Consider the following 230,686-nt stretch of genomic DNA (forward strand, 5'->3'; position numbering starts at 1 on the left):
ACCGGCAGACAATGGCGGTGGTGCGACAGTGGATATCAGGAAAGTAGATACTACCGGCTACAAGCTGTCACTGAGCAAAAAGGCGAACAGCGCCACAGCAACTCCCGGCGGTCCGCTGGACTTCACGGTCACGCTGAAAAACCTTGGCACAAAAGCCGTTGCTCCGGGCGACACGCTCAAGGTCACCGATCAGCTGCCCTCCGGGTATAAAGCTTCCGGCTTTGAAGTGTCCGCAGGTAGCTATAACGCAACCACCGGCAACTGGACCGGCCTGAGCCTGAAAACTGGTGAAAGCGCTGCCATACTGGTGAAAGGAACTGTTGAGGCCAACTACCAAGGCACTAACCTGACCAACCGTGTGAATGGGTTTACACCTGATAAGAAACCGATACCGGCAGACAATGGCGGTGGTGCGACAGTGGATATCAAGAAAGTTGATACGACCAGCTACAACCTGTCACTGAGCAAAAAGGCGAACAGCGCCACCGCAGCCCCCGGCGGTCCGCTGGACTTTATGATCACGCTGAAGAACCTGGGTACGAAAGCGGTTGCTCCGGGCGACACGCTCAAGGTAACCGACCAGCTGCCTTCCGGGTACACAGCTTCCAGCTTTGAAGCGTCCGCCGGCAGCTATAATTCAACCACCGGCACCTGGACCGGCCTGAGCCTGAAAACCGGAGAAAGCGCCACTATACTGGTGAAAGGAACGGTACAGGCCAACTACCAGGGAACGAAACTGACCAACCGGGTCGATGGGTTTACGCCTGATGACAAACCCATACCGGCAGATAACGGCGGTAATGCAACAGTGGAAATAGTGGACGATCTGTTTGTACCGAACGTGATCACACCTAATGGGGACGGCGTAAATGATGTACTGCGGATAAAAGGATTGGGTAAATATAAAAACCCGGAACTGATCGTCATTAATCGCTGGAACAACCTGGTATACAGGAACAATAATTATGACAACACCTGGAACGGATCGGGCTTGCAGGAAGGAACTTATTTCTATGTGCTGACAGTTACGGACGACAGCGGAAAGGTGATCAGGAAACGTGGATATGTTATGGTTTTACGTTAAAGCTTATTTTATGTCAAAATTTAAATTTATAAATGGTTTGATAATCGGGGGGATATGTTTATGGTCCTCCGCAATACGGGCTCAACAGGCTCCCCAGCTTAGCCAGTATATGTTTCATGGATTGTTTATCAATCCTGCGTATGCAGGATACCGTGAGCAGCTGAATGTCACAGGGGTCTACCGTAATCAGTGGACGGGTGTGGAAGGAGCGCCAAGAACAGGCTCCCTGGCAATAGATGGTACCATGAATGAAGATAGGGTTGGGCTGGGCCTTAATATTACCGCCGACCGGCTGGGGGCGACAACTAACCTGAGCGCTTATGCCAACTATGCATACCGCATCAAATTTGACAATTATGAGGGAGTGCCCAAAACTTTGGCGATCGGTATTTCCGCTGGCGTGGCGCAACAGTCCCTGGATGGTACAAAACTATCGCCGGATGAAACAAATGACCTCCGGCTACTGAACCAGCGGAAAACGGTAACGATGCCCGATGCCCGTGTTGGTGTTCTATACAATACGGATAGATTTTATGCAGGACTTTCTGTGGATAATATTGGCGTACATTTTCTAAAACCTAAAAAGGATCCTGAACGTTTGCTGCCGGAGAAAAAAATAAATCTTTACCTGCTTGCAGGATACCTGCTTCCTTTATCAGAATCGCTCGCACTACGTCCGTCGCTGCTGATGAAGAATGACCTGGCCGGTCCCAGCAGCCTGGATTTGAACATGTATATGCTGATTCAACAGATGGTCTGGGTGGGAGCCACTTACAGGACCGGTATTGGCTTGTTCAATAAAAATGTTGACCCCCGGCTGGAGAAACCATCTGCTGTTGTGGTGGGTGCGCAGTTCTACCTGGGAGACCGGTTCAGGCTTGGATACTCATACGACCGCTCCCTGAATGCCACCTCGACGTTCAGCCCCAGCAGCCATGAGGTATCTGTCGGAATTCTTTTTCCAAGGAGTAATGAGCAGACGCTTACCCCCAGGTTCTTTTGATTATCCCTTTAATGAGAGACAAAAAACTCATCAATGCGTATTTTTAAAATATTGAGAATTGGTATTGTATTGCTGTGCGGCAGCCTGTCCACAATTGACATGAGGGCCCAGTATAGCCTGAAAGAAGCAGACCAGCAATTCGGAAAGCTCAACTTTTCTTTTGCCGTAAAAAAATATGAAAAGGCATATATGAGTAAGCCTTCTGCCAGGGCAGTACAGGGGATAGCGAATTCGTACTTTCAAATGAGAAATTACCAACTCGCAGAGTCCTGGTACAGCAAGCTGGTGACAATGAAGGATGCACCGGTGGACAGCTACATCACTTATGCGGAAGTGCTGAGAAATAACGGCAAATATACGGAGGCTAAAAAGCAGTACGAATATCTTAAGGATAGTCGTTTTCCCGGCGTGGATCCTGCAATGATGGACAGGATGATCCGTTCCTGTGATTCGGCCGTATTCTGGATGAATCACCCCACAGATATCCAGGTGCGGAACCTGGTGTTCACCAACTCTATCTACTCCGATTGGGGCGGTATCCCCTTCAGCAGGGGATTGTTATTCCTGTCAGATCGCCTGGAGAGCGGATTCAACAATAAAAAGTACGGATGGACCGGTAACGGATACACTCATTTGTTTATTGCAGATGAAAGCAGGACTGTCAAACCGCTGGACACCGACAACATTAACGGCGTCTTCCATACCGGGTTAGTAACCCTGAGTGCTGACGCGTCAGAAATGGTGGTCAGTAAAACAGACCATTCCGTGTTAAAAGACCATACATCCGGGGACAGGCATTTGAATCTATTGGGATTTAGCCTGTACAGCAGCCGCTATGCCGGCGGGAAATGGTCGGCTGTTACACCTTTATCATTCGGGGCAGCAACGAAGGGCTATTCTGTTGGCGATCCCTTCCTGTCTAAAGACGGAAAATTCCTGTATTTCTCTTCCGATATACCCGGCGGTTATGGAGGAACAGATATTTATTACGCGGAACGCTTATCTGACGGCGCCTGGAGCACGCCCAAAAATATCGGACCGGCAGTTAATACAGCAGGCCAGGAGAGATGCCCAGCATTTGATGAAAAGGGGAACTTCTACTTTGCCTCAGATGCCCTGGTAGGCATGGGCGGCCTGGATATATATGTTGTCGCCGGGGGGAACTTCACGAAAGGAACGCCGCTAAATATGGGATACCCTGTCAATAGCCCCGAAGATGACTTTGCCTTTTACTTTAAAGACGGTTCACGCGGATACCTGTCTTCCAACCGGCAGGGCGGGAAAGGGAACGATGATATCTACTCCTTCCGCATACCTTCAGCAGCGTCATCATATGCAAAGTTGAGCGGCAAAGTGATTAACGGAACAACATCAGCGCCAATTGCCAATGCTGTTGTGACCATAACGGACAGCAGCAGGAATGAACGAAGGCAAATATCGACTGATGATGATGGGCGGTTTTCCTTTCGCCTGGATACATTATCTGCTTATCAGCTGAAAGCCGAAAAAACCGGGTATCATGGTCACGGAACATTTGTCGATATGAGCAAACAAGGCGATGAAGACAGTACGTATGTGTTGATGAAGCTGGACAGTATCATCCTGGACCGGCCACAGAAGCTATTTGACCAGATTGGAAATATTTATTTCGACTATGATAAATGGGAATTAAAGCCGGGAATGAAGGCTGAGGTAGATAAGCTGGTGAATATCCTGCAGGTGGAGCCCACCCTGAAAGTGGAGATCAGCGCATATACCGATGCAAGGGGAAAGGCTTCCTATAATATGAAACTCTCCCGGGAAAGGGCACAAAGTGTAGTGAACTACCTGGAAGAAAAAGGCATCGACGCAGCCAGGTTACAGGCAAAAGGCTATGGAGAGTCGAAGCTGGTAAACGGTTGCAGTGATGGTGTGCCATGTACGGAACGCGAGCATCTGCAAAACAGGAGAGTTGAATTTACATTATTTAGAAGATAGATATATGAGGCGGAAAATAAAGTGCAATGTTATTTTATTGATCCTGGTATCGGTTTGTATGCTATCCTCCTGCAGAACCGAAAATTATGCAGGCGGATATATGAAGAGAAAGCGGAGCGGGGTTATACCCTGCCCGGGATTCGGGGATCATAAACCGAGGAAAGTGTTTGACCGCGCTTTCTACCAGTGAAATGTTATTACACTGTTGACCAACCAGGCGCTCAGGCGCCACCTTTGAAAAACGGTGTTCTGCGGAACGCCAACCAACATGGCTGTATCAATATCAGCACAGTGATTATCCCAGGCGGCAGGGCCAGGGATATGAATAAGCTTGCTGCTGTGAGATACAGCCTTTTATAAAATAGTGGACAATGGGCGGCATCCCATAAAGACCTTCCCAAAGCTCCCTTCCAAAGGGATTTATGGATATGGTTATAGATAGTTAATTAAAGGCCGGATGATTCTTCATCCGGCAACTTCCTGAAGCCGGTTTATAATTTAATTGTCAATCAAGTGTCAATATCGTTTGTACAGGATGTAGAAGGGTAAAAAACAGGCATTGAGGTATCTTCTATATGTACGTGGTTTTGTAAGTAAGAATGCACATATCCTATACAAACCGTTCGACTATCATTTTTAGTTTTTCATGGACCAGGTACGGGGGAATTCTTTCCCCCGTTTTATTTTATACCCCTTCCGGCCTTACTTTATCAAAAATCACAATACAACGCGCCCCTTAAAAAAAAATTGAAAAATAGTACCTTAGCACCTGCAGGAAAAAACTTCTTTTCTGAAACCCGCATCAGGCAGTTTTCCCGGGTTCCGTAATAACTTAAAGACAGGATAATTTTCTTCTTTACCGGACGTATAAGGGCTATATGAAACAGCAATTAAGGCTCAGGGTTAACGAATTATGATTTTTTGTCGGATATTTCATTATTTTCCTCAATCTTTACATTTTTACTAAGCGTTATGGCATTGGAAGACAAAAATAAGGGAAGAAGCCTGGACAGGTTGAACCATAAGTACAGGCTCGTGATCATGAACGACGATACCTATGAGGAAGTGACCGCCTTCCGCCTTTCGCGTATGAGTGTTTATGTGGCATTGAGCACCCTTTTTGTGCTGCTGGTGGCCATTACCGTGGCTACGGTGGTATTTACCCCGCTGCGGTATTACATACCGGGTTACGGGGACCTTAAGCAGCGGAAAGAATTCCTCCAGCTGAAGATGCGCACAGATTCCCTGGAACGGGCCATCACCGTGCGCGACCAGTACCTGGACAATATGCTGAAGAATGTAATGGGCGACAATAAGCCGCTGGACACGAACATGCTGAAGCTGCCCAAAGTGGACAACAGTACTTATTAAATATTTTTTCACTATCTTACACCATCTTTATTAAAACGAAAAACCTTGAAAACCTATGTTTAACCAAAGTAAGAAAGGCGAGGGCAAGAGCATAATGCCGACCTCCAACATCAACCTTATAGGGAATGGCACCAGTATCCAGGGCGATATTGTTTGCGAGGGAGATATCCGGATAGACGGGCAGGTAACCGGCCTGGTGTCTACCAAAGCCAAGATCGTGGTAGGGCCTGAGGGTGAGATCACGGGCGACCTGATCTGCCAGAGTGCGGACATACTGGGGAAGGTAACGGGTATCATTAAATGCGAGGAGCTGCTGTTCCTCAAAGGCAACGCATTGATCAAGGGCGATATTTACACGGCGCATTTTGAAATGGAACCTACGGTGAAGTTCAATGGCCGCTGCTATATGGACCCGGCAGACATGCCGCAGTCCGCATCGAATTCAAACGCGGAGTCTAACAAAAATGGAAGAACCGTCCTCCAGGAAGAATCAATATAAAATGCTCTGGCGGTACGCCGGGCTGGCGTTCCAGATGCTTGCTGCCATCGGCCTGGCCCTTTGGCTGGGCTACTTGCTGGATCAATGGCTGGGGATACGTTTCCCGGCTTTCATGATCATTTTTTCTTTACTTTCTTTAGGCCTACTTTTGTGGCGAATTGTAAAAGATACCAGCAAGCATGACCGATAAGTTTATTTTCTGGCTGGCAGGGGTGTTCGCACTGATCACCGCTGCCTTGTTCCTGTTGCAGCAATGGCTCCTCCAATCGCTGGGGGTGCATTTTGAAGTGCTGGTAGCAGGCAACATCGCCATGGCGCTCATTACCCTCATCAGTTATTCCCTGAACCGCAAAGGCATGGCGGCAGCCAATCCCAATGTCTTTGTAAGGTCTGTATACGCCTCTACCCTGAGCAAGCTGATGCTCTGCGCGGCGGGCGTTGGCGTGTACGTATTCCTGAGCCGCCCGCACGTCAGCAAAACGACGATCTTCCTGCTGCTGTTCTTTTACCTGGTATATACGGTGTTTGAAACCATCCACCTGTACCGGATGATGATCAAGCAAAAGAAATCCTGAGTAATTGAAGCAAGAAGCACCTTTACATGCGTTGGCCAGTTACCTGCCGGACGGAACGTTTGAGCAGGTGATCGCTTACATCCGCGAATACAAAGTACATCTCACCATTACCCGCGAGCGCCAGAGCGTACTCGGCGATTACCGCCACCCGTACGAGAACAAAGGCCACCGCATCAGCATCAACGGCGGGCTCAACAAATATTCTTTTTTACTGACCCTGCTCCATGAGATCGCCCACCTGGTGACCTTCATCGTTTACGGCAACCGCGTTCCCGCCCACGGCAAGGAATGGAAGCAGGAATACAGCAAGATCCTCCGCGAGTTCGTCGGTAAACAATACCTGCCGCCCGACGTGGAAGCCGCTGTGAAACAAAGCCTGCATAACCCCGCTGCCAGCTCCTGTGCAGACGAAGACCTGATGCGCGTGCTCAAGAATTACGACCGGCGCAGGGAAAACCATTACCTGGTGGAGCAGCTGCCGCTGGGGCAACTCTTCAAGACGAAAGACGGCCGCATGTTCCGCAAAGGCGAACGCATCCGCAAAAGGTTCCGCTGCGAGGAAGTGCCTTCCAAAAGGGTTTATCTTTTCAGTCCTGTGTACGAGGTGGAAGTGGTGACGGAGTGATCTTACTGCAGGAAATTACTTTTTTTCAGGTAATGATAGATCTTATGATACCTGTCGAAATCCACGCTCGCTTTGCTCGCGGCTTCCAGGTCTTTCATGATCAGCGCTTTTTCTTCTGCACGGATGTTTAATTGCGGGTGTTCCGCCAGGTATTGGGTGAAGTGAAAGAAGTAAAAATCCTCCTCTGGCAGGGCTTTTTTGTGCGGGGATGCATATTTCGCCAGGCGTATAATGGCGCGTTGGCCATTGTATTCCGGCTTCAGTGGCTCCATCGCAATGGCCGTATCAATATCGTTCAGGGCGGCATCAAACTGCAGGCCGCCCATTTTCTCTAAGGCGCGGAGGTAATAGATATCAGCGTTCCGGGGATCGAGCAGGAGGGCGGCGTTGAAATCTTTTCTATACAGGAGGCTGTGCATCTGGTTAAATTTCCCCGTTCTTTTTACAAACCTGTTCCAGGTAGTGAGCGAATCCGATATCCTGCCGTCTGAATGATATCTGACCTGCACGGACCTGTGCTTTTTTTCAATGCTGATGCTTTTCAGCTTACCGTTGGTATACCACTGGCGGCGTTCGGAGGAGCCGTCGGTTCTGAACAGTTCTGTGCGGAATACGATCCCTGCGGCATCTGTGTGCACTACCGCCAGGCTGTCTCCTCTTTTCGTATAGGTGACCGTGGAATACAAATGCCCTTCGTCGTCGTAATGCGTGAAAGGGCCGGTCTTCCAGCCGTTTTCCATCATTCCTTCCAGCGCTTTTTTTCCATTGAAGTGATAATCGATGATCTTACCGGTATAAGGTTTATCGTGGTAAGAATATTGGATCATGTCGGCAGTTGTCAGCCGCCCTGTAAGATTGTTTAAAATGGGTATCTTTTTCTCTTCTTCGCTCCGCGCCACATATGCTTTCGTGAATATGTACGCAATGCTGTCCCAGCCCCTTTCGGCCATATGTTTGAGGCCTTTCCGGGTCTTTGCCATATTCGTATAGGCAACGTCTTCCGGGGTAAGCATGCCTTCGTTATGGATATGATATTCCAGCGGGTTCCGCACGTACAATACCGAATCCAGGTAATACAGCACTTTCGTGGGTTTGGGCTGGGCGGAAACCGAGGTGGCCGCCAGCAGCATGATAGCGGTGATCATTTTCATATCAGAAATTTATGCTTTTCAGGTATTTGTACAGTTCCTTGAATAGCTTATCCGTGCTGAAAGGCACCGCGGCCTTTTCCAGGTCTTTCATCATCAACGCCTTGTCTGCGGCAGGGATGTTGATGTTGGGATGGGTGCGCATGTATTCCACGATCTCTCCTTTTTTCAACCTGTTGTCTGTATCCCAATACGCCGCTTTGTAAATGGGCACGAGCGCTCTTTCGCCGTAGTAGTCCGGTTCCTGCGGCTCTATTGCAATGCAGGCGTTGATGTCGGCAAGCGCCCCGGCATAGTCCAGCGTTTCTATCCTGTGGGCGGCGCGCGCAAGGCAGATTGCCGGGTTGCCCGGTTCTTTTTTCAATGCAACATCATATTCATCGATCTTCATCAGCCGTTCACGCCTTTCGGTCGTTTTGGTTTTGACGGCAACGCCCATGCCTGGCCATGGCTTGTATACGGAATCTGTCATGATGCCGGAAGAAAGGTATTTTTTGGTAAGGTTGCCGCCGCTGTGGGTTTCGATCCGTGTTTTCAGGCTGCCGCCGGGGTAATAGTATTCTGTCACGGAGACCTTTTGCGGCAGCAGGTATTTCCAGCGGTAATAAACGTTCCCGGCACTGTCAGTGGATGTTTTTTCCGTATCCAGTGTATCTGATACCGTTGTAGTATGCAGCGTCAATATGCCATTGACGTCATACTTTTTTTCAACGCCTTTCTGCAAACCATCTTCATAGTACGCTTCCGATTTTATATCGCCGGAATAGTAATAATCGATCACCTTCCCCGTGTAAAGCCTGTCCCTGAAATAATACCGGTTATTCCGCTTTTCCAGCCTTGCGGGAGAGGGAATATTCTTCCGCTCCGGCGGCAGTTGCAGGTAATGTTTGGTGAAGATGAAAGTAACGCTGTCGTATTTGCCGTAGCCGAGTTTGAAAAGGGTGAACGGGTCCCTGACCGTGTTGATGAATCCCACCTGGTCTTCCTGCAATCTTTCGTCGGTGAAAATTGTTCTTATCTCCGCTGAATCCAGTAAATACAACTGTTTCCGCTTGCTGACGCTGGCAGTGTTTTTACCCTCGGCTGAGGCAGAAGGTTTGGATGTTCTCACCCGGCCGGACTGCGCGGAAAGCTGCAAACCGGCGAAGAGGAGGAGGCATAAGCTGGCAAAGGTTTTAGGGATCGTCATGGGATACAAATTAAGAAATTATGCGCGGCTTGCCAGTGAAAGCCGGGGCATGGAAAGAGAAACTTTAGTTAAATGTTACAGGCGGTTCAGGCGCCCTGTTTCACCACGTCTACCGTGTTCAGTTTTACCTGGGTGCCGGTTCTGAGCGAATAGGGAATTTCTGCCACCTGGTCCGTATGTTTCACCAGGTCTTCCACATCTTTGCGCGGCGCGGGAGATTCCAGCCGGATGTCGTACCGGACGTTCTTCGCCTGCGCAGGCTCGCCGCTCCAGTCGCCGTTCACGATAATTTCAACATGAGCGATCTCTATGCCCCTGGCGGCTGCTTCACGGTAAAGGTCGTTGCAGAGGCTGGCCCCGATGGCCATCATAAAGAGTTCTTCCCCGCTGAAGCCGATGCCAAGCCCGCCGGCCCTGGGAGTGCGATCTATCACAACGCTGCGCGGCCCCGCCCATCCTGCCGCGGCGCTGGTTTCGTGGATTGTTTTGATATGTACCTGCATAGTATGTTTAATGTACGCAAACTTGCGCGGATAACAAAAAAATGCCTCCCGGGACCGGGAGGCGCCATAAAAGGTAAAAAGCATGAGCTACATCTTGGGGTATATGACACTTAATCGAGATTGACGAGTTTGCCTTTCGGGTATTTCACCGTGTACTGGAGCTGCATTTTCTTTTCCTGCTTCACGGGGATCTCCAGGCTCCAGGTCACCAGCTGCGACACGGGGTCCATCGTGGCGCCGGAATAAGATATCCTGCTCACTTCCACTTCGCTCTGCGCGGGCATCGGCACCTGGTCTTCCACCAGTATGCGCACGGGTTCCTGCTTGTTGTTCCGCACGCTGATCTCCCAGTTGCGCACGGCCGTCTGGTTGCTGGCAAGGAACTGGTTCTTTGAATATTCCTTTTGTAGCTTGCGGTTGATCACGATGTTCTTGTCTTTACCGAGCGACACATACAAAGTATCTGAAGCGGTCTGCAGGTTGAGCAGCGATTTGCCTAGATAGGTGCCTTCAAAATAAATGCTGGCTTCTCCATCCAGCAGGTTCAGCTGCTCCCATGCTGTAATGCCGGCCACGAGATACGCAGCAGGGTCCAGCTTGGGCGCGGCGTGGTATTGGTAGCTGGTGGCTACGGGCGTTTGACTGACAGACACGGCATACGGCTTCCCGTCAGACGGGATGCTGTAAGGCACGGCTATATCGAAGTTGACGCTGGTGGTATGGAAGCTGGCGGACACGTCCAGCGGGATGTCTTCGCGTTGTTTGGCTGAGTTTACGCCGCGGATGCGGATACCGGAGGACACGCCTGCCACCCTGCCAACGACCTCGGTTTCGATCGATTTGCCGTAACCCACTACCACTACATCTTGCAGCGCCTGAACGTTTTCCTGCAGCACGATATTCATGAAATTATTGCTCAGCGTTACCTGCTGGTCTTTGTAACCGATATAGGTCACGTCCAGGGAAGTGGCGCCCGTGGGCAGTTGCAGGCTGAACTCGCCTTTTTCATTGGTGGTGGTGCCGATGGTGCGGTTGGGTATGCGGATCATGGCGCCAATGATGGGATGGCCGGCGCCGTCCATTACGCGTCCGGTGGCACGGCCCTGGTCTTTCAGCGGCGATTTGTAACGGGCCTGGGTAAGTTCCTGCATACTGTTGAACGTGCGCAGGTACCAGGCGTTCATTTCGGGTTTCTGCCCGCTCTCTGAAGGGTTGCCGCTGGAGAGGCTGAGTTTTACATTTTTCCAGTCTTCGCCGCATTGCTGGAATACGTTGGCTTTGTAGGCCAGTTCCATCGGGTGGCTGATGTTTTCCACGCGCAGTTCGTAGGTGGGGTACCAGCCTGCGTTCTTCACGAGGTAACGCAGGGTGAGCTTTCCGCTGATGCTTTCTTTCGAAGAAACGGTGACGAGCAGGTCGGTGGTGGAAGTGTCTTTTGTTTCGAGGAGCGCGGCGCGCTGCTGCATATTCTGCCGGATGTTGTCATTCAGCCTGCGGATGTTGGCCTGTATGGCCAGTTGCTGGTCCAGCACCTCGGTGAGGCGGTTGCGCTGGAAGTCCAGCGCTTCTTTCAGGTCTGCCGTTTTGAGGCCGGTATTGGTGCCCCGCAGGTCCTGGTTCTTTTTCAGCATTTCCTCTTCCTGCCTGAACACGGATTCTTTATTTTTTTCGCGCTGCAGCCTTTCTTCGAGCACTTCCAGCTGTTCCTGCAATCTTTTTATTTCATCCTGCGGGCGCTGGTTGTTCAGGTAATTCCTTTCGCGCGACACGGAGAGGATGGTGAAAGCACCTTTCCCCTGCACCTGGATGCTTTTTTCTTCCAGCTCGGGCGAAATGCCGGGAAACACCAGCGTGGCGGTGCCTGCAGGAATGGTAGTGGCAGCGGTGCGGGTGATCTGCGCGCCTTGCAGGAAAACGGTGACGTTTTCGATACTGGAAGGGACAGTAACTTTCTTCGTTTGTGCGGTAGCGTTAGTAAAGGTGATGAGCGTAAAAAGGTATAGCAGTGTTTTCATACCGGAGATTTATGGTCAGGATGTGATTTTTGCCCTGATTCCATAAATCCCCGGGGATTTTTTTAAAATTCATCACGAAAACGCCGTCCGTCCTTCGCCGGACGGCTGCTCCGCTTTGCGGGAGGCCCTTCCCGCTTCTTTCTGCGCGATCCTTTCCTCTGTTTCCATTTGCAGGATGGCTTTCTTTTCCTTGCGGTGCATGGCAAAGGCGAACTCGTGCTGGTCTTGCAGGTCGTCGTAAGGCCCGCGGGGAGAAATGAGCTTTACGAATACTGGGGCGGTTTCTATGGCAACAAACAGCAGCATGATGAACCAGTTGGCCCAGCGGATGGGCTGGCTGGCGGCAGTGATGCGGCCCAGCGCTTCGAGCCTGGAGGCCATACCGTTCAGCCGGCCGCGTTGCAGACCGGTAATGTCTGCGGCTACCGTGCTGTCTACTTTCGCCAGTTCGGCGCGTAAAGCCTGCTGCTGCAGGGCCAGTGCGGCAAATGCGGCTGAAGCGCTGTCTGCATCGGCTTTTTTGGCTTTATAGATCGGGCCGAGATTTTTCACGCGGGAGCCGCCGGTGCCGTCTGCCTCCTGCTGCGCGAGCAACTGCAGCGTATCCCTGCGGGCGGCTTGTATGGCCATTTGCTGCTGCACGGCGTTCAGGCGGCTTTTCAGCTCGTTGCTGCGGCTGAGGTAGCGTTCGGAAACTTTGGCTTCCTGCTCGCGGAACTTCTGCTGTTCCATAATGATCAGCTCGGCCTGTATCTCGGTGTCGAATATTTTCAGCTCCAGCGGCTTGGAGATCACGATGGCGATCAGCACGGCAAGAATGATGCGCGGCGTGGCCATCCACAGCTCCTGCCCGAAGCGTTCCCGCTTTTTCATGCTGGAAACGATGTAGCGGTCCAGGTTGAAGATCATCAGCCCCCATACCACCGCGAAAAGCGCGGCGATCCAGGGTTGCTGGAAAACCGTCCACAGCGCATACCCGGCAGATATGGCGGCGAAAACGCCGGTAAAGAATACAGTGGCGCCGATGCCTGCATATTTATTAAGCTCTGAAGGTGCACGGCGCAGCATGGGCAAATGTGCCCCGGAACAAATGAGGAAGAATTGGCGGATGCGTAGCATGAAAAACCTGTGTTAGTGGTTGAACCATTAACCCGCACATGTTCAAAGTAAAAGGATGGAGATCAAAGATAGGCAAAAAAATGGCCGGCGATAATGCCGGCCATGGATATGTAAGAACAATATTCTGAAGGATTATGCGTTCACCGCCTTGTTCACCAGGTCTGCCGCTTCGCTCAGCAGGATGGCGCTCTGTACTTTCAGGCCGCTCTGCTCGATGAGCGCTTTGGCTTCAGCAGCGTTGGTGCCCTGCAGGCGCACGATGATGGGAACATTGATGGTGCCGATGGATTTGTAGGCGTCTATCACACCCTGGGCCACCCTGTCGCAACGAACGATACCGCCGAAGATATTGATCAGGATCGCTTTTACTTTAGGGTCTTTCAGGATGATGCGGAAACCTGCTTCCACGGTCTGTGCGTTGGCGGTGCCGCCTACGTCCAGGAAGTTGGCCGGTTCGCCGCCAGACAGCTTGATCATGTCCATGGTGGCCATGGCCAGGCCGGCGCCGTTCACCATACAGCCTACGTTGCCGTCCAGTTTCACGAAGTTCAGGTTGTACTGGCCTGCTTCCACTTCGGTGGGGTCTTCTTCGGTGATGTCGCGGAGGGCTACCAGGTCAGGGTGACGCAGCAGTGCGTTGTCGTCCAGGCTGAGCTTGCAGTCTACGGCAATTACTTTATCGTCCGCAGCTTTGAACAGCGGGTTGATCTCGATCATGGCGGCATCCAGGCCAATGTACGCGTTGTACAGGTTGGTCACGAATTTCACCATGTTTTTGAAGGCCTCGCCGGTTACGCCGAGGTTAAAAGCGATCTTGCGCGCCTGGAAGCCCTGGAGGGGCATATTGGGGTGCACGCGTTCGCGGAATATTTTTTCAGGGGTATCATGCGCTACATCTTCGATGCTCATACCGCCTTCTGTGGAGTATACGATCATGTTCTGGCCGCTCGCCCTGTCCAGCAGGATAGAGAGATAGAACTCCTGGCGTTTGCTGGGGCCGTCATAATATACGTCCTGCGCAACCAGTACTTTATTTACCACTTTACCAGCCTCACCGGTCTGAATGGTAACGAGGGTGCCGCCAAGGATATTGCCGGCGATGGTTTTGATATCTTCAGCGTTTTTTCCTACCGCTACGCCATTCTGCTTCGTACCCCTGATCAGGCCCTTACCACGGCCACCGGCGTGGATCTGTGCCTTTACAACCGCGAAGTTGTTTCCGAATTGCACTTTCAGTTGCTTATATGCTTCCGCAGCCGCTTCAGGTGTATCTACCGGGATACCTTCCTGTACCGGTACGTTATATTTTTTCAGCAGTTCTTTAGCCTGGTACTCGTGTAAATTCATCGGTATTTAAATTTGGCCGCTAATTTAGGCAATTTATGTTTTAGAATAGGGATTTCTTTGGGGGGAGATGATGATATGTTATATAGAATTAACTTTGCCGGGCACAAATCATGGCTATGCTGGTACAGATCAATGAAGCAACGGCGTATATACGGCAGTTCGCAGCGGAAACACCCGTGGCGGGCATCATCCTGGGCAGCGGCCTGGGCAACCTGGCCGGGGAGATCACCGACCGTAAGGAGATCCCTTATTCCGACATCCCTCATTTTCCCCCCGCTACGGTGGAGGGGCATTCCGGCAAGCTCATCCTGGGCCGGCTCAGCGGCAGGCCGGTAGTGGCCATGGCAGGGCGTTTCCATTATTATGAAGGGCTCAGCATGCAGCAGGTCACCTTCCCCGTGCGGGTCATGAAGGCGCTGGGCATCCAAACCCTGCTCATTTCCAATGCGGCAGGGGGTATGAACAAGGCTTTCCGCGTGGGCGACCTCATGATCATCACCGATCATATCAACCTCCAGCCTGAGCACCCGCTCCGCGGCCGGAACGAGGATGCGCTGGGTCCCCGCTTCCCGGATATGAGCGAGCCCTATGCTAAAGAACTGGTAACCTCTGCGAAAGCGATTGCTTCCGCCAAAGGCATATCTTTACATACCGGCGTGTACGTGGGCGTACAGGGCCCCACCTTCGAAACCCGGGCGGAATACAAGTTCATGCATGCCATCGGGGGCGACGCCGTGGGTATGAGCACCGTGCCGGAAGTGATCGTAGCTATCCACAGCGGCCTGAAAGTGTTTGCCATGAGCGTGATCACAGACCTGGGCATCCGCGATGAGGACAATGTGATCACCCACGAAGAAGTACTGGCCGCGGCCAAAGGAGCGGAACCACATTTAACATATATTTTCAGCGAACTGGTCCGACAATTGTAGCAAATTGGGGATCCCACACGAATCATCAGGATGAGGCATTTCACTATCGTTTTTTTACTGCTGGTATGCTCCGGCTCAGCCCTCCGGGCGCAATTCAATACCAACCGCCTCCCGGGCCGCGGCGGTGGCGGCGGCAACGCGTCTATGCAGCGCGATACCACCAAACACGACCATGAGCCCGATACCCTCACGCTCCGCTTCCGCTACCTGGACGAGCCTACGGATTTTATGCTGGATTCCACCATCTCAGACTTCCAGCTCAATTACCTGGGCATACCCGCTTCCTACCTGACGCTCGGCAACAATGGCAACGCCGCCCGCAACCTGCTGCTCACCCCGCGCATGATCCCCGGCTTCGATCCCGGTTTTCACGCGTTCGACATATACAGCTTCAATCACACGAATGCCCGCTTTTATAATACCAACCGGCCTTATTCCGAACTGGGCTACCTCATCGGCGCCAAGCAGGAGCAGATGATCAACCTGATGCACACGCAGAACAGGGGAGAGAAGTTCAACTTCTCCTTTGCTTACCGCAAGATCAACTCCCCCGGCTTTTACCGGAACCAGAGCACCAACCACGACAATTACCGCGTGACGGCCAATTACAACAGCCAGAACAAACGGTATCACCTTTTCGTGAGCTATTATCTCAATAAGCTGAACGGCGGCGAGAACGGGGGGATACAGAACCCGGCGGACCTCGAGAATTCCGAATTCACCCAGCTGCGCCTCATTCCCACCAACCTGGGCAGCGCCAGCGCGCAGAGCAGCAGCTTTTTCAATACTTCCATCAACACCAAGAACGCCTACCAGGAAGCAGGCATCCTGCTGCGCCAGCAATACGACTGGGGCAAGGGCGACTCCATCCACATCAACGATACAACGGACATCTATAAATTCGACCCGCTGTTCAGGGTAGAGCACACTTTCAATTATACCGAAAATACCTACCGCTTCATCGACGCATCACCGGATTCGCTCTGGTACGCCGATCATTACGGTTTCAGGATACCCAAGGGCGGCAACGACAGCGTATATACCCGCCACCGCTGGCGCATGATGAGCAACGATATATCCGTCATGCAATTCCCCGTTCGCGGCAACACCGCGCACTTCATCAAGCTGGGAGGCACGCTGGAAACCATTGCCGGGCAATTCCAGGCCCAGAATGAATCGTTCATGAACTTCATGGCGCATGGTGAATACCGCAACAAGACCCGCAACCAGCGCTGGGATCTCCAGGCCAAAGGCAATTTTTACGTGATCGGTGAAAATGCGGGAGATTATGCGGTAATGGGCCGCCTCAGCCGCTTCCTCAACGAAACCCTCGGCAACGTGAGCGTAATGGCCATGAACGTGAATAAAGAGCCCTCTTATGTATACCGCTATTTCGGCAGCAATTTGCGCGCGCCGTGGCAGAACAATAACCTGGACAAGGAGAACATTACGCAGATACAGGTCAAAGCAGACAATAAGAAGCTGAAATATAATGTGACGGCGAATTATTACCTCTTCAACAAATACACTTATTTTAAAAGTTTTACGGAAAGCGACCAGTTCACCGGCCTGTTCAACCTGCTGCAGCTCGTGGTTTACAAGCGCCTGGACGTGAAGAGCTTCACTTTCGACGCGGACGCCGCCTTCCAGCAGATCGCGGGAGACGCGCCCGTGCAGCTGCCCGCCTTCTGGGCCAGGCTGCGCATGGCCTACACCGCCCGCCTGTTTAAAAACCTGAACCTGTATACCGGGCTGGAAGGGAAATACAACACGCCGTATTACGCGGATGATTATTCCCCGGTGGTTGGTCAGTTTGTATACCAGAACCTCCAGCAGTTCAGCAACATGCCCGATGTGGCCGCTTTCGTGCATTTCAGGATCAAATCCTTCACAGCCTATGTGCGCGGCGAGAACCTGAATTCTTTTGTATGGAACTATAATTTCAACGCCCCGCTGTACCCCAGCAACGACTTTGCGGTACGGGTAGGCATCCGCTGGTGGTTCGTGAACTAACAGCTGTGCTATTTCAGCCGGAATACCTTAAATTTGTAGCGTGAAGAAAATGCTCACCATATGTTTTGCTATACTTTACACGCTGATTACCAGCGGGTTTAGTGTCAATGCGCATTATTGTATGGGCGAGCTGGCTTCCATAGGCCTGCATGATACCTCCGATGAACCCTGCCCCAAATGCGGCATGCCCCTGAAAGGCGATTGCTGCAAAGACGAGGCGAAGTTCTTCAAAATGGACGATTCGCACCAGGCCGCCAAAGCCTTTGCAGGCATCACCGAACCATGGGTGGCCCTGCCGGTGGCTGTTCAGCCTGTATGGCTCCAGCCCGTTTTCAACACCCCGGTGCTCAAAGCCTGGGCTCCCGTTCACGCGCCGCCCCTCATACCGGCGCTTCCCCTTTACAAGCAACACTGCATTTTCCTGATCTGATCCCGGCCGCTTTTTTCCGGACCGTACAACCGTGCGTGTATTCCGCACGTATTATGTTACCGGGCATTCAGCCCGAAAAATCAAGATCATGAAAACAATCCTCATAGCTATTGCATTCATCGGTGCACAGTTGACCGCTTCAGCACAATATAAAAAGGCCGCCTTGCAGGCAGCAGGCCTCACCTGCGCCATGTGTTCCAACGCCACCCAGAAAGCCTTGAAAACATTGCCTTTCGTGGATAAGATCGATACCGACCTGAACACCACCACCTTCATCCTCCACTTCAAACCCAACACCGCCGTGAACCTGGACCAGATCAGGCAGAAAGTGGAAGGCGCAGGTTTCTCCGTTGCCACCCTGAAAGTAACTGCCAATTTCGACCAGGTGAAGGTGGAAAATGATACGCATATACCCTTTGCCGGGCAAACGCTGCATTTTATGAACGTAAAGCCGCAGGTATTGCAGGGCGAAAAAGAAGTGACCGTTATCGACAAGGATTTCGTGACTTCCAAAGTGTACAAGAAATACAGCGCACAGACCAAAATGACCTGTTACGCTACCGGCACTATGGCTGAATGCTGCCAGCCCGGCGCGAAAACCGCGGGCAAAAGAGTATATCACGTCACCATTTAAGCCCCGTTCTATGCTGAAGCAATTATTTTTGTTCTTCGCCTTTACGGGTGCGGCTGCCGCTGCGCAGGCGCAGGAACTGTACGTGTATACGGAACCGGCCAGCAACATGGCCGTCAATTCGCTGGGCGTGCGGGTTACCAGCAAGCTCTTCCCGATGGACCATGTGGATTACAAAGGCTACCGCCTGCAGCCGGAAGTGATGTTCGGCTTCTCCAAGAAGCTGATGCTGCATGCCAGCACTTATTTCTCCAACATGATGCAGAAGCAGTTCGAGTTTGAAGGCGCCAGCGTGTACGCGAAGTACCGGTTCATTTCCCTGGACGATGTGCAATCCCATTTCAGGATGGCCGCTTTCGTGAAAGGGGCGCTGATCAATAACCCGTACATGCCGCCCATGCGCGACCATGATCATGCCGCGAAACCTTACAACAACGAAGAGCTGGACCTGGACGGCAGCTCATCCGGCGTCAGCGGCGGCATCATTGCCACGCAGCTGCTGCATAAGCTGGCGCTTTCAGGCACCGTGGCCTACGACCGGTATATGCGGAACACGAAAGACGAAATGCCGCTTTTCTTTTCGAAAAATGCGCTGAATTACAGTCTTTCCGCCGGCTACCTGCTGTTCCCGCGCAAGTATAAGAACTACAAACAGACGAACGTGAACCTGTACGTGGAATTCCTCGGCAAAAGCAACCTGGACCAATACCGCCGCAATTATTATGTGGACGCGGCGCCGGCCGTGCAGCTCATCATCAACAGCAACTCCCGCGTGGACTTCGGTTACCGCTGGCAGCTGTACGGTAATATGGACCGCGTGATGGACCGCAGTTTTTTACTGCGTTATGAGTTCAATTTTTACAACATCAGAAAGCAGCAATAATATGAGTAAGGCAGAATTACATATCAAGAACATGGTTTGCCCCCGCTGTATTAAAATGGTGCGCTACGTGCTGGAGCACCAGGGCCAGGAAGTGCTGGATGTGAGCCTGGGAAAGGCTTTGCTGAAAAAGGCCCCCGATGCTTCGCAGATGGAAAGCATTGCCGAAGCGCTGAAAGAAGAAGGGTTCACTTTGCTGGACGACCGCCGGCACCAGGTCGTGGAAGCCATCAAGAACTTCGTGGTGGAAACCGTGCACTACGGCGAGCTGGACGAGCTGAATGAAAACTTCTCCACGCTGCTGGCGCAGAAGCTGCAAAAGGATTATCACCAGCTGAGCAAGCTGTTTTCCGAAACAGAGAACACTACGATCGAGCAATATATCATTCAGCAGAAAATAGAACGGGTGAAGGAACTGCTGGTATATGGCGAACTAACGCTGAGCGAGATCGCTTACAAGCTGGGATACAGCAGCGTGGCGCATCTCTCCGGGCAATTCAAAAAAGTGACAGGGCTCACGCCCAGCCATTTCAAGCAGCTGAAAGACGATAAACGCAAGCCGCTGGATCACATCTGATCAGATAGCGCTGCTGAAAAGCTTTGCCTGCGGGGTATTCCGCCAGAGCTGTGCATCAAAGGCCATACATATGTTACGTATGTATGGCCTTCCTTTTTCGGTCACTTCCACGCCATTCCGCAGCACCGCTACCAGCCCGTCCTTCTCGGGCTCCTGCAGCCGCTGAAGGCATTCCATGACGGCTGCGCACTGAACATCTTTTTTGTCCCAGCCGGTGCGGAAGCTGCACATCAGGTCCCGGATATGTTTGCGCAGCAGCAGGTCTTCGCTGCTGAGCAAATGCCCTTTGGCTATGGGTAATTTTCCCGCCTGGACGGATTCCTGGTAAGCAGCCAATGTCTTTTCATTTTGTGTATAAACAGACTGGCCGTCGCTGATGGCGGATACGCCGAGGCCTACGAGCATACCGGTATGTGAAACGGTGTAGCCCATAAAATTGCGGTGCAGGCGGCCCTGCTGCCACGCCTGGTACAAGGGATCGCCCGGCAGGGCGAAATGATCCATGCCGATCTCGGTATAACCATATTGCTCCAGCAACGACCTTCCCGTTTGATACAAAGCGAGCTTGTCTGCTCCCTGCGGCAGGTCTTTTTCGGAGAAGAGGCGCTGGCCGTTGCCTTTGATCCAGGGAACATGGGCGTAGCCATAGAATGAAATGCGGTCCGGCCGCAGCTGCATTACCTGGCTGATGGTGTTTTGAATAGATGCGGTGGTTTGCAGAGGCAGGCCGTAGATCAGGTCGAAGTTTACGGACTGGTAGCCGGTTTGCCGGGCCGTTGTTACCGCCCTTTCCACGTTTTCGAAAGGCTGGATGCGGTGGATGATGGTTTGTATCTCCGGGTTTAAGTCCTGTATGCCAAGGCTCATCCGCCGGAAACCAAGATAGTGGAGCGTTTGCAGGTGCTCTTCCGTCGTATTGTTAGGGTGGCCTTCGAAGCTAAGGTCTGCATCGGGCAGGAGGGTGGCGGTGGAAAAGATTTGTTCCAGCAGGCGGCGGAGATTGGCGGCACTGAAAAATGTAGGCGTTCCGCCGCCGAGGTGCAGTTCCCGGATGCGCGGCGTTTCGCTGAACAGCTGCCGGTAGAGCGCCCATTCCTTTAGCAGCGTATCGATATAGGGCGCTTCGTAGCCGTGGTTCTTCGTGATGTATTTGTTGCAGCCGCAGTAAGTGCAAAGCTGTTCGCAAAAAGGAAGATGAATATACAACGCGATACCAGTTGCGCTGTTGGCAGTGGTAAAGGCCGCCTGGAAGCGGGATGCCCATTCTTCTTTGATGAAACCAACCGTATTCCAGTAAGGAACGGTGGGATAACTGGTATACCGCGGCGCGGCCGTATCATATTTTTCAAGAAGTTTCATGTAGCGATTTTTTAATGACAATGCTGATGCGTTTGCTGTGGCTGCTCCGGCGTCATCACCGGGCTGATGTAAGGAATGCCGAGGTTCATGCCGCGCAGTATCAGCAGCATGGCCATCACCCCGACCACCAGCGGAATGGCCTGTCTTATGCGGTGCCTGACAGGCATGCTGATGAGCTGGCTGAACCAGGTTACGGCCATCATAGCGGGAAGCGTGCCCGCGCCGAACGCCGCCATGAACAATGCGCCGTCCACAATACTCCCCGCCGCCAGCGCGCCGGCAATAGCCATGTATACCAGTCCGCAGGGCAGGAAGCCGTTAAGGAAACCAATCGCATATAACGTGCTGAAACGCGGGCGGGACAATAACTTTCCTAACTGAGCACGGACGAAGGCCATCCCCGGCGCGGGCAGGTAACGTTGAAAGAACAAAGTACCCAGCAGCAGCACGCCCAGCGAAACGGACAGCCATTGCTGCAAGCCGCCGATATAGAACTGGCGGCCTATCCAGCCGAACAGCGTGCCCATCAGCATATAAGCGGTAACCCGCCCGGTGTTGTATAAAAGGATCCCGGATAATTTCCTGGCGCCTTTGAACTGCTGCACGGGCAGCGTAAGCGCAATGGGGCCGCACATGCCGATGCAGTGGAAACTTCCGAGGAAGCCGAGGATGACGGCTGGTAATACGATGTTCATTGTATAAAGATTTGCGTTTCCTGGAAATAGGAGGCGCCGCCTTGTTCCCATTGAAGTTTGACTTGGTAATTTCCTTTTTGCAGTTGCTCCCCGGGTACCACCAGTTTCCCTTCAGCATCGATCGTGATCGGCGTTGTGATATCGTAGCGGGAATCGGAAGGGCGGTAGAAATGCGCCTGTCCTTTCACCGGGATGTTCCGCAGCTCTTCCGGGAATGTAATGAGAACTAGGTTGCCCTGCTGGCAAACGGATACCGGTTCAGAAAGTCTGCCTACATTGCGCTGCCCATCAATCACCTGCTGGAATTTCAGCTCTTCCGCATAGTAATCGGGCGTTACCATGTCTATGCGGGTTTGCATGCTTTTGGTAACGAGCGTCACAATGCCGGCGGCAAATAGGATAAATACGACAATGATGGAATGTCCCCAGTTCATAGCATTTAGTTTACAGGTCCGAGAAATGTGGTGCGCATACGAAGCACTTGCTGATTGCCTTCATACAGCCCTATTTTTAAGGTGGATTTTCTTTTGTTGACGGCCTTCCGCGGCAATACGATAAAAAATGTTCCTTCTCCCTGGCCTTCCGCTTTGATGCGGATATATGGCCGGCCGATCAGTTCTATTCTTCCTTCTATGCCTTCCAGCTGCAAGGTAACCGGCATATCTGCCGTGGTCTTGTTGACAAGCTTGATGCGATAGAGGTTGCTGACGCTATCTTTCCCCCGCTCCTGGTAAAGCATGCCCGCTGTGCGTATGATCGTGGCCCCTGCGGGCTTCCGGCTGGCCAGCATCACGGTGATGGCTGTGGTGAGCAGCAGGAGGATGACGGTATAGGTTTTCAGCCGGGGCGTGAAATGCAGTTTTTTCTTCTCCGTTATCCCGTTCTCTGATGTATAGCGGATCAGGCCTTTGAGGCGGCCGGTCTTTTCCATCATAAAATCGCAGGCGTCCATGCAGGCGGTGCAGTTGATGCATTCCAGCTGTGTGCCGTTGCGGATGTCTATCCCGGTGGGGCAAACCTGTACGCATTGCAGGCAGTCTATGCAGTCGCCCGGTGGAGGCTGCAGGATCTTGCTACAGTTCCCGCAATCCGTGCAACTGCACTCTTTTTTTTCTGTTTCCTTTTTGTGGAACTTGCCCCTTGGTTCACCGCGCAGGTGATCATACGCCACCACCACGGAATCTTTGTCAAGCAGCACACTTTGCAGCCTGCCGTATGGGCATACCACGGTGCATACCTGTTCGCGGAAAAAAGCGAACACGGCATAGAACACGAAAGAAAAGACCATGATCGCCGCAAACCCGCCGGCATGGGCAGACAGCGGTTCGGTAACGATCTTCCACAGCTCCGCTGTACCGATAATGTAAGCAAGAAAAGTATTGGCAATGCAAAAGGAGAGGAGGAAGAAGACGCTGTGCTTAAGCGTTTTTTTCATCACCTTTTCAGTGGTCCATGGGCCTCGGTTAAGCACCTTTTGTGCGGCGGCTGTTCCTTCTATCATGTATTCTATGCGCCTGAAAAGCATTTCCATGAAAATAGTTTGCGGGCACACCCATCCGCAGAACAGCCGGCCGAACGCCATGGTGAACAATACGATGAACAGGATGAACGTAACCATCACCAGCCCGAAAATGAAAAAATCCTGCGGCCAGAACACTGCGCCGAAGAGGATAAACCTTCCATCCACCACATTAAAAAGGAACAGGGGCCTGCCGTTGATGTGGATGAACGGCAGGCTGAAAAACAATAAAAAACAACAGATGCTCACAATGGTCCTTGCGTTGTAGAACCTGCCCGCAGGCTGCTTTGCATAGATCCAGTTCCGCTTCCCCCGTTCGTTGACGGTGGCCAGGCTGTCACGGTATTTTTCCTCTTCTTCTTTCATTTTCTTTATTCTTTCTGTCCTTCTGCTGCTTTAGGATTGGCGGGCGTAGTGCCTTGCAGCGAGCGGATAAACCCTGCCAGCTGCGCGATCTGTTTGGGCGAGAGGTCGTCTTTCCAGGATTTCATGCCTTTGTCGGGCACGCCGTATTTGATGGTGGAGAATATCTCGTTCACTTTCCCGCCATGCAACCAGTAAGGGTCTGTGAGGTTGGGTCCTACCAGTCCTTGTCCTTCCGGGCCGTGGCAGGCGGCGCAGCTGGCGGTGAAGACCTTGCGCGCTGCTTCCAGTTCTGCCGCGTCGGTGATGAGCGTTACGGAATGCTCGTCGATATTATTGGCGGCGTTTTTCAGGTATTCTTCTTTTGCCACGGCGGCTTTACGGTTGGCAATGTCCAGCTCCTCCAGCTGCAGGGGAGCGGCGTGGGTAACGTGGTAGCGCCAGATGTACACCACGGCGAACACCATGCTGAAATAGAATCCCCATCTCCACCACGGCGGGGTAGGATTGTTCAGCTCGCGTATGCCGTCGTAATCATGGCCCATATCGGCTTCCGCCTCTGCGGCGGCATCCACGCTGCGCGTGCGGTTGAGCTTTTCCATCCAGCTGATGCGCGGTTTGGCCGCTGCCTTCACTTTCGGCTTGCGTTTGCGCGAAATGCCGGTGAGCACACGGAGGGCCTGCAGCAGGAAAAGCAGTACCAGCAGCTCCAGTGCAATGACGGAGAGCAGCATGTAAAACACCTCGTCAGACAGGCCGGCCACGATGCCGGCCGATTTGGCGCTGGCGGTTTGCGAAGCTGCCAGCAGCAACAGTATGAGGGGTATTTTTTTCATTCTTTCACGGTAGATGTCCGTAGCGGACAGCACCGTATAACCAAGGGTGATAATGGCGAGCAGCAGCCCGGCGGCCACGGCAAGCAATAACAGCGCAACAGGATGGCTTAGCTCGCCGTAACCGCTGCCCGGCGCGCTTTGTGAAAAAGCTGTAAGGGATGAAAGGAGTATCATGCAGGTCAGTATAGATCTCATATCCTACTGTTTTTTAAGTGAATCGTTATCGTCTAATGGCAGGCCGCTGATATGGTCCATCATCTTCCGGTCTGCCCGGAAGGCCCACCAGGCCGCCAGCAGGAAGAAGACGGAGAAAATGATGAGCGAGACCATGGGGTAGATGCTCACATCGTCTATCGATTTCAGGTAATTGATGAATTTCATACGTTTTAGTTTTTATCGGCGGTTACTTTAATGTCTTTCCCCAGCCTTTGCATATAAGCGATCAGGGCAACGATCTCGCGGTTCGCCGGTATGTCCAGTTTATCCTTTTTCAGGTTATTCGCGATCTGCGTGGCCTGGTCCTCGAGGTCGGCCTTTGCCTGCAGTTCATATCCTTCGGGGTAAGGCACGCCCAGCTTACGCATTACGTTGATCATCGCCGGGGTTTTGGCATTGTCGATATTGTTGTCGAACAGCCAGGGATAGGATGGCATGATGGAGCCCGGGCTCATAGACGTTGGGTCGAGCATGTGGTTGTAATGCCAGCTGTCCGGGTATTTGCCGCCGAGGCGGGCCAGGTCGGGGCCGGTTCTCTTGGAGCCCCATTGGAAGGGGTGGTCGTAGATGAATTCGCCGGCTTTGGAATAGTCGCCGTAGCGGGCCACTTCATCGCGGAAAGGGCGCACCATCTGCGAATGGCAGGTATAGCAGCCTTCGCGGATATATACATCGCGGCCGTGAAGCTCCAGCGGGGTGTAGGGCTTCACGCTGCTGATGGTGGGGATATTGCTTTTGACGAGGAAAGTAGGCACCATTTCAAATATGCCGCCAATGCCCACTACGACCAGGCTGAGTATTACCATCTGCACCGGCCTGCGTTCTATCCAGTTATGCCAGTGGGCAGTGCCGTAAGCGGCGGCGGTCTTTACCAGCGGCGCGGCCTCTGCGGCTTCATTGGCTACGAAAGAGCCGCGGCGTACGGTTTTCACGATGTTGACGATCATCAGTATAAGACCGCTCACATATAATAATCCACCTAACGCGCGCAGCGCATACATCGGCACAATGGAGGTCACTGTTTCGAGGAACTGGAAACGCAGCGTGCCGTCTTCGGTGAACTGCTTCCACATCATGCTCTGCGTAAACGCAGCCCAATAAAGGGGGATCGCATAAAAGACGATACCCAGCGTGCCTATCCAGAAGTGCGTGTTGGCCCATTTCCTGGAATACAGCGTGGTGGAGAAGATGCGCGGTATCATCCAGTACAGTATCCCGAAAGTTAGGAAGCCGTTCCAGCCCAGCGCGCCAACATGTACGTGCGCGATGGTCCAGTCTGTATAGTGGCTGATGGCGTTTACGTTCTTTAAACTAAGCATGGGCCCTTCGAAAGTGGCCATGCCGTAGCAGGTGAGCGCGACCACGAAAAATTTCAGGATGGCGTCTTCCCGCACCCGGTCCCATGCACCGCGCAGGGTAAGCAGGCCGTTGAGCATACCGCCCCATGAAGGCGCGATCAGCATGATAGAGAATACGGTGCCGAGGCTTTGCGCCCATTCGGGCAGCGCGGTATACAGCAGGTGGTGAGGCCCTGCCCAGATATAGATGAAAATGAGCGACCAGAAGTGGATAATAGACCAGCGGTAGGAATATACCGGGCGGTTGGCGGCTTTGGGCACAAAGTAATACATCAGTCCCAGGTAAGGCGTAGTGAGGAAGAACGCCACTGCATTGTGCCCGTACCACCACTGTACCAGCGCATCCTGCACGCCGGCGTACCAGGAGTAGCTTTTGAACAGGGACAGCGGCATTTCGAAGGAGTTGATGATATGCAGCATCGCTACGGCCACCCAGGTGCCGATATAGAACCAGATGGCCACATAGAGATGCGCCACGCGCCGTTTCAGGATAGTGCCCAGCATGTTGGCGCCGAATACCAGCCAGATAAGCGTGATGGCAATATCGAAAGGCCATTCCAGCTCCGCATATTCCTTCCCGGTGGTGTAGCCCATGAACAGGGTGAGCGCGCCCCCGGCGATGATGGCCTGCCAGCCCCAGAAATGTATCTTGCTCAGCAGGTCGCTGTACATGCGGGCCTTACAAAGGCGTTGCAGTGAATAGTACACGCCCATGAAAATGCCGTTGCCTACAAAGGCGAAGATCACGGCATTGGTATGCACAGGCCGCAGCCTGCCGAAGGTCACCGGGGCATACCCGAGGTTCATTTCGGGGCGTACCAGCGCAATGGCCGCCCACAGCCCGGCCAGCATCCCAATGAGGCCCCAGAACATGGTGGCGTAAGCAAACCATTTCACGGTACGGTTGTCGTAAGAAAATTTTTCGAGGGACATATTGCTTTGTTTATTCTTTATCGGTTTCTTCTTCAAACAAAATGCGGTGGGCCGGAGAAAAATCATCTTCATATTGCCCGTCTTTCACAGACCAGATGAAGCTGGCGAGAAAGAACAACGCCACGGCAAGGCTGGCGCCCAGCAGGAGGATAATCACGTTCATGGAAGGTCGTTTTGATCGATAGTGTAAAATTACTTTGCACGGAACCGCGGGTTTATGACGGCAATCACTACGCGGAGTGATCGTCATCAACGCAACAGCTTCCTGCCCGCCCATTCGCTCAGCGCATAGGTGAGCAGGATGATGCTGATTGAACTGGCAGGCATGAGTATGGCGGCTGTAAGCGGCGACAGGCGGCCTTGTACGGCAAAGAACAAACCTGTGATATTATAAGCTGTGCTGTATACGAAGCTGAACAGGATGATCCGTTTATTGACCTTGCAGAGACGGATGAACGCCGGGAGCTTGTGCAACTGCGCGGCTTCAAGGATGCCGTTGCTGGCAGGCGTGAAGTTGTTGCTGTTCTCTGCCAGCGAAATACCGGTATTGCTTTGTTTCAGCGCGCCCGCATCATTCAGCCCGTCGCCGATCATGAGCACCTGTTCGCCCTGTTTGCGCAGCTGCAGGATGTAATCGAGCTTGTCATGCGCCTGCTGCCTGAATTTGAGCACGGCGTCCCTGCCCATCATTTTACGGAGATTGCCGGCTTCGCCGGGCTGGTCGCCGGAGATGAGTGAAAGGCGATAGTTTTTCTGCAACGTTTTCAGCATCTGTTCGATGCCGTTCCGGTAGGTATGGCGGATGAGGAAGTACCCTGCATGGTCGCCGTTGATATTGACTTGCACGATGCTGCTGCTGACGGGACCCGGTTCTTTCGCGCCGGTGTAGGTTGTGCTTCCGAGCTGTATGTGCATCTGGTTGACCCAGCCCTGCAGCCCCATGCCCGGCTGTTCGGAGAACCTCCTGATGGTGTGCGTTGCGGGCTTGCCGCAATACTGCCTTACCTGGATACTGAGCGGATGCTGCGATGCCGCAGTCACGGCGGCGATAGCGTTTTTTTCAGAAGAGCTGAGCGCACGCCCGTGCCATTCGGTAACGGCGCTTTGTTTGCCGGTGAGCGTTCCCGTTTTGTCGAATACAATATGGGTAGTGCCCGCCAGGCCTTCGATGGCCTGCGCATTGCGCAGGTACAGCCGGTGGCGGCTGAGAATGCGGAGGATGTGGCCGTTGGTGAAGGATGCCGCCAGCAGCAACGCGCAGGGGCAGGCAATGATGAGAATGGCCGTTACGGAAGGCCATATCTTTGAAGAATCGTATATGCCCCAGTAGAGCGCGGTAATGGCTGCAATGGTCAATACCACCCAGCTGAAATACTGGCCCAGCAAATGAATGAATGACGCTTTTGGCCGCTGTTCCTCCCGCAGGTCGTCGCGGTTCCAGAGACTGGTCAGGTAGCTCTGCGCCACTTCTTTGATCACCAGCAACTCCATATTGCCTTCCAGCTGCCGCCCGCCGGCATAGATGATCTCACCGGTCTGTTTCAGTACGGGAGCCGATTCCCCGGTTACAAAGCTGTAGTCTATCAAAGCTTTGCCCCGCACGAGGATGCCGTCTGCCGGCACCAGTTCTTCGTGATGTATTAAAAGGGAATCGCCGTTCCTTACCTCAGGCAGGCGGGTGGGTATTTCGGTGTCGTTCTTTATAACGGTAATGGCTATGGGGAAGTAAGCAGTATAATCCCTGTCGAATGTAAGCCCCTGGTAGGTTTTTTCCTGCAGCAGCCTGCCAATGAGCATAAAGAGCACGATGCCCGTCATGCTGTCGAAATACCCGCTGCCGGCGCCGCTGAGCACATCGGCAAGGCTGCGTATAAAAGTGACAAATATGGCCAGCACGATCGGCGTGTCGATATTGAGGAAGCCGTGCCGTAGGCCTTTCCATGCGGGCAGGTAAAAGGCCTGGGCGCTGTAAAACACCACCGGAAGGGATAATGCGAGATTGAGGTAACGGAAAATAACAGACATGCCGCCTTCCATATGTCCCGGGCGGGAGAAATATTCCGGGAAGCTGAGCAGCATGATATTGGCGAAGCAGAAGCCTGCTACGCCCAGTTGATAAACGAGTTGCCGGTTGGAAGGTTTGGCGGGTTTCTTCAGGTCCTGTAAGCTGATGTACGGTTCATACCCAATAGCAGTAAGGGTTTCGGCCACTTTCCGCATGGAGGTGGCGGTATGCCGGTAAATTATTTTCGCTTCTTTTTTGGTGAAATTGACCTGCACCTGTTGCACGCCGGGGTCCAGCCGGTGGAGGTTTTCCAGCAGCCAGAGGCAGGAGCTGCAATGGATGGCCGGGATTAAAAAAACAACATGCGTAAGCGCTTCGTCGCGGAATTGCAGCAGTTGTTGCTGCGTACGCTCATCGTCCAGGAATGCGAACTTGTCTTTCCTTGCCGGCGCCGTCTGTGCCATACCTGGCTTTTCATTCAGGGCATAATACTGGCAAAGGCCATTTTCGGCTAACAGTTCGTATACCATTTTGCAGCCGTTGCAGCAGAACTTTGTTTCACCGGTACACGGCTCCCCGCAATGGATACATTGTTGCCGGGTATCGCTGGTTGCTGAGATCATGCCCTAAAAGTACACCCGGCTGCTGTGGCGGGCGATGAGTATAGTCAAGCCGGCCGGTGATGCTGGTCACTGACGAAAGTCAGTTTTGGGCAAATATAAAAGACCGGGCTCATTCGTGTGAGCCCGGTCCCTTTTTTTTATTAGCGGAGAATAAGCCTGTCTGGCTTTAATATCCGCACCAGAAGTTGTACGGGGTTATCCCATTGGCGGATGCCGGGAGATTGTACCCGATGCGGTAGCGGAAAGTATTTGCCACGTTGCCGGGCGTATTGTCATCCGCCATCAATATCATATCAAGGTTGCCGTCCGCATTCAGGTCGCCGAGGGCAATGCCGGCTCCATATCCGTCTTCCCCAACACCGCGGTAAGTGATATAATTCGCATTGGCTACGCCGTTACCTGATGTATTCACATTATGTACCACACGGTACCTGAATGAATTTTCTCCCGGCGCGTCGTCATAAGCCAGGAAGAAAAATTCAGGGTAGCCGTTGCCGTCTATATCCCTTACATCAAAACCAGCGCCATGCCCATGATCTCCAACGCCCGGCACCGACACATAGCCGCTCCAGTTGGCGGTATACCCCGCGGCATTGGGATTGTAGCCGATCTTATACCTGAATATGTTTGCTCCCGAAGGATCGACGTATGCCATCAGGATGATGTCTTTCACGCCGTTCTGGTCTATATCCCACATGGCGATTCCTGCTCCGTTTGCAAGATCGCCGAGGCCGGTAACGGTATGGTAATTGGCGGGCCAGCCGGCAGCAGGCTCGCCGTTGGCGTTCAGGTCCAGACCTACCCTGTAGCGGAAGGTGTTGGCGCCGGAAGGATCGTCATATGCCATGATGATCATGTCCTTGATGCCGTTGCCATTGATATCTTCCACAACAACGCCTGCACCTGCGCCGTCTACGCCCAATCCCGTAACAGTTACCACGGAGGTAATATCTGCAGTGGTGCCATTGGTGCTTACATCCCTTAAGAATTTGTACTTGAAACTATTGGCACCAGGCGCATCGTCGTAGGTCATCAGCACGAGGTCAGGAACACCATTGCCGTTGATGTCCGTGATCTTAACATCCGCGCCGTCGTCCACAACGCCGAGCCCTGCTACCTGCACTACACCTGCGGTCCAGTACCAGAGGCTGTAGTTGATGCCGATTCTCGGAATGCCGGCTGCATCCGTGTAATGATATGCTGCTTCAAGCGCATAGGATTTACCGCAGGTCAGCCAGGCTGAAAATGGAGGGAAGGTCAATACCCCTGAACCGGTTGTGCCGAGGTATGCTACGCGGGTAGTACCATCATTGAGGTACCAGTCCGTGTAACTGGGGTTCATAACACTGAAGCAAACGGTAGCTTGGATCGTGACATTTGAACCTGTTTGTGAAATAATGGAAAAGGCCGGCTGGCATACGGCCATCGAACCGGGATCGGGCTTGCCCACGGCCAGTTTGTGAGCGGGCCATTGGCGCACACTGTCACCGGGTTTCAGGGGAATGTATACCGCGGAATCGTTTTTAATGAATACCTGTTCAATGATCCGCCTTGCGCTGGCGTCTGGTGTGCTTTCCGGGACGGGCTTTTCATTTTTTTTACAGGCTGCAAAGGCAAGCGGGGTCAACAGGGCTACAAAGCATAGCTTCTTCATGTGTCTTTTCATGGAATGTTATTTAGGGTGAATAAAAAACATCTTAAGCAAGGCCATTTAAGCCTCATTCATTGGTTAACGATCGTATGTAAAACTGGATTATCAGGGATTCATGTATAAGCAGGTTCACAAACATTTTATTTACGCAAGTGAATGTACAGTATTTTTATTTTCTTCCGGGAAAATTTTTTTGTACAAATGGATTTTAAAAGAAAAGCACTCAGCTTCCATTTATGGAATGAATGTACGCTACCACCTCCGCCACCTGCCTGCCTGTCAGTGAGCCTTTCCAGGGTTTCATTCCTTTCTCCGGCACGCCGTTCCAGATAGTATGGAATATTTCCTTTGTACTGCCGCCGTGCAGCCAGGTATTGTCTGTAAGGTCGGGTCCCACCGTGCCTTTGCCTTGTGAGCCGTGGCATACGGCGCATTTGCTGACGAACGTGAGCCTGCCCGCTTTCAGGGATGATTCATCATTTAATTCCGGCACGTTGTTCTCGTCGATCTGTTCTTTCATGGTAACATTTTCCGTCTGCTTTGTAACGGGTTTTGCATGGCTGAGCTGGAACGACCACAGATAGCCGGCCAGCCCCGCCACGATGAAAGAAACCGCCCATGCCTTGCTGTGCACGCGCAGCCCGGTAAGCGACCGCAGTACCTGCAGCAGCACCAGTATCACTATGATTTCCGTGATGATGACAGACATCATGATGTACAATGCATAATCCGGCAAACCGGGAACGAAAGGAGCGGCCAGTAGTACGCTTTTCATGTAACGTTCGCGGTAAACGTCCATTGCGCTGTGAATAGTGTAGGCCAGCATGATGATCACTACGAGCAGGCCGAAAGCGATGCCCAGCAATAGCATAGCCACGGGGTGGGAGAGTTCAAGGAAGTCGTTTGCATTCATAGAGCGTGGGATTGTTTCCTGAATCTACCGTAGAAAATATACTATGGGCATGAGCCGTCTCAACAGGCAACATGACTTTGATCAGCCCGCTGGCCTGAATCATATAACGAATCACCATAATTGTGTAACAATCAGCAATTAATGTGGCCCTACCTTTGTGACAGATTAAGACAGGTACCATGGTTAAGATCATTAAGAACATTCTCCGGTTCGTCCGGTCGTTATTTGTAAAGAAGAATTGCTGTAAATAAATACACATGAGTTCTGGACGCAGTACAGACCCCATGTGGCAATTGAAAAAGACAAACACATGAAACATTTAACAGGACTATTGCTGCTTATAGGAATGGCTTTCGGCGCGCAGGCGCAACACGACCATCATATGCCCGCCAAAAAAGACACCGTTCCTACCAAAAAAGATACTTCCATGCATGCAGGACATGACACGCACAAGGGGCATGATATGCATGAAGGGCACGATATGAGCAATATGACCAGCGCATATTCCCTGAACCTTCCCATGAACAGGAACGGGTCCGGTACCAGCTGGCTGCCTGACAACAGCCCGATGTACATGTATATGGCGCAGAAAGGGAAAACTTCCTTTATGTTCCATGGCAACGTGTTCCTGCGGTATACCTCTACAGACTTCACCGCTAAAGGCTCCCGCGGCGCGGCCAAGCTGGATGCGCCCAACTGGTTCATGGGCATGATGAACCACCGCGTGGGTAAAAAAGGATTGCTGAATGCCACGGTCATGCTGAGTTTCGACCGGGCTGTGATGGGCGGCGCCGGTTACCCGTTGCTGTTCCAGAGCGGGGAAACCTGGAAAGGCAAGCCGCTGGTAGACCGCCAGCACCCGCACGATCTCTTTGCGGCGTTGAGCGTAGGCTACACTTACGCCATCAATAAAGACATGGATGTATACGCTTACCTCGGCTATCCCGGCGAACCGTCTATCAGCGCGCCCGCTTTCATGCACCGCGTATCGGCTATGAACAATCCCGATGCGCCGCTGGGCCACCACTGGCAGGATGCAACGCACATCACCTTCGGCGTGGGTACGCTGGGCTTTCGTTACAAACAGGTAAAGGCGGAATTCTCCAGCTTCACAGGCCGCGAACCGGATGAGAACCGTTACGACTTCGACAAACCGCTGTTCGACAGCTATGCCTACCGCCTGAGCTACAATCCTTCCAAACAATGGGCCCTGCAGTTCTCCCAGGCATTCGTGCACAGTCCTGAAACGCTGGAACCTGGAGAGAACGTGACCCGAACCACCGCTTCCGCCATCCATACCGGCCTGCTGCGCAAACCCGGCAGCTTCGTAGCTTCAACAGCCGTATGGGGCCTCAACAGCAAAAGCGATGGCCATAAGGAACATTCATTCCTGGCGGAAAGCAACCTGCAATTGCAAAAGAACGCTATCTACGGCCGCTACGAATTCGTGGAAAAAAGCACGCATGAACTGCAGCTCGAAGACAAACTGGGCGAAGCGAAATTCAGCGTACATGCCTTCACGTTAGGATACGCCCGCACGCTGGCCACCGTCTGGAAAACGAACCTGGCAGTGGGCGCCCAGGGCACCATTGACGTTGAAGACAAAGCGTTGTATGGCATTTACGGGAAGAACCCGCTGAGCGCGCAGGTGTACCTCCGCATCAGCCCGGCCCTTCACCGTTAAGCCGACGATCCGAAAATAAAGCAGGCCGCCTGGAATACCAGGCGGCCTGTGTGTTTTTGTATAGCTGCTTTACTTACTCTGCGATCGTGTAGTCGATAGACTGTGTATGCGTTTTGCCATAACGGTCGGTGGCTTTTACAGTTACCGTGTGTTTGCCGGCGCTCAGCTTAAACGGCGCTTTTGCCGACCACAGGTGTGTACAGGCCTGTGCGTTGGAAGGACGCCTGCCGGGCAGCACTTTTTCGGTATGGTCAAACAGGTGGAGGATGTCCAGGTAATTGGGATCGTAGTCTTCAATGTAATCCATGGGCTTGAAGGCTCCGCCATCCACGGAATATTCCACTTTATCGCCTTTGGCGCCCATAAAGAAGTTGGCGTAGATCGCGGAAGAACTGTTCTGGTCCTTTTTGATCACTTTCGGGGCAAACAGGGCCATCTGGTAGTTTTCAGGCTGGCCGGCCACTTTGTAGTCTATTGTATATTGGTTGCCGGATATGTTGAGGAAAGCGTAGCCTTTGGGTGTGCCGTCGCGCATAGTGGAGGCGGGAACGCCCTGTGCGTTCAGCTGGCCGGAGTACCAGTCGCCGGAAGTGGTGCCGGCGTTGTATTCATGATGCGGTTTTTCCTGGAGCCAGCCATCTTGTTTGCCGTAGAAATTCTGGCGCTGCAGATGTGTGTGGGCGGAGAGAGACAGGGTGTTGGGGAAATCCTTCAGCAGGCTGAACAAGCGGTCGCGGTCCGCCTGGCGGAAGGCCTGGCCGTTTTCATTCAGTAGCGGGATGTGGAACGACAATACGATAAGCTTGTCTTTGCTCACAAATTTCAGGTCGTTTTCGATGAACTGCAATTGGTCTTCCCTGAAACCGCCCCAGTAGCCTTTGCCGTCGCGCGGGTCGGGGTAGAGGATATCGTCCAGCACAATAAAGTGCGCGTTGGCTACATTGAAGGAATAATTCGCGGGACCGAAGTTGGCTTCGAAAGTTTCGTCGCTGAGACTGTCTGCTTTGGCTTCGTAGTTCATATCATGGTTGCCCATTACGTTGTACCAGGGCAGGCCTACTTTCTTTACTGCCCGGATGTAGGGCTGGTGAAGGTTGAGGTTGTCGCCCACGAGATCGCCGAGGCTGAGGCCGAACGCGAAATTTTTGATGCCTTCCACTTCAGCCACCACGCCTTTTTCAAAATGTTCGATCTCTTCCATGGTATAGGGTTGCGGGTCGCCGAATACGAGCACGCGGAAATCGTTATTTTCAGCTTGCTGGCGAAGCGCGAAATTCACCAGCGCAGGCGTAGGCCCGGTGGGAGCGGCGCCTTTATATTTAAAACCCTGCGGTGCGCCCTGCGGTTTGATAAGAAAGTAATTTTTCGGAAGGTTGCTGGAATCCAGCGGGAACTGGTAGCCGGAGGGCTTGATGGCGAAGATCACCTGGTCCTGCCCGGCGGGCAGTGTATAAAAACCTTTATCGTCTGTCTGCACCACTTCCAGCCCATTGCTGACGCCTACGCCGGCAATGCCTTTTTCTTTTTTGTCCATTTTTCCATTGCTGTTGGCGTCGAGGTAAACATAGCCTTTCACCTGTGCAAGGCAGCTGCCGGTTGCGAATAAAGCGGCAGCCAGGGTAAGAATAGGTAGTTTCATATTGTTAACTTTATTTCGAAGGCGCAAGATTTGGAAAAAAATATGAAACGTTTTAGAAGACGGTTTTATCAGATTGTTAAGGAATTTTAACCACGGACTGTCCCAATCCCCAGCCTGAAGTAGTATTTCCACTACGCAATTATTCAGCTCCTGTAGTATTTAAATTACTTAAAATATGTATTCCCCGCAATCCCAAAACTATTTTTGTGAATAGCACGTTAATTGCAGCACGGAGTTTGCTTTTTATTCTACATTAGCTCATGTAAAAACAGTGGGGAAAAGGGATGAATTATTTCAAAACCGCCTGGATATTGTTGTTAATCGTAGCTGTAACCGCCTGCGGCAGGAAGAAAGGCAAGCCCAGGCAACAGGAGATCGTGAAGACCATCCGCCAGCTGGATGAAGTGGTGCCGGCGCAGATCAGCGAGCGGCTGGAATATGTTGCGGGGAATGATGGCATGATGGAAGACAGCGTGCCTGCTTTTCGCCTCAGCACGCTGCAATATGCTTACAACCGGCAGCAGGGCACGGCTTTATGGTCGAAGAACGGCAGGACGGCCCCGGGGGCAGACAGCCTGATGCAATGGATCAACGCTGCGGGCATTTACGGCCTGAACCCGGCGCATTATCATGCTGAAGCGCTCAATGGCGCACGCGAACAATTCAGGGCCGGGAAGGAGGCGCAAAAAGACGCCGCGCTCTGGGCCAAAATGGATGTGCTGCTGACCGACGCTTTTTTTAAAATGGCTTATCACCTGCATTATGGCGTTGCCCCGAGAGACAGTGTTACGCTGCGGAAAGATTCCCTGTTGTCAGACACCGTGCTTACAGACCTGCTGCAACAGGCATTGCAGAACGGCAATATTTCCGCAGCCCTCCGGCAGCAGGAGCCCCTGCATCCCGGTTACATCGCGTTGAAAGAAGGCGTTCAGCAATACGAACAGCAGTTTGGCGATATGCGCTGGGACACCCTGCCACAGCAATATTACGATACCCTTCAATTCAAACAGCAGCTGGCCGCGAGGCTCATCCTCACAGGACAGCTCGACTCCGCCGGCTTCGTAATTACAGATTCGGTGATGCTGAAGAACGCGGTGAAGAAATTCCAGAGAGAATTCAACATTTACCCGGATGGCATTGCCGGCAAACGCACGATACAAACGCTTAACAAACAACCGCAGGACTGGATGCTGCAAGCCGCCATCAACCTGGACCGCTGGCGCAAGCTGCCCGATACGCTGCCCGCGCGTTACCTGCTGGTGAACATCCCCGCCTTCCGCCTCAACGTGATGGAAGACACTGCTAACGTGGTGGAGAGCCGCGTGATCGTAGGCACTCCCCGCACGCGCACGCCTATCCTCAATTCGGTAATGACCAACTTCGTGCTGTATCCTTACTGGCGCGTGCCCTATAGCATCGTATTCAAGGAAATGCTGCCGCAGATCAAAAAGGATGTGAACTACCTGGCGGAAAAGAACCTTGAAGTGGTGGATCATCGCGGCAACGTGGTAAGCCCCGATTCCATCGACTGGAACAAGCTGAGCCGCAAGTATTTTCCTTATGTGCTGCGGCAGATGGACGGGCTGGACAATTCATTGGGCATTCTCAAATTCAACTTCCACAACAAATTCAGCGTATACCTGCACGATACCAACAACCGCACGCTCTTCAGCAACAACAACCGCGCGCTGAGCCACGGCTGCGTGCGCGTACAGGCCTGGGACAGCCTGGCCATGTATATGATCCGCAACGACCCGCGCCCTGAAATGCGCGACAGCGTGAGGTCCTGGCTGGATAAAGAAGAGCAGCGCGTGTATTCCATGACCAACAGGCTGCCGATCTATATCCGTTATTTTACGGCGGAAATGCGCTACGGGCGTTTGCAGTTTTATGAAGATGTGTACGGTGAAGACAAAACTTTAGAGAAATATTTTAGATAAGACCGGAGAAAAAATATTTTCAAAAAAACGTTGGTGCATTCGAAGAATGATTACATTGCAGCACACCTTTAACCCCTGCATTAATTAACCAATCATTGTGAAAGCGCCATGCTTAAAATGACTGAAAAACGGAAAAATTGTAACCCCGGGACGCAGCTGGAAAAAGAAGTCAGGAAATTCCAAGCTGTTGTGAAAAAGGCGATGCCCCGCCAGCCGGTTCTCAAGCTGACGGACGAGGAAATCTTCAACATGACAGAAAATCTTGTCAGGACTTTTTTTAACGATCAGCAAAAATGGATCGAAGGCATTTACAAGTATAAGGACCGGTCTTTTGACCTGTTTTATTTGGTCGTGCTCAAAAGAGATAGTACTGCGGGCCGGGAGAGGATATTTAAGTTTTACGAGATTCTTGAGACGGTAGAATTTAAGGGTCAGCCTCATGTGTCTTTCCAGTTTGTGCCTCAGCGTTTAAAAACGAATGTCAGGGCGTGGCGGGAAGTAGTTCCTTTTACTTTTAAATAAGTAGCTATGGAACCACATATTAACCAGGCAAACCATAATTTGCAACTGCATGCCATTTTATGCGAGCGATATTCCACACAGTATTTTGATTGGAAGATCACTATCCTGTTCTATGTGGCGCTGCATCTTTTAAAGGCGCTAGCAAAAAGGAAAAATATCAAGATCGGGCAAACCCATTCGGATATTGAAAGCAATTGTAATCCCAGGAGATTCAAAGGGAAAATGCCATTAACGGAACGGGCATGGATTCGAGTATTGTCATGTAGCGAGATATAACGGTTTAAGCACTGAGAATAAGTTACTGGGCAACTTCATGCAGGAAGACTATGAGGAATGCCTTCAGCATTTTGATTTCTTCAGGAAGTTTATGCTGGGGAAGGGGATTGATATTGATCTTTATCAATAAAAAAGCCCCCAAAAAGTATTCGGCTTTTTGGGGGCAGTACCTGAAACAGTCTTTTATCTGCGTTACGGCAATCGTTTAGTGGATCAACTCCGACAGTTTTTTATCCAGCTCTTCCCCGCGCAGGTTCTTCGCGATGATCTTGCCCTGGGGGTCGATCAGGAAGTTCTGGGGAATGGAGCGGATGGCGTATTGTTTGGCCACGGCATTGTCCCAGAATGCAAGGTCTGATACATGCGTCCAGGTGAGGTTGTCGTCTGAGATCGCTTTCAGCCATTTTTCTTTGGCGTTCGACTGGTCGAGGGATACGCCCAGGATGGTGAAGTTCTTGTCCTTGTAATTATTGTAAGCCTTCACCACGTTCGGGTTCTCAGCACGGCAGGGACCGCACCAGCTTGCCCAGAAGTCGATCAGCACGTATTTGCCGCGGAAAGACGCGAGGGAAACGGGTTTGCCTTCAGGATCGTTTTGCACGAACTCAGGAGCGGTAGCGCCGATGGATACTGCTTTTATTTTGTTGAGATAGTCGTTGTATTGTTTCCCGGCTTCGCTGTTCTGCACTTCTGAACTCAGTTTGGTGAACTGGGGATACACAGTTGCGTAGTCAGGTGTAGAGCCGGCGAGCTGTTTCACTACATCGAGTGCTACAAAGCTTTTGGTGTGTTTGGCCAGGAACTGCTTCAGCAGGGCCTCGCGGTCATCTTCGATCTGTTTGGATTCAGCCATGAGGCCGGCCATAAAAGTTGAATCTTTCTGCATGTCAGGGGAAGCACCGTAGTATTTGGCCATCAGCGCGCCGTTGCGTGCGTTCACGTCCTTCAGCAGCGTGTTTAGCTCAGCGTTGTCCGCATTGTTAGGGCCGCCTTTTACGGTGGCGTTATGCATGCTGTCTTTGCTCTGCACCAGGATCTCGCCTTTTTCCAAGTAAACGCTCACGCTGGATTTCTGTGCAATTGGGCGGGGAGTGCCCGGGCCGTAGCTCAGCGCTATTGTAGCGCTTGCCGGGCTTTTAACGGTGCCGCTGAAAGTGAATTCGCCGTTGTTCAGCGCGGCTGAATCGGTTACTCTTTTGCCGTCGGCCACATACATCAGGTATGCTTTAACAGGTTCGCTGTGGGTACCTATCTTGCCTTTAATGGTATATGCGTCTTGCGCATGTACGAACGCCGGCAGGAGCAAAGCCGGTAATAATAATCCTTTTTTCATGATTGGTTGGGTTTGAGGATAAATGTAACGAAAAGTGCCGGTTGGGCCGCCAAAAACTGCATGAACGGCAGGGATCAGTGATGTGATGTTGCAGCGAAGGGCGATTCCCGGGGAAAATGCCGTCAACTGCTGTAAAAAAAGCGGCCCCCGTGTGGAGGCCGCCCGTATGCAGATATACGTCTGTGCTTATTTAGCGAGTTTCGCTTTCAGCGCTGTGTCCAGCTCGGCAAGGAATTCCTCGGTGTAAAGGTAATGTTTGCCATGCTCCACTTTGTTGCCATGGATACAAACAGCCAGGTCCTTGGTCATTTTACCGCTTTCAACGGTCTCTACGCACACCTGTTCCAGCGCGTGGCAGAAGTTCACCAACTCCTGGTTGCCGTCCAGCTTGCCACGGAACTCCAGGCCGCGCGTCCATGCGAAGATGGAGGCGATGGGGTTGGTGGAAGTGGGCTTGCCGGCCTGGTGGTCGCGGTAGTGGCGGGTAACGGTGCCGTGCGCGGCTTCCGCTTCCATCGTTTTACCGTCGGGCGTAACGAGGGTGGAGGTCATGAGGCCGAGAGAGCCGAAGCCCTGCGCCACGGTGTCTGACTGTACGTCGCCATCGTAGTTCTTACACGCCCATACGAAGTTACCGTTCCATTTCAGCGCGGAGGCCACCATGTCGTCTATCAGGCGGTGCTCGTAAGTGAGGCCCGCTTTGTCGAATTCAGCTTTGAATTCCTGCTGGTAGATCTCTTCGAAAATATCTTTGAAACGGCCATCGTATTTTTTCAGGATGGTGTTCTTGGTGCTGAGGTACAGCGGCCATTTTTTCATCAGCGCCTGGTTGAAGCAGGAGCGGGCGAAGCCGCGGATAGACTCGTCTGTATTGTACATCGCCAGCGCAACGCCGTCGCCTTTAAAGTTGTATACTTCATGCTCGATCACTTCGCCGTTCTCGCCTTCAAATTTGATGGTGAGCTTGCCTTTGCCTTTGGTCACAAAGTCTGTAGCGCGGTACTGGTCGCCGAATGCGTGGCGGCCGATGCAGATGGGTGCGGTCCAGTTGGGCACAAGGCGGGGAACGTTCTTGGTCACAATGGGCTCACGGAACACGGTGCCGTCCAGGATGTTGCGGATGGTGCCGTTGGGTGATTTCCACATTTGTTTCAGCTTGAACTCTTTTACACGCTCTTCATCAGGCGTGATGGTAGCGCATTTGATACCCACGCTGTACTGTTTGATCGCATTGGCTGCGTCTACAGTCACCTGGTCGTTGGTGGCATCGCGGTGCTCCATTCCGAGGTCAAAATATTTAATATCCAGGTCCAGATAAGGAGTGATCAGTTTGTCTTTAATGAACTTCCAGATGATCCGCGTCATTTCGTCGCCATCCAGTTCAACCACAGGGTTTGCAACTTTGATTTTTTGTGACATCAGTTTTTATTTTTTATTACAGCCAATTTCAAATACGTATCCGGTTGATTGGATTACGTTTTTTTATCAAATGATTTGATTACAGTTTCGAAAGATAATATTTACCGGCCGAATTTTGCAATCAGTTGCATGAAATTCATATTGCCTACAGCTGCTTGATGATCTCGTCGGCGAACTCGCTGCATTTAACGAGCGTGGCATCGTCCATCAGCTTGTAGAAATCGATGGTCACCCTTTTGCGCATAATCGCCGTGCTGAGACCGTGCACGATGATGTCCGCCGCTTCTTTCCAGCCCATGTATTCCAGCATCATTACGCCGGAAAGGATCACGGAAGAGGGGTTCATCGTATCTGTATTCGCGAAGCGGGGCGCGGTGCCGTGCGTGGCTTCAAATACGGCGTGGCCGGTAGCGTAGTTGATGTTGCCGCCCGGCGCAATGCCGATGCCGCCCACAGCCGCTGCCAGCGCGTCGGAGATATAGTCGCCGTTCAGGTTCAGGGTCGCTATCACGGAATATTCCTGCGGTGCCAGGAGTATCTGCTGAAGGAAGTTGTCTGCGATCACATCGTTGATGATGATCTTATTGTGCGCCTGCGCTACTTTCAGCTCGCGGTTGGCTTCTTCTTCGCTTTTTTCTTTCTTGGTCTGTTCCCACTGCCCCCAGGTATACACGTAGTCGCCAAACTCGCGTACCGCCAGCTCGTAGCCCCAGTTCTTGAAGCCGCCTTCGGTGAACTTCATGATGTTGCCTTTGTGAACGAGGGAAACGGTAGGCCGTTTGTGCTCGATGGCGTATTTGATGGCAGCGCGCACCAGCCTTTCGGTGCCTTCCTTGGAAACGGGCTTGATGCCCAGGGAAGAGGTCTCGGGGAAGCGGATCTGCTTCACGCCCAGCTCTTCGGTGAGGAATTTCAGGAGTTTGTTGGCCCCTTCGGTGCCGTACATATATTCGATGCCGGCATAAATGTCTTCGGTGTTCTCGCGGAAGATCACCATATCCACCTTTTCAGGGCGCTTCACGGGGGAGGGCACCTTGTTGAACCAGCGCACGGGGCGCACGCAGGCGTAGAGGTCCAGCTCCTGGCGCATGGCTACGTTCAGCGAACGGATGCCGCCGCCTACCGGGGTGGTGAGGGGGCCTTTGATAGATACGAGGTATTCCTTCAATGCGTCCAACGTGGTTTTGGGAAGCCATTCGCCTGTTTCCTGGAAAGCCTTTTCGCCAGCCAGTACTTCTTTCCACTCGATCTTCCGTTCGCCGCCATAGGCCTTTTCGACCGCTGCGTCAAACACTCTCACACTGGCGCGCCAAATGTCGGGGCCAATGCCATCTCCGATAATGAACGGAATAATAGGATGGGCAGGAACCTTGATCTGCCCGTTGGTCATCTGAATTTTTTCTGCCGGCATATATGCTGTGTTATTATTTCATTAATGCTCCGCAAAGGTATGACATTTGGACTAGGCCTGCACCCCGGAATTGTGATAATTACCTTAAATTAGAAGGAGAATTGCTGCACCAGAAAATCAAGGAACTATGGCTGAACATATTGTGTCAATATTAGATATAACCCCGGTAACCCACAATGTAAAGCGATTTACCCTTCAAAAACCTGCCGGTTACACGTTCATACCCGGCCAGGCAACCGATGTGGCCATCAATCTCCCCGGCTGGGAAGACCAGCTCAGGCCCTTTACCTTCACCGCCCTCAATGAATGGGATACCCTGGAATTCACCATCAAGATATACGACGATCATCCCCATCCCAGCGTGACCCGCCAGCTGGGGCTGCTGAAACCCGGCAACAGCCTTATCCTGCACGACGTTTGGGGCGCTATCCATTACGAGGGCGAGGGCGTGTTCATTGCCGGCGGCGCCGGGATCACCCCTTTTATAGCCATTTTCCGCCAATTGCATAAAGACGGCAGGCTGGGCAACAACAAGCTCATCTTCTCCAATAAGACCCGGGAAGACATTATCCTGGAGTCAGAATTCAAGGCCATGCTCGGTAAAAATTTCATCAATACCCTTACGGATGAGGCCTTCCCGGGCTATGACCATCATTACGTGGACGAGGTATACCTGCGCGACAAAGTGAAGGACTTCGGCCAGCATTTCTACATCTGCGGCCCCGATGCCATGGTAGCCGGCGTCCAGTCCATTATCCGGAAACTGGGCGGCGAATCCGTTATCGTCGAACTGTGAGCATTTTCACCGGCAATTTCCCCCTTTTCACCGGCAACAGCCCCCTCCCCGCCTAAGCAGCATTGCCCCGAGCGCCGCGCCGGGGTAGATTTGTATCATAAATTTTAAAAACACTACAATTTATGAGCAGGCATAATCGTCAACAAGATAACGGCAGCGGTCTCTGGGCCGGCGTTATTGTTCTTTGCATAGGTCTTTTCATTTTCCTGAGAAGGGCGGGGCTTGAGCTGCCCGGCTGGATTTTTTCCTGGCCGATGATCCTGATCCTGGTGGGTTTTGTTGTGGGTGCAAGAAGTAAGTTCCAGGGCATTACCTGGTTCATTATCACTTTCATAGGCTGCGTGTTCCTGGTCCCGGAAATTGTGCCGATGGACTGGAATATCCGCAGGTTCCTCTTCCCGATCATCCTCATGGTAGTAGGTGTGAGTATTATCGGGCGGGCCTCCAGCCGGAAACAGCGGTACAATGAAGTGATGAGCGACAGTGGGGTGAACCGGGATGATTTCCTGCAAAGCACCACCATTTTCAGCGGTACGAACAAGATCATCCTGTCGAAGAACTTCCAGGGCGGCAATATTACCACCATCTTCGGCGGCACGGAACTGAACTTCATGCAGGCCGATATACAGGGCGAAGTAGTGCTGGACATCACGACGATGTTTGGCGGTGTGGAGATCGTAGTGCCCAGCAGCTGGGATGTGAAGCTGGATGTGAACACCATCTTCGGCGGAATCGAGGATAAACGCAAGATACCGCCCGTAATGCCCAGCAACAAAGTGCTCGTGCTGAAAGGCTCCTGCACCTTCGGTGGGGTAGACCTGAAAAGTTATTAATGATCTTTCCTTCCGCCGTTCTTTTGTCCGTTGTTAATTGTTATCCATCCCATCCATCCTTATTATTACCCGTAAACCGTTAAAACATGTATTGGTTTGTAGCAAAGATCGTTTACCAGATCATCTGCGGAAAAGGGGAACACCTCCCGCAGTTCGACGAACAGCTGCGCCTGATCAGTGCCGTGAGCAAAAAAGAAGCATGGAAGAAGGCTGTAGAGATCGGGGAGCAGGAGCAATATGCTTTCCGCAATCAAAAGCAGGAGCTGGTGGAATGGCGCTTCATCAATGTGCCCGAGCTAAGCGCGCTGGATGAGCTGAAAGACGGTATGGAGCTGTATTCCCGCGTGGAAGAACCCGAGAATGCCAGCAGCTACGTGGCCCTGCTCCAGATGAAGGCGGCCCAGCTGCAATCGCAGAAATACTTTGAGCTGAATGTATAACCGGTAAAAAACGCAATGGCTACACATCTGCTGAAAGAAACACAATTCCGCTGGACGTTCATCGTAGGGGTATGGATATTCGCGCAAATGCACGGGATCATCCTGAACGCCTGGCTGAAGATACCGATGGCCCTGGCATGGACAGACAGCGCGTTCCACAACGGTCTTCTCGCCATATCCACAGCATGTATCACGCAGATGCTGGCATATTACAGGCCTGTAAAAGGGAAGTATGTGTTCGTGGCATTACTCACCGCAACCGTAGGCGTGATCTGGCTGGCAAGCGTATATTACGCGCTCCGCAGCATTTTTAACGACAACGCCGAATACATGTTGTGGCTGAAAGACACGCTGCCCGTGCGTTTCGCGCTGGGCTGGCTGATCATCACCGGCACGGGTTTCATCAGCTTCTTTTTATATGAAATGGAAGAGCACCGCCAGGCGCTGGCGCGCAAGGAAGCCGCGGAGAAAATGGCCAAAGAAGCAGAGCTCTACAAGCTCCGCCAGCAGCTGCAGCCGCACTTCCTGTTCAACAGCCTGAATTCCATCAATGCTCTCGTCACGCTCAGGCCCGAAGAAGCCCGGCAGATGATCCAGAAGCTGAGCGATTTCCTGAGAGGCACGCTGAAAAAAGAAGACCAGCTCTGGATAACGTTGAAAGAAGAACTGCAATACCTCCAGTTATATCTTGATATCGAAAAGGTGCGCTTCCGCCACCGGCTCAGCACCCAGGTGGAGCAGAGCGACGAAGCCTCCGTTTTACAGGTACCGCCCATGCTTCTCCAGCCCGTAGTGGAGAACGCGATCAAGTTCGGGCTTTACGATACTACGGATGCGATCACCATCGTGATCAAAGCCTGGCAGGAAAACGGCATCCTGGTGGTGTCCGTTTCCAATCCGTTCGACCCTTCCCTGCAACAGCAATCCTGGCAGGGAACGGGTTTCGGGCTCAGCTCCATCAGCCGGAGGCTGTACCTGCTTTTTGCGCGGCAAGACCTGTTGGAAACACGCGTAGAAGGAAATATATTCACTACCCAGATCAAAGTACCGCAATTGCATGATAAAGACAATACTGATCGATGATGAACCGCTGGCGCGCGAGCTGGTGAAAGAATACCTGCAGGCCTACCCGCAGATAGACGTGGTGGCAGAGTGCAACGACGGGTTTGAAGGCCTGAAGGCCATCCAGCAGTACCAGCCCGACCTCATATTCCTGGACATCCAGATGCCGAAGATCAACGGTTTTGAAATGCTGGAGCTGGTGGATAAGATACCCTGCGTGATATTCACCACCGCCTTCGAAGAATATGCGCTGCGCGCATTCGAGGTGAGCGCGGTAGATTACCTGCTGAAGCCGTTCTCCAAAGACCGTTTCGACAAAGCCCTGCAAAAGATGCTGGAGCGGAAGACCGAAATAACGGCGGACTTCCTGGACAGCGCCGCCCGCGAAGTGCCCATGCAGCACAACCGCATCGTGGTGAAGACCAACGGGAAGATCAAGATCATACCCGTGCAGGAGATACACTACCTGGAAGCTGCAGACGATTATGTGAAGATCGTTACCGCCGAAGGCAGTTTCCTGAAAAATAAAACGATGGCTTTTTTTGAAAAGATGCTGGACCCGCAGCAGTTCATCCGTGTGCACCGTTCTTACATCCTGAATGTAAGCCAGATCACCCGGATAGATCCCTACGAAAAAGAAACGTACCTGGCTATATTGCGCGACGGCAGTAAAGTGCTCGTCAGCAAAACGGGTTACCCGAAACTCAAAGAGGTATTGGGGTTATAAGGAACGGAACAATGTTTCCAGCTTTTCCTTCTTTAGTATCTTCTGCCCCTGCTCGCCCGAAGCCACCAGCCGTTCCCCGCAGCGCGCTTCGTAAGAGCAGATGATCTCATTGCCACGGAGGGACTTTACCGTGGCGGTGAATGTCACCACTGAGTCTTCCGGGGCAGGGCTTACGTGATGCACCGAGATCATGGTGCCGATGCCTTCCTCATCTTCCTCTTTCATTTCCAGCACGAACAAACGGCAGCACCATTCTGCATCGCGGGCCAGCGCAAAGGTAGCGTACACGGGGTGTACAGGCCCGCTGTCGAACATCGCGCAATCTGCCGCGGTTACCTGCCGCTGGAATGTTTTCACATCCCCGGGTTTGAATTTGTTCAGCATATATCTTCCGTTTTTACATCATTGCACCACCAGTACCGGGATGTGCACGTAGTGCCGCACGTAATTCACCGTTTCCCCGTATATCCAGTCTTTGATACCGGTATGCCCATGCCCGCCGAGCACGAGCAGGTCTGCCTGTTCCGCTTTCACGATGCGTACGATCTCTTTCGCGCGGTGGCGATAGCCTAATACGCCTTTGGCGTTGATATTCCTCCCGGCCAGCAGGCTGAGGTAGGTTTCCAGCTGCTCCTGGTCCTTGCGTGTTTCGAAGTCGTCTGCTTCCTTGCCGAAATACCGCGCGGAAGCGCTTTCCACGATATGAATGAGAATGTATTCCGTATCCGCTTGCCCCTGTGCCAGCGCATTGGCGATGATCTTTTCATCGTTCTGCGAAAAATCCAGCGCCATGGCAATACGTTTGTAGCGGGGCGCTTCGAGGCTGCCGAGCGTTACCTTGGTGGGATGCATGCGGGCGGAGCGTTCCATGCGGTAGCGGCTGAGCCATGGGTAAATGATCGTAACCCCCAGCAGCACCAGGAACCCGAACCCGATCAGTATGATGAGTATGTTTGCCCACCAGATGTTGTTGCTGCTCATGAACTCGTCTGCCTGCGACCATACCATTTTTACGTTCAGGTACACCAGGATAGTGGAGATCAGCCATGCTGCCGCTTTTACGGCGGGTTTAATAGCGAAAGAACCCATCGTATGTTTATCGCTCACAAAGTGTATCAGCGGTATCACCGCGAAGCCCAGCTGTAGGCTGAGCAGCACCTGGCTGAATACCAGCAGCTGCCCGATCTTTTCTTCGCCGGATACCCAGATCACGATGAGCGCGGGAATGATAGCCACCAGCCTGGTGAGCAGCCTGCGCAGCCAGGGATTGATACGCAGGCGCAGGTAACCTTCCATCACGATCTGCCCCGCCAGCGTGCCCGTAACGGTAGAGCTCTGCCCCGCGGCAATCAATGCCACGGCAAAGAGGATGGGAGCAAGACGAGTACCCAGCAAAGGTTCCAGCATGCGATGCGCTTCGTGGAGATCGGCTATTTCGGTATGACCGGCTTTGTAAAAGACCGTTGCGGCGAGTATGAGGATGGCCGCGTTCACGAAGAACGCGAGGTTCAAAGCGATCGTGGTATCCAGGAAATTGATCTTCAGCGCATGGCGGATACCTTCATCCGTTTTTTTGATCTTGCGCGTCTGCACCAATGCTGAATGCAGGTAAAGATTGTGCGGCATCACCGTTGCGCCGATAATACCGATGGCGATATATAAAGCCGTATCGTCCGGCAGGGAAGGCGCGAAACCTGTAACCACTTCGCCCAGCGGCGGCCTTGCCAGCAGCAGTTCTATGAAGAACGAAGTGCCCACGATCGCCACCAGGGTAATAATGAACGCTTCCATTTTGCGGATGCCGTAACGTTGCAGCAACAGCAGCAGGAAAGTATCCAGCACGGTGAGGCCCACGCCCCACATGAGCGGCAGGCCGGTGAGCAGCTGTATACCGATGGCCATGCCCAGCACTTCCGCCAGGTCTGTAGCCGCGATGGCAATTTCAGCAAGGATGTACAATACAAAATTGACCGGCGCGGGATAGGTTTCGCGGTTGGCTTGCGCAAGGTCGCGACCGCGCACGATGCCCAGCCGCGCGCTGAGGCTTTGCAGCAGCAGGGCCATCAGGTTGCTCATAAGCAGCACCCAGAGCAGGGTGTAACCGTATTTGCTGCCGCCCGCCAGGTCCGTAGCCCAGTTGCCCGGGTCCATGTACCCCACGCTTACAAGATAGGCGGGGCCGAAGAAAGCCAATATCTTCCTCCAGCCCGATTTATGTACAACGGTCGTGTCGATGCTTTGATTTACTTCGCTCAGCGAAGAGGCGTGATCCTGGAGTTTCATTTCTCTGCTTACAATGTTTTCACCATAATATTCTTTGAAACCTGCTCGCTGATGGTGAAGGCGGGCTGGTTCCGTATTTTGATCTCTACAGAGTTATCAAACTCATAGCGCTCTATTACATCTATCTGCGTGCCCAGCCTGATGCCCTTGGCGTGGAGGAACTCCAGCAGGGAAGAGCTTTGGTCGGACACGCCGGCTACTTCCAGCCGCCGGGCCGTCGCCTTATCCAATGATACGAGCTGTTTGCTTTTGCTGATCTTACCCTGCGCATCGGGGATGGGGTCTCCGTGCGGGTCTGTAGTGGGGTTGCCGAGGAACTCGCTGAGGCGGTTGATCAGCTTTTCACTGCGCACGTGCTCCAGCTCTTCCGCGATTTCATGCACCTCGTCCCAGCTGAAGGCCAGCTTGTCTACCAGGAAACATTCCCACAGCCGGTGCCGCCGCACGATCTGCAGGGCCAGGCGCCTGCCTTCGGCGGTAAGACTGATGCCCTGGTATTTCTCATAATCGATCAGCTTCTTTTCTTTCAGCTTTTTCGCCATGTCGGTTACGGATGCCGGCTTGGTATCCAGCTCGTAAGCGATGGCGTTGGTGCTTACCACCGCCTGGCCGTCCTGCAACTTGTAAATGCTTTTGATGTAGTTTTCTTCCGCTGCCGTCAAATTCATAGTCCCTAAAATATAATTTAGACAAATCTAAATAATATTTTCCGGAAAGTGAAATAACTGTGAGATATATGAAATTATAATTACCTTTTCGCTCAATTACAACAAGATATGAGCAGATTCCTACTCCTGGCACTGGCGATTGGTTTTATGACGGCTTGTAAATCAAAGCCTAAACAGGCAACAACCGAAGAAGAACAGGTATTGACCTACCCTGATTTCCGGCGGCTTTTCCCTGTTGCATCGCTTACTTACCGTTGGGACGCGGATTCTCTCAGCCGCAAACTGCCTGATAGCACCGCCCTGAAAGCCAGGGTAGTAAAGCAGTTCATGCCGGATACCCTGGCAAAAGGAGTGTTCACTGCTGCGGAGAAACCGAAATTCTTCCCGCTCGGCGTGATCCAGCCGCCTAATGAAAAATTCGATATCGTGCTGGTAGAAGGCAGCGCCCGCTCCGGTGACGCAGCCTGGATGGTGCTGTACAGCAAAACCGGCGAATTCCTCGGGCGCCACCTGGTGGCCAGGAATAGCGGCGGTAAACGCATGGGCTTCACGATCGACAAAAAGCTGAACATCAAAGTAACTACCGAAACCGGGGCGAAAAGCAGCCGGGAAGACGTATATGCGGCCAGCTCAGACGGCAGCCTGGCCCTCATCCTTACCAATTCCAACGAACCGGTAGACGGGCTGTATAACCCGATAGACACGCTGCCGCGTAAACATAAATTTTCCGGCAACTACTGGTCCGGCGAAAACATTGTTTCCATCCGCGACGGCGAAACCGCCAAAGAATTCCTCTTCTTCATACACTTCTCCCGCGATAAAGGCGCCTGCACCGGCGAGCTGGACGGCACGGGCCGTTTTACTTCCGCCACCACCGGGCAGTTCAGGGACAAACAGTCTGCCTGCATCATGGATTTCAAATTCAGCAGCGGCCGTGTTACCATCCGCGAAACAGGCTGCGGCGCATACCGCGACATCAAGTGCATGTTTGAAGGCACATTTGTCCGGAAGAAGAAATAGTCCGTTTTCATTAAAAGTTAAATACAAAACTTATGAAACGAGTTACCGGTATCGGCGGCGTGTTCTTCCAGTGCGAAGATCCTGCGGCAATGAATGAATGGTACGGCAAACACCTGGGCCTGCCTGTGACCCAGTGGGGCGCTTCTTTCACCTGGCGGGAGAATGATAACCCGGAACGGACCGGCATGACGCAGTGGAGCACCATGAAGAAAGACAACGGGTATTTTAATCCCAGCACAAAACCGTTCATGATCAATTACAGGGTGGAAAACCTGGCAGAACTGCTGGAAACCCTGAAAGCGGAAGGCGTGGAGGTAGTAGGGGAGATACAGGAGTTTGATTACGGCAAGTTCGGCTGGATCATGGACCCCGAAGGCAATAAGATTGAGCTTTGGGAGCCGCCGGTGGAATAAAAGCTATTGCGCGTACCGCTGCACGATATCCACGAAACTCACGCGGCTGATGAACCTCGCTCCCAGCGAGGCCAGGTGATGCGTATGCACCTGGCAGTCTATCACTTCCAGCTCCGGCGCATGTTCCTTCACAAAAGTGATGAAGGCTGCCTTGGAAGCATTGCTGGTTTTGGCGAACATGCTTTCCCCGAAAAAACATTTCCCGATCCTTACGCCGTATAACCCGCCGACCAGCTCGTCATTTTCCCAGCATTCAACAGAAAGGGCATACCCTGCTTTATGCAGCCGGACGTAAGCGTCGAGCATGTCGCGGGTGATCCAGGTGCCATCCTGCCCGTCGCGCTCAATGCTGCGGCAGTTGCTGATCACATCCGGGAAGGCCTGGTTGTACGTGATGCGGAAGCGGTTTTGTTTCAGCAATTGTTTCATGCTGTGGGATACTTTCAGTTCTGCGGGAAAGAGTACGAACCTTGGGTCTGGCGACCACCAGAGGATGGGCTTGCGGTTGTACCAGGGAAAGATGCCGGAGCGGTAAGCCAGCAGCAGGCGCTCCATGCTGAGGTCGCCCCCTACGGCCAGCAGCCCGTCGGGCTCCGCCAGGGAAAGGGGCGGGAAAACGAGTTCATCTTCGGGAAGGTAGAAGAGGGGCATTTATGATGCAACTGTTTCTTCGAGGGTGGCGCTGATACCCCTGTCGAGCAGCGCTTCGCACATAGGTTTCAGGTCTTCGAACGGGCCTTTTTTAACCGCGTATTTACCATTATGGTGAATGATCAGGGCACATTGTTCCGCCTGTTCGGCCGTATGGCCGCATACTTCGATCAGCGATTGGATCACCCAGTCGAAAGTATTAAAATCGTCGTTCCAGACGATAATGGAAAAGGGGAATTGTTCTGCCGTTTCCACCAGCACATCTTCCTGTTCCTGCACGGATACGCCTGTTCCCGTATAACTCATGATTGCAACTGATATTTCCGCAAAGTTACATTTTTTTGCGGATGACCCCCGTTTTGGCAGAATGGTTGTAAATTAACGGCAACGAACGATAAATATAAGTAGATGAAAGGTTTGGATTTAATTATACACTTCAGTTTACCCCTGAAGGACCCGGTTCCGATTTTTTCGCTGGTATTATTCATCATCCTCCTGGCGCCTATTGTGCTGCGCAAGTTCAGGATACCGAGCATCATAGGGCTCATCCTGGCGGGTATGGCCATTGGCGACCATGGGTTCAAGATCATAGAAAAAGGCAGTATCAACCTGTTTGGCAATGCGGGGTTGCTGTACATCATGTTCCTGGCCGGCCTTGAGCTGGACATGACCGAATTCCGCAAGAACCGCCACCGCAGTCTTGTGTTCGGGGCATTCACTTTTTTTATCCCGCTTATCCTTGGTTATATTCTCTGCACCTATGTGCTGCATTTCAACCTGATGGCCTCGCTGCTGATATCCAGCATGTTTGCCACGCATACGCTGGTAGCATATCCCCTGGCCAGCAGGCTGGGCATTACCAAGGTGGAGGCCGTAACAGTGGCCGTTGGCGGCACGATCATCACCGATACCGCCGTGCTGCTCATCCTGGCCGTCATCACCGGCGCGGAAGCGGGCAACCTGAATACCGCTTTCTGGCTCCAGCTGGGCATTTCCCTGGCAGTGTTCGCCGTGATAGTGCTCTGGGCCTTTCCCATCATCGGCAGGTGGTTCTTCAAAAAGATCAAAGACGATAAAACGACGCACTTCATCTTCGTGCTGGCACTGGTGTTCCTGGCGGCTTTCCTGGCCGAACTGGCAGGCGTCGAAGCCATTATCGGCGCCTTCCTGGCAGGGCTGGCGCTTAACCAGCTGATCCCGCATACATCCCCGCTGATGAGCAGGATCGAATTCGTGGGCAATGCCCTTTTCATCCCGTTCTTCCTCATTTCCGTGGGTATGATCGTGGACCTGAAGGTGTTGCTGAAAGGCCCGGAAGCCTTGATCATAGCGGGCTCGCTCACTGCCATGGCACTGGCCAGCAAATGGCTCGCGGCATTTTTTACCCAGCTTTCCTTCGGCTACACCGCCACGCAGCGCAACGTGATATTCGGCCTCAGCAGCTCTCACGCTGCCGCCACCATCGCGGTGATACTGATCGGTTATAAAATGGGCATCATCGATGAACATGTACTGAACGGTACGGTAGTGCTGATATTGATCACTTGCATGGTAGGCTCTTTCGTAACAGAAAGCGCGGGCCGCAAACTGGCCATCCAGGAAGCCGATAAAAAACCGGAGACCGCCGGCGGCCCGGAACGTTTCCTCATTCCCGTGGCCCATCCCGAAAAAATGGAGCCGCTGATAGATTTTGCGCTGATGGTGAAAGACCCCAGCAACGGCGCGCCCGTATACCCCATGGTGGTAGTGCAGGACGATGAGGAGGCCCGCGAAAAGATCTACGCCAGCAACAAAATGATGGAAAAAGTAGTGATACACGCCGCCGCTTCCGAAAGCAATGTGCAGGTGGTAACGCGTGTAGACCTCAACGTGACGGACGGTATCTCCCGCGCGGTAAAAGAGCTGCTGATCTCGGACGTGATACTGGGCTGGAGCGACAAGACCAGCGCCACAGAGCGCCTGATCGGTTCGTTCTTCGGCAGCACGACAGACAACGTATTGCAGAGCGTCTGGGAAACCGTTTACGTATGCCACTTCCAGCACCCGCTCAGCACCACCAAAAAGCTGGTGCTCATATTGCCGCGTAACGCAGAGTATGAGCTGGGCTTTGCGCACTACATGCAAAAGATCATCCTGCTCGCCAAGCAGGCCGGCGCGAGGATCGTGCTGTACAGCGGCAAGCAGACGCAGCTGGGCGTGCAAAGGTTCATCGCCGAAAGCAAGCTGAGCGTGGAGCTGAGCTACAAGATACTCGAAAACCCGGAAGACTTCCTGGTACTGGCCCGCAGCATCTCGCGAGACGACCTGGTGGTGGCGGTTTCCGCGCGCAAAGGCACCCTTTCGTACCAGCCTTACCTGGATGGCGTGCCGCAGCGGCTGCAACGGCATTTTAAAGACAACAACGTAATACTCGTATACCCTGAACAACGCACCGCTGAAAACAGCGAGCCCGGCATGCAGGAAGGCGACATCACGCTGATGCCGATCCAGGAGCAGCTGCGCAATATCAACAAGATCAGGAAAGCCGTGCGGCGGATATTCAAAGGGCCGCAGAAAGAAGAAACGGAAGAATAAAACTTGTGATCATCATATTGAACGGTTGTTCCGGCAGATGGAGCAACCGTTTTTTATTTCCCTGGATTAATGAAAATAAAAAAGAGGCACCTTGTGGTACCTCTTTTTGTGGGAGCTGGCGGATTCGAACCGTCGACCCTCTGCTTGTAAGGCAGATGCTCTGAACCAGCTGAGCTAAGCTCCCGTTGTTGCTGTAAGAGGGTGCAAATATATAGACAAATATTTCAAAACCAATCAACCGGGGAAAAATTTTTTCAACGGAGCGCGGGAGCGCTTTTCCGGAAGTGCCATTCAATGCCTGCCATCAATACGCGACCGGGTTGCGAAGGCATCAGGTAGTTGGTGGTGTTCGCCAGGTTGTCTGCAGAAAACCGGAGTGTGAGCCGTTTGTTCAGCAGCGATTTTTGCAGGGATGCATAGAAAAGTGTATAACCTTCCACAAATACATCATAACGGTCTATGTAGCCATTGTTATCCACATCCAGGAAACCATATTTGCTGCGGTAGCTGGCTCGGAAGGAAGCGCCGAGACCCCAGGGCAGGTATTCGTAATAGATCTGCGCATTGCCGGAATGACGGCTGCGGTTGGGCAAAGCAAAATAATCGCCCGTGCGTGCGGGACGGATGCCTTCGGGCGTGCGCACGGCAGCATAGGCGCCCGCGCCGGCGCGGATGGAATCCAGCACATCGCCGCTGCGCACATCCAGCAATTGATAACCTGCGGTGAATAAAAGCCCTTTCAGCGGGCTGTACCGCACACTGCCTTCCAGGCCGCGGTTGAACACTTTGCTGATATTGATGTAGGAAAACAATTGCTGCCCGTTGTTCATGATGCCGAACTGCTCCGTATTGATCAGGTTGCGGATGTTGTGGTAGAAACCGTTCACAGTAATTTCCGCATCCGCATTGATATTAAAAGTGATGCCAAGGTTATACGAAGCAGAAGTTTCAGGCTGCAGGCTGCGGAGGTTTTGCGCATTGCCCCATACCTGCTTTACGGTGCCTGCGGCTCTCAGTTCCTGCGCTTTTTCGTGGAAGATATTGGCGCCGATGACCGTATAGCCTTGCGTGATATTGGTGAATACCTGGTACATCTGTGCATAGGTGGGCGCTTTAAAACCATTGCCAAAAGAAGCGTTCAGCTTCAGCCATTTCGCGGGGCGGTAACCTGCGCCTGCGCTGAAGTTGAGCTTGCCGCCGTAATCGGTATTACCGTCGTAACGCAGGCCTGCCGTGAGTTGCAGGGCGTTTGCCGGCTGGAGCTGGGCTTGTGCATACGAGAAATAGTTGAGCATGTTGTTGCCGGCGCCGTCCACATTTTGCCGGTATTGCTGGTATTCACCGCCTGCCCCGGCGATGAGCGAAAGTGCTTCATAATTTTTACCGGCCTGCATTTCCAGGCGGTGGTGCTGCTGGGAGAATTTATTTTCCTGCAGGCGGCGGCCGTTTTCTTTGAGCACTACTTCCTGTTCCGTCTGGTAATTCGTGTAATAATACCGGCCCAGTAAACGCCAGCCGTTGCCGCCATTGTGGTTGAAGGTGAGCGCCGTGTTGAGGTCGCGCTCATCCAGCAGATCGTTGAATGGCTGTGCGCCGTAGGAGCGATACATATCGCTTTTACGGGAAGCATACCTGGCGCTGGCCTGCAGGCTGGTAGCGGCGGAGAAGTTCCTGCGCGCGCGGCCCTGGAGGGTGATGCTGTGATATGGCGGGGAAGTTTTACCATCCTGCAGGTATTCCGTATTGACATTAAATCCATCCGTGCGGTAATAATTAGCGGAGAGATGCGCGAACCCGTTTTGCCTGCGGAAAGGCGTTTCCCCGTTCAGCGATGCATCCACTGTATTGTAAGTGCCATAGCGCAAAGCGGCATGCCCCTGTGCCTGTGAAACCTGCTGCCGGGTGATGATATTCACCACGCCGCCCAGCGCATCGCTGCCGTAGAGGCTGCTGGTAGCGCCTTTGATGATCTCGATGCGCTCAATATCCCCCACGCCGATGCGGGAGAGGTCAAAATTGCCGGAGAGGCGGCCGGTCATAGGCTGGCCGTCGAGCAGGATGAGGATGTATTCTGAACTGAAGCCCTGCATCTGCAAGCCCAGGCTGCGGTTGCCGGCGCCGAGGTCGCTCACCATCACCATGCCCGTTTGTTCGCGCAGCACTTCGTCCAGCCGGCGGCTGCCCATCAGCTGGATGTGTTTGCGGGAAATGACGAGCGTAGGCGCGGGCGACCTTTTGATGTCTATGAGGTCGTCTTCCTTTTTCAGTACGGAATGCACTACTTCTACGGTGCCGAGCGTACGTTGCCTGCCGGCAGTGTCTGCCGATTGGGATTTTGCGGCGAGCGCAGGTAAAAGGAGCAGGCAGGCGTAAAGGGAAATTCTCATAATTGCCGCAAAGGTGCGCCATTATGCAGGCCAGGCGCGGAGAAATATTTACCCGGCAGGGAACAGCGGCTTCTGTGGCCATGATCATGAAAGGAATTTAATTTACCATATCCGGAAATTCTGTGCAAAGCAGCCGGTTATACTCGTGTTAACTATTAATATTGCCGTTGATATCAATAGTAATTGCAACCGGAAATCCAACATACCGTCAGCTCCTGCCGTTTCGACATCAAAGGGTCGGGCAACTTCCGTGAGAAGCGGCGCTCGCTCTCTGAGAACGGGCACTCCGGCTCCGTGTTCGAAATGCTGAGCCCGGACGGGATCAATTTCGGGTATTACAATCTCCGTTCCAGCAAGGAAGGAGAGATCGTGATCTGCAATATGGAGCCGTTCATCCAGATGAGCTATACGATGAGCGGCAGCAAGAGGTATTCCACACAAAGCAATCCCCTGGCTTCTTTCGAGAAGCACCAGTATAATTATCTTTTCTTCCCGAAGGAAGAGATCCACCTGCACTGGCAGCCGGGCGAGCACCTGGAGATCTTTGAGCTGGGCATCAGCCCGGAGCTGGTCATGAACTTCATGCCGCAGGATCACCCGCTTTTTCCCATCTTCACCCAAAGCATCGCGCAGAATGCGCCGATAGCGATGAGCGAAGTAAACCTGCCCCTGCAAACCACCATCAGCACCATTTTGTACGATATGCTGAACTGCCCGCTGGAAGGGCGTTACAAGCAGCTGTTCCTCAAGGCGAAAACGATAGAGCTGCTGGCCATACAGCTTTCGCAGTATGAAAAGATAGCAGGGATCAGGAAGAACGCGGTGCAAAGCCGCACGCTGAAAAAAGAGGATGTGGAAAGGATGCACCTGGCGCGGGATATCATCGTGCAGAACATCAACAGCCCCTGTACGCTCATAGACCTGGCGCACCAGGTAGGCACGAACGACGCCTACCTCAAAAATCATTTCAAGCAGGTGTTCGGCACTACAGTATACGGCTACCTGCAGGGAATAAAAATGGCGCATGCCAGGGAATTGCTGGCGCAGGGCAAGCAGGTGAGCGAAGTGGCGTATCTGTCCGGCTATAAACATACCGCGCATTTCACGCGGGCCTTCAAAAAACATTTCGGGTTTTCGCCGGGGAAGATGAAGCAGTAAGGGTTTGGGCGCATAGGGAAATATAAAACAGTAAAGCGTATGCCGCCTTACCGTTTTATACAGGGAGGGATCATTTGGCCAGCCAGTAAATCACCGCCAGCCATACGAGCCCCTTCACGAGGAAAAAGATGAATCCCCAGAACCCGAGCCTCTTCAGCCATTTGATGATCCGGGGCTTTAACGCTTCTTTCATTATTCGCTGATTATCTGGTAAATTTTGAAGTCGCTGCTCATAGGAGCGGGGCGCCCTTCGGCTTTGGCTTTTGCCAATTCTTCAAATCCGCGCCGGTGGCCTGTTGCGAAGGCTTCCGATTTCGTCCAGTCCTTAAAGGCCTGTTCTGTTTCCCAATAGCTGACGATCAGGTATGCTTCGCCGTCCTTTTCAGGGCGGAGAACATGCATATTAATAAATCCAGGCATGGTATCAATGGCATGCGCACGCGTGGCGAACAGTTGCTCAAAACGTTCCCTGAAATCCGCGTTGCATTGAATGTAGTTGATGGCCACAAAGTGCTTGTTCATAGTATTGTAATTTTATTGTAAAGTAAAAGTACAATTGTCATGCCTTGGTCATGCGCCAATTCCGGAATTTCAGTTACCCCAAACGGAAAGATCGCATAATTCCCGCAGGGGTTGGTCTTTCTCCCGAAGTGGTCAGCGGCTGTCTGCAACTTTGCAGCATCAAAACCAAGCCCTGATTATGAAATGGATGAAACATCCCGGCGTATTGGCCCTGCTTATTTTCTTCACTGCCTGCAGCAAAGACAAAGATCCCGTTACCCCTGTTAACGACCGCAGCACCACCATCAAAGACCTGGAAGCCGACACCGGCGCTTCTATGGGCGAAGGCGTGGACGGCAAAGAAAGGCGCCCCTTTCACACGCTGACCTACCAGTTCTCCACCGGCCGCAGCCGTCTTCTTAAAACCAAAGAAGATTCCCTGCAATACCTGAAAAATACTGATTGGGATATTGCTTTCACGAAAGAATACAACTCCTACGTAGTGATCAACAACGGAACGATCGCCGGAACGCCGGGCTATGGCGGGCCGGGCGCGGGCAGGATGATCATCGTGGAAAAGCCATACGACCAGGTGAACGAAGCGCCGGCCGATGAAGTATTTACCAGCAGCGGAGTTCCCGGCGTGGGTTGGGATAACGGTAACGGCTATGGATGGTATTTTTATTCACTCAATAACCACATCTGCGTGCCGGTGAAGAACCGCACGTTTATCCTGAAAACAGCCACCGGCAAGTTCGCCAAGCTGGCGCTGCTTAACATTTACAAAGGCAATCCGCCCGTAGTGACGGACCTGTTCTGGCCCGCGCCTTACCTCACCTTCAAATTCTTTGTGCAGGAAGACGGCAGCCGCAATCTCAGAACCAATTAATAAAAAAACAGATCATGTACCGGAAACTAATATGGTGCCTGCTGCTCACAACCGCGGCGGCCTGCTCCAAAGACGATGCGCCTCCCGCGCCGGTTGACAAACCAGGGGAGAACGGGAACACCGTGAAAACCGGCGTTTACCGCGTGGTGAACCTGGCTGCAGATACCAACGCCACTTCAGGCGGCAACGCAGTATCGCTTTACTACAGCCTCGAAGAAAATAAAGTGATCCCCGAATCGCAGCGGCAAACGGGCAACTGGGATATCGTGTTCTATGGCATTTATAACAGCAGCGTATATCCCAACAACGGCGCGGCTTTCGGCTCACCAGGTTATGGCGGTCCGGGTAAAGCGCTCATCAGCGTGGTGGTAAACCGCAAGTTCGATGCGCAGTATTACGATACGCTGCAATACAAGCCTTTGCAGCTGCCCATCAGCCGCGATCTGTTTACTACCGCGTTCGAATCGGTAAAGACGGTGGAAGAGGATAAATTTCCTTTCTTCACGAGAGACATCGGGCTGGATCACTTCCAGGGCGGCTTTGATGGTTGGGGGCATTATGATTTTTACGGCCTGCTGTTTCCCGGCGATCCGAAAAAATCGCATGTAGTGTACACTATGCCGCGTGTGATGGTGATCAAAACGCACAAGGGTCGCTACGCGAAACTGATGATAGAGAATATTTACAAGGATAGTCCTGCCAATCCCAACCGCGACAACAGGCCGGGCTTCATCACCTTCCGCTACGCCATCCAGATGGACGGCACGAAGAATTTAGACATCAAATAACCACGCCAGCTTTATGCATTTATATTTACGACATCTTGCGGCAGCGCTGTTCCTTATCACCTTCGCCGCCTGCACCAAAACAGAAACCATCGCGCCGCCGGCTGAAGGGCAGAACCGCATTCTCACCTACAATATCGTGAACGTGCAGGGAGAGCCCATCAGCGGCGCGGTAAACGACCGCGACAGTTCCATCACTGTTTACCTTCCCTTCTACCGCCAGCTGGTGGTGTTGGAGCCTGAGATCACCGTGCCCGAAGGCGCCACAGTAACACCCGTTTCAGGCACGCTGATAGAAGACCTGCTGGACGTGTTCCGCAGCGGGCGCGATATTAAATACACCGTTACCGCCAAGGACGGATCGAAACGCACTTACACATTGCGCATCGTGGTGCAGCAACCGGATGTGGTGCTGAATGAATTGAGCACAGCGACAGAGACGAAAGAATTTACGATAGACACCCGCCTGGCATATGACATGATCTCCATCAACCTCGCCGGTTCGGGCTTCATGGAAAATAATGAGCTGATGAAAATGGTGCTGGTAGATGAAACAGGTAAAGAACTGCCTCCCATCGGCCTGTCCATCACCAATGTGGGCAACATTTACAAGGTTTCCGGCGTCATCACCAAATATAATGACCCGCAGGAACCTGTGCTGCAGGAACTGAAAACAGGGCTGTATAAAATAAGGATCTACAGCTACGGAAAAAATGCCACCACTAAATTCCCTGTCAAGATCAACAAGCTTTAACATGAACCAGCTATATAAAAAATCCATCCAGGCGGCTGCGGGCCTGTGCCTTTTATGGGCCGCGGCTTCCTGCAAAAAAGAAACAGAATACGCGCCTTCTCCTTACAACCGTGTGGAATCCTTCAGCGTGGCCGCCGGCACGGAAACGATCCGCGCATCCATCGCGGGAGACAGCATCGTGATCTACTGGCCCTCCCATATACCTCAACCGGAAAAGATCAGCCCGCAGGTAACCGTTGCCGAAAACGCTTCCGTGACGCCTGCTTCCGGCACCGCGGTGGACTTCAGGACGGGCACGGCTTTCACTGTGAAAGCACAGAGCGGGGCGGAAAAAAAATATTTCCTGAAAGTGGTGGTCAACCAGCCGCCCATCCAGGTAACGGAACTGACCTACGCAGCCGTGAAAGGTGGTTCGCTCGTGGTGGATAACGGCACGTACATGCGCTATTTTGAAAGGAATGCTGAAGTAACGAAGTTTTATATCGTCGACGATCAGAATACCGCTACGCAATTGCCGCTGGAGTTTTTCAACGATCATTCCGGTGTGCCCAGCATGCGCATTTCCGTGCCGGATGTTGCAGAGCTGAAAGCCGGCGCTTACAGGATACGCATCACCAGCGGCGCCCAGACCTACAATTCGCAAAACAAAATATTCGGCATTATCCACCCCGCCAGCCTGAAACCGAAAGTGAATGAAGTGACCGCGCCGGTGTCTGTGAAACAGGGCGGTACTATTACCTTCCAGGGCACGGGTTTCTTCGAGATGCAGGAAGCGAGGGTGTTCAGCTATAATGCAGACTGGTCCGAAAAAGAAGTGGCTACGCTGCAACTGGAAAGCTCCACCGCTAGCAGCGTCACTTATAGAATCCCCGCGAATTTTCCCGCAGGTTCGTATGAGCTGGGCGGATGGGAAGCCAACGGCATTTTCATCCAGCTGCGCATCAGCGATTTCTTCGGCTTCTGGCAATGGAATAAAGCGCAGAAAAATTACATCGAAGTAGGCGGTAATACCACCTTTACCGTTACGCAACCATAAAGACTTTTTATATCGCAACAACCCCCGTTTATTATTTATCATTAACAACCCTTTTGATTATGACTACTATTAGTAAAACCCTTTCCCGTTTAGCCCTGATCATGGCTGGCTCAGCCCTGATCTTCGTATCCTGTTCCAAGAACAATGATGTTGTTGCACCAGGCACAGAAAAAGTATCCGCAGACCTGTCGAAAGTGGCAGTGACCATACCCGACGGCAGCATTGTGAGCATTACCGGTCCCGGCGTTACTTCCGGTACTATCAACCGCAGTGGCGCGTTATATACAGTGGCTAATTTCAGGCAGGCCTATTCCACCGGCCCGGGCCAGCCGGCGGATGGTAATTTCTACTGGCGTTTTACGGTGAATGAAGCCGGAACGCCTGCTAATTTCGAGATCAAATTCACCGGCGTTGCAACGGGAGACATCACTTCCAACGATTCTATCCGCTTCATCAATAAAAGTTTTGCGACTGTGGTAGCCGGCGATTGGGCTACTGCCAGCAATCCTGGTCCTACTCCTGCCGGTTCCAACGTGATCGGCATGAACAATGTGACCGGCACAGGCGTGCCCCCGGCTGTTTCGGCTTATGCCAACGGTGCGGGCTGGTATACCTATAACTGGAGCGCGGGCCATACCGTTACGCCGGTAGCGGGCAGAACGCTGCTCTGGAAAAGCGGTGCGAACCTGTTCAAATTCGAGATCACTTCCATTTACCAGAATGGCGTGACAGGCGGGGCTTTCCCGTATTATAATTTCAAGTACCAGCAATTATAAACCCTTCCATGGGAGTTGTTGCGCCTGGCAGTACCCGTATGCGGGTACTGCCTTTCCCGGTTATGGCGCTTCCGTATCGGCGCTGAAACCCTGGTCCATGGCTTCTGCATCGGAAGGGGATAGGGCAGGGTGGAAGATCTCCAGCAGGAAATACATAGACAGGTAAGTGAGCGCCAGCTCAAGGCCCGTCAGTTCAAAACCTTTGGAAAACGAGAAAAGGATAAAGAAAAAATTGAAGAAGACGATGGCGAAAACCGCCTTGCGGTAGTTGAACATCAGCAGGTAAGCGACAATGCGGGCCAGGCCGGCAAGGATGATCAATACCATTACCAGTTCTCCGGCATTGGTGCCGGTACCTTTGGAATTGGAAAGCTGTGCAAATGTCATGCTGGCGGAGTACATAGCTGCGAGCACACCTGCGAGCACGATCCAGGTGCGCAGCCTGGAGGCCCCGCGCAGGGTGTAGTACAGGGCATTGTCCGCCGCGCTGGAATGTTCTTCTTTCCTGGAACTGTAAACGACGAGCGGGATGATATTCAGCAGGGGAACGTAATGCAGCAGGTAGAGTATGCCGTTGCGCGAGCCGGTGGTGGTCATGCGGGCCACGATCACATTGCGCAGGAAGTAACCGCATATAAGGATCAGCAATATTTGCACGGCGATCTCCATGATATTCGGGAAGAGAACAGAACTACCGAGCGGGGGATAGTAAGTTGTTTCAGGTAAGCTGGAAAAATAATCACGTATCAGCCGGAGGCACCGGGGCGCGTTGGTGGCACAATTGACGATCAGGGTCATCAGTACGATATTCAGCATCGCATATTCCCTGCCGCCTGTCACCTGCATCTTGGAATGGAAAACGGGAACAAAACCCTCAAGGTTGAAGTAATTCTCCGCCAGGTAAAGCGCCATGTAATAAGCGAAAGGATAAACGACATAGAACACCAGTCCGTAAGCCGCAACAGCATGTTCAATACCGAAAATGAAATTGACGAAAGCCTGGTTTGAAGCAAGCAGCCCGAACAGCGCGCCGGAAAGCCCGTAATGTTTGATGAGCGCAACGATCACGCCGGTAACAATGAACCGCCGGTTGCCTGCCAGGTAACAGCGCATGCAGAATGTGATGAGGAAATTGATCAGCGTGAAAATGTGAATGGCCAGAAAAGGCCGGGCAGGCCCTGTTGCCGGTATTTTAAACAGGTAATACGCCAGCACAGTGAGCCCGAACACCCCTGCCGATGTTCCCGCCAGGATACCCGCCTTCTTCCAGTCACGGGCGTACAGGAACTCCCAGCAGACCAGGAATATGGAGGCCAGGATATAGGTGCCATTGAAGATAAGGCTGTTTTCTATCTTGCCATACCGCACAATGAGGGTTTGCAGCGCCAGGGGAATAATACAGATCCAGGCAGATCTAAGCACACGGGTTTGTGATCCAGTAAAGTAAGCGGCCATAGGGATATGATTTCAACGGGAAGATACATGTATTATTAGAAAATATTTCCACATGTAGGAGACTTGATAAAAAACAAAAAGGCCGTTCCGGCATACCTGCTGAAACGGCCTTTGTTATTCGTGGGAGCTGGCGGATTCGAACCGTCGACCCTCTGCTTGTAAGGCAGATGCTCTGAACCAGCTGAGCTAAGCTCCCATTGTGTTTGAACGCTTTTCGTTCGATGGGATTGCAAAGGTAAAAACTATTTTTATTCTGCCAAATATTTTTTCAGAAAACTTTGAAGGTCCGGTTGCCCGTTGCCTCGGAAGTCCCTGCTATCGCAGGTTCCATTCCACAATGCTGTTCCCCCATTCTTCCCGGAAGGGTGTGGTCACTTTGATGTAATTATCGGTATAGCCTTCCATCATCCCGTCCCTGCTGTGCTTCTCGAACAATACTTTCCGCGTTTGCCCCAGATGCTGCTCGGTGAAATATTGCAGCTTTTTATGGCTGAGGTTGCGCAGGGCCTTGTTCCTTTCATGCCTCACCTGGATGGGCACCACCGGCTGGATGCCAAGGGCATGGGTATTGTCCCGCTCCGAATAGGTGAACACGTGCAGGTAGGAAACATCCAGGTCGTGCAGGAAGTCGTACGTTTCCCGGAAATGGGCATCGCTTTCGGCAGGGAAGCCCACGATCACATCCACCCCGATGCTGCAATGCGGCATGAACTGTTTGATCAACCCTACTTTTTCCGCATACAGCTCGCGGCGGTAGCGGCGGCGCATGAGGGCCAGCACTTCGTTGCTGCCGCTCTGGAGCGGGATATGAAAATGCGGCATGAACCTTTTGCTGCCGGCCACGAATTCGATGATCTCGTTGCTGAGCAGGTTGGGCTCTATGCTTGAAATGCGGTACCGTTCAATGCCTTCCACCTCATCCAGCTGTTGGATCAGTTCAAAAAAGGTCTCTTCGCGTTTTTTGCCGCCTTCAAAACCTTTCCCGAAATCACCCAGGTTCACGCCGGTGAGCACGATCTCCTTCACGCCGCCGGCCGCCAGCTCATGGGCGCTGGCCACCACATTGGCCACGCTGTCGCTGCGGGAAATGCCGCGGGCCATGGGAATGGTGCAGAAGGAGCAGTTGTAGTCGCAGCCGTCCTGCACTTTCAGGAAGGTGCGGGTGCGGTCGTTCACGGAATATGAGCTATGGAAAGTATTCACATCTTCGATGTCGCAGGAGCAGATCTTCGCGCTGTCACCCTTGGCCAGCTCGCGGATGTGATCGGCTATATTGAACTTTTCGGCGGCGCCCAGCACGAGGTCTACCCCCGGGATGCCGGCTATTTCCTGCGGTTTCAGCTGGGCATAGCAGCCGGTGATCACCACCAGGCTCCCGGGCGCACGGCGCTGGATGCGGCGCACGAGCTGCCGGCATTCTTTGTCCGCATTATCCGTCACGGAGCAGGTATTGATCACGTACACGTCCGCCGTGTCGTCAAAATCTTTTTTGACGAACCCGTCCTTTTCGAGCATCCTGCTGATGGTGGAGGTCTCGGAAAAGTTCAGCTTGCAGCCGAGTGTATGAAATGCTACTGATTTTGCCGCTGTCATAAGGATGGCAAAGGTACGATATTCACCCGATTTCCGCGGTAGGTATGATATTTGTTTGTTATGTATGTCGGTTTCTTGCAGTCAAGACCATAATTCAGTATCTTGCCGGTTTTATGCGCGTGCTTTCGAAATGTTTCCAGGCTTTGTACAGCCTTTATGCCCTGATCGTGTGGCTGGGTATCATGTTCCTGATACTTCCGCCTATCGTGCTGGTCTCTTTCTTCGGGAAAGTGAAGGGAGGGAATATCGTTTTTTATTTCCTCCGTTTCTGGGCGCATGTCTGGTTTCCCGCAACGGGCATCAGGGTGACCAAAAAATGGCTGACCCCCTACGAAGACAGGCCGCTCATTTACCTCGCCAATCACTCTTCTTACCTGGACGCCGCGCTGGCCGTGAAAGTAATGCCGCTGCCCTTCAGGCCGCTGGGTAAAAGCGAGCTGAGCCGCATCCCGCTGTTCGGGCTTATCTACAGCCGTTCCGTGGTGCCGGTAGACCGTGGTACCGCCAAAGGCCGCGCCCAGAGCATGCGCGACATGCTGTATATGATCCGCCAGGGCGTTTCGCTGCTTATTTTCCCCGAAGGCACCACCAACGAAACAGAACAGCCCCTGCTGCCCTTCCACAGCGGCGCATTCAGGATCGCCATTGAAACACAGACCGATATCAGGCCGGTGATCTACGTGGATAACCGCGCCCGCCTTGCCAAGATAAAATTCATGTCCCTCAACCCGGGCCCCTGCCGCGTGGTATTTCTGCCCGTAGTGCCGGTGAAGGGCCTCACCATGGAAGACGTGCCCCAGCTCAAAAAACAGGTGCGCCACATGATGGAGGAAGAATTAAGAAAATATCATAACTATCCTGCCTTACAGGCAATATGAAGTATGCAGATGTAATATTACCCCTTGCTCTTCCCAGGAATTATACTTACGCCGTACCGCCGGAAATGGAAGCCACTATACAACCGGGCAGCCGTGTGGCCGTACAGCTGGGTAAACAGAAGAAGTATGCGGGCATCGTAAAATCCGTTCACGAACAGGCGCCTTCGGCTTACAAAACCAAGCCCATCATGGACCTGCTGGATAAAGAGCCGGTGGTATACCCCACCCAGCTGGCCTTCTGGGAATGGATCGCGCAGTATTACATGTGCAACGAAGGCGATGTGCTCAATGCCGCCCTTCCCGCTCACCTTAAGCTTTCCAGCGAAACGATCCTGCTGTATAACGACGCCTTCGGCGACGATTTCTCCGTCCTCGACGATCACGAATACCTCATAGCCGAAGCGCTGCTGCTGCGGAAAGAACTGCGCATCGGCGAAGTACAGCTCATCCTGGACCGCTCCGACGTGTACAGCGTGATCAAACAACTGATCGAAAAGAAGGTGTGCCTGGTGTATGAAGAGCTGAAGGAAGTGTATAAAGAGAAAAAAGAGAATTATATCCTGCTGAACCCCGCTTACGAAGGAGACGAAGCCCTGGCCCCGCTGTTTGACGAGCTGGCGCGCGCGCCTAAACAAATGGAGCTGCTGCTGGCTTACCTGCACCTGCTCAAAACGCAGGGACAGGTGCTGCAGGCCGAGCTGCTGAAGAAATCCGGCGCCTCCGCCGCGCAGCTGAAAGGCTTGGTGGACAAGCAGATACTGGTGATCGATAAGCGCGTGGTAGACCGCATTCCCATGGGCAAAGTAGAAAGCAATCTCAATTTCGATCTTAGTCCCGCGCAGGAAAAGGCGTTGCAGGAAGTGAAGGCCAGTATTGCTGCGAAACAGGTGACCCTGCTGCATGGCGTTACTTCCAGCGGTAAAACGCAGATATATGTGAAGCTGATGGAAGAAGCCCTGCAAAGCGGCAAACAGGTGCTGTACCTGCTTCCTGAAATCGCGCTCACCGCGCAGATCATCCGCCGACTGCAAAAACATTTCGGCGGGCAGATCGGCATTTACCATTCGCGTTTCTCTAACAACGAAAGAGTGGAGATATGGAACAAGGTGAAGAACGGCGAGATACGCATCGTGCTGGGTGCGCGCAGCAGCCTGCTACTGCCTTTCCGCGACCTCGGCCTCATTATCCTCGACGAAGAGCACGACGCCTCTTTCAAGCAGCAGGAGCCCGCGCCCCGCTACCATGCCCGCGATGCGGCGATTTATTACGCGAGCCTTTTCGGCGCCAAAGTGCTGATGGGCTCTGCCACGCCCGCGCTGGAAAGTTATTACAACGCCAGGCAGGGCAAATACGGACTGGTAGAGCTGAACGAACGTTTCGGCGGCATCGCCATGCCGGAAATAGAGATCGTTGACCTCAAAAAAGAACTGGCGCTGAAAGAAGTGGTGCACAATTTCACTTCCGTGCTGCGCAGGGAGATACACCGCTCACTGGAAGCGCAAAAGCAGGTGATCCTCTTCCAGAACCGCCGCGGCTATGCGCCTTTCCTGCTCTGCACCACCTGCGGCTGGATACCGAACTGCAAACAATGCGACGTTTCGCTCACCTATCATAAGCACCAGGATAAACTGAGCTGCCACTACTGCGGCACCCGTTATCCTTACATCTACACCTGCGCCGCCTGCGGCAGCCAGACGTTGCTGCCGAAGAATTTCGGCACGGAAAAGATAGAGGAAGACCTCCAGGAAATGTTCCCCGCCGCGCGCATCGCGCGGATGGACATGGACGCGATCCGCAACAAGGACAGCCACAACAAAATGATCCAGCTGCTGGAACAGCGGGAGATAGACATTCTCGTAGGCACGCAGATGGTAGTGAAAGGGCTGGATTTTGAGAACGTGAACCTCGTCGGCATCCTCAGTGCAGACAGCCTGCTGAGCTACCCGGATTTCAGGGTGAACGAGCGGGCGTTCCAGCTGATGGAGCAGGTGAGCGGCCGCTCCGGGCGGAAAGAAGGGCAGGGGAAAGTGGTGATCCAGGCCAGCAATACCCGTCATCCTATCCTGCATTTCGTGACGGAGCACAATTACAAAGCCATGTATGAAAACGAGATTGCGGAGCGTGAGCAGTTTGGCTACCCGCCTTTTTTCAGGCTGGTGAAGGTGACGCTCAAACACAAAAAGCAACAAACGGTAGAGCAGGCCGCGATGATACTGGCCAACTGGCTCAGACCACAGCTGGGTGCGCAGCTGGTAGGCCCCGCGGCGCCGCTGGTGGGGAAAGTGCGCGACTTCTATTTACAGGAAATGCTCATCAAACTGCCGCGCGACTCCAAAAGAATTGCACAGGTGAAAAACCTGATGAAAGAATATTTCTCCCAGCTGCTGATCGAAAAACAGTTCCGCTCAGTGATCATTGTGCCGGATGTGGATTGTGTGCAGTAATATTACAGGTTGAAATAAATGATATGCACCCCTTTTTCTCCCTCTCCTGATTTTCTCAGCATCGTTTCCGCTACAGTAGCGCCTTTCACGGGCCGGTACTTTTTCGCATTACCCTGCAGCACCAGGTTGAATACAGGCATCAGCCAGGCGGCAAGCTGTTCGCCGAAGCGCACTTCCTTCCGCTCGCCCACCAGGAATGAAGGCCGGTAAATGTATAATGAAGGGAAATCCATGGCCGTGAGCGCCGCTTCCACGTTGCCTTTGGTGCGAAGATAAAAATTTCGCGACCCGGCTTTTGCACCGATGGCGGATACGAGATGGTATTGTGAAACGCCGTTTCGGCGGGCAATGCGGCCGCAACGAACAGGAATATCATGATCCACCGCGGTGAAAGCAGCCTGGCTGCCCGCTTTTTTGATGGTGGTGCCGATGCAGCAGAACAGCGCGTCGCCTTTCAACGCCTTTTCCAGCTCCGGGCCCTCTTCCAGGGAAGCGACGGTTTGTTCCAGTTTGGGGTGCTCCAGCGGCAGCGGCCTGCGGGAAATGGTCTTCACGGCATCATAACCGCTGTTCAGCAACAGCTCCACCAGCTGCTGCCCGATCAATCCCGTGGCCCCGATAACAATTGCTGTTCCTGGCATTTTATTGTTAGTTATATTTGTTCCGTTATTAAAGATAGGATATTTGAATACTTGATTATGAAGGTCACCGAAAATGTTTCCCTCCGCCAGTACAACACATTCAACCTGGACGCTACAGCCCGTTATTTCGCCGCATTCCACTCCCGCGAAGCGCTGGAAGCGATACTGGACGACCCGCAGTACAAACATACGCCTAAGCTCATCCTGGGCGGCGGCAGCAACATCCTGCTCACCAAAGACTTTGACGGCCTGGTGCTGAAGAACGAGATCAAAGGCATTCATACCATCAGCGAAGATGACGATCATGTATACGTGAGAGCAGGGGCGGGGGAGAACTGGCACCAGTTCGTGATGCATTGTATTGAGAAGGGATACGCAGGACTGGAGAACCTTTCACTCATTCCCGGCAACGTTGGCGCCAGCCCTATGCAAAACATCGGCGCTTACGGCGTGGAGATCAAAGATACGTTCAACGAGCTGGAAGCGCTGCATCTGCAGGACCGTACGCTCGTTTCGTTCAATAAAGAGGCCTGTGCATTCGGGTACCGCGAGAGCGTGTTCAAGCACCAGTATAAGGACCAGTTCGCGATCCTCCAGGTGATCTACCGGCTGAATAAGAAGCCGGTGTTCAACACCAGCTACGGTGCCATAGAGCAGGAGCTGGAGCGCATGGGCGTGAAGGAGCCTTCCATCCGGTCTATCAGCCGGGCGGTGATCAATATCCGGTCTTCCAAACTTCCCAATCCCGCGGAGATCGGGAATGCGGGCAGTTTTTTCAAGAACCCTGAAGTAACAAAAGAAAAATACGAAGAGCTGAAACTCGCCTTCCCCGAAGTAGTGGCCTATCCTTTACCCGGCGGTCATTACAAGCTGGCGGCAGGCTGGCTGATAGAGCAATGCGGCTGGAAAGGCTACCGCAACGGCGATGCGGGCGTGCATGCGCGGCAGGCCCTGGTGCTGGTGAATTACGGCCATGCAAAAGGGGAAGACATCGTGGAGCTGTCGTGGCAGGTGGTGGAAAGCGTGAAAGAAAAATTCGGCGTAGCGCTGGAGCGCGAAGTGAATATCATTTAACGATGTGGCGGATGATCCTGTCCGCATGTTCCCGCGAATTCTCGATGAACCAGGTATGCGTGTTCATACCGCCGCATACGACGCCTGCCAGGTAAATGCCGGGCAGGTTGGTTTCCATGGTTTCCGGGTCGTAGGAAGGGCTGCGCACCGCATCGTCAGACAAAGTGATGCCCGTTCTTTCCAGGAAACTAAAATCAGGCTGGTAGCCTGTTGCAGCAATCACAAAATCATTGGGGATGGTCACTACGCCCTCCGGCGTGAGGATATCCGCTTCCGTATCGCGGATATTGGTAAGCACGGAATGAAAATACGCTTTGATGCTGCCTTCTTTCACCCTGTTCTCAATATCCGGTTTCACCCAATATTTCACCCGCCTCCCGATCTCGCCTTCACGGATCACCATGGTTACGTCCGCGCCTTTGCGGTAAGTCTCCAAAGCCGCATCCACAGAGGAGTTGTTGGCGCCTACCACGATCACTTTCTGGGTGGCGTAGAAGTGCGGGTCTTTGTAATAATGGGTTACTTTAGGCAGGCTTTCGCCGGGAATATGCAGCAGGTTGGGAATATCATAGAAACCGGTGGCGATGATGATGTTCTTTGCTGTGTAAGTATTCTTATCGGTAACAACCGTATATCCTTCCCCGTTAGATTTTATGCTTTCTGCTTTTTCGAACAGGTGGATTTTTACATGCTTCGAAAGCGCCACCCTGCGGTAATATTCCAGCGCTTCGGGCCGGGTGGGTTTGGCGTTGTTGGAAACGAAGGGGATGCCGCCTATTTCCAGCCTTTCGCTGGTGGAAAAGAAGGTCATGTTGAGAGGGTAATGATAGAGCGAATTCACCAGGCATCCTTTTTCGAGGATGAGATAATCCAGTCCTTCTTTCTGCGCTGCCAGCGCGCATGCCAGCCCTATCGGCCCTCCGCCGATGATGATTAACGGTACCTGCTTTGCCATGGCACTAATTTAAGCGAATTTTTCCAACCGGTCCAGCAGGCGGAACAGCACGGTGCGCGTAGCTTCCGCATAATGAATGCCGTTGCGCAGTTCTTCCGGGCTCTGCACCCAGTCACTTTTCACCAGCTCATGCCCGCAGGCGGCTATCATGCCTTCCAGTGCGGCGGGCGTCATCTCGAAATGGAACTGCAGTCCATATACATGGTCGCCGAGTCGGTAAGCCTGGTTTTTACAGGCAGCAGATTCGGCAAGATGTACAGCGCCTTCCGGCAGATCGAAGGTATCGCCGTGCCAGTGGCATACCACCAGCTCGCCGTCGTTCAATTCTTTATTGAACCGCACCGGGAACCAGCCGATCTCTTTATGTTGATTGGGGTACACCTTCGCGCCCAGCACATCCGCGAGCAATTGTGAGCCAAGGCAAACGCCCAGCACGGGTTTCCCCGCATCAATGCTTTCCCGGATGAACTTTTTCTCATCCTGCAGCCAGGGATAATCGGCTTCGTCGTAAATGCCCATGGGGCCGCCCATCACGATCAGCATGTCAAAATCCTGCTGCTGCGGCAGTGAGCCTTTTTCATACCAGCGTGTAGCCGTTAGGGTATGGGACCGGTCTTTCGCCCAGTCTTCAATCGCAGCAAGCCCTTCGAAGGGCACGTGTTGGAGGTAATGTATGCGCATATCAAATGTTTAACGGTAAGTGTTCTGCCCACTGCAAAGGTTCAGGCAACGGCATGCTGCTGAACTCCAGGTGCAGCACGCGCCGGTTGAGGCCGTTGGTGGTTTTGCCGGAAGCGTGCATGAGCAATGGTTTCATCACCATCACGCCGCCCGCGGGAACGGTACAGGTGTCTTCTTCTTCCAGGTTGATGGTATCCGCACGGTGAACCTGTTTCAGGTGCGAGCCGGGTATCACTTTCAGTGCGCCGTTGTGTTCGTCGGTATTGTCCAGGTGAATGCGGAAGGTGATCATGTTTTCCAGTATCTCTACCGGCGGCTGTACGCCGAATTGCTCCTGTTTCACCGTCCATGGCCCGAAGCCGGGCAACGGATGTTTGCGGTCCACGGAAATGGTGAGGTCCTGGTGCCAGGCCACGAACCAGTTGGATGCGCCAGGCTTATCGAAATAAATGGATTTAACAAGGAAATGGTCCTTTCCGCCCAGCTGGTGCACCCAGGCCAGTAATTCCGGTGTGAGCACGTATGGTTGCAGTGCAGGAAGTTCGGCCATTACACGCCGGATAGCGAACAGGTCCGCCGTTTTGCGGAAAGCCTGGCCTTGCTGGTCGGCAGACTGGATGGTATGAATGATCTGCTGTACGGCGCTCGCGGGAAAAACACCTGGCAGTACCGCATATCCTTTATTGGCAAGCTTTTCAGCTACGTTCATGTCAGAGTGTTAAATGATAGAATTTCCTGTCTACCACCGCCAGGAATTTTTCATTCGGCAGTTCCTCCCTTTGCACTTCCACGAAACCGTTCTTCTCATAAAAACGATGCGCGGTGGTCATCACGTCGGTGGTTCCGAGATAAAGATCTGTAAATCCTTTTTCTTTCGCCCAATCGAGCAATGTGTCCAGCAAACGTTTGGCGATGCGGTGTTCGCGGCCGCGGTAGTCTTTGTCGACGAACATTTTTTTCAACCCGCCGATGTTGTTGCCGGTGTCGAGCAGGGCAATGGTGCCGACTACTTTATCGCCGTCGAGGGCGGTCCAGAAGTTGCCCCTGCCGTCCTGGTACACTTCAGGGATCTTCAGCAGGTCCGGCTGGTGGTCGATGGTGACGGGCAGGCTGAATTCCACCTGCTGAATAGGCAGGATCATGGCGATCACATCGTTGGTGCGCGTTTGGTTAAATGGCTGTATCTCTATCATGGTTTCCTATGCTTTTCCTGGAAGCGCTTGCGGGAAGCGGATTTCCATGTCTGTTTCTATTTCTTTCGGCAGCTGCTTGCCTGTTTTGGCGTCCAGCTCGCGGATGATCTCAAATTTCCCGATAATGGTATCGCCTTTGCGCTTGCCGTCTTTCAGCCGCTCCATGGCATCTTCATACGCATTGCCGGCCTGTTTCAGGTTGTGGCCGATGCGGCCCATTTCTTCAAGGAAAAGAATGAATTTGTCGTACAGCATGCCGCATTGCCGGAAGATCTCTTCCACATTGCGCACCCTGTTCTCATTCTGCCACAGCAGCCGTACGATCTTGAAAGTGGCCACCAGCGTGGAAGGCGTGATCAGTACTACCTTCTTTTTCATGGCGCGGTTGAAGATATCCGGGTTTTCGTTCAGCGCCAGCGTAAGGGCTGATTCGAAGTGCATGAACATGAACACGAAATCAGGTGTGTTCAGCGTGCCGAGGCGCTGGTAGTTGCGGGCAGACAATTCATCGATATGATCAGTGATGTTGCGCACCAACTGCCGGAGATGACCTTTCTTTTCCTCGGGTTCGGTAGCGTTGAAGTAGGCTACATATGCATTAAGCGATACTTTACTGTCGATGATGAGGTGCTTGCCATCAGGCAGGCGCAGGATGAAGTCCGGCCGGCGGTTGCGTTCTTCTTCCTGGTCGCGGTGCACTTCTTCGCTTGTGTAATCGATGTATTTCTGCAGGCCTTCGGCTTCAAGGATAAGTTTGAGCCGGTCTTCGCCCCAGTTGCCCTGCACTTTCACATCCGACTTCAAAGCGCCCGCCAGCCGCTGTGCGTCTTCGCTGAGCTGGAAGTTCAGCTTCTGGAGGGATTCTATTTCTTTTTTGAGGGAAGTGAGGTCTTGTATATCCTCTTTCCGCGTGTCTTCTATGGTTTTGCGGAACTGCCCGATGTCCGTCTTCAAAGGGGAAAGAATGTGCTCCATGGCCGTGCGGTTGGTGTCCGCAAAATCCCTGCTTTTCTGCTGCAGGATGTCGTTGGCGAGGTTCATGAATTCCTGCCGGTTGGATTCGTGTATCTTTTTCAGCTCAGCCCCGATGCCGGAAAGCTGTTCTATTTCTTTCCTGAGCCCTGCCAGCTGGGCGTTCAGCTCAATAACAAGATTTTCTTTTTCCTTCAGCTCCTGCTCCCGCTGGTTGAGGGTGAATAGCATGTTGTCGTACATTTCGCGGGCCACAAAACCTTCGTCCACCTGTTGCCTGCTCAGCCTTTCAGCCAGCTCGTGCCGTGGCGCGAAAAATTTCCGGAGGAAGAGATAGCTGCCCAGGCTGCCTGCCAACAGCCCGATGATCAGTCCGGATAGGAGGGTTACGCTCATAGCTTTCAAAATTAAGCAATTACGCAAAACGGCGCTTCAAAGGCTTTTGCACAGGTGTGCATAACCGCTTAAATAATCTGAAACAGGCAGTTGGGAGAAAGCCGGGGAGAAGAAATATTAAAATAGTATTATGCAAAAAAGCCCGGGCTATAACCCGGGCTTGCTCAAACATATCTCTAAAGTGGACTGATTATCTGAAGTGATAACGCACGAAAGCCTCCATGGCTGCGTATTTCTGGAGGCCAAGACGGTCGTACAGATCTGCAGTGTTGGCATTCCGTTCTTCAGCACGCTGCCAGAACTCGCGCGCGTCGGTACCCTGGAAGGGAACCACGTCTTTCTGGCTCTGGTGGATGAAGATGCCGAGGCGTTTCTGCAGCACCTGGTCGGGGCTCATGGGCACGGCCATTTCAATTTCATGAATGTCCCATTCCTGCCATGCGCCTTTGTAGAGCCATACCCAGCAATCTTTCGCCCAGTCTTCATCTTTCACGATTTCCAGTGCGGCAAAGATCACATCGAGGCATACTTTGTGGGTGCCATGCGGATCTGCGAGGTCGCCTGCACAATAGATCTGCTGGGGCTTCAGCTGGCGCAGCAGGTCTACGGTGAGCTGCACGTCCTCAGGACCCATCGGTTTCTTTTCCACCAGGCCGGTTTCGTAGAAAGGCAGGTTCTGGAAGTGTGCGTTCTCGTCGCCGATGCCTACGTAGCGGCAGGTGGCCTTGGCCTCGCAACGGCGTATCAGGCCTTTGATGGCGCGTATCTCGGCGGTATCTTTCTGGCTTGGTTTTTTGATCTGGATGAATGCTTTTGCATCTTCCAGTATCTGCGAGCTTTTGCTCCTGTCGATGTCGAACATGCCTTCGAAACCCACGGCAAAATCGATAAAGCGCAGCAGGAACTCGTCCGTCACGGCGATGTTGCCGGAGGTCTGGTAAGCTACATGCACATCGTGGCCCTGCTCGTGCAGGCGGATAAAGGTGCCGCCCATGGAGATGATATCGTCATCGGGGTGGGGGGAAAAGATCAGCGCCCTTTTATGTTCAGGTTGTGAACGTTCGGGATGGTTGGGCAGCTGTGTGCCGGGTTTGCCGCCGGGCCAGCCGGTAATGGTATCGCGTATGGCGTTGAACTCGTTGATGTTCAGCTCGTATGCTGAGCCGTATTGCACGATCAGGTCGTTCAAGCCGTTGTTGTTATAATCTTTATCCGTGAGCATCAGGATAGGCTTGTTGAGCTTCAGCGCCAGGTTGGTCACCGCTTTGCGGATCAGCTTGGGCGTCCATTCACAATCTCCCGTGAGCCAGGGTTCTTTATTGCGGGTAAGCTCGGCTGCAGCCTGCTCGTCTATCACGAATTTGCAGTTAGAGTGCTGTTGCAGCAGGGAAGCAGGCACCTGGTCGGTGCTGTGGCCTTCTACTGAACGGCATACGATCTTGGCTTTGTGGGAGCCCCATGCGAGAAGGACCACCTTTTTGGCCTTCATAATGGTGCCGATGCCCATGGTTACCGCGAGGCGGGGCACCTGGCTCATGTTGGAGAACTCGTAGGCGTTGGCCAGGCGGGTGGAATTATCCAGCGTTACCAGGCGGGTGTGGGAGTTCACGTTGGAGCCGGGCTCGTTGAAGCCGATGTGGCCGTTGTTGCCGATGCCGAGGATCTGGATGTCGATACCGCCGGCCTCTTCGATCTTGCGCTCGTAAGCGGCTGCATAGGCTTTGATCTGTTCTTTCGGCACGGTGCCGTCCGGCACGTGGTAATTCCCTTCGGGAATGTCCACATGGTTGAACAGATGTTCCTTCATGAAACGGTTATAGCTTTGCAGCGCATCCGGTTCAATCGGGTAATACTCGTCGAGGTTAAAGGTGACTACGTTCTTAAAACTCAGGCCCTCTTCTTTATGAAGACGCACCAGTTCTGCATAAAGGTATTTGGGAGTGGAGCCGGTTGCGAGGCCGAGTACGGCTGGTTCTTTGGCAGCCTGTTTTTCGCGGATCAGAGTAGCAATTTCCTGCGCCACGGCTTTGGAACCGTCTTTGGCGGTAGGATGGATGTCCACGGAAATCTGTTCGAAACTGTCTATCAGTTCAATTTCCTGGTGATTGATGGTCATTGTTCTAGTTTTTTAAATGCGATTTTAAAAACGAGCCCGAAAATTAAATAAAATACAGCGATTGTTGGGAAAAATTTACGATTAACAATTTAAAAGGCCTTCCCGTACTAATATGCTATTAAAATTTAATAATTTGGGCCATTCCCCGGCAAATCCAAATACCTGTGGTAACCGTATTTATTATGCACCTGTTACGCAAAACCATCCTGATGAAAAAACTGATTATGGCCTTTTCGGCTGCCAGCCTGCTGCTGGCAACGGATATGAAGGCCGCACCAACCCACGGTCAACCCCAGGACCGCAGCCAGGAGCTGGATTGGGCAAAAGCCAGGAACGGCGTTTGGCTTGCGCTGGTAAACGATAAGCTGAACTGGTTCAAGCTGGACAAAAACGCCCGCCTCTGGGTGAGCAATGATGGAAAGGAATGGGCGGAAGTGAGCGACGGTATGTGGCCGGATAAGGAAGGCCGGCAGCTGAAGATAGGAGAGGGCAAGCTGTGGTGGACCAGCGATGCGGGGAAAAACTTCTCCGAAGTGCCCGAATGGAAATGGAAAGGCCCCAAAGGTGAATGGTATAAGTTCGACGCAAAGTGGACGCTTTGGGTCGCCAAATAAATAAGAATCACGAATAGCACACAATTATTTAAAAGGCACCGGTGTGTTCGCACACCGGTTTTCTGCATAAAAAAAAACCGTCCCGGCTAAGCCCGGACGGATTTTTTATTGAGTAGTGAAGGGATTATTGAACAATGATCTCGTCCACGAACAACCAGGCCGGGTTGCCCGCGCCCGGCGCCCCTTCGGGTATCTTACCCTCAGCCTGGGCCACCACTTTTACATACCGGGCCTTCACGGTTTCCTTCAGCCGCTCCCGCACCCTGATGATGCCCCTGCCGTCTATCTCTTTCTGCTGGCCTGCTTCGGTAAAGTGTTTGCCGTCTTTCGAAACATAGAAGGTAACCTGTTTGGGCGGATAGATCCACTGGTCCTTATTGCCAAGGGTATTCAACCCGAGTACGCTGATCTCCGTGGAATCGCCCAGGTCTATTACTGCTTCCATCGTACCGCCGCTGTAGCCGGTCCATTGGTTGTCGTTGAATTCTTTTACGCCTTCAATGCCGTTTACCAAAACAAACGGACTGCCGGGATTGTAGTTCTGGTGCGGCGGTTTGGCGAGCGTAACGGTTTTGCCTACCGCTTTATGCAGCACAAATGCCTGTTGGAATTCGTTGCCATACAGGCGGTCGCCCTGGAACACGGCCGCTCTTACCACGCCGGTCTTTGTAACGGGAACGGGGCTGGTATAGGCCGTAGACTGCGCTGTGGGCGCGGTGCTGTCTGTGGTGTAGGTGATCTTTCCGCCATCCAGCTTGCTGTCCAGCTTTACCTGCACGCCGCCTTTGCTGTCGCTTTCAACAACGCCGCGTACTTCAAATACATGCTTGGCGTAGTTCACGCCTTTCTTTTCGAGACGGGGAAGGTCTGTTTTCAGCCTCTCCAGGAAATCGTCATAGTTCTTTTTTTCTTTCGGCGTCCAGAGCACTTCTGCCAGCGCGATGGCGCGGGGGTATACCATGTATTCCACATGCTCTGCGTTCTTCATGTACTCCGTCCACACGTTGCCCTGCGCGCCTTTGATGTAGCGGGCCTCCTCAGCCGTCAATCCTTCCGGGACAGGTTCGTAAGCGTACACTTTGCTCACGGGCGTAAACCCGCCGATGGCAACAGGTTCATTTTTGCCCTGGCTTTGGTAGTGATCAAGGTATACGTAGCCGCCGGGCGTCATGATCACGTCGTGATGCTGTTTGGCAGCTGCGATACCGCCTTCGGTGCCGCGCCAGCTCATCACGGTGGCGTTGGGGGCAAGCCCGCCTTCCAGTATCTCGTCCCAGCCGATGATCTGGCGGCCTTTGCCGTTGAGGTACTTTTCGATGCGCTGGATGAACCAGCTTTGCAGCGCATGCTCATCTTTCAGTCCTTCGGCTTTCATGCGGGCCTGGCATTTGGGACATTTCTCCCAGCGCACTTTCGGGCTTTCGTCGCCGCCGATGTGAATGTATTTGCCGGGGAACAGGATCATTACTTCATCCAGCACATCCTGCAGGAAAGTGAACACGGAATCATTACCCGCGCAATACACATCGTCGTACACGCCCCATTTCGTACCCACTTCATAAGGCCCGCCGGTGCAGCCCAGGTGCGGGTATGCGGCGAGCGCGGCAAGCGAGTGGCCGGGCAATTCTATTTCCGGAATCACGGTTACGTGGCGGGTTTTTGCATAAGCCACTACATCCTTGATCTGCTCCTGCGTATAAAAACCGCCATAAGGTTTACCGTCAAATTTCTGATCGTCGTAATGCCCTTCCATGGTCTCTTTCCTTCGGGAGGCCACTTCCTGCAGGCGGGGATATTTTTTGATCTCGATGCGCCAGCCCTGGTCTTCGGTGAGGTGCCAGTGGAAAGTGTTCATTTTATGCATCGCCATGAGGTCGATGTATTTTTTGATGAAGTCTACCGGGAAAAAGTGCCGCCCTACATCGAGGTGCAGGCCGCGGTAGGAAAACCGCGGCTGGTCGGATATGTCCACACCCGCGATCCAGTAGCTGGAAGCCTGCTGCACGGGCAGCAGTTGGATGAGGGTTTGCATGCCGTAGAATGTGCCGGCCGCATCGTCGCCCAGGATGGTCACCTGGTCTTTGCCTACTTTAAGGCGGTATGTTTCGGGCAATCCTTTTTCGGCGGCGGGCATGCTGGCAAATACGATCATGTTGTGCGCAGCGCTGTCCTGCACTTTCAGGGTAAAGCCGCTGATGCTTTTGAAATAGTCGTTGAAGAGTGCGGCCACCTGTTTGTCTGCCTCAGAAGCAGCCACCAGTACGGTTTGTTTGTCAAGCAAAAAAGAATCGGCCGTTTCCGAGAGGCGTGCGGGCAGGGGGATGATACTCACCTTCGCCTTGGGCGCCGTGGAAGCGGAACCGCCGTCTGAGCAGGCGGCAAAGCCAAGTATGGCGCATCCGGCCGCGAAATTGAACAGTCTTTTTATGGTCATGTTTCTATTTTTTCTGTTTACCTGCTTCCAGCGCTGCTATCTTTTGTTTCAGCAGTTCGTTCTCCTGCTTCAGCCCGATCATGTAAAGCGTTAATTCTTCTATCTTCTGCATTTGTATCTTTTGCATTTCCCCGATATCGAGGCCGTTCTTTTCTATTTCCTGTGCAGGCGGAACGTTTGGTAAATGATGGTTCAATTTAATAAAAGTATTTACTTCCTCTAAAGAAGGCAGGCTGAATTCGCGGTTGAAGACGTAGTCAGGCCAGCCGGTTTGTGTTACTTTCACTTTTTTGGCGGTGATTTCGCCGTTGACAGCCAGGAGTGACTGAGGCGTTTCGGTGCCGATGCCGACATACCCGTTTCCGGCAATATGCATGCGCACTGAAGGTTCCCCACCGGTATTGGTGCTTGCGCTGGTCATGAGCTGTAGGTAAGTGTCCCATGAATTGCCGCGATATGCCCTTACATAGGCTTTCCCAGCGGAAACAAACTCAAATGAAAGATCTCGTTTGCTGTTCGGTCCCACTGGACTATTCGGTCCACGTAGTACTATCTTGGAATACGAGTCATTGGCATTATGACCAAATATGGCATTCGGTACAATAATGGCGTTCCTGATGTTCAGTAGGCCGGAATTATCCAGCGACATGATTTGATCGGTATCTACACTGTAATCGATCGCTGTATTATCGCCAGCCAGCCACCTGAACCTAAAGCCGTTCGGTTTAGGGCCATATATTCCGTAATTCAGCGAGCCATTGGATTGCTCGATGAATCCGGACCTGAAATTACCGCTCCACATACCTGTAGTCAATGTGTTGGTATACGTATTCGGAAAATTGATGGTACTGTATGTACCAGTTTGCGCAAACAATGCAATACTTACAACGGATTGTAAAACAAGGAGGATGATCTTTTTCATAGATAATAGTGTTGGGTTTTGGAAACACAACATACTATTCTATAATGATTTCATCCGCAAAAATATGACAAGGCTCGCCCTTGCCCGGGTGCCAGTCCGGGATGATGCCATGGTTGGCAGCTACAACCTTTACGTAGCGGGCCTTCAGATTCACGGGGAGGCTCAATACCTGCGTGAAGCTGCCGTATTCGCGGTCGGAGAAAGTGTTCTTTACCAGGCCGGCGGAGGTGAAGTTCCTGCCGTCGTTGGAAGTGAGGAATTCCACCTGCGTGGGGTACCAGATCCACGAGCCAAGGTCCTGCAGTACGCCGAGCCCCAGCTTATGCAGCGCGCGCGGCGCTTTCAGGTCTACGATCGCTTCGAGGTTGCCGGGATAGTGGCTTTGCCAGGCACCCAGCCTGAAGTCTTCCTGCCCGTGGATATTGTCTATCAAAGCATCCGGCCCGCCTGCATCGAACTGCGGGTGGATCTTAGACAGCACTTTGATGGTCTTGTCTGTAGGAATGAGGAAAAAAGGTGTAGACACGATGTGGCTGTATTGCCCGTTCTTAAAGCCCACTGCCTTCAGCGTAGCGGTTTTGGTAAGCGTGAACGGCTGCGTGTAACGTCTGGAAGCGGCAGTAGGTTCCGATCCGTCTAAGGTGTAATAGATTGCGGTGCCTGGTTCCACTGCTTTCAGCGATACCTGCATGGAATGTTTGAACCGGTCGGAAGGAGCAACCACGTAGGGAACTGCAACAATAAGATCACCGCTGATCTCGCTCACCGGCGAACCTTCGGCGCTGGCCCATGTTTGCGTGGGCGCATCTGTCATCTCGAACTCCATGATGCCGCCATTCATGATCAGCTCATGCGGAACGGATGAAGTGGGGAGGTTCATCGAAGCGGTGGTTGTTATGCTGCTCTGCTTTATAGCAGTGGTTATAGAATCTGTAGTCGTGTTGGTTTGCATTGTTGTAGCGGTTCTCTCATGAAACACTTTCACATTCTTCACATAGAAATTTTTCCCGCTCAGGTTCTTCGCCTTAATGGTAAAGGTCTTGCCATTCTCCAGGTGAATGTTCACTTCTTCAAAAGTGGGCGTGCCGATCGCATACCGGCCATCACCGGGCCTTACAGGATAAATGCCCATGGCACTCATCACGTACCAGGCGCTCATCTGCCCGCAGTCTTCGTTGCCGCTCAGGCCGTCGGGCGCATTGTGGTACATGGTGTTCATGATCTGGTGCACCAGCTGCTGCGTTTTCCAGGGTTGGCCCACGTAATTGAACAGGTAAGCGATATGATGGCTGGGCTCGTTACCATGCGCATACTGGCCAATAAGGCCGGTAATGTCGGACTGGTGGCGGCCGCTCAGCTTGTCTTCCGTGGTGAATAATTTATGCAGCTTTTGTGTGAATTTCTCCCTGCCGCCGTTCAGCCTGATGAGGCCGCTTACATCCTGTGGGGCGTAAAAGCTGTATTGCCAGCTGTTGGCTTCGGTGAAGTAGTTATTCACTTCGGTGGGATTGAACGGGCTCATCCAGCGCCCGCCGATCTTTCCGCGCATAAAACCGGTGGATGCGTCGTACAGGTTCTTGTATGATTGCGCACGCTTCATGTAACGTTTATACACCGCAGTGTCGCCGAGCATATTGCCCATCTGCGCGATGCACCAGTCGTCGTAGGAATATTCCAGTGTGCGGGAAACGGATTCAGGCTGGGTGTCCATGCTCAGGTAGCCCTGCCGGATGTAATACTGCATGCCGAAACGTTCGCCTTCGGCATAGCTGCGCATGGCTTCCAGCGCGTATTTCGCGTCGTACCCGCGGATGCCTTTCTGGTAAGCGTCTGTGATCACGGGTACGGAATGGTAACCGATCATGCAGAAAGTTTCGTTGCCGCTCAGCTCCCAAACGGGCAGCATGCCGCCGTATTTGTATTGTGCGAGGAAGGTGTTGATCCAATCGTTTGTTTTCTGCTGGTTGATGATGGTCATAAGCGGATGCAGTGCGCGGTGCGTATCCCAGAGGGAAAACACGCTGTAGTTCTCAAACCCTTCCGCCCGGTGGATCTTCAGGTCGGTGCCACGGTATTGGCCATCCACGTCCATATAGAGGTTGGGGTTGAGGCAGGCGTGGTACAGCGCGCTGTAGAACATTACCTGCTGATCGTTCGTTCCGCCTTTCACTTCAATTTTCCCTAATTCTTTATTCCATGCGGCTTTGGCGTTGGCCAGCGTACCATCGAAGTCGAAGCCGGGCATTTCCGCGTCCAGGTTTTTTAATGCGCCTTCTTCGCTGACGCCGGAGATGGCCACTTTCACGTAGAGCGGCTGCTGCACGTCGAAAGTGAAATACGCTTTGATGTTGCGGCCTTCCGCGCTGGTGAGGGCGCCTTTGGAAGTATCGCCCAGCGCTACATCGTGCGATCTTGCAGGGCGGGAAAACTTCATGGCGAAGAATAATACCTGGTCCTTGGCCCAGGAAGTGGAGCGGCGCATACCTACTACGGTGCTGTCGTTCACGATCTTCAGGCTGGAGTTGATCACAATATCCCTGTGATAAAGGTCCAGCAGCACATGACCTTCAGCGGCGCCCTGCGGGAATTCATATTTGTGCAGGCCCACTCTTTTCGTGGCGGTGAGCGATGCGAGGATGTTGTATTTATCCAGCTTTACGCTGTAGAAACCTGCGTAGGCCTTTTCATTCTTATGGGAAAAGGGTGAGGCATATTCATCATTTTTCCAGGAAGGTTTGCCTGTAACAGGCATCAGCAGCACATCGCAGTAATCTTCGATGCCGGTGCCGCTGAGGTGGGTGTGGGAAAAACCATACATGATGGAATCGGTATAATGATATCCGGAGCAGCCGTCCCAGCCTTTGAGGCGCGTATCAGGACTGAGCTGTACCATACCAAAAGGCATGCTGGGGCCGGGATAAGTGTGGCCATGGCCGCCGGTGCCGATAAAGGGATTTACCTTGGATGCGTAATCCGTTTGCTGCGCGCTGGCAGCGGTTGCCAGCCCGAGCGCCAGCATAACCAACCAATTTTTCATTCACTGTTTATTTAGTTCCTGCCCCGGGATCACCGCGCTGATAAGGCTGCGGCGCCGGGAAGGCTAAAATAAGGAATTTTGAATCGCTAAAACGTTTTAGTCTGGGGAATTTGGTAGTTGCCCCAAAGAATACTGACAATCTATCCTTGTAAATCGAACATTTAGTGTTATAATTGCAAGGATGATTAAACGTGATGCAGAAAGACCGATTATTCAATTGCTGGAAGAATTTCCGGCTGTTGGTGTATTAGGACCACGACAGGTGGGCAAAACCACGCTGGCAGAAGAAATTGCGGTGGAATTTCAGTCAGATTCCCTGTATCTGGACCTGGAAAGTCCCACAGACCTGGCAAAACTGAGCGAACCTGAACAATATTTTGAGCTGCATAAAGGAAAGCTGATCATTCTTGATGAAATACAACGTATTCCTGAACTGTTCAGGGTACTTCGGGGTGTCATTGACCGGCACCGGCGCCAGGGGTTCAAAACAGGCCAGTTCCTGATATTGGGTTCAGCGTCTTTAGATCTGCTGCAGCAATCTTCTGAATCTTTAGCAGGGCGCATAGCATATAAGGAATTATCCGGTCTCACGGTAAATGAGGTAAGCAAAGGAAAGAAGAACAACCAGGATCAACTTTGGCTGCGGGGCGGTTTCCCGGACAGCTATCTCGCGCAAAGTGACGCCGCAAGCCTGAGGTGGAGGATGAATTTTATTGCCACATACCTGGAACGGGATGTGCCACAGTTTGGTTCCCGAATGGCGGCATCGTCATTACGTTTGTTATGGACGATGCTGGCTCACAACCAGGGCGGGCAGCTGAACATCGCCCAGTTGGGTGCTAACCTCGGCGTTGCGCCGCCTACTGCAAAAAGATATATCGAATTGCTGGAAGATCTTTTGCTGATCCGTTCGCTTCGTCCGTGGTCAGGCAATATCGGGAAGCGGCTGGTGAAAGCGCCGAAGATCTACATCCGGGATAGCGGCTTAACACATGCTTTATTGGGCATTAATACTTTTGATGATCTTTTAGGTCACCCGGTAGTAGGTGCAAGCTGGGAAGGTTTTGTAATTGAGAACTTGTTATCCAACCTGCCGGTGGGCGCTACTCCCTGGTTTTACCGCACGTCAGCCGGAGCGGAAATTGATCTTGTAATTGAGCTGGGTACCCAGAAGCGGTATGCAATTGAGATCAAACGTTCAATGGCGCCCACCGTGTCTAAAGGGTTTTACATGGGTTGCGAGGATATCAAAGCAACTCACCGTTTTATTGTTTACCCCGGAAATGAACGTATCCCCGCTGCCAATGAATCAATGATGATACCACTTATAGAATTGATAAGAGAGTTCCGGGAACTTTCCTGATCGAGGACGCCAAACAAAAAAGACCGCCCCTTGAAGGAGCGGTCTATACAATATCTCATAGCTTATTTATTTCAGCAACACCTCCGCAATCACCGGCCTGTGGTCCGATGCCACGGTTTCTTCCACCACCTGCACGTTCATCACATGCCACTGTGTTTTGTTGTAGAGGAAAATGTAATCCAGCTTCTGTGTGGGTTTGTCTGAAGGCCAGGTGGGGCCCAGCTTTTCAGTGGCGTCTGCAAAGTTTTGTTTAAAGATGCTTATTTCTTTTGATGCGGGCTGCGCATTCATATCGCCTGCCACGATCAGCGGCAGCGCGGGATGCGCCTGTACATGCTGCATGAGCAGGTTCACCTGGCTGAGGCGGTCAGCGGGATCGTCCAGGTGATCCAGGTGGGTGCTGATGAAGCGGAGCAGGCTGTCGCCGGGAAGCTTTACGGTCACTACCGCGGCATTGCGGGGCTCGCTGCCGGCGCCTTTGGCGGGCAGGGCAATGTTCTGGCTTTTTTCTATCGGGTAGCGGCTGAGGACGCCGTTGCCAAAACCGCCGCCGTCAAATTCCATGGCCTTGCCGAAGTAGATATACATGCCTGTGATCGCTGCCAGTTCTTTCAGCTGATCCGTTTTATTGACGCGGGAAGTAGAGCTGTCCACTTCCTGTAAGGCTACCAGGTCGGGATTGGTGGCGAGTATCACGTTGGCAATGCCCTGGATGTCCAGCTGGCCCTGCGTGTTCTCGCCATGATGAATGTTGTAGCTGAGCACTTTGATCACCTGCCCCTGTACCTGCGCCAGTACAGGATACGAAGCAGCAAGGGTTAGCACGAAAAGAAAAACGATTCGGTACATAAATATTCAGATTAAGAATTTCCGGATGATATCGGGCCATATTTCATTCTTCCTGGCAGGTTACAACTATCATGCCCGCATATCCACCGGAAACCCGGCTACTTGCCGAAGATGTCCTTCACCGGCCTGCCCACCCACTCCTGCGGCGTTTTGAGCCCGAATATCCAGGCAATAGTGGCGGCCGTGTCGTAGGTCATCACACTTTCCTGCACTTCATGGCCTTTTTTGATGCCTTTGCCTGTAAAGATCCAGGGGATCTGCATTTCCACCATCGTTTTACCGCCGTGGCCTTTATTGATGCCGCCATGGTCGGAACTGAGGATGAGCACGCTGCTGTCCCACATCCCTGCGTCTTTCACCGCCTGCACGATCCTGCCTAATAAAACGTCATTCTTATGCACTTGTTCATAGTACTCGGGAATGTCGTGCCCGATGCCATGACCCACCCCGTCGGGCTGATCGAAATGTATGAAGAGAAAGCCTGGCTTTTTTTCTTTGATATAGGCTACCGCCGCATCGGTAGTGGCGGTGTCGTTTGGGCATGCCTGCTCTTTGTTCACTGCTTTTTTCGGGAACAGGTAACCAATGCCTTCCCAGCTGTAGATCACTCCCATTTCAATGCCTGGCTGCTGCCGGCGGAGCAGGGTGACTATGGAGGGGAAAAGCCCGTATTCATCCAGGGCTCTCGGCTCTGCTTCAGGCGTTTTGCTGCCCCATTCTGTAAAACCATGCAGCTCCGGGCCTGCGCCCATGATCATGCTGGCCCAGTTCACCGCGCTGGAAGAAGGAAGTACGCTGCGCGCCTTTAAGGTCCAGCTGCCTTCTTTCATCAGCTGCTTCATCACCGGGTTGTCCGCCTTTTCAATGGCATAGGCACCCAGGCCGTCCATACCAATGAGTATAACATGTTTCACACCTTTCACCTGCGCCTGTACCGCTAATCCGCAGCACAATACTAAAGCTAAGAAGCCTGCTTTTTTCATGTCTCGACTAATTTAAAATTTATTTAATGTATCAACAATAAAGAAGTATGCACATCCGGGAGATGTGGATAAAAGTAGTGAATATATACTATACTTTGTTTACTATTTATAAAAATAACAAACAGGTAATATCGAAAAAGCGTCAGTGGATATTATTTCAAAGGCAGGAGATCATTCAGCTATTCAGTCCCTTTTCCGCTTCTTCGCGGATGTGTTTTACAGTAGCTGCTTTTGTAACGGCGATGCCGTACTCGGGTACGCCGGGAATGCCGCCCATGCTCACATTGGGATTGCGGTATTGCATGCGGCTGTCGTCGTATTCTTTAGCGGTAGTATGATATTCTTTCGCGCGCGTAGCGGCGGCGAGCGCGGCGGCGTTATGATCACGCAATCCTGCGCCTGCCATGATGCGGATACGGCCCGCGGCTTTTTTTACCAGCGTGGCGATCAGTTCAGCGCCTTCCAGGGCTGTATTGCGCTGGCCGGAGGTCAATATCCGCTCACAGCCGGTTGCGATCACATCCTCCAATGCCTGCAGGGGATCCGCCGTCATATCAAATGCACGGTGGAAGGTAACGCCCATCGGCTTTGCCAGTTCCACCAGTTCTTGCGTGCGTGCCTGGTCCACTTTGCCGTCTGCCGTGAGCAGACCGGTCACGACGCCATCGCAACCCAGTTGTTTGCACATTTTAATATCTTCTTTCATGATGGCAAACTCCTGTTCATCATATAAAAAATCTCCCCCGCGCGGCCGGATGATAGGGTAGAGGGCGATATTCACCGCTTCGCGGGCCAGCTTGATGGTGGCGTAACTGGGCGTGGTGCCGCCTTCCAGCAGGTTGTCGCAAAGCTCTATCCGGTCTGCGCCGCCTTCCTGCGCTGCTTTGCAGGAAGCCAGCGATGTGGCGCATATTTCAAGGGTGATCTTTTCCATGTTTGCAAAAATAAGGAGGGATGCGATAAAAAAAGAGCGCATCATAACGATACGCTCTTTTAAAAAAATATTTCCGTGATGATCAGAAGTGATGTTTTCCTTTGATCAGCTCTTCTTTATCGTCGCCGGTGGTTACCGCGTAGCTGAAACCTTCGTGCAGGCAATACGCCCCGTGCTCGCCCTTTTTGTTGAGCGCCAGGAAACCGATCTGTATGCCTTTGGCCCGGTCCGGATTCTTTTTCACGATGCGCATGACGGCTTCTTTGCAGGCCGCTTCGGGAGAATATCCCTGGCGCATCAGTTCCACTACCAGGAAACTGCCCACCACGCGGATCACTTCTTCGCCAACACCGGTAGCGGTGGCGGCGCCCACTTCATTGTCCACGTAAAGGCCCGCGCCAATGATGGGCGAGTCGCCTACGCGGCCGCGCAGCTTGAATGCCATGCCGCTGGTGGTACAGGCGCCGGAAAGGTTGCCTTGCGCATCCAGCGCCACCATGCCAATCGTGTCGTGGTTGTATACGTTGCCGGGAAGTTTCAGCGGGCTGAACGCGGTAGTGTTCGCCTCGTTTCCATTAAAAGCGCTGGTGCCTTTTTTGCCTTCGTAGCTTTGGTTTTCGATGTTCATCACCGGTTTGTACTCCGATTTTTTGAGCCATTCTTTCCATGCTTTTTCAGACTCGGGCGTGAGCAGGTTCTCTTTCTTAAAACCATTCTCCAGCGCGAACTGCAGGGCGCCTTCGCCTACGAGCATCACGTGCGGCGTTTTCTCCATCACCTTGCGCGCCACTGAAATAGGATGCACAATGTGTTCGAGCGCAGCCACGGAACCGCAGTTGCCCAGCTCGTCCATAATGCAGGCGTCCAGCGTTACGTGGCCGTCCCTGTCGGGGAAACCGCTGTAGCCTACGGTATGATTGTTTGGATCGGATTCTGGTACATGTACGCCGGCTTCCACCGCGTCCAGCGCACGGCCGCCCTTTTTGAGCACCTGCCATGCAGCTTTGTTGGCCGCAATACCGAAATCCCAGGTGGATACCACGATGGGCTTCTGCCCTTTGCCCTTGCGGGATTGCGCGGCGGCGGGCAGTCCGTCTATGGAGAGCGCTGCTGCGCCCAATGCCGCTGTTTTAAAGAAATTCCTTCTGCTGTTCATACCTCACAATGTTACGGAATTTAGTCTTTCATTTCCCATGCCATTGCGCTGGCGCCAAGAATGGCGGCGTCGCTTTCTTTCAGTTCGGAGAACAGAAGTTTGACCTTGTTCTGGAAGATCGGCAACAGGTTCTTTTCCATGTGCTCGCGAACGGGCCGCATGATGAGGTCGCCGGCCTGGGTGAGGCCGCCGAAGAGTACGATGGCTTCAGGGCTGGAGAACATCACGAAGTTGGCCAGCGCTTCTCCCAGCACTTTGCCGGTATATTCATAGATCTCGATCGCCAGTTTATCGCCTTTGATGGCGGCTTCGTAGATCATCTTGGAATCGATCTCTTCCGCGGTGTGGTTGCGCAGCAGGCTTTCCTGGTCAGGCCTTGCCGCCAGCAGTTCCAGCGCGGTGTTGGTAACGCCGGTAGCGGATGCATACGCTTCAAGGGAACCGTGCGCGCCGGTGCCATGGTGCAGGCGCCCGCCGGGGATAACGATCACGTGGCCCAGCTCGCCTGCAAACCCGTCGTGACCGTAAATAAGCTGGCCATTGGCGACAATACCGCTTCCCACGCCGGTGCCCAGCGTGATAGTGATAAAGTCTTTCATGCCGCGTGCCGTACCGTAGGTCATTTCACCGAGCGCCGCCGCATTGGCGTCGTTGGTGAGCACGGTAGGGAGGCTGAATAATTCCTCGAGCATCTGCGCAAGGGGTATAATGCCCTTCCAGCGCAGGTTAGGAGCATATTCAATGTTTCCTGTGTAATAGTTACCATTGGGCGCACCTACGCCAATGCCTTTAATGTTCTCAATACCGCCTACCTGTTCGATCAGCTTTGTCAATCGCTGATGCAATTCAGCCAGGAACATGGTAACTTCTTCGTGAGCTTTGGTTGACATGCGGTCCTGGCACAAGATGTTGCCACGACGGTCTACTATTCCAAACTTTGTATTAGTACCTCCAATATCAATGCCCACCGCTAGTTGCTGACTCATAGTCTATACCTTGGGATTTTAAAATTGATTTAACACGGAATGCAAAAAATGCAAGATAAGCGAAGCAGATCACCGGCACAATATACGACATGTGGATGCCGATGGCCGGAATATCTGAAAAGCCGCCCTGCAGTGGCGGAACGAGCGCGCCGCCGAGGATCATCATGATCAGGAAGGAAGAGCCCTGGCCGGTGTATTTCCCAAGTCCTGCGATGGACAGGGAGAAGATGCAGGGCCACATCACGGAGCAGAAAAGGCCGCCGCTGATGAAGGCGAACAAGGCTACAGGCCCGGTGGTGAACAAACCGATCAGCATGGCAACAACGCCCATGATGCCGAAGGTGAGCAGCGTTTTGGCCGGTTTGTCCTGCCCGTAAAAGAAACCAAGTATCTGGATCACGATACAGATCGCGAAAGGATATAATTTGGTGATGTCGTTACCTTTCAGCGCGTTTACGCCGAGGATCACGCCGTATGCGATAAAAGGCACCACAACAGATAATACCTGGCGGGTGGTCTTGGAAACGTTGAATACGCTGATGGCGCCGGTCCAGCGGCCGATCATCAGCCCGCCCCAGAAGATGGCGATATAGGGGCTGATCTCTGATTCATGCAGGCCTTCGGCGGTGAGGAAGCCCGGTTTTTTGAGCAGCTCGCCGAGGTTGGAAGAAGTGCTCACTTCCACGCCTACATATACGAAGATGGCGATCATGCCCATGATCAGCTGCGGATATTTCATGGCGCCCCATCCGTTGCCATTGCCGCGGGATGCGAATTGCGCATAGAAAAGGATCACGAGGATGCCGACGATGCCCGCGATGAAATAAGGCAGCGGTTTGGTCGTGATGCCGATGCCGCTGGCGATCACGAGGAACATCAGCGTGATGCCCAGCAGGGTGCGGGTGGCTTTGGGAGAAGATTCAAAATGATCGTCTTCCGTGCCCTTCGGCATTTTGGTAGCGGCGAAAATGCCTGCTGCAGCGAGGAACAGGGCTACGAGGGTAATATATAATATGTTGATCTTGCTGATGTCTGTATCGCCTGATGTGCCGGCTACTTTGGCGGAGCCGAACAGCAGGATGCTCACGATGAGCGGGCCGATGGTGGTGCCGAAAGAGTTGACGCCGCCCGCGAGGTTGAGGCGGTGCGCGCCTTTAGCCGGGTCGCCGAGCAGGATGGCGAAGGGGTTGGCGGCGGTTTGCTGCAGGGAGAAACCAAGCGCTACGATAAAATATGCCCCGAGGATAAGATAGAAGGCAGCGGTCTTGTTTTCCATGCCCAGGCCAAGGTTCACCGCGCCGATGGTAACGGCGGCGCCCACGCCGGAAATGAGCAGGCCATATATAATGCCTTTTTTGAACCCGATGCGGTTGAGGATGTCTACCCCCTTGAAAGCGGAAAGCAGGTAGAGGATGAGGGAGCCGACGAAATAAGCGCCGTAGAAGGCGAAATCGACCAGCTGTGATTGTATTTGCGTCAGTTCAAAATGCGCTTTACAAAACGGGATGAGGATACTGTTAGATGCCGCAACGAACCCCCAGAAAAAGAATACCAGAATGAGTACGAAAAACGAGGGATGCGTACCTTGTTTACTTTGCGTGGACATATACCAAATTGTATTTTGACAAAATATGGCTCTAAATGTATAATTATTTTTTTGAGAAAGTGCCAAAATAAAGGAAAAAAGCTGTATTTTCTTAATTGCTCAAACGTTTTAGCTAATATATTTATGAAATATGAGAATTGTTGCCTATGTTCGTGAATTCTTGACCAATCAACCTTAGCTACTCATGAGTATTAAATCCGCTACAGTGGCTGCTTCCCGCGAAGGGGGATACAAGCAGGCCATGATCATTATCGGAGGTTTATTCGCCGTATTTGGTTTTGTGACCTGGCTGAACGCTTCCCTCATCTCATTTTTAAAGTTATTATGCGATCTTACTGATTCCCAGTCACTGATGGTGACCTTTGCTTTTTATATTCCTTATTTCCTTTGGGCGCTACCTGCGTCATGGGTGTTAAAAAAGATGGGTTTCAAAAATGGCATGGCTTTCGGCTTGGTCGTAATGGCTGCGGGTTCCCTTGTTTTTATACCGGCTGCTAACCAGAGAAGCTTTATTCTCTTCCTGGTAGGACTTTTTATACAAGGGGCGGGTCTGTCTCTCTTGCAAACCGCCACCAATCCATATATCAGCATTCTTGGTCCGATTGAAAGCGCCGCTAAACGCATCAGCATCATGGGCATCTGCAATAAACTGGCGGGAGTGATTAGTCCTCTCATTCTCAGTACCATTTTGCTGAAAAATGCCACGGCTGTGGAAGAACAAATCAAGACGACTACAGATGTAGTTGTGAAGAATCAGCTGCTTTCAGAATTGGCTTCCCGCGTGATTATGCCGTATATTGTGCTTACTGTGTTCTTGGTGATTGTTGCATTACTCATTCGTCGTTCTTCCCTTCCCGAAATCAATGCAGAGGAAGAAGATAGCTCTGGCAATGCTGTTCCTGCGCGTAAAAGTCTGTTCAATTATCCATATCTCTGGCTAGGGGCCCTGTGTATCTTTACTTATGTTGGCGTGGAAGTAATGGCCGGCGACGTGATAGGCACTTATGGACTTAAGCTCGGCATGAGTCCGGATACCGCCAAATACTTCGGTAGTCTCACTTTAGCCTGCATGCTGCTGGGATATATTATCGGTATCTTCACAATCCCCAAATTCTTAAGCCAGGATGTTGCACTCCGTGGTTCAGCCATCCTGGGAATTGTTTTTACCGTAGCTGCATTTTTTACCGATGGATATACAGCTGTAGCCTGCATCGCCCTGCTTGGCCTGGCCAATGCACTTATGTGGCCTGCAATTTTCCCGCTGGCCATTGAAGGCCTCGGGAAATATACCAAGATTGGTTCCGCCATCTTAATCATGGGCATTGCTGGTGGGGCCATTCTGCCACAGATATACACTGGCCTTTACGAGGAAAAAAGTCTTTTTGGAGGGTTTCTTCATAGCCAGGGTATAGACTTTAAGGAAGGTTTCATGTATTCTATGGTGCCATGCTATGTGTATATCCTCTTTTTTGCCTTAAAAGGGCATAAAATTGGGAAAATACGAGCTTAAATACTTCTCATCATATTAAAAAAGACCGGCTTATAAGTCGGTCTTTTTTTATTCCCAAAGAAAAATCGCTGGGTTTTTATATTTTTAGGTGTCAAAAGTACCCTTATTATGATATCGCAAGCAACTGAGCAGTTTAAGAAGTTATTCCACAAAGAACCGCTGATCGTTTCCTCTCCCGGCCGCATCAACCTTATCGGTGAGCATACAGACTATAATGAAGGTTTTGTATTGCCCGCTGCTATTGATAAAAAGATCATTTACGCCATTGCCCTCAATGGTACAGACACCTGCAATGCCTACGCATTGTTTAACCATGAAATGGCCTCTTTTTCGCTGAAAGACATCCGCCCGACCGAAGGCTGGATCAATTACCTGAAAGGCGTGGTATACCAGCTGCAGCAGCGCGGCCTCGAAGTAAAAGGCTTCGATTGTGTGATCACCGGCGATATTCCCATCGGCGCGGGCATGAGCAGCTCTGCCGCCGTGGAAGGAGGGCTCAACGTTGCGCTCAATCATCTTCTCGGTTTTAACCTCAGCCGCATGGACATGGCAAGGGTAGGACAGCTGGCGGAACATACCTTCCCCGGTGTGAAATGCGGCATCATGGACCAGTTTGCCAATCTCCACGGGCAAAAGGACCGCGTGATGCTGCTGGATTGCCGCAGCCTTGAATTCACCTATTTCCCCTTCGAATTCTCCAAAGAATATAATATCGTGCTGGTGAATTCCATGGTACACCACTCCCTCGCTTCTTCCGAATATAACGTGCGCCGGGCGCAATGCGAGGAAGGCGTGAAGATCCTCCAGGAATTTTTCCCGGACATCAACAGCCTGCGCAACCTCACATCTGCACAGGTAGAGCAGTACAAGGACAAGCTGCCACCCAAAGTATACGACCGCTGCCGCTACGTGACCGGGGAAAACGAGCGCGTAGAAAAGGCCTGCGCGCATCTCCAGCGCAACGAGCTGAAAGAAGCGGGCGAGCTGATGTTCGCTTCCCACGAAGGCCTGAGCAAACTCTACGAAGTATCCTGCCCTGAGCTGGACTTCCTGGCCGGCCTTGCGAAGCAGCGTCCTGAGGTGGCCGGCGCCCGCATGATGGGCGGCGGGTTCGGCGGATGCACCATCAATCTCGTGAAATCCTCAGCCGTGGAAGCTTTCGTGGCTTTTGTGAAGGGTGAATATGAAAACAAATACGGAAAAGCACCGGAAGTGTATGTGACGTCTATCGAAGATGGGGCAAAGGTGGTGGCGTAAAGCAGCCATGGCATGTTTATTTGAAGGCTTCTATTCCATTAAGGATAAAAAAGGGCGCCCTGAGAGGAGCGCCCTTATACTTTTCATCTATCTTAAACAGGTTTAATACTCTCCATCCAGCGCAAAATTGGGTTTGCGGTTGATCCAGCGGCCGCGCGTGAAGTCCGGGATGTATTGCACGGCGCCGCCTTCCAGGATGGACTGCTCGCTCAGCGGCGTGATCGCATACCAGGTGGCCAGGTCGTACACGTCCATCTGGTAGTCTGTACCGCGTTTGATGCTTTCAATGAAAGAATTGATCACGAACCAGTCCATGCCGCCATGGCCCGCGCCGGATGCGTCGTTGGCGTATTTTTTCCAGAGCGGGTGATCGTATTTGCCCATGTAGCTTTCAGCGTCTTTCGGGTCGCCGGCTTTTTCCCAGGTATGCGGTTTGGTTTTGCCTTCAATGTGAATGCTGTCGAAATCATCCATCCACAGCCCGTTGGTGCCCTGCACGCGGAAGTTCAGCGAATAGGGGCGGGGCAGGTTGGTGTCGTGGCTCAGCATGATGGTTTCGCCGTTGTTGGTTTTGATCAGCGTGCTCACGATATCGCCCAGCTTGAATTCCACTTTGGCGTTAGGATGGTTCGGGCCGCCTTTGGGATGATCCATGATGTATTTATGCAGGCCGCGCGATTTGGTAGCCACCGAAGTGAGCGACAGCAAACGGTTGCCGCGGTTGATGTTCACCATATTGTTCACAGGGCCGAGACCGTGGGTCGGGTAGAGGTCGCCGTTGCGGTGAACGGAATGGTTGGTGCGCCATTTGGCTTCGGAAACGCCTTTGTCGCCAAACTCAACGCCGCCGCCATAAAGCTGCTTGCCGTCGTTGAATTTCACTTCGCGCAGATCGTGCTGGTAGCCGCCCTGGAGATGCAGCAGCTCGCCGAAAAGACCCTGGCGAACCATGTTCAGCACTGCCAGCACATCGCGGCGGTAATTCACGTTCTCCATGCCGAATACGGGAATGCCCGTAGCTTCTGAAGTATTGACCAGCTCCCAGCATTCCTGGATATCGGCCGCGCCGCAAACTTCCACGGCAGGCGTAACGCCGGCGCGCATGGCGTCTACGGCCTGCACAGTGTGCCATTCCCAGGGAGTGGCGATGATCACTGCATCTATGTCGCCGCGTTTCAGGAGGTTCTTATAGTCGTGCGGACCTTTGGTGTATTCAGCTACTTTGCGTTTTGCGCCATAATGTTCGCCGATCATTTTGCGGATCTGCGGCAGGGTGAATTCCGTGTCGGGATCTGCAATAGCCACTACTTCCACGTCGCTGCGGCGGAGGCAGAGATCCAGGTGGTTCAGGCCGCGCGCTCCCACGCCGATCAATCCTACTCTTACTTTTTCTTTCTTTTCGGCGGCAAATATCCGGGCGGGCGAGTTCAGCAGGGAGAGTCCCACGCCTGCCGCCACGCTGTTCCTGATGAACTTTCTGCGATGCAAGTGCTTATTCATAACTTTTCTATGTGTTTAAAAGAGTAACATGTCCGATTAACAGCTTTAAATGTATAGCTTTAACGGCATCATCCGCAATGCGCGTTTATGAATTGTGACATTCCTGTGATAGATGGCAAATGCGGGGTTTTTCCGGCCCAAGGCCCCAGTACCAGCAGCAGCGCGCCCCGCAAACGGTTGTTAGCGTATTATTTTATCATTCTCTGTCATGATATTACCAAACTAGAGGAAATGAACGCCGGGATGTTATTTTTATGATCACACGTTTGCAATTACAGTATTATGAAAAAAGCGGCACTCTTTTTTTTATTGGCCATTTGCGGCAAAGCCTGGGCGCAGCCTGAGATCAAACCTTTCGGCGCGTTGCCTTCCAATGCGCAGGTGAAATGGCAGCAGCTGGAATACTACATGTTCATTCACTTTGGCCCGAACACCTTTACTGATAAGGAATGGGGCCATGGGGACGAAGATCCCAAAGTGTTCAATCCCACGGAGCTGGACGCCCGTCAATGGGCGCGTACCGCGAAGCTCGCGGGCATGAAAGGCATCATTATCACCGCCAAGCACCACGACGGGTTCTGCCTCTGGCCCAGTGAATACAGCAAGCACACGGTTCGCGAAAGCGCCTGGAAGAACGGCAAAGGCGATGTGCTGGCTGAATTATCCGCCGCCTGCAAGGAATACGGCCTGCTCTTCGGCGTGTACCTTTCTCCCTGGGACCGCAACCATCCTGCTTATGGCACGCCGGAATACAACCAGGTGTTCGCCAACCAGCTGCGCGAAGTGCATACGAAATACGGCCATGTGTTCGAGCAGTGGTTCGACGGCGCCAATGGCGAAGGACCCAATGGCAAAAAACAGGTATACGACTGGAACCTGTTCGAAGGCACCGTTAAAAAATATCATCCTGAAGTGATCTTCTTCAGCGACGCAGGCCCTGGCTGCCGCTGGATCGGTAATGAGAACGGTTTTGCAGGCACTACTAACTGGAGCACCATCAATCGGAAAGAATTTGCGCCGGGCATGCACGGCATCCAGGATAAGCTGAACAAAGGCCAGGAAGGCGCGACCGACTGGGTGCCTGGTGAAGCGGACGTATCCATCCGTCCGGGATGGTTCTACAGCCCCAGCACTGACGATAAGGTGAAAACGCTGCCCTGGCTGCTGGACATTTACTACGGCTCCGTTGGCCGCAACGCCAACCTGCTGCTGAATGTGCCGGTAGACCGCCGCGGGCGCATCCATGAAAATGACTCCCTGCGCCTGATGGAGCTGAAAAGGACACTGGATGCGGATTTCAAGACCAACCTGGCCGTGCGTGCCAGGACCGCCGTTACCAACGGCCGCAACGGCAGCTCGGTTTCCAGCGCCATTCATCTTACCGACAATAACTACAACACTTACTGGGCTACAGCCGAAGGGCAGCTCACAGCAGATATCGATCTTAGTTTTGAAAAAGAGATCACGTTCAACCGCCTGGCTATCCAGGAGTTCATCCCGCTGGGCCAGCGCGTGAAAGCTTTCTCCGTAAGCGTCCTGGAAGGAAAGGAATACCGTGAGATCGCCCGGGAGACCACGATCGGCTATAAACGCATCCTTCGCCTGCCCAATACTACTGCCAAAAGCGTGAAGATCACCCTGCTGGATGCACTGGCCAGCCCCGTGATCAGCGAGGTGAAGCTCTACAAAGCGCCCGAGCTGCTGGCGGACCCGGTGATCAAACGCAGCAAATCAGGCGAGGTAACCATTACCTGCCAGTCGCCGGACCCGGTGATCTACTACACCACAGACGGCAGCGAGCCTACCACTGCTTCCCGGAAATACGAAGGCACGGCTTTCTCTTTCCCCGGCAGCGGCACCATTAAGGCCAAAGCCTATATCAACAACGGCAAACAATCCGGCGCCACCATCACCCAAACGCTGGATGTTGCTCCAGGCGGCTGGAACGCGGTAACGCCTGGCGCTGAAAAAGCAGTGGATGGCGACCCCGCCACTGCCTTCCGGAATGCGGAGATGAAATATCCCGCGGAGCTGGTGGTGGATATGGGCGCGCCCGTAACCGTGAATGGATTCACCTATACGCCACATCCCCGCGGCGGCATTGTATACCAGTATGCCTGGTATGTGAGCAACGACGGGAAGGAGTGGGGTGAGCCGGTGGCAAAGGGCAGCTTTGCCAACATCCTGAACAACCCGGTGAAACAAAGCATAAAGCTCTCACAACCAGTAAAATGCCGTTATTTCAAGCTGGTGGCACTGGCCCCGGCGAATGAGAAAGACGCGGTGCCGGCATTTGCTGAAACAGGCGTGTTCTAGCAGCCGGGGCAGCGGCCGGAAAGCCCTCTTTCAGCCCCCCGCCGGAGATACCGGTAAAAAGAACGGAAACGCAGGCAGGGCCGCGTTTCCGTTCTTTATTAATTTAACAAAAAAAATCGGTTGCATATTTAAATATGTTATAACTTTGCGGATACTTTAATAACTAAAGACGATTTTTATAACAATTTAATGTCGAACTGAAGTTGGAATACATCTCAACCCATACCAACATCTCTGCTTACCACCCTTCTTTCGAAGGGGGCGTATACGCTATTGGGTTTCCTGTCTTTAGATATCTCTCCCGACGACCTCGTATTTGATAGCGCCGTTAACCACACCCGCTATCGCACCATGATCCCCCTCATGGGTTTTTCCGGCAACGGAATTTTCGCATCAATTTATTGAATCACAATTTTCAATTTTAACAAGTTGGAAAATAAAGATATCATCGTTCGGGCAGCTACTGCCGACGATAAGCATTATGCCAAAACCATCACCGATGAGATGGAGGCTTCTGCTAAAGCCCGTGGAACCGGCATTGCCAAACGTTCACCGGAATACGTGCAGCTGAAAATGGAGGAAGGCAAAGCTGTTATTGCCCTCACCAAAAGCGGCGAGTGGGTGGGTTTTTGTTACATCGAAGCATGGGGCCATGAAAAGTTCGTGGCCAACTCCGGCCTTATCGTAAACCCTGCCTTCAGGGGCCATGGCGTAGCCAAAGCCATCAAGGAAAGGATCTTCGAGCTGAGCAGGAAAAAATACCCGGACGCAAAGATCTTCGGTCTCACCACCGGCCTGGCAGTGATGAAAATTAACTCAGACCTCGGTTATGAACCCGTAACTTACAGTGAATTAACGGACGACGAGGAATTCTGGAAAGGCTGCCGCAGTTGCGTGAACTTCGACGTGCTCACGGCCAAGAACCGGAAGAACTGCCTCTGCACCGCCATGTTGTACGATCCCGTGGAAAAAGCGAAGGAAGCGGAAGAAAAGGCCGCTGCTGAGAAGAACAAGCTGGTGATCACCACGGAAGGCAGCATGCAGGAGGAAAGGAAGAAGCGGAAGTTCAAAGGCAACTTCTCCCTTTTTGAAAGGTGGGTGCGTTACAAAAAATATGTGCTGCTGAAAGCGGCCAGGAAAAGCGGCGGCAGCGGCGCGGCAGGCACCAGCAAGAAACGGTTTTTCTTCGGGTGGTTGTAGTCTAATGAGATAACAGAATTAAAAGACAAATAAGATCAAATGAAACCGGCCTCAAGCCGGTTCCATCTGGCAAATAAAAAGACAAACGCGAACAAATGAAAAAAGTTGTACTGGGATTCAGCGGAGGGCTTGATACATCGTACTGTGTAAAATACCTGTCCGAAGAAAAAGGCTATGAAGTGCATTCCGTGATCGTAAATACGGGCGGTTTTACTGCTGAAGAATTGCAGGAGATCGAGAAACGCGCCTACAGTCTGGGTGTGAAGAGTCACAAGACAGTAGATGCGGTTCGCTCTTATTACGATAAAGTGATCCGGTACCTCGTGTTCGGCAATGTGCTGAAGAACAATACCTACCCCCTGAGCGTAAGCGCCGAGCGCATGAGCCAGGCCCTTGCCATCGCGGAATACGTGAAGGAAGTAGGGGCGGACGCAGTGGCCCATGGCTCTACCGGCGCCGGCAACGACCAGGTGCGGTTCGACATGATCTTCCACATCATGATCCCCGGCGTGGAGATCATCACCCCCATCCGCGACCTCAAGCTGAGCCGCGAAGAGGAGATCGCTTACCTGCAATCCAAAGGCGTGCAGGTGAATTTTGAAAAAGCCATGTACTCCATCAACAAAGGTATCTGGGGCACTTCAGTAGGCGGTAAGGAAACGCTCACCTCCAACGGTATGCTGCCCGAGCACGCATGGCCCACACAGCTGACCAAAAACGAACCCGAGCAGGTAGAACTTACTTTCGAGAAAGGCGAACTGCTGGGCGTTAACGATAAAAAATTCACGCATCCCACCGATGCGATCATTTACCTGCAAAGCATTGCCGGCGCTTTCGCCATCGGCCGCGACATTCACGTGGGCGATACCATCATCGGCATCAAGGGCCGTGTGGGCTTCGAAGCAGCCGCTCCCATGGTGATCCTGAAGGCGCACCACGCGCTGGAAAAACATGTGCTCACCAAATGGCAGCTGAGCTGGAAAGACCAGCTGGCGCAGTTCTACGGCAACTGGATGCACGAAGGCCAGATACTCGACCCCGTGATGAGGGACATTGAAGCTTTCCTGCAGCACAGCCAGGAAAATGTAAGCGGCAAAGTATCCGTAACCCTGATGCCTTACCGCTTCCAGGTTACAGGCATTACATCCTCCTACGACCTGATGAGCAGTAAATTCGGCAAGTACGGGGAAATGAACTCCGGCTGGAGCGGTGAAGACGTGAGAGGTTTCAGCAAGATCTTCGGCAACCAGACCATGATCTGGCACCAGGTGAATGAAGAAAATAAAAAGTAAAAGATATTTACGATGAAGAGATTCAGGGCAGGAATTATAGGCGGGGCGGGCTACACCGGCGGCGAAACCATCAGGCTGCTGCTGAACCACCCGGACGTTGAACTGGCATTTGTGCACAGCCGCAGCAATGCCGGCAATCCCCTGCACGCCGTACACGCGGACCTGCTGGGGGATACCGACCTCGTGTTTACCGGCGAGATAGATAACAGTGTGAACGTTATATTCCTCTGCCTCGGTCATGGCGAAGCGAAAAAGTTTTTGGAAACGGCCGATATAGAAAACAGTGTGCATATCATCGACCTGAGCCAGGATTTCAGGCTGGGCGAAAGCGTGAAAGGCCGCGAGTTTGTATACGGCCTGCCAGAAGCAAACCGCGACGCGATCAAAAAAGCGCATAACGTTGCCAATCCCGGTTGTTTTGCTACCGCAATACAATTGGGTCTGTTGCCGCTGGCAAAAGCGGGCCTGCTCAATGAAGTACATACCACCGGCATTACCGGCTCCACCGGCGCCGGGCAAAGCCTTAGCGCCACTTCGCATTTTACGTGGAGGGCGAATAATATTTCAACCTACAAAGTGCTCACCCACCAGCACCTGAAAGAGATACGACGAACCTTGCAGGGCCTCCAGCCTGCTTATTCAGGAGCGCTCAACTTCGTGCCTGTACGCGGCGATTATCCGCGCGGCATCTGGATCACTTCGTATCTCAATTCCGATCTTTCACTCGAAGAAGCATACGAATTGTACACGGCGTATTACGAAGGCCACCCCTTCACGCACGTGAGCAAAAAGCAGATCGATCTCAAACAGGTGGTGAACACCAATAAAGTCCTGATCCAGCTGGAAAAAGTGGACGGCAAACTGGTGATCCATTCTATAGAAGATAATCTGGTAAAAGGTGCGTCCGGGCAAGCCGTGCAGAATATGAACCTGGTACTGGGGCTGGAGGAAACAGCGGGGTTGAAGCTCAAGTCCATCGTGTTTTAATTTTCTTCCAATCTTTCAGAAAGATCAGAGCCTCTGATCGCAAAAAATTAAAAATGAAACTGTTCGACGTATACCCGGTAAACGATATCACCATTACCAAAGCCGAAGGCTCTACCGTTTGGGACGATAAAGGCCAGCAATACCTTGATCTCTACGGCGGTCATGCTGTGATCTCCATCGGTCACACGCATCCGCACTACGTACAGCGGCTCACTGACCAGCTGGGCAAAGTGGGTTTTTATTCCAATTCCATCCACATCCCGCTGCAGCACCAGCTGGCGGAGAAACTGGGTAAGGTCTCCGGGAAGGAAGATTACCAGCTGTTCCTCTGCAATTCCGGCGCAGAAGCCAACGAGAACGCACTCAAGCTCGCTTCTTTCCATAACGGCAAAAAGAAAGTGATCGCTTTCAAAAAAGCGTTCCACGGCCGAACCTCACTCGCAGTAGCAGCAACAGACAACCCGAAGATCGTTGCCCCGGTGAACGAAACGGACAACGTGGTGTTCCTGCCCTGGGAAGACCAGGCCGCGCTGGAAGCCGCTTTCAAACAATATGAAGTGTCTTCCGTGATCATCGAAGGCATACAGGGCGTGGGCGGCATCAATGTTGCGTCTCCCGCTTTCCTGCAAAAGATCAGGACGCTCTGCGACGAGCACAACGCTGCATTCATTGCGGACTCCGTGCAGTGCGGTTACGGCAGGAGCGGTAAGTTCTTCAGTCATGACCATGCCGGCGTGAATGCGGATATTTACTCCATGGCAAAAGGCATGGGCAATGGTTTCCCCATCGGCGGCATCATCATTTCCCCGAAGTTCAAACCCGTGTATGGCATGCTGGGCACCACTTTCGGCGGTAATCACCTGGCTTGCGCCGCAGCGCTGGCGGTGCTGGAAGTGATCGAAAAAGAATCTCTGGTAGAGAATGCAGGCGTAGTAGGCAATTATCTCATGGAAGAGCTGAAAAAATTGCCGAAAGTAAAAGAGGTAAGGGGCCGCGGCCTGATGATCGGCATTGAACTGCCTGAAGAGTTGGCGCATGTGAGAAAAGAACTGTTATTCAAACACAAGATATTCACCGGCGAAGCAAAGCCGAACGTGATCCGTTTGCTGCCGTCCCTGGCGTTGACCAAAGAACAGGCAGACCACTTTTTAACCGCATTTAAAGCAGAATTAAACTAATGGTGCTCCCTCACGGGAACCAAATGAACAACAACGATGAAACAATTTATTTCCGTGGACGACGTGCCCGGTGTGCCGCAAATAGCGGCTACAGCACTGGATTACAAAAAGAACCCTTTTAAAGACAAAGGGCTGGGTGAGAACAAAACTCTGGGAATGATATTCCTGAACCCGAGTTTGCGCACGCGCCTGAGTACACAGGTGGCGGCCAGGAACCTTGGCATGGAAGTAGTCGTGTTCAATATCGACAAAGAAGGATGGGCCCTCGAAATGAATGATGGCGTTGTGATGAACGGGAATACCACCGAGCATGTGAAAGAAGCTGCCGCCGTGATGGGGCAGTATTTCGACATCCTGTCCATCCGCACCTTTCCCGGCCTGAAGAATAAAGAGGAAGACTACACGGAAAAATATATCAACCAGTTCATCAAATACGCCGGCAAGCCGGTGGTGAGCCTGGAAAGCGCCACCCTGCACCCTTTGCAGAGCCTTACCGACGTGATCACCATCAAGGAACGCTGGAACCAGCCGCGCAAGCCGAAGGTGGTAATGACCTGGGCGCCGCACGTAAAAGCGCTGCCGCAGGCCGTTCCCAACTCCTTCGCGCAATGGATGAACGCCTGGGATGAAGTGGATTTCGTGATCACGCATCCCGAAGGATATGAACTGGACCCGAAGTTTGCCCGCAATGCGCCCGTGATCCATAACCAGCATAAAGCGCTGGAAGGAGCGGATTTTGTGTACGTGAAAAACTGGTCCAGCTACAAAGACTACGGCAAGATCACCTGCACAGATGAAAGCTGGATGGTGACCAACGACACGTTGAAGAACACGAACAACGCGCAGGTGATGCATTGCCTGCCGGTGAGGAGGAACATAGTGATAGCGGACGAAGTGCTGGACGGGCCCAACTCCATTGTGATCCCCGAAGCCGGCAACCGTGTATGGGCGGCGCAGGCTGTATTAAGTGAAATTTTAAAGAACAGGTAATGTCATCTCCCGGAACGGTATATATCATCAAGGTAGGCGGTAATGTGATCGACAATCCCGCATTCCTCGACAGCTTCCTCGCAGACTTTGCCGCAGTGCCCGCATTAAAAGTGCTGATCCACGGCGGCGGCAAAATTGCTACCCGCATTGGGGACAAGCTGGGGATCAAAGCCAATTACGTGAACGGCCGCCGCATCACCGATGCGGAGACCATAGACGTGGTGACGATGGTATACGGCGGGCTGGTGAACAAACAGGTGGTGGCGAAACTGCAGTCCAATGGCTGCAATGCCATCGGGCTTACCGGGGCTGATGCCAACGTCATTCCCGCGGTGAAGCGCCCTGTGAAAGAAACAGACTACGGTTTTGTAGGAGATATTCCCACCGGCGCTGTGCAGACGGCGCCGGTGAAACTGTTACTGGACGCCGGTTTTACCCCGGTGTTCTCCCCGCTCACGCACGACGGGAAAGGACAGATGCTCAATACCAATGCGGATACCATTGCGTCTTCCCTTGCAGTAGCGCTTTCCGAGCATTACACGGTGCGGCTGGTATATTGTTTCGAGAAGAAGGGCGTGCTGCGGAACCCGGAAGACGATGATTCCGTTATCAACCTGATCAACCGTGAAATTTACCAGCAGCTGCTGGCTGAAGGCGTATTGTCCGACGGCATCCTGCCGAAGCTGGACAACGCATTTGCTGCTATCGAAAGCGGTGTCAAAGAAGTGCTCATTGGCCATGCCGGTGACCTGCAAAGGAACACGACCGGTTCGGTAGCGGGTACCTTAATTTGCTAACTATGTGGAACCAACAACGTTACGAGGATGCAGTGAAGCTGTTGAAAGAATTGATCGCCACGCCGTCCTTCAGCAGGGAAGAAGACGCTACAGCCGCTATACTGGTGCGTTTCCTGGAAGAGCACGGCGTAAAACCCGAACGCCATCTGAACAACGTTTGGGCGCTGAACAAACACTTTTCCCCCGGTAAACCGAGCATCCTGCTCAATTCCCATCACGATACCGTAAAACCGAACCCGCAATACACCCGCGATCCTTTTGCGCCCGTTGTAGAAGACGGCAAGCTTTTTGGCCTCGGCAGCAATGATGCGGGTGGTTGCCTCGTGAGCCTTATCGCAGCGTTCCTGCATTTTTACGATGCGGAAAACCTGCCTTACAATATCGTTTTTGCAGCATCGGCCGAAGAAGAGATATCTGGGGTGAACGGCATTGAAAGCATTTTGGCAAAGCTGCCGCCCGTCGATTTTGCGATCGTGGGCGAGCCTACCAAAACAGATCTGGCCGTGGCCGAAAAAGGCCTGATGGTGCTGGATTGCGTGGCACACGGAAAAGCGGGTCATGCTGCGCGCGAGGAAGGTGAAAATGCGCTTTACAAAGCCATGGACGACATCAACTGGTTCCGCACTTACCGCTTCCCCAAAGTGTCTGACACGCTGGGGCCTGTGAAAATGAGCGTGACCGTGATACAGACCTCCAACAAAGCCCACAACGTAGTACCCGCGGAATGTTCCTTCGTGGTAGACGTTCGGGCTACCGATCAATATTCGCTGGAAGAAATGCTGGAGATCATCCGCGCAAATGTGAAATGCGATGTAACGCCGCGCAGCATGCGGATGAGGCCTTCCTTCATCCCGAAAGAACATGCGCTGGTGCAGGCGGGTCTTGGCCTGGGCAAACAGCTTTACGGCTCGCCCACCACGTCTGACCAGGCGCTGATACCCGCCACTTCCGTGAAAGTAGGCCCCGGCGATTCCGCAAGGAGTCATACCGCAGACGAGTTCATTTACCTCGACGAGATCCGCCAGGGCATTGATACATATATCCGGCTGCTATCCGTCGTGAATGGCGTAAATTAGCAGGATATGGAACAACCGGTACTGGAAAACAAACGCGTATTGCTGCGCCCCCTGCAACCTTCCGATGCGGATGCATTGCTGGAAGTGGCGCTGGAACCTTCTCTCTGGGAAGTGGGCCTTACCTGCATCCGCAACCGCGAAGAGCTGGAACGGTATATGCAGATCGCTTTTTCCGAACGCGACCAGGGCCTTTCCATTCCTTACGTGATCATAGACAAAACGAGCGGCAAAGTAGCCGGCAGCACACGATATTGCGGCATCGCGCTGCAGCATAAAAGGACTGAGATAGGGTACACCTGGATACACCCAGGCTTCCAGCGCTCAGGCCTCAACCGCGCCATGAAATTTGCCATGCTGCAATACGCTTTTGAAGTATGGGGCATGAACCGGGTAGAACTGAAAACGGACGAACGTAACGAAAAATCGCGCAATGCCATGGTGGGCATAGGTTGTAAGCAGGAAGGCATTCTTCGCCACCATATGATCACCTGGACCGGCCACCTGCGCAACAGCGTGTTTTTCGGGATGCTGAAAGAAGAATGGCCGGAGATCAAAGAACGCATCTTCGGAAAATATGATTTTTGAGTTTAAACAGAAGCAGTATGAAAATCTGGCAAAAGGATAAAACAGCACTGGCCGAGGTGGAACAATTCACCGTTGGCCGCGACCGCGAAATGGACGCATACCTCGCACCCTTCGACGTGCAGGGCTCCCTTGCGCATATCGCCATGCTTGAATCCATCGGGTTGCTTTCCAGAGAAGACCTCAGCGTGTTGCAGAAAGAGCTGAAGCAGATCTATGCAGAGATCGCCGCGGGGAACTTCGCGCTGGAAGACGGCGTGGAAGACATCCATTCACAAGTGGAACTTTTGCTGACCAGAAGAGTGGGGGAATCGGGCAAGAAGATCCACAGCGGCCGCTCCCGGAACGACCAGGTGCTGGTGGACCTTAAGCTGTTCCTGCGCCATGAGCTGGAAACCATCGTACACGAAACGAAATCACTGTTCGACCTGCTGCAAACGCAGAGCGAAGCTTATAAAAAGCATCTGATGCCCGGCTATACGCACCTGCAGATAGCTATGCCATCATCTTTCGGGCTGTGGTTCGGCGCATATGCTGAAAGCCTGGTAGATGACCTCACCATGCTGCAGGGCGCCTACAAAGTGGTGAATAAAAACCCCCTGGGATCCGCCGCAGGCTATGGTTCCAGCTTCCCGCTGAACCGCACCATGACCACGGAGTTGCTGGGTTTCGAGACGCTCAACTACAACGTAGTATACGCCCAGATGGGCCGCGGTAAAACGGAAAAATTGGTAGCCTTTGCTCTCGCAGGCATTGCGGCTACCCTTTCCAAAATGGCCATGGACGCTTGTTTGTTCATGAACCAGAACTTCGGTTTCATCAGCTTCCCCGACGAACTGACAACTGGTTCCAGCATCATGCCGCACAAAAAGAATCCTGATGTATGGGAACTGATCCGCTCTCACTGCAATAAACTGCAGGCGTTGCCTAACGAGATAGCCATGATGACGGTGAACCTGCCTTCAGGCTACCACCGCGACCTGCAGCTGTTGAAAGAGAACCTGTTCCCCGCGTTTACCACGCTGCGGAACTGTTTGCAAATGAGCAGGCTTATGCTTGAAAATATCCGCATCAAAGAGGACATTCTTAAAGACGATAAATACCAATACCTGTTCAGCGTAGAAGTTGTGAACCGCCTGGTGCTGGAAGGCACGCCTTTCCGGGAAGCTTACAGGCAGGTAGGCCTGGATATCGAAAAAGGCAATTTTAAACCCGATACCGACATTCATCACACACATGAAGGCAGTATCGGCAACCTGGAGAACGACGCCGTTAAAGCACAGATGGAGGCAGTTTTGAAAGGGTTTCCCTTTGAACAGGTGCATGCGGCGATTGAGGCGTTGGTGAAGTGATCAGGGCCATATTACTTCTTTCCGTGGCACGAAAAATCCTTTGATGCAGTTCGGGTTCCGTATGCATATCTGAATATGGGTTTTGGAATGAAAGCCTGCATTTTTATATAAAGGCTCGCCTTCAATAAAAACGCCCCTCACTGAATCGAATGGGGGATTACCATATTTGTTATTCATGTGATGAATGTTTTCAATCACCCTGCAATCAAGCTCCCTCAAAACATTATCTTTTGAATTTTGTGTATCCCAATTTTTGGGAAGCTGGCTTTCGTTATGTGCAGATTTTTTTAAGGACTCATAGGAGAACTTAACAAGGTCGATCCATTTTTTGTCCATAAGATCGAGGCAATGTCCGAGGTCCAGGACTGCGCCGAGCACGGCAGGTTGCAGGAATTTTTTCTTACCGGGAGGGGCCGTCGCAAAATCTAACGCCCTTTCATAATTATTTTGCCAGAAATAGTATCCCTGACCAAGCCAGTCGTACCTGTTTTTACTGGCTTGCAGCATAGTTTTATCTGCAATGATTTGATCTCTGACTGACTGTTCACAGCCGTGAAAGCCCATTACCAATCCAGGCTTTGCGGAATAAATCACATCCGGCATATAGATTTCTATATGAGGTTAACAACAATGCAGCAGTGGTATTCAGGAACTTTTTTTCCTGGATGCAGTTCTCTTTTTTGTCGAGATCGAATTGAAATATACAATTAGATCCGGCAATAGATGACGCATACCCAGCTCATCAATGAGCTTGTCCCGGGCAGCCTGGGAGCGGGACAATTCCCGCCGCTGCGCGATCAGTGCTTTTTTTAGCGCTTTATAGTGTTCTGTATCTGTCATATTTCAAAACTAAGTGAATTTGATGATTAAAAAAAACATCAAAAAGGCCGTTCAAAAAAAGTGAATTACTTTTTTGAACGGCCTTCTCACTTTGCGGGAAACCATGTCAGAATGCGACTCTCACCCCCGTCATAAAATTAAACCTTGCCATCGGCAGGTAGCTGTTCTGCGCCTTCTGCATGCCTTCTTCTATGTACGAATACGTGAAGCCGTTGGGCACGTATTTCACATCGAAAATATTGTTCAGCATCAGTTGCAGCGCCAGTTCTTTGAAGAAGTGCTGCGGAACAGTGTAGTTGAACCGCAGGTCGTTCACGAGGTATGATTTAAGACTGCGCGCCAGGTCGGAGGTATTGTCCAGGTACTGGCGGCCTGTGTATTTGCCCAGCCAGTCGATGCTGAGGCCTTTTACGGGGCGCGCGGTAACGGTGTAGCCGAAGATGAGTTCGGGAGAGAAGGAGATGTCGCGGTCTTTGTAAGACACGGTTTTTTGCCCGCCATTGTCCCAGTCATCCACGAATTCGGAGAAGTCCGGGATGCGGTTCCTGCTCAGCGCTACGTTGCCCGCCAGGGTAAGTTGCGGGCACAGGTTGTAGTATCCTTCCAGCTCTACGCCGAGACGATAGCTTTCCGGGATATTGGTCCTGGCGTATGCGCCTACATCGTTGATCCTGCCGGTGAGCACCAACTGGTTTTTATAATTCATGTAATACACGTTGGCCTGCAGCCCTGCATTTTGTGCATGCAGTACGTAACCGGCTTCGAGGTTGCGCAGGGTCTCATGTTCCGGCGTTTCTGTAACGCCCGCTTCGAAGTCGTCGCGGTTCGGCTCTTTGTTGCCGATGGCGAAGGATGCGTATACATGCTGCTGGTCGTTTAGCTGGAAAGTGAGGCCTGCTTTGGGATTGAAGAAGTTGTATTCCTCGTCCCTCCGGATGCCCGGGTTGTTGCGGAATCCGTTCAGCTCATAGTTCACATGCCTGTACTGCACATCCGCGAATGCGCGGAGTTTCGCAGTGATGGCGAATTCGCCTTTCCAGTAGATATTGAAATCTGATTTATGCGCATCAAGATCATACCAGCGGTGGTCTTTATCAAAGCCGCCGTTCTGCGCCCAGATCACTTTGCCATAGTGTTTGCCATCGTAACGGTTCCAGCCGCCGCCTGCGCTCCAGTTGAAGCGGCTCAGCTCCTGGCGGAATGAAAAGATGCCGCCGTAGAAGTGATTGTCCAGCCACAGCTGGCGGATGAGGTCGGTGGTGTTGACGGGAGCGCCGTTCACCACGGGAGGTTCCACGCCGAAGTCCGCATAACTTTCATCGTTGCGGTAGTTCTCATAATAACCGCGGCCGCGGGTGTAATGCAGCGCTATGTTGAAGTTTATATCCGGGCGGAGGGCCTGGTTGAAGAACAGCTGGTAGTGGTCCTGCTGGTAGTTGTCTGTTTCGTTGTCGTAGAACTGTCCTGGTTTTGAGGCGATGGCGCCGCTGGGATTATAAGTGCGGTTGGTGTCCAGGTCGCCCTGGGAGATGCCGTTCCAGGCCTGGTAAGTTTTTTCCTTACCGGAAAAGACGTTGAGGCGCACCGCCGTTTTTTTGGAGATGTAAGCGGCGGAGGTGTAGAAGGATTTCAGGTCAGAAGAAGCCCTGTCTACATACCCGTTTGAAGATATCTTAGACAGCCTTGCATCGAAGGTGAAGTGATTATTGATAAGGCCGGAACCTGCTTTCACCGTGGTTTTCCAGGTATCGAACGAGCCGTACCCGGCATTCACTTCACCGTATGCTTTTTCGTTGTATTCGTTGGTGGAGAGGTTGAGTGTGGCCCCGAAAGCGCCTGCGCCGTTGGTGGAAGTGCCTACGCCCCGTTGCAGCTGTATGCTGTTTACAGACGATGCGAAGTCGGGCATGTTGACGAAGAAGGTTCCCTGCGATTCCGCGTCGTTGATAGGAATACCGTTTACTGTTACGTTGATGCGGGTGATGTCGCTGCCGCGGACGCGGAGGCCGGTGTAGCCTACGCCAGCGCCTGCATCTGAACTGGTCACCACGGAAGGCAGCTGGTTCAGCAGCAGCGGGAGGTCCTGGCCGAGGTTCTGTTTGGCGATATCTTCTTTACCGAGGTCGCTTTTGGTGAAAGGGGCGTTCCTGCCGGCGCGGAGGCTGGCTATTTCAACGGCTTTCACGAAGAGGCCGGTTTCCTGCAAGGAAAAATCGGCAGTGGCGGCGCCGGGTTGCAGCGTATCGCGGAGGGAGCTGAAGCCCAGGAAGCTGGCCTGCAATATGGGCGCAGTTTGCGCGGGAATGGTGATGCGGTATTGGCCCTTGTTGTTGGTAAAGGTGCTGGGGCCGTTCAATACGGCCACTGTGGCGCCTTCGAGCGGTTTACCCGTGTTCCGGTCCGTTACCGTGCCCGAAACCCTGGTTTGAGCCTGCGCAAAGCCGCTGAGGGCTACGAGCGCAAGCAGGATCATTGTTTTCATTGTCATCCTGTTTATACACATGTTAATGTTCATGCCCGGTCACAGCGCATGCAGGGCATCCGCTGTCAACTATCGTAAAATAACAGGTAAGGAAACATCGCTTACCTTTCCTAACCAGCATTACCTGGTCCAGGTTCAACGGGTGTGATCTCAGCCTGATAGTAAGGCACCCCGAGGTGAAAAGGGATCTGGAAATGAGTGTGCGATCCGGTTTCTGCTGCAAAGTTAGACACATGGAAGGAATTTGGAGGAAATATTTTTCCGGATCAGTTTTTTTCTTATCTTCAGAAAGTTAACCGTCATACATCCTGCTTAAATTCCCCTGCACCGGTATTTTTTATTTATTGTTAACCTTTAACCATCATTCAGATGATCAAGCTTTCGTTAATCGGGCATCTGGGACAAGATGCTGTGATGAACACCGTCAACGGGAAAAATGTGCTCAACTTTAGTGTAGCGCACAACGAGCGTTTCAAAACTGCCGCAGGCGAAGTGAAAGAACGCACTATCTGGGCCAATTGCGCATTATGGGCGCCGAACTCCATTGGCCCTTATTTGCTCCAGGGAACTTACGTGTATGTGGAGGGCACGCCTTACATGGAAATGTATACGGACAAAAAAGGACAGCCCGCCGTATCGCTGAAGCTCCGCGTTACGAATGTGCAGCTGCTGGCCGGCGGTTCGCGCAGCGGTGAAAGGGCCGGGGAAGGAAAAGAGGCTACTGAACCGGATCAGCCAATGGACGATCTGCCGTTTTAGAAAGCGGGAGAGGAGTGGAGCGGTAATTGCCTGCGATTTGTTTGGTTGATGCCTGTTGAATAAACGGCCAGACAATCTGATGTCGGAAACAAAGAACTTCCGCCTGTCAGCCAGGCAGACCATCAGCTGTTTCACAGAATGAAATAAAAATTCAAACAGCTGTAACCCGCCGTGGTACCTGATTTTCAATACCTAATCAATATGTTTTCCGTTTTCGGAGCGAAAAATATTTGGTGGCGTAGAAAATTCGCTTACCTTTGCACCCACATTGCGAGGTAGAGCAGAGGTAGCTCGTCGGGCTCATAACCCGAAGGTCAGAGGTTCGAATCCTCTCCTCGCTACAAAAAATTAAAGGTCCCGCTCAAGGAGCGGGATTTTTTATTTAGGGAAACCAGGTACGGACCCGGCCCTAACGGCTTTTCTAATTTGTAGTACCTTTGCACCCGAACGCAAACTAAACGATCTCATATGCACCGTGCAGGATTTGTGAACATCTTCGGTAAACCCAATGCCGGGAAAAGTACTTTGCTCAACGCTTTGCTGGGCGAAAAACTGGCTATTGTGTCGCCCAAGGTGCAAACAACCCGCCACCGCATAACCGGCATCGTTACCGAACCAGGCTACCAGGTTGTGTTTTCGGATACCCCGGGCATAATAGACCCGAAGTATAAAATGCATGAGAAGATGATGGGCGCCGTGAAATCGGCCCTGGAAGATGCAGACGTTGCCCTGCTGCTCATGGACGCAAAGGATGATACCGAAGACACGCTCGCGCTGTTCAGCTCGCTTAAGCTGAAAGCCACCAGCATTCTCGTGGTCAACAAAATGGACACGCTGGAAAAGCCCGCGCAGGAAGCACTCCGCGAACGCCTCGAAAAATGGGGCAAAGCCAAAGCCATCGTGTTCATTTCCGCCCTGCAAAAGAAAGGGCTCGATGAACTGATGAAGGCCATCCTGCAGCAACTGCCCGAAAGCGAGCCGTTTTACCCGGAAGACACGCTCACAGACCGCTCCACCCGCTTCTTCGTGGCCGAGCTGATCCGTGAAAAAATCTTCCACCTGTTCGACGAGGAGATACCTTATCATACAGCCGTGCTCGTTACCCAGTTCCAGGAAAAGAACACCCTCACCAAGATCTCCGCGGAGATCATCGTGACGCGGGAAACGCAGAAAGGCATTATCCTCGGGGAAAAAGGGAAAAGCATCCGCGAGATCGGGTCGCAGGCTAGAGCGGATATTGAAAAGTTCCTGGACCGCAAAGTGTTCCTGGAACTGCATGTGAAAGTGCGCGGCAAATGGCGTGACAACGATACTTACCTGCGCGAGTACGGGTTGGTTTAACAAGACATTTTAAAAACAAGATCGATATGCCTGGTTTTACAGTAGCAATTGTGGGACGCCCCAACGTGGGAAAATCTACGCTGTTCAACCGCTTGCTGGAGCAGCGGAAGGCCATTGTGGACGACGTGAGCGGCGTAACCCGCGACCGGCAGTACGGTTTGGCCGATTGGAACGGCAAGACCTTCAACGTTATTGATACCGGGGGATTCGTTTCCCGGAGCGAAGACGTGTTTGAACGCGAGATACGCAAACAGGTGAAAATAGCCATGGAAGAGGCGAACGTGCTGATCTTCATGGTAGATGTGACAACCGGCATTACAGACCTGGACGCCGATGTGGCCGACCTGCTGCGCCGTTCCGCCAAACCCGTGTTCCTCGCCGTCAACAAAGTGGACAACCACGAACGCCAGCTGGAGGCCGCAGAGTTCTACAGTATGGGCTTCGAGCGTATATTTTTCCTCTCTTCCATGAGCGGCAGCGGCACCGGCGAACTGCTGGACGAAGTGGCCGCCCTCATCCCGGAAGATGAACAGGCTACGCCGGGCGAAGAAGAAGGCATTCCGAAGATCGCCATCATCGGCCAGCCGAACGTAGGCAAATCCAGCCTGCTGAACGCGCTGATAGGCGAGGAGCGCAACATCGTGTCCGACATCGCCGGTACCACCCGCGATACCATTCATACCCGTTACAAGCTGTTCCAGAAAGATTTTGTACTGATAGACACCGCCGGCATCCGCCGCAAATCGAAGGTGCATGAAGACCTGGAGTTCTATTCCGTGATCCGCGCCATCAAAGCGCTGGATGAAGCGGATGTATGCCTTCTGCTGCTGGATGCTGAAAAAGGTATCGCGGCACAGGATCTCAGCATTTTCAGCCTGGCCGCCCGCAAAGGCAAGGGCATCGTGATCATGGTGAACAAATGGGACCTGGTGGAAAAAGAAACCAATACCGCACGCGACTATGAAAAAGTGCTGAAACAGCGCCTGGCGCCGTTTACCGACGTTCCCATCATTTTCGCGTCCGTGACCGAAAAACAAAGGATATTCAAAGCGATAGAAACTGCCCTGGAAGTGTATGAAAACCGCCAGCGCAAAGTGCAGACCTCCAAACTGAACGATGTGATGCTGAAGGCCGTAGAGGCATTTCGCCCGCCGGTAGTGAGGGGAACGGCCATCAAGATCAAATATGTGACGCAGTTGCCTACGCAAACGCCCTCTTTTGCTTTCTTCGCCAACCTGCCGGACGATATCAAAACGCCTTATAAGAACTACCTGGAAAACAAACTCCGCGAAAACTTTAATTTCCAGGGCGTTCCGGTAAGGATTTTCTTCCGGAAGAAGTAAATTCCTGTTATTAAATAAAAATATATTTTGTACTACGGGAATTTTGAATAACTTTGCGCCGATTTAAAAACAAAATCAACATGAAAAAATTATTCGTATTAGCTATCGCTACCGGCCTGTTCGTTGCTTGCAACAGCAGCTCTACTGCCACTACTGACTCTACCACTACCACCGTTGATTCTTCTACCCTGCAGGCAGCTCCTCCGGCTGACTCTTCAGTTGTTGCTGACTCTACCGTAGTTGCTGCTGATTCTACCGTAGCTCCTGCTGCTGACAGCGCTCACAAACACTAATCAGGGTTTGCGATAACCATATGGTCCCTCCGGCATGCCGGGGGGATTTTTTATTGTGCCCGCCTTCCGACCTTTTATTGTGCTGCCATCGCCGCAATTTTAACATCCCCGCTGCGTTTTTTCAGGAATTCATAACCGCCTTTGGCACAGCAATTGTTTTAAGGGCTCAGCAAACCGGACCGTCTGATGAAAAAATTCCTGGTAATCCTGCTGCTCCTCGCCGGGGCGCATCTTTATACCTTTTCCCAACCTACGGGGAATGATTATGTTTTCCGCTTCCCCGGCACTGACCTGCAAGGGCTTGCGCAGCTCCCCGCTTCCGCGCGCGACAGCATCCTGCAGGCTTTTTCACAATTCAATCCCGACCAGCTTTCTTTTGAAGGCACTGAAATTTCCCCCGACAACCGCGCCCAGCTCCGTACCGTGATCCTGGAAATGATGGAAACCGTGAAAACCGTCATCAAAGACCCTTCCAGCGCTGCTGCAATGGAGAAGAAGATGGAGGGGCTCCGCAAAAAGCTGGACGACGTGCAGGCAGACATCCAGCTGGATGAAGCGCTGGCTGACCTGAAAGCCGATTACGAAAAAAGCCGCATCCAACGCACGAAGGAATTTGAAGATAAAACCTATACCACGGATAAGGATAAACGCGTGGCCCGCAGGGAGTTGGAACAGGAACTGCGCGATCTGAAACGCGACTACGAAGAAGACCGCGCCCGCATCCGCAAACGCTGATCACCCGTTGGTGTCATATTTCGAATTATGGGAATATGTATATTTGGCCAACCGAATATCCTTATAACCGTATACCTATGTTCTCGTCCAAACTGACCCTCTACGTCATCCTGGTATGGCTTACCAGCTTAAGCCTGCCCCCGCTGATCATTCTCATTCTTTTGCAGCTGAACGAACAATCCGTTTACGCGTCCTGGAACTTCAGTTTTGTGTATATCCTTGCCCTGCTGGTATCCGTATTGTACGGCCTGCCCGGCCTCCTGCTTTTCGCCTGGATGGGGTACCGCGCTTTCAAAAAAGAAACAAGCCTGAAAATCAAAAGGATCGCGATGGTGAAAGCGGTAGGATTGAGTGTGGTGCTTACTTTCCTGGTATTTCCGCTGGTAGATCCTGCCAATATTTTCGAGGAGTTCGGGTGGGGAAGATTATTCATCGTGCTCGTATACCTCACTACCGCCATTGCTGCTGCGTGGTTTTACCCGCTGGAAGACCGGCCTGAAATAAAAAACCTCCCGCAGTAAGGGGAGGTTTTTATTAAAGTATTTTCTGGTAATTTATTTCATATTCGCCAGTTCGCCCACCGCGCGGTCAATCACTTTATCACCGTGGTTGATCACCATGTAATATCCTTCACTTCTCCACAACTGCCTTGCCAGTAAGGCTTTCAGCCGGAGGGTGATCTCCTGGAGATCGTTCGCACCCAGCTTGTCCGTTTTCACCTGCTGGCTGCCGGCGAAGTTGCGGAAGGAATTGATCAGCGCATTGTCTACATGGAACTTCGCATTAAAATCTTCCGCGCTTTTATATTGTTTGAACGATCCTGCATTGGCAGTGTAGTATTCGTAAATGAAATTGCCGAAAACATTACGGGTATACAGCTCCGTTAGCAATTGCGAATAGCGGGTGGTATCGAAAGGAATGAACACGTCGGGCATGATGCCGCCTCCGCCATACACGATCTTGCCGGCGGGCGTTTTGAATTTCAGCGAGCTGTCTACCGGGCGGATGCTGTCCTGGTTCAGGAATTCGCCATGGTTATAACGGTTGGCGATATCTTCTTCATAAGCCGCGCGGCCGTTCTCATAGCTTTTCTGGATGCTGCGGCCGCTGGGCAGGTAATACCTGGCAATGGTGAGGCGCAGGGTGCCGCCGTTGTTGAGGTCGAAAGGTTCCTGTACGAGGCCTTTACCGAAGCTGCGCCGCCCGATGATCTCGCCGCGGTCCCAGTCCTGCACGGCGCCGGCCAGTACTTCACTGGCGGAGGCGGAGCCTTCATCCACGAGGATGGTGAGCGGGCCTTTTTCGAAAACGCCCGGGCGGGTGCAGTTATAATCCTGGCGGGGAGAGTTCTTTCCCTGCGTGTATACGATGAGTTTATTGCCGTCCAGCAGCTCGTCTGCCAGGCGGGTAGCCGCATCCAGCAGACCGCCGCCGTTCTGGCGGAGGTCGATGATGAGCTTTTGCATGCCCAGCTTTTGCAGCTTGCGGGTTGCTTCCATGAACTCGGTATAGGTGGTGGCGGCAAATTTGCTGATCTTAATATAGCCCACGCCGGGAGCGGTCATGTAGCTGGCGTCCACACTATTGAGCGGTATCAGCCCGCGTTTGATGGTAACGCCGAGCTCCTTGCTGCCGCGCAGCAGGGTGGCCTTTACGGTGGAATTGCGGGGGCCGCGCAGCAGCTTGCGGATCCTTTCGTTGGAGATCTCTTTCCCGGTTACCACGATAGAATCGTTGACGCGGAGGATCTTATCGCCGGTGAGCAGGCCGGCAGCATCTGAAGGCCCGCCGGCGATGACGTTCACGATGTTCACCGTGTCGCGGATGATGTTGAACTCCACGCCGATACCTTCAAAATTACCGTCCAGGTCTTCATTCACTTCCTGCACATCGGCGGGGGGGATATACACGGAATGCGGGTCCAGGTGGGAGAGAAGTCCTTCTATGGCCTCTTCCTGCGCGGTGGCAACATCCAGTGTATCCACATAATTATACTTCAGCAGGTCCATTACTTCCTGGATGGTACCCTTGTTATTCCTGAAAAAGGCACGGGAATCGCTGTTGCGGGTTTGGGGCATCTTATGCCCGAGGTACATGCCCAGTGCCAGAACCAGGGCAAATAACAGCGGCAGAAACACTTTTAACTTCCTGTTATCCGACATATGAATATTTAAAACGTTGACGGGAATGACCCTTTTGCTTAACTTGTGAACAAAAATAACATATTCATAAGCAAAACATCTACATCTAAACTTTAATTTCATAAACGATTGGATATGGCTTCGAAAGTTAAGCTGGTGGCGGATAGCGGGTCTACAAAAACGGAATGGTGCCTGATGGACGGTAAGTTGCGCAGCACTTACAACACGCAGGGCATCAGCCCCTATTTTCAAACCAGCGTTCAGATGGAAGAGCTGATAAGGGAAGAATTGCTGCCGCAGCTGGAAGGCAGGGCGCCGGATGAGCTGTTCTACTACGGCACCGGCTGTTCGGCGGAGCAGAATGTAAAGCTGGTGCACAAAGCCCTGCAAGCCGTATGGCCCCAGGCAAAAATATCGGTGAATACAGACCTGCTGGGCGCCGCCCGCGCGCTTTGCGGCCGTGAGCCCGGCATTGCCAGCATCCTGGGCACCGGCTCCAATTCCTGTTATTACGATGGAAACGAAATAGTAAAAAACAATCCCGGCCTGGGTTTCATCCTGGGAGACGAAGGCAGCGGGGCTTTCCTTGGGAAAAAAGTGCTGCAGTACTATCTCTACCAGACCTTCGACGATGAAATGCGTTTCCGCTTCGACCAGAAGTTCAGCACCGGCCGCGACCAGATACTGGACAGCATATACCGCAAGCCCCTGCCCAACCGCTACCTCGCGTCGTTCACGCCTTTCCTGGCCGAGAACAGGGGGCATTACATGATCGAGAACATCCTGGAAGACGGGCTGAACGAATTCTTTTTCAACCACATTTACAAATACAGCGAAAGCTGGACCGCTCCCCTCCACTTCACCGGCAGCGTGGCATGGCATTTCAGGGATATCATCGAAGAGCTTTGCCAGCTGTACGAGCTGCAGCTGGGAAGAGTGCTCCGCAACCCGATGGACGGGCTTACTGTTTTTCATGAAGACAATGAATAATTCTCCGATATGGCATTTATCAAAGTAACCGAACAAGCAAGTCATTACCGTCACCTCGAGCAGATGACCGTGCAGGAAGTGCTCACCAATATCAATAAGGAAGATAAGACCGTTTCCGAAGCCGTGGAGAAGGCTATCCCCCAGATCACGAAACTCACCGCGGCCATTGCCGATAAAATGCTGGCCGGCGGCCGCCTGTTTTACCTGGGCGCCGGCACCAGCGGCCGCCTCGGCATACTGGACGCTTCCGAATGCCCGCCCACTTATGGCGTGCCACAGGGCCTCGTGGTAGGCCTTATTGCAGGCGGCGACTCTGCCATCCGCCGCGCCGTGGAGAACGCGGAAGACGACCGGGAGCAGGGCTGGCGCGACCTCCAGCAATGGAACATCAGCGATAAAGACGTAGTGGTAGGCATCGCCGCGAGCGGTACCACGCCTTACGTGATCGGCGCCTTACAGGCCTGCAGGGCCAATGGCATTACCACCGGCAGCATCAGCTGTAACCCCGGCGCGCCTGTGTCCGAACAGGCGGACTTTCCCGTGGAAGTAGTGGTAGGCCCCGAATTCGTAACCGGCAGCACCCGCATGAAAAGCGGCACCGCGCAGAAACTCGTGCTGAACATGATCTCCACCACCGTGATGATCCAGCTGGGAAGGGTGGAAGACAATAAAATGGTGAACATGCAGCTGAGCAACGACAAACTGGTAGACAGGGGCGTGAAAATGGTGATGGAACAGCTGCAGCTCACGGACTACACGGCCGCCAAAGAACTGCTGCTGGAATTTGGCAGCGTGAAGAAAGCGGTGGAAAGCCGGAAGTAAAAAAATCTTAAATTGCCGTCATGCATGAGATAGAACCATTCTATAACTGGCGGCACCTGTACACAGCTGAAGAAGATGAGCTGTCGCCGTTCTATGGGCGTGAATATAGCGAGTTTGAATTCTCCAATACGGTTTATAACTACTACATTCATCCCCAATGGGATGACTTTGGCGCTCCCAATCTTTATATGAAGATCCTGTTCGCCGATTACCAGTTCAATTACGCGATCATTGAGCTGATCGGCGAGTGGAACGATGCCGTGGAAAACAACATCATGACCCTGAAAAGGGATATCATCGATGTGCTGATCGCCCGGGGCATTTATAAATTCATCCTCATCGGCGAAAACGTGCTCAACTACTATTCCTCAGATGATTGTTATTACGAAGAATGGTGGGACGACATCCGTGATGAGGGCGGCTGGATCGTGCTGCTGAACCTCCCTGTACAAACGCGGCAGGAATTCGAACGCTCCCGCCTTGAGACCTATGTAAACCTCCTCGACGAGCCTAAATGGAGAACTTTTCTTCCCCAGCACTTGTTTAATCTCGTAGATAACTGGATGATGCGCCGCCTTGAATAGGCCTTTTTCGTGATAAATATCATTTGGTTTTAATTTTTCATGTTATAAATTTGCCCGACATTTCACTTATTCTTATTTATTCATACTAAAGGAAGCTTAGAACGTATCTTATGAAATGGTCGCAATTCTTTAATACCTCCATTGGTAAAAAATTGCTGGTAGGCGCTACCGGTCTGTTCCTGTGCTCATTCGTGATCGTGCACCTGGCCGGTAACCTTGCATTACTGAAAGAGGACGGGGGAGAGGCTTTTAACACCTATGCCGCCTTCATGGGGCATAACGGCCTGATCCAGTTCATTGCCTGGGGGTTAAAAATCGTGATCCTCATCCACCTGGTAATCGCACTCCAGCTTACTTTCCGGAACAGGGCAGCCCGTCCTGTCAAATACGCGGTACATCCCGGCAACAAAACATCCTCCTGGTTCAGCCGGCAGATGGCCATCATGGGCAGCGTTCTCTTCATTTTCATCGTTATTCACCTCTCCCAGTTCTGGTGGGCCATGCACTACGGCGAGATCGGTGAGGTCAGCTATGGCGCCGTTACCAAAGTAGGCAACCTTTACGAAGTGGTTTGGTTTGCTTTTAAGGAACTCTGGATCGTAGCGCTCTACGTGCTCGGCATGGTGGCCCTTTCGTTCCACCTGATCCACGGCTTCAAAAGCGCCTGCCAGACCTTCGGCCTCAACCATCCAAAGTACAACGGACTGATCAGCTTCATCGGGGTATGGTTCTTCGGGATCCTCATCCCTGTTGGTTTTGCTGTAATACCGGTTGTTATTTACATTAAACAAATCTGATAAAGCAAGGATATATGTTGAACGCAAAGATTCCTGCCGGCCCCCTCGAACAAAAGTGGAGCAAATATAAAAGCACCGTAAAGCTGGTGAACCCGGCCAACAAACGGAAGCTGGAAGTGATCGTGATAGGAACCGGCCTCGCCGGCGCCTCCGCGGCCGCTTCACTCGCCGAACTGGGCTACAAAGTGAAAGCATTTTGCTTCCAGGATAGCGCCCGCCGCGCACACTCCATCGCTGCGCAGGGTGGTATCAACGCTGCAAAGAACTACCAGAACGACGGCGACTCCGTGTTCCGTCTCTTCTACGATACCGTTAAAGGCGGCGACTACCGTGCCCGCGAAGGCAACGTTTACCGTCTTGCCGAAGTGAGCGGCGCCATCATCGATCAATGCGTGGCACAGGGCGTTCCCTTCGCACGTGAATACGGCGGCCTGCTGAGCAACCGCTCTTTCGGCGGCACGCAGGTGCAACGTACTTTCTACGCTGCCGGCCAAACCGGCCAGCAATTGCTGCTGGGCGCCTATTCAGCCCTCCAGCGCCAGGTTTCCCTCGGCAACGTTAAAATGTACAACCGCCACGAAATGCTCGACATCGTGAAGATCGACGGCAAAGCGCGCGGCATCATTGCCCGCGACCTCGTTAGCGGTAAACTGGAAAGGCACTTCGGCCACGCCGTGCTCATCTGCAGCGGCGGCTACGGCAACGTGTTCTTCCTCTCCACCAACGCCATGGGCTCTAACGTAACCGCAGCCTGGAAAGCCCACAAACAGGGCGCTTTCTTCGGCAACCCCTGCTTTACACAGATCCACCCTACCTGCATCCCCGTTTCCGGCGACCATCAGAGCAAGCTCACGCTCATGTCCGAATCGCTCCGCAACGACGGCCGCATCTGGGTGCCCAAAAAGAAAGACGATAACCGCAAGGCTACCGATATACCCGAAGAAGAAAGGGATTATTACCTCGAAAGAAGATACCCCGCCTTCGGTAACCTCGTTCCCCGCGACGTGGCTTCCCGCGCGGCCAAAGAAAGATGCGACGCCGGCTACGGCGTGGGCGCTTCCAAAATGGCCGTGTACCTCGATTACGCAGACGCTATCATGCGTTACGGCAAGATCGAGGCCAGCAAAAAAGGGCAGGACCATGCCAGCAAAGAAGAGATCATCGCCATGGGTAAAGAAGTGGTGAAAGAAAAATACGGCAACCTCTTCGACATGTACGCCAAGATCACCGGCGAAAACCCATACGAAACCCCCATGCGCATTTACCCCGCGGTGCACTACACCATGGGCGGCCTGTGGGTAGACTATGAGCTGATGACCACCGTGCCCGGCCTGTACGCCCTCGGCGAAGCCAACTTCTCCGACCACGGCGCCAACCGTCTCGGTGCTTCCGCGCTGATGCAGGGCCTGGCAGACGGGTACTTCGTGATCCCTTACACCATCGGCAACTACCTGGCAGACGAGATCCACACCAAACCCGTACCCACCGATGATCCCGCTTTCGTGGCTGCTGAAAAGGCCGTGCAGGACCAACTGGACAGGCTGATGAACATCAAGGGCAAACATTCCGTAGACCACTTCCACAAAGCCCTCGGCAAGATCATGTGGGACAAATGCGGTATGGCCCGCAATGAGCAAGGCCTCCAGGAAGCGATCAAAGAGATCCAGGCTTTAAGGGAAGAATTCTGGAAAGACGTGCGCATCCCCGGTAAACAGAACGAGTTTAACCCCGAGCTGGAGAAAGCCGGCCGTGTGGCGGATTTCCTGGAGCTGGGCGAGCTGATGTGCAAAGACGCGCTGAACAGGAGGGAATCCTGTGGCGGCCACTTCCGTGAAGAGTCACAGGACAAGGACGGTGAAGCGCAGCGTATAGACGAAGAGTTCTCCTACGTAGCGGCCTGGGAATACAAAGGCCCGAGCAGTTCTGAAATGCACAAAGAACCGCTTACGTTCGACATCGTTCATCCTACGCAGCGTAGCTACAAATAAGTTGATAAGGGACATATAAATCTAAAATTATGAAGCTCACATTAAAAGTTTGGCGCCAACAGAACTCGCAGGACAAAGGAGGTTTCGAAACCTACCAGGTTTCCGATGTATCTTCCGACATGTCGTTCCTCGAGATGTTCGACGTACTGAATGAGCGTTTGATCAACGAAGGCAAAGAACCGATCGCATTTGACCACGACTGCCGCGAAGGCATCTGTGGCGCCTGCTCCATGTATATAAACGGCCGCGCACACGGCCCCTGGCATGAAACAACTACCTGTCAGCTGCACATGCGCGCTTACAACGATGGCGATACCATCGTGGTGGAACCCTGGAGGGCCAAGGCTTTCCCGGTGATCAAAGACCTGGCGGTAGACCGCAGCGCCTTTGACCGCATCATCCAGGCCGGTGGTTTTATTTCCGTGAATACCGGTAATGCCGTAGACGCCAACGCCATTCCCATCGATAAAACAGATGCAGACGCTGCGTTTGCAGCGGCAGCCTGTATCGGTTGCGGCGCCTGCGTAGCAGCCTGTAAGAACTCTTCCGCGATGCTGTTCACTTCCGCAAAAGTATCGCAGCTGTCGTTGCTGCCCCAGGGCCTGCCCGAGCACAGACAACGCGCGGAAGACATGGTGGCGCAGATGGACAAAGAAGGCTTTGGCAGCTGCACCAACACCGGCGCCTGCGAAGCGGAATGTCCCAAAGGCATTTCCATTTCGAACATTGCCCGCCTCAACCGCGAGTTCATCGGCGCTGGGTTCACTTCCAAGGCATAATTTGTACTATAAGACTATAAGTAGCAACAGCCGGCCATTTGGCCGGCTTTGTTGTTTTATAGCGGTTTGCCTTCCATATGAACAAACCGGCTGCTAAAACAAGCATACTAAGGGATTCGCGGTCATCTTTCCCCACTCATACAAACCCCATTGCATTTTCGACCCCGCTTTATTATCTTGGGCATATGTCTACAAATTCCCGTCGAAAATTCATCAAACAACTGGGCAGCACCGCAGCATTACTGGGCGCCGGCTCCCTCAGCGGCCTGGCGGCAGAGCCGGCCATCATCCTGCAACCCGAAAAACGCATCAGCCCGAACGACAAGATCCGCATAGCCGGCATCGGCATGGGCATCATGGGCTTTGGTGATGTGAACACCGCATTGAAAGTACCGGGCATAGAGCTCGTGGCCGTGGCCGACCTGTACGATGGCCACCTCGAAAAAGCGAAATCCGTTTACGGCAGCCAGATCTTCACCACCCGCGATTACCGGGAGATACTGGAAAGAAAAGATATAGACGCGGTAGTGATCGCCACGCCAGACCATTGGCACGATACGCAAAGCATTGCCGCCATGGAGAAAGGCAAACACGTGTACTGCGAAAAACCAATGGTGCAGCAGATCGCGGAAGGTCATGCCGTGATCGCCGCGCAGCAGAGGACCCAAAAGGTATTCCAGGTGGGTAGCCAGCGCGTGAGCAGCGTGGCGCTTGCAGAGGCAAGGAAACGTTACCTCGCGGGCGACATCGGCCGGCTTAACCTCGTGGAGGCCAAGATCGACCGGCACAGCGCCCTCGGTGCATGGCAATATTCCATTCCCACCGATGCTTCACCGAAAACGATAGACTGGGACGCGTTCCTGAAAGACACTGCTAAGATGCCCTTCGATCCCGTGCGGTTCTTCCGTTGGAGGAACTATCAGGCCTACGGCACCGGCGTTCCCGGCGACCTTTTCGTGCATCTCATTACCGGCCTGCACTTTATGATCGGCTCCAAAGGCCCCAGCCGCATTTACAGCACCGGCAACCTGGTGCAGTGGAACGACGGTCGTGATGTGCCGGATGTGATGGTAGCCATTTTCGAATATCCTGAAACAAAAGAGCATCCTTCCTTCCAGATGCAGCTGCGCGTGAACTTCGCAGACGGCGGCGGCGGCTCCGAATTCACCCGCCTGATTGGCACCGAAGGCGTGATGGAGCTGGGCTGGAACGATTTTAAGATCAAGCGCCACAAATTGCCGAAAGCCCCGGGCTATGGCGGATGGGATACTTTCAACACCTTTACCAAAGCCCAGCAGGAAGCCTTCATCAAAGATTATAACGCAAAATACAGCGAGGCAGACCGTGCCCAGGTAAAAGCTGATGAATCGGCCTACAAAGCGCCCGCAGGGTACGACGACCGCCTGGACCATTTCGCGAACTTCTTCGAGTCTATCCGCAGCGGCAAACCCGTGGTAGAAGACGCCTCTTTCGGCCTCCGTGCTGCGGGCCCCGCCCTGGCAGCGAATGAAAGTTATTTTAAAAAGAAACTGATAGACTGGGATCCGGAGAAAATGAAGATTCGTTAGATTATTACATGAACGGGGCCATGGGCCCCGTTTTTTTAGCCCTATATTCCTTAAATTTAATGATCCTAAACCTGTATTATGAAATCCAATACCCTCCCCATGCTGGCTGTAGTGATACTAACAGCCTGTAACAGTAAAACAGAAAAAAAGACCGATAAAATGAACGTGACTCCGCCAGTGGCAGAAAAGATCAGGAAAGAACTCACGATCCATGGAGATACCAGGATCGATAATTATTACTGGCTCAATGAAAGGGAAAATCCAAAGGTGATCGCTTACCTCGAAGCCGAGAACAAGTACACGGATACGATGCTCAGCCCGGTGAAAAAACTGCGGGAAGACCTGTTCGGTGAGCTGAAAGGAAGGATCAAGGAAAAAGATGAAAGCGTGCCCGTGCTCGCTAACGGTTACGTATACTACACCCGCTTCGAAGAAGGAAAGGAGTACCCGATCTATTGCCGCAAAAAAGGCTCCGAGTCCGCGCCGGAGGAAATATACCTGAACGTAAATGACCTGGCGCAGGGACATGAATATTTCCAGGTAGGGGGCACAGCCGTCAGCTTCGATAACAAATTGCTGGTATACGGCGTAGACACTGTAAGCCGCCGCCAGTACGACCTCTACGTGAAGAACCTGGAAACAGGCGAAATATACCCGGAAGTGATTAAAAACACGACCGGCGGCGCAACGTGGGCGAAAGACAACAAGACTTTCTTCTACACCTTCAAAAACGCTACCACCCTGCGTTCTGAGAAGATCTTCCGGCATACCCTGGGTACGCCCGCGGATAAGGACGCGCTGATCTTCCATGAAAAAGACGAAACGTATTCCACTTACCTTGGCCGCACCAAATCGCGCGACTACATCCTGATCGGGAGCGGCAGCACGCTGTCGTCTGAATTCCGTTACCTCCGGGCAGACGATCCCAATGGTACCTTCAAAGTGTTTCACCCGCGCGAGAAAGATATGCTGTACGACATCGATCACCGCGGCAATACCTGGTACATCGTGACCAATTACGACGCGAAGAACTTCCGCCTCATGACCGCCCCGCAGGATAAGACCGGAAAGGCAGGCTGGACGGAGCTGATCGCCCACAGGCCGGACGTGCTGCTGGAAGGCATCGACCTGTTCAAGGATTTCCTCGTGGTGTCTGAACGCAAAGGTGGCCTTACGCAGCTGCGCATCATCAACGACATCACGCGCCAGGAGCATTACCTCGATTTCGGCGAACCGGCGTACGTGGCGTATAGCACCAGCAACCCGGAACTGGATACCAAAAACCTCCGTTATTCCTACACTTCACTCACCACGCCCAATTCCACCTACGATTACAATATGGATACGAAGGCGAAAGAGCTGAAGAAACAGCAGGAAGTGATCGGCGGATACGACCCGAAAAACTACGTAACAGAGCGCATCTTCGCCAAAGCGAAAGACAGCACGCTGGTGCCCATCAGCCTGGTATACAAAAAAGGTTTCGAGAAGAACGGCAAGGCGCCGCTGCTGCTGTATGGCTATGGTTCCTACGGCGCCAGCATGGACCCGTATTTCAGCTCCAACCGCATCAGCCTGCTGGACCGTGGTTTCTGTTACGCCATCGCTCACATCCGCGGCGGGCAGGAGCTGGGAAGGCAGTGGTATGAAGACGGGAAGATGTTCAAGAAGAAAAATACTTTTACCGACTTCATTGATTGTGCGGAATTTTTGATCGCAAATAAATACACCGTCAAAGAGCACCTTTATGCGATGGGCGGCAGCGCGGGCGGCCTGCTGATGGGCGCCGTGGTGAACATGCGGCCGGACCTGTTCAAAGGCGTGATCGCCGCCGTGCCTTTCGTGGACGTGGTAACCACCATGCTCGATGAAAGCATTCCCCTCACTACCGGTGAATTTGATGAATGGGGCAATCCCAAGAACAAGGATTCATACGAATACATGAAATCCTATTCCCCGTACGACAATGTGGAAGCCAAAGAATATCCCAATATGCTGGTAACCACTGGCTTGCACGATTCGCAGGTACAGTATTTTGAACCGGCCAAATGGGTGGCCAAGCTGCGCGAAATGAAAAAGGGAGATGAGGTATTGCTGATGGAAACGAACATGGAAGCAGGCCATGGCGGCGCCAGCGGGCGTTTTAAAGCGCTGAAGGATGTTGCCCTGCAATACGCTTTCCTGTTCTACCTGGAAGGGATTGAGAAATAACAATGCGTTTTCAACATAAGCAAGGGCTGCTCCGCAGAGCAGCCCTTCTTTTTTTCACAAGCATAATTCAGAAATTCGTCGAACTTCCGGGCCGTTTAGACGGTGGCTTGAACGAGAAGTTTAAGTATGTTTAAATTCTTTGGCTACTTTTTTTAACCTGAAGCCTACAGACAGCAGGAATATCCCCAGGAAAAGCGCGTAAATCCCTAACCACCAGGCTATTACGACCACTCCTGCGACCGGCTGCATAAAAAGCAGTATCCCGAAGATCACTGAAAATATCCCCGCCACGATCAGCATCCATTCCCCCGTGATCTCCTTCCGCAGGCGGATGGCGATGATGATCTCCAGGATGCCCGTTACCAAAGACCACAGGGCCACCAGCGTAACCAGGAACAGGGCCGTAACGCCCGGCATGAACAAAGCAACGAGTCCCGCCACAATGCCCGCCAGCCCTACCAGCACAAATCCCCACCAGCTGCTGTCCGTCTTCATCACCCTGAACCCGTGCACCAGGGCGAAAATACCGTCTACCAGCAAATAAGCGCCCAGGAAAATGACCAGGATAGCCAGCGTAATGACGGGCCAGATGAAGGCCATCAGGCCGAAAAGCACGGCCAATGCGCCCCTGAGCACCACCAGCCACCAGTATTTTGCAAGTTCATGGATCATGTGGATACTTTTAGTTGTAATTGATAACAGTACATATCGGAAAATTGTTCAATAATGGCTGTTAAATGACCGGCGGGAATAAATGGAGTTATGCCCGGGATTTCGTAACTTTGCGGCTTCAAATTCACAGCCAGGTATGATCAGTGTTAAAAACGTCACGCTTTCTTTCGGCAAACGGGTGTTGTTCGATGAAGTAAATCTCAACTTTACAAAAGGGAACTGCTATGGTGTTATCGGCGCCAACGGGGCAGGTAAATCCACTTTCCTGAAGATACTTTCCGGCGAAATAGAGCCGAACAAGGGAACCGTGGAGATCACCCCCGGCGAACGCATGTCTGTCCTCAAACAGAACCACTATGAGTTCGACGAGGTGACCGTACTCAATACGGTGCTTATGGGCAATAAAAAGCTCTGGGAAATCGCGCATGAAAGGGATTCCATTTATGCGAAAGAAGACTTCACCGAAGAAGACGGCATGCGCGCGGGCGAACTGGAAGCAGAATACGGCGAAATGGGCGGCTATACCGCTGAAAGCGACGCCGGTGTGCTGCTGGGAGACCTGGGCGTGAAAGAAGACCTGCACCAGACGCTGATGAAAGACCTGAGCGGCGCCCTCAAAGTAAGGGTACTGCTGGCACAGGCGCTCTTCGGCAATCCTGATATACTGCTGCTGGACGAACCGACCAACCACCTTGACGTGGAAACCATCGGGTGGCTGGAGAACTTCCTGGCGGATTACGAGAACATTGTGATCGTAGTGAGCCACGACCGTCACTTCCTGGACGCTGTTTGTACGCACGTGGCGGATGTGGACCGCGCCAAGATCAAGATCTTCACCGGTAACTACACTTTCTGGTACGAATCCAGCCAGCTGATCGCCCGCCAGATAAGCGACAAGAATAAAAAGATGGAAGACAAGCGGAAAGACCTCATGGACTTCATCGCCCGCTTCTCCGCGAACGCTTCCAAATCCAAACAGGCTACTTCACGTAAGAAAGCCCTGGAAAAACTGGTTATTGAAGACATTGAACCTTCCAGCCGCAAATACCCCGGCATCATCTTCAAGCAGCTCCGCGAAGTGGGCAACCAGATACTGAACGTGGAAAAACTGGAAAAATCCATTGACGGCCGCAAACTCTTCAGCGACGTGACCTTCTCCGTGAACAAAGGAGACAAGATCGCGTTCCTGTCCAAAGACCACCTGGCCCTCAGCACCTTCTTCGATATCATCAACGGCGACCAGCAGCAGGACGGCGGTAAGCTGGAATGGGGCACTACCGTTACCAAGGCCTACCTGCCCGACGATAACGCCCAGTTCTTCACCGGCAACCTCAACCTGATGGATTGGCTGCGCCAGTACGTTCCGGCGCATGTGACCGATGTGGACGAGCCTTTCCTGCGCGGGTTCCTCGGTAAAATGCTGTTCAGCGGCGACGAGATCATGAAAAAGACCTCCGTACTGAGCGGTGGCGAAAAAGTGCGCTGCATGGTAAGCCGCATGATGCTCCAGGACCCGAACGTGGTGATCCTCGACGAGCCTACCAACCACCTGGACCTCGAATCTATACAGAGCTTCAACGAAAGCATGAAAGATTTCAAAGGCATCGTGCTCTTCACCACGCATGACCACACCTTCATGCAATCCGTAGCCAACCGCATCATCGAGATCACACCCAGCGGCATTATCGACCGCCTGAGCACTTTCGACGAGTACCTGGAAGACGGGCGCGTGAAAAACCTCCGCGCTGAAATGTACGGGGAGGCAGTATCTGCTTAGAAAATGAAGAATAATAAAAACGAAAAGAGCGGACACCAGGTCCGCTCTTTTTTTATGGGTTACTTTTTTGGGTATTAGCTCTCTTTTGCAGAGATATTTTTAAAGATATTTTTCGATCTCTTTCATTTTGGACCGGTCCAGCGGCTTGGTGATGTAAGCCATCAGTTCCGGCGTTTTGCGTACTTTTTCCAGGTCCTGGATGTTCATGGAAGAAGAGCACATGATAATGGGCACATCCTGCGGCAGCCTGTTCTTGAACCCCCTGAACGCTTCTATGAAGTCCCATCCGTTCATCCGCTGCATGTTCATATCCAGGATGATGAGGCAGGGCAGGTTATTGGCGGCAAACGAGGTCAGGTCTTCGATCGCGTCTTCGGCGGAAAGAAAGGAATTCACACTCACGTCCCATCCCTGCAGGCCAAACATCTTCTTTACAATAAAGTGGAAAATCTCATCGTCGTCGATCACATAAACTACTTTATTCGTATGTTCCATGTCGTGTTTATTATCGAATAGCTCCATAATTTCCGGGCTTTTTTCTCCCGGTTGCCGGGTTTCCAAAACATCGTATCCCATTAAATCTCCTTTTTGCGTATCCGGCATGGCTGGTTCGTAAATTCTTCGCAAAGAAAATTAATTTTATTTTATTTTCATATATATTTTAATTGCAATAACTATCGGTTAACAAACATGAAAAAACAAAAAGGGCGCAGCTATTTGCTACGCCCTTTGGACTATGAATGTTGGATTGTTGTCTGTTAGTTGAACAGGCCGCCTTTTTTCAGGTTCACTTTGCCTGCGCCGATCTTGTAACCACCCTGGTAGATCTCTACGGTGTAGTCGCCGGGTTTGAAATCGGAGTTCTGTTTCCAGTCCATGCTCACGGGAGTGGAGCCGCCTGCTTCGTAAGACACTACTTTCTTCACGGTGTACAGTTTCTCTGTACCGTCCTCAAGGGTGAAGCGGCCGCTGCCCAGTGCTTCTACCGCCAGGGGAGAGCCGTCTGGCGCGGTGATGGAAACGAAGATCTCTTTGTCGCCGGATGTTGCGATGCGGTTATCCAGGTCGAAAGACACTCTCATCATGTCTGCGCGTTTGGCTTTGGAGGTCACTTCTTCCTTGCCGTTGCGCCTAACGTTGATGGGGGAGAGCTTGATGTTGGAAGCGTGCAGTACAGAACCGAGGTCTACACGTTTGCCGAGGCTGTCTTTCACCACGGTCACGGAGTCGCGCTCTTTACGGGCTACGTCACGCTCGCCGGTGATAACGATCTTCTCGCCTTCCAGCCTTTCGATGGTTGCCACGTAATTTTCGGTGTTGCTCTTGAGCTGTTCGATCAGCCTGCGCGCTTCAGCCAGTTCGGCGGCAGTCGCGTTTTTGTTGCTGAGAATGCTCTGGATGCGGCCTTTCATGTCCGCTATCTCTTTATCCTTGCTTTTCACGAGGCTGTCCATACGGGAGTTCTGGGAAATCAGGTCGTCCAGGCGTGCCTGGGCGGCGTCATATTCTGATTGCAGCTCATTCCTGGAGGTGGTCAGGGTGTCCAGCTGGTTTTCTTTTGTCACAAGCTCTTTGCTGGTCTGGCTTTTGTCGTAAAACATGTACCCCCATGTTCCCACCAGGGCGGCAATGAGAACGCCGTAAATAATCCCGTTTTTGTTGCTTTTTGGTCTTTCAGGTCCGGAAGTACTGGGCGTACCAGTATTAAAGGTGTTTTCCGCCATAGTGTTCTTTTTTATTTAATTGATTGTTATATGGGTAAAATTTTTCTAAAATCCCGAAACGTTAATTTTTACTTAAATTACACGTTTTAAATCCTTTTGGCTGTGCTTAATAACGTTGCGCTCGATCAATTACTCCTGTTTGACATAGAAACTACGCCCCTCTTTGCATCTTTTAATCATCTCCCGGGCGAGCTTCAGCGCCTCTGGGAAGAAAAAATTACAAAAACTGCGCCAGATTCTGAAAACCCCTCCGCATCGTTTGGGGAAAAGGCCGGCCTGTATGCCGAATTCGGGAAGATCGTCTGCATTTCCGTTGGACTTTTCTTCACAGAAAACGGTCAGTATCAATTGCGTATAAAATCTTTTTACGGCCACAACGAAAAGGAGCTGCTCGCCGGGTTCACAGACCTGGTGGAAAAATTTTCCGCCAAGAACCCCCGCTTCCAGTTCGCCGGGCATAACATCAAGGAATTCGATATTCCCTATATTTGCCGCCGCGCTGTGATCAACGGCCTGCCGCTGCCAGTATCCCTGCAGATCCACCAGTACAAGCCCTGGGAGCTTCCCCTCCTGGATACGCTCCAGCTCTGGCGTTTCGGGGATTTTAAGAATTATACCTCCCTCAAGCTGCTGGCCGCCGTGCTGGGCATACCCACGCCGAAGGACGATATAGACGGCAGCATGGTAGGACAGGTATACTGGCACGAACAGGACCTGCCCAGGATCGTGGAATATTGCCAGAAGGACGTGCTGACGGTAGGCCAGCTGCTGCTGCGTTTCAAAGGGCTGCCCCTGATGGAAAAGGAAAGCGTGTCTGTCGTGAATTAAAAAGGAGAGGAAAACATGGATTACCAGGATATTATCAAAGATTGGAAGAATAACAAGTTCCGCTCGCTCTACTGGCTGGAAGGAGAGGAAGATTTTTTTATCGACCAGGTAGTGAACTACGCGGAGCATCACCTGCTCAGCGAAGCCGATAAAGGCTTCAACCTCACCGTGCTCTACGGCAAGGAAACAGACTGGGCCACCGTGATCAACGCCTGCCGCAGGTATCCCATGTTCGCCGAGCGCCAGGTGGTGATCCTCAAAGAAGCCCAGGCCATGCGCGACCTCCTGAAACTGGAACCTTACATCGATAAACCGCTGGACTCCACCGTGTTCGTGGTAGCCCATAAGCAGGGCAAGATAGACGGGCGCAGCAAAATGGCCAAGCTGATCAAAGACAGGGGCGTGATGCTGTCTACCAAAAAACTGTACGACAACCAATTGCCTTCCTGGGCCGAAACCTACGTACGCACGCAGGGGCTGGCTATTTCAGAGAAAGCCTGCATCCTTTTGGCGGACCATATCGGCAACGACCTTTCGCGTATTGCCAACGAAATAGACAAGCTGCTGGTGAACCTTCCCGAAGGCAAAAAGATCGATGAAAGCGATATTGAAAAATATGTAGGCATCAGCAAGGAATACAACGTATTTGAATTGCAGAACGCCATCGGCCAGATGGACATGGTGAAAGTGATGCGCATCGTAAAATATTTCACCGCCAACCCCAAAGCCGCGCCCATCCAGATGCTGATACCAGCTTTGTATAATTATTTCTCCAAGATGAACCTGCTTTTCGGCATCAAGGGCGGGGAGAAGGAAATGGCCGCCGCATTGGGCGTGCACCCGTTTTTCCTGAAAGATTATACGGCCGCCGCGCGCAAGTTCGGGCCGGAAGGCACGGAGCGCGCCATTTTGCTGCTGCACCAGTACAATCTGCGCAGCATCGGGATCGGTGATAGCGGGAATGAAGACGGGGAGTTGCTGAAAGAGCTGGTATACCGCATCATGCGGCCCTAACGGGGCTATGCCCTTGAAGTGATCTCGCGGGCCTGCAGCACATCTTCCTTCATTTGCTGCACCAGCGCTTCCACAGAATCAAATTTTTTATCGGAGCGGATATATTCCAGGAAATCGACCCGGATGGCCGAATCGTAGATGTCCTGGTCAAAATCCAGGATGAACACTTCTATGCGCAGCTCGGTACCGTTGAAAGTGGGGCGGGTGCCGATATTGAGAGCCCCCTTGTACCAGTTGCCCATCACGTTTACCGTTACCGCATACACGCCCTGCGCGGGTATCAGCTTGCGCGGATCGTTCAGCGCAATGTTGGCCGTGGGGAAGCCCAGCTTGCGGCCCATTTTATCGCCATGCACCACGGTGCCGTTGATGAAATACGGGTAGCCCAGCAGTTCGTCCGCCAGCTGGGTGGCGCCTTCCTGCAGGCTTTTGCGGATCTTGGTGGAGCTTACGGTGAGGTTGTGCACTACCTGCTGCGGGATTTCCAGCAACTGGAAACCATATTGCTGTTGTTCTGCTTCCAGGAGCTCCAGCCCGCCTTCGCGGTTGTGGCCGAAGCGGTGGTCGTAGCCGATGATGATGGTATGCGGGCGGAATGTGCTGATGAGGAAATCTTCCAGGTAGGCCCTGGCGGAGAGTTCAGAGAAGGCTTTGGTGAAAGGCACTACCACCAGGTGGTTGATGCCGAATTTCTCCAGCAGGTGTATCTTCTCGTCCAGCGTGGTGAGCAGCCGCACGGTCTTATCGTGCGGGGCCAGCACCTCCCGCGGGTGCGGGTCGAATGTAATGATCACCGTTTCGCCCTGGCAGGCGGCCGCCGCTTCCTGCAATTGCCGGAGGATGTACTGGTGGCCGGTATGCACACCGTCGAAAGTGCCGATCGTGATCACGGCATTCCTGAAAGCGGGCAATTGATGTAAATCTCTGTGAACCTGCATGGTTAGATGATCATATTTTCAAAAACGCCGTGCAAATCTAAATGTTTTGAACGGATTACAATACTTTTGCACTTTAATACAGCTAATTCAGGACAATCGTGGATCAAAACCTTTACGCCAAAAGAGGCGTTTCAGCCGGTAAGGAGGATGTGCACAATGCCATCCGCAATATTGACAAAGGGTTATTCCCCCGCGCATTCTGCAAGATCATACCGGATATATTGGGCGGCGACGCGGACTGGTGCAATATTATGCATGCAGACGGCGCCGGCACCAAGTCTTCCCTGGCATACGCCTACTGGAAAGAAACGGGCGACCTCGGCGTATGGCGCGGCATTGCGCAGGACGCTATTATCATGAATACGGACGACCTGCTGTGCGTGGGAGCGGTAGACAATATCCTGCTTTCCTCCACCATCGGCCGCAATAAAAATCTCGTGCCCGGCGAAGTGATCGCCGCCATCATCAACGGTACCGAAGAGATCCTCGAAGAGTTGCGCAGCTATGGCATGGGCATTTACAGCACCGGCGGCGAAACCGCGGATGTGGGCGACCTGGTGCGCACCATCATCGTGGATTCCACCGTTACCTGCCGCATGAAACGCGCCGATGTGATCTCCAACGACCGCATTAAAGCGGGCGATGTGATCGTGGGCCTTTCCTCTTACGGGCAGGCTACCTACGAAAGGGAATACAACGGCGGCATGGGCAGCAACGGCCTTACCTCCGCGCGCCATGATGTTTTTAATAAAACGGTGGCGGAAAAATTCCCGGAGAGCTACGATCCCGGCATTCCCAAAGAACTGGTGTTCAGCGGCAAAAAAGCCCTGACCGATATGATAGACATTCCGGGCTTTGCGCCCGTAACCGCAGGCAAGCTGGTGCTGAGCCCCACGCGTACCTATGCCCCGGTGATCCGCCAGGTGCTGGATCATTTCCGGGCGGAAGTGCACGGCATGGTGCATTGCAGCGGCGGCGCGCAAACCAAGGTGCTGCATTTTATCGACAAGCTGCATGTGATCAAAGACAATCTTTTCCCCGTTCCGCCGCTTTTCAGCCTGATACAGGAGCAATCCGGCACCAGCTGGAGGGAAATGTACCAGGTGTTCAACATGGGCCACCGCATGGAGCTTTACGTGCCTGAACATATTGCGGGCGATATCATCCGCATCAGCCAGACCTACAACATTGATGCACAGGTGGTGGGCCGGGTAACGGACAGCGCTGAGAAGAAAGTGACCGTGAAAAGCGCGCACGGCGAGTTTGAATACGTGTAACAAGATTTTTCCTGATATAAAAAGCCGGTTGACACATTCAGCCGGCTTTTTTGTATGAACCCCCTGGGCCTGCCAGGCGTGTCCTTATGCAGGTAAATTGATTTTAAACCCTCAACAGTCGTGCAATTCCGCGGGCTAATCCCAATTTGATCCCGGGGTAAAAGCGTTCATCACCCGATCTAATTCCGATCTAATTCCGATCTAACTCCGATCCAACCCCAGGGTAAAAGCGTTCAAACTCCGATCTAATTCCGGGGTAAAAGCGTTCGCCACCCGATCTAATTCCGGTCGTATTCCGATCAGGTTCCGATGATGGGATTCCGGTTGCCCCGCCCTCGTAAATCACCGGTCTGAAGCAAAAAAAGGCCTTGAGCGGACGCTCAAAGCCTTATCTATAAGATATTTAAGTGTTTAGCTTTGTATGGTGAACCGAATCGGCAGGTTGAACCGTACCGGCACATTTTTTCCTTCGTGTTTACCGGGCACCCACTTTGGCATACCGCTTACAACGCGGATCGCTTCTTCTTCCAGTCCGCCGCCTTTCTTTGCGCCTACGGTTTTGATGTCTTTTACTACGCCGTTGTCATCCACGATGAAGCTGACGAAAATAGTGCCGTCGATTTTTTTATTGATGGCTTCTTTCGGGTAACGGATGCTGGTAGAAAGATATTTGTTAAGGGCTGCGTCTCCGCCGGCGAATGAAGGCGGATTATCCACGAAAACATATACACCGTTTTTGTCCGGTCCATTGCCTTTCCCGGGCGCAGGCGGGGGAGGCGGTGCAAGTGTGAAGCGGATAGGCAGGTTGAACATCACGCTGACATTGCGGTTATTCTGCCTGCCAGGTTTCCATTGGGGCATTGATTTTACGACACGCATGGCTTCTTCTTCCAGCCCTCCGCCTTTTTGGGCGCCCACGGTTTTAACGTCTTTTACCCGTCCTTCGTTAGTCACAATGAACGATACGAACACGGTGCCGCCGATATTTTTTTCCATGGCTTCTTTCGGGTAACGGATGTTGCTGCCCAGGAATTTGTTGAGCGCATCGTCGCCGCCGGGGAAGGAGGGTGGCTGTTCTACAAACGTAAAGACCTCCTGCCGGGCTGGCGGCGGAACGGTGTCAGGAACGGCGGGCGCAGCGGCCTGCTGTACGGGTTGGGCGGTTGCAGTTTCCTGTTTTGCGGGAACGTTGCCTGTTGCGGGAGTGTTGCCGGCCGTGATCTCAGGCTGCGGAACAGGAATGGTAAGGTTTTCGCTCAGGCGGTCCATCTTTTCTTCCGTTACAAATGCCAGCGAACTGAATATCAGTAATGCTACAGGTACGATCAGCGCCCTGCGCAGGAAACTGAAACGGAATCTGCGGGATTGGGTAAGCATAAGTATTCTTCTTTTGACAGGCTGGTGGGAAAAATTGTTGGTCAGGTTAAAAGCAGGCCCCGCCTGCAATGCAGCGTGGAGAATGGTTTGCGCGTATGCAGCCACGTCGCCGTTCTCTACCGAACGTTTATCCGCAATAAATTCATGCACCAGCGAAAGTTCCCGTTTAACGAGGTGGAAGAAAGGATTGATCCAGCAAACGGCTGTCACGATCTCCATAAAAAGTTTATCCGTGCTATGGTTCTCCTGCAAATGCACGATCTCGTGCCGCAGCATCTGCCGCCCTTCCGGTGTGGAAGCGCTCATACCGCTGTTCCAGAAAATAAAGCGGAAGAAGGAAAAAGGGGCGGTGATATGTTGTGAAAGCACGAGCCGGTAAGGCAGCAAAGGTTCTATGCGGCTGGTGCGCACGAGCTGCAATATTTTGACGTACCCCCAGCCGATGCGCGCCGCAAACAGCAGGATCACTGTGCCATACAGCAAAGCAGTCAGGTTAAGCTGCTGCACGGCGGGCGTTTGCGTTACGGTAAACACCTGTTCGCGCAGCGTTACTACCTGCGACGTATACACGTAAATGCCCGTAGCTTCCGTGCCGGCAAACGGCAGCGGGATGCGCAGCAGCGGCACGGCCAGGCTCAGGATGGTGATGCCCAGCAGGTAAAAACGGTTCCACTGGTGGAAGCGGTTGTTGCGCAGGGCCAGGTGATAATATGCATACAGGATGCCTGAGCAAATGATCACCTTAACGAGGTAGGCAAGGAAGGGCGTCATTTTTCAGTGTTTTTGGCTTGTTTGATCTGTTGCAGGAGCTTTTCGAGATCGCTCACGCTCATGTCTTTTTCTTTGACGAAAAAAGAGACCATGTTGCTGAAAGACCCTTCGAAATACCCTTTCACCAGGTTCTTCACCGTTTTATGGCTGTATTCCTCTTTGCTGATGAGGGCATAATACTGGTGGCTTTTACCGTAAGCCTTGAAGTTCACAAAACCCTTCTCCACCAGTATCTTCACGAGCGTGGAGATGGTGTTGTAATGCGGCCGCGGCTCGGGCATTTCCTCTATCATGTCTTTCACAAAAGAAGGCCCCAGTTTCCATAATACCTGCATGATCTGTTCTTCTGCTTTTGTCAGCGTTTTCATGGTGTTGTTGTTTGTACGGATATAGATTGCAGTCCCTGTTTCAAATGTAAAACTATTATTTTAGTTTTCAAACTAATTTTATAGTTTTTCTTCAATATGCATCACTTACAAGTAATTGGTTATTTTTGGATTTCAAAAAGGAAATTTAAATGGTGGACCAACCCATAGTTCAACTGACGAATGTAAATGTATACCAGGGCAATTCTTTGATCTTATCCGACGTGAACATCACGGTGAACAGGGGAGAGTTTGTGTACCTGATCGGGAAGACGGGTACCGGCAAGTCCAGTTTGCTGAAGACCTTGTATGGCGACCTTGCATTGCGTGAGGGCAGCGGCCAGGTGGCGGGGTTCGATCTTACGAAGATGGACTGGAAGAAGGTGCCTTACCTTCGCCGGAACCTCGGGGTGGTGTTCCAGGATTTCCAGCTGCTGACGGACCGTACGGTGCACGATAACCTGAAATTTGCGCTGAAAGCCACCGGTTGGGCGGATCAGTCGCAGATCGAGGAAAAAATAAAGGATGTATTGGAAAAGGTGGGCCTGGGCACCAAGGGCTTTAAAATGCCTTATGAACTGAGCGGCGGGGAGCAGCAGCGGGTGGATATTGCCCGTGCGCTGCTGAACAGTCCCAAGTTGATCCTGGCGGACGAGCCTACGGGCAACCTGGACCCTGAGACCTCGGACGGTATTATGCAGCTGTTGTTCCGCATCTGCCGGGAAGACGGAACAGCTATGATCATGGCAACCCACGACTACATTGTATTGCAGAAGTTCCCCAGCCGGGTGCTCCGCACGGAGAACGGGCAGGTGACAGACAATGCAGCAGTAAATTTTGTATAAGTAAAGCATTGGTTATCAGTAAACGTGTTATCCAAATTCAATTTGGAACTTGCCATATTACTTCTTACCTTTGCACCGGAAAAATAGCGAGTTAAAAAATTATTATTATCAAAGATGTCTTACTTAACTGTAGAAAAAAAAGCTAATATTTTCAAAGAATTCGGTGGCAGCGAAAAGAATACCGGTTCTGTGGAAGCACAAATTGCCCTGGTAACGGAGCGTATCAACAGCATTTCCGCTCACCTGAAGCAAAATAAAAAAGACTTCTCCACGCACCGCGGTTTGATGAAAATGGTAGGGCAAAGAAAGCGTTTGCTGTCTTACCTGGCAAAAACCAACCTCTCCGGCTACCGTGCCCTTATTGAGAAGTTAGGTATCAGAAAGTAATCTGAAACTTTTTATAGCGCTATTCCCAACTTATTATAGTTGGGAATAGTTTTTTTGTATGTGTACCTTATTAATCCTCACACAAGTATGAATCTCACACCTACTTCGGTTAAATTTGATATAGGCGGAGGCCGCGAGGTGACGATAGAAACAGGCAAGATGGCCCGCCAGGCCGATGGTGCTGTTACTGTCCGCCTCGGCAATTGCATCCTGCTGGCTACCGTAGTGGCCAACCAGAAACCCAAAGAAGGCCAGTCCTTTTTCCCCTTAACCGTAGATTACCAGGAGAAATTTGCTTCAGCAGGCCGTATCCCCGGTTCTTTCTTCAAACGCGAAGGCAAGCTGAGCGACTATGAAGTGCTGATCTCCCGTCTTATCGACCGCGCGCTGCGCCCTTTGTTCCCCGACGATTATTTATGTGACGTTCAGGTGCTGGTAACCCTCATTTCCTCCGACCCGGAAGTGATGCCCGACGCACTGGCCGCCCTGGCCGCATCCGCAGCCCTCGCAGTGTCTGACGTGCCCATCCAGGAGATCATCTCCGAAGTGCGCATCGCACGCGTTGCCGGCGAATTCGTGATCAACCCCACCCGCACCCAGCTGGCTACCGCAGATATGGACTTTATCGTAGCCGCTACGGAAAAGAACATCATGATGGTGGAAGGGGAGAGCAAGGAATGCCAGGAAGAAGACCTGATCAAAGCCATCGAACTGGCCCACGACGCGATCCGCGTACAGGTAAAAGCACAGGAAGAACTCCGCGCGCTGGTAGGCAACCCCGCCAAACGCGAATACAATAAACCGCACCAGAATGAAGAGCTGAAAGCAAAGATCACCGCTTTCGCTCAGGCCCGCATCCTGGAGGTATCCAAATCCGCCCTTGGCAAACACGACCGTTCCGAAGCTTTCAAAAAGATCGAAGAAGAACTCGTGGAATCCCTCGGCGAACTGCCTGAAGAAGACGCAGCCCTGGTGGGCGACTATTTCCATGACCTGGAAAAAGAAACTGTCCGCAACATGATCCTGGACCAAAGCATCCGCCTCGACGGCCGCGTGCTGGACCAGGTGCGCCCCCTGGCCATGGAAACGGACCTGCTGCCTTCCCCTCACGGCTCCGCACTGTTCACCCGCGGCGAAACACAGTCCCTCACCACCGTTACCCTCGGTACGCCTGATGACGAACTGCTGATCGAAAGCGCCGCCACTTCCAACTACGTTAAGTTTATCCTGCACTATAACTTCCCCCCATTCTCCACCGGTGAGGTGAAAATGATGCGCGGCCCCGGCCGCCGCGAAGTTGGGCATGGTAACCTTGCCCTGCGCTCCCTGAAACAAATGATGCCCGGCAGCGATTACGCTTACACCGTGCGCGTTGTGTCAGACATCCTGGAGTCTAACGGTTCCTCTTCCATGGCTACCGTTTGCGCCGGCTCGCTGGCACTGATGGACGCAGGGGTTCCCATCCCGAAACACGTTTCCGGCATCGCCATGGGCCTCATCTCCCGCGCAAGCGACGGTAAATGGGCCGTACTCAGCGACATCCTCGGCGACGAAGACCATCTCGGCGATATGGACTTCAAAGTAACCGGTACCCGCGATGGTATCTGCGGCGTGCAGATGGATATTAAGGTAGACGGCCTCAGCATGGACGTGATGCGCAAAGCGCTCGCCCAGGCACGCCAGGGCCGCCTGCACATCCTCGACGCGATGTATAACACCATCGAAGCTGCCCGTCCTGAACCGAAACCGCATGCTCCGCGCATGGAAAAACTGATCATCGACCGTGAATATATCGGCGCTGTGATCGGACCCGGCGGTAAAGTGATCCAGGAGATCCAACGCGAAACCGGCACCACCATCAACATCGAAGAAGTGGGCCAGACCGGTGAAGTATCCATCTTCGCAGTACAGAAAGAAAATCTCGATAAAGCCCTCAGCTGGATCAAAGGCATCGTGGCCGTTCCTGAAGTGGGTGAAGTATACGATTCAACCGTTAAGAGCGTAATGCCTTACGGCGCATTCGTGGAATTCCTCCCCGGCAAACAGGGCCTGCTCCACATCTCAGAAGTTTCCTGGAAACGCCTTGAGAATATGGACGGCGTGCTGAGCGAAGGCGAGAAAGTGAAAGTGAAACTGGTGGGCACCGATCCGAAAACCGGCAAGTTCAAGCTCAGCCGCAAAGTGCTGATGCCTAAACCTGAAGGTTACGTGGAAAGGCCTGAACGCGAAGACCGTGGCGAACGCGGCGATCGTGGCGACCGCAGAGGCGGCGACCGCGGAGACCGCAGGGGCGGCGACCGTGGTGGTGACCGCAGAGGCGGCGGCGACCGCTTTGAACGTGGCGACCGCGGCGATCGCGGACCGCGCCCTTCACAGTCCGAGCAATCCGAAGGTCCTGAACTGGGCCCCGTATTTGACGAGCAATAAATTGTGATCCGTCACAATTAAAATACTAGAGAAAGTCCCGGCGAGCAGCCGGGATTTTTTTATGCGCCAACGTTGACTGCTAAGCCGTTCATTGCATGAAAAGATCGCATTGCGAGAAAGATCGTCATTGCGAGGAGCGATAAGGGATTCTGTGCGGCAGGAGATGCGACGAAGCAATCTCCTCCATGGCTTGAAGTACGACAATTCAACGCAGGAGATTGCTTCGTCGCGCCCCCGCTTTGGCTCTGCTGCTCCTCGCAATGACGGGCTTTTTCCTGCTATGCCGCGCCTGCTTTGGCTAAGCTGTCCCCAATGACGGTCTTTAAAAAGATCGTCCCGCCGTTACAGCGGGACGTTTTTCTACCAGGTATACATTTTGCGTATAAAAAAAAGATGACAGTAACGTTTATATGTTCACGTTATATTACCGTTGAACATTGTGCATCTGCTCCAGGAAGATCTCGCTTTCGCGCAGTATCAGCTTGCCGATGTCCCTGTTGTTGACCTTTTCGAACCGGAAGATGCGGAAGGTCTTCAGATCGATGTCCTCGTAGTCGATCCTGAACTGCTTCACCCTTTTTTTGGTGGAACGGTCCATTACCTGCACCCAGCCCTGCTCCAGCAGTTCCGGTAGTATCTCGTCCAGGTAAGGCATCAGGATGGTTTCCGTATCGTTCCAGAAAAGAGAGATACGGTCCGTGGAATACGCCATGGGATTGCCTTTGGACGCTGTCCAGAATTTGCTGACCATGCCGTAATGCCGCTGCACTTCCTCTTCGGTAAGATGGGCGAACTGGATGTTGCGGAACACTTTTTTATCGTATTTGCGCTGTACGAGGATCGTATCCAGCCCTTTGAAATAATCTTCCACATGCTGTTTGTCGAAAATGAACACGGCATTTTCCACCTGGTACACAATGGAATCTTTCATCGGGATGTCGAACGGCTTAACGATCGTTTGCGCTGACGCACAAACATGGCTGGCCAGAACGGCCGCCAGCAAAATGAGCTTTTTCATAGGATAAGGTTATATTATTATAATTCAAATATAATGCAGGGCTGTGTTCCTGCAAAGGAATTTTTAAAATCAGCATTTCCGCATTGGGGCTGAGGAATTTGTAATTATCTTGCGCCCATGTCATACATCGCGATCACCATATCCGCGCCTTCAGAGATAAAAGATATACTCATTGCCCAGCTGGCAGACGTTGGGTACGAAGGGTTTGAAGAAGCGGGAGAGCAGCTCATCGCTTACATTCCTACGGAGCAGTTCGATGAAAATACCATTGCCGGCATGCTCGGCTCCCACGGGCTGGACTATACGAAAGAAACCATTGAGCAGGCGAACTGGAACGCCGTGTGGGAAAGTAATTTCCAGCCGGTACTGGTCGGTTCGTTCTGCGGCATCCGCGCGGGTTTCCATGATCCTTTGGCGGGGCAGGTGGAGCATGAGATCGTGATCACGCCGAAGATGTCTTTCGGCACCGGCCATCATGCCACCACTTATTCCGTGATCAGGCTGATGGAAGAGATTGATTTCAAAGGCAAGCGTGTATTCGATTTCGGCACAGGCACCGGTATTTTGGCGATACTGGCCGGCAAGCTGGGCGCCGCGGAAACGGATGCGATCGATAACGACAGCTGGGCGGTAGACAATGCGCTGGAAAATGCCGTGACCAATAACGCAACAACCGTGCGCATCTGGCAGGAAGACCAGCTGGACGTGCTGGAAACAGGCAGTTACGACATCGTGCTGGCCAATATCAACCGTAATATATTGCTGGCCAATATGGCTAACATGAAAAGAATCCTCAAAAATCACGGAATATTGATTTTGAGTGGTATATTGCAGGAAGACGAACCTGCAATTGTTAAGGCCGCCGGGGAAAATGGACTGGCCCTGGAAAAGAAGGCGGAGAAGGAGCACTGGCTGGCACTTTCATTTAAGGCTAGCTAATATCAAAAAAATTAAATATTTTAATTGCTGATTTACGAGTAATTGTCTTAACATTGCTGTTAAATTTGTATCCTTATTAACACTTAATTGACTATCTTAGCAACTCTAACTTATTGTGATGACTGAATTATTGCTTTTAATAGGTGCCTACCTGATAGGCTCTTTTGCCACTGCCGTCTGGGTAAGCAAGGGGGTTTATGGTATCGATATCCGCGAGCATGGTTCCGGTAATGCCGGCGCCACGAACACTTTCAGGGTGCTTGGCCCGAAAGCAGGTACTTTCGTGATGCTGGTGGATATGGTGAAGGGCGTTCTTGCAGTGAGGCTTTCTTATCTCATTCCTGCCTATGATTCACCTGAACAATTGATCAATTTACAGGTAGGGCTTGGTCTCGCGGCCGTAGTGGGCCACATCTTCCCGATATGGGCCAACTTCCGCGGCGGTAAGGGCATTGCTACCCTCTTCGGCATGGTGCTGGCCATCCAGCCGCTGGTGGCCCTGTGCTGCGTAGGCGTATTCCTCATGATCCTTTTCCTGACCAGATATGTGTCGCTGAGCTCCATCATAGCCAGCATCGCTTTCCCTGTACTCATCCTCTTTATTTTCAGGGAGCAGGAAGTGTTTTACCGCATCTTTGCCATCGCCGTGGCTTTGATGGTGGTGCTCACCCACCAGAAGAACATTGTGCGTCTCTTCAGGGGCAACGAGTCCAAAGTTCCCATCTTCAAGAACCGCAAAGGCAAAGACGGCGAAAATAACCCGACGTATTAGCCGAGGTCCTTTTTCCTGTTGTTCAAATCCGGCACAACGATTGCACTATTTACGGAAAATGGTAAATTCGCCGCAGTAATCAGCATTGAGCTTGGTTAGCGAAAAACCATCTTTTCTTCTAAATATTAACCGATGAAAAAAGTCGCATTGTTATTCATTGCCGGATCGGGGTTGCTGTACGCGTGTTCGCGGGTGCCCATTACCGGAAGAAGCCAGTTAAACCTCATTCCCGAAGCCACTATGCAGAGCATGGCGGTGCAGGAATACCAGTCTTTCCTCTCCCAGAATAAGGCGATATCACCTAACTCCAGCAAGGATGCTGAAATGGTGCAAAGGGTTGGCGGCCGTATTGCGCGCGCCGTAACCACTTACATGAACCAGCAGGGGATGGGTAACGAGGTTGCCAATTACAAATGGGAGTTCAACCTCGTGAACGACAAAGCGGTGAACGCATGGTGCATGCCCGGCGGTAAGGTGGTAGTATACACCGGCCTGCTGCCTGTTACGCAAAACGAGACCGCGCTGGCCGTAGTAATGGGACATGAAGTGGCGCATGCCATTGCCCGCCATGGCAACGAAAGGATGAGCCAGGGCCTGGTTGCCCAGGGCATCCAGATCGCCGGGGCAGTAGCGCTTAACAAGAACCCGCAGGCGCAGAACGTGTTCATGCAGGCTGTGGGCATCGGCGGGCCGCTTGGTTTGATGGCCTATGGCCGCCAGAACGAGCTGGAAGCGGATCACCTCGGCCTGATATTCATGGCCATGGCCGGTTACAACCCGCAGGAAGCCGTTCCTTTCTGGACGCGCATGGCCAATGCAGGCGGCGGACAGAAACCACCGGAACTGCTCAGCACGCACCCCAGCGACGAACGCCGCATCCAGCAGCTGCAGAAGCTCATGCCGGAAGCAATGAAATACTATTCCACCCAGCGATAATACAAAGGGACTGTAACAGTAATTAGTAATAAAAATGGGCTGCATTCAACGAATGCAGCCCATTTCTTTTTTATAGGAAATATTTTATTCCAGTATCTGTGAAAGGTTCATCAGCTCATCGTACTTGTACTGTTCCTTATCGTTGCGGAAACATTTCGCCATTTCCTCCATCAGGAACTGGATGATGCGCTGGTTGCTCTGCGGTTTGTAATACGCAGGCAGGGCAGGTACATTCACGCGTTTGAAATAGGTTTCCACATCCTGCTGGGTATAGATCTGCCCCTGGATAGGATCGATGAAAAAGAGGATGCGGTAATCGCCCGGGTCTGCCGGTTCTGTGAAATCGTAGAACGTATCGAAATAAGCGAGAATGAACTGGCGCGGGATGTTGACGGCGTAAACCGGCAGATCCAGCATGGCGCAGAGGGCCTGGTAGATGATGCCGTTGGTAACAGGATTTCCCTTTTTGCCTTCGATCACCTGGTTGATGAAGAACTGGTTCTTGCGCTGGTAGGAAACTTCTTCGCCCTTGAGCCCGAAATAATTATAGATCATGCTGTTGAGCACATTGATCTGCTCCAGCGGCGTGAGATAATTATTCAGTTCCAGCCAGATGTTGCGTTTGATGCGGTCTATCTCGGTATTCACCTGCGTGGCAGACAGATCGGGGTATTGGTACCTGGCAGCCAGAATGGCGCCCTGCATCAGTTCCTGCGACCCGTTCTTCCCCCAGATGCGCACAGCTTCCTGGAGGTCCTGGTAATGCACGCGGTGAATAAGCAGTTCTATCCTCTCCTGGATGGATTCGTCGTAAGTGGTTTCCCAGAGATGCTCCAGGTTGGGAATGATGTCTTTCCCAAAAAGGAGAATCTTGCTGGCCACGGTATCAAATACTTCCTGGTCAGGATCGTCCAGCAGATGGAACAATGCGTTTATTTCCCTCGTTTCGTGCAATGGATTCAGTTAGGTTTATTGACGATCAATTTACGACTGTAAGCTGATAATCAACGTTTGAAATTCTTCAAATAATTGTTTATATTCTTTATTCCGCTTTCTTTTTACGGGGAGGCGCTTTTTTCTTCGGCGGGTTGGCTTTCAGCTCTTCAATGATGGCTTTGGCTTCTTCCACCGTAAGGTCTGCCGCGGTTTCCTGCTTGTCTTTCGGCAGCTTGTAATTCCGCAGGCCTACTTTCAGGTAGGGACCGTAAGGGCCTCTCAGCACCTGTATCTTTTCCTTTTCAAACACCTTGATAGTGCGCTCGTCTTTCGCCGCGCGTTTCTCCACGATCAGCGGCGCCACTTCTTCCAGCTCTACGGTATACGGGTCCATTTCCTTTTTAAGGGAATAGAATTTTTTGTCGTGCTGCGCATAAGGGCCGAACCGGCCGATGTTCACAGATACATCCGTGCCTTCGAACAGGCCCAGGTTGCGCGGCAGGCGAAACAGGTCCATGGCTTCTTCCATGGAAATGGTCTCGATGCTCTGCGTTTGTTTGAGCTTGGCGAAGCGCGGTTTTTCTTCGTCTTCCACCGTGCCGATCTGCACCATCGGCCCAAAGCGGCCCATGCGCGCGGTTACGGGCTTGCCGGTGGCAGGGTCCTGGCCCAGCAGGCGCTCGCCTTTCACGCGTTCGGCTTTTTCCAGCGTTTCTTCCACGTTTTGGTGGAAAGGATCATAGAAGTCGTGGAGCATGTTGTTCCATTTCTTCTTGCCATTGGCTATTTCGTCGAACTCTTCTTCAATTTTGGCGGTGAACCCGTAGTCCATTACGCGTTCGAAGTACTGTTTCAGGAAGTCCGTTACCAGCATGCCGAGGTCTGTCGGGAACAGCTTGGCCTTTTCAGCGCCGGTGTTCTCCTGCTCGGTCACTTTGCTGATCTGGTCGTTCTTCAGGCTGAGGATGCGGAAGTCCCTTTTCACGCCTTCCTTATCGCGCTTCTCCACGTACCCGCGTTTCTGGATGGTGGTGATAGTGGGCGCGTAAGTAGACGGGCGGCCGATGCCAAGCTCTTCCAGCTTCTTTACAAGACTGGCCTCCGTATAGCGGGGAGCCGCGCGGGTAAAGCGTTCGGTGGCTTTCATCTCCTTCAGGTCCAGCGCCTGCTTCACGGTGAGCGGCGGCAGCACGCCTTCCTGTTCTTCGTCGCTTTCATCTTCTTCGTCGCGGCCTTCCATGTATACTTTCAGGAAGCCGTCGAACTTAAGCACTTCACCGCTGGCGGTCAGCTCCTCGTTGTTGGTGGAGATGCCGATCTTGGCGATGGTCTTTTCCAGTTCCGCATCCGCCATCTGGCTGGCGATGGTGCGTTTCCAGATCAGCTCATACAGGCGTTTGAGGTCGGAATCGTCTACCGTGGAGTTTTCCATGTAGGTAGGGCGGATGGCCTCGTGCGCTTCCTGCGCGCTTTCGTTCTTATTCTTGTATTTGCGGCTCTGGAAGTACCGTTCGCCGTAATTGGTGTTGATCGCTTTGCTGATGTCCGCCATGGCCGTGTCAGACAGGTTCACGGAGTCTGTACGCATGTAGGTGATCTGCCCGCTTTCATACAGCTTTTGCGCCAGCAGCATGGTTTTGGACACGCTGTAGCCCAGCTTGCGGCTGGCTTCCTGCTGAAGGGTGGACGTGGTGAACGGCGCGGCGGGCGATTTTTTACCCGGTTTTACGGTGATATCTTTTACCGTATAGGCGGCGCCGATACACTGCTGCAGGAATTTCTCGGCGTCTTCGGCGGTCTTGAAGCGGGAAGGGCCTTCCGCCTTGAAGGTGATGGTGCGGCCCTGGATGTCTTTGGCCAGGAAGAACGCTTCCACCTTAAAGCTGCTGGTAGCGGCAAAGGAGTTGATCTCGCGTTCGCGCTCCACGATCAGCCTCACGGCCACGGATTGCACGCGGCCGGCGGAGAGGGAATTGCGCATGCTCATCTTCCTCCACAACACCGGGCTCAGCTCGAAACCCACGATGCGGTCCAGGATGCGGCGGGCCTGCTGGGCGTTCACCAGGTTCATATCAAGCAGGCGGGGCTCCTGTACGGCCCTTTCGATGGCGGGCTTGGTAATTTCGTGAAACACAATGCGTTTGGTGGTTTTCGGGTCGAGGCCCAATACCTCGGCGAGGTGCCAGGATATGGCCTCCCCTTCCCGGTCCTCATCCGTTGCCAGCCAAACCTCGTCGGAGTCTTTCGCTACTTTTTTGAGTTCCTTTACAACTTTTTCCTTGTCTTCCGGTATTATATACTTGGGTTTAAAGTTGTTCTGGATGTCGATACCCATATCGTCCTTCTCAAGGTCGCGGATATGACCGAAACAAGATTTAACCTCAAAGTCTTTACCTAGTATTTTTTCGATAGTTTTTGCCTTTGCCGGGGACTCAACAATCACGAGATTTTTAGCCATGAACGCCTGCTTTTATTTCGATAATTACGCAAAAATTTGCACAAAAGTTATAAATCCGATTTGTGCAAGTATATAAAAGTAGGTTGATATAAAAAATAGAATCCGTTAAATACTTGATATCCAGCAGGGAACGACGGCATATTAATTATAATTACCTCCCATTGGCGGAAAGACAGTAATATTACATGTTAAAATTAAACCATGTTTTGTGCCGGTTGGCATGGAATTGGGGCCAGACAGGTTCCGGGGAATCAAAAATAGTATCATGGACATAGTTATTATAGGAGCAGGCAATGTGGCGCATTGTTTCGGTCATTTAATGAAACTGCACGGCCATCACGTAAAACAGGTGATCAGCCGCAGCAAGGCGCATGCCCGGGAGCTGGCCGAGCAGCTGCATGCAGACCCGTCTGACGACCTGATGGATATAAATATGGAGGCGGACGTATACCTGCTGGCGGTGGGAGACGATGTGATCGCAGAGCTGAACGACCAGCTGAGGCTGGGCCGGCGGATCGTGGTGCATACCGCCGGGGCCGTGCCTATGGATGCTATTTCCCGCATTTCCGTGAATACCGGCGTGATGTACCCGCTCCAGAGCATCCGGAAAGAAAGCAAAAATTACCCGGAGATACCTTTGCTGGTAGAGGCGGCCAACGACGAGGTGCTGAAGCGCCTGCTGGCCCTGGGGCAGAGCATCAGTGCATCCATTTCCGTGATGAGCTCCCGCGAGCGCCTGCAAATGCACCTGGGCGCCGTTTTCTGCAACAACTTCACCAACCACCTCATAGCCCTCGCCAAATTCTATTGCGGGCAGGAGGGGAGAGACTTTTCGCTGCTGGCCCCCCTTATCCGGGAAACCTTCCAGCGGCTGGACCGTTACCCGCCGGAAAACGTGCAGACCGGCCCCGCCATCCGCAACGATGAGCGGACCATGGCCCTGCACCAGTCCCTGCTTGCCAACTACCCTTCCATGGAGCAGATCTACCCGCTGCTGAGCGAAAGTATCCACCAGTTCCATAAATGATTGGCGGTGTCGTTAATTACAGATATTTTTGCGCACACTGGCCATCAACCGGTCAGTATGCAGAAACAACAGCCATGAACGTTTTGGAACTATTCACCCGCATCCGCACCTTTGTATTTGATGTGGACGGCGTATTGACGGACGGTACCGTACAGCTGCTGCCCAACGGGGAGCAGAGCCGTAAAATGAACATCCGCGACGGGTATGCCCTCCAGCTGGCTGTGAAAATGGGTTACCGCGTGGCCGTTATTTCAGGAGGGAGGTCCGAGAGCGTGATCAGCCGCCTCAATGGCCTGGGTATCCAGGATGTTTACACCGGCATCACCGATAAAGTGGATAAACTCGAAGAATATGCCATGATCCACGGCCTGAAGTGGGACGAAGTGCTGTATATGGGCGACGATATACCCGATTACCGCGTGATGCAACTCACCGGCCTGCCCGCCTGCCCGGCTGACGCTGCGCCGGAGATCAAGAGCATCAGCCGCTACATTTCCCCTGAAAAAGGCGGCAACGGCTGCGTGCGCGACGTGATCGAAAAAGTACTGAAGCTGAACGGCCACTGGCTGCTGGATGAAGGCGTGCCTTCCAGATAATTAATGACCACCTATTTTAACTTATGAGTTTACTCGCGGCATTTTTCAGAATGGTCAGGTATCCTAACCTGGTCTACATTGCGCTCACGCAATTCCTGCTGCAATACTGCGTGGTGGAGCCCCTGCTGCAAAACAGCGGGTCTGTGCCCTCGCTTTCATTCCCGCATTTCCTCATGCTATGCATATCCACCGTACTGGTGGCCGCCGGCGGCTATATCATCAACGATTATTTCGACATCAATATCGACCTGGTGAACAAGCCGGACAAGATGGTGGTGGACAAGATCATCAACCGGCGCTGGGCCATGGCATGGCATACCATATTAAATATGGCCGGGGTGTCCCTCGGGTTCCTGGTCGCCTTCCAGATCGGGCAGTTCTATCTTGGGTTCGTACAGGTGTTCTGCACCCTGCTGTTGTGGTTCTATTCCACTTCGTTCAAGCGGCAGGTGCTGATCGGCAACGTTGTGATCTCTTTGCTGACCGCGCTGAGCGTAGTGGTGGTGGGCTTTTACGAAAAACAGATCTATGAGAGTTTTGCCGCCATCCTGTCTTACGCGGGCCGCAGGCTGATCCAGATCATCGGCATTTATGCGCTCTTCGCGTTTTTGCTGTCTATGATCCGGGAGATCGTGAAAGATATGGAAGACATGATCGGCGACGCCAAAGACGGCTGCCGCACCATCCCGATCGTATGGGGCGTGAAGCGGGCCAAACGTTTCACCATGATGCTCATCATAGGGCTGCAGGCCGTGCTGGCGGTGATCATGATCGCGACCGCCATCAAAGGCTGGTATGCAGCCGTGGCGTATATCGCCATTTTCGTGCTGCTGCCGTTAACGCTCAAAGTACAAAAGCCATTGACCGGGGCCTTCCAGCCGGAACAATACCACCAGATCAGCACCTGGATCAAGATCGTGATGCTTACCGGCATCCTTTCCATGATCTTTTTCAAAATCATGTTATAAATGTATACAGGCAAACCCGTTATACTGGCGTCCCAGAGCCCGCGCAGGCGGCAATTGCTGGAGCAGGCAGGCATCCCGTTCCAGGTGAAGGTGAGCGAGGCAGAAGAGACTTTTCCCGAAGGCATGCCCATCGATGAAGTGCCCGTTCACATTGCGCGGCAAAAGGCGCTGGCTGTGAAGGCTTTATATACTGAAAATGAAGTGATCGTAGCCGCAGACACCATCGTGGTGCTGGACGGTAAGATCATCGGCAAACCTGCGGACCGGGAAGACGCTATCCGCATTCTCACCGCCCTCAGCGGCCGCATCCATGAAGTGATCACGGGCGTGGTGATAGTTTATAATGGCTCGGAGCAGGCTTTCAGCCAGACCACCGAGGTGCATTTCAAACCCCTGGCGGCAGAGCAGATCGCGTATTACGTGGATCATTACCAGCCTTACGACAAGGCCGGTGCCTACGCTATCCAGGAATGGATCGGCGCAGTGGGGATAGACCGGATCAACGGCTGCTTTTACAATGTGATGGGGCTTCCGGTGAGCCAGGTGGCGGAAAGACTTTCCTTGTTATAAATTATTATACATTACACATTTTTTGTTTATATTTGCGTATGTAATGCAATATTGTTGACCGTATACCCATACCTGTTACCTGGAGAAACGGAACGTTGCCATTTCAAGATTAACGGAAACTTCAATCCCGCAGACTATGAAAAAAGCGCTCCTGGGCATTGCGCTCCTGAACTTATTGTTCGCCTGTTCCAAAAAGGACAAAGTGGAAACCGTACCTGAACTGCCACCGGAAAAGATCGTAGTAGCCCGTATAACAGAAGGGAATGACTCGCTGGTCATGAAATACGACAATGAAGGGCGTGTGGTCCGCTTTGCAGACTGGACGGGCAATACAGCCGACTCATTCGAAGTGGCTTATTTGGGCGGAAGCAGGTACATTTCCGAATTCAAATTCTTCGCATTCAGCGAAAAACGCATAGACCGGAAATTCGTGTATGACGGCATCGTGCTGACCGGGGTGAACTATTACAACCTGGGCAGCAATGGCGAACCAGTGATCACAGACAAAGATTCACTCGTGTATAAAGACGGCAGGCTTACCGAATACCATGAAATATCAGGCGGTGTGCGCAGCAGCGTGTACAAACTCACCTGGCAGTACAATGATGTGAGCAAGGCGGAATATTTCCTGGTGAACGGGAATACGGAAATACCCGTGAGCGTAAACACCTATACCTATAACGACATGCCCGGCTACCAGCATATGTTCAAAGGCGATTTCCTGCTTCGGTATGAAAGGCACAATTTCTCCCACCTGAGCGTGCATGCCGTCATCAAAGACGAACAGAAAGCCGCAGGCAGCGGTGTGCTGATCTATTCAACAGTCTATACACCTTCCTATGACCAGCAGGGATTGCCGAAGGATGTAGTCATCGTGAAAGATGATAAGCAGAGTAATGAAACTATGACTACGACTTTGAAGCTGGAATATATTACCCTGCCGTAAATACAAACCACTTCTTCCAACAAATCCTATTGACAACCTAAAATCAACACATATCCATGAAAAAATCACTCGCCAGCCTGTTGGCCCTGGCTTTTTTTGCAGTATCCTGCTCAGACAGCGACGATCCTATGCCCAATCCCGAGCCTAACAAAGACATTTATGCCCTCCTCGGATGGGACGCGAAATTTTCCAACGGCGGAGATACCACTTATTACCGCGTTAGCTATAATGCAGACAGCACTGTGAAAGAAACGAAAGAATGGGATAAAGGCGGCAACGATACTTCGTTTACCTACGCCACTTACCTGGACGGAAAACTGGTAAAAATTGAAACGAGGAATAATGCCGAACCGAAGGAAGTAGAAACGACTTATTTTTATAAAGACGGCAAACTGGCGAAGATCAGTCATTATTCAACACAAAGCGGCACCACCTCCATCGATTACTATGATACGCTGTATTACAATGCAGCCGGTAAAGTAGTGGAAATGCACGGTATCTATAGTGTTCAGCCCGAGTACAACAATAAAAAACGTATCCTTTCCTGGAATGGCAACAATGTTTCCAAAGTAGAAATGCTGCGCAACAACAACGGCATTTTTAAGCTGAGCGAAACGGAGGTTTATACCGTCGACAATACTAAGCCGAACCTCTTCAGCAAGATACTGAAGGATGATTATCTCTGGAAAACAGACGCCGTTTCCCTGGACTATCTCTGTGAAAATAGTGTAACCAAAGTGGAAATGACGGAAGATGGTTCTACATTCAGGAAAGTACGCACCGGCACGTATACTTACAACGACCGTGGCCAATTGTCGGGCATGAGTCATAATAATGAAGCTTTCGAAGGCACTATGCTCAAAAGTTCTTACATGGTAAACATCGTGTTCAAATACATCAAGCAATAATGGGTTAAACAAATAGACAAAAAAAGGTGGTCATTATTTTGACCACCTTTTTTATTTGTTATTGCTCCAGTACGAGCAGGTTCACTTCTTTATTCTTCAGCCAGTCCGCGTCTTTCAGCTTTTCCAGGTTGATGGTGCCTACCACGTAGCGGCAGTCGGGCGATTCGTATTTCTCGACGATGTTGTAGAACTCCGCGAGGTCTACCTGGTCCGGCGTTTTATAACGTACGTATACTTTCAGCTGTACGTCGTTGGTGAACGAGGGCTGGTTGGATTGTTTGATCTTTTTGTATTCGTAGCGGTAGTTGTACAGCAGCGCGGAAATATCACTGAGCACGGCGCTGCCCGTGGCGGTGCCGCCCGCACCTTTGCCTACGAAGAATTGTTTGTCCGTGAAAGCGCTTTCCAGCAGCACGCCGTTGTATTCGTTGTATACGTCGTACAGCAGGTTGTGCTCACGGATAAGGTGCGGCAGCACGTAGGCGTTCACCGAGCCGTTTTGCCGGCGGCAGTTGCCGATGAGCTTGATGGTGCAATTGCGCTGGCGGGCGAAATTGATATCGAAATCGTTCAGGTGATTGATGCCGAAGTTGAACACTTCTTCCGGCCTCACGAAGGTGCCAAAAGCATGCAGCAGCAGGATCACGATCTTGAATTTCGGATCGAAGCCTTCCACGTCGAGCGTGGGGTCGGTTTCGGCGAAGCCAAGGTCCTGCGCCTGGCGCAGCGCGGTTTCGAAGCTGAGGTTCTCTTCGAATATTTTAGTGAGGATGTAGTTGGTAGAACCGTTGCAGATGCCTTCCACGGCATTCAGCAGGTCGTTGTCGTAGTACTCTTCCAGGTTGCGGATGATGGGAATGCTGGCGCAGCTGGATGCTTCGTAGAGGAAGGGCACTTTATTATCTACCTGCAGCTGGTAAAGCGCGGGCAGGTTTTCGGCGATCATGCGTTTGCTGGCACTCACTACAGCTTTGCCGTTCTTCAGCGCGGTGCTAACGATGCGGAAAGCGGCTTCCGTGTCGTTGATCAGTTCCACCACAACGTCTATGGTGGGATCGTTCAGGATATCGTTCGGGTCCGTCGTGAAATAGCTCATATCTATCGGACGGGGCTTGTTCGGGTCTTTAATGCAGATTTTTTTGATCCTTGCGTTGATACCTTTTGTACGGTTCAGCACTTCATAAAGGCCCTGGCCCACACAGCCAAAACCGAAAATGCCGAGATTGATGTTCTTCTTTTCCATAGTTTATTGCAGTACAGTAATTTGTTTGCCGATAGGCTGGTTTAGTTTATCCAATGCTTGTTTCAGGTCGTTGATAAGGTCTTCCGCATCTTCGATGCCCACGGACAGGCGGATGCAGGATTCCTGCAGGCCGGCCTTGCGGCGGAACTCTTCGGGAATATTGCGGTGCGTCATGGTCACGGGGTGGGCCAGCATGCTTTTCACGCCGCCGAAGCTTTCCGCGAGCTTGAACAGCTTGGTGGTGTTCACGATGCGGATGGCGTTCTTGATCTGGTCTTCCTTCAGCGAAAAGCTCACCATGCCGCCATATGCTTTCTGCTGCTTGCGTGCGATGTGATGATTTTTATGCGTGGCCAGGCCGGGGTAAAAAACTTTATCCACGGCGGGATGGTCCGCCAGCCAGGTGGCGATGGCCATGGCGTTGCTGCATTGTTTTTCCAGCCGGAGGCTCAGCGTTTCGATGCCGCGGATGGTAAGCCAGGCCTCGAACGGGCTGAGGATGCTGCCGGAGATGTTCTGGTTGAACTTCAGCTGGTCTGCCAGGGCTTTGGAATTCACTACCACCAGGCCTGCGATCACGTCCGTATGGCCGGCGAGGTATTTGGAGGCGGAATGTATAACGATGTCTGCGCCAAGCGGGATGGGCTTTTGCAGCAGGGGAGTGCTGAAGGTATTGTCTACCACCAACAGGATATTATGTTGTTTGGCGATCTTGCTGATGGATTTGATGTCGGATATCTTCAGCGTGGGATTGGTGGGCGATTCCAGCCAGATGATCTTTGTTTTGTTCGTGATCTTTTCCAGCACTTTGTCTGTATCGCTCATATCCACGAAGTTCACTTTGATGCCGAAGCGTTCGAACATGCTGTTGAAAATGGAGAAGATGCCGCCGTAGGTGTCTTCCACCGCCATGATCTCATCCCCGGTCTTGAGCAGCTTGAGCACGGCGTCTATGGCGCTCATGCCGCTGGCGAAGGCGAAACCGGCATATCCTTCCTCGAGGCTGCAGATCAGGTCTTCCAGCACTTTCCGCGTGGGGTTGTTGGCCCGCGAAAATTCAAACCCTTTGTTGATCCCCGGGCTTTCCTGCACAAACGTGGACGTTTGGTAGATAGGCACGGAAATGGCTCCGGTGAGCTCATCTACCGGGATGCTGTGGATCAGTTGTGTAGATGGTTTCATGTTATCTTTTTTTCAACTTCAGATGTAACGCTTCGCTTTAATGGCTGGTCGATGATTTACGGAACGGGCACGCCGCTGCGTTTCACTGTAACAAATGTGATTCAAAAATCTCAGCTTATGTCAGATGGGAAATAAAAAAAGCCCTTCCGGGGTTGGAAGAGCCTTCGCAATATGTTGATGCTTGCAAAATGTAAACCTCTGCCAACTTATCTTTCCCCTTCCGGGGCCGGAATTAGCACCTTTTCCCGAATATGGATCCGGGATGGTTGCTAAGGCTTCGCAGGGCCAGTACCCTCTGCCTTTCTGGATAAGTGATGTTTAAGAACTGGCGCAAAGGTAACGGCAGAAAGGCCAATTTTCCAAATACCTTGCGGGAATTTCGATTTTTACTAATTTTTGTAGTAATTTATTAACCGAAAGTAATACTTTTTTATGTTGTCTGTTAACCCGCTCTGCTCGGAAGCGCTGCTCCAGTATATCTGGCTGTCCGGGCACTTCGACCGTCTCCGCCTCCAGACGGTCACCGGTGAACCCGTTGCCATCCTTAGTCCTGGTCACCTCAACCGCGATGGCGGACCTGATTTTACGGCTGCCCGCCTGCGCATAGGCGGCATGGAATGGGCCGGTAATGTGGAGCTGCACTACCGCACTTCAGACTGGCGGCGCCATGGCCACCAGCACAATCCGAGGTATCATAATGTGATCCTCCACGTGGTATTTGAGCACGACCAGCCTGAACCCACAGGCGGGAAGCCGTTGCCCTGGCAGATACCGGAGCCGCGCATCCCCGTGCTGGAATTGCAGCACCGCATCCCGAAGATCCTGCTCCGCCGTTATCACCACCTGATGGCCCACACGGCCTTCGTGCCCTGCGCGCCGCTGCTGCACCGTGTGCCCGAGGCTGTCTGGGAAAAATGGACGCCCCGGCTCATCCAGGAAAGGCTCGCCCGCAAAACGGAAGTGTACCGCAACTGGCTGGAGCAGACCCGTTTCAACTGGGAAGAAGTATGCACGCGCGCCATGGCCCAGAGCTACGGCATGCCGGTAAACACCAGCGCATTCCTGGAACTGGTGCAATCCATTCCTTTCATGCTGCTGGCCCGCATCCGCCAGCACCGCCCGCGCCTGGAAGCGTTGCTCTTCGGCCAGGCCGGCATGCTGGGAACCGCTTTCAAAGATGCATACCCCAAAGAGCTCCAGTCCGAATACCGCTTCCTGCAACACAAGTATGGCCTGCAGCCCATGCCCGCGCACCGCTGGCAATGGCTCCGCATGCGCCCTGCTTCATTTCCCAGCCTCCGCATCGCTCATTTCGCCGCCGTCTTGCACAGCGCTCCGCATTTCTTCTCCCGCCTGCTGGACACACAAGGCGCCCCGGAATTGGAACAGCTGTTGCACGCGGAACCTTCGGAATACTGGCAATATCACTACCGGCTGGACGTCCCTTCCGTTCGCACCACGGCCCCCGGCAAACACATCCTGCACCATGTGATGATCAACGCCATTGTCCCGCTGCTGTACCTCTACGGCAAACACATGCGCCTCCCTCAGCATCAGCAGCGCGCCCTGGACCTGCTGGACAGCCTGCCCGCCGAAAATAACCACATCATCCGCGGCTGGGCCCACGAAAAGGTCCCATCCATCACCGCCACCGACTCACAAAGCCTGCTGCAGCTCAAACAATACTATTGCGACGCCAAAAGATGCCTCGACTGCCAGGTAGGCAAAAACCTGCTGGGAGACGACCTCAACGAATGTCAGGAGGAAGATGAAGACTCGCTATGGGGGGGCGGAAGCCCAATGAAAAAATTTTAAAAAAGGAACTGGGGCAGGGTTATGCCGGGGGTGTGGGCACAGCTTTTTTTAAAATTTTTTCATTGGGCTTCCTTGCTGTAGGAAATACGTTTGCCTGTGGCGGCATTTCAGGGAACGATGAGAGAGTGAAGGATTTCGATTTTGTGTTTATAAGTAGTAACAATGTTTGCTGTTGCTGCGTTTCAGTGAAGATATTGGTTGGAGAATCAGGGTTAATCGGGGTGGGGAGTAAAAGCCAGGGTTTTGACAAGCCATGTTTTTACTAAAAAATCCGGTTACAAAAATTTTCTTAAAAAAAGCTGAGCCCACAGCCCCAAAGCTCACAGCCCAGTTCTTTTTTTAAGAAAATTTTTGTAGCCGGATGCCGTCACCAATTGAAAGTAACGTTCTGCTTGATGTCAGGGTGAACGCTTTCTGCTACAGGACAAGTATATGCCGCATTTTCAAGGATCTTGCGGTCTTTATCTTCCAGTCCGTGGCCGGCTGGGAAATCAAATACGATATTGACGCCGGTGATGCGGCGGGGTTCCGTGCCCATGATCTTTTCAACGCTTACTTTGGTGCCGTCGATGTTCCAGCCTTTATCCCGCGCTTTGATGCCCATGATGGTGAGCATGCAGGAGCCAAGGGCCGTGGCTACCAGGTCGGTGGGGGAAAACCGCTCGCCTTTGCCGTTGTTGTCTACCGGGGCATCCGTATTGATTTCCGTCCCTGAGCGGACGTGCGTGGCCGTTGTTCTGAGCTCGCCGTTATAAATGATCGATGCAGTTTCCATGATGATTGATTTTGCACGTAAAATAAGCGTATTTTTAATAAATCATCCTGCCCGTGGCAGGGCGATGGAAGCAGCCAACTACCAACTTATTTCTGTATGTTTGTATAGAAATAAAACATAAATCATAATCAGGCGTTTAATAATTTATAATTGCGCAACACGGTGAAAAAAATCAATGTACTCTTACTGCTCTTGATGGCTTCCATGACACTCTATGCCCAGAATACCAAACCTTCCAAAAAAGAGGAAAGGGAACAAAAAAGGCTGCGGAAGATTTCGCTTTTCAGGGAAATAGAGGAAGGGGATAACCTCTTCAACAGGGAATTCTCCGGCGGCGCACGCCTCAATACCGATGGCTGGACAGGTTTCCTGGAAATGGGATTCCGCAAGACGGCCAGCAAGATCAATTATTTTCAATTAGAGTTTTCCGAGAAAAGAGACCCCAAGCAGGACCGTTCATCCAGGATGATCCCTGCCGGTGGAGGCTTTTATATCAGCAGCACGCCCTTCGTGTACGGTAAAATGAACAACTTCTACCAGGCCAAGCTGGGCATCGGCCAGAAAAGGCTGATCGGCGGCAAAGGCAATAAGAACGGGGTGGAAGTGAACTTCCTGTATTACGGCGGCCTGTCTGCCGGGCTCATCAAGCCTTATTACCTGGAGCTCACCAACGACTCCGGCGACCCGAACAGCCGGAAGATCGTGAAATACTCCGATGAAGTGAGAGACGACTTCCTGAACCGGGACCACATTTATGGCGCCGGCGGTTTCGGCAGGGGCTGGGGCGAAATGAGCATCACCCCGGGCGTACATGCCAAAACAGGCTTCCGGTTCGACTGGGCCCGTTTCAACGACGTCATATCTGCCCTTGAAGTAGGCATCAACGCTGAATATTATACCAAAAAGGTACCCATTATGGTCGATCAGGAGGGTAAGTCGTTCTTTTTCAATGCATATGTAGGAATACAGCTGGGAAAGCGCTGGAATAAGTAACTTTGTACCTTAAAGAAAGGATTTGCGATGCAAGAACTACCCGTAATCGCGGCCGAACCGGCTGCGCAGAGAGTGAAAAAGCCCGACTGGCTTCGTGTTAAACTGCCGATCGGAGAGAATTACAGACAGGTAAGGAACCTGGTAGATACCCATAAACTTCATACCATCTGTGAAAGCGGCAATTGTCCCAACATGGGCGAATGCTGGGGAGCCGGAACGGCCACTTTCATGATTCTTGGAAATATATGTACCCGCAGCTGCGGATTTTGCGCCGTAGCCACCGGAAGGCCCGAAGCCGTGGACTGGGATGAACCCCAGCGCGTGGCCGAAGCTATTTACCTGATGAAGGTGAAACATGCGGTCATTACTTCTGTAGACAGGGATGAACTGAAAGACGGCGGCTCCATCATCTGGGCCAACACCATCAAAGCCGTACGCGCCCTCAATCCTGAGACCACCATGGAAACCCTGATCCCCGATTTCAGGGGCATCTGGGAAAACCTGGACAGGGTGATCGAAGCGGCGCCTGAAGTGGTGAGCCACAACCTGGAAACCGTGGAAAGAATGACCAAGCAGGTGCGCATCCAGGCCAAATACCACCGCAGCCTTGAAGTGATCCGCCGGCTGAAAGAAGGCGGCATGCGTACCAAAAGCGGTATCATGCTGGGCCTCGGCGAAACCAAGGAAGAAGTGGTGCAGGCCATGCAGGACCTCCGCGACAATGGCTGCGACGTTGTAACCCTCGGCCAGTATCTTCAACCCACTCCCAAACATCTCCCCGTTATCCGCTTTGTGCATCCCGATGAGTTTGCAGAGCTGCGCGAGATCGGCTACGGCATGGGACTGGACTATGTGGAAGCAGGCCCGTTGGTACGCTCGTCTTACCACGCTGAAAAACATATCTTCAGCGGCAGGAAATGATCCAGGAACAACTTGTTTAGTAAATACAGCCCCGGGCGCAAGTCCGGGGTTTTTTTATACCATGTTTTACGCAATAATAACCTGTAACTCTGCCCGCTATTTCCTATTTTTCTGCCCATGAAACGCTTATTGATACTATTGGCCATGCTGCCCGCCGCGGCGCAGGCGCAGCTCCGCTGGCAGCCTTCCGCGCCGCACAACGAAGGCCTTCCCGCCAGCATGCGGGTTTTTGAAACCGAAGATTCACTGGACGGCAAACCCTTCCGCGCCTTTTACCTGGAATTTGATCCTGCAGACCCGCAGATGGAAGCCGTGATCCGCACCGGCAACGGCAAGCGCCTCACGCCGGCACAATACAACAGCATAGAAGGCCCTTCCGTGCTGGCAGTTATCAATACCACCTTCTTCTCCTTTCAAACCAACAGGAGCCTCAATATCGTGATACACGAGGGAAAGGTCATCGACGTAAATCCCAAATCGATCCCAAACCCCAACCGTGTGATCTACACGACCCGCGGCGCTTTCGGGCTCAGCAGAAAGAACCGGCCGGATATTGCCTGGGTATACAACGTGGGCGAAAAGAACCGCCCCTATGCTTACGAAGTGCCCGTTACTCCCGAGATCAACGGAATAGACACAGTATATCGTCAGCCCGGGAAAAAATACCCGCAGGGCGCGCACCGCTGGAAAATGAAAGAAGCGGCTGGCGGCGGACCTGTACTGGTGCAGAACGGCAAAGTGCATGTAACGATGAAGGAAGAGCGCATGGGCAGTGTGAAAGACTTCCATCCCAGGTCTGCCGTGGGTTACAGGACAGACGGTAAAGTGATCCTGCTGGTGGTGGAAGGAAGGAATAAAGGCGTAGCTGAAGGCGCAACCCTGACGCAGCTGGCGGAGATATTCACGAGCCTCCAATGCGTGGAAGCCCTCAACCTCGACGGCGGCGGATCATCCGCACTGTACGTAAACCATCTCAATACCATCAAACCTTCCGATGCGGCAGGGCAGCGGCCTGTGCCCGCAGTGCTGGTGATCAGGCGGAAGGGGTAGATTTTTTCCGGGGTTTGCTGCGTTTGTTCCCGTCTTCGTCGAACTCCTGCAGCAGATGCCATTCGGTAAGACCGGTGAGCAACAGCGCGCAGAAGATCACGGGCGTGATGGTGAGATACAGGAAAACATCCGTCTGCGTCTTGAAGATCAATGCCATCAGCAAGCCGAAAGGGATCAGGACGTACGCCATGCAACGTGAAAGATAAGCAGCATACTGGTTGGCTTCGTGCCAGGTGTCTTTGTTGATCGTGGAAGAGAAAGTGCGGTAACCGTACCATGTTTTCATGCTGCGTGGCGGGTATTTCCGGATCATGAATCCCATAAAAAGGAAAAGCAGTCCGGCTAACAAACTGGCATTACAAAAGGGGCTGTATATAATGCTGTCCATAAAAAAAGCGTGGTACAATAGTACCACGCTTTATATTACAAATGATCTCAGTGTTTTGTTGTATCTGCTGCGGTGTTTTTGCGCTTGTTCAATAATCCTTTCAGCGTGTTGTTCAGCGTTTTTTCCGCCGCTTTGCCGGCGTCTTTGATATTCCCGGAACCGGTGCTGTCTTTAGTGCCGAGCAGCTTGTTCTTCAGCTCGTCCTTCACTGCGGAAACGGCCTGGTTCTTCACTTGTGTGAGGGAATCTTTCACCGTCTGCTTTACGGTATCCACTTTATTCTTGATCATGGCGGTGGCCTGGTCTTTCAGGTTTTCCGCCGCTTTGCCCGCCGCTTCTTTCAGGTCTGTTTTCACGGAGGGTTTCATGATGTTGCCGCCCAGCAATACATTCAGGTAAACGGTGTCGCTCACCTGCACGGGAATGCCTTTGCTGGTGGCCTGAGACACGAGGTTGTTCACCAGCGCATTGCCTTTCTGCCCCAGCAGCGCGCGCGGAAGCGCCAGCTGCATGGTGTAGTCCATGCTCTGGTCAAAGCCATGGCTGCCGCCTATCAGCATGTTCATGTTGGGAAGCTTCACGCGGAAAGGATTCACGGTCATCCGGCCGTTCTGGAAGGCAAAATAGTTTTTGATATCTCTCACTGAAATGTCCTGTAAAGCGGCAACATTCAGCTGGTTGGCCAGCTGGTCCAGCGGTGCGAATTTTTTCAGGAAGCCCTGTATGAGCAGCAGGTTGCCGTCGCCGGAGAGGGTATTGATCTCGGGGCTCATATCCTTTCCCAGCTTGCCTTTTACGGTGAGCTGCGAGCTGAGCTTCCCGCTCAGGAACTGCGCGATGGGCATGAGCTTCTGTACAGTGTTGAAGGCTTTGAAGGTCTGCTGCACGTCCAGCTCTTTTACGTCGTAGGCAAGGCTGATATCGGGATGGTTCTTGTCGTTTTTGGTGGAATAAGTGCCGTCGATCTTCATGCTGCCCTGCAGGGTATTGGCTTTGATGTCTTTCATCGTCACCGTTTCATCTTTGATGAGCAATGAGCCGGAAAGATTGTTCAGGTCCACTTTGTCGTAATGCACTTTGTCTACCTGTGCCTGCACGGTAAAGTCCAGGTTGTTGGGCACGGCGAATGGCACAGCTGCGGCGGTATCTGCGGGTTTAGAGGGTGTTGATTCACTGCTGCCGGTGGCCATCCATTTATCAAGATTGACCTGGTCCGCTTTGAGCGCCAGCCTGCCGTTGAGCGCTTCGTTGCGCAGCGCGTAGGCCAGCAGGTTGTTCACTTCGCCGTTGGCGGAGAAGTTGGTGCCGAGATACTGGCCGTTGAAGTCGGAGATGGTCACGTTCTTCGGGTTGAAGAGCATATGCAGGGATGAGACTTTCACGCCGTCAGGGTAATCGCTGCTTTTGTACAGCAGGTTGTTCACGGAAAGATTACCGGCTGCGTGGAAAGCTTCATATTGCTGTTTTTCGATGGCGCTCATGTAGCCGCGTGCCTGGAGGTCTGCATTCAGCAAGCCTGCCAGCTGGGTGCCTTTTTCGAATTTTACGAACTGGCCTACTTTGCCAAGGTCCAGCTTGCCTTTGGCGGCGGCGTCTATGTAAAGGTCGGATACGGGCGTTTTCACCATCAGCCGCATATCCACAGGACTGTCGTCCATTTCAAGATGCGCCTGCGGCACGTCCACGATCGTATGGTCCGGCACGCCGTCGGGATTGCTCACGTTCACCGCCAGTTGTATGTTCTTTACCGGTTTAGGCAGGTCCGGGTATTGGAAGAAGCCGTTCTTCACGCCCAGGTGCAGCTGGTAGGCGGGCATCTGCGTGTCCGAATAGGTGCCTTTTACGAAACCGGAGAAATTGGCGTTGCCGCTGGTCTTGATGCTGGCGAAATCTTTCGAGTACACCGCCGGGATGAGGGACAGGATGTCTTTGAAATCAGTGGATGGCGATGCGAACTGCACATCCATTTTGTAGGTGCTGTCGTTCAGCAGCTGCACAAAGCCTTCTGTGGACAGTTTCAGGTTGTTGATGGAAATTTTGTCCGTTTTGAAGGCATAAGTGCTGGTCTTATTATCTATCTTGATATCAGCCGCGATTTCCGCCTTTGTGTTGAGCAGGTAGGGGATGAACCCGTAGGCGAAGCTGAGGGATTCAGTAGTGGTGGAGGTTTGCAGCACGAATTCATCCTGCGTGAAATCGCCTTTGCCTTTATGGTTCAGCTCGTCGATCTTCAGGTGCATATGGCCCTGGTGGTCGTCGTACTTGATGGTAGCGTCTTCTATGCTGTATTGCTGCAGGCTGAAGGCGAATTCGCCGGAGGAAGTGTCTCCCGGCGCAGCGGCGGCAGTGTCCGTATCCGGTTTGGCTATGTCCCAGTTGGCGCGGCCTTCTTCGTCCACGATAGCGTATATGCGTGGCTGTTGCAATACCACGTTGTACACGTCGATCCTTTCCCCTTTGATGGCGCTCATCAGGTTCATGGCAACGTCCAGCCGCTTAACGGCCAGCAGCGTGTCCCCGTTGAAATGGTCCACCCCGGTGATGGACAGTTCTTCCAGCGCTACGGCCAGCCTTGGAAACCTGCGGAAAAGACTGATATCCACATCTTTGAACTCTACCCTGGCATTCAGGCTCTTGTTCAGTTCCGATTTGACCTTGGCCATGATCTGGCCTTTGAACAGGTAAGGAATCGCGATCAGCAGGGCGATCAATACGATAAGCCCTATCCCGATACCTTTCAGTACCTTTTTTAACTTCATAGGATCCGTTTTTTATAAACACGCTAAAGATAGTAAATCGTATTACTGAAACTAATTTCTGTTAATTTTACATATAAAATTAACAGCATGACGCCGGAGCGAAGAGAAAGGCTTTTGACCGTATTGCACAACCGCCAGTGCAACCTGACCGTGGTGCTGGAAAATGTGGAAGACCCGCACAACGTGTCTGCCGTGCTGCGTACCTGCGATGCCGTTGGCATACAGGATGTATATGTGCTTACCACCAAAGCCCCCCGGGTTAAGAAATGGGGCGCCAAAAGCTCGTCCAGCGCAGCCCAGTGGCTCACTGTCCATCAATATACCGATGTGAAGGAACTGGTGGCTGAATTGAGAAAAAAATATGACCGGATCTATACAACGCACCTCGCATCAGGCGCGGTGAGCTTATATGATATTGATTTTAACGGTTCGGTAGCGCTGGTGTTCGGCAACGAGCAGAAAGGCGTGAGCGATGAACTGCGGGCGCTGGCAGACGGGAATTTCATCATCCCGATGATGGGCATCATCCGCTCCCTGAATATTTCCGTGGCCTGCGCCGTGAGCATTTATGAAGCCATGCGGCAGAAAAAGAACGCAGGGCATTACGCACAGCCTTCCCTTCCGGAAGTTCAGCGCGCCGCGCTTTTAACGGAATGGGGATTTAAACAAGAGGACTTATGAGAATCCTGCTGATCCTTTTATTATTCACGGTTTCCGCCGGCGCGCAACAGGTACAGCGCGTGAATCCTTCGCAGCTGGAGCAGCTGATGCGGGAAGGCGATTCCGTGATGGTGGTGAACCTCTGGGCCACCTGGTGCGTGCCCTGCATCAAAGAGCTGCCCCATTTCGAAAAACAATCGCGGCTAAACCCATCCGTTAAATTTATATACCTGAGCCTCGACCTCGACGACGCTTATCCTTCAAAGATCAGACAATTTATCCGCCAACGGAAGATCAGCGGGAAAGTATACTGGATGGAAGAAACGAACGCCAACAAATACGCCCGCATCATAGACCCGCGCTGGGAGGGAAGCATCCCGTCCACCATCATTATCAACCCTGCTAAAGCTTACCGCAAATTCATCGAAGGCGTAATGGAGGAGGAACAGCTGCAATGGGAGCTGAGCCGGGCGAGGTAGTTTTTTAACCTGTTGATAACCAGCAATAGTTTGGTAGTCTCGCAATTAATCTCTAATTTGAACAAAGATTAATCCCAGATACATCTGCATTTGCATTCGTAACCTCAGACAGGTTTTTTACCATTATTTATTTGAACCCGTACTTACAAAATCATGTTATGTCAATTGAATTCTTAAACCCCGAGACCAGCGTGGTATTTTCCGCTCCGAAAGACCTTCCGCAGGGCGGTAAGTTTGCCGACGCGCTGAAGAACATTACCCGCGACATTCCTACTTCAGACAAGCTCACCGGTATTGAGCTGCGCCTGCTGCCGCCTTTCGTGAAAGACAACAATACCGAGCCTTTCCTGCTGCTGCCCGGCTTTGCCAAGCTGTATTGCCTTACCATCGTGGTGAGCGACATCAACAACCAGTTGCTTGGCGGCATTGACCTGCAGGGCTTCCCGAGGATCGGTGACAATGAGCATCTGCCTATCAACAAAACCATTTTTTACTGGCAGCAGAACGATACGGACAAACTGCCGCCCAAGCAGATCCACACCATGTGCGCCGTGATCAAAAGCAAAAAGGCCCTGCGCGAAACTGGCAAGGTGATGGCAGACCTGAAGAACGACGAAGAATACAAGTCGCTGCTGGGAACCGTTACCGGCCTCGTTTCCAATGCCAGCCCGGCAGGCGTTGCGCTGGATGTGATCAACCAGGTGGCCGGTATCGTGGGCAGGTATCTCGGCAACGTGGAAGATAAACCGGTAGGCACCATCATCAACAGCTTTACGGACATCCGCGGTGACTTCGATCATGAAGGTGTGCGTAAGCAGGCTTTCGAAACGAAAAAAGTGAATTTTGAAATGGAAGTGATCGTAAGAGCGCAGCGCCATACGGAAAGAGGCATGCGTTCGCTGGAGAATGGCCACGACGAGCAAGTGGAAGTGCAGCTGGAGCCGCTTTGGTAGTTATTCGTCCATGCCGCCCAGGTCGGATCTATCCGCCGTTTTGCTGCTGTTCGCCACCATTTCGTTCATCAGCGAAATTTCGTCTTTGGTGAAATACCGCCATTTGCCGGGCGGGATGTCTTTCAGCGTAATGCCCATGATGCGGGTGCGTTTCAGCGTGGTGACCTTGTACCCCAAAGCCTCGCACATCCTGCGTATCTGTCGGTTGAGGCCCTGCGTGAGGATGATCCTGAAGCGTGTGTGGCCTTCCTGCTGCACAAAACATTTTTTGGTGTATACTCCCAGGATGCGCACGCCGCTGCGCATGGTCTTCACGAATTCCAGGGTGATAGGCTTGTCTACCGTTACGATATATTCTTTCTCGTGCTGGTTGCCCGCGCGCAATATCTTATTGACGATATCGCCGTCGTTCGTAAGGAAGATGAGGCCTTCGGAAAGTTTGTCCAGCCGGCCGATGGGGAAGATGCGGGATTTGTAGCCAACATAGTCGATGATATTGGTCTTGTCTTTCAGGTCGGTGGTACAGGTAATACCTTTTGGTTTATACAGTGCGATATAAACGGGCGCTTTCTTTTTCTTCAGCGGTTCGCCGTCAATTTCCACCACGTCGCCTTCTTCCACGCGGTTGCCTTTGGATGCAATGTTGTCATTGATGGTCACGCGGCCCTGTTCAATGTAATTATCTGCCTCCCTGCGGCTGCAGAAGCCGGTTTCTGCGATGTATTTGTTGATGCTGATGTCCATATCGGACTGCAAATTTAAGGGAAAAAGCGGGCTTGCGGAAAATCGTACGGTGTACAGCCTTTTCGGCTGAAGGAGCAGATGAAACGCAACATTGATCGGTTTCCCGAGAATTTTATGTTCCAGTTATCAGAACAGGAGGCACTTTCAATGGTATCGCAAAATGCGATACCTTCCAAACAGCACCTGGGCGGGCATTTGCCGATCGCTTTCACCGAGCATGGCGTGCTAATGCTTGCCAATGTGCTCCGCAGCGAACGTGCTATACAAGTCAGCATCCAGATCATTGAAATATTCGTAAAAATGCGCGAAGCACTTTCCGTGCATAAGGATGTGCTATTGCAACTGGAAAAACTGGAAGGAAAGGTAAGCTCGCATGGAACCGACATCCAGGTGATCTTTGAATACCTGGAACACCTGATCGACCCGCCGAAAGAACCCCGTGTGGAAATCGGCTTCAGGAAGCACAGCCCATAAAAAAAAGCCCGGGGAATACCCCAGGCCTTTTTATTATAATCAATAACAGTTTTATCAAGCACTGCAGGTCACGCAACCTTCTTCCATCGTGCAAACCGCGCCTACAGGCACGCCCAGCTCGTCCGCGGCGCTTTCGGCCGGGGCGATAACGGGCACCATGTTCTGGCCGCCTTGTTTTTCTACGGTGAACTGAACGGCTTGTGCCGCGGCCTGTGTACGCAGGTAGTACATGCCGGTCTTCAGGCCTTTTTTCCAGGCGTAGAAGTGCATGGAAGTGAGCTTGGAAGCTGAAGGCGTATCCACGAACAGGTTCAGGCTCTGGCTCTGGCAGATGAATGCGCCACGGTCTGCAGCCATATCGATGATCGTACGTTGTTTGATCTCCCAAACGGTTTTGTACAGTTCTTTGATATTGCCCGGGATCTCATCTATCTGCTGGATGGAGCCGTTGGCAGCGATGATCTTGTTCTTCATGTCGTTGTCCCACAGGCCCAGTTCCACGAGGTCTTTCAGCAGGTGTTTGTTCACCACCACAAACTCACCGCTCAGTACGCGGCGGGTGTAGATGTTGGAGGTGTAAGGCTCAAAGCACTCGTTGTTGCCAAGTATCTGCGAGGTGGATGCGGTGGGCATCGGCGCCAGCAGCAGAGAGTTGCGGATACCGTAGGTTTTGATCTCGGCTTTCAGGCCGGTCCAGTCCCAGCGGTCGGAAGGCGTGGTGCCCCACATATCATATTGCAGGATGCCTTTGCTGGCGGGTGAACCTTCGTAGCTGTCGTATGCGCCGTCTTTCTTCGCCAGGTCTTTGGAGGCGGTGAGGGAGGCGAAATAAATGGTTTCGAAGATCTCTTTGTTCAGCCGCTGTGCCTGTTCGCTTTCAAAGGGGTAACGCAGCAGGAAGAACGCGTCTGCCAGGCCCTGTACGCCGAGGCCGATGGGGCGGTGGCGCAGGTTGGAACGGCGGGCTTCTTCAACCGGGTAATAGTTCTCGTCGATGATCTTGTTCAGGTTCAGTGTAGCCTGGTAAGTTACTTCGAAGAGCTTCTGGTGGTCGAACTTACCGTCGATCACGAAGCGCGGCAGCGCCAGTGAAGCGAGGTTGCATACGGCCACTTCGTCGGAAGAAGTATATTCGATGATCTCGGTGCAGAGGTTGGAGCTTTTGATGGTGCCCAGGTTCTGCTGGTTGGATTTGCGGTTGGCGGAATCTTTATACAGCAGGTACGGCGTGCCGGTTTCGATCTGTGCGTCCAGGATGGCGAACCAGAGGTCCTGCGCTTTTACGGTTTTGCGCTGGCGGCCTTCGGCTTCGTATTGTTCGTACAGTTTCTCGAATTCCTCGCCCCAGCAATCTGCCAGCCCGGGTGCTTCGTGGGGGCAGAACAGGCTCCAGTTGCCATTGGCTTCCACGCGTTTCATGAACAGGTCCGGCATCCAGAGGGCATAGAAAAGGTCGCGGGCGCGAAGCTCTTCTTTACCGTGGTTCTTGCGCAGGTCCAGGAACTCGAACACGTCTGCATGCCAGGGCTCCAGGTAAATGGCGAACGCGCCTTTGCGTTTGCCGCCGCCCTGGTCTACGTACCGCGCAGTGTCGTTGAACACGCGCAGCATGGGGATGATGCCGTTGGAAGTGCCGTTGGTGCCGCTGATATATGAACCGGTAGCGCGGATGTTATGAATGCTGAGACCGATGCCGCCTGCGCTCTGGGAGATCTTGGCGGTCTGTTTCAGGGTGTCGTAGATGCCGTCGATGCTGTCTCCCTGCATGGTCAGCAAAAAGCAGCTGCTCATCTGGGGTTTGGGCGTACCGGCGTTGAAGAGGGTGGGCGTGGCGTGGGTAAACCAGCGCTCGCTCATCAGGTTGTATGTTTTGATGGCGGAGTCGATATCCTCTTTGTGGATACCAACGGCCACGCGCATGAACATGTGCTGCGGGCGTTCGGCGATCTTGCCGTCGATCTTCAGCAGGTAAGAGCGTTCCAGCGTTTTGAAACCGAAATAATCGAAAGCGAAGTCGCGGTCGTAGATGATGGTGGAATCGAGTATGTCAGCATGCTGACGGATCACTTCCCACACTTCATCGCTCAGCAGGCCGGCGGGTTTGCCGGTTTTCGGATCGATGTATTCGTAGAGTTTCTTCATCGTTTTGGAAAACGACTTGATCGTATTTTTATGCAGGTTGCTCACCGCGATGCGGGAAGCGAGCTGCGCATAGTCCGGGTGTTTGGTTGTCAGGGAAGCGGCGGTTTCCGCAGCCAGGTTGTCCAGCTCGGTGGTGGTAACGCCATCGTACAGGCCCTGGATCACTTTCTTCGCTACGTCGATTGAATCTACATATTCCGGCGCCAATCCGTAACACAGTTTTTCTACTCTTGCCGTGATCTTGTCAAATTTGACAGATTCCTTTCTTCCGTCTCTTTTTATAACGAACATAGTGTGATGAATTTAACTGGGTGAATAAATATATGTCGGGTGTATTCTTGTTTTGTCTAAAAGTCTTCGTCCAGGCTGAAAGTCTGTGCCTCTTTATTTCCCATTACGCCGGATTTCTGGTAATCGCCCACGCGTTTTTCGAAGAAGTTGGTTTTGCCCTGCAGCGAGATCATTTCCATGAAATCGAAGGGGTTGCTGCTGTTGAACATTTTGCTGCAACCCAGCGCCTGCAGCCAGCGGTCTGCCACAAATTCGATGTATTGTTTCATCAGGTCCGCATTCATGCCGATGAGGGCGGCGGGCAATGCGTCTGTAATAAATTCTTTTTCGATAGACACGGCGTCGCCGATGATCTCATGCACTTCTTTTTCGCTGAGCTTGCCGTTGAGCATGCTGTACAGCAGGCAGGCGAACTCGCAGTGCAGCCCTTCGTCGCGGCTGATGAGCTCGTTGGAGAAGGTAAGGCCGGGCATGAGGCCGCGTTTTTTCAGCCAGAAAATGGAGCAGAAGCTGCCGCTGAAGAAGATGCCTTCCACCGCTGCAAATGCCACAAGGCGCTGCGCGAAGGTGCCGTTCTCGATCCAGCGGAGGGCCCATTCGGCTTTCTTTTTCACCGCAGGCACGGTGTCGATGGCGTGGAAGAGGCGGTCTTTCTCCACCGGGTCTTTCACATACGTATCGATCAGCAAAGCATAAGTTTCGGAGTGGATGTTTTCCATCATGATCTGGAAGCCGTAGAAACAACGCGCTTCTGGTATCTGTACTTCGCTCATGAAGTTCACCGCCAGGTTCTCGTTCACGATCCCGTCTGATGCCGCAAAAAAGGCCAGCACATGCGAAATGAAGTGGCGCTCGCCATCGTTCAGCTTCGCCCAGTCTGCCAGGTCGCCGCTGAGGTCGATCTCCTCGGCGGTCCAGAAGCTGGCTTCATGGCGTTTGTATTGTTCCCAGATGGCGGGGTAATTGATCGGCAGCAGCACGAACCTGTCCTTGTTGTCTTTCAATAAGATCTCATTCTCGTTACTCATTAGTAATTTTTTATACGGTTCACTATCCCTAGTTAAGTTAATGCGGGTTCGCGGCGTGGGGAGACGGGAGCGCGTTATCCGTAGAGGAGGTACATCCTGGGGTCGGGCTCGCCATAACCTTATTTCGCGAAGGTTTTGACAATTACGTTGTTCTGGCAGGTCTCCTGGCTTTCCCTTGCCGGGTGAGCCTTCCCACCCCGACGCCTGTCGGGGCAGTGGCATTTTGCAAAGCATCCGGCATATAGGGGATCACAGTAGCGCGTCTGCTCGTGAATTCCACACGATTCCCTATTAATTCTCCACGTTTAAGAAACGTTTGAAGCCAGCACAACGAAGTCAAGAACTGTTGCAAATGTAATGATCAAACTATCCCGTCAAGGTGGTAAGTTTCCCCCATATGTGGATAAAGAATGTGAACTTTTTGGGATCGCAGAAGGGGCGTACAATTCACGTTATTCACATCTAAAAGCAGGTATTTGGTATGATAGAAAAACAGAATGTGTTGGAAATCTGGCACGTATTAGCACAAGCAAAATGTGTAGCGAAAATTACCCTGAAACACAAAGGATTGGAAGATCCCTTCTTTATATGAAGAAACGCCGGGGATAACCTTTCCACGGCGTTTCAATATTAAACGTACGTTGTCTTTTTGTTAATGTGCATTAACTAAATCCGCGGCACTTTGTTGATAAACTTCTTCCTGATCACCTCCTGCACAGGTATCCCGTCTATCTTGCTTTCCAGCCAGCTCACAATATCGAGATACAAATAGCTCCTGCGCTCGTAAGGATTCTTCGCGATGATCTCCAGCTTTCCCTTCAGCTCGCGAAAAGCGGTGCGCAAAGCCTTGGGATTGGCGTACATGTTCTTGCGCAGGAATTTCAGGATCTCTTCCATGACCAGGCTTAAGTCCTTGTTCTTCGCAATGAAGTGGTACACAGATTTGATCAGGTATTCCACCAGGCTGTAGTTCTCCAGCTCGTAATGCGCGATCAGGTGAAGGATGCGCGCGAAACATTGTATGTCTGCCCGCAGGTTGCCTATCCGCAAATGAATGATCTTGTTCAGGTAAACGATCGCGTTATTATTATCGCCGCTGCCGAAATAAAGGCAGGCGATCTTGTAATAAAATACAAGCACGCGGTGCTGGTCCACGGTTAGCTGGTGCTCCGATATCTTGCATTCCACCTCGCTCACGAGCTGCAGCCCTTCTGAAAAAGTGCCGTCAAGGAAGTGCCGGTTGATCTTGCCGGTATAGAGATACACGAACGCGGAGGTGCGCGTGTTCTCATTCATGCTTTCTTCTTTTTCGACAATGAACTGCTCCATTTCGGTAAGCACCTCGGTGAATTTATCGTGGTTCATCGTGTGGAAATGCGCGGTCAGAAGGTTGTGCATCGCTTTGATGTACAGGTCCACATCAGTATCGCGCAGGCTGGGATATTCGGTGAACAGGTCCACCCACTTCTGGGTATACCGGTAATACATCACGAAATCCTGCAAAATATAATAGTACCAGCAATAAGCCTGGTAAAGGTAAATGCGTTCGTAGAAGCTCATGCTGCCCTGCTGCACTGCCGGCAGGTTGGCTTCGAAGAAAGACCGCAGCATCATGGAATCCTTCTCGTCGCGCGCGTGCCCCAGCTTGAGGTACATGCCGTACATCCGCAGGGCCAGGGTGCTCAGCTTGCTCACGTTGTTCAGCTGCTCGTTGATGATCCGGCTTTCGTCGCTCAGCTCTTCCGCCCGGTTGTCCAGGCTGCGGGTGATGTGCCTGCTTTCGATCAGCTTCTCAAATTCCACGGTCTCGAAATACAGCATCACTTCTTCCTGCTCCCGCGCGCTGGTTTTAGCTTTGGCCAGTATCTTGAGGCTTTGGTTATACAGTCCTTTGTTGTACAGCACCCGCGCATAGTCCAGCTGCTCCCGCAGATCTATCAGCGGGTCTTTTGTTTTATATAACAGCCGTAAGGTGGTGAGAAGATGTTTGTACAGGTGGGCCTTTACGTTGCTCAGCTGCTGTTTTTTGATGTCCGGGACCCGTTTCAATACCTGCTCCTCGTCGTATTCCTTCATTTTGTCCAGGGCGTTGAACAATTGAATGAAAAGCACGTCCTCCTTCGTGTTATCCCGGTTGAATGCCAGCTGGAAATTCCTTTTTTCGGCTTTTGTTAGCGTTTTTATTAATATGAATAAAGCATCGTTCTGCGTGTTGGACATCGTTGTTACAGAATTGTAAATTATTGATCCTCAATAAGTTAATGGTCATATATCGCCTTTGCGAATCGTAATAATGACAAATTTAACGATCTGAGGTTTAAATGTGTCAATTAGATTTGAAGGTGTAAATAGGAAGGAAAGCAAATTTAAGGAGAAATATGGGGAAAACATTATTTGACAAGATCTGGGACAGCCATATCGTAGCCAGCAAGCCGGGTTTCCCGGATGCGGTGTACATCAACACCCATTTCATTCACGAAGTGACCAGCCCGCAGGCTTTTGACGGGCTCCGCAGGCGCAACATTCCCGTGTTCAGGCCTGGAAAGACCCGTGCCACACCGGACCATAACGTACCGACGATAGATCAGCACCTTCCCATCAAAGAGGCCCTGAGCCGCAAGCAGGTGGAGATGCTGACGAAAAATACAGCCGAATTCGGCGTAGAGCTTTACGGCCTCGGCCATCCTTACCAGGGCATCGTGCACGTGATCGGGCCGGAGCTGGGCATTACCCTGCCGGGTATGACCATCGTATGCGGCGACAGCCATACTTCCACCCACGGCGCTTTCGGGGCGGTAGCCTTCGGCATCGGCACATCGGAGGTGGAGCAGGTGCTCGCTACCCAGTGCATCCTGCAATACAAGCCTAAAAGGATGAAGATCGAGGTGAAGGGGCAATTGAAGAAAGGAGTGGTGTCTAAAGACATCATTTTATATATCATTTCGCAGATCTCCGCATCAGGCGCCACGGGTTATTTCGTGGAATATGCAGGGGAAACCATCCGCAACCTCAGCATGGAAGCGCGCATGACCGTCTGCAACATGAGCATCGAAATGGGCGCCAGGGGCGGGCTTATTGCGCCGGACCAGGTGACCTTCGACTATATCAAAGGCCGCGAGTTTGCGCCTAAAGGCGAGGACTGGGACAAGGCAGTGGCTTACTGGCAAACGCTGCACACCGATGCGGACGCGCAGTTCGACAAAGTATTGGAATTTGATGCGGCAGACATTGAACCGCAGATCACCTACGGCACCAACCCAGGTATGGGCATGGGCGTAACCCGCAATATTCCTGCACTGGCGGAGATAGACGAAACAGAACGGCCTTCCTTCTCCAAATCCCTCCAGTACATGGACCTTCAGCCGGGCAGCCGGTTGCTGGGCAAAAAGGTGGACTACGTGTTCATCGGTTCCTGCACCAATTCAAGGATCGAAGACCTGCGGATGGTGGCGGAATTTGTAAAGGGAAAGAAAAAGGCGGAGGACGTGACCGTCTGGATCGTGCCCGGTTCCAAACAGGTGGAAGCGCAGGCCATTGCAGAAGGGATAGATAAGATATTTGAAGAAGCGGGCTTCCAGCTGCGCCAGCCGGGCTGTTCAGCTTGCCTGGGCATGAACGAGGATAAGATTCCCGCGGGCAAATACTGCATTGCCACGAGCAACCGTAACTTCGAAGGCAGGCAGGGGCCCAACGCCCGCACCTTCCTGGCCAGCCCGCTCACCGCGGCGGCGGCCGCCATCACCGGTAATGTGACCGACGTAAGAGAACTGATATAATTATTGACAATGGACAAAAAATTTGCTAACCTGTCGTCTTCAGTGGTACCGTTACCGATAGAGAATATAGACACAGACCAGATCATTCCCGCACGATTCCTGAAAGCGACCACACGCGAAGGGTTCGGCGAAAACCTGTTCCGTGATTGGCGGTACGACGGGCAGGGTGCGCCCAGGAGGGATTTTGTGCTGAACAACCCGCTTTACAAAGGCAGTATTCTTGTGGCCGGTAAGAACTTCGGTTGTGGTTCCTCCCGCGAGCATGCTGCATGGTCGCTGGCCGATTATGGATTTAAAGTAGTGGTGAGCAGCTTCTTTGCGGACATCTTTTCGAACAACGCGCTCAACAACTTCATCCTGCCCGTGCAGGTAAGCGAAGGGTTCCTGCAAAATATCTTCACAGCCGTGGAGAAAGATCCTGCCGCGCAGCTGGAAGTGAACCTGGAAGAGCAGTTCATCCGCATCAGCGCCACCGGCGAACAGGAAAAATTTGACATCAACCCATATAAAAAGACCTGCCTGCTGAACGGGTACGACGACATCGACTACCTGCTCAGCCTCAGCAAGGAGATCAACGCATACGAAGCTACAAGACCTTTTAATTTCTAATACAATCTAATGGGAGTTACGAAGAAAATATTGGTTATACCCGGAGACGGGATCGGGCAGGAAGTGACCGCGTGGGGAAAGAAAGTGCTGGAGACGATCGCTGCCAACTACAAGCACACCTTTACTTTTGATGAAGGCATTATGGGTCACGTAGCCATCGAAGCCACCGGCGACCCGCTGCCAGACAGTACGCTGGAAAAAGCGCGCCAGAGCGACGCCATCCTTTTTGGCGCTATCGGTCATGCCAAATACGACAACGATCCCACGCTGAAAGTGCGCCCGGAGCAAGGCCTGCTCAAGATCCGCAAAGAGCTGGGCCTGTATGCCAACCTGCGCCCCATCAAGCTGTTCGACGACCTGCTGCAGGCGTCCAGCATCAAGCCGGAGATACTCCAGGGCGCAGACATCCTGTTTTTCCGCGAGCTCACCGGCGATGTGTATTTCGGGGAAAAGAACAGGAGCGAAGACCGTACTTCCGCTTCAGACCTGATGATCTACCACAAATACGAAGTGGAGCGCATTGCCCGCAAAGCCTTCGAGGCCGCACGCACCCGCAAAAAGAAACTTTGTTCCGTTGATAAGGCCAATGTGCTGGAAGCTTCCCGGCTGTGGCGCGAAGTAGTGCAAAGCCTGGAAAAAGAATACCCGGACGTAACAACCGAGCATATGTTCATAGACAATGCCGCGATGCAGCTCATCAAAGACCCGAAACGTTTTGACGTAGTGGTGACCGGCAACCTGTTTGGAGACATCCTCACCGATGAAGCCAGCCAGATCGCAGGTTCCATGGGCATGCTGGCCTCCGCTTCCGTAGGCGATTCCGTTGGTTTCTACGAACCCATCCACGGTTCCGCCCACGACATTGCCGGCAAAGGCATTGCCAACCCGCTGGCCTCCATCCTGAGCGCAGCGCTGCTGCTGGACATTTCATTCGGCCTCAAGGAAGAATCCCAGCGCGTGATCCGTGCCGTAGACGCCACGCTGCGCCAGGGTTTCCGTACGATGGACATTGCAAACAAACATACACCCAACGATTTTGTGCTCGGCACCGACGCCATGGGCACACAAGTCCTGAAAAACCTTAACTAACCTACAAACTGATTGTCATGGATAAAAATCGTGTATACGTTTTCGATACTACCCTCCGCGACGGGGAGCAAGTGCCGGGCTGCCAGCTCACCACCGTCGAAAAGATCATTGTCGCCAAAGAGCTGGAAGCCCTTGGCGTAGACGTGATCGAAGCAGGGTTCCCCATTTCCAGTCCCGGCGATTTCCAGAGCGTGGTGGAAATTTCCAAAGCCGTATCCGAACCGGTAATCTGCGCCCTCACCCGCGCGAACACGGCGGACATCGATGCAGCCGCGGCCGCGCTGAAATACGCCAAACGCAAGCGCATCCACACCGGTATTGGTTCGTCGGACATGCATATCAAATACAAGTTCAACTCCACCCGCGAAGCCATCCTGGAACGCGCTGTGGAAGCAGTGAAATATGCCCGCAAGTTTGTGGACGATATTGAATTTTATGCAGAAGACGCCGGCCGTGCGGATAACGAATATCTCGCCCAAATGATCGAAGCAGTGATCGCTGCCGGCGCTACCGTGGTGAACATCCCGGATACCAATGGCTACTGCCTGCCCGAACAATACGGCGCGAAGATCAAATACCTGGTGGATCATGTGTCCAACATCGACAAAGCGATCATTTCCGTGCATTGCCACAACGACCTTGGTCTGGCCACTGCCAACACCATTGCCGGCGTTGTGAACGGCGCGCGCCAGGTGGAGTGCACCATCAACGGCATCGGCGAAAGGGCGGGCAATACTTCTCTCGAAGAAGTGGCCATGATCCTGAAAACGCACCATGCATTGGGTTACACCACCGGCATCAACAGCAAAAAAATATACGAGATCAGCAACCTCGTGTCTAACATGATGCGCATGCCCGTGCAGCCCAACAAAGCGATCGTGGGCCGCAACGCATTCGCGCACAGCTCCGGCATCCACCAGGACGGTGTGCTGAAGCACCGTGAGAACTACGAGATACTCAATCCTGAAGACATCGGCCTGCAATCCAATTCTATCATCCTCACCGCGCGCAGCGGCCGTCACGCGCTCAGACATCACCTGGAGCGCCTTGGTTACAAGATCGACAAGATCAATCTCGATGAAGTATACGCCCGTTTCCTCGAAATGGCCGATACCAAAAAAGAGATCGCGGACCACGACCTGCTGACGCTGATGGGAGACGGAGATGCCAATCACTACGACGATAAAGGCATCAAAGTAACGCTGCTACAGGTAGTTTGCGGCGATCCCCTGCGCCCGATGGCCACCGTAAAGCTGCGCATCAACGGCGAAGAAAAAGAAGCCAGCTCAGCAGGCAACGGTCCGGTGAACGCCACTATCAACGCCATTCACAACATCATCCAGGACGATATCACGATCGACGAATTCAGCATCCAGGCGATGCGCGGCGGCAGTGAAGATGTGAGCAAAGTGAACATGCGCGTGCATCACGGCGGAAAGTCCTACTACGGCTTCGGCTACTCTACAGACATCGTGAACGCCAGCGTGCACGCCTATGTGGATGCGCTGAACAAGATCTATTAAGAAGAGTTTTTGTCTGTATAAAGGGCTGTTTCGGGGAACTGGAACGGCCTTTTTTGATGAATAGAACAACAATTAAAGGAGCCTTTCAATTTGCCCTTTTCCGCCTCCTTTCGTAACTTGCCATCATTATGAAAGCGACTTACAACGCCACCATCGAAGGAAAGAACTGCATCGAAATAGAAGGATTCTATGACGAGATCTCCCGCGCATTCCGCTTCCCGGATTATTTCGGACGCAACCTGGATGCGCTGTATGACTGTCTTTCAGGCCTCCACGGTGTGGAAGAGAATTATTTGCTTACCATCACCGATTTCGAATATTTCCTCGCGGAAGAAAATGAAGAGACCCGCAACAAAGTGATCGACATCCTGCAGGATGTTTCCCGTGAATGGGAAGATGTGCCGGTGACGGAGATCACCCGCCCGAAATCTACCCTGACCATCATCGTGCAATAAATTTATAATCGCATAAAAAAAGCGTCCTGCTGTTACAGCAGGACGCTTTTTTTTATATTCGCGCGGCAAACTATTTCCGCCGCTGCAATTCCTTTATCTTCTGCGCAAGCTTCTTTTTATCTTTCATATACGGCGCCAGGTCGAACAGCTCTACCTTCCTGTATTCCACCGGGTGGCTTTCGCTCTGCAAAGCGATATAACCTTCGCTCAGCAGCTTGCCGTTCTGCATCAGCGCAGGATCGCTGCCGCTTACGTTGCCCCCGCCGATCTGCGGTTTTTCGTATACCAGTACGGTATCTTTTTCGACGATGTGCTTCACGATGGAATCGCCCAGCACCAGCACTTCCGCGTGCACCCACTGGTCGCCGTTGTAGGTCTTACTGGTGGAATTTATGCAATGCGCGGTGATGAGCTTATTGTTCATCACCACATTGGTGCCTGGTGTGCAAAGGTTGGCCGTGGTGCGGTTGCCTTTGCCCAGCCCGCCCAGCAGCTGCACTTCAATGGAGATCGGGAAGTCCTGGTTCACGCCCATCGTTTTGGCGGCCTGTGAATGGATCATCGCGCCGCTGTTGCGGGTGGCCCAGCCCGGGCCGCCTTTCACCTGTTCGCCCACGAAACGGTATTCCATCACGAGCAGGTAAGCGGAAAATTTCCGCTTATGGAAGATGTGGCCGTATTGTTCCTTGAATTCGTCGTAGTTCTCGTAAGACACTGCCAGGTTGCCGTTCTGCACCCTGAAAGTGTTGCCATTGTTGTCGTTCAGCTGGTGGCCGGTGATCTTGATATCCCAGTCCTTCAGGTCTTTCCCGTTAAAAAGGCTGAACCAGCCGTTCTTCGCTTTCTGCGCCGAGCATGCGCCGCAAACAAGCGCCAGCCCCAACGTCATCATTAATTTGATATTCCGCATAGACGTGTGAGTAATTTGAACCGTTAAGCTATAAAAATTATTTAAGCTCCTCAAACCCAATATCCATAAGTGGATATTTTTGAGGGTCTTTGAGATAATAATGCCACCATTCGGTTTCCAGCGCCACGAACCCGTGCGCTTCCATGAGGGTGCGCAGCAGCATGCGGTTCTCTTTTACTTCGTCGCCCAGGTCCTGGTACTCGTGGTGGGCTTTTTCGGTGAAGTCGTCGTAAGGCGTAGGCATGGGCATTTCCCGGCCCGTTTTCAGGTAAATGAGCGTAAGGTCCACCGCCACGCCGCGGTTATGGCCGGAGCCTTTTTTAGGATCGGCGGCGTAACGGTCGTCCGGCACTATTTCCCACATTTTTTCCGTTACCCGGTAGGGGCGGTAACCGTCATAGATCTTGATGCCCAGGCCGAGCGGTTCCAGGTATTCCTGCAGGCGCAGCAAGGCCTCGTAAGCGGGCCGGCGGAGGAACACGGCCGGGAAAGGGTAGAGCACCGTTTTGGTGAAGTTGTCCATGGTGGCATAACGCACGTCCATCGCGAAATCCGTCACGCGAACCAGCGCCTGTTGCGGGTCTGCGCGCACGATCTCCTGGTACAGCGCAAGACTGTTCACCACGGGCAGCCCGTATTTATTAAGCGGTATTTGCTGGCAGTAACTTTGAATGGAAACGAATAATAAGCTCAGGATGAATATATTTTTCACTGATATCGATTTAGATGGCTTTAAAATTAGTGAAGAAAGTACATAATCAGGGTAAAAAAGAATTGCAATAAGGCATAATATTGAGGTATTTTAGAACCCTTAAAATAAGCAAAAGATGAGTTTTTTCCGACTAGATGGAAAAGTGGCAGTAGTGACCGGCGCCGGCAGCGGTATCGGCCAGGCCATTGCGCGGTGTTTTGCCGCCAGTGGCGCCACCGTTCACGTACTGGAGCTGAATGAAGAAGCAGGACTGGGCACTGTTGATGAAATCACCGCCGCAGGCGGCAGAGCGCAGGTGCATGCCGTGAATGTGGCAGACCAGGCGGCTGTTATCACCGTTATGAAAAATGTGGCCGGCATTTCCGGCAGGCTGGACATTCTCGTGAACTGTGCCGGCATTGCCCACGTGGGCAAGCTGGAATCCACCCCGGAACAGGATTTCGACAGGGTGTTTTCCGTAAACGTAAAAGGAACGTACAATTGCATGTACGCAGTAATAGAGCAGATGAAAAAACAAGGCGGCGGCGTGATCCTCAACATCGCTTCCATCGCTTCCAGCGTGGGTATACCGGACCGTTTCGCTTATTCTATGAGCAAAGGCGCGGTGCTCACCATGACGTTATCAGTCGCGAAAGATTACCTTGCCGATAAGATCCGTGTGAACTGCGTATCGCCCGCGCGCGTGCATACGCCGTTTGTAGACGGATTTATCGCGAAAAATTATCCCGGCAAAGAAGCGGAGATGTTTGAAAAGCTTTCCAAAACGCAGCCCATTGGCCGCATGGCAAAGCCCGACGAAGTGGGATACCTGGCCCTGTACCTCTGCTCTGATGAAGCAGGTTTTATCACCGGCTGCGACTACCCCATAGACGGCGGCTTCATTAAACTCAACAACTAATGCGACGACTTTTACTGCCATTCGCGCTGCTGCTCGTTTTTACCGCATGCAACAACAGCGCCACTGAAAATAAAAACAAAGGAGAAGAATCTACGGGCGAAGATGCGCCGGTAGTTCCGGCCAAGCCAGGCGGCACTTTCACCGTTACCATCCTGGACCGCGACAAGGATACTTCCTCCATCCGTTTCAACTTCACCGTAGATACGCTGAAGTACGAAAGAACTTACAACGACCTGCCGCTGATCAAAGGCTATCCCGATTCAGCGGTCTATAAAGTTTTCTGGGACGCGCCCAACAGCGTTTGGGTGGGCTTCATCAAACCCAACAGGGACACCAGGTATTACCATGGCTCGCAGGACAAAGCTTCGCTGAAGATACTCTGGGTGCCTTCGCCGCCGAAACGCATTTACCAGTACATGGAAAAATACGTAGGCCTGGGCGACGCCATCCGCCAGCAGGAAATGGTGCAGGAATATGATAAAGAGATCAAATCGGGCCAGATCATCGCGCACTTCATCGTCAGGCTGAAAGAGTTGAAAGAGCCCAACATGAAAGGCGTATACCTTGAATTCGGCGGCATCCGCCGGGAGCTGGAAATGCCCGTTCCGCAAGGCGCGAAGCCTTACATCCAGGTGGTGTCGGAAGATCATTGCGTGGTGGGATTGCTGACGCCCGATGGGGAGAAAGAAGATTATTACGAAGTAAAAGTGGTGAACGGCCGCATCGGTTACAAACAGGTGCAAACGGCTTTGAACATTAAGTGATTAAAAAAGTCCGTCATTGCGAGGAGCAGCGGGGCAAAGCGGGAGGGGCGACGAAGCAATCTCTTTCATTGAATTGGCGTACTTCAGACCATGGAGGAGATTGCTTCGTCGCGGCTCCTGCACAAAGTCCACGCTCAGCTCCTCGCAATGACGAGATTTTGCTGGTGCAATGAGCCTTTCAGTGCATTTAAAAGAATAATTGCAAATACAATAAACATTAACGAATGAAACTTATCAGGTTCGGATTGTTGGGAGAAGAAAAACCCGGTGTGGCAACGGAAGCCGGGATGTTTGACGTGTCTGCCTTCGGGGAAGATTTCGGGGAGCGTTTTTTTGAAACAGACGGGCTGGAGCGCCTCGCCAAATGGTGGGCGGCCAATGGCGGCAATTGCCCGAAAGTGCCGGAGGGCACAAGGCTCGGCTCCTGCGTACAGCGTCCTTCCAAGATCATCTGCATCGGCCTGAATTACGCCGATCACGCGCGTGAAACAAACGCCGCCATTCCCACGGAGCCGATCGTGTTCTTCAAATCAACCTCTTCCCTCGTAGGGCCGAACGACAACCTGGTAATCCCGCGCAACAGCGAGAAAACAGACTGGGAAGTGGAACTGGCCGTTATCATTGGCAAAAAAGCAAGCTATGTAGAGCAGAACGAGGCCATGGATTACGTGGCAGGCTACGCCCTTCACAACGACTACAGCGAACGTGCCTTCCAGCTCGAAAGGAACGGGCAGTGGGTAAAAGGGAAGAGCGCAGATACTTTCGCGCCGCTGGGCCCCTGGATGGTTACCAAAGACGAAATAAAAGACGTGCACAACCTGCGCCTGTGGCTGACTGTGAATGGTAAAAAGATGCAGGATGGCAATACATCCAATTTCATTTTCAACGTTCCCTACGTAGTATCATACCTTAGCCAGTTCATGACCCTGCTGCCCGGCGATGTGATCTCCACCGGCACGCCAGCGGGCGTGGGCCTGGGTTTCAACCCGCAGATCTACCTGAAAGCGGGCGATGTGATAGAATTGGGAATTGACGGATTGGGCACTTCCAGGCAGGAAGCAGTAGCCTGGAAAAAATAAACGTTATGAAAAGACACGTTCTCGCGCTGGATCTGAAAGATGATCCCAAACTGATAGAAGAATATTTAACGATCCACAAGGCCGTGTGGCCCGAAATACTGGAAAGCATCCGCGATGCGGGCATTACCGCCTGCGACATGTACCGCGCCGGCACCCGCATGATCATGATCCTTGAAGTGGACGATACGTTCACCTTCGAGCGCAAAAACGCCATGGACGAGGCCAGCCCGATCGTGCAGAAATGGGAGGCGTTCATGTGGACCTTCCAGCAGGCCATTCCCGCCGCAAAACCGGGCGAGAAGTGGGTGATCATGGACCAGTTCTTTTCTTTATAGTTCTTAAGACCTTATTCAACGTTATGATCATAGACGCTCATCAGCATTTCTGGCAATTCGATCCCGTACGCGACGCGTGGATCACTGAAGATATGCAAGTGATCCGGAAGGATTTTTTACCCGCAGACCTTGCGCCCGTGCTGAAAGCAAACGGGGTAGAGGGCTGCGTGGCCGTTCAGGCGGATCAGAGCGAAGCGGAAACGGAATTCCTGCTGCAGCTGGCCCGCGAGAACAGTTTTGTTAAAGGCGTGGTAGGTTGGGTTGATCTCAGGGCGGCCAATATCAAAAGCAGGCTTGAACATTTCACGCAGTTCCCCGCGCTGAAAGGTTTCCGCCATATCGTACAGGGCGAGCCCGACAAAAATTTCCTGCTGCGCGAAGACTTCTGCAAAGGCATTGCCGCGCTTGCGGAGTACGATTTCACATACGACATCCTCGTGTATCCGCACCAGCTGCCCGCTGTGGCCGAATTTGTAAAAAAATTCAAAGACCAGCCGCTGGTGTTAGACCATCTCGCCAAACCCGATTTCGAAACCGGGGAGCTGAAGGGATGGGAACAGCACATCCGCGACATTGCCCGTTATAAAAATGTGTATTGCAAGCTCAGCGGCATGGTAACCGAAGCGGACCTGCAGAACTGGAAACAGGAAGACTTCACGCCTTTCCTCGAAGTGGCGCTGGAAGCCTTCGGGCCGGACAGGCTGATGTTCGGCTCAGACTGGCCGGTGTGCCTCCTCGCAGCGGAATACGAAGAGGTGCTGGGCATCGTGCAGCACTTCGTGGGCAAACTGTCTGCCGCAGAACAGCGGCAGATCATGGGCGGCAACGCCGTGGAATTTTATAAACTCAATTAAACCGTACATCAACATGAATCTCGGGTTACAGGATAAAGTAGTGATCGTTACCGGCGGAGCCAAAGGCATTGGCGAAGCCATTGCAAAACTCGTTGCTGCCGAAGGCGGCATTGTTGTGATTGCGGGCCGCAAGGCGGAAGACAATGAAAAAACCGTTGCCGCCATCCGCCGGCAGGGCGGCAGGGCGTTTGGCATAGAAGCGGAGCTGGGCAGAACGGAAGACTGCAAAAAAGTGATAGACGTTACCGTGAAAGAGTTCGGTAAAATAGACGGCCTGATCAACAACGCAGGCGCCAACGACGGCGTGGGACTGGAAAGCGGCAGCCCTGAGAAGTTCATGGCTTCCCTGCAAAACAATCTCAGTCATTATTACAACCTGGCGCATTACGCGCTGCCTTACCTGAAAGCTACCAAAGGCAATATCGTGAACATCGGTTCCAAAGTGGCTGCCACAGGGCAGGGCAATACATCCGGCTACGCCGCTTCCAAAGGCGCCATCAACGCGCTCACGCGCGAATGGGCTGTGGAGCTGCTGCCTTTTTCCGTGAGGGTGAACACGGTGATACCCGCCGAAGTATGGACGCCGCTGTACGAAACCTGGATCAATTCACTGCCCAACCCGCAGGAGAAACTGAAATCCATCGTATCGAAAATTCCGCTGGAGCACAGGATGACCACTTCAGAAGAGATCGCGGCCATGACGGTGTTCCTGCTGAGCGGGCTTTCCTCGCACACTACCGGCCAGATCGTGTATGTAGATGGCGGTTACACGCACCTGGACCGTTCCATCAGCTGATAAAAGAGATATCAACCAACGACGAATTCCACATTATAATCATTCACCTAAAACGCAATAACATGGCAGGCGGCGCAGCTTCCACAACCAGTTATACTACCGCTTCACCGGGCTCAAAAAGCGCGAATTATTTATTCCCGTTTATCCTGGTTACCAGTTTGTTTTTTTTGTGGGCTCTGATTCACAATCTCAGCCCTATTTTAATACCACACCTTAAAAAAGCATGCAGATTAACGGATACACAGTCATCGTTCATTGACTCAGCTATTTTTATCGCCTATTTCCTTTTGGGTTTGCCGGCGGGCTATTTTATGAAGCGGTTTGGGTTTAAGGCTGGTATAGTATTAGGGTTGCTGATTTATGCAGCAGGCGCCCTGCTGTTTATACCTGCGGCAAATAGCGGTGAATATTCATTTTTCCTGCTTGCACTTTTTGTGATCGCTTCAGGTCTTACATTTCTTGAAACTGCCGCTAATCCATATGTTACGATTCTTGGGAAGCCGGAGACCGCCACTTTAAGGCTAAACCTTGCACAATGTTTCAACGGTGTAGGTGCTTTCGTAGGACCATTGATCGGGGCAGAATTTATCCTCTCGGGTAAAGAGATGAGCGAAGCGGAGCTGAATGCTATGCCGGCTGCCGAATTGCAGGCATACCTGTCTGCGGAAGCCGCTGCCGTGAAGATGCCCTACACGATCATTGGCATCGTGGTGATTCTGATCGCAGTTTTGTTCATCTTTACCAAGCTGCCGGACATCAAAGAACAACATGAAGCTAAAGACGCAAAACCGGAAAATGAAGGAAGTATTTTCAGGCATCGTCATCTTATCGCGGCTATCATTACTCAGTTCTTTTACGTTGGTGCCCAAGTTGGTGTAAATGCTTTCTTCATCCGTTTTGCGAGGTTTGCAGGCAATATGCCGGAAAAGGAAGCGGCTTATCTGCTGGGAGCAGTGGCCGGCCTTGGATTTATGATCGGCCGTTTTGTAGGTACTTTCCTGATGCGTTACATCAAACCGCATACGTTGCTGGCGCTATATGCATTATTGAACGTAATATTGGTCCTGATCGCGATGACTACCAAAGGAGATGTGGCCATTTGGGCAGTACTGGCTGTGCCTTTCTTTATGTCGATCATGTTTCCGACAATATTTTCGCTTGGACTGGAAGGATTAGGCGTAGGGCATACTAAACTGGGTTCGTCCCTACTGGTAATGTCCATTGCGGGCGGTGCTATTTGCCCACCCCTGATGGGCCTTGTTTCTGATGCTTCGAATATCCAGATGGCTTATCTTGTGCCACTGGCTTGTTTTGCAGTCGTGTTGTGGTTCGCTGTCAAAGGATATAAGCTCGATAGGGCTTCATAATCTGATTTAAATCTTCATAAAAAACGCTGCAACGCCACCCGGTTTTGCAGCGTTTTTTATGTAACTTTATTAGCATAACTCCGGACCATGAAGCCATATTTTCTCCTGACCATGCTCTTTTTGCTATGCATCGCCTGTAAAAAGGACAAACAGGAGCAGGGCAACATCCAGGTAACCTTCAAAAACGTCGTAAACGGCGTGCCCCTTTCACTCGGTATCGCCGCCCCTTACACCAATGCCAACGGGGAAGTCTTTACCGTCAGCGCTTTCAAATACTACATCACCAATATTTCCCTCGTAAGACTGGATAATACCGTGCAACGCATCGGCGATACCTATTTTTTGATCGACGAAAGCGTGCCAGCATCCAAAGTGATCACGTTCCCGGTGCCAAAGGGCGAATACAGGGGCATTTCTTTTAAGATAGGAGTAGATAGCGCGCGGAATGTAAGCGGCGCGCAAACGGGCGCGCTGGACCCCGTGAACGGCATGTTCTGGAGCTGGAACAGCGGCTATATCATGGCGAAGATGGAAGGCAACAGTCCTTCGTCTGCCGCCCCCGGCCAGGCGCTTACCTATCATATCGGCGGCTTCAAAGGCAACTATAACGCCGTGCAGGACGTACAACTGATCAGCCCGATCAGCCTGAGCGTGGCCGCGGAAAGAAAACCTTCATTGACCATCACGGCGGATTTGTATAACTGGTTCACCGGCGTAAACCTGGTGAAATTCAGCGACAACGCCACCATCCACGTGCCCGGAGAGCTGGCCTGGAAGATCTCTGTCAACTACCGCTCGATGTTTAAGATCACCGACGTATCAGACCTTTGAAAAAATATCTCATATACACATGCTGCCTGTTCCTGCTCATCTGGAGCTGCAGGAAAAACAAGGACGTGAGGTCCGGCCCAACGCCGTATACCCTCAACCTCCCGTCCAATTTTCCCGCGCCGGTGTACGACATGAGTGGTAACCCGCTTACGGAAGAAGGCATTGCCCTGGGCCGCCGTTTGTTCTATGATCCCCGCCTTTCCCGCGACAGCACTATCTCCTGCGGGTTCTGCCACCAGCAGTTCGCCGCTTTCGCCCACTTCGACCATCCGCTGAGCCATGGCATAGACAACCGCACCGGCCTGCGTTCCGTTCCCGGCTTGTTTAACCTCATCTGGCAAAAGGATTTTATGTGGGATGGCGGCGTGAACCACCTGGAAGTGCAGCCGCTTACGCCCATTACGGACCCCAACGAAATGGGCGAGGACCTTGCCCGCCTGATCACCCGCCTGAACGGGGATCAGAAGTACCGGAACTTATTCAGGGACGCATTCGGTGAAGGAGAGATCAATTCACAGAAATTATTCAAAGCGCTGGCACAGTTCATGGCCACGATGAATTCTTTCAACTCCAAATACGACAGCGTGATGCGCGGAGCGCCCGGCGTACAATTCACCGCCGAAGAAGCGGGCGGTTACGCCACTTTCCAGGCCAAATGCGCATCTTGCCACAAAGAACCGTTGTTTACAGACGGCTCGTTCCGCAACAACGGCCTTCCCTATAACCCCTACCTCCACGATGCGGGCCGCATGCGCATTACCAACAGTACCGGCGATTATTTAAAGTTTAAAGTGCCGTCGCTGCGCAATGTGATCAAAAGCCCGCCCTACATGCATGATGGCAGGTATTATGACCTGTTTGACGTATTTTTGCATTATGCTGACAGCATAGTTCAAACCCCCACCATAGATCCTTTAGTGAAGAACCGGATCCCGTTGAGCGCACAGGAGCAAAGAGAACTCTACTTTTTCCTGAATACGCTCACAGACCCAGGGTTTATCAACAGTAAGTCTTTAAGCGAAATATTGATAACTGATTGATAATTAATTTATTAAACTCATTTTAACAAAACAGGAACATATCTTTAACCATTTCTGGCAGGAATTTTGCCAATTCCCCGTGTCATGTTAAAAAAAATATTAAATAAAATTGTGAAGTGTGCAGCGGCAGCGCTGTTGATCCTTTCCATCGGCGCAGTTCCCGCAATGGCGCAGAAGAAAGTGACCAACATGCCTACCACGGGGATTGCGAGCTATTATGCCCAGAAATTCCATGGTAGGAAGACCGCCAGCGGGGAAGTATTTGATAACACCGCCATGACGGCAGCGCATAATTCGCTTCCGCTCGGCACCATGATCAAGGTGACCAATATACGGAACAACCGTTGGGTAGTGGTGAAAGTAACAGACCGCCTGCATCACGCCAACCGCAGGATCGTGGACCTTACGCAGGCCGCGGCAAAGCAGCTTGGATTCATTCACTGGGGCCTTACGAAGGTGAAAGTGGAAGTGGTGACCAAAGAATTTGTAAACAGCCTTCCTTTCTGGGAAATGGCACTGAATTAAGTACGTCCAAATAAAATGTCAATGGCCGTGATCTGCCTGAAAAGGTGGATCCCGGCCATTTTTATAAGTATTGTTGTTAATTAAGGCTGATACTTCCAGCAGCCCTGCACATGATCGTTCACCATGCCGGTAGCCTGCATATATGCATAACAGATAGTGGAACCCACGAATTTGAAGCCCCTCTTCAGCAGGTCTTTGCTCATCGCATCAGACGCCGCTGTTTTGGCCGGCACCTGGCTCATGCTTTTAAAGCGGTTGAGAACAGGCTGGTGGCCTACAAACTGCCAGATGTACCTGTCAAAGCTGCCGAATTCCTTTTGTACGGCCAGGAAGGCTTTGGCATTGGAAATACAGGCGCGTATCTTCAGCTGGTTGCGGATAATACCAGGGTCTTGCAGGAGCTTTTCTATTTTCTTTTCCGTGTATTTCGCGATCTTCTGCGCATCCCAGTTGTCGAACGCTTTGCGGTAATTTTCCCTTTTGGTGAGTACGGTATACCAGCTGAGGCCGGCCTGCGCGCCTTCCAGGCAAAGCATTTCGAAGAGCTTTGTATCATCGTGGCAGGGAGTGCCCCATTCATGGTCGTGGTAATCCATGTACAGCTGGTCTTTGGTGCTCCAGCCGCATCTTTGTTTTTCCATTACAGTTCCCACTTTTTGATCAGCTCTTTTACCTGCTTTTTATAGGTTTTCAGCATGGCGATGGTTTGCTGGATAAAGCTGTTGTCTTCCAGCTTGCCCACCACTGCTTCCATTTCCTCCGTGTTTTCGTAGGTCATCTGGCGGAAAGGATTGAGATAATCCTTTTCGCGGGAGTGATAAATACCTTCGGTGATCATACCATAAGTGTATACGGACTGATCGAGGAATTTTTTGAACTGTGCGGCAGTGAGTTCTTTCGGGCTGAGCTGATGCAGGTGGAGCAGGCAGGCCAGGGCATGCTGCAGTTTATCTTCATCATATTTCCCGCCCAGCTGGCGGTATACTTCATGCAGCTGGGGCCAGCTGCCGATCTTTCCTTTGCGGATGCGCTGTTTCACGTCTTCAAGATCGTCCGCTTTAACAAGCTGCCCGCCAACGTTGCTCCAGGCGCCTCTTTTGCATTGTTTCAGGTAAGCCTGCAAAGCGGGGAACGATTGAATATTGCGTTCGGCTGCCTGCTGCAATAAATTCTTCACGGCATACAGCACGATCAGTTCACGGAAGAGGGGATACGCTTTATGCACTTTCAGCAGTTGCACTTTGCGGGAAGAATTCTCTATCTGCTCGCCCAGTATTTCCATGCGGGCCACTTTGGCGTTTTCTTCCAGCAGCAGTTTTTTACCGGCTTGCTGGATGGATTTTTTCCCTGCTTTATCTTTTTCTTTTTCCTGCAAAGAGGCCTTGCCCACGGCCAGTTCCATCAGCTCCAGCGCTTCCAGCAGCTCTTCGGCGGAATCCGGCGCCAGGTAATCGTATTCGATGTGCTGCGTTTTATCTGTCCGTTTATCGCGGTCCACGTATTTCCAGGAGTTGCGCGCAAGCGCATACATGTTGTGCAGGAACCAATAGCCTGGCATGATGCGCAGGCAGTCGTCGTGCTCGTCGTTTACTACCAGGCTGAACGGAAACGGTATGCGCAGCTCGCTCATATAGTTGCCTTTGGCGATGAGTGTGAAGCTGGCGAATTTGGAATTGTGTTTCAGCGTAACGCTCAGGCCGGGCCAGAAGCCGCGCCCGGCAATGATCTCGCCGTCTGCCCCGCGGGAATTGTGGTTGCTGCCGATGGTGGCGCCGGCGGCCATATTGCTTTGCCCCATGATGAGCGCGGCGCAGAGGAATGAGTTGTTGTGGTGCTGTTCGTGCGCGGGAAATATGAGTGAATTCAACACTTCGCAGCAGGAAATGGTCGCGTTGTTGCCCAGATAGGAGTTGATCAGGCGCGCGCCGTATTTCAGCTGGGAATGGGAGGCCATGATGAAACGCACGGCCTTCACGCCGTAGAACACCCTGCAGCCCAGCCCTACGATGCCGTTCACCAGCTCGCAGCCTTCGCCGATCTGTGAAGGAGCGCCGGCTTCGCTGTTGATGGTGAGGTTCTTGAGCTTGTTGGCGCCTTTGATGTATGCGTCTGACCCAACGGTCACATCTTTGATGATGTTGCAATGTTTGATCACGGTGCGGTCGCCCACCATGCCGTAATACCCGCGTTTTTTGTCGAATTGTTTTTCGGTGAATGCTTTGAACTGGTCCATCAGTGCCTGGTCGTTGCGGTTGCGCGTCCAGAGCCAGGCATCGCCGGGCAGCATGCCGTCAAACGGCATTACGCTGCGGCCGCCGTTCTCATTGCAGAGTTCCAGCCAGATGCGCACGCTGTCGGGCTCGCCTTCTTTCACAATGCCGTTGCCGAATTTAGCATGATCGGTGGTAGCCATTTCGTTCACATTGGCGATCATCACTTCATTGCCGATGATGTAGTGGGAGAGGAAATTGACGTTGTGCACCACTACATTGTCCCCGAAGTCGCAGGAGGCGATGGTGCTGTTGTACAGGCCTACCGGCAGGCGCAGGTTGTGGAATTCGAGGAAATACGGCTCCAGCTTGCCGATACGTACCATGCCGAAAAAGTGGCAGTGCTGCACGAGGTTCGGATCGAAGTCGTTGTCCACGAAAATATTGTTCCAGTCGTCTGAAGTATTATCGTTGCGCACCAGTGTTTCAATTTCACCGGCTTTCAGCTTGCGGTGAACGGTTTCTTTGCCACGCTGCTGGTCGCGAAGGTAGTATTCGTTCTTCCCTTCAGGAAGGTAACGTTCGTCAACGAACTGGTAACCCAGCTGGCTGAGCGGTTTCTTTTCTATATGGTTCATACGGATACTATTCTACGGTTACAGACTTGGCGAGGTTACGCGGTTTGTCCACATCATAACCTTTGGACACGCCGATATGATAAGCCAGCAACTGCAGCGGGATCACTGAAATGATCGGCGCCACCAGCTCATCCGCTTCAGGCACCACGATCACATCGTCCGCCATGCCGGGTATCACCTGGTCGCCTTCGGTGGTAATGGCGATCACCTTGCCTTTCCGCGCCTTGATCTCCTGGATGTTAGACACGATCTTTTCATAATAGCTGTCTTTGGTAGCCACGAACACCACAGGCAGGTTCTCGTCTACCAGCGCAATGGGCCCGTGTTTCATCTCGGCGGCGGGGTAGCCTTCCGCGTGGATGTAGGAGATCTCTTTCAGCTTGAGGGCTCCTTCCAGCGCGATGGGGAAGTTGTAGCCCCGGCCCAGGTAAAGGAAATCGCGGGCGTCTTTATATTTTTCGGCGATGGCTTTCACCTGGTCATTCAGCTTGAGGGCGGTGGCCACTTTTTCTGAAACGTCTTCCAGCTCGTCCAGCAGGTGCTGGAAGCGCTGCGGGGTGATGGTGCCTTTGGCTTCTGCGATCTTCAGGCCAATGAGGCTCAGTACGGCCAGCTGCGCGGTAAATGCCTTTGTGCTGGCTACGCCTATTTCAGGGCCTGCATGCGTGTATACGCCGCCGTTAGACAGGCGGGCGATGGAAGAACCCACCACGTTGCACACGCCGAGGATGATCGCGCCTTTTTCTTTGGCGCTCTCCATGGCTACCAGCGTATCCGCGGTTTCGCCGGACTGTGATACGGCAATGATCACGTCGCCCTTGCCCACCACCGGGTTGCGGTACCGGAACTCGGAAGCGTATTCCACTTCCACCGGTATGCGGCACAGCTCTTCGATCATGTATTCCGCCACCAGGCCGGCATGCCAGCTGGTGCCGCAGGCCACGATGATGATGCGGCGCGCTTCCTTCAACATGTCCATGTGTTCGCGGAGGCCGCCCAGCGTGAGTTTTCCGGCTTTGGCGTCCAGCCTTCCCCTTAAGCTGTCAAATATGGTCTGCGGCTGCTCGAACACTTCCTTGAGCATAAAGTGGTCGTAACCGCCTTTTTCGATGGCGGCCAGCTCTATGTCCAGCTTTTGTATGTAAGGGGTTTGTATTTCGTTGGAAATATTTTTCAGGATAAGTTCGTCGGCACGGAGTATCGCGATCTCATAGTCGTTCACATACACCACTTCCTTGGTATATTCCACGATGGGCGATGCGTCTGACGCGAGGAAGTGCTCGCCTTTGCCCACGCCTATCACGAGGGGGCTGCCCTTGCGCGCGGCGATCAGCGTATCCGGCTTGTCCTCATCCACGATCACGATCACGTAAGCGCCTACCACTCTTTTCAGCGCAATGCGCACGGCTTCTTCGGTGGAGCAGCTGTTGGATTGTTTGATCTCCTGGATAAAATGGATCAATACTTCTGTATCGGTGTCGCTGGTGAAGTGATGCCCTTTGTTGAGCAGTTCCTGCTTCAGCTGCGCATAGTTTTCGATGATGCCGTTGTGCACCATGGCCAGCTTGCCGTCTCCGCTCAGGTGGGGATGCGCGTTCCTGTCGCTGGGCTCGCCGTGCGTTGCCCAGCGCGTATGGCCGATAGCAATATGGCTTTTGAGGTCTTTGCCCAGCACATAGTCCTCCAGCTCGGATACCTTACCTTTTTTCTTATAGACTTTAAGATTCCCGCCATTCAGCAAAGCGACGCCCGCACTGTCATAGCCGCGGTATTCAAGGCGTTTGAGTCCTTTTAATACGACAGGATATGCTTCCCGCTGGCCGATATAGGCTACTATTCCACACATGGATACAATAAGGTTTTTTAAGGTTAAAAATTGAGAATAGGGGCTCAAAGTAAGACTTCTGCCGCAAATAAAAAAAGAGGCCGCGCTGGCAGCCTCTTTCATCAGTCCATATCATATGACTGGCTTCCGGGCCCCCAGCCGTACCGGTTGCGGTATTTTACATGCCTGATCGCTTTGGTGAACTGCTCCTGCCAGGGCTTATCCGCCAGGAAAGGCAGTTCCGTAAGCTGGGTAAGCGCATCCGCTGCGCTCAGCTCTTTCCCGTTCTCCGGCTGCATGCCGCTCACGGCCAGCAACCAGCGGTCGCTCTCTTTTTTGCGGTATTTATAAATATAAACGGTCCCCTTGCGGAAGCGGTGCATGGTTTGCTGCTTGGCCAGCAGCACGAGGGTGTCTATCCTGGTGTCGTAGCTTTCCGTGGTGTACAATATGCTGCGGGCAATGGATTCCTGTTTGGCGTATTTTGCGGGGAATTTGCCTGTCATGCCGATCTTTTCCAGCGCTTCCCACAGCTTCACGCGATATTTTTCACGGCCGGCAATGTCTTCCAGCAGGCTGTCTGCCACGGGGAGCTTGTTGCGCAGGTATAGCTGTGCGCGCAGTATCTGCTGGCCGCTGTTCTTCATGGTTTCATAGCGGGCGAAAAAACGTTCCGCATTCTTGTTGGTGTTCCGGTAGGGCAGTAGCATCACCGCGAAATTGTGGAGCGGGTAGTTTTCGTAATTGGCTGCTTCTATAGACAATTCGGTTTCTTCGTCGTGTCCGTTTGCCTCCTGCTCGCGCGATAATTGTTTCTGCAGGTGCACACGCGCGTCGAAAGCGATCTGGTTGACCTGTTCTTTGTAGACCCCAGGACTGATGTAGCCGCTATCCGCCAGTTCAGACAGCAGGGTGTACACCTGGTTCTTGTAGTCGGTGAGGGCGGTGAATTGCATCAGGTCGGGAAACAGGGCGGCGCTGAGCCGGAGGGAGTCGTAGAGCGGCGTGAAGAGGCCCGAGGGCTGGTTCATTTCACCGAAAACAGGTATTTCCTTCAATACCAGTTCCCTGAACACATCGTGCGCTTCGCGGGTTTGCTGGTGAAGCAAAGCGGTGAGGATGCTGAACTGGAGGGAAGATGTGTCGTTGGCCGCCTGGTAAGCCTGGCGCAGGAAAGGCAGTATGTCCGGGTGTTTGATAGTGCCGAGCTGTTCTACCAGGTCGTTCTTTACTTCAAAATAATTCTTTTCGGAAGCGCTCCAGCCTTTGATCATCCTGATCAGCGCGGGCGCGTCCTCATCCCGGTAGTTGACGTTGACGATAGACTGGCGGGCCTGTTTGCGGAAAACGCTGTCTTTGCTGTAAAAATCCTCCAGCAAAAGCGGCGTTTTGCTGCGGTAGATGGAAGTGCCTGCCAGCGTGTCTTCCGGCGTAAAGGTGTCGTAAAAAGTGGTGATGAAGGCCGATGGACCGCTGATATTGTCTGTGATGGACGACAGGGTATATACAGCGCCTTTGCGCAGGAAAACTTTATACAGGAAATTCTTTGTGCTGTTGGTGTCGCGCATTTGGTACAAACAGCTTTCCCATCCAGGCAGCTTCTCGTATTTTTTTGCGTATACAACGAGGTCGCCGTTGTTGGAAAGGCTTTTTTCTTTATTGTTCCAGTATTCGGCGCTGTCTTTCACGCTGTAGTACCGGTGTATCTTCTGGAAGCTGACATGAACGGTTTCCCCTGTGCTGTCTGACTGGAATTTCTGTTCTTTCACACTGTAGAGGTAGTCTGTATATTCTTCTTCATCCCCGTCATTGCCATTCCCGGCGAATTCTTCGGCAACGTCCCTGTCTTCGCCTTTCACGGCGGTTTGTACGGAGAAATATAACGCAGTGTCCTTATGCGCCTGGAAATTTTTATACTGCGGGTTCCGGAGGGTGAAGGTGTCGAAAAATTCCTGCGCGGTCTTTTTATCTTGCTGGTAGCGGGCAGAGAGCACGTAATAATTCGCGCCCTGCAGCAGGAAACGTGTTTGGGTGAAGCTATTGTCTGTATTCTGGTTCACGATCTCCAGGCAGGGGTGGCCGAGCCAGGTGAACAGCCGCCTGCTTTTCTGCTGTTTGATGAACTGCGACTGCTGGAAGCTTTCTTCCGCGAAGCTCAGCTCCACGGTATCTTCTTCAAGCATGCTGTAATCCTGTATGTTCTTGCGGATGATGAGATAGCTGTTGCCTGTTTTTTTGTCGAGCGCTTCGTACTCCTGTCTTTTACTCATGGAGCGGAGGGCCACGTTGTTGGAATGAACGGGTTGATGGGGGAGCTTCACGGAGAAGCTGCCTTCCGCGGGGTGGTAAATGCTCCAGTCTGGCATGGGCATTGGTTTCAGCCGGATGGATGCAAAGAAGCGGTCTGCCTCTTCGCCCGCGGCGTATTCCCCGTTGCCGCTGATCTTGAAAATGAATATCTCGAAGGGTGTGGCGAAAATATGGTAACGCTGGAGATCGCCGCGGCGGGTGCGGTTGCGGATGTCGAAACCGGTGTAGCCGCTGTTTTTGATCTGCTGCCGTGAAATGATCTTGCCGGGAATGTTCTCGTACAGCAGGCTGTCTATCTTCTGCAGCACGTCCTGCTCGGACTGCCCCAGGCTGAGTGCGTTGGTCTTGATGCGGCTCACGAGGTAATACGCGCCGTTCGCAAGGTCTGCATATTGCAGTTGCTGCAGCATGGTGAGATTGCTGAAATTATACAGCTTGCCGGGCAGCTCGGCTTGTATCCAGCCATCATCTGAAACATAAGGCCGGAACACGACGGGCGCTTTCATCTTTTCCAGCTGGTCTTTCTGCTCGCTGTCCCGGTTCGTAATACTGATGGGCCTCACGGTATAACCGGCTTTGCGGAGCATATGTATCAGCCCTCTTTCCCCGGGCAGGTGCGCGGCGCCCACGCCTGCAAACAGGCTCGATCTCCGGATAATGGAATCGATGGCTATGAACATGTTCTCATTGCGCTTGTAAAGGAATTTTTCCAGGAAAGCGGGAGAGCTGTTCTGTTTGTTGGAAAGGGAATCCAGCAGGTCCAGGTCGCCGCGGCGGTAGGCGTCGTTGAGGAGGTTGCGTGTTTCCGCCGGGCTGATATCGTAGGTGGAAGTGTTGTTCTTCCGGGTCTTTGCTTCTTTCGCCGCATCGCGGTAGGCTTCCAGCATCAGCCTTTCCGATTCTTCAAAACTTTCCACGCCGGTAGCCCTTTTGCCGAGCTTGCTGCCTACCTGGTAGATGTACATGTCGAGGAAAGTATCTTCTTCAAAATCTTCCTGCGAGCTGAAGGAGCGGTACAGCAGGTGGTTGATCATTTCAGGCCGGTAAGTGAGGCCATTCCGCACGAGGTCTCCATAGGAGCTGATGGTGAAAGCGTCTTTAGGCATCAGCGAGCGGCGGCTCATGGTGGTCATGTAGCTGCTGCTGAGCTTGAGCATCTTGCTTTTGGAAAAATCTTCCTGTAACTGCTGCGGGTCTGTTTCGAGGGAAACCACGTCTGCATTGCGGATGCAGTGGTAAAAGGAATCGCTGAGATGGAACGCGAGCTTGTTACTCACATGCATGGTGCCGAAAAGGTAAGAGGGCTTCGCCAGGTTGTTGCCGGTTATTTCCCAGAGAAGGCCCTGGTATTTCTGGCCGCTTTGCGCAAACGCTGCGCTGCACATGGCCAGGAGCAGGCACACCAGTACGCTTCTTTGCAAGTATTTCATGATAGGATCCCCGGGGATGATGATGCTTTCAAATATACTGAAAAAAAGATTGCAGTGCCCTGAAAGGCACTGCAATACTGGTATTTTGAGGGGCTGAGGCCCCGGTTTATTTTTGTAAAAGCACCCCGTTGAAGAGGCGGAGGATGCGTTTGTATTCGTCGGTCCAGCTGGCGGGCTCGGTGAAGCCGTGGTCTTCCACGGGATAAACGGCCAGTTCCCAGTTGTTTTTCCCCAGCTCTATCAGGCGCTGCGAGAGGCGCACGATATCCTGGAAATGAACGTTGGTATCCACCATTCCGTGGCACATCAGCAGGTGGCCTTTGAGCCCTTCCGCGAAGTAGATGGGAGAGGAGCGGCGGAACGCGATGCTGTCTGTATACGGCTCGTTGAGGATGTTGGAGGTATACCCGTGGTTGTAATGCGCCCAGTCTGTAACGGACCGCAGCGCTGCGCCCGCCGCGAAATCGTCTGGCGCGGTGAACAGGGCCATGAGGGTAATGAAACCGCCGTAGCTGCCGCCGTAAATGCCGATACGCTTGGGGTCCACGCCATGCTGCTGAGCGAGGAAACGCGCGCCGTCCACCTGGTCGGTAAGGTCTTTGCCGCCCATGTGCCGGTAAATGCCGGTGCGCCAATCCCTGCCGTAACCGGCGCTGCCGCGGTAGTCTATGTCCAGCACGGTGTAGCCCAGGTCTGTGAGCAGGTTGTGGAACATGTATTCGCGGTAATACTGGCTCCACCATTTATGCGCGTTTTGCAGGTAGCCTGCACCATGTACGAAGACGACGGCCGCGCCGTTGCGTTTGGCCGCATCGGGCGTGTAGAGACGTGCGTGCACGGTTTGGTTGTCGCGGGCTTTGAAGGTGACCACGTTCGCCTCGCGCCAGGGATATGCCTTGAACTCGTCCGTCATGGCGAGGTTGGTGACCTGGACCGGTTTTGCGCCGGCTTTGTTTTCCTGGAGATACAGTTCCCAGGGTTTGTTGGAAGCGGAATAACGGTAAGCGATCCATTTTTCATCGGGTGAAATGCTCACGGTATGCGCGCCGGTCATGGAAGTGATGCGTTCGGCCTTGCCGCCGGTTACAGGCAGGCGGTAGAATTGTTTTTCGCCGGGATGCACTTCGTTGGTGGTGATATAAAAATGTTGTTTGTTATGGGAAAGCTCGGTCTCCTGTACTTCGTAGTTGCCCTGCGTAAGCGCCTTCTTCTGTCCTGTGGCAACGTTGAAGGTATACAGGTGCGAATAGCCGGTGGCTTCGCTCTGGAACCAGCAGGTGTTCTCGTCTATCCATCCCAGGCTTCCCCAGCTGATGCCGGGCCCGCCCACCCAGGCTTCGTCGCGCTGGCGGTCCAGGGGCTTCAATGTGCCGGTAGCCGCGTCCAGCAGCATGATCCAGCGGTCTTTATTGTCCTGCGAACGGATGTTCACGATGCCGTGCGTGCCTTTTTCGGACCAGTACGGCCCGTTGATGATCACGCCGCGCGTAGCCCTTTTCACCGTGTCTTTGCCCGGGTAATCTTTGAGGTAATCGGGTTTATCGTTGATGCCGGGGATCGCCGATGTTTTGATGGCGATCACGGTATCGTTCAGCCGGTCGAATACAAAGGACTCGAAGGAAGGCTGCGGGGTGCCTACTTTGGCATTGGTGCGCAGCTCGCCGGTGAAACCGCTTTCTGTTACGAAATTGGGTACCATGGCGCCTTTGCTGGCAGCCGCTTCGCGGAATACACGGTATACGATGAAGCGGCCGTCCGGGCTTACGCGGGCGTCGGAGAGGGAGCGGTCGTCCAGGTAAAGGCTGCGCAGTTGCTCATTTTTGGGCAGGCTTTTGTTGAAAGCGGTCGCAGCGTCGGACTTCGCTTTTTTTTCTTTGATGGATTGGAACAGTTCCTGCTGCTGGTCTTTCAGGAATTGATCCTGCGCGTTCAGCCGCTCTGAACGTTCGGCGGGTTTGGCGCCGTTCACGAAATCGGTAAGCTGTTCTATCAGGCCGGTCTGTATTTCCCAGCTGAAAATATTGCGGTTGCGGCGGAAAAGAATGCGGCTGTCATGAAACCCGAATTCAGCGCCGCTTTCCAGCTCGGCCGTGCGGGTGATGCGCGTTTCTTTGCCGGAGGCAATGTCGCGGAGGAACACATCGCCCTGCCAGGTGTACACCATTTGCGTGCGGGGAACGTTGTAGCTGGCATTGGCCATTACCTGGATGTGCTGGCGCTCCGCGGGCAATGTTTTGCGGGGCTGATGCTGTGCAACGCTGATGCTGTAGAGTGAGTCTGCTGCGGCTTTTTCCGGGTTCCAGGAAAAATATACCGTTTTACCGTCTGCGCCCCAGAAGAGATTGTCCGGCGATGTGCCGATCCACTTCGGGTCGCGCATGATCTTTTCAATGGTCAGCGTTTGGGCATAGGTGGCGGCGGAAAGCAGGATAACCGCGGCCAGGAGTGATATTCTTTTCATCCGTTCAATTTAACCTGGGTTCATATTGGTTGATAGTGAATAATTTTTTAATTTGTTGCCACAAGATAATAACAAACCCTAGCACGATGATGCGTATTATGATGGCCGGTATGATGCTGGCGGGAATAATGGCTGCATGCGGCCAGCCGAAAAAGCCGGAGCGCGCAGTGACGCCGGTGGCGGAAGACAGCACATTCCTGACGGGCACTTTCTTCCTGGTGCGGCATGCGGAAAAAAATCCGGGGCGTGATTCCACCCTTACGGAAGAAGGAAGGCTGCGGGCGGGGAAGCTGTACCGTTTGCTGAAAGATTCAGCGGTCAGCCGTATTTATTCCACGCCGTTCAAACGCACGGTGCAAACGGGCGATTCGCTGCGCATCCTGGGCGGGGTAGACACTGCTTTTTACCAGCCTGATTCCACGGGAGAATCCTTGTTATACGAGATCAGCCGCCGCGGGGACTGGGGCAAACGCATCCTCGTGATCGGCCACAGCAACACCCTCATCCCGCTGCTCAAAAGCTTCAATACAAAGCCTGCAATGGATTCCATTGCAGACAAGGATTATGGCAACCTCTTCATTATTCATAAAGGGCTGAAAAAAGCGGAGTTGATAGAAAAACGGTATTAGAACGTCATTGCCCCAAAAAACGTCATTGCGAGGAGCAGCAGAGAATACTATGCAACAGAAAGTGCGGCGAAGCAATCTCCTCCGATATTGGGCCGTCCCATTCAATACCGGAGATTGCTTCGTCGCCCCACCCGCTTTGGCTCCGCTGCTTCTCGCAATGACGGTCTTTCCGGGTCAACGTTGGCTTATCGTTACAACAAAATCCCTTTCAGGAAAACATATGCCACCGTGAAATAGATCAGCAAACCGGTAACGTCTACCAGCGTGGCTACAAAAGGCGCGGAAGAGCTGGCCGGGTCGGCACCTGCGCGTTTCAGTATCAAAGGCAGCATGGAGCCCGATAGTGTGCCCCACAGTACTACGCCGATAAGGGAAACGCCCAGCGTAAGCCCGATGAGGATGGTATGGTCGCCATAGGTATGAAAGAAAGAATTCCAGACCAGGATGCGGATAAAACCGATCAGCCCCAGCACGCTGCCCAGCATAATGCCGGATAGGATTTCCCGCCGCATCACCCGCCACCAGTCGCTGATGGTAAGCTCCCCGAGGGCCATGGCCTGTATAATGAGCGTGGAAGCCTGTGAGCCGCTGTTGCCGCCGCTGGAAATAATAAGCGGGATGAACAGCGCCAGCACCACGGCTTTGGCGATCTCGTCCTCGAAATAGGTCATCACGGAAGCGGTGAGCATTTCCCCGATGAATAATATCACGAGCCAGCCCACGCGCTTTTTGATTAGACGCAGCAGGGGCATGTCCAGGTAAGGTTCGTCCAGCGCTTCGGTACCGCCGATCTTCTGGATGTCTTCGGTATGTTCTTCATTCGCGATCCAGAGGATGTCGTCTATCGTTACGATGCCCAGCATCACGCCGTTGTCGTCGGTTACGGGCAGGGCTACACGGTTTTCGAGCCTGAACACCTGGATGGCTTCTTCCTGGTCGTCGTTTACCTGCAGCGCCACAAAGCGGTCGTCCATGAGCGTTTCCACCACGGTGTCCGGCTGTACGAGCAGGAATTCCCGGATCCGGAAATCGTCCAGCAGCTTACCTTCGTCGTCGATAATATAGATCACGTCGATGGTTTCTGAATCGCGGCCGTACATGCGGATGTGGCTCAGCACCTGCGATACGGTCCAGTGAGCTTTTGCGGCAATGTAGTCCGGCGTCATGATGCGGCCTACGCTGTTTTCCTTGTAACCCAGCAGGGAAAGGGTCACTTTCCTTTCTTCGGGGTCCAGCAGTTTGATGAGCTCCTGTACGGCCTGGCTGGGCAGTTCCTGGAGGAAGGCAGTGCGGTCGTCAGGGGGCAGCTCGTTGAGCAGCTCGGCTGTTTTATGTGCGGGCAGGGCGCGGATAATGTCTTCCTGCGTGGGGAATTCCAGGATCCTGAAAGCCGCGGCCGCGCGGCCAAGGGTAAGGTGATTGATGATCTCTATCGCATCGTCGGGCAGTTCGTAGATCAGCTCTGCAATGTCTGTAATGAGCTGGTCGTCCAGGAAAGCTTTCAGCTCCCGGTGGTCCTGCTCTTTGATCAATTGTTCAAACCTTTCCAGTAATGCGGTGTTTTCCATAATCTCCTGACTCTTGGGCGAAAATAGGCAATTACAATATCTCCTGTACGTGCTTGCGGATATTGGCGCTGATCGTTTCCGTAGGCAGGTCGTTGGCGTCCTTGCCGAAAGGGTCTTCGATCTCTTCCGCGATCAGCTCAAGGCTGGCCAGTACGTAGAAGATGAACACCACCATGGGCACCACGAGGTAACCCAGGCCGAATACATATCCCATGGGCAGCGTCATCACGTAAAAAAAGATGAACTTTTTCAGGAACACGCTGTAGGAGAAAGGGATCGGCGTATTCTTGATCCGTTCGCAGGCGCCGCAAATGTCCGTAAACGATTCCAGCTGCGCGCTGATGGTGATCAGCTGCTCGCCGGAAATGACCTGCTGGCGGTACAGTTCATTGGCTTTCTTTAATATTAGCGTGGCAATATAATTTGGGATATGAATGCCCGTAGCCAGTTTTGTTTTGTCTTCTTCGCTGAGACCTTCCATTTTACCGGGATGATGTTCGCCCCTCAGGTGGTCTTTCAGGGCATAGGCGTAATTGGGGATCATGTTGCGGAAAAAAGCCACAGCGGGGTGGCCGTGAGGCAACATCGCCTGTATCTTAATGGCCAGGTTACGGCTGTTGTTCACCAGGGCGCCCCACTGCCTGCGGCCCTCCCACCAGCGGTCGTAGGCCGTATTGGTGCGGAACACGAGCAGCAGCGAGATCACGAAGCCCAGCAGCCCATGCATGCTGGTGATATTTTTGATATGGTCCTTCTCTGAAAGTTTAAATACTTCCAGTTCCAGCCAGGCAATGGCAGTAGAGTACACCGCCATGGCAATGAACATGGGGAACAGCTTTTTTACCGTGTCTGCCTGATGGATGCGAAAAATAAAGGTGAACCAGTCGCGCGGGTTATAGTTGATCATACCTGCAAAAATAATATCATTCATCGTTATTTTGATAACTGGCGGTATTAGTGTTATTTTACGCCTTCTTATTATTTAGTGAGTTTTTATGATCAAGCCGTACTTGTACATTCAAAAGACAAAAGAAAAAGGCCGTGGTGTTTTCACCAACGAACCCATCCCTGCTGGCACCGTCATCGAAGTTTCTCCCGTGCTCGTTTTATCCAACTCGGATACCGGCATCGTGGATAAAACAAAGCTGCACAATTACATCTTCCTCTGGGGTGTAAGGGAAACCCGCTCCTGTATTGCTCTTGGCTTTTGCTCCATCTACAACCACGCTTACGAGCCCAATTGCGAGTATGAAATGGATTTTGACGCCGAGACCATGGCCATCAAAACACGCCGCGCTATCAAAAAAGGCGAGGAGCTTTCCATTAACTACAATGGAGACGTAGAAGACAAATCCGAAGTTTGGTTCGATGTTAAGAAAAAATAAACCCTGAAAAATCCGGGCAGTATGTGCCGGATTTCTTAATATTGTAATTATATAAGCACTTATATAATTTACATGAGCTTCTATCCAAAACTCGGTTACCTGATATTCGGCAGCCGGCTCAGGCGCCTAAGCGAATACTTCCTCGCAGAGGTCAACAAAGTATACGCACAGGCCGGTATTGCCTTCGATGCCAGCTGGTTCCCGCTGTTCTACCTCCTGCAAAGCAAAAGCCAGCTTACCCTGATGGATATTTCCAATGAGCTGGAAGTATCCCACTCCGCCGTCAGCCAGCTGATCACCAACCTCAAAAAGAAAGGGCTGGTAAAAACGAGCCGCTGCGAGGAAGACGGCCGCCGCCAGTGGGTGATGCTCACCAAAAAAGGGACAGAGCTGCTGCAGGAAGTGCTGCCTGTATGGAAAGGAATAGAAGCGGCCATGGAAGAGCTTGTATCGGAAAACAAACAAAGCAGCAAAATACTGGAAGCCATCGGCGCGCTGGAACGGGCGGTGGAAAACGATCCGCTGGCCGGGCGCATCATGCGTGCCATGCCCATCCACACCAAAACAATCCATTCATGAGCCAGGTATTCAAATACGGCGAAGACCGCCTGACGGTAACTACAGCCCTGGATATTGCAGCAGGGCGCATCCGCGGGGTCATCTCACCAGCCGTGATGCAGCGCATCAACACCAGTCACGCACACGTGCAGGCCATTGTGCAGGAGCACAGAACGGTTTATGGCGTCAACACGGGCTTCGGGCCTTTATGCGACACGAAGATCTCCGAAGAAGACACGCGGGCGCTGCAATACAACATTCTTCAAAGCCACAGCGTAGGCGTGGGCGCGCCCATCCCTGAAGAGGTGGCGCGGCTGATGCTCATTACCAAAGTGCAGGCCCTTGCGCAGGGCTACTCCGGCGTGAACCCCGCCACGGTAGAACGCATCATCTGGCACATCGATGAGCGCATTACACCGCTGGTGCCGGAGAAAGGAAGCGTAGGCGCTTCGGGCGACCTCGCTCCATTATCGCATCTCTTCCTGCCGCTCATTGGCCTGGGGGATGTGTATTACAAAGGCCGCGTATTGCCCATGGCTGAGGTATTGCAGCTGGAACAGAAGCAGCCGGTAGTGCTGGGCCCCAAGGAAGGGCTGGCGCTGATCAACGGCACGCAGTTCATTCTTTCCTTTGCCGTTACCGCCGTGGCTAAGCTGTACAACGCGCTGGAAGCCGCGGACATCATCGGCGCGCTTTCACTGGAAGGGCTCATGGGCACTGCCAAACCCTTCGACCCGCGGCTGCACGCCATACGGCCCTACGCCGGCAATCAACTGGTAGCCCAGCGCCTGGATACGTTATTGAAAGGTTCCGAGATCATGGCCTCGCATGCGGACTGCGGCCGCGTGCAGGACCCGTATTCCCTGCGCTGCATCCCGCAGGTGCACGGCGCTTCCCGCACCGCCTGGAAGCATCTGCTGGACCTTACAACCATAGAACTGAATGCAGTCACAGATAATCCCATCATCTTCTCCGAAACAGACACCATCAGCGGCGGCAACTTCCACGGCCAGCCCCTGGCGCTCCCGCTGGATTATGCTGCAGTAGCGGCTGCGGAGCTGGGCAATATTTCGGACCGCCGCTGTTATATGATGATCGAAGGGCGCTTTGGATTACCGAAATTACTGATCGAAGATGCGGGCCTGAACTCCGGTTTTATGATCCCGCAATACACCACCGCGGCGCTGGTAACGGAGAATAAAACGCTCTGCTTCCCCGCCAGCGCAGACAGTGTGCCCACTTCGCTCGGGCAGGAAGATCATGTGTCTATGGGTTCCATCAGCGGGCGCAAGCTGGTGCAGATCATCGGCAATCTTGAATACGTCCTCGCTATCGAATTGCTGTATGCGACGCAGGCAATAGATTTCAGAAGGCCGCTGAAATCCGCGCCGGTACTGGAAGCCTGCCAGCAGTTCGTGCGCAGCAGGGTAAGCTTTGCGCGGAAAGACCGCATCTTCGCCAACGATATCAATATTTTACATAAGGTCATTGCAGACCAGTCTTTTGTACGCGCGGCCAACGAAGCGGCTGCGGCTCACCAGATCAATTTAAACGGTTCGTATGAAGAACAATTCAGACTTTCTTAACACGTATGCGGCGCATCCGCATTATAAAGCCCCGCGCGGCACAGAGCTGCATGCGCGCAGCTGGCAGACCGAAGCGCCCCTGCGCATGCTGCTCAATAACCTGGACCACGAAGTAGCCGAAAACCCGGACGAGCTGGTCGTTTACGGCGGCATCGGCCAGGCGGCGCGCAATCGCGAAGCACTGCAGCAGATCATTCAAAGCCTGCTCACGCTGGACGAAGAACATTCTCTTTTGGTACAATCCGGCAAGCCGGTAGGCATTGTGCGCACGCATCCGCAAGCGCCGCGCGTGCTGTTGGCCAACAGCAACCTCGTGCCCAAATGGGCCACCTGGGAGCATTTCAACGAACTGCGCGCGAAAGGCCTGATGATGTACGGGCAAATGACCGCGGGCAGCTGGATCTACATCGGCACACAGGGCATTTTGCAGGGCACCTACGAAACCTTTGTGGAATGCGGCCGCCAGCACTTCGGCGGTGATCTGAAGGGCAAACTGCTCGTTACCGCGGGCATCGGCGGGATGGGCGGCGCACAGCCGCTGGCAGCCACCATGGCCGGGGCAACGTTCCTCGGCGCTGATGTAGACCCGGCACGTTTGCAAAAACGCATAGACACGAAGTACCTGGACCGGATGACGCATTCCTACGAAGAAGCCGTGCAATGGATCAACGACGCACAGGCGAAAGGTGAAGCGGTTTCAATAGGCCTGGTAAGCGATGCCGGTGATATGCTGGAAAAGCTGCTGGCAGATAATATCATACCGGACATCCTTACCGATCAAACCTCCGCGCATGACCCCGTGAACGGTTATGTGCCGAATGGATTAAGTCTTGCCGAAGCTGCATCGCTCCGCAAAAGCGACCCGGCGCAGTACAAGGAACTATCGCTCAAAAGCATGGCCCGCCACGTAGGATTCATGCTGGAACTGCAAAAGCGCGGATCCGTTACATTCGACTACGGCAACAACCTGCGCGAGTTCGCGAAGGAAGGCGGGGAAAGCCATGCATTTGATTTCCCCGGTTTTACGCCCGCTTACATCCGCCCGCTGTTCTGCGAAGGCAAAGGCCCGTTCAGATGGGTGGCCCTTTCCGGCGATCCCGAAGATATTTATACGACAGACCGTGCGCTGATAGACGCATTTCCTGATAACAAGCCGCTGCACAACTGGCTGCAAAAAGCGCAGGAGCGTGTGGCCTTCCAGGGATTGCCCGCGCGCATCTGCTGGCTGGGCATGGGCGAAAGGGAAAAGGCCGGGCTCATTTTCAATGAGCTGGTGCGCAGCGGCAAAGTAAAAGCGCCTATCGTGATCGGCCGCGATCACCTGGACTGCGGCTCCGTGGCATCGCCCAACCGCGAAACGGAAGCCATGAAAGACGGGTCAGACGCGGTTTCCGACTGGACGCTGCTGAACCTCATGAGCAACACCGCCGGCGGCGCCACCTGGGTGTCTTTCCATCACGGCGGCGGCGTGGGCATGGGTTATTCGCAGCATGCGGGCATGGTGGTGCTGGCCGATGGTACAGACCGTGCGGCTGCCTGCCTGAAACGCGTGCTATACAACGATCCTGCGATGGGAATTTTCCGCCATGCAGACGCCGGTTACGAAAAGGCCCTGGAAGTGCGGGACCAGTTCGGGCTGGGGTTATAACATCAACCTGAAACAACAAGCATATGAAGCTCATAGGCCCATTCATACAGGCGTTGCCGTTAGCAGGCCTGCCGCTCAAAGGCCCCCTGCGCGATGAAATGCTGGAAGTGATCGCAGATGCGGGCGTGCTGGTGCAGGACGGGAAGCTGCATGCTTACGGCAACTTCAACGAACTGCGCAAACAGCATCCCGGCGCGGATCTTGAGTTCATGGACGAGCCGCTGGTACTGCTGCCCGGGTTTACGGACTGCCATACGCATATTTGTTTTGCCGGCAACAGGAGCCGGGATTACGCTATGCGCATCGCCGGCAAATCGTACCTGGACATTGCGCGCGCAGGCGGCGGTATCTGGGATTCGGTTACCAAAACCCGCGAAGCGGACATCACCGAGCTTACCGAAAATACCGTGGCACGGACCAACCGCCACCTCAAAGACGGCGTGACCACCATTGAGATCAAAAGCGGTTACGGCCTCAACCTCGAAACCGAACTGAACATGCTGCGCGCCATCCGCCAGGCCGGGTTGTATACAAAAGCTTCGCTGGTGAGCACCTGCCTGGCTGCGCATATCCGTCCCCGTGATTTTGACGGCGACGAAAAAGCATACCTGCAATGGATCCTGCGCGAACTGCTGCCTGCCTTGCAGGAAGAGCATTTATGTGAAAGAGTGGATATTTTTATTGAAGAAACAGCCTTTCCTGTTGCCGCTTCATTGTCGTTCCTGAAAGAAGCCGCTGCCAAAGGCTTCCGGCTCACAGTGCATGCAGACCAGTTCAGCAGCGGCGGGTCAGGCGTTGCAGTGGAAGCGGGCGCTTTGTCCGCAGATCATCTTGAAGCATCTACGGAGCAGGATTTACGCAGGCTGGCTGCTTCAGATACGGTAGCTGTTGTGCTGCCCGGCGCGTCGCTGGGCCTGGGCATGCATTATGCGCCTGCGCGCAAGCTGCTGGATGCGGGCGCCTGCCTGGCCATTGCCAGCGATTGGAACCCCGGTTCCGCGCCCATGGGCGATCTGCTGATGCAGGCTGCCGTGATGAGCGCAGCGGAGAAATTATCCACCGCTGAAGTATTGGCGGCGCTCACTTCCCGCGCAGATAAAGCGCTGGGCATAACCCGCGGCGGCGCGGACCTGCAGGCCTATCCCTGCCGCGATTACCGCGACATCCTGTATTACCAGGGAAGGATGAAACCCGCTTTCGTGTGGAAGAACGGGGCGATGTGTGAATAATTAACATCAAAACAAGCACCTATGACATTGGTATGTTATCAGCCACCAATGCCAGGCAGCTGGCAGGGAAGGGTGGATGGAGAAGAGCCGGGCCTGCTCCGCTGGCACCAGTTGGTCCAGCCTGTTGACCTCAGCCGTGATCCGTTACCATTGCTCACTGCAGGCCGGAAAGGAATTGCGTTCCTGGGCTTTGCTTCAGATGAAGGCGTGCGCAGGAACAAAGGCAGGACTGGCGCTGCGGAAGGACCTGCCGCTTTAAGAAAGGCCTGCTCCAATTTTCCGGTGCATTTCAGCGGGCATGTGCTGGCCGATGCGGGAACCATTACCTGCGAAGACCGCCAGCTCGAAATGGCGCAGGATGCATTGGCTGCAACGGTAGGCCACATACTGGAAGCAGGTTACCTGCCTGTTGTTTTCGGCGGCGGGCACGAAGTAGCATACGGGCATGAAAAAGGCATCCGTCATTTTTTCAACGGCCGGCAAACCGGCATCATCAACTTCGACGCGCATTTCGACATCAGGGAACCTGATGAGAACGGTCCCAGCTCCGGCACCGGCTTCTGGCAGATAGCGCAGGAACGGCATGCGGCGAAGGTCCCCTTTCATTACCTGGCGCTGGGCATACAGCAGAACAGCAACACGCCGAAGCTGTTCCAGGCCGCGGAAAATTCCGGCGCAGATCACCTCCCGGCATCCCTGTTCCAGCAAAAGTACCACGACCAGCTGATCGGTGCCATCCAGGCGTTTATCCAGCGCACGGACCGCATCTACCTCACCACCTGCCTCGACGTATTTGCCGCGCCCTACGCGCCCGGCGTGAGCGCCACCGCCTACAACGGCCTCGTGCCGGATGCGCTCTTCCTCGATTGTTTCAGGACCGTGCTGCGGAGCGGCAAGCTGGCCGGCACAGACATCGCGGAGCTAAACCCTTCCCTGGACCAGGACCAGCGCACGGCCAAACTGGCGGCGTCGCTGGTGTTTGAAGTGGTGATGAATTATTTTACAAGATAGTTTTCTACATTCGCAGGATGAAGATCGGTTTGATGTCTGACACGCATGGGTACCTCCATCCGAAAGTGTTCCATTATTTTGAGAATGTAGACCAGGTATGGCATGCCGGCGATATCGGCAGCGTTGAACTGGCGGACCAGATGGAAGCCTTTAAGCCTTTCAGGGCAGTGTATGGCAATATCGACGGGCATGAACTGAGGGCACGCTACCCCGAACATGCCCTGTTCATTTGCGAAGGCGTGAAAGTGTGGATGACGCATATTGGGGGTTATCCGCCCAGGTACACCCCGGAAATAAAACCATACATTCAGCAAAAGCGCCCGAAACTATTTATTACCGGGCATTCCCACATCCTTAAAGTAATTCCCGATCCGGCATTACAATTGTTACACATTAATCCCGGCGCCTGCGGGAAGCAGGGCTGGCATAAAGTAAAAACACTCGTGCGGTTCGACCTGCTGAATGGTGAGATCAAAAACCTTGAAGTGATCGAATTGCCGGACTGATTGTATATTTAAAGGACCTACAGACTGTTTATGAAATTACCCGTTCTTGCGTGGATACTGATCCTGTTGCTCTGTTCAGGCGCTGCGAAGGCCCAGGAGAATTCCATACTTAAATGGCTGCGTACTGCTAATGACAGCAATTACGTGGAAGATCATACGAACGACCTTACCGTCAGGTTGCTGGGCACCCGCAAATACACCTACTGGGACATGCGCGACAACCGGATCGACGAGGAAGTGCGTTATCGTCCCAATGCCAGCAACAACGTGGGCTTTGGCTTCAATTACAAATGGCTGGGCCTCAACTTTGCGTTCGATCTTCCTTTTATTAACAACGATGATGACAAATATGGCAAAACGAAGTTTCTCGATCTGCAATCGCATCTTTACCTGCGTAAGCTGGCTGTAGATTTCTACGCGCAGTACTACAAAGGTTTTTATGAGGCTGCCGATGCCAAAAGCGCCGTAGTGATACCGGCGATTTCTTTCCGGCCGGATATCATCAACCGGGACCTGGGGTTGAATGTGCAGTATATCTTCAACGACGAGCGTTTTTCCTACCGCGCTGCTTTCCTGCAGAATGAATACCAGAAGAAAAGCGCGGGCTCCTTCCTGGCCGGCGCTGAAGTCTTCGTATGGGAGATGCGCGGCGATTCAGCCCTGGCGCCCGTTGCGGCGCAGGAAGACGGTTTTTACGACGGCCTTCCCTTCACCCGGACATCCCAGCTCAGCCTGGCCGTTAACGCCGGTTACGCTTATACGCTGGTGATAGCGAAACATTTCTTTGTGACCGCTTCCCTGGCCGGCAGCGTAGGCGCCAACCGCACTGTTTTCCGCTTCGGCGACGGGCGCCCCCGCGAAAGCGGTTTTAACTGGCAGCTCAACCGCACCGTGAGATTCGCTGCAGGCTACAATTCCAGCTATTATTATTTCGGCGTGCATTATACAGACATGTCTACACGCGGCGGAACACCCGTGCCCCGCACCAGCCAGACTTTCGGGACGGGTAACCTGCGTCTCAGCATAGTAAAGCGCTTTAAGCTGAAGAAGACCATTCTTCCGGCGATCTTCAAATGACCGTCAAAGCGATTCCAGCTCCCGTTCAAGGTTCTCCCTTGCCTTCAATTCATACTTTTCACGGAAAATAGCAGTGCGGTAAATGCCCGGCTGCGCCAGGAAATGCTGCAGCACTCTTTTGCGCCCCCTGCGGTACATGAAGCCGGGGTATATGTCGAATTCTTTCCTGATCTGTTTCGTATACGCGTCGTAGCGGTCGGGCAGCGCGCCAAGGATGTGCAGGTCGAAGTCCAGCAGGAAATCCAGGTCGGGGTCTGCCAATGGGTTCTGGTGGCCCGCGGTGGCGAGAATGAAGCGGTATACCTTCTGGGTTTTGTCTTCAGGGTAACCGGCTTTGGTTAAATAAGCGGCGGCTTCTTCGGCGCTTCTCAGCTCATTGTCTTTCCGCGTGACCCTGTAGATAATATCGTGAAAATAAATGGCATAGATGATACTGTCGTTGTCCATGATAAGGGGTGCATATTGTTGCTGAAAGCAGATGAGGTCGCTGAGATGATCGATATTATGGTAATAACGTCCATTGGCGCTGTATTGGCGGATGATCCTCTCAATAGCAGGCCTGGCGGCAGCGGAGTTTGCCGTGGTGCGGTGGGAGAGCAGCGCCCAGTATTTTTTGATCTCATCAATATGCATGGCCGGTACAATGGAATGAAGGGTGGGTGAACATGTTTAATTTCGCAAATAATGGGCCAGGGATGGGTAACTGTTGCCAGTTTTAGCTACCCTGGCGGCATATTTTAACATTATGCTAAGGAAATTCACTCCTTACATCCCGCTTTCAACAATAGCGTCTTCCATTATCTGCAATTACCAGTCAATCGCCAAATACAGGAAATAACGGCATTGTATAAACGAAAACAGGCTGTCCCGGAAGGGACAGCCTGTTTTCAATATCGGAATTAATATGCTTAATTCTGTTTTGCAGCGGCAAACTGCGCGCGGATCACGTTAAGCGCACCGCCTGCTTTGAACCATTCGATCTGTTGTTCATTGTAGGTGTGGTTCACAGTGATAGCATCCTGCGTACCGTTCTTGTGGTTCAGCACCACGGTGAGCGGCTTGCCGGGAGCGAATTCGGTGAGGCCCAGGATGTCGATGCTGTCATCTTCCTGGATCTTTTCGTAATCGTCCTTGTCGTTGAAAGTAAGTGCCAGCATACCCTGTTTTTTCAGGTTGGTTTCGTGGATACGGGCGAAAGATTTCACCAGTATCGCGCGGACGCCCAGGTGGCGGGGCTCCATGGCTGCGTGTTCACGGCTGGAACCTTCACCGTAGTTCTCATCGCCCACTACTACAGAACCGATGCCTGCGGCTTTGTAAGCGCGCTGTGTGGCGGGAACGGCGCCGTATTCGCCGGTCAGTTCGTTCTTAACGGTATCTGTTTTGTCGTTGAACGCGTTCACCGCGCCAATGAGCATGTTGTTGGAGATATTATCCAGGTGGCCGCGGTATTTCAGCCAGGGGCCTGCCATGGAGATGTGGTCGGTGGTGCACTTGCCTTTTGCTTTGATGAGCAGTTTCAGGCCTTTCAGGTCAACGCCTTCCCATGCCTTGAAAGCTTCCAGCAGCTGCAGGCGGTCTGACGTGGGGGATACGATCACCTGTACGCCGCTGCCGTCTTCTGCAGGGGCCTGGTAACCGGCGTCTTTCACGTCGAAGCCTTTGGGAGGAAGTTCAAAACCGGTGGGCTCATCCAGCTTCACGTCTTCGCCTTTCACGTTCTTCAGCGTGTCTGTCATCGGGTTGAAGGACAGGCTGCCAGCGATAGCCAGTGCGGTCACGATCTCGGGAGATGCAACAAACGCGTGGGTAGAGGCGAGGCCGTCGTTACGTTTGGCGAAGTTGCGGTTGAAGGAAGTGATGATGGAGTTCTTGCGGTTGGGATCGTCGATATGACGGGCCCATTGACCGATACAGGGGCCGCAGGCGTTTGCCAGCACCACGCCGCCGATCTGGTCGAACGTATCCAGCAATCCGTCTCTTTCGATGGTATAACGTACCAGCTCGGAACCGGGAGTGATGGTGAATTCTGACTGAACTTTCAGTTGTTTATCGATCGCCTGTTTGGCCAGGGAGGCTGAACGGCTGATGTCTTCGTAAGAGGAGTTGGTGCAGGAACCGATCAGGGCTACTTCCAGTTTTTCGGGCCAGTTGTTTTCCTTTACGGCCTGTGCGAATTTGGAGAGCGGCCATGCCAGGTCCGGCGTAAAAGGACCGTTCACATAAGGCTCCAGCTCGTCCAGGTTGATCTCGATCACCTGGTCGTAGAATTTGGAGGGGTCTGCGTATACGGCTTCGTCAGGACGGAGGTGTTCCCTTACGCCATCTGCCAGGGCGGCAACTTCCGCGCGGCTGGTGATCTTCAGGTAATCGCTCATTTTGGTGTCGTACGCAAATACAGAGCAGGTAGCGCCGATCTCAGCACCCATGTTACAGATGGTGCCTTTACCGGTGGCGCTCAGGCTGTCTGCCCCTTCGCCAAAGTATTCCACGATGCAGCCCGTACCGCCTTTAACGGTGAGGATGCCTGCCACGCGGAGGATCACGTCTTTGGGAGAAGCCCATCCACTGAGCTTGCCGGTCAGTTTCACACCGATCAGCTTGGGCATTTTCAGTTCCCATGCCAGGCCGGCCATAACATCCACCGCGTCTGCACCGCCTACGCCAATGGCGAGCATGCCGAGACCGCCCGCGTTGGGGGTATGGGAGTCTGTACCGATCATCAGGCCGCCGGGGAACGCATAGTTCTCCAGTACCACCTGGTGAATGATACCGGCGCCCGGTTTCCAGAAACCGATGCCGTATTTATCTGAGATCGAAGCGAGAAAATCGTAAACTTCCTTGTTGGTGTCGATAGCGGTGGCAAGGTCTTGCGCAGCGCCCGTTTTCGCCTGGATCAGGTGATCGCAGTGAACAGTGGAGGGAACCGCCACAGATGCGCGGCCGCAGGTCATGAATTGTAAAAGGGCCATCTGCGCCGTCGCGTCCTGCATGGCAACACGGTCCGGGGCGAATTCCACATAGGATTTACCTCTTTCGAACGGTGTAGCGGTAGGAGCGTACAGGTGAGCATATAAGATCTTTTCAGCCAGTGTAAGCGGGCGACCTAACAGTTTACGGGTAGCTTCCACTTTACCCGGTAGTGCCGCATACAATTTTTTAATCATGTCAATATCAAACACCATGGAAATAAATAATTTAAGAGCTATTACGTTAAAAATTGCACGGCGAAGTTAATCATTTTCGTAAAGTTTTTAAAGTTAAGCGTGAGGCACAAAGCGTAGAATTGTTTTGTTATTTAGCCAGATTTGGAATAAATTTGATATATAAGAACCGGACATATGCCACCGGTTTTTCCGAAATAACGAACGATGAACAAGATCAAAGACTTTGTGGAATGGAAGGCTTTCGGCGTTTGTACCGCCCTGGGGAATAAACTGGGTATCGCTACCTCCCGGATCCGGATATTTTTCATTTATGCCACTTTTCTCGCGATGGGTTCCCCCCTCATCGTATATATGATCCTTGCCTTCTGGATGAACATCAAAAATTATATCATGAACGCGCGCCGCAACCCCCTGCGCTATCTCTAACTGTGCCAATTACTTATACACATTTCTAAAAAAAATAATCTTTCCATTAAACTTTACGGAAAACTGCCCATCTAACTTGTAAGTGCGTGCACGAAAATGCAAACCATAAACAAGTATATGATGACAATTACATTGAAAAACCTGGCCCTGGGCGCAGTATTGCTTGGGAGCCTTGCGAGCTTTTCATCCTGCAACAAGAACGATGGCAACGGTTCACAAACAGCCCGGCTGCAAATTGCATTGACCGACGACCCGGGAGACTACAAAGAAGTATGGATCGATGTGAAAGAGATCCGCTTCAACACTTCAGATGCCGATGACCAGAACTGGGTGCCCCTGGCAGGTGTGAAATCCGGCATGTACAACCTGCTGGACCTGGTGAATGACAAAGACACCGTGCTGGCCGATGCGGAAATACCCTCCGGCAAACTGAGCCAGATCCGCCTGGTGTTGGGAGACAACAATTACATTATTACCAATCGCGGCGAAAAACTGATGCTGACCACTCCCAGCGCACAGCAATCCGGCCTGAAGCTGAACATCCACCAGCCCGTTGTTGGCGGTATCATCAACAAACTGACGCTCGATTTTGACGTAGCCAAATCCATCGTGGAAGCAGGGAACAGCGGGAAGTACATCCTGAAACCCGTGATCCGCGCCGTATTGACGGCTGTAGGCGGCAACATCAAAGGATTTGTGCTGCCTGATTCGGTGCAGACGGCTGTGATTGCCATCCAGGGGCCTGATACCATCGCCAGCACCTACACTTCCGCGGGCGGTTACTCTATCCGCGGACTGGAGGCAGGTACTTACTCCCTGCATTATATTCCTACTGATACACTGTTCAAAAAGTTCGTGAAAGACGGAGTGACCGTATCTCTTGGCCAGGTGACCACTGTAGACACGGTTAGGTTGCAGAAGTGATTGATTACCGGTTAAAAAAAAGCCGCCCCGGAATTTTCCGGGGCGGCTTTTTTTATGCGTTTTATTCGAGATGAAAGAGCGTCATGCCCTGGTAGTGATTCTGCAGTTCATGCACCATTAAGCTGCCCGCGATGTTGCGCGTCTCGTCCCGGTAATGGAGGATGGTATGAGGCTGCTCCCCGTCCTGCAGCAGCACGGTGAAGGGGCCGCGTACCCATGCCTGGCCGCTGCCGTTGATGGGCGGTTCTTCCGTTTTTTTGAATTTCAGTTTCACGAGCTGTTCTTCCGTGAGAGGGATGGGGAAAAGATCTTCAGGTACGTACCAGTTTTCCTGGTCTGCCTGGTTCAATACGCATGCCTGGCCCGCCGGAAGGTCCAGCTCCAGCACTTTGCCTTCAGACAACTGTTCTTCAAACTTCGCCAGCACTATATCACCTGCTTTTAATTGGTGCAAATTAATCATGGTGCTATTTTTAGTGTACCATGAATTTACTGGAAAATCCGCGAATTTAAAAAGCAAAAAAGGCAGAACCATTGCGGGCTCTGCCTTGTTACGAGTACCTTTTTATTTATTGTTTCACCACCACTTCGCGGATGCGCACCAGCTGTTCCAGCAAGGGTTCCAGCAGGTCCAGCTGCAGCATGTTGGCGCCGTCGGACTTTGCGCAGGAAGGATCCGGGTGGGTTTCTATGAACAAACCATCTGCGCCGGTGGCAATGGCCGCCTTGGCGATGGTGCCGATCATTTTGGGATTGCCGCCGGTAACGCCTCCGGGCTGGTTGGGCTGCTGCAGCGAATGCGTACAGTCCATCACCACGGGTACGTTGTGGCCTTTCATGATGGGGATGTTGCGGTAATCCACCACCAGGTCCTGGTAACCGAAAGTAGTGCCTCTTTCGGTGAGCAGCACGTGTTTGTTGCCCGCCTGCTCTATTTTTTCAACGGCAAACTTCATGGATTCACCGCTCAGGAACTGCCCCTTTTTCACGTTCACGAATTTGCCGGTATCTGCGGCGGCCAGCAGGATGTCCGTTTGACGGCAGAGGAACGCGGGGATCTGCAGCACATCCACGTAAGCCGCGGCCATAGCGGCTTCTGCGGCGGAGTGGATATCGGAAGTGACAGGAAGGTTGAAGGTTTGACCTACCTTTTGCAGGAGGTCCAGCCCTTCCACGTCGCCGATGCCGGTGAAGGAATTAACGCTGGTGCGGTTGGCCTTGCGGTACGAGGCCTTGAATACGTAAGGAATATTGAGCCTTTTGCAGATCGCGGATACTTTTTCCGCTACGCCCATCACCAGGTCTTCATCTTCGATCACACAGGGGCCCGCGATAAGAAAGAAGTTTGCAGGATTGTATTGTTCTTTGAACAGTGCTTTTAATGTATTTGCCATTAGTCTGTTTACTTTATTGTTTGTCTGATGGCGCAAAATTAGCTTATTTCCCGTTAAGGCTGATGGGCAGGTTACGAATCACAACAGCAATGGGTTCAAATTGTTATTGTATTGTCATTGTTTGGAAGGGCAATTCCGGTAATATTGCCACTTGAAATTAAATTTGGGCACAAATCTATACAACCTACCATATGAAGAAAGATAAGATCCTGGTAATTGGCGCATGCGGACAGATAGGCGTGGAGCTGACACTCGCCCTGCGTAAAATGTACGGCGACAACAATGTAATTGCATCAGACCTCCGCGAAGAGCACGAGCTGCTGAAGGGCACCGGCCCTTACGTGTCGCTGGACGTGATGAACAAGGAAATGCTGCATGTGCTCGTGATCCGTCACAACATTACCCAGGTCTACCTCCTGGCCGCCATCCTGAGCGCCACCGGCGAAAAGAACCCGCTGCTGGCCTGGCATATCAACATGGCCAGTTTGCTGAATGTGCTGGATATTGCGAAAGAAGAAGGATTGGATAAGATCTACTGGCCCAGCTCCATCGCCGTATTCGGTCCCAACAGCCCCCGGCAGGAAACGCCCCAGCACACGATCATTGAGCCCACTACCATTTACGGTATCAGCAAGTTCGCCGGCGAACGCTGGTGCGAATATTACAACACCCGCTACGGCATAGACGTGCGCAGCCTGCGTTACCCCGGCCTCATCAGCTACAAATCAGCCCCGGGCGGCGGTACTACAGACTATGCGGTGGAAATTTACCACGATGCGCTGGAAGAAGGCTCCTACAAATGTTTCCTGAAAGAAGACACCTACCTGCCCATGATGTACATGCCAGACGCCATCCGCGCCACCATCGAACTGATGGAGGCAGACAGTGCGCGCATCAAGGTCCGGTCTGCCTACAACCTTTCCAGCATGAGCTTCTCCCCGAAAGAGATCGCTGCTGCCATCAAAGAGCACATCCCTACTTTCACTATCAGCTACGAGCCCGATTATCGCCAGCAGATCGCCGACGGATGGCCGCAAAGCATTGACGATGAGCTTGCAGGGCAGGACTGGGGCTGGAAACCCGAGTTCGATCTCCCAAAAATGACAGCAGATATGCTCAAAAACCTGAAAGCGCAGAAAGGAATGTAATTTCAACCTCTCCTATAAACAAGGCCTTCCCAACTGGGAAGGCTTTTTTGATACCAGATATATGATAATTATTTAGTATGTTTACATAGTATATCCCTATGAAACCGATGAGAAAAACCATTATCCTGTCCCTCCTGGCATGGTTCGCCATTCCCGCGCATGCCCAGTTTACCACCGTAGCCGAAAGCCCGGCGTTCCAGGAGCCGGAAGACGGCGCCGCCCGCATCCTTCAGCTGAAGAACGGCAATACGCTTTTCCTGCATTACACTGCCCGCCAGGGCCTTGCCATACAGTTATTCGACCCGGCGCACCGTCGCATAGATACTTTGCCTTCCCTCGCCAATCTGGCCTCCTACAAAAACGGCAACCTCGACGCCGCTTTTGAAGCCGGTGGAAACGCAGCGCTGTTTATCAGCGACCGTACGCAGAAACATCCCGTGATGCGGCGGCTCACGATCAACGGGCATACCGGGCAGCTGCAGGAAGATTCCGTGATCGCGGACCTGGACAAGATCAATCTCCGCAAAAAGAAAGTGAGCACAGCTTCTGATTTTCTCGTCATCAAAGACCCGTGGAGCGAGAGCTATGCCGTATGGATGTATTTCAATACAGATGAAGAAACAGACGGCGGTTACCAGATCGTGCATTTCGGGGCGGGGCACCGGGAGATCAGCCGCGCGCGGTTCCGGAACTTTGATCATGAAGTGCCTTTCCAATATTGGGATATGGCCGTGATAGGCGAGGAGCAGCTTTGCATCCTGGGCATGGAAGAACATAAGGCCGCGGATAAGGACAGTATGGTGATGAAGCTGGCCACCCTCGAAAAAGGCAAGATATTCTTTGCTTTCCACGACCTGAAATTCCCGAAAGGCGTGAACACGGTAGGCGGATTTATCAAATACAACCCGTATACAGACCAGCTTTTGCTGATGCAGGCGGTGAAAGACGACGAGAGGAAAACCGCCAGAACCATCACTTTCCTGGCTACCGTAAAACTGCACAGCATGCATATTTCTTATTCAAAAGAAATTTATCTCGACAAAGTGAACCGCAAAAGCCTGGAAGTATTCGGCCCGAAAGAAGAATATGCGGGCGTGCCGCAGAATATTTTCATCAAACAAGATGGTTCTTACGCCATCGTGTTCGAGGAGCTGGACAATCACGTGCGCATGATGAACAACACGCCCACCGTGATAAGCACGGTGCTGGCCAATGTGGCTGTGGTAGATTTCAGCGCGGAAGGCAAGGAGCTGAACAGCTGGATGATCCCCAAGCGGCAGATCAACCAGGGCGTGATCATGAGACCTTTTTACGTGAAGAACCGCGAGAACGTGCAGGAGAAGCTGAACTGGGATGATCAGTATAAATTCTTCACCTACATTCCCGGCTACATCCTCATCAACGACCTGGACGAGAAGCACAAGCAGCTTGAACGCGGCAAACAGCCTGCCATCAGGGATCTCAGCAACTGCCACGGGTATTTTTACCAGCTGGAAGGAGAAGAGACCATCCCGGGGCGCAACCTGGTATTTGCGCCGGACGACAGGCAGGTGGCCCTGTTTTCCATCGCCGATTACGACGCGGGGAAACGCAGGCTGGTAACGCTGAAGCGCATACCGGAAAGCAGGAAGGATGTGAAACTTGTATGGATGGATGTAGCGGAGCCCGGGAAGCCGGAAACCCGCATGGCTAAAGGAAATTAGCGCATTAAACGATATGAAAAAGTAAAGCCCCGGCAATTAGCGCCGGGGCTTTTTATTTTAGTTGACAGATGGTGCTTAGTCTATAAACCCAACAGCCACAGTGGCGTTGCTGAATTCGTCCACCAGGATGAACGTGCCGTTGGCCGGGTTTATTGCGTATGGGTCAGCAAACACGGGCTGGGCGGTCTTCAGCGAAATGCGCCCGATGTCGTTCAGGCCCATGTCTGTTTTTTCTTCCGTGCGGTTAGTGGTTACCTCGGTTACGCCCAGTATCTGCTGCACTTTCGCTTTGATGCGGTTGGCCCCATGCTGCAGCAGGTAGGTTTTGCCGGGCGTCAGCTTATGCTGGTCCATCCAGCAGATCTGCGCAACAAAATCCTTGCGGCCTTCGGGAACGTTGTCCGGCGTGGCCAGCAGGTTACCGCGGCTGATATCGATCTCATCTTCCAGCGTGATCACCACGCTGTCTCCGGCATGCGCCGCAGGCAGCTGCTGCTCAAACTTTTCGATGCTTTTTATTTTGCTGCGCTGGCCGTTGTGCAGGGAAACGATCTCTTCGCCTACGTGGAAGCTGCCGCTCGCAACTTTGCCTGCAAAGCCACGGAAGTCGTGGTACTGCTCGGTTTTCGGGCGTATCACGTATTGCACGGGGAAGCGGGCGGGATGCTGGCGGTCGTCTTCATCGAACGTGATGTTTTCCAGGTAATCCAGCAGGGGCTGGCCTTGATACCAGCTGATCTTTTCAGTGCTGGTCACCACGTTTTCGCCGTACAGGCTGCTCATGGGGATGATCTTCACTTCTTTTCCCTCGTAGAAGGAACCTTTCAGCAGCTGCTGAAAATCTTCGGTGATCTGGTTGTAACGCGTTTCGTCGTAATCCACCAGGTCCATTTTGTTGATGCACACCACCAGGTGCGGGATGCGCAGCATGCAGGCAATGAAGAAGTGGCGGTAGGTTTGCTCCACGATGCCTTTGCGCGCATCGATGAGGATGAGCGACACCTGGGCGGTGGAAGCGCCGGTCACCATGTTGCGGGTATATTCAAAGTGGCCGGGCGTATCGGCAATGATGTATTTGCGGTTGGGCGTGGAAAAATAGATATGCGCCACGTCGATGGTGATGCCCTGCTCGCGCTCGGCGATCAGGCCGTCGGTAAGCAGGGAGAGGTCGGTGAAGTCGAGCCCCTTGCGTTTGCTGGCCGCGGTGAGCGCTTCCATTTTATCCTGGGTGATGGATTTGGTGTCGAACAGGAGGCGCCCGATGAGGGTGCTTTTTCCATCATCCACACTACCGGAGGTGGTTATACGTAAAACGTCCATGTTGTCAAAAAATTCGTTGTGATTAAAAGTATCCGGCCTGCTTGCGTTTTTCCATCGCGGCTTCGGAACGTTTGTCGTCTATCCTCGCGCCCCTTTCGGATATCTTGGCGGCGAGTATTTCCGTGATAATGTCTTCCAGCTTGTCTGCTTCAGACAATACGGCGGCGGTACAGGTCATGTCGCCCACCGTACGGAAGCGCACTTTGCTGCGGAAGGGCACTTCTTCTTCGGTCGTGTTCAGGAATTCGGAATAAGGCCAGTACATCCCGTCGCGCTCAATGATCTCGCGTTCGTGGGAGAAATAGATGGAGGGAATGGCGAGGTTTTCTTCGCGGATATAATTCCACACGTCCAGCTCGGTCCAGTTGGAGATGGGAAACACGCGCACGTTTTCGCCGATATTGATCTTCCCGTTCAGGTGGTCGAACAGTTCGGGGCGTTGTATTTTGGCATTCCACTGGCCGAATTCGTCGCGCACGGAAAAGATCCTTTCCTTGGCGCGGGCTTTTTCTTCATCGCGCCTTGCGCCGCCGATGCAGGCGTCGAACTTCAGTTCTTCAATAGCATCCAGCAGGGTAACGGTTTGAAGTGCGTTGCGGGAGGCGTATTTGCCGGTCTCTTCTTTCACTTTTCCCTGGTCGATGCTGTCCTGCACATTCCGCACGATCAGTTCAAGACCGAGGGATTCCACGAGCCAGTCGCGGAACTGGATGGTTTCGGGGAAGTTGTGGCCGGTGTCTACATGCAGCAGGGGAAAGGGGATCTTTCCCGGGTGAAAGGCTTTCTGGGCCAGGCGTACGAGGGTGATAGAGTCTTTGCCGCCGGAAAAAAGGATGGCGGGCTTTTCAAACTGCGCCGCGGTTTCGCGGAGGATGTAGATGGCCTCATCTTCCAGGGCCCGCGGGAATTGCCATTGAATACTACTCATTATCTTGCTATTATACTTGATCAACTACTGTGTAAACCGCATTCTTTTTTCGATGTTTCCCACCACCAGCGGCCGGCGCGTGGATGTTCCCCCGGTTCTATGGCACGGGTGCAGGGAGCGCAGCCGATGCTGATAAAACCTTTGTCGTGCAGCTTGTTGTACGGCACGTTATGTTCTTTCAGGTATGCCATCATTTCATCGAAGGTCCAGTGGATGAGCGGGTTGTATTTCCACAACTGCCTGCTCTCATCCCATTCCAACACGGGCATATCCTGGCGGTTCTCGCTCTGTTCGGCGCGCAGGCCTGTTATCCAGACCTTGGTGCCTTGCAGGGCGCGGTTGAGGGGTACTACTTTACGGATGTGGCAGCATTCTTTGCGGTTCTCCACTGATTCGTAAAAGCTGTTAGGGCCTTTTTCTTTTACCAGGGCTTCTACAGCTGCGGTTTCAGGGAAGTACACTTCGAAATGCTGTTTGTAGCGGGCGAGGGTGAGGTCCATCAGGTCGTAGGTTTCCTGGAAGAGGCGGCCTGTGTCCAGCGTAAATACGCGGACGGGCAGCTGGTTGCGCCAGATGATATCTGCCAGCACCTGGTCTTCCTGACCAAATGAAGTGGAAAAAGCGACTGCGCCGGGGAATTCTTCTGTTAGTATGCGTATTCCTGCTGCAATATCCTTTTGTTGGGCCACCAGCCCTGCTAAATCTTTCATAAAACTTCCTCTCGTTGCCTGACAACAAAAATACATAAAACCTATAAAAAAGATGGACTAAAATGGATGTCTGGGGAAAATTATTGAAGAAGCGAAGAAATGGGCGCTGAAATAGCTGAAAATCAGTGTATTAGAGAAGGTGCGAAAAAAGAAGAGCCCCGGATCCGGGGCTCTTGCAACTTTCCTGGGGAACGTTATCATCAAACTCTCTGAAATGCGATTTTTAAAAAGATATACGCGTTAACAAGGGTAGGAGCCGGAGCCGCTATTTCCTGTGCAACAGGTATACCTGGTAAGGTGAATTTTCCAGGTGTATCAGTACCTAGTTCATTGGTAGACACAAAGTTATGGGAGTTGAAAACGCTTTGCAATACCTAGTTATAAGTATTTTTAAAACAGGCTTCATTAACATTTGACCGGCGCTTCATTGCGTCATTAACAAAAAAAAGGGAAAGACCCACGGCCTTTCCCTGCTTATAAACCCATATAACGATTTTAATCCCTGGTCAGAATGTCTTTGAGGGATTTGTTTTCCAGTAGTTTAAGGGTGGCGTCCCTTACTTTGCTCATTACTTCGTGAAGGCCGCAAACGGCTTCGTCCTTGCAGTTTTCGCAGCGTTCGTAGTAATTGAGGCTCACACACGGCAGCAGGGCGATAGGGCCATCGAGCAGGCGGATAATGCGCGCCAGCGGTATTTCCTTCGGCGTGCGCATGAGGTAATAACCGCCTCCTTTGCCTTTTTTGCTTCCTAAAATACCGGCGTTCTTCAACTCCAACAGGATGTTTTCCAGGAATTTAATGGAAATACTCTTCTCAGCCGCGATCTCAGAGATCAGGATAGGGCCTTTGTCAACATTTTCCGCCAGGTAAATTAATGCGTGGAACGCATATTGTGTTTTTTTAGACAACATAGTCGTTGATGCTCCTTATTTTTTGCACTCCCAAAACACAAATATAACAAAAAGCTGCCGTTTTTATGGCGGGCCCGGCAACCGCTATACGAACACCTACAGGCTCAGCACGTCTTTCATGGTAAAAATGCCCTTCTTGCCCTTCAGCCATTCGGCGGCTGTAACCGCGCCTGCAGCAAAGCCTTCGCGGGAATGGGCGGTGTGGATGATGGTGATATCGTCGATCGGGGAGTGGTAGTTGATGATGTGTGTGCCCGGCGCCGGGTCTACCCTGCGGGATTCGATGTACAGCTCTTCGGGATTGCTGGTATGCTCGTTCACCCAGGCCTTTTTACCGGGCACCAGCTCCACGATCTGCTCCGCCAGGGTGATGGCGGTGCCGCTGGGCGCGTCTTTCTTCTGGGTGTGGTGGATCTCCTCCATGTGCACGTTGTACTGGGGCTGGGTAGCCATCAGCTCAGCCAGGCGGCGGTTCAGCTCAAAGAAGATATTTACGCCGATGCTGAAATTGCTGGCGTACAGGAATGCCTGGTGTTTCTCAAGGCATTGGGCCTTTACCTGGGGCAGCTTGTCCAGCCAGCCGGTGGTGCCGCATACCACGGGCACGTTGGCGTCGAAGCATTTGAGGATGTTGTGGTAGGCGGTTTCAGGGGTGGTGAACTCAATGGCCACGTCTGCCTGGGAAAGATGTTCTTTTTCCAGCAGTTGCGGGCTACTGATGTCTATGCGGTGAACTATCTCGTGCCCGCGGCTCTGGGCGATGGCTTCGATGGCTTTGCCCATTTTACCGTATCCGATCAATGCTATTTTCATATCTGTGTAAATAAGGTGTGATTTTATCTGAGTGCAAGGCCCTTCAGCTTGTTCTTGCGGGGGCTGAGGGAAATATTGATCCCTATGCCGATGGTGCGGTTGTTGATCAGGCGGGGGCCGACGCGCATGCTAAGGTCCTCGCTGATGTCGAACTGCCGCAGGTGCGCAAACACGGTGGCGTCCACGATGTTGAGCGCATAGGCTGCCACGAACACCAGCACGGAATAATCCACGTACTGGCGGTATGCGTCGCGGAGGTAGCGCAGGTCACTGTCTGAATAAATGCCTGCGTATTTATCGTCGAAATCCGGGTTGTCCTGGTTGGCGACGCGTACGCGGTAAGCATCCCTGAATTCCTTGTATTTGTCCATGTTCCAGATGAACACCCCGGTGCTGACGCCCAGGGCGGCGTATACGAGGGGTACTTTCCAGTATTGGCGGTTGTAGATCTGGCCCAGGCCGGGCAGTACGGCTGAATAGAAAGCGGCTTTACGGGGACTGTGCAGGGCTTTGTAGTTAGCCAGCAGGGTATCGGTGGCTGAAACCGGGCTCAGGGTGTCCTTTCCCGAGGCGCGGAGGCTTGCGGCCGAATCCTTCAGCTGCCGGGTGATGAGCGTGTCCTTCTGCGCCTGGCTGTTGATCGCGGGCAGGAGGAACAGGCACAAAAGGATCAATACCAGGTACCCTGATCTATTTTTCACCGTATAATGATAATTTTTCCAGGATTGCGTCCAACTCCTCGTCTGAATAAAATTCGATGTTGATGCTGCCCTTACCGTTCTTGCTCCGGTCCAGGTTTACCTTGGTGGAGAAGTGGGTGGCCAGGTTGTCTTGGATCTTCTGGTAAGCGGGCGGCAGGCTGCTTTTGACGGGTTTTTTGGTGTTCCCTTTGTCTATATGGTTCACTTTCCGCACCAGTTCTTCAGTCTGGCGTACGGAAAGGCCGTTCTTCATGATCTCGCCGAAAATGTAGAGTTGTTTTTCCACGTTCTCCACGCCGATAAGGGTACGGGCATGGCCCATGCTCAGCTTGTTGTTGCGCACGGCCACCTGGATGTCCGGCGGCAGCTTGAGCAGGCGGATGTAGTTGGTAACGGTGCTGCGTTCTTTGCCCATGCGCTCGGCTACCTGTTCCTGGGTGAGGCTGATCTCTTCCATGAGGCGTTTGTAGCTGAGGCCGATCTCGATCGCGTTGAGATTTTCGCGCTGGAGGTTTTCCAGCAGGGCCAGTTCCAGGAGCTCCTGGTCGTTGGCCTGGCGAACGTATGCCGGGATGTCTTTCAACCCCGCCATCTTACTGGCGCGGAAGCGGCGTTCGCCCGCGATGAGCTGGTATTTTTTGCCGATGCGGGATACCGTCACCGGCTGGATAATGTCGTGCAGCTTGATGGACTGGCTCAGCTCCTGTAAAGCCTGCTCGTCAAAATCCCGGCGCGGCTGCTTGGGATTGATCTCAATCTGGTCCAGCGGTATCCGCTCAATGCCGGTAGCCTGCGCCACCACCTGTTCGCCCAGGGCGCTGGTGGTTTGCTTCAGGTCTGTGTCTATGTTCTGTAACAGCGAGCGGATGCCTTTCCCCAACGCCTCTTTCTTACTCGGATTGGTCATCGTTTATTGCAAGGATTTTATCTTCTGTTTTGATCTTGGTAAAGTTATGCTTTTGCAGTATTTCCTTTGCCAGGTTCAGGTAGTTGATCGCGCCGGTGCTCATGGCATCGTACATGATCACGGATTTGCCGAAGCTCGGCGCTTCGCCCAGCTTGGTATTGCGGTGAATGATGGTGTTGAACACGCTTTCTTCGAAATGCTGTTTCACTTCGTCTACCACCTGGTTACTCAGGCGCAGGCGCCCGTCGTACATGGTCATCAGGATGCCTTCAATTTCCAGGTCCGTATTCAGCCTGCTCTGCACGATCTTGATGGTGTTGAGCAGTTTGCCCAGACCTTCAAGGGCGAAGAATTCGCATTGCACGGGGATGATCACGGAATGGGAGGCCACAAGGGCGTTCACGGTGATCAGGCCCAGGGAAGGAGAGCAATCCACGATAATGAAATCGTACTCGTCCTTGATAGGATCGATCACCTGCTTCATCACCCTTTCCCGGTTGGGGTGGTTGATGAGCTCCAGTTCCGCGCCTACCAGGTCGATATGGGAGGGAAGCACTTTCAGGTTGGGGGTGTCTGATTCCAGTACCACGTCGCGCGCCTGCACGTCGTTTACCATGCAGTCGTACAGGCTCTGCTGGATGTTGCGCAGGTCGAAGCCCAGCCCCGTAGTGCTGTTGGCCTGCGGATCCGCGTCTACAAGCAAAGTTTTGTACTCCAGTACGGCCAGGCTGCTGGCGAGGTTGATGGCGCTGGTGGTTTTACCCACGCCTCCTTTCTGATTGGCGATTGCGATGATTCTTGCCATTGTTCTGTCTTAAAATTCTAAGGTTGAATAGGATAATAGGAATAATTAAACGTCAATAGTTTCTCCGATCGCCGGCAGCAACAGGGTAAGCCCCGCCGCCTCAAACTGGCGTACCGCATCCGCTTTGTCTATTTTAATGTAACCAAAGGTGTCATAATGTACGCCGATGATCCTGGTGCATTCAATGAACTCTGCTGCTATAATCGCATCTTCCACGCCCATGGTGAAGTTATCGCCGATCGGCAGGATCGCATAGTTTAATTTCGCCCAGCGGGGGACCAGCTCCATATCGAACGTGAGCGCGGTATCGCCGCTGTAATGGAAATTGCCTTCGTCGGTAATGAAAATGAAGCCCATCGGGTTGCCGCCGTAACTGCCGTCAGGCAGGCCGCTGCTGTGATGCGCCACGGTGCATTTCACCGTTCCGAAATCGAAGTTCCATTTGCCGCCCGTGTTCATAGGGTGAACCTTCTCGTGCCCCTGGCCCTTTACCCATTCGGTAACCTCGAAAGCCGCCACCACGGTAGCGCCGGTACGTTTTGCCAGGTCCATCAGGTCCGCCACATGATCCGCATGCCCGTGCGATACAAAAATGTAATCCGCTTCAATACGATTTACATCTATTGAACGGGCCAGCTCGTTGTGCGTGATAAAGGGGTCGAATACGATCTTTTTGCCCTTGACTTCCACCGCAAAGCTGGAATGGCCGTAATAGGTGAATTTCATATTGTAATTATATATTATAATAACCTAATCGGACAAAAATACAACCAATCTCCTAAATACGGGCCATGCCCCTGATTTATTTATTCACACCGCCATAGTGGGGAAAAGTAGCCTTTTTTTGCCCCGTTTTGCAATTTTTCAGTCACATGATCGTCTACCTAACCATAATGAAGCCCCGAACCGGGCGCTTTGTGGTAAATTCGCTGTTCGATTTTTTAAAACCTTTGACTGATAGCTATTTATGAGAGCCGGACCCAATTTAATGTCTTCGATCATCCTGGTGCTGATCATGGTATCTATAGACACATACGTGTTCATGGCCATGCGTACCCTGCTCATGAATCTTTCCCCTAAATGGAAAGCGCTGATATTCACTTTATACTGGCTGGCTTCCTCCATCGTGATATTTTCCATCGTCTTTTATTCCCGCATTCCCTGGGAAAAGTTCATGGAAGCCCGGTCGTATTACCTCACCTTCGCCTTCGGGCTGTTCTTTGCCAAGGCGCTCATTGTGTTGTTCCTACTGGCAGACGATGGCCGCCGGGCCGTGGTGTGGGTCTATGAAAAGTTCCGCTCCGCCCCGGCAGTAGCCGCGGCCGTAGACGGCAACCGCGAAACGGAAGGCATCAGCCGCTCCCAGTTCCTCATGAAAACCGGCTTCCTCATCGGCGGCACTATGCTGGGCACGCTGCTGTACGGGCTGAGCAATAAATACAATTACCACGTCCGCAAGATCCGCCTCACTTTCAATAACCTGCCCGCTGCTTTCAAAGGATTCAGGATCGTTCAGATATCGGACGTTCACTCGGGCAGCTTTACTGATAAAGCCGCCGTGCAGAAAGGAATCGATCTCATAAAGTCTCAAAAACCGGACCTGATCCTGTTTACCGGCGACCTGGTGAACGACAAGGCCGATGAAATGAACGACTACCTCACCGTGTTCAACCAGCTGCAGGCCCCGATGGGCGTTTATTCCACGCTGGGGAACCACGATTACGGCGACTATTACCCCTGGCCGGATTACGATGCGGACCGCCAGAGCAAGATGAAAGTGGCCAACCTGGAACGCCTCAAGGCCATGCACGGCGAAATGGGCTGGAGGCTGCTGATGAACGAACATACCGTGCTGGAAAAGGGCGGCGACAAAATAGCCCTGCTGGGCGTGGAGAACTGGAGCGCGAACCCGCGTTTCCCCCGCAAGGGCGACCTGGCCGCCGCATATGCCGGCAGCGAAAGCGTTCCCTTCAAGATACTCCTCTCGCACGACCCCACCCACTGGGACAGCCAGGTGCGCACCGAATACCGCGACATCGACCTGATGCTGGCCGGCCATACCCATGGCATGCAGTTTGGAGTGGAGATACCCTTCTTCAAATGGAGCCCTGCACAATACATTTATAAACAATGGGCCGGCCTTTACCAGGACGGCAAACAGCGCCTGTACGTGAACCGTGGTTTCGGTTTCCTCGGTTACCCGGGCAGGGTGGGCATCCTGCCGGAGATCACGGTGATAGAACTGGTCTAATTTTAGCTATATTGCAGGTGATGAAGAGCCCTTTTCTCATTACCATGGCCATATTCATCTCTGCCCTGAAAGCGGCGGGGCAAAACGCCGCGGACATGCAATCGCTGGCAGACCTGGAAAGGCAGCTGGATTCCCTGCTCAGCAGGCAGCCCAAGAGCGAAGTCGTGGTCGGGTTGGGATTCGGGAATAATCCCGCCTACGGCGGAAAGACCACCGATGCTTTCAGGCCGGTGAATATGAAATCCTTTTTGTCGCCCAACGTTTCCTACAATCATAAAAGCGGGCTTTACGCATCTACATACGCGTATTACCTGCTGGGCGCTTCGCAGAGGCCGTGGTTCGAGCTGGACCTTTCTGCCGGTTACGACTACACGAAGAACCGTGACTTTTTAGCCGGCGCCTCTTACACCAAATATTTTTACCGCGATTCTACCGATGTGCCGCCTACGCCTATCACCAACGAATTATTCGCTTATTTCTTCTGGCGCAAATGGTGGCTGGAACCGGGCGTCAGCTTCGATTTCGGCTGGGGGCGTTATAAAGAGTCCGACGGCGGCAACAGTCTTTCCGTAAAAGGCAACGATTTCAACATCATCCTGGATGTGCGCCATCCTTTCCTTTTCCTGGACGTGCTCAAAAAAGATGACGCCGTATTGCTCATGCCGGTAGCTTCCCTCACCACCGGCACCGCCAAATATTTCAGCAACCTCAAAAGTTTCCGGTATGTAAGCCGCTCCAGCATCGTCGAAAAGCAGGAGAAAAAAGGAAATGGACGTGGAAGAGGGAGAGGCCAGAACCCGGTGCCGGGCACGGATACGGAAGAACATTATGAGACCGTGCTCAGCGATGGCAGCGCCTTCAAACCGCGCGCGGTGGATTTTGGCCTGAGAGCTTCATACATCATCGGCAGAGTGGCCATATCGCCTTCCTATACCGTGTTTAAACTGCTCCAGGGAGAAGACACTTCCATCACCGGCTACTTCACCGCCAGCATAAGCGTTACGCTTTAGTTTCCTTGTAAAACATTTTTGACGCTCCATGAACTAACCGCTTTGCATCCGCGTTATTCCCGGGATAAGTATTTAGCATGACTTTTGTGTTAACAGTAGGGGTCCATGTTTTTTCCTGCGTCTTATGAATGGCAATGTACTCATTATCAAGATAAATAGAGCTTAACACTAAACAAATCAATGTATGAAAAAACTGTTTTTCGCCTTA

Annotated in this window: 208 protein-coding genes, 3 tRNA genes, 1 pseudogene and 3 riboswitches (1 of these 215 cut by a window edge); of the genes and pseudogenes, 119 read left to right on the top strand and 93 right to left on the bottom strand. The window is 52.6% G+C overall.

The genetic code is table 11. From position 1 onward, the window contains the following. The 8 genes from R3I13_RS19875 to R3I13_RS19910 form a co-directional block, all read left to right on the top strand. A partial coding sequence (locus R3I13_RS19875) for a gliding motility-associated C-terminal domain-containing protein (RefSeq protein ID WP_346319720.1) occupies positions 1-1,084 on the top strand: 1,084 nt, incomplete at its 5' end. A 10-nt stretch (positions 1,085-1,094) separates the two neighbouring features. Further along, positions 1,095-2,087, top strand: a complete 993-nt coding sequence (locus R3I13_RS19880) for a type IX secretion system membrane protein PorP/SprF (protein WP_346319721.1) — start codon at positions 1,095-1,097, stop codon at positions 2,085-2,087. Between the two features lie 243 nt (positions 2,088-2,330). After that, positions 2,331-4,064, top strand: coding sequence for an OmpA family protein (locus tag R3I13_RS19885; protein ID WP_346319722.1), 1,734 nt, complete (start codon positions 2,331-2,333; stop codon positions 4,062-4,064). 972 nt (positions 4,065-5,036) lie between these two features. Further along, a complete protein-coding gene (locus R3I13_RS19890; RefSeq protein ID WP_346319723.1) occupies positions 5,037-5,435 on the top strand; it encodes a hypothetical protein in 399 nt (132 codons plus the stop codon). Positions 5,436-5,490: 55 nt separating this feature from the next. After that, entirely contained in the window at positions 5,491-5,934 is a 444-nt protein-coding gene (locus tag R3I13_RS19895; protein ID WP_346319724.1) for a polymer-forming cytoskeletal protein, read from the top strand. A 1-nt stretch (position 5,935) separates the two neighbouring features. Then, positions 5,936-6,124 carry an AtpZ/AtpI family protein gene (locus R3I13_RS19900; protein ID WP_346319725.1) on the top strand — a complete coding sequence of 63 codons (189 nt, stop codon included), beginning with the start codon at positions 5,936-5,938 and terminating at the stop codon, positions 6,122-6,124. Continuing rightward, positions 6,114-6,509: a hypothetical protein gene (locus R3I13_RS19905; RefSeq protein WP_346319726.1), complete on the top strand. Its 396-nt coding sequence runs from the start codon at positions 6,114-6,116 to the stop codon at positions 6,507-6,509. Before R3I13_RS19900 ends, R3I13_RS19905 begins: the two co-directional genes overlap by 11 nt. A 4-nt stretch (positions 6,510-6,513) precedes the next feature. Continuing rightward, a complete protein-coding gene (locus tag R3I13_RS19910) occupies positions 6,514-7,134 on the top strand; it encodes a SprT-like domain-containing protein (RefSeq protein ID WP_346319727.1) in 621 nt (206 codons plus the stop codon). A gap of 2 nt (positions 7,135-7,136) precedes the next feature. On the opposite strand, the gene R3I13_RS19915 is transcribed toward R3I13_RS19910, so the two are convergent. The 6 genes from R3I13_RS19915 to sucC all read right to left on the bottom strand — a co-directional run bounded on the left by R3I13_RS19915 (position 7,137) and on the right by sucC (position 14,455). Further along, entirely contained in the window at positions 7,137-8,285 is a 1,149-nt protein-coding gene (locus R3I13_RS19915; RefSeq protein WP_346319728.1) for a hypothetical protein, read from the bottom strand. Position 8,286: 1 nt separating this feature from the next. Next, positions 8,287-9,471 carry a hypothetical protein gene (locus R3I13_RS19920; protein WP_346319729.1) on the bottom strand — a complete coding sequence of 395 codons (1,185 nt, stop codon included), beginning with the start codon at positions 9,469-9,471 and terminating at the stop codon, positions 8,287-8,289. Positions 9,472-9,557: 86 nt separating this feature from the next. Beyond that, positions 9,558-9,974 carry an OsmC family protein gene (locus R3I13_RS19925; protein ID WP_346319730.1) on the bottom strand — a complete coding sequence of 139 codons (417 nt, stop codon included), beginning with the start codon at positions 9,972-9,974 and terminating at the stop codon, positions 9,558-9,560. Positions 9,975-10,084: 110 nt separating this feature from the next. Beyond that, entirely contained in the window at positions 10,085-11,989 is a 1,905-nt protein-coding gene (locus R3I13_RS19930; RefSeq protein WP_346319731.1) for a mucoidy inhibitor MuiA family protein, read from the bottom strand. Between the two features lie 72 nt (positions 11,990-12,061). Next, positions 12,062-13,108 carry a DUF4407 domain-containing protein gene (locus R3I13_RS19935; protein ID WP_346319732.1) on the bottom strand — a complete coding sequence of 349 codons (1,047 nt, stop codon included), beginning with the start codon at positions 13,106-13,108 and terminating at the stop codon, positions 12,062-12,064. A 132-nt stretch (positions 13,109-13,240) separates the two neighbouring features. Beyond that, complete coding sequence (sucC, locus tag R3I13_RS19940; protein ID WP_346319733.1) at positions 13,241-14,455, bottom strand: ADP-forming succinate--CoA ligase subunit beta; 1,215 nt, start codon at positions 14,453-14,455, stop codon at positions 13,241-13,243. Between the two features lie 110 nt (positions 14,456-14,565). Here sucC and R3I13_RS19945 point away from each other — a divergent pair, with 110 nt between their 5' ends. The 6 genes from R3I13_RS19945 to R3I13_RS19970 all read left to right on the top strand — a co-directional run bounded on the left by R3I13_RS19945 (position 14,566) and on the right by R3I13_RS19970 (position 19,915). Further along, on the top strand, positions 14,566-15,384 hold the full coding sequence (locus tag R3I13_RS19945; protein WP_346319734.1) for a purine-nucleoside phosphorylase: 819 nt from the start codon (positions 14,566-14,568) through the stop codon (positions 15,382-15,384). A gap of 30 nt (positions 15,385-15,414) precedes the next feature. Further along, entirely contained in the window at positions 15,415-17,397 is a 1,983-nt protein-coding gene (locus tag R3I13_RS19950) for a putative porin (protein ID WP_346319735.1), read from the top strand. Between the two features lie 40 nt (positions 17,398-17,437). Next, a complete protein-coding gene (locus R3I13_RS19955; protein ID WP_346319736.1) occupies positions 17,438-17,827 on the top strand; it encodes a hypothetical protein in 390 nt (129 codons plus the stop codon). An 88-nt stretch (positions 17,828-17,915) separates the two neighbouring features. Beyond that, positions 17,916-18,461, top strand: a complete 546-nt coding sequence (locus R3I13_RS19960) for a heavy metal-associated domain-containing protein (RefSeq protein ID WP_346319737.1) — start codon at positions 17,916-17,918, stop codon at positions 18,459-18,461. A gap of 10 nt (positions 18,462-18,471) precedes the next feature. Further along, entirely contained in the window at positions 18,472-19,341 is an 870-nt protein-coding gene (locus R3I13_RS19965; RefSeq protein WP_346319738.1) for a hypothetical protein, read from the top strand. 1 nt (position 19,342) lies between these two features. Beyond that, the gene (locus R3I13_RS19970) at positions 19,343-19,915 is read left to right on the top strand and encodes an AraC family transcriptional regulator (RefSeq protein WP_346319739.1); all 573 of its coding nucleotides are present in this window, start codon (positions 19,343-19,345) and stop codon (positions 19,913-19,915) included. Here R3I13_RS19970 and hemN read toward each other — a convergent pair whose 3' ends face one another. The 11 genes from hemN to R3I13_RS20025 all read right to left on the bottom strand — a co-directional run bounded on the left by hemN (position 19,916) and on the right by R3I13_RS20025 (position 32,386). Further along, complete coding sequence (gene hemN / locus R3I13_RS19975) at positions 19,916-21,274, bottom strand: oxygen-independent coproporphyrinogen III oxidase (protein ID WP_346319740.1); 1,359 nt, start codon at positions 21,272-21,274, stop codon at positions 19,916-19,918. An 11-nt stretch (positions 21,275-21,285) separates the two neighbouring features. Continuing rightward, a complete protein-coding gene (locus R3I13_RS19980) occupies positions 21,286-21,969 on the bottom strand; it encodes a sulfite exporter TauE/SafE family protein (RefSeq protein WP_346319741.1) in 684 nt (227 codons plus the stop codon). Continuing rightward, positions 21,966-22,403, bottom strand: a complete 438-nt coding sequence (locus tag R3I13_RS19985) for a FixH family protein (RefSeq protein ID WP_346319742.1) — start codon at positions 22,401-22,403, stop codon at positions 21,966-21,968. The genes R3I13_RS19980 and R3I13_RS19985 overlap by 4 nt, the downstream gene beginning before the upstream one ends. Positions 22,404-22,408: 5 nt before the next feature. After that, on the bottom strand, positions 22,409-23,854 hold the full coding sequence (gene ccoG / locus R3I13_RS19990) for a cytochrome c oxidase accessory protein CcoG (protein ID WP_346319743.1): 1,446 nt from the start codon (positions 23,852-23,854) through the stop codon (positions 22,409-22,411). A 5-nt stretch (positions 23,855-23,859) separates the two neighbouring features. After that, a complete protein-coding gene (locus R3I13_RS19995) occupies positions 23,860-24,882 on the bottom strand; it encodes a cbb3-type cytochrome c oxidase N-terminal domain-containing protein (RefSeq protein WP_346319744.1) in 1,023 nt (340 codons plus the stop codon). A 3-nt stretch (positions 24,883-24,885) separates the two neighbouring features. After that, complete coding sequence (locus R3I13_RS20000; RefSeq protein WP_346319745.1) at positions 24,886-25,068, bottom strand: CcoQ/FixQ family Cbb3-type cytochrome c oxidase assembly chaperone; 183 nt, start codon at positions 25,066-25,068, stop codon at positions 24,886-24,888. Between the two features lie 5 nt (positions 25,069-25,073). Next, entirely contained in the window at positions 25,074-27,194 is a 2,121-nt protein-coding gene (ccoN, locus tag R3I13_RS20005; protein WP_346319746.1) for a cytochrome-c oxidase, cbb3-type subunit I, read from the bottom strand. Positions 27,195-27,204: 10 nt separating this feature from the next. Beyond that, positions 27,205-27,357: a cbb3-type cytochrome oxidase assembly protein CcoS gene (gene ccoS / locus R3I13_RS20010; protein WP_346319747.1), complete on the bottom strand. Its 153-nt coding sequence runs from the start codon at positions 27,355-27,357 to the stop codon at positions 27,205-27,207. 86 nt (positions 27,358-27,443) lie between these two features. Beyond that, the gene (locus R3I13_RS20015) at positions 27,444-29,822 is read right to left on the bottom strand and encodes a heavy metal translocating P-type ATPase metal-binding domain-containing protein (protein WP_346319748.1); all 2,379 of its coding nucleotides are present in this window, start codon (positions 29,820-29,822) and stop codon (positions 27,444-27,446) included. Between the two features lie 166 nt (positions 29,823-29,988). After that, positions 29,989-31,488 (bottom strand): hypothetical protein, encoded by a 1,500-nt coding sequence (locus R3I13_RS20020; RefSeq protein ID WP_346319749.1) that lies wholly within the window; start codon positions 31,486-31,488, stop codon positions 29,989-29,991. Positions 31,489-31,696: 208 nt separating this feature from the next. Beyond that, positions 31,697-32,386 carry a c-type cytochrome gene (locus R3I13_RS20025; protein WP_346319750.1) on the bottom strand — a complete coding sequence of 230 codons (690 nt, stop codon included), beginning with the start codon at positions 32,384-32,386 and terminating at the stop codon, positions 31,697-31,699. A 310-nt stretch (positions 32,387-32,696) separates the two neighbouring features. On the opposite strand from R3I13_RS20025, the gene R3I13_RS20030 reads away from it, so the two are divergent. Further along, positions 32,697-34,070, top strand: a complete 1,374-nt coding sequence (locus R3I13_RS20030; RefSeq protein ID WP_346319751.1) for a hypothetical protein — start codon at positions 32,697-32,699, stop codon at positions 34,068-34,070. Between the two features lie 73 nt (positions 34,071-34,143). Here the strand turns inward: R3I13_RS20030 and R3I13_RS20035 are convergent, their stop codons facing one another. Then, positions 34,144-35,709 (bottom strand): calcineurin-like phosphoesterase family protein, encoded by a 1,566-nt coding sequence (locus R3I13_RS20035; protein ID WP_346319752.1) that lies wholly within the window; start codon positions 35,707-35,709, stop codon positions 34,144-34,146. Positions 35,710-35,993: 284 nt separating this feature from the next. Between R3I13_RS20035 and R3I13_RS20040 the strand changes: the two genes are divergently transcribed. From R3I13_RS20040 to R3I13_RS20050, 3 genes are all read left to right on the top strand, one after another. After that, the gene (locus tag R3I13_RS20040; RefSeq protein ID WP_346319753.1) at positions 35,994-37,649 is read left to right on the top strand and encodes a L,D-transpeptidase family protein; all 1,656 of its coding nucleotides are present in this window, start codon (positions 35,994-35,996) and stop codon (positions 37,647-37,649) included. Positions 37,650-37,757: 108 nt separating this feature from the next. Beyond that, positions 37,758-38,171, top strand: a complete 414-nt coding sequence (locus R3I13_RS20045; RefSeq protein ID WP_346319754.1) for a hypothetical protein — start codon at positions 37,758-37,760, stop codon at positions 38,169-38,171. Between the two features lie 6 nt (positions 38,172-38,177). Further along, positions 38,178-38,447 (top strand): hypothetical protein, encoded by a 270-nt coding sequence (locus tag R3I13_RS20050; RefSeq protein ID WP_346319755.1) that lies wholly within the window; start codon positions 38,178-38,180, stop codon positions 38,445-38,447. Positions 38,448-38,652: 205 nt separating this feature from the next. Here R3I13_RS20050 and R3I13_RS20055 read toward each other — a convergent pair whose 3' ends face one another. From R3I13_RS20055 to icd, 3 genes are all read right to left on the bottom strand, one after another. Then, positions 38,653-39,780 carry a TlpA disulfide reductase family protein gene (locus R3I13_RS20055; RefSeq protein ID WP_346319756.1) on the bottom strand — a complete coding sequence of 376 codons (1,128 nt, stop codon included), beginning with the start codon at positions 39,778-39,780 and terminating at the stop codon, positions 38,653-38,655. Positions 39,781-39,966: 186 nt separating this feature from the next. Then, positions 39,967-41,199, bottom strand: a complete 1,233-nt coding sequence (locus R3I13_RS20060) for an NADP-dependent isocitrate dehydrogenase (protein WP_120515350.1) — start codon at positions 41,197-41,199, stop codon at positions 39,967-39,969. A gap of 145 nt (positions 41,200-41,344) precedes the next feature. Continuing rightward, the gene (gene icd, locus R3I13_RS20065; protein ID WP_346319757.1) at positions 41,345-42,610 is read right to left on the bottom strand and encodes an NADP-dependent isocitrate dehydrogenase; all 1,266 of its coding nucleotides are present in this window, start codon (positions 42,608-42,610) and stop codon (positions 41,345-41,347) included. Between the two features lie 127 nt (positions 42,611-42,737). Between icd and R3I13_RS20070 the strand changes: the two genes are divergently transcribed. From R3I13_RS20070 to R3I13_RS20090, 5 genes are all read left to right on the top strand, one after another. Next, entirely contained in the window at positions 42,738-43,406 is a 669-nt protein-coding gene (locus tag R3I13_RS20070; protein WP_346319758.1) for a flavodoxin reductase, read from the top strand. A 122-nt stretch (positions 43,407-43,528) separates the two neighbouring features. After that, entirely contained in the window at positions 43,529-44,239 is a 711-nt protein-coding gene (locus R3I13_RS20075) for a LiaF domain-containing protein (RefSeq protein ID WP_346319759.1), read from the top strand. 86 nt (positions 44,240-44,325) lie between these two features. Continuing rightward, entirely contained in the window at positions 44,326-44,679 is a 354-nt protein-coding gene (locus R3I13_RS20080; protein WP_346319760.1) for a DUF4288 domain-containing protein, read from the top strand. Positions 44,680-44,694: 15 nt separating this feature from the next. Next, complete coding sequence (locus tag R3I13_RS20085; RefSeq protein ID WP_346319761.1) at positions 44,695-45,762, top strand: histidine kinase; 1,068 nt, start codon at positions 44,695-44,697, stop codon at positions 45,760-45,762. Then, on the top strand, positions 45,737-46,468 hold the full coding sequence (locus R3I13_RS20090; RefSeq protein WP_346319762.1) for a LytTR family DNA-binding domain-containing protein: 732 nt from the start codon (positions 45,737-45,739) through the stop codon (positions 46,466-46,468). Before R3I13_RS20085 ends, R3I13_RS20090 begins: the two co-directional genes overlap by 26 nt. On the opposite strand, the gene R3I13_RS20095 is transcribed toward R3I13_RS20090, so the two are convergent. Genes R3I13_RS20095 through R3I13_RS20105 form a run of 3 tightly spaced genes read right to left on the bottom strand, consistent with a single transcriptional unit; the run spans position 46,463 to position 49,419 of the window. Next, the gene (locus R3I13_RS20095) at positions 46,463-46,852 is read right to left on the bottom strand and encodes a hypothetical protein (protein ID WP_346319763.1); all 390 of its coding nucleotides are present in this window, start codon (positions 46,850-46,852) and stop codon (positions 46,463-46,465) included. The genes R3I13_RS20090 and R3I13_RS20095 overlap by 6 nt on opposite strands. An 18-nt stretch (positions 46,853-46,870) precedes the next feature. After that, complete coding sequence (locus R3I13_RS20100) at positions 46,871-48,751, bottom strand: Nramp family divalent metal transporter (protein ID WP_346319764.1); 1,881 nt, start codon at positions 48,749-48,751, stop codon at positions 46,871-46,873. A gap of 8 nt (positions 48,752-48,759) precedes the next feature. After that, positions 48,760-49,419 carry a metal-dependent transcriptional regulator gene (locus R3I13_RS20105; RefSeq protein ID WP_346319765.1) on the bottom strand — a complete coding sequence of 220 codons (660 nt, stop codon included), beginning with the start codon at positions 49,417-49,419 and terminating at the stop codon, positions 48,760-48,762. Positions 49,420-49,527: 108 nt separating this feature from the next. On the opposite strand from R3I13_RS20105, the gene R3I13_RS20110 reads away from it, so the two are divergent. Continuing rightward, the gene (locus tag R3I13_RS20110; protein ID WP_346319766.1) at positions 49,528-50,439 is read left to right on the top strand and encodes a hypothetical protein; all 912 of its coding nucleotides are present in this window, start codon (positions 49,528-49,530) and stop codon (positions 50,437-50,439) included. 32 nt (positions 50,440-50,471) lie between these two features. Beyond that, on the top strand, positions 50,472-50,852 hold the full coding sequence (locus R3I13_RS20115; protein ID WP_346319767.1) for a VOC family protein: 381 nt from the start codon (positions 50,472-50,474) through the stop codon (positions 50,850-50,852). 3 nt (positions 50,853-50,855) lie between these two features. Here the strand turns inward: R3I13_RS20115 and aat are convergent, their stop codons facing one another. Both aat and R3I13_RS20125 read right to left on the bottom strand, forming a co-directional pair. Beyond that, positions 50,856-51,503 carry a leucyl/phenylalanyl-tRNA--protein transferase gene (gene aat / locus R3I13_RS20120; RefSeq protein ID WP_346319768.1) on the bottom strand — a complete coding sequence of 216 codons (648 nt, stop codon included), beginning with the start codon at positions 51,501-51,503 and terminating at the stop codon, positions 50,856-50,858. Next, positions 51,504-51,809: an ATP-dependent Clp protease adaptor ClpS gene (locus R3I13_RS20125; protein ID WP_346319769.1), complete on the bottom strand. Its 306-nt coding sequence runs from the start codon at positions 51,807-51,809 to the stop codon at positions 51,504-51,506. It lies immediately after the preceding gene. A gap of 102 nt (positions 51,810-51,911) precedes the next feature. Here R3I13_RS20125 and R3I13_RS20130 point away from each other — a divergent pair, with 102 nt between their 5' ends. Next, positions 51,912-54,077 (top strand): cation:proton antiporter, encoded by a 2,166-nt coding sequence (locus tag R3I13_RS20130; RefSeq protein WP_346319770.1) that lies wholly within the window; start codon positions 51,912-51,914, stop codon positions 54,075-54,077. Positions 54,078-54,186: 109 nt separating this feature from the next. On the opposite strand, the gene R3I13_RS20135 is transcribed toward R3I13_RS20130, so the two are convergent. After that, positions 54,187-54,261: transfer RNA gene (locus R3I13_RS20135), tRNA-Val, on the bottom strand. Positions 54,262-54,331: 70 nt separating this feature from the next. Beyond that, positions 54,332-56,464: a TonB-dependent receptor gene (locus R3I13_RS20140; RefSeq protein WP_346319771.1), complete on the bottom strand. Its 2,133-nt coding sequence runs from the start codon at positions 56,462-56,464 to the stop codon at positions 54,332-54,334. Between the two features lie 183 nt (positions 56,465-56,647). Here R3I13_RS20140 and R3I13_RS20145 point away from each other — a divergent pair, with 183 nt between their 5' ends. Continuing rightward, positions 56,648-57,622 carry an AraC family transcriptional regulator gene (locus tag R3I13_RS20145; RefSeq protein ID WP_346319772.1) on the top strand — a complete coding sequence of 325 codons (975 nt, stop codon included), beginning with the start codon at positions 56,648-56,650 and terminating at the stop codon, positions 57,620-57,622. Positions 57,623-57,692: 70 nt separating this feature from the next. On the opposite strand, the gene R3I13_RS20150 is transcribed toward R3I13_RS20145, so the two are convergent. Beyond that, positions 57,693-57,815: an alanyl-tRNA synthetase gene (locus tag R3I13_RS20150; RefSeq protein WP_346319773.1), complete on the bottom strand. Its 123-nt coding sequence runs from the start codon at positions 57,813-57,815 to the stop codon at positions 57,693-57,695. Beyond that, positions 57,815-58,144 carry an antibiotic biosynthesis monooxygenase gene (locus tag R3I13_RS20155; protein ID WP_346319774.1) on the bottom strand — a complete coding sequence of 110 codons (330 nt, stop codon included), beginning with the start codon at positions 58,142-58,144 and terminating at the stop codon, positions 57,815-57,817. Before R3I13_RS20155 ends, R3I13_RS20150 begins: the two co-directional genes overlap by 1 nt. Positions 58,145-58,322: 178 nt before the next feature. Between R3I13_RS20155 and R3I13_RS20160 the strand changes: the two genes are divergently transcribed. From R3I13_RS20160 to R3I13_RS20180, 5 genes are read left to right on the top strand one after another with little or no spacing between them, the layout of a single operon-like run. Continuing rightward, the gene (locus R3I13_RS20160; RefSeq protein ID WP_346319775.1) at positions 58,323-59,012 is read left to right on the top strand and encodes an HmuY family protein; all 690 of its coding nucleotides are present in this window, start codon (positions 58,323-58,325) and stop codon (positions 59,010-59,012) included. A 14-nt stretch (positions 59,013-59,026) separates the two neighbouring features. Further along, a complete protein-coding gene (locus R3I13_RS20165) occupies positions 59,027-59,800 on the top strand; it encodes an HmuY family protein (protein WP_346319776.1) in 774 nt (257 codons plus the stop codon). A 13-nt stretch (positions 59,801-59,813) separates the two neighbouring features. Beyond that, positions 59,814-60,551, top strand: a complete 738-nt coding sequence (locus R3I13_RS20170) for a hypothetical protein (protein WP_346319777.1) — start codon at positions 59,814-59,816, stop codon at positions 60,549-60,551. A 1-nt stretch (position 60,552) separates the two neighbouring features. Next, entirely contained in the window at positions 60,553-61,587 is a 1,035-nt protein-coding gene (locus R3I13_RS20175; protein ID WP_346319778.1) for a hypothetical protein, read from the top strand. Positions 61,588-61,646: 59 nt separating this feature from the next. Further along, the gene (locus R3I13_RS20180) at positions 61,647-62,363 is read left to right on the top strand and encodes a hypothetical protein (protein ID WP_346319779.1); all 717 of its coding nucleotides are present in this window, start codon (positions 61,647-61,649) and stop codon (positions 62,361-62,363) included. A gap of 60 nt (positions 62,364-62,423) precedes the next feature. Here R3I13_RS20180 and R3I13_RS20185 read toward each other — a convergent pair whose 3' ends face one another. The 3 genes from R3I13_RS20185 to mtaB all read right to left on the bottom strand — a co-directional run bounded on the left by R3I13_RS20185 (position 62,424) and on the right by mtaB (position 65,411). Continuing rightward, positions 62,424-63,785, bottom strand: coding sequence for a hypothetical protein (locus R3I13_RS20185; protein ID WP_346319780.1), 1,362 nt, complete (start codon positions 63,783-63,785; stop codon positions 62,424-62,426). A gap of 154 nt (positions 63,786-63,939) precedes the next feature. Beyond that, a tRNA-Val gene (locus tag R3I13_RS20190) sits at positions 63,940-64,014 on the bottom strand. A gap of 119 nt (positions 64,015-64,133) precedes the next feature. Continuing rightward, complete coding sequence (mtaB, locus tag R3I13_RS20195; RefSeq protein WP_346319781.1) at positions 64,134-65,411, bottom strand: tRNA (N(6)-L-threonylcarbamoyladenosine(37)-C(2))-methylthiotransferase MtaB; 1,278 nt, start codon at positions 65,409-65,411, stop codon at positions 64,134-64,136. Between the two features lie 113 nt (positions 65,412-65,524). On the opposite strand from mtaB, the gene R3I13_RS20200 reads away from it, so the two are divergent. Next, complete coding sequence (locus R3I13_RS20200) at positions 65,525-66,289, top strand: lysophospholipid acyltransferase family protein (protein ID WP_346319782.1); 765 nt, start codon at positions 65,525-65,527, stop codon at positions 66,287-66,289. Further along, positions 66,286-68,733 carry a primosomal protein N' gene (gene priA / locus R3I13_RS20205; RefSeq protein WP_346319783.1) on the top strand — a complete coding sequence of 816 codons (2,448 nt, stop codon included), beginning with the start codon at positions 66,286-66,288 and terminating at the stop codon, positions 68,731-68,733. Before R3I13_RS20200 ends, priA begins: the two co-directional genes overlap by 4 nt. A 2-nt stretch (positions 68,734-68,735) precedes the next feature. Here the strand turns inward: priA and R3I13_RS20210 are convergent, their stop codons facing one another. Next, positions 68,736-69,374 carry an NAD(P)H-binding protein gene (locus tag R3I13_RS20210; protein WP_346319784.1) on the bottom strand — a complete coding sequence of 213 codons (639 nt, stop codon included), beginning with the start codon at positions 69,372-69,374 and terminating at the stop codon, positions 68,736-68,738. 57 nt (positions 69,375-69,431) lie between these two features. On the opposite strand from R3I13_RS20210, the gene murB reads away from it, so the two are divergent. Then, on the top strand, positions 69,432-70,448 hold the full coding sequence (murB, locus tag R3I13_RS20215; protein WP_346319785.1) for a UDP-N-acetylmuramate dehydrogenase: 1,017 nt from the start codon (positions 69,432-69,434) through the stop codon (positions 70,446-70,448). Here murB and R3I13_RS20220 read toward each other — a convergent pair. From R3I13_RS20220 to nagB, 6 genes are all read right to left on the bottom strand, one after another. Further along, positions 70,441-71,403, bottom strand: coding sequence for a YpdA family putative bacillithiol disulfide reductase (locus tag R3I13_RS20220; protein WP_346319786.1), 963 nt, complete (start codon positions 71,401-71,403; stop codon positions 70,441-70,443). The genes murB and R3I13_RS20220 overlap by 8 nt on opposite strands. 9 nt (positions 71,404-71,412) lie before the next feature. Next, positions 71,413-72,084: a gamma-glutamyl-gamma-aminobutyrate hydrolase family protein gene (locus R3I13_RS20225; protein WP_346319787.1), complete on the bottom strand. Its 672-nt coding sequence runs from the start codon at positions 72,082-72,084 to the stop codon at positions 71,413-71,415. A gap of 1 nt (position 72,085) precedes the next feature. Continuing rightward, complete coding sequence (locus R3I13_RS20230) at positions 72,086-72,793, bottom strand: phytanoyl-CoA dioxygenase family protein (RefSeq protein WP_346319788.1); 708 nt, start codon at positions 72,791-72,793, stop codon at positions 72,086-72,088. Position 72,794: 1 nt separating this feature from the next. Next, the gene (locus R3I13_RS20235; RefSeq protein ID WP_346319789.1) at positions 72,795-73,277 is read right to left on the bottom strand and encodes a GNAT family N-acetyltransferase; all 483 of its coding nucleotides are present in this window, start codon (positions 73,275-73,277) and stop codon (positions 72,795-72,797) included. Positions 73,278-73,283: 6 nt separating this feature from the next. Then, positions 73,284-74,645, bottom strand: coding sequence for a DNA recombination protein RmuC (gene rmuC, locus R3I13_RS20240; RefSeq protein WP_346319790.1), 1,362 nt, complete (start codon positions 74,643-74,645; stop codon positions 73,284-73,286). Between the two features lie 190 nt (positions 74,646-74,835). Continuing rightward, on the bottom strand, positions 74,836-76,761 hold the full coding sequence (gene nagB, locus R3I13_RS20245; protein ID WP_346319791.1) for a glucosamine-6-phosphate deaminase: 1,926 nt from the start codon (positions 76,759-76,761) through the stop codon (positions 74,836-74,838). 209 nt (positions 76,762-76,970) lie between these two features. Here nagB and R3I13_RS20250 point away from each other — a divergent pair, with 209 nt between their 5' ends. After that, on the top strand, positions 76,971-77,375 hold the full coding sequence (locus tag R3I13_RS20250) for a hypothetical protein (RefSeq protein WP_346319792.1): 405 nt from the start codon (positions 76,971-76,973) through the stop codon (positions 77,373-77,375). Between the two features lie 124 nt (positions 77,376-77,499). Here the strand turns inward: R3I13_RS20250 and R3I13_RS20255 are convergent, their stop codons facing one another. Genes R3I13_RS20255 through R3I13_RS20265 form a run of 3 tightly spaced genes read right to left on the bottom strand, consistent with a single transcriptional unit; the run spans position 77,500 to position 83,768 of the window. Next, complete coding sequence (locus R3I13_RS20255; RefSeq protein WP_346319793.1) at positions 77,500-79,809, bottom strand: family 20 glycosylhydrolase; 2,310 nt, start codon at positions 79,807-79,809, stop codon at positions 77,500-77,502. 4 nt (positions 79,810-79,813) lie between these two features. Beyond that, entirely contained in the window at positions 79,814-80,731 is a 918-nt protein-coding gene (locus tag R3I13_RS20260) for a hypothetical protein (RefSeq protein WP_346319794.1), read from the bottom strand. 34 nt (positions 80,732-80,765) lie between these two features. Beyond that, a complete protein-coding gene (locus R3I13_RS20265; RefSeq protein ID WP_346319795.1) occupies positions 80,766-83,768 on the bottom strand; it encodes a GH92 family glycosyl hydrolase in 3,003 nt (1,000 codons plus the stop codon). Positions 83,769-83,949: 181 nt separating this feature from the next. On the opposite strand from R3I13_RS20265, the gene R3I13_RS20270 reads away from it, so the two are divergent. Further along, a complete protein-coding gene (locus R3I13_RS20270; RefSeq protein ID WP_346319796.1) occupies positions 83,950-85,131 on the top strand; it encodes an ATP-binding protein in 1,182 nt (393 codons plus the stop codon). A 66-nt stretch (positions 85,132-85,197) separates the two neighbouring features. Here the strand turns inward: R3I13_RS20270 and R3I13_RS20275 are convergent, their stop codons facing one another. The 6 genes from R3I13_RS20275 to R3I13_RS20300 form a co-directional block, all read right to left on the bottom strand. Beyond that, a complete protein-coding gene (locus R3I13_RS20275; RefSeq protein WP_346319797.1) occupies positions 85,198-85,980 on the bottom strand; it encodes an endonuclease/exonuclease/phosphatase family protein in 783 nt (260 codons plus the stop codon). Positions 85,981-86,078: 98 nt separating this feature from the next. Further along, positions 86,079-86,963 (bottom strand): alkaline phosphatase, encoded by an 885-nt coding sequence (locus R3I13_RS20280; RefSeq protein WP_346319798.1) that lies wholly within the window; start codon positions 86,961-86,963, stop codon positions 86,079-86,081. Positions 86,964-87,138: 175 nt separating this feature from the next. Further along, the gene (locus R3I13_RS20285; RefSeq protein ID WP_346319799.1) at positions 87,139-87,897 is read right to left on the bottom strand and encodes a copper homeostasis protein CutC; all 759 of its coding nucleotides are present in this window, start codon (positions 87,895-87,897) and stop codon (positions 87,139-87,141) included. Between the two features lie 82 nt (positions 87,898-87,979). After that, entirely contained in the window at positions 87,980-89,053 is a 1,074-nt protein-coding gene (locus tag R3I13_RS20290; RefSeq protein WP_346319800.1) for a N(4)-(beta-N-acetylglucosaminyl)-L-asparaginase, read from the bottom strand. 20 nt (positions 89,054-89,073) lie between these two features. Then, on the bottom strand, positions 89,074-90,039 hold the full coding sequence (locus R3I13_RS20295) for an ROK family protein (protein WP_346319801.1): 966 nt from the start codon (positions 90,037-90,039) through the stop codon (positions 89,074-89,076). Beyond that, positions 90,011-91,645, bottom strand: a complete 1,635-nt coding sequence (locus tag R3I13_RS20300) for an MFS transporter (RefSeq protein ID WP_346319802.1) — start codon at positions 91,643-91,645, stop codon at positions 90,011-90,013. The genes R3I13_RS20295 and R3I13_RS20300 overlap by 29 nt, the downstream gene beginning before the upstream one ends. Before the next feature lie 184 nt (positions 91,646-91,829). Between R3I13_RS20300 and R3I13_RS20305 the strand changes: the two genes are divergently transcribed. Both R3I13_RS20305 and galK read left to right on the top strand, forming a co-directional pair. Continuing rightward, positions 91,830-93,155: a sugar MFS transporter gene (locus tag R3I13_RS20305; protein ID WP_346319803.1), complete on the top strand. Its 1,326-nt coding sequence runs from the start codon at positions 91,830-91,832 to the stop codon at positions 93,153-93,155. Positions 93,156-93,263: 108 nt separating this feature from the next. Continuing rightward, a complete protein-coding gene (galK, locus tag R3I13_RS20310; protein WP_346319804.1) occupies positions 93,264-94,412 on the top strand; it encodes a galactokinase in 1,149 nt (382 codons plus the stop codon). Between the two features lie 102 nt (positions 94,413-94,514). Here galK and R3I13_RS20315 read toward each other — a convergent pair whose 3' ends face one another. Then, a complete protein-coding gene (locus R3I13_RS20315; protein ID WP_346319805.1) occupies positions 94,515-95,912 on the bottom strand; it encodes a Gfo/Idh/MocA family oxidoreductase in 1,398 nt (465 codons plus the stop codon). A gap of 282 nt (positions 95,913-96,194) precedes the next feature. Here R3I13_RS20315 and R3I13_RS20320 point away from each other — a divergent pair, with 282 nt between their 5' ends. The 10 genes from R3I13_RS20320 to argH all read left to right on the top strand — a co-directional run bounded on the left by R3I13_RS20320 (position 96,195) and on the right by argH (position 107,682). After that, a complete protein-coding gene (locus tag R3I13_RS20320) occupies positions 96,195-98,228 on the top strand; it encodes an alpha-L-fucosidase (RefSeq protein ID WP_346319806.1) in 2,034 nt (677 codons plus the stop codon). A 429-nt stretch (positions 98,229-98,657) separates the two neighbouring features. Continuing rightward, on the top strand, positions 98,658-99,428 hold the full coding sequence (locus R3I13_RS20325; RefSeq protein WP_346319807.1) for a GNAT family N-acetyltransferase: 771 nt from the start codon (positions 98,658-98,660) through the stop codon (positions 99,426-99,428). 95 nt (positions 99,429-99,523) lie between these two features. Next, positions 99,524-100,720 carry an argininosuccinate synthase gene (gene argG, locus R3I13_RS20330; protein WP_346319808.1) on the top strand — a complete coding sequence of 399 codons (1,197 nt, stop codon included), beginning with the start codon at positions 99,524-99,526 and terminating at the stop codon, positions 100,718-100,720. Positions 100,721-100,732: 12 nt separating this feature from the next. Further along, a complete protein-coding gene (gene argC, locus R3I13_RS20335; protein ID WP_346319809.1) occupies positions 100,733-101,707 on the top strand; it encodes an N-acetyl-gamma-glutamyl-phosphate reductase in 975 nt (324 codons plus the stop codon). Between the two features lie 53 nt (positions 101,708-101,760). Next, positions 101,761-102,885, top strand: a complete 1,125-nt coding sequence (locus tag R3I13_RS20340) for an aminotransferase class III-fold pyridoxal phosphate-dependent enzyme (RefSeq protein ID WP_346319810.1) — start codon at positions 101,761-101,763, stop codon at positions 102,883-102,885. Positions 102,886-102,921: 36 nt separating this feature from the next. Then, on the top strand, positions 102,922-103,875 hold the full coding sequence (locus tag R3I13_RS20345) for an acetylornithine carbamoyltransferase (protein WP_346319811.1): 954 nt from the start codon (positions 102,922-102,924) through the stop codon (positions 103,873-103,875). Further along, the gene (gene argB, locus R3I13_RS20350; RefSeq protein ID WP_346319812.1) at positions 103,875-104,672 is read left to right on the top strand and encodes an acetylglutamate kinase; all 798 of its coding nucleotides are present in this window, start codon (positions 103,875-103,877) and stop codon (positions 104,670-104,672) included. The genes R3I13_RS20345 and argB overlap by 1 nt, the downstream gene beginning before the upstream one ends. A gap of 2 nt (positions 104,673-104,674) precedes the next feature. Beyond that, positions 104,675-105,748, top strand: a complete 1,074-nt coding sequence (locus R3I13_RS20355; RefSeq protein ID WP_346319813.1) for a M20 family metallo-hydrolase — start codon at positions 104,675-104,677, stop codon at positions 105,746-105,748. Between the two features lie 6 nt (positions 105,749-105,754). Beyond that, complete coding sequence (locus R3I13_RS20360) at positions 105,755-106,333, top strand: GNAT family protein (RefSeq protein WP_346319814.1); 579 nt, start codon at positions 105,755-105,757, stop codon at positions 106,331-106,333. A gap of 17 nt (positions 106,334-106,350) precedes the next feature. Beyond that, positions 106,351-107,682 (top strand): argininosuccinate lyase, encoded by a 1,332-nt coding sequence (gene argH / locus R3I13_RS20365; protein WP_346319815.1) that lies wholly within the window; start codon positions 106,351-106,353, stop codon positions 107,680-107,682. Here the strand turns inward: argH and R3I13_RS20370 are convergent, their stop codons facing one another. Both R3I13_RS20370 and R3I13_RS20375 read right to left on the bottom strand, forming a co-directional pair. Further along, on the bottom strand, positions 107,683-108,285 hold the full coding sequence (locus tag R3I13_RS20370; RefSeq protein WP_346319816.1) for a hypothetical protein: 603 nt from the start codon (positions 108,283-108,285) through the stop codon (positions 107,683-107,685). Between the two features lie 343 nt (positions 108,286-108,628). After that, a complete protein-coding gene (locus tag R3I13_RS20375) occupies positions 108,629-111,004 on the bottom strand; it encodes a TonB-dependent receptor (protein ID WP_346319817.1) in 2,376 nt (791 codons plus the stop codon). Positions 111,005-111,094: 90 nt separating this feature from the next. After that, positions 111,095-111,188: riboswitch (TPP riboswitch) on the bottom strand. A 185-nt stretch (positions 111,189-111,373) separates the two neighbouring features. Here R3I13_RS20375 and ssb point away from each other — a divergent pair. The 7 genes from ssb (at position 111,374) to R3I13_RS20410 (ending at position 115,996) form a co-directional block, all read left to right on the top strand. Then, positions 111,374-111,763: a single-stranded DNA-binding protein gene (ssb, locus tag R3I13_RS20380; protein WP_346319818.1), complete on the top strand. Its 390-nt coding sequence runs from the start codon at positions 111,374-111,376 to the stop codon at positions 111,761-111,763. A 269-nt stretch (positions 111,764-112,032) separates the two neighbouring features. After that, positions 112,033-112,104: transfer RNA gene (locus tag R3I13_RS20385), tRNA-Met, on the top strand. 127 nt (positions 112,105-112,231) lie between these two features. Next, positions 112,232-113,104 (top strand): GTPase Era, encoded by an 873-nt coding sequence (gene era / locus R3I13_RS20390; protein ID WP_346319819.1) that lies wholly within the window; start codon positions 112,232-112,234, stop codon positions 113,102-113,104. A gap of 26 nt (positions 113,105-113,130) precedes the next feature. After that, a complete protein-coding gene (gene der, locus R3I13_RS20395) occupies positions 113,131-114,447 on the top strand; it encodes a ribosome biogenesis GTPase Der (protein ID WP_346319820.1) in 1,317 nt (438 codons plus the stop codon). An 80-nt stretch (positions 114,448-114,527) separates the two neighbouring features. Beyond that, positions 114,528-114,740 (top strand): hypothetical protein, encoded by a 213-nt coding sequence (locus tag R3I13_RS20400; protein WP_346319821.1) that lies wholly within the window; start codon positions 114,528-114,530, stop codon positions 114,738-114,740. Positions 114,741-114,926: 186 nt separating this feature from the next. Further along, positions 114,927-115,475 carry a hypothetical protein gene (locus R3I13_RS20405; RefSeq protein WP_346319822.1) on the top strand — a complete coding sequence of 183 codons (549 nt, stop codon included), beginning with the start codon at positions 114,927-114,929 and terminating at the stop codon, positions 115,473-115,475. 77 nt (positions 115,476-115,552) lie between these two features. After that, the gene (locus R3I13_RS20410) at positions 115,553-115,996 is read left to right on the top strand and encodes a hypothetical protein (protein WP_346319823.1); all 444 of its coding nucleotides are present in this window, start codon (positions 115,553-115,555) and stop codon (positions 115,994-115,996) included. Positions 115,997-116,029: 33 nt separating this feature from the next. On the opposite strand, the gene R3I13_RS20415 is transcribed toward R3I13_RS20410, so the two are convergent. After that, positions 116,030-117,637, bottom strand: a complete 1,608-nt coding sequence (locus tag R3I13_RS20415; RefSeq protein ID WP_346319824.1) for a S41 family peptidase — start codon at positions 117,635-117,637, stop codon at positions 116,030-116,032. A gap of 114 nt (positions 117,638-117,751) precedes the next feature. Here R3I13_RS20415 and R3I13_RS20420 point away from each other — a divergent pair, with 114 nt between their 5' ends. The 8 genes from R3I13_RS20420 (at position 117,752) to R3I13_RS20455 (ending at position 127,352) form a co-directional block, all read left to right on the top strand. Then, the gene (locus R3I13_RS20420) at positions 117,752-118,606 is read left to right on the top strand and encodes an N-acetylglucosamine kinase (protein WP_346319825.1); all 855 of its coding nucleotides are present in this window, start codon (positions 117,752-117,754) and stop codon (positions 118,604-118,606) included. Between the two features lie 9 nt (positions 118,607-118,615). Next, positions 118,616-119,428 carry an N-acetylmuramic acid 6-phosphate etherase gene (gene murQ, locus R3I13_RS20425; protein ID WP_346319826.1) on the top strand — a complete coding sequence of 271 codons (813 nt, stop codon included), beginning with the start codon at positions 118,616-118,618 and terminating at the stop codon, positions 119,426-119,428. Between the two features lie 20 nt (positions 119,429-119,448). After that, a complete protein-coding gene (locus R3I13_RS20430; protein ID WP_346319827.1) occupies positions 119,449-120,012 on the top strand; it encodes a hypothetical protein in 564 nt (187 codons plus the stop codon). 110 nt (positions 120,013-120,122) lie between these two features. Continuing rightward, on the top strand, positions 120,123-120,809 hold the full coding sequence (locus R3I13_RS20435) for a succinate dehydrogenase cytochrome b subunit (protein ID WP_346319828.1): 687 nt from the start codon (positions 120,123-120,125) through the stop codon (positions 120,807-120,809). A 14-nt stretch (positions 120,810-120,823) separates the two neighbouring features. After that, on the top strand, positions 120,824-122,797 hold the full coding sequence (locus R3I13_RS20440) for a fumarate reductase/succinate dehydrogenase flavoprotein subunit (RefSeq protein WP_346319829.1): 1,974 nt from the start codon (positions 120,824-120,826) through the stop codon (positions 122,795-122,797). 29 nt (positions 122,798-122,826) lie between these two features. Then, positions 122,827-123,576: a succinate dehydrogenase/fumarate reductase iron-sulfur subunit gene (locus tag R3I13_RS20445; RefSeq protein ID WP_346319830.1), complete on the top strand. Its 750-nt coding sequence runs from the start codon at positions 122,827-122,829 to the stop codon at positions 123,574-123,576. A gap of 185 nt (positions 123,577-123,761) precedes the next feature. Beyond that, the gene (locus tag R3I13_RS20450; RefSeq protein WP_346319831.1) at positions 123,762-125,144 is read left to right on the top strand and encodes a Gfo/Idh/MocA family oxidoreductase; all 1,383 of its coding nucleotides are present in this window, start codon (positions 123,762-123,764) and stop codon (positions 125,142-125,144) included. A gap of 78 nt (positions 125,145-125,222) precedes the next feature. Beyond that, positions 125,223-127,352 (top strand): S9 family peptidase, encoded by a 2,130-nt coding sequence (locus tag R3I13_RS20455; RefSeq protein ID WP_346319832.1) that lies wholly within the window; start codon positions 125,223-125,225, stop codon positions 127,350-127,352. Between the two features lie 120 nt (positions 127,353-127,472). Here R3I13_RS20455 and R3I13_RS20460 read toward each other — a convergent pair whose 3' ends face one another. Then, complete coding sequence (locus tag R3I13_RS20460) at positions 127,473-128,024, bottom strand: HdeD family acid-resistance protein (protein ID WP_346319833.1); 552 nt, start codon at positions 128,022-128,024, stop codon at positions 127,473-127,475. Between the two features lie 136 nt (positions 128,025-128,160). On the opposite strand from R3I13_RS20460, the gene R3I13_RS20465 reads away from it, so the two are divergent. Continuing rightward, positions 128,161-129,801 (top strand): ATP-binding cassette domain-containing protein, encoded by a 1,641-nt coding sequence (locus R3I13_RS20465; RefSeq protein ID WP_346319834.1) that lies wholly within the window; start codon positions 128,161-128,163, stop codon positions 129,799-129,801. Between the two features lie 99 nt (positions 129,802-129,900). Here the strand turns inward: R3I13_RS20465 and R3I13_RS20470 are convergent, their stop codons facing one another. Then, positions 129,901-130,323: a response regulator gene (locus R3I13_RS20470; RefSeq protein WP_346319835.1), complete on the bottom strand. Its 423-nt coding sequence runs from the start codon at positions 130,321-130,323 to the stop codon at positions 129,901-129,903. 236 nt (positions 130,324-130,559) lie between these two features. Further along, a complete protein-coding gene (locus R3I13_RS20475) occupies positions 130,560-131,525 on the bottom strand; it encodes a hypothetical protein (protein ID WP_346319836.1) in 966 nt (321 codons plus the stop codon). Between the two features lie 102 nt (positions 131,526-131,627). Here R3I13_RS20475 and R3I13_RS20480 point away from each other — a divergent pair, with 102 nt between their 5' ends. Both R3I13_RS20480 and holA read left to right on the top strand, forming a co-directional pair. Continuing rightward, positions 131,628-132,353, top strand: a complete 726-nt coding sequence (locus tag R3I13_RS20480) for a 3'-5' exonuclease (protein WP_346319837.1) — start codon at positions 131,628-131,630, stop codon at positions 132,351-132,353. Positions 132,354-132,368: 15 nt separating this feature from the next. Beyond that, positions 132,369-133,367, top strand: coding sequence for a DNA polymerase III subunit delta (holA, locus tag R3I13_RS20485; RefSeq protein ID WP_346319838.1), 999 nt, complete (start codon positions 132,369-132,371; stop codon positions 133,365-133,367). Positions 133,368-133,372: 5 nt separating this feature from the next. Here holA and R3I13_RS20490 read toward each other — a convergent pair whose 3' ends face one another. After that, positions 133,373-134,305: a bifunctional riboflavin kinase/FAD synthetase gene (locus R3I13_RS20490; RefSeq protein ID WP_346319839.1), complete on the bottom strand. Its 933-nt coding sequence runs from the start codon at positions 134,303-134,305 to the stop codon at positions 133,373-133,375. 98 nt (positions 134,306-134,403) lie between these two features. Here R3I13_RS20490 and R3I13_RS20495 point away from each other — a divergent pair, with 98 nt between their 5' ends. After that, positions 134,404-135,582, top strand: coding sequence for an AIR synthase related protein (locus tag R3I13_RS20495; protein WP_346319840.1), 1,179 nt, complete (start codon positions 134,404-134,406; stop codon positions 135,580-135,582). Positions 135,583-135,993: 411 nt separating this feature from the next. Here the strand turns inward: R3I13_RS20495 and R3I13_RS20500 are convergent, their stop codons facing one another. Together R3I13_RS20500 and R3I13_RS20505 are read right to left on the bottom strand one after the other, a co-directional pair. Further along, positions 135,994-137,730 carry a M56 family metallopeptidase gene (locus R3I13_RS20500; protein WP_346319841.1) on the bottom strand — a complete coding sequence of 579 codons (1,737 nt, stop codon included), beginning with the start codon at positions 137,728-137,730 and terminating at the stop codon, positions 135,994-135,996. Next, a complete protein-coding gene (locus R3I13_RS20505; protein WP_346319842.1) occupies positions 137,727-138,098 on the bottom strand; it encodes a BlaI/MecI/CopY family transcriptional regulator in 372 nt (123 codons plus the stop codon). The genes R3I13_RS20500 and R3I13_RS20505 overlap by 4 nt, the downstream gene beginning before the upstream one ends. Before the next feature lie 149 nt (positions 138,099-138,247). On the opposite strand from R3I13_RS20505, the gene R3I13_RS20510 reads away from it, so the two are divergent. The 3 genes from R3I13_RS20510 (at position 138,248) to R3I13_RS20520 (ending at position 141,754) form a co-directional block, all read left to right on the top strand. After that, positions 138,248-138,940 carry an ATP-binding cassette domain-containing protein gene (locus tag R3I13_RS20510; RefSeq protein WP_346319843.1) on the top strand — a complete coding sequence of 231 codons (693 nt, stop codon included), beginning with the start codon at positions 138,248-138,250 and terminating at the stop codon, positions 138,938-138,940. Between the two features lie 114 nt (positions 138,941-139,054). Then, on the top strand, positions 139,055-139,327 hold the full coding sequence (gene rpsO / locus R3I13_RS20515) for a 30S ribosomal protein S15 (RefSeq protein WP_209148380.1): 273 nt from the start codon (positions 139,055-139,057) through the stop codon (positions 139,325-139,327). A gap of 87 nt (positions 139,328-139,414) precedes the next feature. Then, positions 139,415-141,754: a polyribonucleotide nucleotidyltransferase gene (locus tag R3I13_RS20520; protein WP_346319844.1), complete on the top strand. Its 2,340-nt coding sequence runs from the start codon at positions 139,415-139,417 to the stop codon at positions 141,752-141,754. A 424-nt stretch (positions 141,755-142,178) separates the two neighbouring features. Here R3I13_RS20520 and R3I13_RS20525 read toward each other — a convergent pair whose 3' ends face one another. Further along, positions 142,179-142,772: a hypothetical protein gene (locus R3I13_RS20525; protein WP_346319845.1), complete on the bottom strand. Its 594-nt coding sequence runs from the start codon at positions 142,770-142,772 to the stop codon at positions 142,179-142,181. A 117-nt stretch (positions 142,773-142,889) separates the two neighbouring features. Between R3I13_RS20525 and prmA the strand changes: the two genes are divergently transcribed. The 3 genes from prmA (at position 142,890) to R3I13_RS20540 (ending at position 145,419) form a co-directional block, all read left to right on the top strand. Further along, positions 142,890-143,711 carry a 50S ribosomal protein L11 methyltransferase gene (prmA, locus tag R3I13_RS20530; RefSeq protein WP_346319846.1) on the top strand — a complete coding sequence of 274 codons (822 nt, stop codon included), beginning with the start codon at positions 142,890-142,892 and terminating at the stop codon, positions 143,709-143,711. 118 nt (positions 143,712-143,829) lie between these two features. Further along, positions 143,830-144,483, top strand: coding sequence for a glycerol-3-phosphate 1-O-acyltransferase PlsY (plsY, locus tag R3I13_RS20535; RefSeq protein ID WP_346319847.1), 654 nt, complete (start codon positions 143,830-143,832; stop codon positions 144,481-144,483). A 132-nt stretch (positions 144,484-144,615) separates the two neighbouring features. After that, on the top strand, positions 144,616-145,419 hold the full coding sequence (locus R3I13_RS20540) for a M48 family metallopeptidase (protein WP_346319848.1): 804 nt from the start codon (positions 144,616-144,618) through the stop codon (positions 145,417-145,419). 84 nt (positions 145,420-145,503) lie between these two features. Here the strand turns inward: R3I13_RS20540 and R3I13_RS20545 are convergent, their stop codons facing one another. Both R3I13_RS20545 and topA read right to left on the bottom strand, forming a co-directional pair. Then, positions 145,504-146,373, bottom strand: a complete 870-nt coding sequence (locus R3I13_RS20545) for a transglutaminase-like domain-containing protein (RefSeq protein WP_346319849.1) — start codon at positions 146,371-146,373, stop codon at positions 145,504-145,506. Positions 146,374-146,461: 88 nt separating this feature from the next. Beyond that, the gene (topA, locus tag R3I13_RS20550) at positions 146,462-148,813 is read right to left on the bottom strand and encodes a type I DNA topoisomerase (RefSeq protein ID WP_346319850.1); all 2,352 of its coding nucleotides are present in this window, start codon (positions 148,811-148,813) and stop codon (positions 146,462-146,464) included. Between the two features lie 265 nt (positions 148,814-149,078). Between topA and R3I13_RS20555 the strand changes: the two genes are divergently transcribed. From R3I13_RS20555 to R3I13_RS20580, 6 genes are all read left to right on the top strand, one after another. Beyond that, entirely contained in the window at positions 149,079-149,840 is a 762-nt protein-coding gene (locus R3I13_RS20555) for a DUF2520 domain-containing protein (protein ID WP_346319851.1), read from the top strand. 74 nt (positions 149,841-149,914) lie between these two features. Next, a complete protein-coding gene (locus tag R3I13_RS20560) occupies positions 149,915-150,436 on the top strand; it encodes an HAD-IIIA family hydrolase (protein ID WP_346319852.1) in 522 nt (173 codons plus the stop codon). A gap of 23 nt (positions 150,437-150,459) precedes the next feature. Beyond that, a complete protein-coding gene (locus R3I13_RS20565) occupies positions 150,460-151,404 on the top strand; it encodes a geranylgeranylglycerol-phosphate geranylgeranyltransferase (RefSeq protein WP_346319853.1) in 945 nt (314 codons plus the stop codon). Next, positions 151,405-151,974, top strand: a complete 570-nt coding sequence (locus tag R3I13_RS20570; RefSeq protein ID WP_346319854.1) for a Maf family protein — start codon at positions 151,405-151,407, stop codon at positions 151,972-151,974. 136 nt (positions 151,975-152,110) lie between these two features. After that, positions 152,111-152,920: a hypothetical protein gene (locus tag R3I13_RS20575; RefSeq protein ID WP_346319855.1), complete on the top strand. Its 810-nt coding sequence runs from the start codon at positions 152,111-152,113 to the stop codon at positions 152,918-152,920. 56 nt (positions 152,921-152,976) lie between these two features. Continuing rightward, positions 152,977-153,828 carry a hypothetical protein gene (locus tag R3I13_RS20580; protein ID WP_346319856.1) on the top strand — a complete coding sequence of 284 codons (852 nt, stop codon included), beginning with the start codon at positions 152,977-152,979 and terminating at the stop codon, positions 153,826-153,828. Positions 153,829-153,886: 58 nt separating this feature from the next. Here the strand turns inward: R3I13_RS20580 and R3I13_RS20585 are convergent, their stop codons facing one another. Together R3I13_RS20585 and R3I13_RS20590 are read right to left on the bottom strand one after the other, a co-directional pair. Further along, positions 153,887-155,071, bottom strand: a complete 1,185-nt coding sequence (locus R3I13_RS20585; RefSeq protein ID WP_346319857.1) for a homoserine dehydrogenase — start codon at positions 155,069-155,071, stop codon at positions 153,887-153,889. Positions 155,072-155,074: 3 nt separating this feature from the next. Next, positions 155,075-156,253, bottom strand: a complete 1,179-nt coding sequence (locus R3I13_RS20590; protein ID WP_346319858.1) for a PLP-dependent aspartate aminotransferase family protein — start codon at positions 156,251-156,253, stop codon at positions 155,075-155,077. 203 nt (positions 156,254-156,456) lie between these two features. After that, positions 156,457-156,567: riboswitch (SAM riboswitch) on the bottom strand. A gap of 118 nt (positions 156,568-156,685) precedes the next feature. On the opposite strand from R3I13_RS20590, the gene R3I13_RS20595 reads away from it, so the two are divergent. After that, complete coding sequence (locus tag R3I13_RS20595; RefSeq protein WP_346319859.1) at positions 156,686-158,068, top strand: DUF2851 family protein; 1,383 nt, start codon at positions 156,686-156,688, stop codon at positions 158,066-158,068. 367 nt (positions 158,069-158,435) lie between these two features. Here the strand turns inward: R3I13_RS20595 and R3I13_RS20600 are convergent, their stop codons facing one another. Then, a complete protein-coding gene (locus R3I13_RS20600) occupies positions 158,436-158,843 on the bottom strand; it encodes an OsmC family protein (RefSeq protein WP_346319860.1) in 408 nt (135 codons plus the stop codon). 195 nt (positions 158,844-159,038) lie between these two features. On the opposite strand from R3I13_RS20600, the gene R3I13_RS20605 reads away from it, so the two are divergent. The 3 genes from R3I13_RS20605 to R3I13_RS20615 all read left to right on the top strand — a co-directional run bounded on the left by R3I13_RS20605 (position 159,039) and on the right by R3I13_RS20615 (position 161,807). After that, the gene (locus tag R3I13_RS20605; protein ID WP_346319861.1) at positions 159,039-159,836 is read left to right on the top strand and encodes a hypothetical protein; all 798 of its coding nucleotides are present in this window, start codon (positions 159,039-159,041) and stop codon (positions 159,834-159,836) included. Positions 159,837-159,863: 27 nt separating this feature from the next. Next, the gene (gene lipA / locus R3I13_RS20610) at positions 159,864-160,757 is read left to right on the top strand and encodes a lipoyl synthase (protein ID WP_346319862.1); all 894 of its coding nucleotides are present in this window, start codon (positions 159,864-159,866) and stop codon (positions 160,755-160,757) included. 117 nt (positions 160,758-160,874) lie between these two features. Continuing rightward, complete coding sequence (locus tag R3I13_RS20615; RefSeq protein ID WP_346319863.1) at positions 160,875-161,807, top strand: phosphodiester glycosidase family protein; 933 nt, start codon at positions 160,875-160,877, stop codon at positions 161,805-161,807. Here the strand turns inward: R3I13_RS20615 and R3I13_RS20620 are convergent. Together R3I13_RS20620 and R3I13_RS20625 are read right to left on the bottom strand one after the other, a co-directional pair. Next, positions 161,791-162,093, bottom strand: coding sequence for an SdpI family protein (locus R3I13_RS20620; protein ID WP_346319864.1), 303 nt, complete (start codon positions 162,091-162,093; stop codon positions 161,791-161,793). The two genes, R3I13_RS20615 and R3I13_RS20620, sit on opposite strands and share 17 nt — an antisense overlap. Positions 162,094-162,242: 149 nt before the next feature. After that, a complete protein-coding gene (locus R3I13_RS20625) occupies positions 162,243-164,954 on the bottom strand; it encodes an AsmA-like C-terminal region-containing protein (protein ID WP_346319865.1) in 2,712 nt (903 codons plus the stop codon). Between the two features lie 87 nt (positions 164,955-165,041). Between R3I13_RS20625 and R3I13_RS20630 the strand changes: the two genes are divergently transcribed. The 3 genes from R3I13_RS20630 to R3I13_RS20640 all read left to right on the top strand — a co-directional run bounded on the left by R3I13_RS20630 (position 165,042) and on the right by R3I13_RS20640 (position 167,046). Continuing rightward, complete coding sequence (locus tag R3I13_RS20630) at positions 165,042-165,635, top strand: RNA methyltransferase (RefSeq protein WP_346319866.1); 594 nt, start codon at positions 165,042-165,044, stop codon at positions 165,633-165,635. Beyond that, on the top strand, positions 165,632-166,093 hold the full coding sequence (locus tag R3I13_RS20635) for a TlpA disulfide reductase family protein (RefSeq protein ID WP_346319867.1): 462 nt from the start codon (positions 165,632-165,634) through the stop codon (positions 166,091-166,093). The genes R3I13_RS20630 and R3I13_RS20635 overlap by 4 nt, the downstream gene beginning before the upstream one ends. A gap of 158 nt (positions 166,094-166,251) precedes the next feature. Continuing rightward, positions 166,252-167,046 (top strand): hypothetical protein, encoded by a 795-nt coding sequence (locus tag R3I13_RS20640; protein ID WP_346319868.1) that lies wholly within the window; start codon positions 166,252-166,254, stop codon positions 167,044-167,046. On the opposite strand, the gene rluF is transcribed toward R3I13_RS20640, so the two are convergent. Beyond that, on the bottom strand, positions 167,047-167,790 hold the full coding sequence (rluF, locus tag R3I13_RS20645; RefSeq protein WP_346319869.1) for a 23S rRNA pseudouridine(2604) synthase RluF: 744 nt from the start codon (positions 167,788-167,790) through the stop codon (positions 167,047-167,049). A gap of 51 nt (positions 167,791-167,841) precedes the next feature. Between rluF and R3I13_RS20650 the strand changes: the two are divergent. After that, positions 167,842-168,264, top strand: a pseudogene (locus tag R3I13_RS20650) (ORF6N domain-containing protein); the annotation flags it as partial. 54 nt (positions 168,265-168,318) lie between these two features. Here R3I13_RS20650 and R3I13_RS20655 read toward each other — a convergent pair. From R3I13_RS20655 to R3I13_RS20665, 3 genes are all read right to left on the bottom strand, one after another. Further along, the gene (locus R3I13_RS20655) at positions 168,319-170,697 is read right to left on the bottom strand and encodes a ribonucleoside-diphosphate reductase subunit alpha (RefSeq protein WP_346319870.1); all 2,379 of its coding nucleotides are present in this window, start codon (positions 170,695-170,697) and stop codon (positions 168,319-168,321) included. A gap of 56 nt (positions 170,698-170,753) precedes the next feature. Next, positions 170,754-171,725 (bottom strand): ribonucleoside-diphosphate reductase small subunit, encoded by a 972-nt coding sequence (locus tag R3I13_RS20660; RefSeq protein ID WP_346319871.1) that lies wholly within the window; start codon positions 171,723-171,725, stop codon positions 170,754-170,756. A 136-nt stretch (positions 171,726-171,861) separates the two neighbouring features. Then, a riboswitch (cobalamin riboswitch) is annotated at positions 171,862-172,067 on the bottom strand. Between the two features lie 324 nt (positions 172,068-172,391). Continuing rightward, complete coding sequence (locus R3I13_RS20665; protein WP_346319872.1) at positions 172,392-173,945, bottom strand: hypothetical protein; 1,554 nt, start codon at positions 173,943-173,945, stop codon at positions 172,392-172,394. Positions 173,946-174,103: 158 nt separating this feature from the next. Here R3I13_RS20665 and leuC point away from each other — a divergent pair, with 158 nt between their 5' ends. The 5 genes from leuC to R3I13_RS20690 all read left to right on the top strand — a co-directional run bounded on the left by leuC (position 174,104) and on the right by R3I13_RS20690 (position 179,177). Next, on the top strand, positions 174,104-175,501 hold the full coding sequence (gene leuC / locus R3I13_RS20670; protein WP_346319873.1) for a 3-isopropylmalate dehydratase large subunit: 1,398 nt from the start codon (positions 174,104-174,106) through the stop codon (positions 175,499-175,501). 9 nt (positions 175,502-175,510) lie between these two features. Continuing rightward, positions 175,511-176,110 (top strand): 3-isopropylmalate dehydratase small subunit, encoded by a 600-nt coding sequence (leuD, locus tag R3I13_RS20675; RefSeq protein ID WP_346319874.1) that lies wholly within the window; start codon positions 175,511-175,513, stop codon positions 176,108-176,110. Positions 176,111-176,119: 9 nt separating this feature from the next. Next, positions 176,120-177,199 carry a 3-isopropylmalate dehydrogenase gene (gene leuB, locus R3I13_RS20680; RefSeq protein ID WP_346319875.1) on the top strand — a complete coding sequence of 360 codons (1,080 nt, stop codon included), beginning with the start codon at positions 176,120-176,122 and terminating at the stop codon, positions 177,197-177,199. 17 nt (positions 177,200-177,216) lie between these two features. Next, positions 177,217-178,722 (top strand): 2-isopropylmalate synthase, encoded by a 1,506-nt coding sequence (locus tag R3I13_RS20685; RefSeq protein WP_346319876.1) that lies wholly within the window; start codon positions 177,217-177,219, stop codon positions 178,720-178,722. Between the two features lie 128 nt (positions 178,723-178,850). After that, positions 178,851-179,177: a barstar family protein gene (locus R3I13_RS20690; protein WP_346319877.1), complete on the top strand. Its 327-nt coding sequence runs from the start codon at positions 178,851-178,853 to the stop codon at positions 179,175-179,177. Between the two features lie 70 nt (positions 179,178-179,247). Here the strand turns inward: R3I13_RS20690 and R3I13_RS20695 are convergent, their stop codons facing one another. Beyond that, entirely contained in the window at positions 179,248-180,087 is an 840-nt protein-coding gene (locus R3I13_RS20695; protein WP_346319878.1) for a DUF1080 domain-containing protein, read from the bottom strand. 37 nt (positions 180,088-180,124) lie between these two features. Next, complete coding sequence (locus R3I13_RS20700; protein WP_346319879.1) at positions 180,125-180,799, bottom strand: M15 family metallopeptidase; 675 nt, start codon at positions 180,797-180,799, stop codon at positions 180,125-180,127. A gap of 115 nt (positions 180,800-180,914) precedes the next feature. On the opposite strand from R3I13_RS20700, the gene R3I13_RS20705 reads away from it, so the two are divergent. From R3I13_RS20705 to R3I13_RS20750, 10 genes are all read left to right on the top strand, one after another. Then, the gene (locus tag R3I13_RS20705; RefSeq protein ID WP_346319880.1) at positions 180,915-181,697 is read left to right on the top strand and encodes an SDR family oxidoreductase; all 783 of its coding nucleotides are present in this window, start codon (positions 180,915-180,917) and stop codon (positions 181,695-181,697) included. Further along, positions 181,697-182,461: a hypothetical protein gene (locus R3I13_RS20710; protein WP_346319881.1), complete on the top strand. Its 765-nt coding sequence runs from the start codon at positions 181,697-181,699 to the stop codon at positions 182,459-182,461. Before R3I13_RS20705 ends, R3I13_RS20710 begins: the two co-directional genes overlap by 1 nt. Before the next feature lie 224 nt (positions 182,462-182,685). After that, a complete protein-coding gene (locus R3I13_RS20715) occupies positions 182,686-183,540 on the top strand; it encodes a fumarylacetoacetate hydrolase family protein (protein ID WP_346319882.1) in 855 nt (284 codons plus the stop codon). A gap of 5 nt (positions 183,541-183,545) precedes the next feature. Next, positions 183,546-183,875, top strand: coding sequence for an L-rhamnose mutarotase (locus R3I13_RS20720; protein WP_346319883.1), 330 nt, complete (start codon positions 183,546-183,548; stop codon positions 183,873-183,875). A 23-nt stretch (positions 183,876-183,898) separates the two neighbouring features. Beyond that, complete coding sequence (locus tag R3I13_RS20725) at positions 183,899-184,729, top strand: amidohydrolase family protein (protein WP_346319884.1); 831 nt, start codon at positions 183,899-183,901, stop codon at positions 184,727-184,729. 13 nt (positions 184,730-184,742) lie between these two features. Beyond that, positions 184,743-185,525 (top strand): SDR family oxidoreductase, encoded by a 783-nt coding sequence (locus R3I13_RS20730; protein WP_346319885.1) that lies wholly within the window; start codon positions 184,743-184,745, stop codon positions 185,523-185,525. Positions 185,526-185,587: 62 nt separating this feature from the next. After that, positions 185,588-186,892, top strand: a complete 1,305-nt coding sequence (gene fucP / locus R3I13_RS20735) for an L-fucose:H+ symporter permease (protein WP_346319886.1) — start codon at positions 185,588-185,590, stop codon at positions 186,890-186,892. Positions 186,893-186,979: 87 nt separating this feature from the next. After that, a complete protein-coding gene (locus R3I13_RS20740) occupies positions 186,980-187,723 on the top strand; it encodes an MbnP family protein (protein ID WP_346319887.1) in 744 nt (247 codons plus the stop codon). Then, entirely contained in the window at positions 187,720-188,763 is a 1,044-nt protein-coding gene (locus R3I13_RS20745; RefSeq protein WP_346319888.1) for a cytochrome-c peroxidase, read from the top strand. Before R3I13_RS20740 ends, R3I13_RS20745 begins: the two co-directional genes overlap by 4 nt. Before the next feature lie 111 nt (positions 188,764-188,874). Continuing rightward, positions 188,875-189,288, top strand: coding sequence for a septal ring lytic transglycosylase RlpA family protein (locus R3I13_RS20750; protein ID WP_346319889.1), 414 nt, complete (start codon positions 188,875-188,877; stop codon positions 189,286-189,288). 80 nt (positions 189,289-189,368) lie between these two features. Here the strand turns inward: R3I13_RS20750 and R3I13_RS20755 are convergent, their stop codons facing one another. The 5 genes from R3I13_RS20755 to R3I13_RS20775 form a co-directional block, all read right to left on the bottom strand. Next, positions 189,369-189,929 (bottom strand): DNA-3-methyladenine glycosylase I, encoded by a 561-nt coding sequence (locus R3I13_RS20755; RefSeq protein ID WP_346319890.1) that lies wholly within the window; start codon positions 189,927-189,929, stop codon positions 189,369-189,371. After that, positions 189,929-192,136, bottom strand: a complete 2,208-nt coding sequence (locus tag R3I13_RS20760; protein ID WP_346319891.1) for a DUF4954 family protein — start codon at positions 192,134-192,136, stop codon at positions 189,929-189,931. Before R3I13_RS20760 ends, R3I13_RS20755 begins: the two co-directional genes overlap by 1 nt. Positions 192,137-192,143: 7 nt before the next feature. Beyond that, positions 192,144-193,982, bottom strand: coding sequence for a glutamine--fructose-6-phosphate transaminase (isomerizing) (glmS, locus tag R3I13_RS20765; protein WP_346319892.1), 1,839 nt, complete (start codon positions 193,980-193,982; stop codon positions 192,144-192,146). A 101-nt stretch (positions 193,983-194,083) separates the two neighbouring features. Then, positions 194,084-197,701 (bottom strand): TraB/GumN family protein, encoded by a 3,618-nt coding sequence (locus R3I13_RS20770; protein ID WP_346319893.1) that lies wholly within the window; start codon positions 197,699-197,701, stop codon positions 194,084-194,086. A gap of 106 nt (positions 197,702-197,807) precedes the next feature. Continuing rightward, positions 197,808-200,162 carry a prolyl oligopeptidase family serine peptidase gene (locus R3I13_RS20775; protein ID WP_346319894.1) on the bottom strand — a complete coding sequence of 785 codons (2,355 nt, stop codon included), beginning with the start codon at positions 200,160-200,162 and terminating at the stop codon, positions 197,808-197,810. Positions 200,163-200,248: 86 nt separating this feature from the next. On the opposite strand from R3I13_RS20775, the gene R3I13_RS20780 reads away from it, so the two are divergent. After that, positions 200,249-200,791: a histidine phosphatase family protein gene (locus tag R3I13_RS20780; protein ID WP_346319895.1), complete on the top strand. Its 543-nt coding sequence runs from the start codon at positions 200,249-200,251 to the stop codon at positions 200,789-200,791. Between the two features lie 191 nt (positions 200,792-200,982). Here R3I13_RS20780 and mgtE read toward each other — a convergent pair whose 3' ends face one another. Both mgtE and R3I13_RS20790 read right to left on the bottom strand, forming a co-directional pair. Next, positions 200,983-202,359: a magnesium transporter gene (gene mgtE / locus R3I13_RS20785; RefSeq protein ID WP_346319896.1), complete on the bottom strand. Its 1,377-nt coding sequence runs from the start codon at positions 202,357-202,359 to the stop codon at positions 200,983-200,985. A gap of 31 nt (positions 202,360-202,390) precedes the next feature. Beyond that, a complete protein-coding gene (locus tag R3I13_RS20790) occupies positions 202,391-203,290 on the bottom strand; it encodes a bestrophin family ion channel (RefSeq protein ID WP_346319897.1) in 900 nt (299 codons plus the stop codon). Positions 203,291-203,354: 64 nt separating this feature from the next. Between R3I13_RS20790 and R3I13_RS20795 the strand changes: the two genes are divergently transcribed. The 8 genes from R3I13_RS20795 to R3I13_RS20830 all read left to right on the top strand — a co-directional run bounded on the left by R3I13_RS20795 (position 203,355) and on the right by R3I13_RS20830 (position 211,359). Next, positions 203,355-203,744, top strand: coding sequence for an SET domain-containing protein (locus tag R3I13_RS20795; RefSeq protein ID WP_346319898.1), 390 nt, complete (start codon positions 203,355-203,357; stop codon positions 203,742-203,744). A gap of 72 nt (positions 203,745-203,816) precedes the next feature. Continuing rightward, on the top strand, positions 203,817-204,323 hold the full coding sequence (locus R3I13_RS20800; protein WP_346319899.1) for a MarR family transcriptional regulator: 507 nt from the start codon (positions 203,817-203,819) through the stop codon (positions 204,321-204,323). Beyond that, complete coding sequence (gene hutH / locus R3I13_RS20805) at positions 204,320-205,888, top strand: histidine ammonia-lyase (RefSeq protein ID WP_346319900.1); 1,569 nt, start codon at positions 204,320-204,322, stop codon at positions 205,886-205,888. Before R3I13_RS20800 ends, hutH begins: the two co-directional genes overlap by 4 nt. Then, positions 205,863-207,536 carry a urocanate hydratase gene (hutU, locus tag R3I13_RS20810; protein WP_346319901.1) on the top strand — a complete coding sequence of 558 codons (1,674 nt, stop codon included), beginning with the start codon at positions 205,863-205,865 and terminating at the stop codon, positions 207,534-207,536. The genes hutH and hutU overlap by 26 nt, the downstream gene beginning before the upstream one ends. A gap of 23 nt (positions 207,537-207,559) precedes the next feature. Then, positions 207,560-208,765 (top strand): imidazolonepropionase, encoded by a 1,206-nt coding sequence (gene hutI, locus R3I13_RS20815; protein ID WP_346319902.1) that lies wholly within the window; start codon positions 207,560-207,562, stop codon positions 208,763-208,765. 21 nt (positions 208,766-208,786) lie between these two features. Next, positions 208,787-209,776 carry a formimidoylglutamase gene (gene hutG, locus R3I13_RS20820; RefSeq protein ID WP_346319903.1) on the top strand — a complete coding sequence of 330 codons (990 nt, stop codon included), beginning with the start codon at positions 208,787-208,789 and terminating at the stop codon, positions 209,774-209,776. A gap of 17 nt (positions 209,777-209,793) precedes the next feature. Then, on the top strand, positions 209,794-210,282 hold the full coding sequence (locus R3I13_RS20825; RefSeq protein WP_346319904.1) for a metallophosphoesterase family protein: 489 nt from the start codon (positions 209,794-209,796) through the stop codon (positions 210,280-210,282). A 30-nt stretch (positions 210,283-210,312) separates the two neighbouring features. Further along, entirely contained in the window at positions 210,313-211,359 is a 1,047-nt protein-coding gene (locus R3I13_RS20830; protein WP_346319905.1) for a DUF4421 domain-containing protein, read from the top strand. A gap of 3 nt (positions 211,360-211,362) precedes the next feature. Here the strand turns inward: R3I13_RS20830 and R3I13_RS20835 are convergent, their stop codons facing one another. Together R3I13_RS20835 and R3I13_RS20840 are read right to left on the bottom strand one after the other, a co-directional pair. Then, entirely contained in the window at positions 211,363-211,992 is a 630-nt protein-coding gene (locus tag R3I13_RS20835; RefSeq protein WP_346319906.1) for a hypothetical protein, read from the bottom strand. Between the two features lie 275 nt (positions 211,993-212,267). Next, entirely contained in the window at positions 212,268-214,544 is a 2,277-nt protein-coding gene (locus R3I13_RS20840) for an aconitate hydratase (protein ID WP_346319907.1), read from the bottom strand. Between the two features lie 186 nt (positions 214,545-214,730). Between R3I13_RS20840 and R3I13_RS20845 the strand changes: the two genes are divergently transcribed. Next, positions 214,731-214,952 (top strand): PspC family transcriptional regulator, encoded by a 222-nt coding sequence (locus tag R3I13_RS20845; protein ID WP_346319908.1) that lies wholly within the window; start codon positions 214,731-214,733, stop codon positions 214,950-214,952. Positions 214,953-215,069: 117 nt separating this feature from the next. Continuing rightward, positions 215,070-215,876 carry a DUF4382 domain-containing protein gene (locus R3I13_RS20850; RefSeq protein ID WP_346319909.1) on the top strand — a complete coding sequence of 269 codons (807 nt, stop codon included), beginning with the start codon at positions 215,070-215,072 and terminating at the stop codon, positions 215,874-215,876. A 61-nt stretch (positions 215,877-215,937) separates the two neighbouring features. On the opposite strand, the gene R3I13_RS20855 is transcribed toward R3I13_RS20850, so the two are convergent. Continuing rightward, on the bottom strand, positions 215,938-216,339 hold the full coding sequence (locus R3I13_RS20855) for a hypothetical protein (protein ID WP_346319910.1): 402 nt from the start codon (positions 216,337-216,339) through the stop codon (positions 215,938-215,940). Between the two features lie 106 nt (positions 216,340-216,445). Next, complete coding sequence (gene kdsA / locus R3I13_RS20860; RefSeq protein ID WP_346319911.1) at positions 216,446-217,270, bottom strand: 3-deoxy-8-phosphooctulonate synthase; 825 nt, start codon at positions 217,268-217,270, stop codon at positions 216,446-216,448. A gap of 191 nt (positions 217,271-217,461) precedes the next feature. Here kdsA and R3I13_RS20865 point away from each other — a divergent pair, with 191 nt between their 5' ends. Further along, the gene (locus R3I13_RS20865) at positions 217,462-218,418 is read left to right on the top strand and encodes an NAD-dependent epimerase/dehydratase family protein (protein WP_346319912.1); all 957 of its coding nucleotides are present in this window, start codon (positions 217,462-217,464) and stop codon (positions 218,416-218,418) included. A 98-nt stretch (positions 218,419-218,516) separates the two neighbouring features. Then, positions 218,517-220,121, top strand: coding sequence for a hypothetical protein (locus R3I13_RS20870; protein WP_346319913.1), 1,605 nt, complete (start codon positions 218,517-218,519; stop codon positions 220,119-220,121). A gap of 75 nt (positions 220,122-220,196) precedes the next feature. Here the strand turns inward: R3I13_RS20870 and R3I13_RS20875 are convergent, their stop codons facing one another. From R3I13_RS20875 to R3I13_RS20915, 9 genes are all read right to left on the bottom strand, one after another. Continuing rightward, positions 220,197-221,441, bottom strand: coding sequence for a GTP-binding protein (locus R3I13_RS20875; RefSeq protein ID WP_346319914.1), 1,245 nt, complete (start codon positions 221,439-221,441; stop codon positions 220,197-220,199). Positions 221,442-221,463: 22 nt separating this feature from the next. Then, entirely contained in the window at positions 221,464-222,369 is a 906-nt protein-coding gene (cysD, locus tag R3I13_RS20880) for a sulfate adenylyltransferase subunit CysD (RefSeq protein ID WP_346319915.1), read from the bottom strand. A gap of 20 nt (positions 222,370-222,389) precedes the next feature. After that, on the bottom strand, positions 222,390-223,079 hold the full coding sequence (locus R3I13_RS20885; RefSeq protein ID WP_346319916.1) for a phosphoadenylyl-sulfate reductase: 690 nt from the start codon (positions 223,077-223,079) through the stop codon (positions 222,390-222,392). A gap of 495 nt (positions 223,080-223,574) precedes the next feature. Continuing rightward, the gene (locus R3I13_RS20890; RefSeq protein WP_346319917.1) at positions 223,575-223,991 is read right to left on the bottom strand and encodes an Rrf2 family transcriptional regulator; all 417 of its coding nucleotides are present in this window, start codon (positions 223,989-223,991) and stop codon (positions 223,575-223,577) included. A 96-nt stretch (positions 223,992-224,087) separates the two neighbouring features. Beyond that, on the bottom strand, positions 224,088-224,804 hold the full coding sequence (dapB, locus tag R3I13_RS20895) for a 4-hydroxy-tetrahydrodipicolinate reductase (RefSeq protein WP_346319918.1): 717 nt from the start codon (positions 224,802-224,804) through the stop codon (positions 224,088-224,090). A gap of 23 nt (positions 224,805-224,827) precedes the next feature. After that, positions 224,828-225,505: a DUF5683 domain-containing protein gene (locus R3I13_RS20900; RefSeq protein WP_346319919.1), complete on the bottom strand. Its 678-nt coding sequence runs from the start codon at positions 225,503-225,505 to the stop codon at positions 224,828-224,830. After that, the gene (locus R3I13_RS20905) at positions 225,495-226,412 is read right to left on the bottom strand and encodes a ParB/RepB/Spo0J family partition protein (protein WP_346319920.1); all 918 of its coding nucleotides are present in this window, start codon (positions 226,410-226,412) and stop codon (positions 225,495-225,497) included. The genes R3I13_RS20900 and R3I13_RS20905 overlap by 11 nt, the downstream gene beginning before the upstream one ends. Continuing rightward, positions 226,396-227,217 carry an AAA family ATPase gene (locus tag R3I13_RS20910; RefSeq protein ID WP_209148670.1) on the bottom strand — a complete coding sequence of 274 codons (822 nt, stop codon included), beginning with the start codon at positions 227,215-227,217 and terminating at the stop codon, positions 226,396-226,398. Before R3I13_RS20910 ends, R3I13_RS20905 begins: the two co-directional genes overlap by 17 nt. 45 nt (positions 227,218-227,262) lie before the next feature. Next, positions 227,263-227,943, bottom strand: coding sequence for a metal-dependent hydrolase (locus R3I13_RS20915; RefSeq protein WP_346319921.1), 681 nt, complete (start codon positions 227,941-227,943; stop codon positions 227,263-227,265). 262 nt (positions 227,944-228,205) lie between these two features. Here R3I13_RS20915 and R3I13_RS20920 point away from each other — a divergent pair, with 262 nt between their 5' ends. The 3 genes from R3I13_RS20920 to R3I13_RS20930 all read left to right on the top strand — a co-directional run. After that, on the top strand, positions 228,206-229,468 hold the full coding sequence (locus tag R3I13_RS20920; protein WP_346319922.1) for a metallophosphoesterase: 1,263 nt from the start codon (positions 228,206-228,208) through the stop codon (positions 229,466-229,468). A gap of 20 nt (positions 229,469-229,488) precedes the next feature. Next, positions 229,489-230,478 (top strand): hypothetical protein, encoded by a 990-nt coding sequence (locus R3I13_RS20925; RefSeq protein ID WP_346319923.1) that lies wholly within the window; start codon positions 229,489-229,491, stop codon positions 230,476-230,478. A 184-nt stretch (positions 230,479-230,662) separates the two neighbouring features. Continuing rightward, a protein-coding gene (locus tag R3I13_RS20930) for a porin family protein (protein WP_346319924.1) crosses the window boundary here: on the top strand, positions 230,663-230,686 show its 5' portion. Its footprint extends 588 nt past the window's final position; only the first 24 of its 612 coding nucleotides appear in the window; it begins with the start codon at positions 230,663-230,665; its stop codon lies off the right edge, out of view.

The organism is Chitinophaga sp. YIM B06452 (genome assembly GCF_039655965.1).
GTDB lineage: Bacteria > Bacteroidota > Bacteroidia > Chitinophagales > Chitinophagaceae > Chitinophaga.

Bases quoted from the DNA above. Each gene is read 5' to 3' on its own strand.
- R3I13_RS20755 (WP_346319890.1), bottom strand. From the start codon at position 189,929: ATGGAAAAACAAAGATGCGGCTGGAGCACCAAAGACCAGCTGTACATG.
- R3I13_RS19925 (WP_346319730.1), bottom strand. From the start codon at position 9,974: ATGCAGGTACATATCAAAACAATCCACGAAACCAGCGCCGCGGCAGGA.
- R3I13_RS19995 (WP_346319744.1), bottom strand. From the start codon at position 24,882: ATGAGATCTATACTGACCTGCATGATACTCCTTTCATCCCTTACAGCT.
- R3I13_RS20775 (WP_346319894.1), bottom strand. From the start codon at position 200,162: ATGAAAAGAATATCACTCCTGGCCGCGGTTATCCTGCTTTCCGCCGCC.
- holA (WP_346319838.1), top strand. From the start codon at position 132,369: ATGGATTACCAGGATATTATCAAAGATTGGAAGAATAACAAGTTCCGC.
- R3I13_RS20360 (WP_346319814.1), top strand. From the start codon at position 105,755: ATGGAACAACCGGTACTGGAAAACAAACGCGTATTGCTGCGCCCCCTG.
- R3I13_RS20320 (WP_346319806.1), top strand. From the start codon at position 96,195: ATGAAAAAAGCGGCACTCTTTTTTTTATTGGCCATTTGCGGCAAAGCC.
- R3I13_RS19880 (WP_346319721.1), top strand. From the start codon at position 1,095: ATGTCAAAATTTAAATTTATAAATGGTTTGATAATCGGGGGGATATGT.
- R3I13_RS20865 (WP_346319912.1), top strand. From the start codon at position 217,462: ATGAAGAAAGATAAGATCCTGGTAATTGGCGCATGCGGACAGATAGGC.
- R3I13_RS20100 (WP_346319764.1), bottom strand. From the start codon at position 48,751: ATGAAACTCCAGGATCACGCCTCTTCGCTGAGCGAAGTAAATCAAAGC.
- ccoS (WP_346319747.1), bottom strand. From the start codon at position 27,357: ATGAACGTGATTATCCTCCTGCTGGGCGCCAGCCTTGCCGTGGCGTTG.
- R3I13_RS19970 (WP_346319739.1), top strand. From the start codon at position 19,343: ATGAGTAAGGCAGAATTACATATCAAGAACATGGTTTGCCCCCGCTGT.
- R3I13_RS20200 (WP_346319782.1), top strand. From the start codon at position 65,525: ATGCGCGTGCTTTCGAAATGTTTCCAGGCTTTGTACAGCCTTTATGCC.
- R3I13_RS20290 (WP_346319800.1), bottom strand. From the start codon at position 89,053: ATGAACAGCAGAAGGAATTTCTTTAAAACAGCGGCATTGGGCGCAGCA.
- R3I13_RS20165 (WP_346319776.1), top strand. From the start codon at position 59,027: ATGTACCGGAAACTAATATGGTGCCTGCTGCTCACAACCGCGGCGGCC.
- R3I13_RS20500 (WP_346319841.1), bottom strand. From the start codon at position 137,730: ATGACGCCCTTCCTTGCCTACCTCGTTAAGGTGATCATTTGCTCAGGC.
- R3I13_RS20850 (WP_346319909.1), top strand. From the start codon at position 215,070: ATGATGACAATTACATTGAAAAACCTGGCCCTGGGCGCAGTATTGCTT.
- R3I13_RS20020 (WP_346319749.1), bottom strand. From the start codon at position 31,488: ATGAAAAGACACATGAAGAAGCTATGCTTTGTAGCCCTGTTGACCCCG.
- R3I13_RS20035 (WP_346319752.1), bottom strand. From the start codon at position 35,709: ATGAAACTACCTATTCTTACCCTGGCTGCCGCTTTATTCGCAACCGGC.
- argB (WP_346319812.1), top strand. From the start codon at position 103,875: ATGTCATCTCCCGGAACGGTATATATCATCAAGGTAGGCGGTAATGTG.
- R3I13_RS20770 (WP_346319893.1), bottom strand. From the start codon at position 197,701: ATGAAATACTTGCAAAGAAGCGTACTGGTGTGCCTGCTCCTGGCCATG.
- R3I13_RS19915 (WP_346319728.1), bottom strand. From the start codon at position 8,285: ATGAAAATGATCACCGCTATCATGCTGCTGGCGGCCACCTCGGTTTCC.
- fucP (WP_346319886.1), top strand. From the start codon at position 185,588: ATGGCAGGCGGCGCAGCTTCCACAACCAGTTATACTACCGCTTCACCG.
- R3I13_RS20925 (WP_346319923.1), top strand. From the start codon at position 229,489: ATGAAGAGCCCTTTTCTCATTACCATGGCCATATTCATCTCTGCCCTG.
- hutG (WP_346319903.1), top strand. From the start codon at position 208,787: ATGACATTGGTATGTTATCAGCCACCAATGCCAGGCAGCTGGCAGGGA.
- R3I13_RS19890 (WP_346319723.1), top strand. From the start codon at position 5,037: ATGGCATTGGAAGACAAAAATAAGGGAAGAAGCCTGGACAGGTTGAAC.
- R3I13_RS20260 (WP_346319794.1), bottom strand. From the start codon at position 80,731: ATGAAAAAGATCATCCTCCTTGTTTTACAATCCGTTGTAAGTATTGCA.
- R3I13_RS20415 (WP_346319824.1), bottom strand. From the start codon at position 117,637: ATGTCGGATAACAGGAAGTTAAAAGTGTTTCTGCCGCTGTTATTTGCC.
- R3I13_RS20905 (WP_346319920.1), bottom strand. From the start codon at position 226,412: ATGACCAATCCGAGTAAGAAAGAGGCGTTGGGGAAAGGCATCCGCTCG.
- R3I13_RS20910 (WP_209148670.1), bottom strand. From the start codon at position 227,217: ATGGCAAGAATCATCGCAATCGCCAATCAGAAAGGAGGCGTGGGTAAA.
- R3I13_RS20345 (WP_346319811.1), top strand. From the start codon at position 102,922: ATGAAACAATTTATTTCCGTGGACGACGTGCCCGGTGTGCCGCAAATA.
- R3I13_RS20870 (WP_346319913.1), top strand. From the start codon at position 218,517: ATGAAACCGATGAGAAAAACCATTATCCTGTCCCTCCTGGCATGGTTC.
- dapB (WP_346319918.1), bottom strand. From the start codon at position 224,804: ATGAAAATAGCATTGATCGGATACGGTAAAATGGGCAAAGCCATCGAA.
- R3I13_RS20280 (WP_346319798.1), bottom strand. From the start codon at position 86,963: ATGAAAAAAGCAGGCTTCTTAGCTTTAGTATTGTGCTGCGGATTAGCG.
- ccoG (WP_346319743.1), bottom strand. From the start codon at position 23,854: ATGAAAGAAGAAGAGGAAAAATACCGTGACAGCCTGGCCACCGTCAAC.
- R3I13_RS20000 (WP_346319745.1), bottom strand. From the start codon at position 25,068: ATGAAATTCATCAATTACCTGAAATCGATAGACGATGTGAGCATCTAC.
- R3I13_RS19900 (WP_346319725.1), top strand. From the start codon at position 5,936: ATGCTCTGGCGGTACGCCGGGCTGGCGTTCCAGATGCTTGCTGCCATC.
- R3I13_RS20210 (WP_346319784.1), bottom strand. From the start codon at position 69,374: ATGCCAGGAACAGCAATTGTTATCGGGGCCACGGGATTGATCGGGCAG.
- R3I13_RS20555 (WP_346319851.1), top strand. From the start codon at position 149,079: ATGGACATAGTTATTATAGGAGCAGGCAATGTGGCGCATTGTTTCGGT.
- leuB (WP_346319875.1), top strand. From the start codon at position 176,120: ATGGGAGTTACGAAGAAAATATTGGTTATACCCGGAGACGGGATCGGG.
- R3I13_RS20060 (WP_120515350.1), bottom strand. From the start codon at position 41,199: ATGTCACAAAAAATCAAAGTTGCAAACCCTGTGGTTGAACTGGATGGC.
- R3I13_RS20635 (WP_346319867.1), top strand. From the start codon at position 165,632: ATGAGAATCCTGCTGATCCTTTTATTATTCACGGTTTCCGCCGGCGCG.
- R3I13_RS20665 (WP_346319872.1), bottom strand. From the start codon at position 173,945: ATGTCCAACACGCAGAACGATGCTTTATTCATATTAATAAAAACGCTA.
- hutH (WP_346319900.1), top strand. From the start codon at position 204,320: ATGAGCCAGGTATTCAAATACGGCGAAGACCGCCTGACGGTAACTACA.
- R3I13_RS20605 (WP_346319861.1), top strand. From the start codon at position 159,039: ATGGCTTCCATGACACTCTATGCCCAGAATACCAAACCTTCCAAAAAA.
- R3I13_RS19960 (WP_346319737.1), top strand. From the start codon at position 17,916: ATGAAAACAATCCTCATAGCTATTGCATTCATCGGTGCACAGTTGACC.
- kdsA (WP_346319911.1), bottom strand. From the start codon at position 217,270: ATGGCAAATACATTAAAAGCACTGTTCAAAGAACAATACAATCCTGCA.
- murB (WP_346319785.1), top strand. From the start codon at position 69,432: ATGAAGGTCACCGAAAATGTTTCCCTCCGCCAGTACAACACATTCAAC.
- R3I13_RS20795 (WP_346319898.1), top strand. From the start codon at position 203,355: ATGATCAAGCCGTACTTGTACATTCAAAAGACAAAAGAAAAAGGCCGT.
- R3I13_RS20560 (WP_346319852.1), top strand. From the start codon at position 149,915: ATGAACGTTTTGGAACTATTCACCCGCATCCGCACCTTTGTATTTGAT.
- R3I13_RS20830 (WP_346319905.1), top strand. From the start codon at position 210,313: ATGAAATTACCCGTTCTTGCGTGGATACTGATCCTGTTGCTCTGTTCA.
- R3I13_RS20840 (WP_346319907.1), bottom strand. From the start codon at position 214,544: ATGGTGTTTGATATTGACATGATTAAAAAATTGTATGCGGCACTACCG.
- R3I13_RS20050 (WP_346319755.1), top strand. From the start codon at position 38,178: ATGGAACCACATATTAACCAGGCAAACCATAATTTGCAACTGCATGCC.
- R3I13_RS20400 (WP_346319821.1), top strand. From the start codon at position 114,528: ATGAAAAAATTATTCGTATTAGCTATCGCTACCGGCCTGTTCGTTGCT.
- R3I13_RS20275 (WP_346319797.1), bottom strand. From the start codon at position 85,980: ATGTACCGAATCGTTTTTCTTTTCGTGCTAACCCTTGCTGCTTCGTAT.
- R3I13_RS20525 (WP_346319845.1), bottom strand. From the start codon at position 142,772: ATGAAAAAGCTCATTTTGCTGGCGGCCGTTCTGGCCAGCCATGTTTGT.
- R3I13_RS20730 (WP_346319885.1), top strand. From the start codon at position 184,743: ATGAATCTCGGGTTACAGGATAAAGTAGTGATCGTTACCGGCGGAGCC.
- R3I13_RS20170 (WP_346319777.1), top strand. From the start codon at position 59,814: ATGCATTTATATTTACGACATCTTGCGGCAGCGCTGTTCCTTATCACC.
- argC (WP_346319809.1), top strand. From the start codon at position 100,733: ATGAAGAGATTCAGGGCAGGAATTATAGGCGGGGCGGGCTACACCGGC.
- R3I13_RS20355 (WP_346319813.1), top strand. From the start codon at position 104,675: ATGTGGAACCAACAACGTTACGAGGATGCAGTGAAGCTGTTGAAAGAA.
- R3I13_RS20015 (WP_346319748.1), bottom strand. From the start codon at position 29,822: ATGATCTCAGCAACCAGCGATACCCGGCAACAATGTATCCATTGCGGG.
- R3I13_RS20300 (WP_346319802.1), bottom strand. From the start codon at position 91,645: ATGTCCACGCAAAGTAAACAAGGTACGCATCCCTCGTTTTTCGTACTC.
- rluF (WP_346319869.1), bottom strand. From the start codon at position 167,790: ATGGACATCAGCATCAACAAATACATCGCAGAAACCGGCTTCTGCAGC.
- R3I13_RS20055 (WP_346319756.1), bottom strand. From the start codon at position 39,780: ATGAAAAAAGGATTATTATTACCGGCTTTGCTCCTGCCGGCGTTCGTA.
- R3I13_RS20105 (WP_346319765.1), bottom strand. From the start codon at position 49,419: ATGAATTTGACGGCAGCGGAAGAAAACTACATCAAAAGCATTTACAAG.
- R3I13_RS19980 (WP_346319741.1), bottom strand. From the start codon at position 21,969: ATGAACATCGTATTACCAGCCGTCATCCTCGGCTTCCTCGGAAGTTTC.
- R3I13_RS20855 (WP_346319910.1), bottom strand. From the start codon at position 216,339: ATGATTAATTTGCACCAATTAAAAGCAGGTGATATAGTGCTGGCGAAG.
- R3I13_RS20740 (WP_346319887.1), top strand. From the start codon at position 186,980: ATGAAGCCATATTTTCTCCTGACCATGCTCTTTTTGCTATGCATCGCC.
- R3I13_RS20430 (WP_346319827.1), top strand. From the start codon at position 119,449: ATGCATGAGATAGAACCATTCTATAACTGGCGGCACCTGTACACAGCT.
- R3I13_RS20085 (WP_346319761.1), top strand. From the start codon at position 44,695: ATGGCTACACATCTGCTGAAAGAAACACAATTCCGCTGGACGTTCATC.
- glmS (WP_346319892.1), bottom strand. From the start codon at position 193,982: ATGTGTGGAATAGTAGCCTATATCGGCCAGCGGGAAGCATATCCTGTC.
- R3I13_RS20625 (WP_346319865.1), bottom strand. From the start codon at position 164,954: ATGAAGTTAAAAAAGGTACTGAAAGGTATCGGGATAGGGCTTATCGTA.
- R3I13_RS20180 (WP_346319779.1), top strand. From the start codon at position 61,647: ATGACTACTATTAGTAAAACCCTTTCCCGTTTAGCCCTGATCATGGCT.
- R3I13_RS20580 (WP_346319856.1), top strand. From the start codon at position 152,977: ATGAAAAAATCACTCGCCAGCCTGTTGGCCCTGGCTTTTTTTGCAGTA.
- R3I13_RS20285 (WP_346319799.1), bottom strand. From the start codon at position 87,897: ATGGAAAAGATCACCCTTGAAATATGCGCCACATCGCTGGCTTCCTGC.
- R3I13_RS20470 (WP_346319835.1), bottom strand. From the start codon at position 130,323: ATGGAGCTATTCGATAATAAACACGACATGGAACATACGAATAAAGTA.
- R3I13_RS20455 (WP_346319832.1), top strand. From the start codon at position 125,223: ATGAAATCCAATACCCTCCCCATGCTGGCTGTAGTGATACTAACAGCC.
- R3I13_RS20585 (WP_346319857.1), bottom strand. From the start codon at position 155,071: ATGGAAAAGAAGAACATCAATCTCGGCATTTTCGGTTTTGGCTGTGTG.
- R3I13_RS20640 (WP_346319868.1), top strand. From the start codon at position 166,252: ATGTCAATTGAATTCTTAAACCCCGAGACCAGCGTGGTATTTTCCGCT.
- R3I13_RS20220 (WP_346319786.1), bottom strand. From the start codon at position 71,403: ATGGCAAAGCAGGTACCGTTAATCATCATCGGCGGAGGGCCGATAGGG.
- R3I13_RS20110 (WP_346319766.1), top strand. From the start codon at position 49,528: ATGAGCAGATTCCTACTCCTGGCACTGGCGATTGGTTTTATGACGGCT.
- R3I13_RS20575 (WP_346319855.1), top strand. From the start codon at position 152,111: ATGAAAAAAGCGCTCCTGGGCATTGCGCTCCTGAACTTATTGTTCGCC.
- prmA (WP_346319846.1), top strand. From the start codon at position 142,890: ATGTCATACATCGCGATCACCATATCCGCGCCTTCAGAGATAAAAGAT.
- R3I13_RS20475 (WP_346319836.1), bottom strand. From the start codon at position 131,525: ATGGCGGAAAACACCTTTAATACTGGTACGCCCAGTACTTCCGGACCT.
- topA (WP_346319850.1), bottom strand. From the start codon at position 148,813: ATGGCTAAAAATCTCGTGATTGTTGAGTCCCCGGCAAAGGCAAAAACT.
- R3I13_RS20255 (WP_346319793.1), bottom strand. From the start codon at position 79,809: ATGACCATAAAAAGACTGTTCAATTTCGCGGCCGGATGCGCCATACTT.
- R3I13_RS20230 (WP_346319788.1), bottom strand. From the start codon at position 72,793: ATGAACGTAGCTGAAAAGCTTGCCAATAAAGGATATGCGGTACTGCCA.
- aat (WP_346319768.1), bottom strand. From the start codon at position 51,503: ATGCCCCTCTTCTACCTTCCCGAAGATGAACTCGTTTTCCCGCCCCTT.
- R3I13_RS20265 (WP_346319795.1), bottom strand. From the start codon at position 83,768: ATGAAAAATTGGTTGGTTATGCTGGCGCTCGGGCTGGCAACCGCTGCC.
- R3I13_RS20225 (WP_346319787.1), bottom strand. From the start codon at position 72,084: ATGCGCATACATTACCTCCAACACGTGCCCTTCGAAGGGCTTGCTGCG.
- R3I13_RS20450 (WP_346319831.1), top strand. From the start codon at position 123,762: ATGTCTACAAATTCCCGTCGAAAATTCATCAAACAACTGGGCAGCACC.
- R3I13_RS20405 (WP_346319822.1), top strand. From the start codon at position 114,927: ATGAAAAAATTCCTGGTAATCCTGCTGCTCCTCGCCGGGGCGCATCTT.
- R3I13_RS20125 (WP_346319769.1), bottom strand. From the start codon at position 51,809: ATGAGTTATACGGGAACAGGCGTATCCGTGCAGGAACAGGAAGATGTG.
- R3I13_RS20825 (WP_346319904.1), top strand. From the start codon at position 209,794: ATGAAGATCGGTTTGATGTCTGACACGCATGGGTACCTCCATCCGAAA.
- R3I13_RS20410 (WP_346319823.1), top strand. From the start codon at position 115,553: ATGTTCTCGTCCAAACTGACCCTCTACGTCATCCTGGTATGGCTTACC.
- R3I13_RS20510 (WP_346319843.1), top strand. From the start codon at position 138,248: ATGGTGGACCAACCCATAGTTCAACTGACGAATGTAAATGTATACCAG.
- cysD (WP_346319915.1), bottom strand. From the start codon at position 222,369: ATGAGTAGTATTCAATGGCAATTCCCGCGGGCCCTGGAAGATGAGGCC.
- R3I13_RS19985 (WP_346319742.1), bottom strand. From the start codon at position 22,403: ATGAACTGGGGACATTCCATCATTGTCGTATTTATCCTATTTGCCGCC.
- R3I13_RS20615 (WP_346319863.1), top strand. From the start codon at position 160,875: ATGAAACGCTTATTGATACTATTGGCCATGCTGCCCGCCGCGGCGCAG.
- R3I13_RS20655 (WP_346319870.1), bottom strand. From the start codon at position 170,697: ATGTTCGTTATAAAAAGAGACGGAAGAAAGGAATCTGTCAAATTTGAC.
- der (WP_346319820.1), top strand. From the start codon at position 113,131: ATGCCTGGTTTTACAGTAGCAATTGTGGGACGCCCCAACGTGGGAAAA.
- priA (WP_346319783.1), top strand. From the start codon at position 66,286: ATGAAGTATGCAGATGTAATATTACCCCTTGCTCTTCCCAGGAATTAT.
- R3I13_RS20835 (WP_346319906.1), bottom strand. From the start codon at position 211,992: ATGCATATTGATGAGATCAAAAAATACTGGGCGCTGCTCTCCCACCGC.
- R3I13_RS20760 (WP_346319891.1), bottom strand. From the start codon at position 192,136: ATGAACCATATAGAAAAGAAACCGCTCAGCCAGCTGGGTTACCAGTTC.
- ssb (WP_346319818.1), top strand. From the start codon at position 111,374: ATGATCAAGCTTTCGTTAATCGGGCATCTGGGACAAGATGCTGTGATG.
- R3I13_RS20630 (WP_346319866.1), top strand. From the start codon at position 165,042: ATGACGCCGGAGCGAAGAGAAAGGCTTTTGACCGTATTGCACAACCGC.
- galK (WP_346319804.1), top strand. From the start codon at position 93,264: ATGATATCGCAAGCAACTGAGCAGTTTAAGAAGTTATTCCACAAAGAA.
- R3I13_RS20140 (WP_346319771.1), bottom strand. From the start codon at position 56,464: ATGAGAATTTCCCTTTACGCCTGCCTGCTCCTTTTACCTGCGCTCGCC.
- R3I13_RS20565 (WP_346319853.1), top strand. From the start codon at position 150,460: ATGAGTTTACTCGCGGCATTTTTCAGAATGGTCAGGTATCCTAACCTG.
- murQ (WP_346319826.1), top strand. From the start codon at position 118,616: ATGGCATTTATCAAAGTAACCGAACAAGCAAGTCATTACCGTCACCTC.
- R3I13_RS20045 (WP_346319754.1), top strand. From the start codon at position 37,758: ATGCTTAAAATGACTGAAAAACGGAAAAATTGTAACCCCGGGACGCAG.
- R3I13_RS20875 (WP_346319914.1), bottom strand. From the start codon at position 221,441: ATGGACGTTTTACGTATAACCACCTCCGGTAGTGTGGATGATGGAAAA.
- R3I13_RS20305 (WP_346319803.1), top strand. From the start codon at position 91,830: ATGAGTATTAAATCCGCTACAGTGGCTGCTTCCCGCGAAGGGGGATAC.
- R3I13_RS20800 (WP_346319899.1), top strand. From the start codon at position 203,817: ATGAGCTTCTATCCAAAACTCGGTTACCTGATATTCGGCAGCCGGCTC.
- R3I13_RS20720 (WP_346319883.1), top strand. From the start codon at position 183,546: ATGAAAAGACACGTTCTCGCGCTGGATCTGAAAGATGATCCCAAACTG.
- R3I13_RS19945 (WP_346319734.1), top strand. From the start codon at position 14,566: ATGGCTATGCTGGTACAGATCAATGAAGCAACGGCGTATATACGGCAG.
- R3I13_RS20150 (WP_346319773.1), bottom strand. From the start codon at position 57,815: ATGAAAGAAGCGTTAAAGCCCCGGATCATCAAATGGCTGAAGAGGCTC.
- R3I13_RS19935 (WP_346319732.1), bottom strand. From the start codon at position 13,108: ATGCTACGCATCCGCCAATTCTTCCTCATTTGTTCCGGGGCACATTTG.
- argG (WP_346319808.1), top strand. From the start codon at position 99,524: ATGAAAAAAGTTGTACTGGGATTCAGCGGAGGGCTTGATACATCGTAC.
- R3I13_RS20070 (WP_346319758.1), top strand. From the start codon at position 42,738: ATGGCTGAACATATTGTGTCAATATTAGATATAACCCCGGTAACCCAC.
- R3I13_RS19920 (WP_346319729.1), bottom strand. From the start codon at position 9,471: ATGACGATCCCTAAAACCTTTGCCAGCTTATGCCTCCTCCTCTTCGCC.
- R3I13_RS20505 (WP_346319842.1), bottom strand. From the start codon at position 138,098: ATGAAAACGCTGACAAAAGCAGAAGAACAGATCATGCAGGTATTATGG.
- R3I13_RS20920 (WP_346319922.1), top strand. From the start codon at position 228,206: ATGTCTTCGATCATCCTGGTGCTGATCATGGTATCTATAGACACATAC.
- sucC (WP_346319733.1), bottom strand. From the start codon at position 14,455: ATGAATTTACACGAGTACCAGGCTAAAGAACTGCTGAAAAAATATAAC.
- leuD (WP_346319874.1), top strand. From the start codon at position 175,511: ATGGACAAAAAATTTGCTAACCTGTCGTCTTCAGTGGTACCGTTACCG.
- R3I13_RS20080 (WP_346319760.1), top strand. From the start codon at position 44,326: ATGTATTGGTTTGTAGCAAAGATCGTTTACCAGATCATCTGCGGAAAA.
- R3I13_RS19905 (WP_346319726.1), top strand. From the start codon at position 6,114: ATGACCGATAAGTTTATTTTCTGGCTGGCAGGGGTGTTCGCACTGATC.
- R3I13_RS20460 (WP_346319833.1), bottom strand. From the start codon at position 128,024: ATGATCCATGAACTTGCAAAATACTGGTGGCTGGTGGTGCTCAGGGGC.
- R3I13_RS20540 (WP_346319848.1), top strand. From the start codon at position 144,616: ATGAAAAAAGTCGCATTGTTATTCATTGCCGGATCGGGGTTGCTGTAC.
- R3I13_RS20115 (WP_346319767.1), top strand. From the start codon at position 50,472: ATGAAACGAGTTACCGGTATCGGCGGCGTGTTCTTCCAGTGCGAAGAT.
- R3I13_RS20915 (WP_346319921.1), bottom strand. From the start codon at position 227,943: ATGAAATTCACCTATTACGGCCATTCCAGCTTTGCGGTGGAAGTCAAG.
- R3I13_RS20090 (WP_346319762.1), top strand. From the start codon at position 45,737: ATGATAAAGACAATACTGATCGATGATGAACCGCTGGCGCGCGAGCTG.
- R3I13_RS20155 (WP_346319774.1), bottom strand. From the start codon at position 58,144: ATGAACAAGCACTTTGTGGCCATCAACTACATTCAATGCAACGCGGAT.
- R3I13_RS19895 (WP_346319724.1), top strand. From the start codon at position 5,491: ATGTTTAACCAAAGTAAGAAAGGCGAGGGCAAGAGCATAATGCCGACC.
- R3I13_RS20030 (WP_346319751.1), top strand. From the start codon at position 32,697: ATGAAACATTTAACAGGACTATTGCTGCTTATAGGAATGGCTTTCGGC.
- R3I13_RS20375 (WP_346319817.1), bottom strand. From the start codon at position 111,004: ATGAAAACAATGATCCTGCTTGCGCTCGTAGCCCTCAGCGGCTTTGCG.
- R3I13_RS20340 (WP_346319810.1), top strand. From the start codon at position 101,761: ATGAAACTGTTCGACGTATACCCGGTAAACGATATCACCATTACCAAA.
- rmuC (WP_346319790.1), bottom strand. From the start codon at position 74,645: ATGAGCGTAACCCTCCTATCCGGACTGATCATCGGGCTGTTGGCAGGC.
- hutI (WP_346319902.1), top strand. From the start codon at position 207,560: ATGAAGCTCATAGGCCCATTCATACAGGCGTTGCCGTTAGCAGGCCTG.
- mtaB (WP_346319781.1), bottom strand. From the start codon at position 65,411: ATGACAGCGGCAAAATCAGTAGCATTTCATACACTCGGCTGCAAGCTG.
- R3I13_RS20590 (WP_346319858.1), bottom strand. From the start codon at position 156,253: ATGAAACCATCTACACAACTGATCCACAGCATCCCGGTAGATGAGCTC.
- R3I13_RS20570 (WP_346319854.1), top strand. From the start codon at position 151,405: ATGTATACAGGCAAACCCGTTATACTGGCGTCCCAGAGCCCGCGCAGG.
- R3I13_RS20595 (WP_346319859.1), top strand. From the start codon at position 156,686: ATGTTGTCTGTTAACCCGCTCTGCTCGGAAGCGCTGCTCCAGTATATC.
- R3I13_RS20690 (WP_346319877.1), top strand. From the start codon at position 178,851: ATGAAAGCGACTTACAACGCCACCATCGAAGGAAAGAACTGCATCGAA.
- R3I13_RS19950 (WP_346319735.1), top strand. From the start codon at position 15,415: ATGAGGCATTTCACTATCGTTTTTTTACTGCTGGTATGCTCCGGCTCA.
- plsY (WP_346319847.1), top strand. From the start codon at position 143,830: ATGACTGAATTATTGCTTTTAATAGGTGCCTACCTGATAGGCTCTTTT.
- R3I13_RS20465 (WP_346319834.1), top strand. From the start codon at position 128,161: ATGATCAGTGTTAAAAACGTCACGCTTTCTTTCGGCAAACGGGTGTTG.
- R3I13_RS20705 (WP_346319880.1), top strand. From the start codon at position 180,915: ATGAGTTTTTTCCGACTAGATGGAAAAGTGGCAGTAGTGACCGGCGCC.
- hutU (WP_346319901.1), top strand. From the start codon at position 205,863: ATGAAGAACAATTCAGACTTTCTTAACACGTATGCGGCGCATCCGCAT.
- R3I13_RS20445 (WP_346319830.1), top strand. From the start codon at position 122,827: ATGAAGCTCACATTAAAAGTTTGGCGCCAACAGAACTCGCAGGACAAA.
- R3I13_RS19965 (WP_346319738.1), top strand. From the start codon at position 18,472: ATGCTGAAGCAATTATTTTTGTTCTTCGCCTTTACGGGTGCGGCTGCC.
- R3I13_RS20725 (WP_346319884.1), top strand. From the start codon at position 183,899: ATGATCATAGACGCTCATCAGCATTTCTGGCAATTCGATCCCGTACGC.
- R3I13_RS20295 (WP_346319801.1), bottom strand. From the start codon at position 90,039: ATGAGTCAGCAACTAGCGGTGGGCATTGATATTGGAGGTACTAATACA.
- R3I13_RS20130 (WP_346319770.1), top strand. From the start codon at position 51,912: ATGAAAGGTTTGGATTTAATTATACACTTCAGTTTACCCCTGAAGGAC.
- argH (WP_346319815.1), top strand. From the start codon at position 106,351: ATGAAAATCTGGCAAAAGGATAAAACAGCACTGGCCGAGGTGGAACAA.
- R3I13_RS19930 (WP_346319731.1), bottom strand. From the start codon at position 11,989: ATGAAAACACTGCTATACCTTTTTACGCTCATCACCTTTACTAACGCT.
- R3I13_RS20315 (WP_346319805.1), bottom strand. From the start codon at position 95,912: ATGAATAAGCACTTGCATCGCAGAAAGTTCATCAGGAACAGCGTGGCG.
- R3I13_RS20715 (WP_346319882.1), top strand. From the start codon at position 182,686: ATGAAACTTATCAGGTTCGGATTGTTGGGAGAAGAAAAACCCGGTGTG.
- hemN (WP_346319740.1), bottom strand. From the start codon at position 21,274: ATGAAACTTCTTGAAAAATATGATACGGCCGCGCCGCGGTATACCAGT.
- lipA (WP_346319862.1), top strand. From the start codon at position 159,864: ATGCAAGAACTACCCGTAATCGCGGCCGAACCGGCTGCGCAGAGAGTG.
- R3I13_RS20490 (WP_346319839.1), bottom strand. From the start codon at position 134,305: ATGCAGGTTCACAGAGATTTACATCAATTGCCCGCTTTCAGGAATGCC.
- R3I13_RS20370 (WP_346319816.1), bottom strand. From the start codon at position 108,285: ATGCCGGATGTGATTTATTCCGCAAAGCCTGGATTGGTAATGGGCTTT.
- R3I13_RS20435 (WP_346319828.1), top strand. From the start codon at position 120,123: ATGAAATGGTCGCAATTCTTTAATACCTCCATTGGTAAAAAATTGCTG.
- R3I13_RS20890 (WP_346319917.1), bottom strand. From the start codon at position 223,991: ATGTTGTCTAAAAAAACACAATATGCGTTCCACGCATTAATTTACCTG.
- leuC (WP_346319873.1), top strand. From the start codon at position 174,104: ATGGGGAAAACATTATTTGACAAGATCTGGGACAGCCATATCGTAGCC.
- R3I13_RS20175 (WP_346319778.1), top strand. From the start codon at position 60,553: ATGAACCAGCTATATAAAAAATCCATCCAGGCGGCTGCGGGCCTGTGC.
- R3I13_RS20040 (WP_346319753.1), top strand. From the start codon at position 35,994: ATGAATTATTTCAAAACCGCCTGGATATTGTTGTTAATCGTAGCTGTA.
- R3I13_RS20885 (WP_346319916.1), bottom strand. From the start codon at position 223,079: ATGAAAGATTTAGCAGGGCTGGTGGCCCAACAAAAGGATATTGCAGCA.
- R3I13_RS20620 (WP_346319864.1), bottom strand. From the start codon at position 162,093: ATGAAAACATGGTACGGTTACCGCACTTTCTCTTCCACGATCAACAAA.
- R3I13_RS20790 (WP_346319897.1), bottom strand. From the start codon at position 203,290: ATGAATGATATTATTTTTGCAGGTATGATCAACTATAACCCGCGCGAC.
- R3I13_RS20440 (WP_346319829.1), top strand. From the start codon at position 120,824: ATGTTGAACGCAAAGATTCCTGCCGGCCCCCTCGAACAAAAGTGGAGC.
- R3I13_RS20075 (WP_346319759.1), top strand. From the start codon at position 43,529: ATGAGCAGGCATAATCGTCAACAAGATAACGGCAGCGGTCTCTGGGCC.
- R3I13_RS20710 (WP_346319881.1), top strand. From the start codon at position 181,697: ATGCGACGACTTTTACTGCCATTCGCGCTGCTGCTCGTTTTTACCGCA.
- R3I13_RS20235 (WP_346319789.1), bottom strand. From the start codon at position 73,277: ATGATAGAGATACAGCCATTTAACCAAACGCGCACCAACGATGTGATC.
- R3I13_RS20660 (WP_346319871.1), bottom strand. From the start codon at position 171,725: ATGAGTAACGAGAATGAGATCTTATTGAAAGACAACAAGGACAGGTTC.
- R3I13_RS20420 (WP_346319825.1), top strand. From the start codon at position 117,752: ATGGCTTCGAAAGTTAAGCTGGTGGCGGATAGCGGGTCTACAAAAACG.
- R3I13_RS20780 (WP_346319895.1), top strand. From the start codon at position 200,249: ATGATGCGTATTATGATGGCCGGTATGATGCTGGCGGGAATAATGGCT.
- R3I13_RS19885 (WP_346319722.1), top strand. From the start codon at position 2,331: ATGAGAAATTACCAACTCGCAGAGTCCTGGTACAGCAAGCTGGTGACA.
- R3I13_RS20270 (WP_346319796.1), top strand. From the start codon at position 83,950: ATGATTAAACGTGATGCAGAAAGACCGATTATTCAATTGCTGGAAGAA.
- era (WP_346319819.1), top strand. From the start codon at position 112,232: ATGCACCGTGCAGGATTTGTGAACATCTTCGGTAAACCCAATGCCGGG.
- nagB (WP_346319791.1), bottom strand. From the start codon at position 76,761: ATGACCATCAATCACCAGGAAATTGAACTGATAGACAGTTTCGAACAG.
- R3I13_RS20520 (WP_346319844.1), top strand. From the start codon at position 139,415: ATGAATCTCACACCTACTTCGGTTAAATTTGATATAGGCGGAGGCCGC.
- R3I13_RS20160 (WP_346319775.1), top strand. From the start codon at position 58,323: ATGAAATGGATGAAACATCCCGGCGTATTGGCCCTGCTTATTTTCTTC.
- R3I13_RS20845 (WP_346319908.1), top strand. From the start codon at position 214,731: ATGAACAAGATCAAAGACTTTGTGGAATGGAAGGCTTTCGGCGTTTGT.
- R3I13_RS20685 (WP_346319876.1), top strand. From the start codon at position 177,217: ATGGATAAAAATCGTGTATACGTTTTCGATACTACCCTCCGCGACGGG.
- R3I13_RS20250 (WP_346319792.1), top strand. From the start codon at position 76,971: ATGAAAAAACTGATTATGGCCTTTTCGGCTGCCAGCCTGCTGCTGGCA.
- R3I13_RS20025 (WP_346319750.1), bottom strand. From the start codon at position 32,386: ATGAATGCAAACGACTTCCTTGAACTCTCCCACCCCGTGGCTATGCTA.
- R3I13_RS20095 (WP_346319763.1), bottom strand. From the start codon at position 46,852: ATGCTGAACAAATTCAAACCCGGGGATGTGAAAACATTCCAGCGGCAG.
- R3I13_RS20695 (WP_346319878.1), bottom strand. From the start codon at position 180,087: ATGCGGAATATCAAATTAATGATGACGTTGGGGCTGGCGCTTGTTTGC.
- R3I13_RS20600 (WP_346319860.1), bottom strand. From the start codon at position 158,843: ATGGAAACTGCATCGATCATTTATAACGGCGAGCTCAGAACAACGGCC.
- ccoN (WP_346319746.1), bottom strand. From the start codon at position 27,194: ATGTCCCTCGAAAAATTTTCTTACGACAACCGTACCGTGAAATGGTTT.
- rpsO (WP_209148380.1), top strand. From the start codon at position 139,055: ATGTCTTACTTAACTGTAGAAAAAAAAGCTAATATTTTCAAAGAATTC.
- icd (WP_346319757.1), bottom strand. From the start codon at position 42,610: ATGCCGGCAGAAAAAATTCAGATGACCAACGGGCAGATCAAGGTTCCT.
- mgtE (WP_346319896.1), bottom strand. From the start codon at position 202,359: ATGGAAAACACCGCATTACTGGAAAGGTTTGAACAATTGATCAAAGAG.